This is a genomic window from Klebsiella sp. PK18 (genome assembly GCF_057784655.1).
In genome coordinates this window covers 3399989-3630674 of record NZ_CM173493.1, presented here as the reverse complement: position 1 = coordinate 3630674, position 230686 = coordinate 3399989, and the positions used below count along the sequence as shown (strand labels likewise).

Annotated in this window: 214 protein-coding genes, 3 tRNA genes and 3 pseudogenes (1 of these 220 only partly in view); 117 read left to right on the top strand and 103 right to left on the bottom strand. The window is 57.2% G+C overall.

The genetic code is table 11. The features are described from left to right. From mukF to AC3EMD_RS17770, 6 genes are all read left to right on the top strand, one after another. Positions 1–1063, top strand: partial view of a chromosome partition protein MukF gene (gene mukF / locus AC3EMD_RS17795; RefSeq protein ID WP_008805866.1) — the 3' portion only. The gene continues 260 nt to the left of window position 1, outside the view; the window shows 1063 of its 1323 coding nt (coding positions 261–1323); the start codon falls outside the window, past its left edge; it ends in the stop codon at positions 1061–1063. Then, a complete protein-coding gene (mukE, locus tag AC3EMD_RS17790) occupies positions 1044–1748 on the top strand; it encodes a chromosome partition protein MukE (RefSeq protein WP_004150840.1) in 705 nt (234 codons plus the stop codon). Before mukF ends, mukE begins: the two co-directional genes overlap by 20 nt. Then, complete coding sequence (gene mukB / locus AC3EMD_RS17785) at positions 1748–6196, top strand: chromosome partition protein MukB (RefSeq protein WP_023339852.1); 4449 nt, start codon at positions 1748–1750, stop codon at positions 6194–6196. Before mukE ends, mukB begins: the two co-directional genes overlap by 1 nt. Positions 6197–6396: 200 nt before the next feature. Continuing rightward, positions 6397–8187 (top strand): L,D-transpeptidase, encoded by a 1791-nt coding sequence (gene ldtD, locus AC3EMD_RS17780; protein WP_012542312.1) that lies wholly within the window; start codon positions 6397–6399, stop codon positions 8185–8187. Positions 8188–8490: 303 nt separating this feature from the next. Next, entirely contained in the window at positions 8491–9042 is a 552-nt protein-coding gene (gene mepK, locus AC3EMD_RS17775; RefSeq protein ID WP_032739959.1) for a peptidoglycan L,D-endopeptidase MepK, read from the top strand. 13 nt (positions 9043–9055) lie between these two features. Then, the gene (locus tag AC3EMD_RS17770) at positions 9056–9703 is read left to right on the top strand and encodes an MBL fold metallo-hydrolase (protein WP_008805870.1); all 648 of its coding nucleotides are present in this window, start codon (positions 9056–9058) and stop codon (positions 9701–9703) included. 76 nt (positions 9704–9779) lie between these two features. Here the strand turns inward: AC3EMD_RS17770 and AC3EMD_RS17765 are convergent, their stop codons facing one another. The 4 genes from AC3EMD_RS17765 to pncB form a co-directional block, all read right to left on the bottom strand. Continuing rightward, positions 9780–10970: an amino acid aminotransferase gene (locus AC3EMD_RS17765; protein WP_008805871.1), complete on the bottom strand. Its 1191-nt coding sequence runs from the start codon at positions 10968–10970 to the stop codon at positions 9780–9782. A gap of 187 nt (positions 10971–11157) precedes the next feature. Continuing rightward, positions 11158–12237, bottom strand: a complete 1080-nt coding sequence (gene ompK35, locus AC3EMD_RS17760) for a porin OmpK35 (protein WP_008805872.1) — start codon at positions 12235–12237, stop codon at positions 11158–11160. 591 nt (positions 12238–12828) lie between these two features. Then, positions 12829–14229 carry an asparagine--tRNA ligase gene (gene asnS / locus AC3EMD_RS17755; RefSeq protein ID WP_039103039.1) on the bottom strand — a complete coding sequence of 467 codons (1401 nt, stop codon included), beginning with the start codon at positions 14227–14229 and terminating at the stop codon, positions 12829–12831. Positions 14230–14394: 165 nt separating this feature from the next. Continuing rightward, on the bottom strand, positions 14395–15597 hold the full coding sequence (gene pncB / locus AC3EMD_RS17750; protein ID WP_039103042.1) for a nicotinate phosphoribosyltransferase: 1203 nt from the start codon (positions 15595–15597) through the stop codon (positions 14395–14397). A 325-nt stretch (positions 15598–15922) separates the two neighbouring features. On the opposite strand from pncB, the gene pepN reads away from it, so the two are divergent. Continuing rightward, a complete protein-coding gene (gene pepN, locus AC3EMD_RS17745; RefSeq protein WP_008805875.1) occupies positions 15923–18538 on the top strand; it encodes an aminopeptidase N in 2616 nt (871 codons plus the stop codon). Between the two features lie 97 nt (positions 18539–18635). Here pepN and ssuB read toward each other — a convergent pair whose 3' ends face one another. Genes ssuB through ssuE form a run of 5 tightly spaced genes read right to left on the bottom strand, consistent with a single transcriptional unit; the run spans position 18636 to position 22880 of the window. Then, complete coding sequence (gene ssuB / locus AC3EMD_RS17740) at positions 18636–19409, bottom strand: aliphatic sulfonates ABC transporter ATP-binding protein (RefSeq protein WP_016160579.1); 774 nt, start codon at positions 19407–19409, stop codon at positions 18636–18638. Next, positions 19406–20197, bottom strand: a complete 792-nt coding sequence (ssuC, locus tag AC3EMD_RS17735) for an aliphatic sulfonate ABC transporter permease SsuC (RefSeq protein WP_008805877.1) — start codon at positions 20195–20197, stop codon at positions 19406–19408. Before ssuC ends, ssuB begins: the two co-directional genes overlap by 4 nt. Before the next feature lie 10 nt (positions 20198–20207). Further along, positions 20208–21353: an FMNH2-dependent alkanesulfonate monooxygenase gene (gene ssuD, locus AC3EMD_RS17730; RefSeq protein ID WP_008805878.1), complete on the bottom strand. Its 1146-nt coding sequence runs from the start codon at positions 21351–21353 to the stop codon at positions 20208–20210. After that, positions 21350–22312 (bottom strand): sulfonate ABC transporter substrate-binding protein, encoded by a 963-nt coding sequence (locus AC3EMD_RS17725; RefSeq protein ID WP_012542306.1) that lies wholly within the window; start codon positions 22310–22312, stop codon positions 21350–21352. The genes ssuD and AC3EMD_RS17725 overlap by 4 nt, the downstream gene beginning before the upstream one ends. Further along, positions 22305–22880: an NADPH-dependent FMN reductase gene (gene ssuE / locus AC3EMD_RS17720; RefSeq protein WP_008805880.1), complete on the bottom strand. Its 576-nt coding sequence runs from the start codon at positions 22878–22880 to the stop codon at positions 22305–22307. Before ssuE ends, AC3EMD_RS17725 begins: the two co-directional genes overlap by 8 nt. A 248-nt stretch (positions 22881–23128) precedes the next feature. Here ssuE and pyrD point away from each other — a divergent pair, with 248 nt between their 5' ends. After that, complete coding sequence (gene pyrD / locus AC3EMD_RS17715) at positions 23129–24139, top strand: quinone-dependent dihydroorotate dehydrogenase (protein WP_002898303.1); 1011 nt, start codon at positions 23129–23131, stop codon at positions 24137–24139. Between the two features lie 169 nt (positions 24140–24308). After that, on the top strand, positions 24309–24851 hold the full coding sequence (gene zapC / locus AC3EMD_RS17710; RefSeq protein WP_012542305.1) for a cell division protein ZapC: 543 nt from the start codon (positions 24309–24311) through the stop codon (positions 24849–24851). Here the strand turns inward: zapC and AC3EMD_RS17705 are convergent. Continuing rightward, positions 24848–25957, bottom strand: coding sequence for a YcbX family protein (locus AC3EMD_RS17705; RefSeq protein WP_048964873.1), 1110 nt, complete (start codon positions 25955–25957; stop codon positions 24848–24850). The two genes, zapC and AC3EMD_RS17705, sit on opposite strands and share 4 nt — an antisense overlap. 99 nt (positions 25958–26056) lie before the next feature. Here AC3EMD_RS17705 and rlmKL point away from each other — a divergent pair, with 99 nt between their 5' ends. From rlmKL to rmf, 6 genes are all read left to right on the top strand, one after another. Next, positions 26057–28162, top strand: coding sequence for a bifunctional 23S rRNA (guanine(2069)-N(7))-methyltransferase RlmK/23S rRNA (guanine(2445)-N(2))-methyltransferase RlmL (gene rlmKL / locus AC3EMD_RS17700; RefSeq protein ID WP_032729884.1), 2106 nt, complete (start codon positions 26057–26059; stop codon positions 28160–28162). A gap of 12 nt (positions 28163–28174) precedes the next feature. Further along, a complete protein-coding gene (locus AC3EMD_RS17695; RefSeq protein ID WP_012542303.1) occupies positions 28175–30082 on the top strand; it encodes an ABC transporter ATP-binding protein in 1908 nt (635 codons plus the stop codon). 14 nt (positions 30083–30096) lie between these two features. Continuing rightward, positions 30097–31365, top strand: a complete 1269-nt coding sequence (gene pqiA / locus AC3EMD_RS17690) for a membrane integrity-associated transporter subunit PqiA (protein WP_012542302.1) — start codon at positions 30097–30099, stop codon at positions 31363–31365. After that, positions 31355–32992 (top strand): intermembrane transport protein PqiB, encoded by a 1638-nt coding sequence (pqiB, locus tag AC3EMD_RS17685; RefSeq protein ID WP_008805887.1) that lies wholly within the window; start codon positions 31355–31357, stop codon positions 32990–32992. Before pqiA ends, pqiB begins: the two co-directional genes overlap by 11 nt. Beyond that, positions 32992–33555, top strand: a complete 564-nt coding sequence (gene pqiC / locus AC3EMD_RS17680; RefSeq protein ID WP_008805888.1) for a membrane integrity-associated transporter subunit PqiC — start codon at positions 32992–32994, stop codon at positions 33553–33555. The genes pqiB and pqiC overlap by 1 nt, the downstream gene beginning before the upstream one ends. Positions 33556–33809: 254 nt before the next feature. Then, positions 33810–33977 (top strand): ribosome modulation factor, encoded by a 168-nt coding sequence (rmf, locus tag AC3EMD_RS17675; RefSeq protein ID WP_002898396.1) that lies wholly within the window; start codon positions 33810–33812, stop codon positions 33975–33977. A gap of 68 nt (positions 33978–34045) precedes the next feature. Here the strand turns inward: rmf and fabA are convergent, their stop codons facing one another. After that, positions 34046–34564, bottom strand: a complete 519-nt coding sequence (fabA, locus tag AC3EMD_RS17670) for a bifunctional 3-hydroxydecanoyl-ACP dehydratase/trans-2-decenoyl-ACP isomerase (RefSeq protein WP_012542300.1) — start codon at positions 34562–34564, stop codon at positions 34046–34048. A gap of 69 nt (positions 34565–34633) precedes the next feature. Then, the gene (locus AC3EMD_RS17665; protein ID WP_012968609.1) at positions 34634–36391 is read right to left on the bottom strand and encodes an AAA family ATPase; all 1758 of its coding nucleotides are present in this window, start codon (positions 36389–36391) and stop codon (positions 34634–34636) included. Between the two features lie 185 nt (positions 36392–36576). Between AC3EMD_RS17665 and matP the strand changes: the two genes are divergently transcribed. Further along, a complete protein-coding gene (matP, locus tag AC3EMD_RS17660; RefSeq protein ID WP_012542298.1) occupies positions 36577–37029 on the top strand; it encodes a macrodomain Ter protein MatP in 453 nt (150 codons plus the stop codon). Positions 37030–37139: 110 nt separating this feature from the next. On the opposite strand, the gene ompA is transcribed toward matP, so the two are convergent. Next, positions 37140–38192 carry a porin OmpA gene (ompA, locus tag AC3EMD_RS17655; protein ID WP_008805892.1) on the bottom strand — a complete coding sequence of 351 codons (1053 nt, stop codon included), beginning with the start codon at positions 38190–38192 and terminating at the stop codon, positions 37140–37142. Positions 38193–38544: 352 nt separating this feature from the next. Next, a complete protein-coding gene (sulA, locus tag AC3EMD_RS17650) occupies positions 38545–39054 on the bottom strand; it encodes an SOS-induced cell division inhibitor SulA (protein WP_008805893.1) in 510 nt (169 codons plus the stop codon). 350 nt (positions 39055–39404) lie between these two features. Here sulA and AC3EMD_RS17645 point away from each other — a divergent pair, with 350 nt between their 5' ends. Then, entirely contained in the window at positions 39405–40001 is a 597-nt protein-coding gene (locus tag AC3EMD_RS17645; protein WP_012542296.1) for a TfoX/Sxy family DNA transformation protein, read from the top strand. Positions 40002–40014: 13 nt separating this feature from the next. Here AC3EMD_RS17645 and yccS read toward each other — a convergent pair whose 3' ends face one another. Further along, a complete protein-coding gene (gene yccS, locus AC3EMD_RS17640; protein ID WP_008805895.1) occupies positions 40015–42150 on the bottom strand; it encodes a YccS family putative transporter in 2136 nt (711 codons plus the stop codon). Between the two features lie 17 nt (positions 42151–42167). Continuing rightward, complete coding sequence (locus AC3EMD_RS17635; protein WP_008805896.1) at positions 42168–42614, bottom strand: YccF domain-containing protein; 447 nt, start codon at positions 42612–42614, stop codon at positions 42168–42170. A gap of 124 nt (positions 42615–42738) precedes the next feature. Between AC3EMD_RS17635 and helD the strand changes: the two genes are divergently transcribed. Beyond that, positions 42739–44793, top strand: a complete 2055-nt coding sequence (gene helD / locus AC3EMD_RS17630) for a DNA helicase IV (RefSeq protein WP_110204078.1) — start codon at positions 42739–42741, stop codon at positions 44791–44793. Between the two features lie 11 nt (positions 44794–44804). Here helD and mgsA read toward each other — a convergent pair whose 3' ends face one another. Next, positions 44805–45263, bottom strand: coding sequence for a methylglyoxal synthase (gene mgsA / locus AC3EMD_RS17625; protein WP_008805898.1), 459 nt, complete (start codon positions 45261–45263; stop codon positions 44805–44807). Positions 45264–45416: 153 nt separating this feature from the next. Here mgsA and AC3EMD_RS17620 point away from each other — a divergent pair, with 153 nt between their 5' ends. Next, on the top strand, positions 45417–45830 hold the full coding sequence (locus tag AC3EMD_RS17620; protein WP_002898434.1) for a CoA-binding protein: 414 nt from the start codon (positions 45417–45419) through the stop codon (positions 45828–45830). A 29-nt stretch (positions 45831–45859) separates the two neighbouring features. Here the strand turns inward: AC3EMD_RS17620 and hspQ are convergent, their stop codons facing one another. Both hspQ and rlmI read right to left on the bottom strand, forming a co-directional pair. Then, a complete protein-coding gene (gene hspQ / locus AC3EMD_RS17615) occupies positions 45860–46177 on the bottom strand; it encodes a heat shock protein HspQ (RefSeq protein ID WP_002898441.1) in 318 nt (105 codons plus the stop codon). Positions 46178–46236: 59 nt separating this feature from the next. Beyond that, complete coding sequence (rlmI, locus tag AC3EMD_RS17610) at positions 46237–47439, bottom strand: 23S rRNA (cytosine(1962)-C(5))-methyltransferase RlmI (protein ID WP_022066076.1); 1203 nt, start codon at positions 47437–47439, stop codon at positions 46237–46239. Between the two features lie 190 nt (positions 47440–47629). On the opposite strand from rlmI, the gene AC3EMD_RS17605 reads away from it, so the two are divergent. Genes AC3EMD_RS17605 through yccX form a run of 3 tightly spaced genes read left to right on the top strand, consistent with a single transcriptional unit; the run spans position 47630 to position 49320 of the window. After that, positions 47630–48184 (top strand): YbhB/YbcL family Raf kinase inhibitor-like protein, encoded by a 555-nt coding sequence (locus AC3EMD_RS17605; protein WP_302073625.1) that lies wholly within the window; start codon positions 47630–47632, stop codon positions 48182–48184. A gap of 17 nt (positions 48185–48201) precedes the next feature. Further along, positions 48202–48990, top strand: a complete 789-nt coding sequence (locus AC3EMD_RS17600; protein ID WP_110192777.1) for a helix-turn-helix transcriptional regulator — start codon at positions 48202–48204, stop codon at positions 48988–48990. Between the two features lie 48 nt (positions 48991–49038). Then, positions 49039–49320, top strand: a complete 282-nt coding sequence (yccX, locus tag AC3EMD_RS17595) for an acylphosphatase (RefSeq protein WP_012542291.1) — start codon at positions 49039–49041, stop codon at positions 49318–49320. On the opposite strand, the gene tusE is transcribed toward yccX, so the two are convergent. Together tusE and yccA are read right to left on the bottom strand one after the other, a co-directional pair. Further along, positions 49317–49646, bottom strand: coding sequence for a sulfurtransferase TusE (gene tusE / locus AC3EMD_RS17590; RefSeq protein WP_008805904.1), 330 nt, complete (start codon positions 49644–49646; stop codon positions 49317–49319). The two genes, yccX and tusE, sit on opposite strands and share 4 nt — an antisense overlap. Before the next feature lie 88 nt (positions 49647–49734). Then, positions 49735–50394 (bottom strand): FtsH protease modulator YccA, encoded by a 660-nt coding sequence (gene yccA, locus AC3EMD_RS17585; RefSeq protein ID WP_002898458.1) that lies wholly within the window; start codon positions 50392–50394, stop codon positions 49735–49737. Between the two features lie 268 nt (positions 50395–50662). On the opposite strand from yccA, the gene AC3EMD_RS17580 reads away from it, so the two are divergent. Then, a complete protein-coding gene (locus AC3EMD_RS17580; RefSeq protein WP_016160587.1) occupies positions 50663–52288 on the top strand; it encodes an ABC transporter substrate-binding protein in 1626 nt (541 codons plus the stop codon). A gap of 147 nt (positions 52289–52435) precedes the next feature. Continuing rightward, a tRNA-Ser gene (locus tag AC3EMD_RS17575) sits at positions 52436–52523 on the top strand. Between the two features lie 41 nt (positions 52524–52564). On the opposite strand, the gene AC3EMD_RS17570 is transcribed toward AC3EMD_RS17575, so the two are convergent. Beyond that, a complete protein-coding gene (locus AC3EMD_RS17570) occupies positions 52565–52720 on the bottom strand; it encodes a hypothetical protein (protein ID WP_302073624.1) in 156 nt (51 codons plus the stop codon). 154 nt (positions 52721–52874) lie between these two features. Between AC3EMD_RS17570 and AC3EMD_RS17565 the strand changes: the two genes are divergently transcribed. Further along, complete coding sequence (locus AC3EMD_RS17565; protein WP_110242567.1) at positions 52875–55301, top strand: glycogen/starch/alpha-glucan phosphorylase; 2427 nt, start codon at positions 52875–52877, stop codon at positions 55299–55301. Between the two features lie 64 nt (positions 55302–55365). Continuing rightward, on the top strand, positions 55366–55704 hold the full coding sequence (locus tag AC3EMD_RS17560) for an STAS domain-containing protein (protein ID WP_110242568.1): 339 nt from the start codon (positions 55366–55368) through the stop codon (positions 55702–55704). 38 nt (positions 55705–55742) lie between these two features. On the opposite strand, the pseudogene AC3EMD_RS17555 reads toward AC3EMD_RS17560, so the two are convergent. After that, positions 55743–56504: pseudogene (locus tag AC3EMD_RS17555) on the bottom strand (EAL domain-containing protein); the annotation flags it as partial. Positions 56505–56663: 159 nt separating this feature from the next. Then, positions 56664–57278: pseudogene (locus AC3EMD_RS17550) on the bottom strand (CSS-motif domain-containing protein); the annotation flags it as partial. A 403-nt stretch (positions 57279–57681) separates the two neighbouring features. Between AC3EMD_RS17550 and AC3EMD_RS17545 the strand changes: the two are divergent. From AC3EMD_RS17545 to AC3EMD_RS17530, 4 genes are all read left to right on the top strand, one after another. Continuing rightward, positions 57682–58698 (top strand): iron ABC transporter substrate-binding protein, encoded by a 1017-nt coding sequence (locus tag AC3EMD_RS17545; RefSeq protein ID WP_004179245.1) that lies wholly within the window; start codon positions 57682–57684, stop codon positions 58696–58698. A gap of 21 nt (positions 58699–58719) precedes the next feature. After that, the gene (locus tag AC3EMD_RS17540) at positions 58720–60294 is read left to right on the top strand and encodes an ABC transporter permease (RefSeq protein ID WP_008805909.1); all 1575 of its coding nucleotides are present in this window, start codon (positions 58720–58722) and stop codon (positions 60292–60294) included. A 1-nt stretch (position 60295) separates the two neighbouring features. Then, entirely contained in the window at positions 60296–61324 is a 1029-nt protein-coding gene (locus AC3EMD_RS17535; protein WP_004179253.1) for an ABC transporter ATP-binding protein, read from the top strand. 243 nt (positions 61325–61567) lie between these two features. Further along, entirely contained in the window at positions 61568–62488 is a 921-nt protein-coding gene (locus AC3EMD_RS17530) for a GGDEF domain-containing protein (RefSeq protein WP_302073622.1), read from the top strand. On the opposite strand, the gene AC3EMD_RS17525 is transcribed toward AC3EMD_RS17530, so the two are convergent. Beyond that, positions 62485–63318 (bottom strand): helix-turn-helix transcriptional regulator, encoded by an 834-nt coding sequence (locus tag AC3EMD_RS17525; protein WP_008805911.1) that lies wholly within the window; start codon positions 63316–63318, stop codon positions 62485–62487. The two genes, AC3EMD_RS17530 and AC3EMD_RS17525, sit on opposite strands and share 4 nt — an antisense overlap. A gap of 261 nt (positions 63319–63579) precedes the next feature. On the opposite strand from AC3EMD_RS17525, the gene AC3EMD_RS17520 reads away from it, so the two are divergent. Continuing rightward, positions 63580–64347 (top strand): phytanoyl-CoA dioxygenase family protein, encoded by a 768-nt coding sequence (locus AC3EMD_RS17520; protein ID WP_094954891.1) that lies wholly within the window; start codon positions 63580–63582, stop codon positions 64345–64347. A gap of 13 nt (positions 64348–64360) precedes the next feature. Here the strand turns inward: AC3EMD_RS17520 and AC3EMD_RS17515 are convergent, their stop codons facing one another. Genes AC3EMD_RS17515 through AC3EMD_RS17495 form a run of 5 tightly spaced genes read right to left on the bottom strand, consistent with a single transcriptional unit; the run spans position 64361 to position 69323 of the window. Then, positions 64361–64702 carry a PTS fructose-like transporter subunit IIB gene (locus AC3EMD_RS17515; RefSeq protein WP_008805913.1) on the bottom strand — a complete coding sequence of 114 codons (342 nt, stop codon included), beginning with the start codon at positions 64700–64702 and terminating at the stop codon, positions 64361–64363. Between the two features lie 15 nt (positions 64703–64717). Then, positions 64718–65593, bottom strand: coding sequence for a [formate-C-acetyltransferase]-activating enzyme (locus AC3EMD_RS17510; protein WP_302073621.1), 876 nt, complete (start codon positions 65591–65593; stop codon positions 64718–64720). Next, the gene (locus AC3EMD_RS17505) at positions 65559–67856 is read right to left on the bottom strand and encodes a formate C-acetyltransferase (RefSeq protein ID WP_302073620.1); all 2298 of its coding nucleotides are present in this window, start codon (positions 67854–67856) and stop codon (positions 65559–65561) included. The genes AC3EMD_RS17510 and AC3EMD_RS17505 overlap by 35 nt, the downstream gene beginning before the upstream one ends. Before the next feature lie 49 nt (positions 67857–67905). Continuing rightward, on the bottom strand, positions 67906–68226 hold the full coding sequence (locus tag AC3EMD_RS17500; RefSeq protein WP_004179264.1) for a PTS fructose-like transporter subunit IIB: 321 nt from the start codon (positions 68224–68226) through the stop codon (positions 67906–67908). A 20-nt stretch (positions 68227–68246) separates the two neighbouring features. Further along, positions 68247–69323, bottom strand: a complete 1077-nt coding sequence (locus AC3EMD_RS17495) for a PTS fructose transporter subunit EIIC (protein WP_008805917.1) — start codon at positions 69321–69323, stop codon at positions 68247–68249. Positions 69324–69631: 308 nt separating this feature from the next. Here AC3EMD_RS17495 and ptsP point away from each other — a divergent pair, with 308 nt between their 5' ends. Then, positions 69632–72133: a phosphoenolpyruvate--protein phosphotransferase gene (gene ptsP / locus AC3EMD_RS17490; protein WP_032753970.1), complete on the top strand. Its 2502-nt coding sequence runs from the start codon at positions 69632–69634 to the stop codon at positions 72131–72133. Between the two features lie 37 nt (positions 72134–72170). Here the strand turns inward: ptsP and AC3EMD_RS17485 are convergent, their stop codons facing one another. The 5 genes from AC3EMD_RS17485 to AC3EMD_RS17465 all read right to left on the bottom strand — a co-directional run bounded on the left by AC3EMD_RS17485 (position 72171) and on the right by AC3EMD_RS17465 (position 79036). Beyond that, positions 72171–73136 carry a PDR/VanB family oxidoreductase gene (locus tag AC3EMD_RS17485; RefSeq protein ID WP_101139637.1) on the bottom strand — a complete coding sequence of 322 codons (966 nt, stop codon included), beginning with the start codon at positions 73134–73136 and terminating at the stop codon, positions 72171–72173. 56 nt (positions 73137–73192) lie between these two features. Then, a complete protein-coding gene (locus tag AC3EMD_RS17480; protein WP_302073619.1) occupies positions 73193–74641 on the bottom strand; it encodes an NAD-dependent succinate-semialdehyde dehydrogenase in 1449 nt (482 codons plus the stop codon). Between the two features lie 18 nt (positions 74642–74659). Beyond that, positions 74660–75784 carry a carnitine monooxygenase, oxygenase subunit YeaW gene (gene yeaW / locus AC3EMD_RS17475; RefSeq protein ID WP_008805921.1) on the bottom strand — a complete coding sequence of 375 codons (1125 nt, stop codon included), beginning with the start codon at positions 75782–75784 and terminating at the stop codon, positions 74660–74662. A gap of 36 nt (positions 75785–75820) precedes the next feature. Further along, complete coding sequence (locus tag AC3EMD_RS17470) at positions 75821–77428, bottom strand: BCCT family transporter (RefSeq protein WP_004201469.1); 1608 nt, start codon at positions 77426–77428, stop codon at positions 75821–75823. A 522-nt stretch (positions 77429–77950) separates the two neighbouring features. Further along, the gene (locus AC3EMD_RS17465) at positions 77951–79036 is read right to left on the bottom strand and encodes a tartrate dehydrogenase (RefSeq protein WP_038422320.1); all 1086 of its coding nucleotides are present in this window, start codon (positions 79034–79036) and stop codon (positions 77951–77953) included. 82 nt (positions 79037–79118) lie between these two features. Here AC3EMD_RS17465 and AC3EMD_RS17460 point away from each other — a divergent pair, with 82 nt between their 5' ends. Then, complete coding sequence (locus AC3EMD_RS17460; protein WP_008805923.1) at positions 79119–80081, top strand: LysR family transcriptional regulator; 963 nt, start codon at positions 79119–79121, stop codon at positions 80079–80081. On the opposite strand, the gene AC3EMD_RS17455 is transcribed toward AC3EMD_RS17460, so the two are convergent. The 4 genes from AC3EMD_RS17455 to puuD all read right to left on the bottom strand — a co-directional run bounded on the left by AC3EMD_RS17455 (position 80078) and on the right by puuD (position 84504). Then, positions 80078–81358, bottom strand: coding sequence for an NAD(P)/FAD-dependent oxidoreductase (locus AC3EMD_RS17455; protein WP_039103053.1), 1281 nt, complete (start codon positions 81356–81358; stop codon positions 80078–80080). The two genes, AC3EMD_RS17460 and AC3EMD_RS17455, sit on opposite strands and share 4 nt — an antisense overlap. A gap of 2 nt (positions 81359–81360) precedes the next feature. Further along, entirely contained in the window at positions 81361–82848 is a 1488-nt protein-coding gene (gene puuC, locus AC3EMD_RS17450; RefSeq protein ID WP_302074195.1) for an aldehyde dehydrogenase PuuC, read from the bottom strand. A 320-nt stretch (positions 82849–83168) separates the two neighbouring features. Then, the gene (puuR, locus tag AC3EMD_RS17445; RefSeq protein WP_002898590.1) at positions 83169–83726 is read right to left on the bottom strand and encodes an HTH-type transcriptional regulator PuuR; all 558 of its coding nucleotides are present in this window, start codon (positions 83724–83726) and stop codon (positions 83169–83171) included. A gap of 25 nt (positions 83727–83751) precedes the next feature. After that, the gene (gene puuD / locus AC3EMD_RS17440) at positions 83752–84504 is read right to left on the bottom strand and encodes a gamma-glutamyl-gamma-aminobutyrate hydrolase (protein WP_162494428.1); all 753 of its coding nucleotides are present in this window, start codon (positions 84502–84504) and stop codon (positions 83752–83754) included. A 225-nt stretch (positions 84505–84729) separates the two neighbouring features. Between puuD and AC3EMD_RS17435 the strand changes: the two genes are divergently transcribed. Together AC3EMD_RS17435 and AC3EMD_RS17430 are read left to right on the top strand one after the other, a co-directional pair. Continuing rightward, positions 84730–86151: a glutamine synthetase family protein gene (locus AC3EMD_RS17435; RefSeq protein ID WP_008805927.1), complete on the top strand. Its 1422-nt coding sequence runs from the start codon at positions 84730–84732 to the stop codon at positions 86149–86151. Between the two features lie 353 nt (positions 86152–86504). Further along, entirely contained in the window at positions 86505–87896 is a 1392-nt protein-coding gene (locus tag AC3EMD_RS17430) for an APC family permease (RefSeq protein ID WP_071582675.1), read from the top strand. Positions 87897–88015: 119 nt separating this feature from the next. On the opposite strand, the gene AC3EMD_RS17425 is transcribed toward AC3EMD_RS17430, so the two are convergent. After that, a complete protein-coding gene (locus AC3EMD_RS17425; RefSeq protein ID WP_002898600.1) occupies positions 88016–88138 on the bottom strand; it encodes a small membrane protein in 123 nt (40 codons plus the stop codon). A gap of 256 nt (positions 88139–88394) precedes the next feature. Here AC3EMD_RS17425 and AC3EMD_RS17420 point away from each other — a divergent pair, with 256 nt between their 5' ends. Continuing rightward, on the top strand, positions 88395–88616 hold the full coding sequence (locus AC3EMD_RS17420; RefSeq protein WP_008805930.1) for a hypothetical protein: 222 nt from the start codon (positions 88395–88397) through the stop codon (positions 88614–88616). A gap of 20 nt (positions 88617–88636) precedes the next feature. Here the strand turns inward: AC3EMD_RS17420 and AC3EMD_RS17415 are convergent, their stop codons facing one another. Next, positions 88637–89425 carry an SDR family NAD(P)-dependent oxidoreductase gene (locus AC3EMD_RS17415; protein WP_008805931.1) on the bottom strand — a complete coding sequence of 263 codons (789 nt, stop codon included), beginning with the start codon at positions 89423–89425 and terminating at the stop codon, positions 88637–88639. A 115-nt stretch (positions 89426–89540) separates the two neighbouring features. Further along, positions 89541–89990, bottom strand: coding sequence for a winged helix-turn-helix transcriptional regulator (locus tag AC3EMD_RS17410; RefSeq protein WP_012542276.1), 450 nt, complete (start codon positions 89988–89990; stop codon positions 89541–89543). A gap of 152 nt (positions 89991–90142) precedes the next feature. Here AC3EMD_RS17410 and agp point away from each other — a divergent pair, with 152 nt between their 5' ends. After that, positions 90143–91390 carry a bifunctional glucose-1-phosphatase/inositol phosphatase gene (agp, locus tag AC3EMD_RS17405; protein ID WP_302073618.1) on the top strand — a complete coding sequence of 416 codons (1248 nt, stop codon included), beginning with the start codon at positions 90143–90145 and terminating at the stop codon, positions 91388–91390. Positions 91391–91458: 68 nt separating this feature from the next. On the opposite strand, the gene AC3EMD_RS17400 is transcribed toward agp, so the two are convergent. From AC3EMD_RS17400 to AC3EMD_RS17390, 3 genes are all read right to left on the bottom strand, one after another. Next, positions 91459–91686: a YccJ family protein gene (locus tag AC3EMD_RS17400; RefSeq protein ID WP_002898701.1), complete on the bottom strand. Its 228-nt coding sequence runs from the start codon at positions 91684–91686 to the stop codon at positions 91459–91461. A 20-nt stretch (positions 91687–91706) separates the two neighbouring features. Then, the gene (gene wrbA, locus AC3EMD_RS17395) at positions 91707–92303 is read right to left on the bottom strand and encodes an NAD(P)H:quinone oxidoreductase (protein WP_002898704.1); all 597 of its coding nucleotides are present in this window, start codon (positions 92301–92303) and stop codon (positions 91707–91709) included. A 216-nt stretch (positions 92304–92519) separates the two neighbouring features. Beyond that, positions 92520–92651 carry a hypothetical protein gene (locus AC3EMD_RS17390; protein WP_032409988.1) on the bottom strand — a complete coding sequence of 44 codons (132 nt, stop codon included), beginning with the start codon at positions 92649–92651 and terminating at the stop codon, positions 92520–92522. An 87-nt stretch (positions 92652–92738) separates the two neighbouring features. Between AC3EMD_RS17390 and AC3EMD_RS17385 the strand changes: the two genes are divergently transcribed. Next, positions 92739–92912, top strand: a complete 174-nt coding sequence (locus tag AC3EMD_RS17385; protein ID WP_002898708.1) for a con-10 family general stress protein — start codon at positions 92739–92741, stop codon at positions 92910–92912. Positions 92913–93074: 162 nt separating this feature from the next. Continuing rightward, positions 93075–94013, top strand: coding sequence for a DMT family transporter (locus AC3EMD_RS17380; RefSeq protein ID WP_004183619.1), 939 nt, complete (start codon positions 93075–93077; stop codon positions 94011–94013). Positions 94014–94418: 405 nt separating this feature from the next. On the opposite strand, the gene rutG is transcribed toward AC3EMD_RS17380, so the two are convergent. From rutG to rutA, 7 genes are read right to left on the bottom strand one after another with little or no spacing between them, the layout of a single operon-like run. After that, positions 94419–95741, bottom strand: a complete 1323-nt coding sequence (gene rutG, locus AC3EMD_RS17375) for a pyrimidine utilization transport protein G (protein ID WP_004211313.1) — start codon at positions 95739–95741, stop codon at positions 94419–94421. 21 nt (positions 95742–95762) lie between these two features. After that, positions 95763–96257: an NADH-dependent FMN reductase RutF gene (gene rutF, locus AC3EMD_RS17370; protein WP_004176611.1), complete on the bottom strand. Its 495-nt coding sequence runs from the start codon at positions 96255–96257 to the stop codon at positions 95763–95765. A gap of 10 nt (positions 96258–96267) precedes the next feature. Continuing rightward, the gene (locus AC3EMD_RS17365) at positions 96268–96858 is read right to left on the bottom strand and encodes a malonic semialdehyde reductase (RefSeq protein WP_094641661.1); all 591 of its coding nucleotides are present in this window, start codon (positions 96856–96858) and stop codon (positions 96268–96270) included. Next, the gene (gene rutD, locus AC3EMD_RS17360) at positions 96855–97658 is read right to left on the bottom strand and encodes a pyrimidine utilization protein D (RefSeq protein WP_004179289.1); all 804 of its coding nucleotides are present in this window, start codon (positions 97656–97658) and stop codon (positions 96855–96857) included. Before rutD ends, AC3EMD_RS17365 begins: the two co-directional genes overlap by 4 nt. Beyond that, entirely contained in the window at positions 97655–98047 is a 393-nt protein-coding gene (gene rutC, locus AC3EMD_RS17355) for a pyrimidine utilization protein C (protein ID WP_002898877.1), read from the bottom strand. The genes rutD and rutC overlap by 4 nt, the downstream gene beginning before the upstream one ends. Then, complete coding sequence (gene rutB / locus AC3EMD_RS17350; protein WP_004176609.1) at positions 98040–98750, bottom strand: pyrimidine utilization protein B; 711 nt, start codon at positions 98748–98750, stop codon at positions 98040–98042. Before rutB ends, rutC begins: the two co-directional genes overlap by 8 nt. After that, positions 98750–99841: a pyrimidine utilization protein A gene (gene rutA, locus AC3EMD_RS17345; protein WP_004204507.1), complete on the bottom strand. Its 1092-nt coding sequence runs from the start codon at positions 99839–99841 to the stop codon at positions 98750–98752. The genes rutB and rutA overlap by 1 nt, the downstream gene beginning before the upstream one ends. 284 nt (positions 99842–100125) lie before the next feature. Here rutA and rutR point away from each other — a divergent pair, with 284 nt between their 5' ends. After that, positions 100126–100764 carry an HTH-type transcriptional regulator RutR gene (rutR, locus tag AC3EMD_RS17340; RefSeq protein WP_002898883.1) on the top strand — a complete coding sequence of 213 codons (639 nt, stop codon included), beginning with the start codon at positions 100126–100128 and terminating at the stop codon, positions 100762–100764. On the opposite strand, the gene AC3EMD_RS17335 is transcribed toward rutR, so the two are convergent. Together AC3EMD_RS17335 and putA are read right to left on the bottom strand one after the other, a co-directional pair. Next, positions 100761–101156 carry a lysozyme inhibitor LprI family protein gene (locus tag AC3EMD_RS17335; protein WP_002898886.1) on the bottom strand — a complete coding sequence of 132 codons (396 nt, stop codon included), beginning with the start codon at positions 101154–101156 and terminating at the stop codon, positions 100761–100763. The two genes, rutR and AC3EMD_RS17335, sit on opposite strands and share 4 nt — an antisense overlap. A 185-nt stretch (positions 101157–101341) precedes the next feature. Further along, positions 101342–105304 (bottom strand): trifunctional transcriptional regulator/proline dehydrogenase/L-glutamate gamma-semialdehyde dehydrogenase, encoded by a 3963-nt coding sequence (gene putA, locus AC3EMD_RS17330; RefSeq protein ID WP_302073616.1) that lies wholly within the window; start codon positions 105302–105304, stop codon positions 101342–101344. A gap of 421 nt (positions 105305–105725) precedes the next feature. Here putA and putP point away from each other — a divergent pair, with 421 nt between their 5' ends. Next, positions 105726–107234 (top strand): sodium/proline symporter PutP, encoded by a 1509-nt coding sequence (gene putP, locus AC3EMD_RS17325; RefSeq protein WP_008805945.1) that lies wholly within the window; start codon positions 105726–105728, stop codon positions 107232–107234. Positions 107235–107368: 134 nt separating this feature from the next. Continuing rightward, positions 107369–107803: a DUF3574 domain-containing protein gene (locus tag AC3EMD_RS17320; RefSeq protein ID WP_008805946.1), complete on the top strand. Its 435-nt coding sequence runs from the start codon at positions 107369–107371 to the stop codon at positions 107801–107803. Between the two features lie 31 nt (positions 107804–107834). Here AC3EMD_RS17320 and AC3EMD_RS17315 read toward each other — a convergent pair whose 3' ends face one another. After that, positions 107835–109019, bottom strand: coding sequence for a NupC/NupG family nucleoside CNT transporter (locus AC3EMD_RS17315; protein ID WP_032691350.1), 1185 nt, complete (start codon positions 109017–109019; stop codon positions 107835–107837). Positions 109020–109289: 270 nt separating this feature from the next. Here AC3EMD_RS17315 and efeU point away from each other — a divergent pair, with 270 nt between their 5' ends. The 4 genes from efeU (at position 109290) to phoH (ending at position 113880) form a co-directional block, all read left to right on the top strand. After that, entirely contained in the window at positions 109290–110120 is an 831-nt protein-coding gene (gene efeU / locus AC3EMD_RS17310; protein ID WP_008805948.1) for an iron uptake transporter permease EfeU, read from the top strand. Between the two features lie 51 nt (positions 110121–110171). Then, positions 110172–111299: an iron uptake system protein EfeO gene (gene efeO, locus AC3EMD_RS17305; protein WP_008805949.1), complete on the top strand. Its 1128-nt coding sequence runs from the start codon at positions 110172–110174 to the stop codon at positions 111297–111299. 4 nt (positions 111300–111303) lie between these two features. Beyond that, positions 111304–112587 carry an iron uptake transporter deferrochelatase/peroxidase subunit gene (efeB, locus tag AC3EMD_RS17300; RefSeq protein ID WP_032729933.1) on the top strand — a complete coding sequence of 428 codons (1284 nt, stop codon included), beginning with the start codon at positions 111304–111306 and terminating at the stop codon, positions 112585–112587. A 504-nt stretch (positions 112588–113091) separates the two neighbouring features. Further along, positions 113092–113880: a phosphate starvation-inducible protein PhoH gene (phoH, locus tag AC3EMD_RS17295; RefSeq protein WP_002898923.1), complete on the top strand. Its 789-nt coding sequence runs from the start codon at positions 113092–113094 to the stop codon at positions 113878–113880. Positions 113881–114335: 455 nt separating this feature from the next. Here the strand turns inward: phoH and AC3EMD_RS17290 are convergent. The 3 genes from AC3EMD_RS17290 to AC3EMD_RS17280 all read right to left on the bottom strand — a co-directional run bounded on the left by AC3EMD_RS17290 (position 114336) and on the right by AC3EMD_RS17280 (position 116124). After that, positions 114336–114423: transfer RNA gene (locus tag AC3EMD_RS17290), tRNA-Ser, on the bottom strand. A gap of 144 nt (positions 114424–114567) precedes the next feature. Beyond that, positions 114568–115245, bottom strand: a complete 678-nt coding sequence (locus AC3EMD_RS17285) for an isochorismatase family protein (RefSeq protein WP_302073615.1) — start codon at positions 115243–115245, stop codon at positions 114568–114570. An 18-nt stretch (positions 115246–115263) separates the two neighbouring features. Continuing rightward, complete coding sequence (locus AC3EMD_RS17280) at positions 115264–116124, bottom strand: pirin family protein (RefSeq protein WP_008805952.1); 861 nt, start codon at positions 116122–116124, stop codon at positions 115264–115266. A gap of 114 nt (positions 116125–116238) precedes the next feature. On the opposite strand from AC3EMD_RS17280, the gene AC3EMD_RS17275 reads away from it, so the two are divergent. Continuing rightward, a complete protein-coding gene (locus AC3EMD_RS17275) occupies positions 116239–117144 on the top strand; it encodes a LysR family transcriptional regulator (protein WP_049156933.1) in 906 nt (301 codons plus the stop codon). A gap of 189 nt (positions 117145–117333) precedes the next feature. On the opposite strand, the gene AC3EMD_RS17270 is transcribed toward AC3EMD_RS17275, so the two are convergent. The 3 genes from AC3EMD_RS17270 to AC3EMD_RS17260 all read right to left on the bottom strand — a co-directional run bounded on the left by AC3EMD_RS17270 (position 117334) and on the right by AC3EMD_RS17260 (position 119298). Further along, the gene (locus tag AC3EMD_RS17270; protein WP_032730979.1) at positions 117334–117906 is read right to left on the bottom strand and encodes a TetR/AcrR family transcriptional regulator; all 573 of its coding nucleotides are present in this window, start codon (positions 117904–117906) and stop codon (positions 117334–117336) included. A 94-nt stretch (positions 117907–118000) separates the two neighbouring features. Then, positions 118001–118864 (bottom strand): arginase family protein, encoded by an 864-nt coding sequence (locus AC3EMD_RS17265; protein ID WP_180264479.1) that lies wholly within the window; start codon positions 118862–118864, stop codon positions 118001–118003. A gap of 346 nt (positions 118865–119210) precedes the next feature. Continuing rightward, positions 119211–119298 (bottom strand) — tRNA-Ser (locus AC3EMD_RS17260). A gap of 268 nt (positions 119299–119566) precedes the next feature. Between AC3EMD_RS17260 and ghrA the strand changes: the two genes are divergently transcribed. From ghrA to AC3EMD_RS17230, 6 genes are all read left to right on the top strand, one after another. Further along, on the top strand, positions 119567–120505 hold the full coding sequence (ghrA, locus tag AC3EMD_RS17255) for a glyoxylate/hydroxypyruvate reductase GhrA (RefSeq protein WP_008805955.1): 939 nt from the start codon (positions 119567–119569) through the stop codon (positions 120503–120505). Positions 120506–120593: 88 nt separating this feature from the next. Beyond that, positions 120594–121331: a phosphatase gene (locus AC3EMD_RS17250; protein ID WP_302073614.1), complete on the top strand. Its 738-nt coding sequence runs from the start codon at positions 120594–120596 to the stop codon at positions 121329–121331. A gap of 22 nt (positions 121332–121353) precedes the next feature. Then, positions 121354–121908 carry a TorD/DmsD family molecular chaperone gene (locus AC3EMD_RS17245; RefSeq protein ID WP_008805957.1) on the top strand — a complete coding sequence of 185 codons (555 nt, stop codon included), beginning with the start codon at positions 121354–121356 and terminating at the stop codon, positions 121906–121908. 103 nt (positions 121909–122011) lie between these two features. After that, entirely contained in the window at positions 122012–122494 is a 483-nt protein-coding gene (locus tag AC3EMD_RS17240; RefSeq protein WP_008805958.1) for a DUF1097 domain-containing protein, read from the top strand. 152 nt (positions 122495–122646) lie between these two features. Continuing rightward, positions 122647–123174 carry an O-acetyl-ADP-ribose deacetylase gene (gene ymdB / locus AC3EMD_RS17235; protein ID WP_008805959.1) on the top strand — a complete coding sequence of 176 codons (528 nt, stop codon included), beginning with the start codon at positions 122647–122649 and terminating at the stop codon, positions 123172–123174. A 66-nt stretch (positions 123175–123240) separates the two neighbouring features. Next, complete coding sequence (locus AC3EMD_RS17230) at positions 123241–123834, top strand: TetR/AcrR family transcriptional regulator (protein WP_008805960.1); 594 nt, start codon at positions 123241–123243, stop codon at positions 123832–123834. Positions 123835–123868: 34 nt separating this feature from the next. Here AC3EMD_RS17230 and mdoC read toward each other — a convergent pair whose 3' ends face one another. Continuing rightward, positions 123869–125029, bottom strand: coding sequence for a glucans biosynthesis protein MdoC (gene mdoC / locus AC3EMD_RS17225; protein ID WP_012968581.1), 1161 nt, complete (start codon positions 125027–125029; stop codon positions 123869–123871). 251 nt (positions 125030–125280) lie between these two features. On the opposite strand from mdoC, the gene mdoG reads away from it, so the two are divergent. The 3 genes from mdoG (at position 125281) to AC3EMD_RS17210 (ending at position 129649) form a co-directional block, all read left to right on the top strand. Further along, complete coding sequence (mdoG, locus tag AC3EMD_RS17220; RefSeq protein WP_012968580.1) at positions 125281–126834, top strand: glucans biosynthesis protein MdoG; 1554 nt, start codon at positions 125281–125283, stop codon at positions 126832–126834. Next, entirely contained in the window at positions 126827–129355 is a 2529-nt protein-coding gene (mdoH, locus tag AC3EMD_RS17215; RefSeq protein WP_008805963.1) for a glucans biosynthesis glucosyltransferase MdoH, read from the top strand. The genes mdoG and mdoH overlap by 8 nt, the downstream gene beginning before the upstream one ends. Positions 129356–129421: 66 nt before the next feature. Beyond that, a complete protein-coding gene (locus AC3EMD_RS17210; RefSeq protein WP_008805964.1) occupies positions 129422–129649 on the top strand; it encodes a YceK/YidQ family lipoprotein in 228 nt (75 codons plus the stop codon). On the opposite strand, the gene AC3EMD_RS17205 is transcribed toward AC3EMD_RS17210, so the two are convergent. From AC3EMD_RS17205 to AC3EMD_RS17195, 3 genes are all read right to left on the bottom strand, one after another. Next, positions 129650–130036: a MysB family protein gene (locus tag AC3EMD_RS17205; RefSeq protein WP_012542251.1), complete on the bottom strand. Its 387-nt coding sequence runs from the start codon at positions 130034–130036 to the stop codon at positions 129650–129652. It abuts the gene before it with no gap. A 91-nt stretch (positions 130037–130127) separates the two neighbouring features. Further along, positions 130128–131366 carry a multidrug efflux MFS transporter MdtG gene (mdtG, locus tag AC3EMD_RS17200; protein ID WP_008805966.1) on the bottom strand — a complete coding sequence of 413 codons (1239 nt, stop codon included), beginning with the start codon at positions 131364–131366 and terminating at the stop codon, positions 130128–130130. A gap of 170 nt (positions 131367–131536) precedes the next feature. After that, the gene (locus AC3EMD_RS17195) at positions 131537–132457 is read right to left on the bottom strand and encodes a Kdo(2)-lipid IV(A) acyltransferase (protein WP_302073613.1); all 921 of its coding nucleotides are present in this window, start codon (positions 132455–132457) and stop codon (positions 131537–131539) included. Positions 132458–132662: 205 nt separating this feature from the next. Between AC3EMD_RS17195 and trhO the strand changes: the two genes are divergently transcribed. Further along, positions 132663–133727, top strand: a complete 1065-nt coding sequence (trhO, locus tag AC3EMD_RS17190; protein WP_302073612.1) for an oxygen-dependent tRNA uridine(34) hydroxylase TrhO — start codon at positions 132663–132665, stop codon at positions 133725–133727. On the opposite strand, the gene AC3EMD_RS17185 is transcribed toward trhO, so the two are convergent. The 7 genes from AC3EMD_RS17185 to mdtH all read right to left on the bottom strand — a co-directional run bounded on the left by AC3EMD_RS17185 (position 133713) and on the right by mdtH (position 139084). Continuing rightward, a complete protein-coding gene (locus AC3EMD_RS17185) occupies positions 133713–133826 on the bottom strand; it encodes a DUF2770 family protein (RefSeq protein ID WP_002898988.1) in 114 nt (37 codons plus the stop codon). The two genes, trhO and AC3EMD_RS17185, sit on opposite strands and share 15 nt — an antisense overlap. A gap of 72 nt (positions 133827–133898) precedes the next feature. Continuing rightward, the gene (gene solA / locus AC3EMD_RS17180) at positions 133899–135017 is read right to left on the bottom strand and encodes an N-methyl-L-tryptophan oxidase (RefSeq protein ID WP_008805968.1); all 1119 of its coding nucleotides are present in this window, start codon (positions 135015–135017) and stop codon (positions 133899–133901) included. Positions 135018–135143: 126 nt separating this feature from the next. After that, positions 135144–135398, bottom strand: a complete 255-nt coding sequence (gene bssS, locus AC3EMD_RS17175) for a biofilm formation regulator BssS (protein WP_008805969.1) — start codon at positions 135396–135398, stop codon at positions 135144–135146. A gap of 304 nt (positions 135399–135702) precedes the next feature. Further along, the gene (gene dinI / locus AC3EMD_RS17170) at positions 135703–135954 is read right to left on the bottom strand and encodes a DNA damage-inducible protein I (RefSeq protein ID WP_002898994.1); all 252 of its coding nucleotides are present in this window, start codon (positions 135952–135954) and stop codon (positions 135703–135705) included. Between the two features lie 73 nt (positions 135955–136027). Further along, entirely contained in the window at positions 136028–137074 is a 1047-nt protein-coding gene (gene pyrC / locus AC3EMD_RS17165; RefSeq protein WP_049162603.1) for a dihydroorotase, read from the bottom strand. Positions 137075–137199: 125 nt separating this feature from the next. Then, positions 137200–137760, bottom strand: a complete 561-nt coding sequence (locus AC3EMD_RS17160; protein WP_012542249.1) for a lipoprotein — start codon at positions 137758–137760, stop codon at positions 137200–137202. A gap of 115 nt (positions 137761–137875) precedes the next feature. Continuing rightward, positions 137876–139084 (bottom strand): multidrug efflux MFS transporter MdtH, encoded by a 1209-nt coding sequence (mdtH, locus tag AC3EMD_RS17155; RefSeq protein WP_302073611.1) that lies wholly within the window; start codon positions 139082–139084, stop codon positions 137876–137878. A gap of 228 nt (positions 139085–139312) precedes the next feature. Here mdtH and rimJ point away from each other — a divergent pair, with 228 nt between their 5' ends. From rimJ to murJ, 4 genes are all read left to right on the top strand, one after another. Further along, the gene (rimJ, locus tag AC3EMD_RS17150) at positions 139313–139897 is read left to right on the top strand and encodes a ribosomal protein S5-alanine N-acetyltransferase (RefSeq protein WP_008805973.1); all 585 of its coding nucleotides are present in this window, start codon (positions 139313–139315) and stop codon (positions 139895–139897) included. Positions 139898–139906: 9 nt separating this feature from the next. Next, on the top strand, positions 139907–140560 hold the full coding sequence (locus AC3EMD_RS17145; RefSeq protein WP_012542247.1) for a YceH family protein: 654 nt from the start codon (positions 139907–139909) through the stop codon (positions 140558–140560). Positions 140561–140574: 14 nt separating this feature from the next. After that, positions 140575–141486 (top strand): Gfo/Idh/MocA family protein, encoded by a 912-nt coding sequence (locus tag AC3EMD_RS17140; RefSeq protein ID WP_162493325.1) that lies wholly within the window; start codon positions 140575–140577, stop codon positions 141484–141486. A 111-nt stretch (positions 141487–141597) separates the two neighbouring features. After that, positions 141598–143133, top strand: coding sequence for a murein biosynthesis integral membrane protein MurJ (gene murJ, locus AC3EMD_RS17135; RefSeq protein WP_012968575.1), 1536 nt, complete (start codon positions 141598–141600; stop codon positions 143131–143133). A 53-nt stretch (positions 143134–143186) separates the two neighbouring features. Here the strand turns inward: murJ and AC3EMD_RS17130 are convergent, their stop codons facing one another. After that, complete coding sequence (locus tag AC3EMD_RS17130; RefSeq protein ID WP_048267734.1) at positions 143187–144401, bottom strand: MFS transporter; 1215 nt, start codon at positions 144399–144401, stop codon at positions 143187–143189. Between the two features lie 16 nt (positions 144402–144417). Between AC3EMD_RS17130 and AC3EMD_RS17125 the strand changes: the two genes are divergently transcribed. Continuing rightward, a complete protein-coding gene (locus AC3EMD_RS17125) occupies positions 144418–145446 on the top strand; it encodes a LysR family transcriptional regulator (protein ID WP_008805978.1) in 1029 nt (342 codons plus the stop codon). Positions 145447–145484: 38 nt separating this feature from the next. On the opposite strand, the gene rne is transcribed toward AC3EMD_RS17125, so the two are convergent. Then, entirely contained in the window at positions 145485–148733 is a 3249-nt protein-coding gene (gene rne / locus AC3EMD_RS17120) for a ribonuclease E (protein ID WP_110210890.1), read from the bottom strand. Positions 148734–149432: 699 nt separating this feature from the next. Here rne and rluC point away from each other — a divergent pair. After that, positions 149433–150386 carry a 23S rRNA pseudouridine(955/2504/2580) synthase RluC gene (gene rluC, locus AC3EMD_RS17115; protein ID WP_012542245.1) on the top strand — a complete coding sequence of 318 codons (954 nt, stop codon included), beginning with the start codon at positions 149433–149435 and terminating at the stop codon, positions 150384–150386. Between the two features lie 36 nt (positions 150387–150422). Here the strand turns inward: rluC and AC3EMD_RS17110 are convergent, their stop codons facing one another. Next, the gene (locus AC3EMD_RS17110) at positions 150423–151007 is read right to left on the bottom strand and encodes a Maf family protein (protein ID WP_008805982.1); all 585 of its coding nucleotides are present in this window, start codon (positions 151005–151007) and stop codon (positions 150423–150425) included. A 141-nt stretch (positions 151008–151148) separates the two neighbouring features. Here AC3EMD_RS17110 and yceD point away from each other — a divergent pair, with 141 nt between their 5' ends. The 22 genes from yceD (at position 151149) to AC3EMD_RS17000 (ending at position 170123) form a co-directional block, all read left to right on the top strand. Then, positions 151149–151670 (top strand): 23S rRNA accumulation protein YceD, encoded by a 522-nt coding sequence (gene yceD / locus AC3EMD_RS17105; protein WP_008805983.1) that lies wholly within the window; start codon positions 151149–151151, stop codon positions 151668–151670. 16 nt (positions 151671–151686) lie between these two features. Further along, entirely contained in the window at positions 151687–151860 is a 174-nt protein-coding gene (gene rpmF / locus AC3EMD_RS17100) for a 50S ribosomal protein L32 (RefSeq protein ID WP_000290724.1), read from the top strand. Positions 151861–152063: 203 nt separating this feature from the next. Further along, the gene (plsX, locus tag AC3EMD_RS17095) at positions 152064–153161 is read left to right on the top strand and encodes a phosphate acyltransferase PlsX (RefSeq protein ID WP_012542244.1); all 1098 of its coding nucleotides are present in this window, start codon (positions 152064–152066) and stop codon (positions 153159–153161) included. Positions 153162–153215: 54 nt separating this feature from the next. After that, positions 153216–154169 carry a beta-ketoacyl-ACP synthase III gene (locus AC3EMD_RS17090; RefSeq protein ID WP_008805985.1) on the top strand — a complete coding sequence of 318 codons (954 nt, stop codon included), beginning with the start codon at positions 153216–153218 and terminating at the stop codon, positions 154167–154169. Between the two features lie 15 nt (positions 154170–154184). Beyond that, complete coding sequence (fabD, locus tag AC3EMD_RS17085; RefSeq protein WP_012542242.1) at positions 154185–155114, top strand: ACP S-malonyltransferase; 930 nt, start codon at positions 154185–154187, stop codon at positions 155112–155114. A gap of 12 nt (positions 155115–155126) precedes the next feature. After that, the gene (gene fabG / locus AC3EMD_RS17080) at positions 155127–155861 is read left to right on the top strand and encodes a 3-oxoacyl-ACP reductase FabG (RefSeq protein ID WP_002899294.1); all 735 of its coding nucleotides are present in this window, start codon (positions 155127–155129) and stop codon (positions 155859–155861) included. 210 nt (positions 155862–156071) lie between these two features. Then, positions 156072–156308: an acyl carrier protein gene (gene acpP / locus AC3EMD_RS17075; protein WP_000103754.1), complete on the top strand. Its 237-nt coding sequence runs from the start codon at positions 156072–156074 to the stop codon at positions 156306–156308. Between the two features lie 89 nt (positions 156309–156397). Continuing rightward, positions 156398–157639: a beta-ketoacyl-ACP synthase II gene (gene fabF, locus AC3EMD_RS17070; RefSeq protein WP_012542241.1), complete on the top strand. Its 1242-nt coding sequence runs from the start codon at positions 156398–156400 to the stop codon at positions 157637–157639. Between the two features lie 125 nt (positions 157640–157764). After that, complete coding sequence (gene pabC / locus AC3EMD_RS17065) at positions 157765–158574, top strand: aminodeoxychorismate lyase (protein WP_012542240.1); 810 nt, start codon at positions 157765–157767, stop codon at positions 158572–158574. Position 158575: 1 nt separating this feature from the next. Further along, on the top strand, positions 158576–159598 hold the full coding sequence (gene yceG, locus AC3EMD_RS17060) for a cell division protein YceG (protein ID WP_302073610.1): 1023 nt from the start codon (positions 158576–158578) through the stop codon (positions 159596–159598). After that, the gene (tmk, locus tag AC3EMD_RS17055; protein ID WP_008805990.1) at positions 159588–160229 is read left to right on the top strand and encodes a dTMP kinase; all 642 of its coding nucleotides are present in this window, start codon (positions 159588–159590) and stop codon (positions 160227–160229) included. The genes yceG and tmk overlap by 11 nt, the downstream gene beginning before the upstream one ends. Continuing rightward, the gene (gene holB, locus AC3EMD_RS17050) at positions 160226–161230 is read left to right on the top strand and encodes a DNA polymerase III subunit delta' (protein WP_012968571.1); all 1005 of its coding nucleotides are present in this window, start codon (positions 160226–160228) and stop codon (positions 161228–161230) included. Before tmk ends, holB begins: the two co-directional genes overlap by 4 nt. Before the next feature lie 10 nt (positions 161231–161240). Next, entirely contained in the window at positions 161241–162035 is a 795-nt protein-coding gene (locus AC3EMD_RS17045) for a metal-dependent hydrolase (protein WP_008805992.1), read from the top strand. A 296-nt stretch (positions 162036–162331) separates the two neighbouring features. Then, the gene (gene ptsG, locus AC3EMD_RS17040) at positions 162332–163765 is read left to right on the top strand and encodes a PTS glucose transporter subunit IIBC (protein WP_008805993.1); all 1434 of its coding nucleotides are present in this window, start codon (positions 162332–162334) and stop codon (positions 163763–163765) included. Positions 163766–164026: 261 nt separating this feature from the next. Beyond that, positions 164027–164383, top strand: a complete 357-nt coding sequence (gene hinT, locus AC3EMD_RS17035) for a purine nucleoside phosphoramidase (protein WP_004204571.1) — start codon at positions 164027–164029, stop codon at positions 164381–164383. A 4-nt stretch (positions 164384–164387) separates the two neighbouring features. After that, entirely contained in the window at positions 164388–164762 is a 375-nt protein-coding gene (locus AC3EMD_RS17030) for a YcfL family putative periplasmic lipoprotein (protein WP_002900683.1), read from the top strand. Between the two features lie 21 nt (positions 164763–164783). Beyond that, a complete protein-coding gene (lpoB, locus tag AC3EMD_RS17025; protein WP_162493324.1) occupies positions 164784–165422 on the top strand; it encodes a penicillin-binding protein activator LpoB in 639 nt (212 codons plus the stop codon). Beyond that, a complete protein-coding gene (gene thiK, locus AC3EMD_RS17020; RefSeq protein WP_064180333.1) occupies positions 165403–166230 on the top strand; it encodes a thiamine kinase in 828 nt (275 codons plus the stop codon). The genes lpoB and thiK overlap by 20 nt, the downstream gene beginning before the upstream one ends. Positions 166231–166253: 23 nt before the next feature. Beyond that, a complete protein-coding gene (gene nagZ, locus AC3EMD_RS17015; RefSeq protein WP_162494430.1) occupies positions 166254–167264 on the top strand; it encodes a beta-N-acetylhexosaminidase in 1011 nt (336 codons plus the stop codon). Between the two features lie 35 nt (positions 167265–167299). Next, positions 167300–167842 (top strand): alpha/beta hydrolase YcfP, encoded by a 543-nt coding sequence (ycfP, locus tag AC3EMD_RS17010; RefSeq protein ID WP_002900775.1) that lies wholly within the window; start codon positions 167300–167302, stop codon positions 167840–167842. Positions 167843–168086: 244 nt separating this feature from the next. Then, positions 168087–169391, top strand: coding sequence for an NAD(P)/FAD-dependent oxidoreductase (locus AC3EMD_RS17005; RefSeq protein ID WP_008805997.1), 1305 nt, complete (start codon positions 168087–168089; stop codon positions 169389–169391). A 192-nt stretch (positions 169392–169583) separates the two neighbouring features. Continuing rightward, positions 169584–170123 carry a glycine zipper 2TM domain-containing protein gene (locus AC3EMD_RS17000; protein WP_008805999.1) on the top strand — a complete coding sequence of 180 codons (540 nt, stop codon included), beginning with the start codon at positions 169584–169586 and terminating at the stop codon, positions 170121–170123. Between the two features lie 57 nt (positions 170124–170180). On the opposite strand, the gene AC3EMD_RS16995 is transcribed toward AC3EMD_RS17000, so the two are convergent. Further along, positions 170181–172370, bottom strand: coding sequence for a TonB-dependent siderophore receptor (locus AC3EMD_RS16995; RefSeq protein ID WP_022065355.1), 2190 nt, complete (start codon positions 172368–172370; stop codon positions 170181–170183). 69 nt (positions 172371–172439) lie between these two features. On the opposite strand from AC3EMD_RS16995, the gene AC3EMD_RS16990 reads away from it, so the two are divergent. Beyond that, the gene (locus AC3EMD_RS16990; RefSeq protein WP_012542233.1) at positions 172440–172562 is read left to right on the top strand and encodes a hypothetical protein; all 123 of its coding nucleotides are present in this window, start codon (positions 172440–172442) and stop codon (positions 172560–172562) included. A 52-nt stretch (positions 172563–172614) separates the two neighbouring features. Here the strand turns inward: AC3EMD_RS16990 and AC3EMD_RS16985 are convergent, their stop codons facing one another. After that, positions 172615–173250, bottom strand: a complete 636-nt coding sequence (locus tag AC3EMD_RS16985; protein ID WP_008806001.1) for a TetR/AcrR family transcriptional regulator — start codon at positions 173248–173250, stop codon at positions 172615–172617. Further along, entirely contained in the window at positions 173247–173366 is a 120-nt protein-coding gene (locus AC3EMD_RS16980; protein WP_046622381.1) for a hypothetical protein, read from the bottom strand. Before AC3EMD_RS16980 ends, AC3EMD_RS16985 begins: the two co-directional genes overlap by 4 nt. Before the next feature lie 133 nt (positions 173367–173499). On the opposite strand from AC3EMD_RS16980, the gene bhsA reads away from it, so the two are divergent. Then, a complete protein-coding gene (gene bhsA, locus AC3EMD_RS16975) occupies positions 173500–173757 on the top strand; it encodes a multiple stress resistance protein BhsA (RefSeq protein ID WP_012542232.1) in 258 nt (85 codons plus the stop codon). Positions 173758–173885: 128 nt separating this feature from the next. Here bhsA and ldtC read toward each other — a convergent pair whose 3' ends face one another. Together ldtC and mfd are read right to left on the bottom strand one after the other, a co-directional pair. After that, positions 173886–174845 carry a L,D-transpeptidase LdtC gene (ldtC, locus tag AC3EMD_RS16970; RefSeq protein WP_012542231.1) on the bottom strand — a complete coding sequence of 320 codons (960 nt, stop codon included), beginning with the start codon at positions 174843–174845 and terminating at the stop codon, positions 173886–173888. 163 nt (positions 174846–175008) lie between these two features. Beyond that, a complete protein-coding gene (gene mfd / locus AC3EMD_RS16965; RefSeq protein ID WP_012542229.1) occupies positions 175009–178455 on the bottom strand; it encodes a transcription-repair coupling factor in 3447 nt (1148 codons plus the stop codon). Between the two features lie 39 nt (positions 178456–178494). Here mfd and AC3EMD_RS16960 point away from each other — a divergent pair. The 7 genes and pseudogenes from AC3EMD_RS16960 to AC3EMD_RS16930 all read left to right on the top strand — a co-directional run. After that, positions 178495–178617: pseudogene (locus AC3EMD_RS16960) on the top strand (hypothetical protein); the annotation flags it as partial. A 142-nt stretch (positions 178618–178759) separates the two neighbouring features. Then, positions 178760–179959 carry a lipoprotein-releasing ABC transporter permease subunit LolC gene (gene lolC / locus AC3EMD_RS16955; protein ID WP_046622379.1) on the top strand — a complete coding sequence of 400 codons (1200 nt, stop codon included), beginning with the start codon at positions 178760–178762 and terminating at the stop codon, positions 179957–179959. Continuing rightward, a complete protein-coding gene (lolD, locus tag AC3EMD_RS16950; protein ID WP_002900798.1) occupies positions 179952–180653 on the top strand; it encodes a lipoprotein-releasing ABC transporter ATP-binding protein LolD in 702 nt (233 codons plus the stop codon). The genes lolC and lolD overlap by 8 nt, the downstream gene beginning before the upstream one ends. Continuing rightward, positions 180653–181897, top strand: a complete 1245-nt coding sequence (gene lolE, locus AC3EMD_RS16945) for a lipoprotein-releasing ABC transporter permease subunit LolE (RefSeq protein ID WP_008806005.1) — start codon at positions 180653–180655, stop codon at positions 181895–181897. The genes lolD and lolE overlap by 1 nt, the downstream gene beginning before the upstream one ends. 48 nt (positions 181898–181945) lie before the next feature. After that, positions 181946–182857 carry an N-acetylglucosamine kinase gene (gene nagK / locus AC3EMD_RS16940; protein WP_008806006.1) on the top strand — a complete coding sequence of 304 codons (912 nt, stop codon included), beginning with the start codon at positions 181946–181948 and terminating at the stop codon, positions 182855–182857. A 14-nt stretch (positions 182858–182871) separates the two neighbouring features. Next, the gene (cobB, locus tag AC3EMD_RS16935; RefSeq protein ID WP_008806007.1) at positions 182872–183702 is read left to right on the top strand and encodes a Sir2 family NAD+-dependent deacetylase; all 831 of its coding nucleotides are present in this window, start codon (positions 182872–182874) and stop codon (positions 183700–183702) included. A gap of 90 nt (positions 183703–183792) precedes the next feature. After that, the gene (locus AC3EMD_RS16930) at positions 183793–184140 is read left to right on the top strand and encodes a hypothetical protein (protein WP_186503524.1); all 348 of its coding nucleotides are present in this window, start codon (positions 183793–183795) and stop codon (positions 184138–184140) included. Positions 184141–184164: 24 nt separating this feature from the next. On the opposite strand, the gene AC3EMD_RS16925 is transcribed toward AC3EMD_RS16930, so the two are convergent. Together AC3EMD_RS16925 and AC3EMD_RS16920 are read right to left on the bottom strand one after the other, a co-directional pair. Further along, entirely contained in the window at positions 184165–185127 is a 963-nt protein-coding gene (locus AC3EMD_RS16925) for a sugar-binding transcriptional regulator (RefSeq protein ID WP_004140612.1), read from the bottom strand. A 35-nt stretch (positions 185128–185162) separates the two neighbouring features. Beyond that, entirely contained in the window at positions 185163–185957 is a 795-nt protein-coding gene (locus AC3EMD_RS16920) for a triose-phosphate isomerase (RefSeq protein WP_008806009.1), read from the bottom strand. A gap of 242 nt (positions 185958–186199) precedes the next feature. On the opposite strand from AC3EMD_RS16920, the gene pdxA reads away from it, so the two are divergent. The 9 genes from pdxA (at position 186200) to AC3EMD_RS16875 (ending at position 197527) form a co-directional block, all read left to right on the top strand. Then, positions 186200–187207, top strand: a complete 1008-nt coding sequence (pdxA, locus tag AC3EMD_RS16915; RefSeq protein ID WP_302074194.1) for a 4-hydroxythreonine-4-phosphate dehydrogenase PdxA — start codon at positions 186200–186202, stop codon at positions 187205–187207. Positions 187208–187242: 35 nt separating this feature from the next. Further along, the gene (locus AC3EMD_RS16910; RefSeq protein WP_012968563.1) at positions 187243–188961 is read left to right on the top strand and encodes a four-carbon acid sugar kinase family protein; all 1719 of its coding nucleotides are present in this window, start codon (positions 187243–187245) and stop codon (positions 188959–188961) included. 92 nt (positions 188962–189053) lie between these two features. Next, complete coding sequence (locus AC3EMD_RS16905) at positions 189054–190073, top strand: 2-keto-3-deoxygluconate permease (RefSeq protein WP_302073609.1); 1020 nt, start codon at positions 189054–189056, stop codon at positions 190071–190073. A gap of 1 nt (position 190074) precedes the next feature. Continuing rightward, positions 190075–190449 (top strand): PTS glucitol/sorbitol transporter subunit IIA, encoded by a 375-nt coding sequence (locus AC3EMD_RS16900; protein ID WP_008806012.1) that lies wholly within the window; start codon positions 190075–190077, stop codon positions 190447–190449. A gap of 28 nt (positions 190450–190477) precedes the next feature. Continuing rightward, positions 190478–190936, top strand: a complete 459-nt coding sequence (rpiB, locus tag AC3EMD_RS16895) for a ribose 5-phosphate isomerase B (RefSeq protein ID WP_008806013.1) — start codon at positions 190478–190480, stop codon at positions 190934–190936. A 30-nt stretch (positions 190937–190966) separates the two neighbouring features. Further along, positions 190967–191917, top strand: coding sequence for a transaldolase (tal, locus tag AC3EMD_RS16890; protein WP_302074193.1), 951 nt, complete (start codon positions 190967–190969; stop codon positions 191915–191917). 19 nt (positions 191918–191936) lie between these two features. Then, entirely contained in the window at positions 191937–193940 is a 2004-nt protein-coding gene (gene tkt, locus AC3EMD_RS16885; protein WP_302073608.1) for a transketolase, read from the top strand. 237 nt (positions 193941–194177) lie between these two features. Beyond that, on the top strand, positions 194178–195806 hold the full coding sequence (locus AC3EMD_RS16880) for a long-chain fatty acid--CoA ligase (protein ID WP_302073607.1): 1629 nt from the start codon (positions 194178–194180) through the stop codon (positions 195804–195806). After that, entirely contained in the window at positions 195803–197527 is a 1725-nt protein-coding gene (locus AC3EMD_RS16875; protein WP_302073606.1) for an aldehyde dehydrogenase family protein, read from the top strand. The genes AC3EMD_RS16880 and AC3EMD_RS16875 overlap by 4 nt, the downstream gene beginning before the upstream one ends. A gap of 44 nt (positions 197528–197571) precedes the next feature. On the opposite strand, the gene potD is transcribed toward AC3EMD_RS16875, so the two are convergent. The 4 genes from potD to potA are packed head-to-tail and all read right to left on the bottom strand — an operon-like array spanning position 197572 to position 201374. Continuing rightward, positions 197572–198618: a spermidine/putrescine ABC transporter substrate-binding protein PotD gene (potD, locus tag AC3EMD_RS16870; RefSeq protein WP_302073605.1), complete on the bottom strand. Its 1047-nt coding sequence runs from the start codon at positions 198616–198618 to the stop codon at positions 197572–197574. Then, positions 198615–199400 carry a spermidine/putrescine ABC transporter permease PotC gene (potC, locus tag AC3EMD_RS16865; RefSeq protein ID WP_012542218.1) on the bottom strand — a complete coding sequence of 262 codons (786 nt, stop codon included), beginning with the start codon at positions 199398–199400 and terminating at the stop codon, positions 198615–198617. Before potC ends, potD begins: the two co-directional genes overlap by 4 nt. Further along, positions 199397–200254 carry a spermidine/putrescine ABC transporter permease PotB gene (gene potB / locus AC3EMD_RS16860; protein ID WP_008806020.1) on the bottom strand — a complete coding sequence of 286 codons (858 nt, stop codon included), beginning with the start codon at positions 200252–200254 and terminating at the stop codon, positions 199397–199399. The genes potC and potB overlap by 4 nt, the downstream gene beginning before the upstream one ends. Next, positions 200238–201374, bottom strand: a complete 1137-nt coding sequence (gene potA, locus AC3EMD_RS16855) for a spermidine/putrescine ABC transporter ATP-binding protein PotA (protein WP_008806021.1) — start codon at positions 201372–201374, stop codon at positions 200238–200240. Before potA ends, potB begins: the two co-directional genes overlap by 17 nt. Positions 201375–201631: 257 nt before the next feature. On the opposite strand from potA, the gene pepT reads away from it, so the two are divergent. Beyond that, a complete protein-coding gene (pepT, locus tag AC3EMD_RS16850) occupies positions 201632–202864 on the top strand; it encodes a peptidase T (protein WP_016160629.1) in 1233 nt (410 codons plus the stop codon). A 509-nt stretch (positions 202865–203373) separates the two neighbouring features. Here pepT and AC3EMD_RS16845 read toward each other — a convergent pair. From AC3EMD_RS16845 to phoP, 3 genes are all read right to left on the bottom strand, one after another. Then, entirely contained in the window at positions 203374–204495 is a 1122-nt protein-coding gene (locus AC3EMD_RS16845; protein ID WP_012542214.1) for a ribosomal protein uL16 3-hydroxylase, read from the bottom strand. Between the two features lie 85 nt (positions 204496–204580). Beyond that, the gene (gene phoQ / locus AC3EMD_RS16840) at positions 204581–206047 is read right to left on the bottom strand and encodes a two-component system sensor histidine kinase PhoQ (protein WP_022065903.1); all 1467 of its coding nucleotides are present in this window, start codon (positions 206045–206047) and stop codon (positions 204581–204583) included. Beyond that, positions 206047–206718 carry a two-component system response regulator PhoP gene (phoP, locus tag AC3EMD_RS16835; protein WP_004150807.1) on the bottom strand — a complete coding sequence of 224 codons (672 nt, stop codon included), beginning with the start codon at positions 206716–206718 and terminating at the stop codon, positions 206047–206049. The genes phoQ and phoP overlap by 1 nt, the downstream gene beginning before the upstream one ends. 283 nt (positions 206719–207001) lie before the next feature. On the opposite strand from phoP, the gene AC3EMD_RS16830 reads away from it, so the two are divergent. Together AC3EMD_RS16830 and AC3EMD_RS16825 are read left to right on the top strand one after the other, a co-directional pair. Beyond that, the gene (locus AC3EMD_RS16830; RefSeq protein WP_008806026.1) at positions 207002–207808 is read left to right on the top strand and encodes an AraC family transcriptional regulator; all 807 of its coding nucleotides are present in this window, start codon (positions 207002–207004) and stop codon (positions 207806–207808) included. Positions 207809–207891: 83 nt separating this feature from the next. After that, entirely contained in the window at positions 207892–208254 is a 363-nt protein-coding gene (locus AC3EMD_RS16825; RefSeq protein WP_012542212.1) for a cupin domain-containing protein, read from the top strand. A 54-nt stretch (positions 208255–208308) separates the two neighbouring features. On the opposite strand, the gene purB is transcribed toward AC3EMD_RS16825, so the two are convergent. Genes purB through rluE form a run of 5 tightly spaced genes read right to left on the bottom strand, consistent with a single transcriptional unit; the run spans position 208309 to position 212667 of the window. Next, complete coding sequence (purB, locus tag AC3EMD_RS16820; RefSeq protein ID WP_012968556.1) at positions 208309–209679, bottom strand: adenylosuccinate lyase; 1371 nt, start codon at positions 209677–209679, stop codon at positions 208309–208311. Positions 209680–209682: 3 nt separating this feature from the next. Then, positions 209683–210324 carry a high frequency lysogenization protein HflD gene (hflD, locus tag AC3EMD_RS16815; RefSeq protein WP_302073604.1) on the bottom strand — a complete coding sequence of 214 codons (642 nt, stop codon included), beginning with the start codon at positions 210322–210324 and terminating at the stop codon, positions 209683–209685. A gap of 54 nt (positions 210325–210378) precedes the next feature. Next, on the bottom strand, positions 210379–211485 hold the full coding sequence (gene mnmA / locus AC3EMD_RS16810; protein WP_302073603.1) for a tRNA 2-thiouridine(34) synthase MnmA: 1107 nt from the start codon (positions 211483–211485) through the stop codon (positions 210379–210381). A gap of 56 nt (positions 211486–211541) precedes the next feature. Next, positions 211542–212000: an NUDIX hydrolase gene (locus AC3EMD_RS16805; RefSeq protein ID WP_008806030.1), complete on the bottom strand. Its 459-nt coding sequence runs from the start codon at positions 211998–212000 to the stop codon at positions 211542–211544. Positions 212001–212016: 16 nt separating this feature from the next. Next, positions 212017–212667 carry a 23S rRNA pseudouridine(2457) synthase RluE gene (rluE, locus tag AC3EMD_RS16800; RefSeq protein ID WP_023339894.1) on the bottom strand — a complete coding sequence of 217 codons (651 nt, stop codon included), beginning with the start codon at positions 212665–212667 and terminating at the stop codon, positions 212017–212019. 240 nt (positions 212668–212907) lie between these two features. Between rluE and icd the strand changes: the two genes are divergently transcribed. Continuing rightward, complete coding sequence (gene icd / locus AC3EMD_RS16795; RefSeq protein WP_008806032.1) at positions 212908–214158, top strand: NADP-dependent isocitrate dehydrogenase; 1251 nt, start codon at positions 212908–212910, stop codon at positions 214156–214158. Positions 214159–214275: 117 nt separating this feature from the next. Here icd and AC3EMD_RS16790 read toward each other — a convergent pair whose 3' ends face one another. The 7 genes from AC3EMD_RS16790 to AC3EMD_RS16760 all read right to left on the bottom strand — a co-directional run bounded on the left by AC3EMD_RS16790 (position 214276) and on the right by AC3EMD_RS16760 (position 219775). After that, entirely contained in the window at positions 214276–215403 is a 1128-nt protein-coding gene (locus tag AC3EMD_RS16790) for a site-specific integrase (protein WP_014228877.1), read from the bottom strand. After that, entirely contained in the window at positions 215384–215629 is a 246-nt protein-coding gene (locus tag AC3EMD_RS16785) for an excisionase (protein WP_012542206.1), read from the bottom strand. Before AC3EMD_RS16785 ends, AC3EMD_RS16790 begins: the two co-directional genes overlap by 20 nt. A gap of 52 nt (positions 215630–215681) precedes the next feature. After that, the gene (locus tag AC3EMD_RS16780; RefSeq protein WP_070550329.1) at positions 215682–217820 is read right to left on the bottom strand and encodes a 3'-5' exonuclease; all 2139 of its coding nucleotides are present in this window, start codon (positions 217818–217820) and stop codon (positions 215682–215684) included. A gap of 141 nt (positions 217821–217961) precedes the next feature. After that, positions 217962–218306 carry an Rrf2 family transcriptional regulator gene (locus AC3EMD_RS16775; RefSeq protein ID WP_021462580.1) on the bottom strand — a complete coding sequence of 115 codons (345 nt, stop codon included), beginning with the start codon at positions 218304–218306 and terminating at the stop codon, positions 217962–217964. 42 nt (positions 218307–218348) lie between these two features. Then, complete coding sequence (locus AC3EMD_RS16770; protein ID WP_021462581.1) at positions 218349–218543, bottom strand: DUF1482 family protein; 195 nt, start codon at positions 218541–218543, stop codon at positions 218349–218351. A gap of 420 nt (positions 218544–218963) precedes the next feature. Continuing rightward, entirely contained in the window at positions 218964–219086 is a 123-nt protein-coding gene (locus AC3EMD_RS16765) for a hypothetical protein (protein ID WP_014228882.1), read from the bottom strand. Positions 219087–219385: 299 nt separating this feature from the next. Continuing rightward, positions 219386–219775 carry a helix-turn-helix domain-containing protein gene (locus AC3EMD_RS16760; RefSeq protein ID WP_012542200.1) on the bottom strand — a complete coding sequence of 130 codons (390 nt, stop codon included), beginning with the start codon at positions 219773–219775 and terminating at the stop codon, positions 219386–219388. 101 nt (positions 219776–219876) lie between these two features. Here AC3EMD_RS16760 and AC3EMD_RS16755 point away from each other — a divergent pair, with 101 nt between their 5' ends. The 6 genes from AC3EMD_RS16755 to AC3EMD_RS16730 all read left to right on the top strand — a co-directional run bounded on the left by AC3EMD_RS16755 (position 219877) and on the right by AC3EMD_RS16730 (position 224671). After that, the gene (locus tag AC3EMD_RS16755) at positions 219877–220092 is read left to right on the top strand and encodes a transcriptional regulator (RefSeq protein ID WP_012542199.1); all 216 of its coding nucleotides are present in this window, start codon (positions 219877–219879) and stop codon (positions 220090–220092) included. A 2-nt stretch (positions 220093–220094) separates the two neighbouring features. After that, entirely contained in the window at positions 220095–220649 is a 555-nt protein-coding gene (locus tag AC3EMD_RS16750) for a toxin YdaT family protein (protein ID WP_014907826.1), read from the top strand. Positions 220650–220700: 51 nt separating this feature from the next. Continuing rightward, positions 220701–221684 carry a DnaT-like ssDNA-binding domain-containing protein gene (locus AC3EMD_RS16745; protein ID WP_021462582.1) on the top strand — a complete coding sequence of 328 codons (984 nt, stop codon included), beginning with the start codon at positions 220701–220703 and terminating at the stop codon, positions 221682–221684. Beyond that, positions 221596–222141, top strand: a complete 546-nt coding sequence (locus AC3EMD_RS16740) for a replication protein P (protein ID WP_223168508.1) — start codon at positions 221596–221598, stop codon at positions 222139–222141. The genes AC3EMD_RS16745 and AC3EMD_RS16740 overlap by 89 nt, the downstream gene beginning before the upstream one ends. A gap of 13 nt (positions 222142–222154) precedes the next feature. Then, positions 222155–222595 carry a PerC family transcriptional regulator gene (locus AC3EMD_RS16735; protein WP_021462584.1) on the top strand — a complete coding sequence of 147 codons (441 nt, stop codon included), beginning with the start codon at positions 222155–222157 and terminating at the stop codon, positions 222593–222595. 312 nt (positions 222596–222907) lie between these two features. Beyond that, a complete protein-coding gene (locus AC3EMD_RS16730; RefSeq protein ID WP_064151304.1) occupies positions 222908–224671 on the top strand; it encodes a sensor domain-containing phosphodiesterase in 1764 nt (587 codons plus the stop codon). Positions 224672–225014: 343 nt separating this feature from the next. Here AC3EMD_RS16730 and AC3EMD_RS16725 read toward each other — a convergent pair whose 3' ends face one another. Continuing rightward, entirely contained in the window at positions 225015–226376 is a 1362-nt protein-coding gene (locus AC3EMD_RS16725) for a YncE family protein (protein ID WP_048333319.1), read from the bottom strand. Between the two features lie 654 nt (positions 226377–227030). On the opposite strand from AC3EMD_RS16725, the gene AC3EMD_RS16720 reads away from it, so the two are divergent. The 4 genes from AC3EMD_RS16720 (at position 227031) to AC3EMD_RS16705 (ending at position 229849) form a co-directional block, all read left to right on the top strand. After that, positions 227031–227264, top strand: coding sequence for a DinI family protein (locus AC3EMD_RS16720; RefSeq protein WP_082228295.1), 234 nt, complete (start codon positions 227031–227033; stop codon positions 227262–227264). Between the two features lie 342 nt (positions 227265–227606). Next, positions 227607–227999, top strand: a complete 393-nt coding sequence (locus AC3EMD_RS16715) for a LexA family protein (RefSeq protein ID WP_117112837.1) — start codon at positions 227607–227609, stop codon at positions 227997–227999. A 199-nt stretch (positions 228000–228198) separates the two neighbouring features. Next, positions 228199–229230 carry a DUF968 domain-containing protein gene (locus AC3EMD_RS16710; protein WP_064151303.1) on the top strand — a complete coding sequence of 344 codons (1032 nt, stop codon included), beginning with the start codon at positions 228199–228201 and terminating at the stop codon, positions 229228–229230. 16 nt (positions 229231–229246) lie between these two features. Beyond that, positions 229247–229849, top strand: a complete 603-nt coding sequence (locus tag AC3EMD_RS16705) for a hypothetical protein (RefSeq protein ID WP_023297381.1) — start codon at positions 229247–229249, stop codon at positions 229847–229849. 236 nt (positions 229850–230085) lie between these two features. Here the strand turns inward: AC3EMD_RS16705 and AC3EMD_RS16700 are convergent, their stop codons facing one another. After that, positions 230086–230295 carry a hypothetical protein gene (locus tag AC3EMD_RS16700; protein ID WP_131027455.1) on the bottom strand — a complete coding sequence of 70 codons (210 nt, stop codon included), beginning with the start codon at positions 230293–230295 and terminating at the stop codon, positions 230086–230088. Between the last annotated feature and the right edge of the window lie 391 nt (positions 230296–230686).

The following is a 230686-nucleotide window of genomic DNA, read 5'->3' as shown; positions in this document are numbered from 1 at the left end:
GAACCGCTTTACCAGCGAAATTACCGAAGGCAATGCGATCTATCGCCTGACGCCGTTGGGGATCGGGATCACCGATTACTATATCCGTCAGCGTGAATTCTCGACGCTGCGTCTCTCGATGCAGCTGTCGATCGTCGCTGGCGAGCTGAAGCGTGCGGCGGATGCGGCAGAAGAGGGCGGGGATGAGTTCCACTGGCATCGCAATGTTTTCGCTCCGCTGAAATATTCCGTGGCGGAAATTTTCGACAGCATCGACCTGACGCAGCGCATTATGGATGAGCAGCAGCAGCTGGTGAAAGACGATATCGCACAGTTGTTAAATAAAGACTGGCGCGCGGCGATTTCCAGCTGTGAACTGCTGCTGTCGGAAACCTCTGGCACCCTGCGCGAACTGCAGGATACGCTGGATGCGGCGGGGGATAAACTGCAGGCGAATCTGCTGCGCATTCAGGATTCGACCATGGCGCGCGACGATTTGCATTTTGTCGACCGGCTGGTATTCGACCTGCAAAGCAAACTCGACCGCATCGTCAGCTGGGGTCAGCAGGCGATTGACCTGTGGATCGGCTACGACCGCCATGTGCATAAGTTTATCCGTACCGCTATCGATATGGATAAGAACCGCGTCTTCGCCCAGCGTCTGCGCCAGTCGGTACAGACCTATTTTGATGAACCGTGGGCGCTGACTTACGCCAACGCCGACCGTCTGCTGGATATGCGCGATGAAGAGATGGCGTTGCGCGATGAAGAGGTCACCGGCGAACTGCCGGCGGATCTCGAATTTGAAGAGTTTAACGAAATTCGCGAGCAGCTGGCGGCGCTGATCGAAGCGCAGCTGGCGGTCTATAAAGAGAAGGGAATACCGCTGGACCTCGGCCTGGTGGCGCGGGAGTTCCTGGCGCAGTATCCGCGCGGACGTCACTTCGACGTGGCGCGGATCGTCGTGGATCAGGCGGTACAGCTGGGCGTCGCCCAGGCAGATTTCACCGGACTGCCGGCAAAATGGCAGCCGATTAATGATTACGGAGCCAAGGTACAGGCGCATGTCATTGACAAATATTGAACAAGTGATGCCGGTTAAGCTGGCGCAGGCGTTGGCCAATCCGTTATTTCCGGCGCTGGACAGCGCCCTGCGCGCGGGCCGTCATATCGGTCTCGACGAGCTGGATAATCACGCATTTTTGATGGATTTCCAGGATTACCTGGAAGAATTTTACGCTCGCTATAACGTCGAGTTGATCCGCGCACCGGAAGGGTTCTTCTATCTGCGCCCGCGCTCCACCACGCTGATTTCGCGCTCGGTGCTGTCGGAGCTGGATATGATGGTGGGCAAAATTCTTTGCTATCTCTATCTCAGCCCGGAGCGCCTGGCAAACGAAGGGATTTTCACCCAGCAGGAGCTCTATGACGAACTGCTGACCCTGGCGGATGAATCCAGGCTGCTGAAGCTGGTGAACAATCGTTCCACCGGTTCGGATCTGGACCGCCAGAAGCTGCAGGAAAAAATGCGCGCGTCGCTTAACCGCCTGCGCCGCCTGGGGATGGTGTGGTTTATGGGCCATGACAGTAGCAAGTTTCGCATTACCGAATCGGTATTCCGCTTTGGCGCCGATGTGCGCGCCGGCGACGACCCGCGCGAGGCGCAGCGCCGCCTGATCCGCGACGGGGAAGCGATGGCTCTGGAAAATCACCTGCAGCTCAATGATGAGAATGAAGAAAACCAGCCGGATAGCGGGGAGGAAGAGTAATGATTGAACGCGGTAAGTTTCGCTCGCTAACGCTGGTGAACTGGAACGGTTTCTTTGCCCGGACCTTTGATCTTGATGAACTGGTGACCACCCTCTCCGGGGGGAACGGCGCGGGTAAGTCCACGACCATGGCGGCTTTCGTCACGGCGCTGATCCCGGATTTAACCCTGCTGCACTTCCGTAACACCACTGAAGCGGGGGCCACCAGCGGCTCACGCGATAAAGGCCTGCATGGTAAGCTGCGCGCCGGGGTGTGTTACTCGGTGCTTGATGTGATCAACTCCCGCCACCAGCGCGTGGTGGTCGGCGTGCGCCTGCAGCAGGTCGCCGGACGCGATCGTAAAGTCGATATTAAGCCGTTCGCCATTCAGGGGCTGCCGACCTCTATCCTGCCGACCCAGCTGTTGACCGAAACGCTGAACGATCGTCAGGCGCGCGTGGTCAGTCTCAATGAGCTGAAAGACAAACTCGAGGCGATGGAAGGCGTCCAGTTTAAACAGTTCAACTCGATCACCGAATATCACTCGCTAATGTTCGATCTGGGCGTGGTGGCGCGTCGTCTGCGTTCCGCCTCCGATCGTAGCAAATACTACCGCCTGATTGAGGCCTCGCTGTACGGCGGGATCTCCAGCACCATTACCCGCTCGCTGCGCGACTACCTGCTGCCGGAAAACAGCGGCGTGCGTAAAGCGTTCCAGGATATGGAAGCGGCGCTGCGGGAAAACCGCATGACGCTGGAAGCCATTCGCGTAACCCAGTCTGACCGCGATCTGTTTAAACACCTGATCAGCGAAGCCACCAACTACGTGGCGGCGGACTATATGCGTCACGCCAACGAGCGGCGCATTCACCTGGATAAGGCGCTGGAGTATCGTCGCGATCTCTTTACCTCGCGTTCGCAGTTGGCGGCCGAGCAGTATAAGCACGTCGAGATGGCGCGCGAGCTGCAGGAGCACAACGGCGCGGAGGGCGATCTGGAAGCCGATTACCAGGCCGCCAGCGATCACCTGAACCTGGTGCAGACCGCCCTGCGTCAGCAGGAAAAAATTGAGCGCTACGAAGCGGATCTCGACGAGCTGCAGATCCGTCTGGAAGAGCAGAATGAAGTGGTGGCGGAAGCCGCCGACCAGCAGGAAGAGAACGAAGCCCGCGCCGAAGCCGCCGAACTGGAAGTGGATGAGCTGAAAAACCAGCTCGCCGACTATCAGCAGGCGCTCGACGTCCAGCAGACCCGCGCCATTCAGTATAACCAGGCGCTGCAGGCGCTGGAGCGCGCGAAGGCGCTGTGCCATCTGCCGGATCTGACGCCTGAGAGCGCCGACGAGTGGCTGGAAACCTTCCAGGCGAAAGAGCAGGAAGCGACGGAGAAAATGCTGTCGCTGGAACAGAAAATGAGCGTGGCGCAAACCGCGCACAGCCAGTTCGAACAGGCGTACCAGCTGGTGGCGGCGATTAACGGCCCGCTGGCGCGTAATGAAGCCTGGGACGTGGCGCGCGAATTGCTGCGCGACGGCGTTAACCAGCGCCATCAGGCCGAGCAGGCGCAGGGGCTGCGCAGCCGTCTCAACGAGCTGGAACAGCGTCTGCGCGAGCAGCAGGACGCCGAGCGTCAGCTGGCTGAGTTCTGCAAACGCCAGGGCAAACGCTACGATATCGACGATCTGGAAACGCTGCATCAGGAGCTGGAAGCGCGCATCGCGTCGCTGGCCGACAGCGTCTCTAACGCTCAGGAACAGCGCATGACCTTGCGTCAGGAGCTGGAGCAACTGCAGTCGCGCACCCAGACGCTGATGCGCCGGGCGCCGATCTGGCTGGCGGCGCAAAACAGCCTCAACCAGCTGTGCGAGCAGAGCGGCGAACAGTTTGAGTCCGGCCAGGAGGTCACCGAATACCTGCAGCAGCTGCTGGAGCGCGAGCGCGAGGCTATCGTTGAACGTGACGAGGTCGGCGCCCGCAAGCGTGCCATCGACGAAGAGATCGAGCGACTCAGTCAGCCGGGCGGCTCTGAAGACCCGCGTCTGAACGCGCTGGCGGAGCGCTTTGGCGGCGTCCTGTTGTCGGAAATTTATGACGACGTTAGCCTCGAAGATGCGCCGTACTTCTCCGCGCTGTATGGCCCATCGCGCCATGCGATCGTGGTGCCGGATCTGTCGCAGGTGGCGGAGCAGCTCGAAGGGCTGGAAGATTGTCCGGAAGACCTGTATCTGATCGAAGGCGATCCGCAGTCCTTCGACGACAGCGTGTTCAGCGTTGACGAGCTGGAAAAAGCGGTGGTGGTGAAGATTGCCGACCGCCAGTGGCGTTATTCACGTTTCCCAACGCTGCCGCTGTTTGGTCGCGCGGCGCGCGAAAATCGCATCGAAACACTGCATGCTGAGCGTGAGAGTCTCTCCGAGCGTTTCGCGACCCTGTCGTTCGACGTGCAGAAAACCCAGCGTCTTCACCAGGCTTTCAGCCGCTTCATTGGCAGCCATCTGGCGGTGGCTTTCGAGGACGATCCGGAAGAAGAGATCCGCAAGCTTAACAGCCGCCGCGGCGAGCTGGAGCGTGCGCTGAACGCCCATGAGAGCGATAACCAACAGAACCGCGTGCAGTATGAGCAGGCGAAAGAGGGCGTGTCGGCGCTCAACCGCCTGCTGCCGCGCCTGAACCTGCTGGCGGATGATACGCTGGCTGACCGCGTGGACGAGATCCAGGAACGTCTGGACGAAGCGCAGGAGGCAGTGCGCTTTATTCAGCAGCATGGCAATCAGCTGGCGAAGCTGGAGCCGATCGTCTCGGTATTGCAGAGCGATCCGGAGCAGTTTGAGCAGCTGAAAGAAGATTACGCCTATGCGCAGCAAACCCAGCGCGATGCGCGTCAGCAGGCCTTTGCGCTGGCGGAAGTCGTGCAGCGCCGGGCCCACTTCAGCTACTCCGATTCGGCGGAGATGCTCAGTGGCAACAGCGATCTCAACGAGAAGCTGCGCCAGCGTCTGCAACAAGCGGAATCTGAGCGTAGCCGCGCGCGCGAAGCGATGCGTAGCCACGTTGCGCAGTTGAACCAGTACAACCAGGTGCTGGCGTCGCTGAAGAGCTCGTATGACACCAAAAAAGAGCTGCTCAACGATCTGTATAAAGAGCTGCAGGATATCGGCGTGCGTGCCGATGCCGGGGCGGAAGAGCGCGCGCGTCAGCGTCGTGACGAGCTGCACACGCAGCTGAGCAACAACCGCTCCCGTCGCAATCAGCTGGAAAAAGCGTTGACCTTCTGCGAAGCGGAAATGGACAACCTGACCCGTAAACTGCGCAAGCTGGAACGCGATTACTGCGAAATGCGTGAGCAGGTTGTCAGCGCCAAGGCGGGCTGGTGCGCGGTGATGCGTCTGGTGAAAGACAATGGCGTCGAACGTCGTCTGCATCGCCGCGAACTGGCCTATCTCTCTGCCGACGAACTGCGTTCGATGTCGGATAAGGCGCTCGGTGCGCTGCGTCTGGCGGTCGCCGATAACGAACATCTGCGCGACGTGCTGCGTATTTCGGAAGATCCGAAACGTCCGGAGCGCAAAATCCAGTTCTTCGTCGCCGTCTATCAGCATCTGCGCGAGCGTATCCGTCAGGATATTATTCGTACCGATGACCCGGTGGAAGCGATCGAGCAGATGGAGATCGAGCTCAGTCGTCTGACCGAAGAGCTGACCAACCGCGAACAGAAGCTGGCGATCAGTTCCCGCAGCGTGGCGAACATTATTCGCAAAACCATTCAGCGTGAGCAGAACCGTATCCGGATGCTCAACCAGGGGCTGCAGAGCGTGTCGTTCGGCCAGGTCAACAGCGTGCGTCTGAACGTCAACGTGCGCGAGACCCACTCGACGCTGCTGGATGTCCTGTCTGAACAGCATGAGCAACATCAGGATCTGTTTAACAGCAATCGCCTGACCTTCTCGGAAGCGCTGGCCAAGCTGTATCAGCGCCTCAACCCGCAGATCGACATGGGGCAGCGCACGCCGCAAACCATCGGCGAAGAGCTACTCGACTACCGCAACTATCTGGAGATGGAAGTGGAAGTTAACCGCGGCTCCGACGGCTGGCTGCGCGCGGAGTCCGGCGCGCTGTCGACCGGGGAAGCGATCGGTACCGGGATGTCGATTCTGGTAATGGTGGTGCAGAGCTGGGAAGATGAGTCTCGTCGCCTGCGCGGCAAGGATATCTCGCCTTGCCGTCTGCTGTTCCTCGATGAAGCGGCGCGTCTCGACGCCCGCTCCATCGCCACGTTGTTCGAGCTGTGCGAACGTCTGGAGATGCAGCTGATTATCGCGGCGCCGGAAAATATCAGCCCGGAAAAAGGCACGACCTATAAACTGGTGCGTAAAGTGTTTAATAATCACGAACACGTACACGTTGTCGGCCTGCGCGGTTTTGCCGCACCGGTACCGGAAGCACTGCCGGGAACGGCCGACGCCTCCTGAGGCTGCGGCTAAATTCTGGCGGCTAAGCGCTGAAAAGGGCAACGTTAAGTTGCCCTTTTTGCTATCCAGCCTGGTATGTCTGGGTGGTATAATCTTTAAGCTTCTTTACATTAGGTAAGGCAAAAGCCTTTTCGTCTTTATATACTGTGATAAAGCCCACTAATTTGTGGGCGGCAATGTGTGACAACAGGGGGCAAGGGATGTTGCTAAAGAAACGGTATGGTCGTCCATTGTCAGCGCTCAGCCTGAGCCTGGCACTGGCATTTGCTCCGCTGTTCAATGTCCAGGCCGCAGAGCCTGAAGTCGTACCTGGTGATAGCTCCGCTACGCCTGGAGAGCTTTCCGTCGCGCTGACGCAAAGCGATGGGCAATCGCCGGCGGTCGCGAAGCTGGCCGGTGAGCAGCCGCTGTCGATGGAGGCGGCGGCAAACAGTCGCGCCCAGATCGAGGCGCTGTTGCCGGCAGGGTACAAACCTGTCTTTATCAATCCGCTGGTGTCGCTGTACGCCGCCAGGGATATGAAACCGATGTGGGAGAACCGCGAGGCGGTGCAGGCGTTCCAGCAGCAGCTGGCGGAGATCGCCATCGCCGGTTTTCAGCCGCAGTTTACCACCTGGGTCAGCCTGCTGACCGATCCCGCCGTCAGCGGCATGGCGCGCGATGTGGTGTTGTCGGATGCCATGATGGGCTATTTGCACTTTATCAGCGGCATCCCCACCCAGGGGACCCGCTGGCTATATAGCTCGACGCCGTACAAGATGGCGACCCCGCCGCTATCGGTGATTAACCAGTGGCAGCTGGCGCTGGACAATGGCTCCCTGCCAGCGTTTATCGCTGGCCTGGCGCCGCATCATCCGCAGTATGAGGCCATGCACCAGTCGTTGTTGGCGCTGGTGGCTGATTCTCGCCCGTGGCCGCAGATGACCGGTAGCGGCTCGCTGCGCCCCGGCGAATGGAGCAATGATATCGGTGCCCTGCGCGAGATCCTCCAGCGTACCGGGATGCTGGACAATACCGCCAATATCGTTCTGCCCGGCGATGTGGTGAGCCCGTCGGCGAAGAAAAAGAGCAAACCCGCGGCGCGCGGCGTGTACGATCGCCAGCTGGTGGAGGGGGTTAAGCGCTTTCAGGCCATGCAGGGGCTGGGTGCGGATGGCGTCATTGGCCAGTCCACCCGCGACTGGCTCAACGTCTCTTCCGCGCAGCGTGCGGGGGTGCTGGCCTTGAATATTCAGCGTTTACGCCTGCTACCGGGCAAACTGTCGACCGGCATTATGGTGAATATTCCCGCTTTCTCGCTGGTCTATTACCAGGATGGCAGCCAGGTGCTGGCCTCGCGGGTGATCGTCGGGCGTCCGGACCGCAAAACGCCAATGATGAGCAGCGCGCTGAACAACGTGGTGGTCAATCCACCGTGGAACGTGCCGCCGACGCTGGCGCGCAAAGATATCCTGCCGAAGGTGCGTAACAATCCAGGCTATCTGGAGCAGCATGGCTACACCGTGATGCGCGGCTGGAACAGTAAAGAGACCATCGATCCTTATCGGGTCGACTGGTCGACCATCACCGAGAATAATTTACCGTTCCGTTTTCAGCAGGCGCCTGGAGCGCGTAACTCACTGGGCCGCTACAAGTTTAATATGCCGAGTTCAGATGCTATTTATCTGCACGATACGCCGAACCATAATCTGTTCCAGAAAGATGTTCGCGCGCTCAGCTCCGGCTGCGTACGCGTCAATAAGGCCTCGGAGCTGGCCAATATGTTGCTGCAGGACGCGGGCTGGAACGACACGCGTATTTCCGATGCCCTGAAGCAAGGGGACACGCGCTATGTCAATATTCGGCAAAATATACCGGTGAATTTATATTACTTAACGGCTTTTGTGGACGCTGATGGACGTACACAATATCGAACAGATATTTACAATTACGATCTCACCGCGCGATCCAGTGCACAAATTCTGACGAAAGCTGAACAATTAATCAGGTAAATGAAGTAGTTCAATGAATTTTGTTGTCCTAGCACTGGGTAAAAAAGGGCGCTGCTCCTCTGCAGCGCCCGATTTTCCTGGGGTGAGGCTGCCTTGACGTTGGCAATAATGCCCGGTAAGGTGCCTTTCGTGCGCCAGAAGTGCATATACATATCATTCCGCTCAATGCGTAGCGCGGTCAGCGCGAACGCTCTCCTTTGCCGGACAGCATCACGGCTGTGGCGAGCGATGGCGAGCTGGCGGTTAGCCTCGCGCGATGCGGAAAAAGTATATAACGATTCATTGACTGTAGACCTGATTATCATGGACAAATTTGACGCTAATCGCCGCAGATTGCTGGCGTTGGGTGGTGTTGCGCTGGGTGCTGCCGCCATTCTCCCTGCGCCGGCATTTGCCACCCTCTCGACCCCCCGTCCGCGTATTTTGACGCTGAATAACCTGCATACCGGCGAATCGCTCAAGGCGGAGTTTTTCGATGGCAGAGGCTATATTCAGGATGAATTAGCAAGACTTAATCATTTTTTCCGTGATTACCGCGCGAATAAAATTAAGTCCATCGATCCAAATCTGTTCGATCATCTTTATCGGTTGCAGGGATTGCTTGGCACCAACAAACCTGTCCAGCTTATTTCTGGTTATCGTTCCCTCGATACCAATGATGAGCTTCGCGCACGAAGCCGTGGTGTGGCAAAACACAGCTATCACACCAAGGGGCAGGCAATGGATTTCCATATTGAAGGTATTTCGTTAAGCAATATTCGCAAAGCGGCGTTATCTATGCGCGCAGGTGGTGTAGGATATTACCCACGTAGTAACTTTGTGCATATTGATACCGGTCCCGTAAGGCACTGGTAACGAAAGGAGCGTCATGAACTATCGTATTATTCCGGTTACCGCGTTCGCGCAGAACTGTTCTCTCATCTGGTGCGAACAAACCCGCCTGGCGGCGCTGGTCGATCCTGGCGGCGATGCTGAACGTATCAAAGCGGTGGTGGCGGAGGCGGGCGTCACGCTGATGCAGATCCTGCTGACGCATGGCCACCTCGATCACGTCGGCGCCGCTGCGGAACTGGCGCAGCATTATGGCGTACCGGTTATTGGTCCGGAAAAAGAAGATGAGTTCTGGCTGGAAGGATTGCCGGCGCAAAGCCGGATGTTCGGCCTGGAGGATTGCCAGCCGCTGCGTCCGGATCGCTGGCTCAATGAAGGCGATGTGGTCAATGTAGGGAATGTGGCGCTGCAGGTACTGCACTGTCCGGGCCATACGCCGGGTCACGTGGTCTTCTTCGATGACGCTTCCCGATTGCTCATTTCCGGAGACGTGATTTTTAAAGGCGGGGTGGGGCGCAGCGATTTTCCACGCGGCGACCATGGACAGCTGATTGCGGCCATTAAGGATAAGCTGTTGCCGCTGGGCGATGACGTGACCTTTATTCCCGGCCATGGTCCGCTGTCGACGCTGGGTGAGGAACGCCGTAACAACCCGTTCCTGCAGGATGAGATGCCGGTCTGGTAACAGACATGACGCGAACACATAAAAAAGGCCGCATTTGCGGCCTTTTTCTTTTATCTCGCTTAGAGCACGCTGTCGCTTACAGTACTGCGACGATGGCTTCGCACAGCGGCGCCATATTGTCAGGCGTCATCCCGGCCACGTTGATACGTCCGGAAGCAACCGCATAGATGGCGAACTCTTCACGAAGGCGCAGCACCTGTTCTTTAGTCAGGCCGCTGAATGAGAACATGCCGTTCTGCTGGCTGATAAAGCTGAAGTCGCGGCTCGCGCCTTTCTCCTGCAGGGTGTTGACGAACAGCAGGCGCATACGCTGGATGCGCTGGCGCATATCGGTCAGCTCCTGCTCCCAGATCGCACGCAGCGCATCGTTGCTCAGAATGGTGGCGACCACGGAGGCGCCATGCGCAGGCGGGTTGGAGTAGTTGGCGCGGATCACCGATTTCATCTGGCTGAATGCGCGGTCAACGGTCTCCTGATCGGCGGCGACCAGCGTGCAGGCGCCGACGCGCTCATTGTACAGGCCAAAGTTTTTCGAGTAGGAGCTGGCGACCAGCAGCTCTTTGTGCAGCGCAGCAAAGGCGCGCAGACCTTCAGCATCTTCTTCCAGACCGCGGGCAAAGCCCTGGTAGGCGAAATCAAACAGCGGGAGCCAGCCTTTTTCCACTGACAGCTGAGCCAGCTGCTGCCACTGGTCGAGCGTCGGATCGATACCGGTCGGGTTGTGGCAGCAGCCGTGGAACAGCACCACGTCGCCGGCCTGGGCTTCGGTCAGGCTGGCCAGCAGACCCTCAAAGTCCAGCGCATGGTTAGCGGCGTCGTAGTAGGTATATTCGCGCACTTCCAGCCCGGCAGAGGTAAACACGCTCTTGTGGTTCGGCCAGCTTGGGTTGCTCACCCACACGCGTTTCACGTCGGTGTTTTTGGCGAGGAAGTCAGCCGCGACACGCAGAGCGCCAGTACCGCCAGGGGTCTGCGCAGTGCGGGCGCGTTTATCAGCGATAATCGCATTGCCTTTACCGAACAGCAGCTCCTGGGTGCAGCGACCAAATTCAGGAATACCATCGATGCCCAGATAGTTTTTAGTCGTTTCATTTTCCAGCAGGTACTGCTCTGCTTTCTTGACGCTGGTCAGAACGGGTGTTTTACCGGTTTCATCCTTGTAAACACCAATTCCGAGGTTAATTTTTTCAGGGCGGTCATCGGCACGAAACAGATCGGCCAGACCTAAAATCGGGTCGGCTGGGGCGGCGGTAATGTTCTCAAACATGACGAGGTTCCATTGTGATTACTGAAGGGAAATCCGCTATCAGGTTAACGGGAGAATAACGAATTGCCAACCGTTTGCGACAAAAAGCGAGAAGGTTTTCGAAAGATACGATCTTTGCCTCACGAATACAGAAAAGCAGGACCGAAGTCCTGCTTTGAAGGCATATCACGAAGGGGTGTACTGCAGATTAGAACTGGTAAACGATACCCACGGCCGCCTGGTCGTCGGTGGCTACGCCAGCCGCTTTGGTGTAATCGTTGTCGTCCAGCTGGTTGAATTTATACGCAGCGTAGACGTTCATGTTCTTGTTGAAGTAGTACCAGGTACCCACTTCGATGTATTTAACCAGATCCGCATCGCCGCCGGAGAAGCCAGCACGTGACTGCAGGTCTTTACCTTTGGTCTGCACGTAACCGATGGACGGACGCAGGCCGAAGTCGAACTGATACTGTACGACAGCTTCAAAGTTCTGGGTTTTGCCCGCGAAGTGGTTATCTTCTTCCGGAGTCATGTTGTAGGTCTGAGAGTACATGACCGCTGCATAGACGTTGTTGGCGTCATATTTTGCAGAGGTTGCCCAGGCTTCGGCTTTGTCGCCATTGCCGTCAGCTTTCTGATCGACGCTACGGTTGGAGCCGGAGTAGCCTGCAGACAGTGCGATACCGTTGTCGAACGCGTAGGTGGCTGCGGTGCTGAAGCCGTCGCCATTCTGCTTGCGAACCGCACGGTCGTGGTCGTTTTTACCCTGGTACTGCAGCGCGAAGCTCAGACCGTCAACCAGACCAAAGAAGTCAGAGTTACGGTAGGTTGCCACGCCGTTGGTACGGCCGGTCATGTAGTTGTCGGTGTAGTTCCAGCCGTCGCCGCCCCATTCAACCAGCATATCGGTTGCTGCTTCGACATCGTAGATCGCGCCGTAGTTACGGCCGTAGTCGAATGAACCGTATTCACCCGCTTTCAGACCCGCGAACGCCAGACGGGTTTTCGTCGGTTGGGAACCTTCAACGTTGGACGCATCCATGTTGTATTCCCACTGGCCGTAACCGGTCAGCTGATCGTTGATCTGAGTTTCGCCTTTCAGGCCGATACGGGCATAGGTGGTATCGTCGCTGCTGGTGTCGCCATTGGTGGTCCAGACGTGCTCGCCGACCATTTTCCCATAGAAGTCCAGTTTGTTGCCGTTTTTGTTATAGATTTCTGCAGCGTTGGCTGCACCGGCTACCAGCAGGGCAGGGATCACCACTGCCAGAATATTGCGCTTCATCATTATTTATTACCCTCATTAATATTTTTTATATGAACACGTGCCACTGCCGTCAATAAGTTCTGTCAATAAAAACTTACAGAACCATTGATGAGAGTTTGGTGTCTGAAGGCATCTTTCCATCCGCGACAACGTTTCGCTAGCCGGAAAATGCTACGAATATCTCATATGAGTAACAAAACGAAAAATCATGTAACTAAATGTGTATTTTTGGGAACTTTGTGAACTTAATCAAAATTCCGTTCCACCTGATGAGGTAAAACGTCATTGCTTATCTATCTATATGAATTATTTATGATTAATTTGGATAAGCGGCAATTCGTTCATTTTATGTGTTGAATTCGTCTTCTTTTTATTCAGCCTCTGTCTTGGCAAGACGTGCGGCGCATGGTTAAAAAATGAGCAAATTTATCAGGGGTTTTGCTCTGATATGAACATAAAGTGCGATCTGCATCACCGGTGTGCACCGAAACAGTGCGTAACATAAATGTGATTTCCAGGCCTTGATGTTTAAGTTTGTTGAATTTTGCTAACAGTAATTGACATAAAAAAAGGCCAGCTTGCGCTGGCCTTTCAGGTTTATGTCAGAAAAATTTAGAATGTCGCGTTGCGCGGGGTACGCGGGAACGGAATGACATCGCGGACGTTCTGCACGCCGGTGACGTAAGCGATCAGACGTTCGAAGCCCAGACCGAAGCCGGAGTGCGGTACGGTGCCGTAGCGGCGCAGGTCGCGATACCACCAGTAGTCTTCTTTGTTGAGCCCCATCTCTGCCATACGCGCGTCCAGCACGTCGAGACGCTCCTCACGCTGGGAACCACCGATGATCTCGCCGATGCCCGGCGCCAGCACGTCCATTGCCGCGACGGTTTTACCGTCTTCGTTAAGGCGCATGTAGAAGGCCTTAATGTCTTTCGGATAGTTTTTCACCACGACCGGCGCTTTGAAGTGTTCTTCAGCCAGATAACGCTCGTGCTCGGAGGAGAGATCCACGCCCCAGTAAACCGGGTTCTCAAACTGCTTGCCGCAGTTTTCCAGGATAGTGACGGCATCGGTGTAATCCACCTGAGCAAAATCAGCGGAGACGAAACGCTGCAGACGGTCGATAGCGTCTTTGTCTACGCGCTCGGCGAAGAACTGCATGTCATCCGCACGCTCTTCCAGTACCGCCTTGAAGACGTACTTGAGCATCGCTTCTGCCAGACCTGCAACATCATTCAGGTTGGCGAAGGCGACTTCCGGCTCCAGCATCCAGAACTCCGCCAGGTGACGGCTGGTGTTGGAGTTTTCGGCACGGAAGGTCGGGCCGAAGGTGTAAATTTTCGACAGCGCACAGGCATAGGTCTCGCCGTTCAGCTGGCCGGATACGGTCAGGAACGATTCCTTACCGAAGAAGTCTTTATCGAAGTCGACTTTGCCCTGATCGTTACGCGGCAGGTTTTCCAGATCCAGCGTCGACACGCGGAACATTTCGCCGGCGCCTTCGGTATCGGAAGCGGTGATCAGTGGGGTGGAAACCCAGAAGAAGCCCTGTTCGTCGAAGAAACGGTGCAGCGCCTGCGCCAGGGTATGACGCACGCGAGCTACCGCACCAATCAGGTTGGTGCGCGGACGCAGGTGCGCCACTTCACGCAGATACTCGATGCTGTGGCGCTTGGCCGCCATCGGGTAGGTGTCCGGGTCTTCCACCCAGCCAGTGACTTCCACGCTGGTCGCCTGGATCTCAAAGCTTTGACCCTGGCCCTGGGAAGCCACGACTTTACCGGTGACAATCACCGAGCAACCGGTGGTCAGACGCAGCACTTCCTGATTGTAATTGGGCAGAGAATTATTAATAACGGCCTGTACAGGATCAAAGCAGGAACCGTCATAGACGGCGAGGAATGAAAAGCCAGCTTTAGAATCTCGGCGGGTACGCACCCATCCGCGGACCGTGACTTCGCTGTCAACGGCAACGCGGCCCTGGAGTACGTCGGCTACAGGCACAACGCTCATAATAATCTCTCTATGTAGTCCAATAAAAAAGTCTCTTCCCCCTACAGCGGGGGGATATCTATGTTACCTGTCATCTTCCATCAGACAAGTAGATTTCGCATCATAAGCGGATAATTCGGCAATAAATAATAAAGAAAAAGGAGCCTGAAAGGCTCCTTAGGGGAATTAGCTCGCCTTTTTAATCGGCGGCAGGTCGAACGCCTCGCGCAGGGCGCGGACGAAGGCCTTATCGTGGCAGATGGTTTTCCCCGGGCTGTCGGAGAGTTTCGCCACCGGTTTGCCGTTACATTCCACCAGCTTAATCACGATATTGAGCGGTTTAACCTGCGGCAGATCGCAGGTTAAACGGGTGCCGATACCAAAGCTCAATTTCACCCGCGAGGCGAAGTGGCGATACAAATCGACCGCTTTGGCGAGATCGAGATTATCGGAGAAGACCAGCACTTTGCTCAGCGGATCGATGCCCAGCTTCTGATAATGGGCGATGGCTTTTTCACCCCATTCCACCGGGTCGCCGGAGTCATGGCGCAAACCCTGATAGCGGGTAGCGAATTCCGGACCAAAATCGCGCAGGAACGCATCCATGGTGATGCAGTCGGTCAGCGCGATGCCCAGCTGGTCGGGATACTCTTCCAGCCAGGCGGCAAGGGCCGCCCGCTGGCTGCTGGCGAGGTTCGGGCTGATCTGCTGGTGGGCCTGGAACCATTCGTGCGCCTGGGTGCCCATCGGGGTTAAATGTAAACGACGAGCCAGATCGTAATTGCTGGTGCCGACAAACCACGGCTCCTGCTGCAGACGTTGCACAATGGCCTCTTGCACTTCGCGTGAAAAACGACGGCGGGTGCCGAAGTCCATCAGGCGGAAGGCGCTCATGTCGAGGCCAGCGGTCATGCTGGCGAAGTCGCCTAGCTTATGTTCCAGCGTGTTCAGCGCCTGATCGACGCCCATCTCTGGTGAACGATAGCGATGGACCAGCTCGCTTATCACCGCCAGCAGCGGGACTTCCCACATGATGGCTTCACGCCACGGGCCGGTAAGGCGAATGTTCAGCTTGCCGTTGTCATTGCTGACCGTGACCTGGCGCGGGTCATAGCGAAAATCGCGCAGCCAGTCGAGATAATCCTGGCGGAAAAAGGGAAGGGTGGACAACCAGTGATATTCATCATCCCGCAGTCTCAGGTCGCGCATGGACTCCACCTGCTCGCGGATCGCGTCGGCATAAATGCCGAGAAGGTCGTCTCCGCGGCAGCGAAACTCCGCCGCCACATGCACATCGCCGTAGCGGTGGAAGACAGCCTGCTGCATGTGCAGCTTGTAGGCATCCGTATCAAGCAGCGAGTGCAGTACAGGAGAAGTGAATTGTGTCATGGTGCGCAGTAGCATCCTCTCACTGGAGCGTTCCATCCAAACCAACGCGAAAAAGGAGGCGGAGTATACCTTTATTACCCGGCTCTGTCCCGCGATGGCGAGCGATGGCGACGCTGACGGTCATTTGCGAGGCCTAGTTTAATATATTGAACATGGATCACACCACAAGCTTTGCGTCGGGTCGAGGGCATTTCGTGCCGCGCGTGTTAACAAAATGTAGCGGTTTTCGTGTTTCACATTGAAAAGATGAAGATTCTGCATAGCGCGATTGACACAACGGGAATAGACTGGGACGACACTTTACCCAAGATGCGAAAGGTTTTTTATGACACAACAGCCCCAAGCCAAATACCGCCACGACTATCGTGCGCCGGAGTATCTGATTAGCGATATCGATTTGACCTTTGACCTGGATGCCGCAAAAACCGTCGTTACGGCCGAGAGCAAGGTCTCCCGCCACGCGGCTGCGTCTGATGTGCCATTGCGCCTCGACGGCGAAGATCTGACCCTGATCGCGCTGCAAGTGAACGGCCAGCCGTGGAGTGACTATAAAGAAGAAAACAATCAGCTGGTGATCGGCGGTCTGCCGGAGCATTTCACCCTGACCATCGTCAATGAGATCAGCCCGGCGGCGAACACCGCGCTGGAAGGCTTGTATCAGTCAGGCGAAGCGCTGTGTACTCAGTGCGAAGCGGAAGGTTTCCGCCATATTACCTGGTACCTGGACCGCCCGGACGTGCTGGCGCGGTTTACCACCAAAATCATCGCCGACAAAGCGAAATACCCGTTCCTGCTCTCCAACGGCAACCGCATGGCGCAGGGAGAGCTGGAGAATGGCCGTCACTGGGTACAGTGGCAGGATCCGTTCCCGAAACCGTGCTACCTGTTTGCGCTGGTGGCCGGTGATTTTGACGTCCTGCGTGACACCTTTACCACTCGCTCCGGTCGTGAAGTGGCGCTGGAGCTGTACGTCGATCGCGGCAATCTCGACCGCGCGCCGTGGGCAATGACCTCGCTGAAAAATTCCATGAAATGGGATGAGGAGCGCTTTGGGCTCGAGTACGACCTCGACATCTATATGATTGTCGCCGTCGATTTCTTTAATATGGGCGCGATGGAGAACAAAGGACTCAACGTCTTTAACTCCAAATATGTCCTGGCCCGTACCGATACCGCCACCGATAAAGACTATCTTGATATCGAGCGGGTGATTGGTCATGAGTATTTCCATAACTGGACCGGCAACCGCGTCACCTGCCGCGACTGGTTCCAGCTCAGCCTGAAAGAAGGGCTGACCGTGTTCCGCGATCAGGAGTTCAGCTCCGACCTCGGCTCACGGGCGGTTAACCGCATCAACAATGTGCGCACCATGCGCGGGTTGCAGTTTGCCGAAGACGCCAGCCCGATGGCGCACCCGATCCGCCCGGATATGGTTATCGAAATGAACAACTTCTACACCCTGACGGTTTATGAAAAGGGTGCCGAAGTGATCCGCATGCTGCACACCCTGCTGGGTGAAGAAAACTTCCAGAAAGGGATGCAGCTGTACTTTGAACGCCATGACGGCAGCGCCGCCACCTGCGATGATTTCGTCCAGGCGATGGAGGATGCCTCTAACGTCGATCTGTCACACTTCCGCCGCTGGTACAGCCAGTCCGGTACGCCAATCGTCACCGTGCATGACGACTACAACCCGGAAACCGAGCAGTACACGCTGACCATCAGCCAGCGTACGCCGCCGACCGCTGAGCAGGCCGAGAAACAGCCGTTGCATATCCCGTTTGCCATTGAGCTGTACGATAACGAAGGCAAGGTGATCCCCCTGCAGAAGGGCGGCCATCCGCTGCACCCGGTGCTCAATGTAACTCAGGCCGAGCAGACTTTCGTCTTCGATAACGTCTATTTCCAGCCGGTGCCGGCGCTGCTGTGCGAATTTTCAGCACCAGTGAAACTGGAATATAAGTGGAGCGATCAGCAGCTCACCTTCCTGATGCGCCATGCGCGGAATGATTTCTCGCGCTGGGATGCGGCGCAGAGCCTGCTGGCGACCTACATCAAGCTGAACGTCAACCGTCATCAGCAGGGACAGCCGCTGTCGCTGCCGGTACACGTGGCGGACGCCTTCCGCGCCATCCTGCTGGACGAGAAGATTGACCCGGCGCTGGCCGCCGAGATCTTAACCCTGCCGTCGGCCAACGAAATCGCCGAGATGTTCGCCATTATCGATCCGATCGCCATCGCCACCGTGCGCGAAGCGCTCACCCGCACTCTGGCGAACGAACTGGCGGACGAATTCCTCGCGGTTTATCACGCCAATAAACTCGACAGCTACCGGGTGGAGCACGCCGATATTGGTAAGCGTGCTCTGCGCAATACCTGTCTGCGCTATCTGGCGTTTGCGGAGCCAACGCTGGGCGATAAGCTGGTGTCGGCGCAGTATCACCAGGCGGATAACATGACCGACGCGCTGGCCGCCCTGTCGGCAGCGGTTGCCGCCGAGCTGCCGAGCCGCGATGCGCTGATGCAGGAGTATGACGATAAATGGCATCAGGACGGTCTGGTGATGGATAAGTGGTTTATCCTGCAGTCCACCAGCCCGGCGGCCAATGTGGTGGAAACAGTGCGTGGTCTGCTGAATCACCGTTCATTCAGCATGAGCAACCCGAACCGTGTGCGTTCGTTAATCGGCGCTTTCGCCAGCAGCAACCCGGCGGCGTTCCATGCTGAAGACGGCAGCGGCTACCAGTTCCTGGTGGAGATGCTGACCGAACTTAACCAGCGCAACCCGCAGGTGGCGTCGCGTCTTATTGAGCCGTTGATTCGTCTGAAGCGTTATGATGAGAAGCGACAGGCGCTGATGCGCGCTGCGCTGGAGCAGTTGAAGGGGCTGGAGAATCTCTCCGGCGATCTGTTCGAGAAAATCAGTAAGGCGCTGGCGTAACGGTGGCAAAATCCCCGGTTGCGCTCTCGCTTACCGGGGCTACAGCGCTGTGCGATTTGGTAGCCCGGCCGAGCGAAGCGCGGGCCGGGGACGTTAGTTAGCCATGACTAAACAAACGCGGTGCGCTCTCGCTCTTGCCGCGTTTCATCACCCGATCCAGCACCTCTGCCTCCAGCTCGGCCAGCTTCGCCGACCCGGTGCGCCGCGGTCGCGGAATATCCACGTTCAAATCGAGGCCAATTTTCTTCTCTTCAATTAACAGCACCCGGTCGGCCATGGCCACCGCTTCACTGACGTCGTGCGTCACCAGCAGGACCGTAAAACCATGCTCCTGCCACAGGGAGACGATCAGCTCCTGCATCTCCAGACGGGTGAGGGCGTCCAGCGCTCCCAGCGGTTCGTCCAGCAGCAGCAGGCGCGGGCGATGGATCAGCGCGCGGGCCAGCGCAACGCGCTGCTTTTGCCCACCTGACAGCGCCGCCGGCCACTCCTGCGCACGGCTCTCGAGTCCGACGCTGGCCAATGCCTGTAGGGCGGCGTCGCGCCAGGCGCCTTTTAACCCCAGCCCGACGTTATCAATCACCGTTTTCCACGGCAGCAGGCGCGCATCCTGAAACATCATCCGGGTGTCGTCCTGGATCGCCGCCAGGGGTGTCGCGCCCGCCAGCAGCTCGCCAGCGTTCGGTTTTTCCAGACCCGCCAGCAGGCGCAGCAGGGTACTCTTGCCGCCGCCGCTGCGGCCCACCACCGCCACAAACTGGCCGCTGGGAATATGCAGATCCAGCTCGTTAAGAATAGTGTTATCGCCATAGCGTTTCGTCACCCCGTTCAGCAGCAGCGGGATACCTGGGGTCAGACGGGCAGTGTTCATGCGTTAGCCTCCTGAAGATGATACGCCGGGTTCCAGCGCAGCCAGAGCCGTTCCAGCAGCTGGGCGCAGACATCGGCCAGTTTGCCAAGGATGGCGTAAAGAATGATGGCGACCACCACCACGTCGGTTTGTAGAAATTCACGCGCATTCATCGCCAGATAACCGATACCGGCATTCGCCGAGATGGTTTCGGCGACAATAAGCGTCAGCCACATCAGGCCAAGAGCGAAACGCACGCCGACCATAATTGAGGGCAGGGCGCCGGGTAAAATCACGTGACGGAACAGCGCGAAGCCGGATAAACCATAGCTGCGCGCCATCTCTACCAGCCCACGGTCGATATTACGGATCCCATGCCAGGTGTTGATATAGATCGGGAACAGGGTGCCCAGCGACACAAGGAAGATCTTGGCGGTCTCGTCGATGCCGAACCACAGAATTACCAGCGGGATAAGCGCCAGATGCGGGACATTGCGCAGCATCTGGATCGAGGTGTCCAGCAGACGCTCGCCCCAGCGTGACAGGCCGCTGATCAGGCCGAGCACCAGCCCGATGGAGCCGCCGATGGCGAAGCCGACCAGCGCCCGCCACGAGCTGATGGCCAGATGCTGCCACAGCTCACCGCTGGCCGAGAGCGTCCAGAACGCTTTCAATACCCCCTCCGGCGAGGGAAGCACCCGCGTCGACAGCCAGCCGACGGACGAGGCCAGCTGCCAGACAATGACCGTCCCCACCGGCAGCAGCCAGGGGGCGAGGCGTAACAACAGGGGATGGGTTGATTTTGCCATCAGTGTCTCCTCAGCTTTGCGCCACTTTACGCGGGATAAACTCGTTGGCGACCGCTTCCCCCTGCAGGCGCAGGTTTTGCGGCTGCGGGATAGACGGCACGGCGACGTCGAGCAGGGGGAACAACAGCTCGCCGACCCGATACGCCTCTTCCAGATGCGGATAGCCGGAGAAGATAAAGCTATCAATACCCAGCGCAGCGTATTCATTGATTCGTTCGGCAACGGTGGCGGCATCGCCCACCAGCGCAGTACCGGCGCCGCCGCGCGCTAAGCCGACGCCGGCCCACAGGTTGGGGCTGATCTCGAGCTGATCGCGTCGACCGTTGTGCAGCGCAGCCATTCGCTTTTGACCGACGGAGTCGGTTCTGGCGAAGGCCGCCTGGGCGCGGGCGATCGTTTCATCATCAAGGTGGGAGATAAGGCTGTCCGCCGCCTGCCAGGCTTCCTCGTTGGTTTCCCGCACGATCACGTGCAGACGGATGCCAAAACGCACCCGGCGCCCATGCCGGGCCGCTTTCTCCCGGACCTGAGCAATCTTCTCTGCCACCTGCTTCGGCGGTTCACCCCAGGTGAGATAGAGATCGACCTGCTCGGCGGCCAGATCCTGCGCGACGTCAGACGATCCGCCGAAATAGAGCGGTGGACGGGGCTGCTGGAGCGGCGGGAACAGCAGCTTAGCGTCGCGAACGCGCTGATGCTTGCCGTTAAAGGTGACGGTTTCTCCCTCCATCAGCTTGCGCCAGATGTGGGTAAATTCAGCTGAGGCCTCATAGCGCTCGGTGTGGTCGAGGAAGACGCCGTCGCCGGCCAGCTCGGCGGGATCGCTGCCGGTGACCAGATTGAACAGCGCCCGGCCGTTTGACAGTCGGTCCAGGGTCGCCGCCTGGCGGGCGGCTACCGTCGGCGACACCACGCTAGGCCTGAGGGCGACAAGAAATTTCAGCCGCTGCGTCACCGGGATCATCGAGGCCGCAACCAGCCAGGCATCTTCACATGAGCGTCCGGTCGGGATCAGCACGCCGGTGAACCCCAGCCGATCCGCCGTCTGCGCGATTTGCTGCAGATAGCCGTAATCGACCGGACGGGCGCCCTCTTCGGTGCCCAGATAACGACCATCACCATGGGTCGGTAAAAACCAGAACATATTCAGACTCATGATTTCGCTCCTTGTGCGGCGGCGGGCTGCCAGATACGGGCCCGGATATCAACTTTTTTCGGCACCAGCTTGTTCTCATAGAACAGGTCGGCCGTCTGCTGCTGGCGAGCGGCGGTTTCGGCACTCACCGGGGTTACTGAGGTGGGGGGACGATGGTCCAGATAGCTGGCGATCACCGCTTCCGGTAATCCCATCGTTTTCGCCAGCAGCGTAATGCTTTGCGCGCGCTGGCTATGGGTCAGGGCATCGGCCTGAGTAAAGGTATCGAGTACGCCTTCAATGAAAGCGCCATTGCGTTCAGCGTAGGGGCGGGAAGCAAGATAGAACGATCCCGTCTGTTTCAGATCGGTTCCGTCAGTGAGTACCCGGGCGCCGCCCTGCAGCAGCGCGGCGGAGTAGTACGGATCCCAGATGGCCCAGGCGTCGACATTACCCTGCTGGAAGGCGGCGCGCGCATCGGCGGGGGCAAGGTAAACCGGCTGAATATCGCTAAATTTCAGGCCCGCCAGCTGCAGGGCGCGCAGCAGCAGATTGTGGGAGCTGGAACCTTTCTGGAAAGCGACCTTTTTCCCTTTTAATTCGGCAACGTTGTGAATAGGACTGCCTTGCGCCACCAGGATGACTTCCGCTTTCGGCTTGGGCGGCTCCGAACCGATATAGACCAGATCGGCGCCCGCCGCCTGAGCAAAGATAGGCGGAATGTCGCCAGTACTGCCGATGTCAATGCTGCCGACGTTCAGCGCCTCCAGCATCTGCGGACCGGCCGGGAATTCAATCCACGAGATATGGGTGCCCGGATAGCGCTGCTCCAGCAGCTGATGGCTCTTCGCCAGCACCATGCTGACGCTGCCTTTCTGATAACCAATGCGCAGGGCATCGGGCGCCGCCGGGGCGGCGTGGCCCAGCGCGGAGAACAACAGCAGTCCGCCGAGGGTCAGCGCGCGGAGAGGATTAAACATGTTCCACCCCACGCAGAGACGTTAACGACGGGGCGCGGCTGCTGGGACGATGCAGCGCCTGCCAGAAGGTCTCCAGGGACTCATCCAGGCGCCGCTGCAGGTTAGGGGTGAACTGCGGCTTATGCTGGTAATCCGTGACCTGGCTGTCATCGGCGAAGACGCCATGGAGGATCTCCTGGGCCTTCAGGGCATTCAGGACGGGTTTCAGAGCGTAGTCCACCGCCAGCATGTGGGCGATGGTGCCGCCAGTGGCCAGCGGTAGCACGATTTTGCCCTCCAGCGCGCGCTCAGGAAGCAGATCGAGCAGGGTTTTCAGGGCGCCGGAAAACGAGGCTTTATACACCGGCGTGGCGATAATCAGACCGTCGGCCCCGGCCAGTTGCTCATTGAGCGTTTGTAGCGCCGGGTTGTCAAAGCGAGCGTACAGGAGGTCTTCCGGGGCAAAGTTCTGCAGATGCCAGTGGCAGACTTCGATATCGGCGGCGGTGAGCGTCTCTCTGGCATATTCCAGCAGGGCGCTGGAACGGGAAGGGTAACGCGGGCTGCCCGCAAGCGTAATGACGCGCATCTCTCTCTCCTTATAACTAAATGTTTGCATTTATCTATAATTGATAACATTTGCAGTGAGTGTGACAGAGCACCATTATTTCCCTAAATGATTTATCCACCGTTAGATAGCCGAAAAGCGCATAACGGCGCGGGGAGAGGTAATCGTTTGCGCTGATGGGTGATTTTTTGTCGCAGGTCAATTCCCTTTCAGCTGCGGATCGCACATAATACGCCCCCGGTTTGCACACCGGGAATCCAGGAGAGTTCATGTACTACCCCTTCGTTCGTAAAGCCCTTTTTCAGCTCGATCCTGAGCGCGCTCATGAAGTTACCTTTCAACAATTACGCCGTGTCACCGGGACGCCGCTGGAAATGCTGGTTCGCCAGAAGGTACCGGCCAGGCCCGTTACCTGCATGGGGCTGACCTTTAAAAATCCGCTGGGTCTGGCGGCCGGGCTGGATAAAAATGGGGAATGCATTGACGCGCTGGGCGCGATGGGTTTTGGTTCGATTGAGATCGGCACCGTCACCCCGCGTCCGCAGCCGGGCAACGATAAACCGAGGATCTTCCGTCTGGTGGATGCCGAGGGGTTGATCAACCGCATGGGCTTTAATAACCATGGCGTTGATAACCTGGTTGAGAACGTGAAAAAGGCGCATTTTGACGGCGTGCTGGGCATCAATATCGGCAAAAATAAAGATACGCCGGTGGAGCACGGTAAAGATGATTACCTGATTTGTATGGAAAAAGTCTATCCTTACGCCGGGTATATCGCCATTAATATCTCCTCACCGAATACCCCGGGGCTGCGTACGCTGCAATACGGTGAAGCGCTCGATGATTTACTCTCCGGTATTAAAAATAAGCAGCTTGAGCTGCAGCAAAAGCATCAGAAATATGTTCCGGTCGCCGTGAAGATCGCGCCGGATCTTTTACCAGAGGAATTGATCCAGGTTGCCGATAGCCTCGTGCGTCATAATATTGATGGGGTAATTGCAACCAATACCACCCTCGATCGTTCTCTGGTTCAGGGAATGAAACATTGTGATGAGACCGGTGGGCTTAGCGGTCGTCCATTACAATTAAAGAGCACTGAAATTATCCGTATGCTCTCCGCTGAGCTGAATGGTCGTTTGCCTATCATCGGCGTGGGCGGTATTGATTCGGTGATTGCTGCGCGAGAAAAGATAGCCGCCGGAGCATCGTTGGTGCAGATCTATTCCGGATTTATTTTTAAAGGTCCGCCGCTGATTAAAGAAATTGTTACCCACATCTAATCTTTTCCTCCGCTGAAACCCACCCAGGGCTTTATTTCCGGCCCTGGTTGTTTTATATTCCCTCACTGTTGCTTATTTAAACATTTTAGACTTTTCTTAATTTTAGAAAATATTCTGCGGCAAGTCGCAACAACTTTGCAGAGGCGTATGAAAGGGGACAGGGGGAAAAATGCGCATTAAACCTGACGATAACTGGCGTTGGTATTACGATGAAGAGCATGACCGCATGATGCTCGATTTGGCCAATGGCATGTTATTTCGCTCGCGCTTCGCCCGGCGAATGCTGACCCCGGATGCCTTTGCGCCGTCGGGATTCTGCGTCGATGACGCCGCGCTCTATTTCTCCTTTGAAGAAAAATGTCGCGATCTCGAACTGTCGAAAGAACAGCGAGCGGAATTAGTCCTCAATGCGTTAACCGCGATCCGTTTTCTCAAACCGCAGATGCCGAAAAGCTGGCACTTTATCGCTCATCCCCACCAGTGGCAGCCGAGCGGCGGCGACGCCGCCTGCGTCTGGCTGAGCGATACCGGGGAGCAGGTGAATTTGCTGGTGGTGGAGCCGGGAGATAACGCCGCGCTTTGTCTGCTGGCCCAGCCGGGTCTCACCCTTGCCGGGCGCGTGATGCAGTTAGGCGACGTTATTAAAATCATGAACGACAGGCTGCAGCCGGCGCAGAGCGCGGTCAGCTACAGCCTGGGACAGGCGGTTTAAGGCGCCAGGCGCAGCGCCGTTTTCGGTACGCAGCTGCAGGCGAGAATGGTGCCGTCCCCGGCGACCGCATTTTTCTTTAACGCGCTGACTTCGCCCTCTTCCAGCCGAATGCGGCAGCTGCCGCAGATCCCTGCCCGACACGAATAGGGTACGCGAATGCCCTGTTGCTCCAGTTGCTCCAGCAGCACCTGCTGGTTATTCCCGCTAAACTGTTGACCCTGCCATTCGATGGCAACCGTAGCTTGCTGCTGCGCTTCCGGGGCCGGAGTATCGTCGCTCTCGCCGGCGCCGTAGGCTTTCGCCGGGCCGCGGGCGAGGATTTCGACTTCATCACCCACCCGGATCACCCCGCTGTTGCGGGCAATCAGGTTCTGGCCAAAATCGACATCGCTATTGTCCAGCGCAGTACGAAAACGCTTTAAGGTTTCCAGCGGCTCCCCGGTGGGATGCTTCTGCCCGCGCTCTGGACTGACGGTGGTAAAAATGCAGCGGCTGCATGGCTTAGCGACGTCAAACACCACTTCGCCGACGCGGATCACTTTCCAGCTATCTTCATCCCAGGCGGCCGCGCCGGTGACCACGAGGTTAGGACGAAACTGTTCTATGCTTACGCTGGCCGGGCAGCGTTGCTGCAGATCGCGCAGCGAGGCCTCGTTAGCCAGCAGGTACGGGTAGCCGTCGGCGAAGGAGAGCGGTACCGCATCGTGGCGCTTCACCCGGCGGGTTAACTGCGGCCCCAGCCAGCGCAGCTGGACATCGCGCTTGAAAAAGCCGCTGAGCCACTGGTTAACGGCGGCGGGTGCGATAAGGGCGGTGAAATGGTTGCCCCAGACTTCGGTGGGCTCGGCCTGCAGGGCGAAATCGCTAAAACGCACCACGGCGCTGCTGCCGTCCGGCGCGGTCAGGTGAAGGCCATCATGCAGCGGCGCCGGAATAAATTTTACCATTTGCGGAAACTGGCGGGCGGTAATAAAGGTCCCGTCGGTTTCGGTGACCATAAACAGGCGATCGAAGGCCAGGCCGCTGATATCAGCAAAGGCGTGGGTCAGGCCCATGCCGCGCATGGATTTAACGGGATGAATAAAAAGTCGCGAGAGCGTTACCATACGCTGCCTCCGGGTTCCAAAAATAAGCCTATAACTTTATGACATAGGGCACATATTGGCTATAATGCGCACCAATTTTCTTTAAGTAAAAGTGACGATATGAATTCTCTGTTTGCCAGTACGGCTCGTGGGCTGGAAGAGCTGTTAAAAACTGAACTGGAAGGACTTGGCGCGACGGACTGCCAGGTCGTCCAGGGCGGGGTCCATTTTCAGGGGGATACGCGCCTGCTGTATCAAAGCCTGATGTGGAGCCGGCTGGCTTCGCGCATCATGCTGCCGCTGGGCGAGTGTCGCGTATACAGCGATCTGGATCTGTACCTCGGCGTACAGGCCATTCCGTGGACGGAGATGTTTAACCCTGGCGCCACCTTCGCGGTACATTTTAGCGGCCTCAATGACGAGATCCGCAACAGCCAGTATGGCGCATTAAAAGTCAAAGACGCCATCGTCGACAGCTTCACGCGTAAAAACCTGCCGCGCCCGAATGTCGATCGTGAGTCGCCCGATCTGCGGATCAACGTCTGGCTGAACAAAGAGACGGCGCATATCTCCCTGGATCTGAGCGGGGAAGGGTTGCATCTGCGCGGCTACCGCGATGGTACCGGTATGGCGCCGATCAAAGAAAACCTCGCGGCGGCGATCGTCATGCGCTCTGGTTGGGTACCGGGTACGCCGCTGCTCGATCCGATGTGCGGCTCCGGTACCCTGCTGATTGAAGCGGCGATGCTGGCGACCGATCGTGCGCCGGGTCTGCACCGCGGCCACTGGGGCTTTGGCGGTTGGGCGCAGCACGATGACGCTATCTGGAAAGAGGTGAAGGCGGAAGCGCAAACCCGCGCCCGCCAGGGGCTGGCGGCCTATGGGTCGCGCTTCTATGGCTCTGACGTCGACGAGCGCGTCATTGAGCGCGCGCGCCGCAACGCCCGCCGGGCCGGCATCGGCGAGCTGATCGATTTTGCAGTCAAAGACGTCGCCCAACTGAATAATCCGCTACCGAAAGGCCCGTACGGCACCGTGATCAGCAACCCGCCGTACGGCGAGCGTCTGGAAAGCGAGCCGGCGCTGATCGCTCTGCACAGCCTGCTGGGCCGGATCATGAAAAACCAGTTCGGCGGCTGGAACCTGTCGGTGTTCAGCGCCTCGCCGGAACTGCTGAGCTGCCTGCAGCTGCGTGCCGATAAACAGTTCAAAGCGAAGAACGGCCCGCTGGACTGCGTACAGAAAAACTATCACCTGGCGGAAAGCGAAGGCGGCAAGCCGGCGATGCTGGCGGAAGATTTTGCCAACCGTCTGCGTAAGAATCTGAAGAAATTTGAAAAGTGGGCCCGTCAGGAAGGCATTGAATGCTATCGCCTGTACGATGCCGATCTGCCGGAATATAACGTGGCGATCGATCGCTACGGTGACTGGGTGGTGGTCCAGGAGTATGCGCCGCCGAAAACCGTTGATGCGCACAAAGCGCGCCAGCGTCTGTTTGATATTATCGCGGCGACCATCGCCGTGCTGGAAATCGCCCCCAACAAGCTGGTGCTGAAGACCCGCGAGCGGCAAAAGGGTAAAAACCAGTATCAGAAGATGGCGGAGAAGGGCGACTTTATCGAGGTGCAGGAGTACAACGCGCGCCTGTGGGTTAACCTCACCGACTACCTCGATACCGGTCTGTTCCTCGACCACCGTATCGCCCGTCGTATGCTCGGCCAGATGAGCAAGGGTAAGGATTTCCTTAACCTGTTCTCCTATACCGGCAGCGCCAGCGTCCACGCCGGTCTGGGCGGCGCGCGCTCTACGACCACGGTGGATATGTCGCGTACCTATCTGGAGTGGGCGGAGCGCAACCTGCGTCTCAATGGCCTGACCGGTCGTGCGCATCGCCTGATGCAGGCTGACGTGCTGGGCTGGCTGCGGGAAAGCACCGAGCAGTTCGATCTGATCTTTATCGATCCGCCGACTTTCTCTAACTCCAAACGAATGGAAGATGCCTTTGACGTGCAGCGCGATCATATTCGCCTGATGACCGATCTGAAACGTCTGCTGCGTAAAGGCGGCACCATTATGTTCTCGAACAACAAACGCGGTTTCCGTATGGATCATGACGGGCTGGCGGCGCTTGGCCTGAAGGCGCAAGAGATTTCGCAAAAAACGCTGTCGCAGGATTTTGCCCGCAACCGTCAGATCCACAACTGCTGGCTGATTACTGCAGCCTGAAAGGAATAAAGAATGTCACTGATTAGTATGCACGGCGCCTGGCTTTCATTCAGCGATGCGCCGCTGCTGGATAATGCTGAACTGCATATCGAAGATAACGAACGCGTCTGTCTGGTTGGGCGCAACGGCGCCGGTAAATCGACCCTGATGAAGATCCTTAACCGTGAACAGGGGCTGGATGACGGGCGTATTATTTATGAACAGGATCTGATCGTCGCGCGTCTGCAGCAGGATCCGCCGCGCAACGTTGCCGGTACGGTGTACGATTTCGTCGCCGAAGGGATCGCCGAACAGGCCGCTTACCTGAAGGCCTACCATGATGTTTCGCATCAGGTGATGACCGACCCGAGCGACAAAAATTTAAATGAACTGGCCCGTCTGCAGGAACAGTTGGATAACCTGGGCCTGTGGCAGCTGGATAGCCGCATCAATGAAGTGATCGAGCAGCTTGGTCTTAACGCCGACGCGCAGCTGGCTTCGCTTTCCGGCGGCTGGTTGCGTAAAGCGGCGCTGGGCCGTGCCCTGGTCAGCGGGCCGCGCGTGCTGTTGCTGGATGAACCGACGAACCACCTCGATATCGAAACTATCGACTGGCTGGAAGGGTTCCTGAAAAGCTTTAAAGGCACCATTATCTTTATTTCGCACGACCGCTCCTTCATCCGCAACATGGCGACGCGCATCGTCGATCTCGATCGCGGCAAGCTGGTGACCTATCCGGGCAATTACGATCAGTATCTGCTGGATAAAGAAGAAGCGCTGCGGGTTGAAGAGCTGCAGAATGCTGAATTCGACCGCAAGCTGGCCCAGGAAGAGGTGTGGATCCGCCAGGGGATTAAAGCGCGTCGTACCCGCAACGAAGGCCGCGTTCGCGCCCTGAAAGCGATGCGTCGCGAGCGCGGCGAGCGCCGGGAAGTGATGGGCAGTGCGAAGATGCAGGTGGAAGAGGCTTCGCGCTCCGGCAAAATCGTTTTCGAAATGGAGAACGTCAACTATCAGGTTGACGGCAAAGTGCTGGTGAAAGATTTCTCCGCGCAAATCCAGCGCGGCGATAAGATTGCCCTGATCGGCCCCAATGGCTGCGGGAAAACCACGCTGCTGAAGCTGATGCTTGGCCAGTTGCAGGCCGACAGCGGGCGGATCCACGTTGGCACCAAGCTGGAAGTCGCCTACTTCGACCAGCACCGTGCAGAGCTGGATCCGGACCGGACGGTGATGGATAACCTCGCCGAAGGTAAGCAAGAGGTGATGGTTAACGGTAAGCCGCGGCACGTGCTGGGCTATCTGCAGGACTTCCTGTTCCATCCGAAACGGGCGATGACGCCAGTCCGCGCGCTGTCCGGCGGGGAGCGTAACCGCCTGCTGCTGGCGCGACTGTTCCTGAAACCCAGTAACTTATTGATTCTCGATGAACCGACAAACGACCTTGATGTTGAAACGCTGGAGCTGCTGGAAGAGCTGATCGATGGCTATCAGGGCACCGTGATGCTGGTCAGCCACGATCGTCAGTTTGTCGACAATACCGTGACCGAGTGCTGGATCTTCGAAGGCGGCGGCCATATTGGTCAGTACGTCGGCGGTTATCACGACGCCCGTGGTCAGCAGGCCCAGTCTTTGGCGCAAAAGCAGACGATCGTTAAAAAAACGACGGAAGTCGCTCAGCCAAAAGCAGAAACTGTCAAACGCGGCGGGAACAAACTAAGCTATAACCTGCAGCGCGAGCTGGAGCAACTGCCGCAGAAGCTGGAAACGCTTGAGGCCGAACTGCAAACGCTGCAGGAGCAGGTAGCCGATCCTGACTTCTTTGGCCAATCGCACGATCGTACGCAGCAAGTGCTGGCGCAGCTGGCCGAAGCGGAGCAGGCGCTGGAAGCCGCCTTTGAACGCTGGGAATATCTCGAAGGATTAAAGAACGGCGCCTGAGCCGAGGAGTTGTCATGTGCGATCACCATCATGCTGCGCGACATATTTTATGTCCCCAATGTGATTTGCTGGTGGCTTTGCCGCAGCTTGAGCATCGCCAGAAAGCCGCCTGCCCGCGCTGCGGTACAACGTTAACCACCACGTGGGACGCGCCTCGCCAGCGTCCCACGGCTTACGCGCTGGTCGCGCTGTTTATGCTGCTGCTGGCCAACCTCTTTCCTTTTATCTATATGAAAGTGGGTGGCATCAGCAGCGAAATAGCGCTGCTGGAAATTCCCAACGTGCTGTTTACCGAGGATTACGCCAGCCTCGGCACCTTCTTTTTACTCTTTGTACAACTGGTACCGGCCTTTTGTCTGGTCACCATTTTGCTGCTGGTCAATCGGGTCAGGATGCCCGCTGGGCTGAAGGCGTTTCTGGCGCGCATTTTGTTTCACCTCAAGACCTGGGGCATGGCGGAGATCTTTCTTGCCGGCGTGCTGGTGAGCTTCGTCAAACTGATGGCCTACGGCGATATCGGCATCGGCCTGAGCTTTATTCCCTGGTGCATGTTTTGCCTGCTGCAGTTACGCACCTTCCAGTGCGTCGACCGCCGCTGGCTATGGGATGATATTGCCCCTATGCCGGCGATTACCCAGCCGCTGAAGGTCGGGGTAGCCGGGATCCGCCAGGGGCTGCGCTCCTGCGGCTGCTGCACGGCGGTGTTACCGGCCGACCAGACCGTCTGCCCGCGCTGTCACAGCAAAGGGACGGCGCGGCGTAAAAATAGCCTGCAGTGGACGCTGGCGCTGCTGGTGACCTCATTTATTCTCTATCTTCCCGCCAATATTATGCCGATCATGATCACCGATCTGCTGGGCGATAAAATGCCGTCGACCATTATGGCCGGGGTGGTGTTACTGTGGAGCGAGGGCTCCTATCCGGTGGCGCTGGTGATCTTTATCGCCAGTATTATGGTGCCGACGCTGAAGATGATCGCTATCGCCTGGCTGTGCTGGAATGCTAACGGCAACGGCGCGCGCGATTCGGAACGCATGCATCTGATTTATGAAGTGGTGGAATTTGTTGGCCGCTGGTCAATGATTGACGTTTTTGTCATCGCCGTGCTCTCTGCGCTGGTGCGCATGGGAGGGTTGATGAATATCTATCCCGCCATCGGCGCGGTCATGTTTGCGCTGGTGGTGGTGATGACCATGTTTTCAGCGATGACGTTTGATCCCCGTTTACTGTGGGATCGTGAGCCAGATTCAAGCCATGAGGAAATACAACAACATGGAAAATAAGAGCGGAGAAGCGAAAGTGCAGAAGGTGAAGAACTGGTCACCGGTGTGGATCTTCCCTATCGTCACTGCGCTGATCGGAGCGTGGATCCTGTTTTATCATTACAGCCATCAGGGACCAGAGGTCACGCTGATCACCACTAACGCGGAAGGCATTGAAGGGGGAAAAACCCGGATCAAGAGCCGCAGCGTGGATGTTGGGGTGGTAGAGAGCGCGACGCTGACCGACGATTTAACCCACGTGGAAATCAAAGCTCGCCTCAATTCCGGCATGCAGAAATTACTGCATAACGATTCCGTCTTCTGGGTGGTGAAACCGCAGGTAGGGCGCGAGGGGATCAGTGGTCTCGGGACATTATTGTCCGGGGCCTATATTGAACTGCAGCCGGGGTCGAAAGGTTCGGTGCCGGCGCAGTATCCGCTGCTGGATTCTCCGCCGCTGGCCTCGCCGGATGCCAAGGGGATCCGGATTTTGCTGGAAAGCAGCAAGGCAGGCCAGCTGTCGCCAGGCGACCCGGTGCTGTTCCGCGGCTATCGCGTGGGGTCGGTGGAAACCAGCACCTTTGATGCGCAGAAACGTCATATCACTTATCAGTTGTTCATCAATGCGCCTAATGACCGCCTGGTGACCACTAACGTTCGCTTCTGGAAGGACAGCGGGATCGCCGTTGATTTGACCGCGGCGGGGATGCGCGTCGAGATGGGCTCGTTGTCGACGCTGTTTGGCGGCGGGGTGAGCTTCGATATTCCGGAAGGACTGGACCTCGGCGAGCCGGTGGCGAACAAAACGGAATATCACCTGTTTGACGATCAGAAGAGCATCCAGGATTCGGTCTTTACCGAGCATATCGATTACGTGATGTTCTTCAAAGACTCGGTTCGTGGCCTGCAGCCCGGCGCGCCGGTGGAGTTCCGCGGCATCCGTCTGGGAACCGTCGGCAAAGTGCCGTTCTTTATTCCTGGGCTGAAGCAGCGTTTGAACGATGACTATCGCATTCCGGTGGAAGTGCGGGTTGAACCGCAGCGTCTGGTCAATCAGCTCGGCGGCGATCCGAATATTCGCGCTCACATTGACGATCTGATCAACCGCGGACTGCGCGGCTCGCTGAAAACCGGTAACCTGGTGACCGGCGCGCTGTATATCGATCTCGACTTCTATCCGAAAGCGCCGCCGCGTGGGAAAATTCAGGAGTTTAACGGCTATCCGATTATCCCGACCATTAGCGGTGGACTGGCGCAGATCCAGCAGCGTCTGATGGATGCGCTGGATAAAATCAATAACCTGCCGCTCAATCCGCTACTGGAACAGGCAACCAGTACGCTGGCGCAAAGCGAGAAGACCATGCAGCATGTACAGACCACGCTGGATAGTCTGAATAAGATCACCTCCAGTCAGTCGATGCAGCAGCTACCTGCCGATATGCAGACGACGCTGCGCGAGCTGAACCGCAGCATGCAGGGCTTCCAGCCGGGCTCCGCGGCCTACAATAAGATGGTGGCCGATATGCAGCGTCTGGATCAGGTGCTGCGTGAGCTGCAGCCGGTTCTGAAAACGCTCAATGATAAGAGCAATGCGCTGGTATTTGAGGCGAAGGATAAAAAAGACCCACAGCCGAAGGGAGCGAAATAATGAAAAAATGGTTACTGGTGGCAGCCGTTTGCGTGATGACGGCGTGCAGTAGCGGCGGTGAGAGCAAAACATATTACCAGTTGCCGGTGGTGCAAGGCGGCGCGCAGAGCGCCGCCAGCCAGGGGGCACGTCTGCTGTGGGTTGAGCAGGTCAGCATCCCGGATTATCTGGCGGGCAATGGAGTGGTCTATCAAACCACCGATGTGCAGTATGTAATCGCCAATAATAATCTGTGGGCCAGCCCGCTGGACCAGCAGCTGCGTACTACGCTGGTGGCAAACCTCAGCCAGCAGTTGCCGGGCTGGGTAGTGTCGTCCCAACCCTTGGGCAGCGAGCAGGATACGCTCAATGTGGCGGTAAATGGCTTTCACGGGCGCTACGACGGGCGGGTTATCGTCAGCGGCGAGTGGCTATTGAAGCATCAGGGACAGCTGATTAAGCGCCCGTTTAACATCGTGCTCAAGCAGCAGCAGGATGGCTATGACGCGATGGTGAAGACCCTGGCCCAGGCGTGGAGCCAGGAGGCGGTGGCCATTGCCGGCGAGCTTAACCGTCTGCCATAAGTAAATTTCATAAAAGTGATATGCCGCGTGGTTCATCTGAGCCGCGCGGCATTTTTTTTTGCCAGGTCAGTTTGTTACCGAGCGCTGCGCCGAATGAACAAAAAATGAACTCTTATATAGGTCACAAATATGACACTGGCGTGAATTTTGCGCATTGACGTTGTCTTCATTTCGCGGTATTCGTAACCCGTGGCTGCACAATTTGCGACCACTGTTTTCTTTTCCACCAGATCAAAGAATGAGGGAAACGAGGCATGAAGAGACAAAAACGAGATCGCCTGGAACGGGCACATCAACGTGGATATCAAGCGGGTATCGCGGGGAGATCGAAAGAAATGTGTCCATACCAGAGCTTGAATCAACGCTCATGGTGGCTGGGAGGCTGGCGAGAAGCCATGGAGGACAGGGTACTAACGGCCTGACACTGTCTCTTTAAAAAAGAAGCCTCCGCATAGCGGGGGCTTCGCCTTTTAATCACTGCCGATAATTATCAGAAAGCGGAAGTATCCTGGAACAGGCCGACTTTCAGATCGTTCGCGGTATAGATCAGACGATCGTCAACCAGCACTTCGCCATCCGCCAGGCCCATAATCAGACGACGGTTAACAATGCGCTTGAAGTGGATGCGGTAGGTGACTTTTTTCGCGGTCGGCAGAACCTGACCGGTGAATTTCACTTCGCCAACGCCCAGCGCACGGCCTTTGCCTTCGCCGCCGAGCCAGCCAAGATAGAACCCGACCAGCTGCCACATCGCATCCAGGCCCAGGCAGCCCGGCATCACCGGATCGCCGATGAAGTGGCAACCGAAGAACCACAGATCCGGGTTGATGTCGAGTTCCGCCTCAACATAACCTTTGTCATAGTTACCACCGGTTTCGCTCATTTTGATGACGCGGTCCATCATCAGCATGTTTGGTGCTGGCAACTGCGGGCCTTTCGCGCCGAACAGTTCACCACGACCAGAGGCAAGAAGATCTTCTTTTGTATAGGATTCGCGTTTATCTACCATGTTTTCAGTAAGCCTTATTTTAAGTTCGGGACGCAGGATAGCTAACACGTGTAAGCTGAACAAGTCCGATCAGTTAGAACTTGTCCCACCTAACCAGCGTAGCGGCCACGGAAAACGATGGCGAGTCTCTTGCTGGGTCGCCTGCGCTATCCGCTCCTGAATGGTTTGTCGCAGCGTCTGCCCTTCACCGTCCCACATCAGTTGGGTCAGCATCGGCAGCGCTTCGGTAATATCGTCAATGGCCCAGATGGCAAACTGGTTTTCGGCAACGGCCTGACGGAGCTCATGGCTAAGACTGAGATGACGAACGTTGGCCGCAGGGATAATGACGCCCTGTTTACCGGTTAGCCCGCGCTGTTGACAGATAGTGAAGAAACCTTCAATTTTTTCGTTCAGACCGCCGACCGGCTGCACGCGACCAAACTGGTCGACAGAACCGGTAATCGCAATGCTCTGATTAATCGGCACATTGGCCAGCGCGCTGATTAAGGCGCAGAGTTCAGCCATGGAGGCGCTGTCGCCGTCCACTTCACTGTAGGACTGTTCGAAGGTCAGCGAAGCGGAGAACGGAAGCTGCTGCTCCAGCTCCAGCTCGGACATCAGAAAAGCCTGCATGATCATCATGCCTTTCGCATGAATATTGCCGCCGAGCTCGGCTTTGCGTTCGACATCAATAAACTCGCCATCACCAATGTGCACGACGCAGCTGATGCGCGAAGGTTCACCGAATGCGCGCGGATGGCCGGGGAATTCAATCACCGACAGGGCGTTGATCTGCCCGACGCATTCGCCTTCGGTTTCAATCAGGATCTGTTCCTGCAGGATTTCATCCTGCATTCGTTCTGCGAGGTAGCCTTCACGCCACTCCCGGCGTGCCAGCATCGTCTGCATTTCTTCGCCAGTAATCTCCTCGCCTTCGCAGAACGCGGCGGCCTCTCGCAGCTGGCGGGCTATCCATAGCGGACTGAGTGGCAGGGTCTCCTGATCGCCGGTGTAGCGCGTCCCCTCATCGATCAGCAGTGGCCAGGCGTCGGCCGCCGGACCTGGCAGCGTCAGCTGCTGGGCATTTTGCCATACCCACTGGCACCAGGCTTTCAGCGTCTCGGCGTCAGCAAACTGCAAAGTGTCTTCATACTCACTGTAGATCGCCTGAGCGCAAAGCTCTGGTTCCATTTCCTGGAAATCCGCCAGCGATTCGCGTTCGCCGACCAGCATGACTTTCAGGCTCAGCGGCATGGAGGGAATGCTGACCGGCAGCGGGCGCGACTCATCGATGGAAAGCCAGTCAAACCGCTGACGGGTCACCATATTTTTCAGGCGCACCCACAGAAGCGGCTGCGCCAGCAGTGTGCGAAGCGAGATTACCAGCACGCCACCATTGGCCTGATGAACCAGGCCTGGCTGGAGGGTGATGTCGCCGTTAAACTGGCGTACGCAGCCAAACAGCTGTTCCGCCTCTACCCAATCGGCCGCGACGACCGGGGCGGTGCTGGCAAAATTATCCTCAGCCCGTTGCGCCGGGGAGAGCGTCACGCGAGCGCCGTCAACGTCATAGCGGACCCCGTAGAGCGGGGCGGTAGGTTCATGCAGCGTACGGGTTTCTGCCGTCAGCCATTGCAGATACTCCGGTTCTTCGGGGGCTTTCACCAGCATGAAGGAGGAGACTGCCGGCGTGCACAGCAATTGCTCAAGCGCGTAGAACAGACGCGGCTGCAGATCGCCCGAGAGAGAGGGGGCCGGTTGAGAGAGATCAGCTTGGGCAAACAGCGCCTGATAAGGTTCCATATCGGGCGCAAGGTCGGTTCGGGTCAGTTTCGTAATGGTCAAAGTCGCTGTTTTTTAGTTAGATGTAAAGCGCGCAATTATACCTGATGCCGCGACTGAGCACACGGAGGATTATGATTACCCCGATGATTCCCCGGCCATACACATCACGAATAATGATTTATATTCAGCACATCAGGAAAAAACTGATATCCTGAAATGAGTTACACGGTCACATTGAGATCGCAATGAAATATCAACAACTGGAAAATCTTGAAAGCGGCTGGAAATGGAAATATCTGGTAAAGAAGCACCGGGAAGGTGAGCTGATTACCCGCTACATTGAGGCCAGCGCTGCGCAAGCTGCGGTAGATGACTTGCTGACGATCGAGAATGAACCTGTGCTGGTGCATGCCTGGATTGAGCAGCATATGAATCCGGCGCTGATGAACCGCATGAAGCAGACCATCCGCGCGCGACGAAAACGGCATTTTAACGCGGAGCATCAGCACACGCGTAAGAAGTCTATCGATCTGGAGTTTGTCGTCTGGCAGCGTCTTGCCGGCCTGGCGCAGCGGCGGGGTAAAACCTTGTCCGAAACCATCGTGCAGCTGATTGAGGATGCTGAGCATAAAGAGAAGTACGCCAGCAAAATGTCGAGCCTGAAACACGATCTGCAGGAACTGTTAGGCAAAGAGTAGTCTTTACGGCGGCCTGTCAGAGGCTACTCTGATATGGGGCCCACCACCGCAAAAGCGGGAGAGAAGGCATAAAAAAACCCGCCGAGGCGGGTTTTTTCATCAGTTATAACTTAAGCCGCTGGCTGAGTTACAACTTCTTTGTAGCCTTTAACTTCGATCTCTACACGACGATCCGGGGCCAGGCAGTCGATCAGTGCAGCGCGAGCTTTCACGTTGTCACAGGTGTTGCCAGTAACCGGGTTGGATTTACCCATACCGCGTGCGGAGATTTTGCCAGCCGGGATGCCTTTAGCAACCAGGTAGTCAACAACGGACTGAGCACGTTTCTCAGACAGCTGCTGGTTGTAAGCTTCGGAACCGATACGGTCGGTGAAGCCCATAACAACTGCAGAACCGTCTTTCGGATCCATGTTGCTCAGCTGGGTGTACAGCTGATCCAGAGCCTGCTGACCTTCCGGTTTCAGGGTTGCTTTGTTGAAGTTGAACAGAACGTCAGACTTCAGGGTGAAGTGCTTGGTAGTCACTTCCGGAGCCGGAGCCGGAGCCGGAGCTACAACCGGTGCAGCATCTTCCTGACCGAAACGGTAGGAAACACCCACGCTCAGCATGCCGTTGTCCGGACGAACGCCAACGGTGCCCGCGTCGCCGATGTTGTTAACCCACTGGTATTCCAGACGGGTAGCGATGTCACGAGTCACAGCCCACTCTACGCCGCCAGCAAATACCGGAGATACGCCAGTGTCGTGGTTGTCGCCAGCGATGCTGTTGCTGGAGTCTGCGCGCCATACCATGCCGCCCAGACGGGTGTAGATGTCCAGATCGTCAGTGATCGGGTAACCCAGTTTAGCGGTCAGCTGAACGCCCTGAGCTTTGAATGCGCCATTAACCTGGTCGCCTTTGTACGGCATACGGCCCAGCCAGTCGTAACCCATTTCGAAACCGAGGTACGGGTTAACCTGGTAACCACCGAACGCACCAGCGCCCAGCTGGCTTTCGTGGGTTGGACCATTGTTGTTCAGAGAGCTGTTGTACCAGCCAGTGTCATGGAACTGGGACCAACCCAGTTTACCACCTGCATACCAGGTGTTATCTTTCGGAGCGGCCTGCGCTACGGTAGCGAAGCCAGCCAGTGCCACTGCAATCGCGATAGCTGTCTTTTTCATTTTTTGCGCCTCATTATCATCCAAAATTCGCCATGAAGTTACAAAAGACCTCACGGTTAAATCCTTCACCCGGGGCGTGACTTGTTGTTAACTATGCTGATACATGCAGCGTAAGCCGATCACCCCTGGCGATGTAAAGTCTACAACTTAGTTCGAAACTTACAAGTGTGAACTCTGTCAGGCATATGAAAAAAAAGGGTTGTGTACACAATATTTAACAAATATGGTTGATTTTCGTACGCAGAAAAAAGGCAGAAATCCCCGTGTGACAGGCATTGCGCGAAAAAGTCCCTGAAAAACGCTGTGTCTTTACCATCGGTAAAAAAAATTCCAGGAATAATCCTAATTTCACTCAATGATACAAATTTGAGTGAATTTTTAGCCCGCTGAGTTGTCTGCCGAGCGTGCCTTGATTTCTCACCGGGCGCATGATGAATCCCATCGCGCAACCTTCCTGGGCGGCATTGACCAGACGCTCATGCTCTTCCGCGGTTAGCTCCTCCGTTAGCCAGCAGATAACCACACTATAATTACCGGTGCGCAGCGCGCGGATCATTGAGTCTACGGTATGGCAGGGTGACAGCTGGCTAATTTGCATGACTTTAGACAGCGGTAGACCGGCAGACTGGACCCACTCGCGGCTAAGCTTTTGTTGCGGCGTGAGCCACAGTTGCCAGCGAGACTGTTGACCCAGCTGCTGTAATAAAGGTAGCAGCAGTAACTGTGTCATCATGGGTTGATCTTCACGATAGACAATTTCACTGATCAGCCCATTGGCGGTCTGTTCGCCAGAACGATGAGCGTAGTGGCCTGCAGAAGCAGAAGCCTGTGCTGAACGATTTGCGTGAGCTGAAGTAAACATAGTCTATCCCGCCTGTAGTTACTGTATGCATATACAGTATATCTACCTGGGGAAAAGATCAACCGCAATTTGCCATTTTGCTGGCTGAAATTTAATCATTTCCCGCCGCGTCTGATTTATAGCGATGCGCACCTCTCCTCAACGATATCCTTAATGCCGGCTAATGATTTCTTTCCACCCTGTTGATTGCAGCAACGTCAGTGATTTTCTGAAAGCGTCTCGCAAAACCGCATTCTGGTGGAAAAGTCGGCGAAAATCATCTTGCTGCTATTCGGGAAGTCCCTTATGTTTTCTCTTAGCGGATCCGTTAACAACTTAAGTTTAATTACATGATTAACAAAGGAATGATCATGAGAAAACTAGTATGTCCGCGGTTCCCGCAATTTCAGGCCTGCGTCTCGCCGCTGGGTCAGTTACATTCTCGTCCGCTTTTTGGCGGCTATAGCCTGGCCATTGATGATACGGTGTTTGCGATGGTGGCAGAGGGCGATATTTACCTGAGGGCCTGCGAGCAGAGCGCCGCGTATCGGGTTGAACATCGCAATCCTTTATTAACGCTGCGCCGACATGGGCGCATCGTGCCGATGAAGTATTATCAAATTGACGACGCATTGTGGCGCGATGAGACTCAGCTTTTTCGGCTGTCGCTGTTGTCGTGGCAGAGTGCGCAGCGTGAAAAGAACCACCGACGGGCGTCGGGCCGTCTGAAGGATTTACCCAATATCAGCTTTCATATGGAATTGCAGCTGATCCACGCGGGCATACCGGATGTCAGGACGCTTCGGGAGGTAGGCGCTCAGCAGGCCTGGCAACGGCTACGAGAAAACAACGCCTCTCTGTCGCTCAACGTCTTGCTGGCGCTGGAGGGGGCGATTGTCGGCGTTCACGCCGCCGCGCTCCCGACGCTGCGGCGTCAGGAGCTGCTCGAATGGGCTGGAGCCCGCTAGCGGACAGCCGCCGTTATTCTGTCTGAGCGTGAACGCGTTGTTGCAGGCGGCAAATTTCAGGCAGCAGCGCGAGCAACAAGCCAATCTGCTGTAATACCAGCGGCTCTTTACTGTCCGCGCGCGGTTCCAGATGCTGGATCCGGCTTTGCAGGCTGGTCAAAGACTTCTGCACCCGATGTTCATCGGCGGGGGTATGGTGCAGGGCGTCATCAACATAACAAACAGCATCATCCAGCAGGGCAAGAATATCGGGGGTGGACAGTTTTTCCCGATGCGCACCGAGAGCGGAGATGTAGCTGGTGAAGGTATGGTTGAGACACAGCAAGCGAAAAGCGGTCTCGCGCTGGGCGCCATCCGCGCGCGGTTCAGTCGACAAATTCGAGACCACGGAGGCCAGTTCGGCATCACGGTTGTAGGCATCACGGCGGGCGACACGATAGGCCAGACGGTTGTCGCGGCCCTGGTGATACTGCTCCAGAATGGCATCCAGATAACGGCAGTTTGCGTTCATCGCCCGGTCCAGGACGCGCGGCAGATTGCGAAATTTCCAGTCCGGCCAGATGAAGCTGACCGCCGCCCAGGCGATGGCGCAGCCGATCAGGGTATCAATAATGCGCGGTAGCGCGACCTCAAAACCTTCGCCAAGCAGGTTAAAGCACAGCAGCACCAGCAGCGTAATAAACATGGTGGCATGGGCGTACTGCACGTTACGAAAGGCAAAGAACAGCACGCCGGTGAGCACGATCAACACCAGTTGCCCTTCAATCGAAGGCACCAGCAGCAGGACGGGCAGGCCGATCGCCACCCCCACCAGCGTGCCGATGATCCTCAGCGCCAGTCGGTGGCGGGTGGCGTTATAGTTCGGCTGACAGACAAACAGGCTGGTCAGCAGGATCCAGTAGCCATGCTGGAGCCCGGTAAACTGGATAAAGGCATAGCCGGCGCAGAGCACCAGCGACATACGTACCGCGTGGCGAAAGAGAGCGGACTCCGGTGACATGTTGCGTCGCAGACGCAGCCAGATGTCGTTCAGCCCGCCGAGTCTGTCGTCGGCCAACAGCGTCTCGGTGTTGCTCCCGGCAGGCGCGGTCGTTTGCACCGATTCAATCGTGGCCAGCTGCGCATCGATAGCGCGCAGGTTATTGAGTAAAAACCCAAGGGCATTGATCTGCTCGTCGGACGCGCCGCTGGCGCGCACACGGTCAAGCGCCGCGTCGAGATGCATAAACGCGCGTTCAAAATGGGCGTCATGTTGGTAGGGTTCGCGCAGTAAAATCGCCCGCGAGAGCTTCTGGCAGGCCTGGGCCTGCATCGAGAGCATGCGCTGGAAACGGAACATCACGTCGCTGTAGCGGAATTGATCGCGCAGAGTCTGATACTGAATATGCGATGAGCTGGCGCGTTCATGAATATCCTGGGCCACAAAGTAGTACTGCAGGGTGCGGCGGGTGCCGCGCTGGCCCCGATCGCCTCGCAGTCGGGTTAGCAGCGAGACCTTGGTTTGGTTAAGCGTAGCAACCAGCTGGCCGTTGGCGAGGGCCAGATCGTACAGCGGCGCCTGGCTCTCATCCTCCAGGTCAGGATCAAACAGCCGGGATTTGAGCTCCAGATAGCGAGCCAGTTGCTCATAGCTACGCGCCAGGTTGTCCTGCAATGGACGAATCGGAAAAATCAGGTGCCCGGACAGCGTCAGCAGGTTGTACCACACGGCCCCCGCCAGCAGGAACAACGGCTGTAGATACCAGTGATCGTACAGTGTGACGCCGAGCATGGTGTAGATGGCGATGAGCAGGGCGCCGAAGGCGATGGTGGCATAGCGCTGGCCGAGGCCGCCGAGCAAAATAAAGCCGATGGTAGACACGGTCAGGCCGAGGGCAAACAGCGGCGGCCACGGAAACAGCAGCTCCACGGAGGCGGAGGCGATAAAAAAACAGACCAGGGTAATGGCGAGGTTGCGCAGACGACCGGTCAGCCGGTCGTCGAGGTCGGTCAGGGCCGCGGCAACAACGCCAAGGGTGAGAGGGATGGTCAGTTTGACTTCGCCGATCCACCAGGGAAACAGCGTTGTGCCGCAGAGCGCGATAAAGATCCGTACGTTATAAAGCCAGGCACTGTTCCAGGTATAGCGGCGTAGCAGGGGGCTAATCATGTCCGTGTTCCGTTCGGTTACTGAAAGCGACGACGCGCATTGGCTTCACGTGCGGCACGCGCGGTTTCCACAGAGACGACCCGACGCCCTACCGGCCAAAGGGCAATGGCAGCAATTTTAAAGTTCGCGATCCCCACCGGGATGCCAATAATGGTCAGACATTGAGCTATGCCGCTGAAAATATGCATCAGGCACAACCACCAGCCGAAAAAAATGAACCACAGAATATTCAGCACGGTGCCGCCGGCGTTGAGGAGGCCATTTTTACGGCCCGGCTCCAGCTCATCCACATGAATCGCCTCGTTACCGTATGGAAATAAGGAGAGTCGGGTGATTTCCCAGCAGGAGCGGGTCAGCGGCAGCGTGACGACCAGAACGATGCTAACCAGCGTGGCGAGCAGCCAGCCTAGAGTGGTGGCGAAACCGCCAAGGATAAAGTTCAAAATATTCAGAATGGTACGCATAAAGCCTCGGTTTTGCCCTGTGGATAATAAGACCTGACAATTGTAACGTTTTTTTGCGCTGGAGCACCTGGTCCCGGGCGGTTAAACTGAAAAACAATCCACCCTGATTGAAAATCGACATTATATGGAACTTAAAGCGACAACATTGGGCAAACGCATGGCTCAGCACCCTTATGATCGGGTGCAGTTACTGAACGCCGGCGTAAAGGTTTCCGGCGACCGTCACGAGTATCTTATCCCTTTCAATCAGTTATTGTCAGTGCATTGTAAGCGCGGTCTGGTCTGGGGCGAACTGGAGTTTGTGTTGCCTGACAGCAAAGTCGTGCGTTTGCACGGTACCGAGTGGAGCGAAACGCAGCGCTTCTATCACCATTTACAAACGCTCTGGGAGCAGTGGAGCGCGGAAATGAGCGACATCGCCGCTGGTGTACTGAAGCGGCAGCTGGCGACGATCGAGCGCACCCGTGCGGAAGGCAAATGGTTGACGCGTCAGCAGGTGGCGGATGTGCAGGATAACATTCGCCAGGCGTTGACTGGTTTGCCGATGCCCACCAGCCGGCTTGAGGCCTTTGACAACTGTCGGGAGCTGTGGCGGGAGTGTCAGCGCTGGTTAGGGGATATTGAAGCGACACGCCTGGCCCATAACCAGGCCTTCACCGAGGCGATGCTTGAGCAGTATCGCGGCTTTTTTGACGGCGTTGAGTCGTCCCCTCTTAATGCCTCACAGGCACGGGCGGTGGTGAACGGCGAACGTTCCCTGCTGGTGCTGGCGGGCGCGGGCAGCGGCAAAACCTCGGTGCTGGTGGCGCGGGCAGGCTGGCTGCTGGCGCGGGGAGAAGCGGCAGCAGAGCAAATTTTGTTACTGGCATTCGGCCGCCAGGCGGCTCAGGAGATGGATGCGCGGATCCGCGAGCGTCTTGCATCCGACGATATCACCGCGCGTACCTTCCACTCGCTGGCGCTACATATTATTCAGCAGGGCAGCAAAAAAGTCCCCACCATCAGCAAACTGGAAAGCGATAGCGCAGCTCGTCAGGCGCTGCTTGTGAAAAGCTGGCAGCAGCAGTGTCAGGAGAAAAAAGCGCAGGCGAAAGGCTGGCGCCTGTGGCTGGAAGAGGAGATGGGCTGGCAACTGCCGGAGGGCGATTTCTGGCAGGACAAGAAGGTGCAGCGGCGTATGGCCAGCCGGCTCGACCGCTGGGTCAGCCTGATGCGTATGCACGGCGGCTCCCAGGCAGAGATGATTGCCGGGGCGCCGGAGGCGGTACGCGATCAGTTCAGTAAACGGGTGAAACTGATGTCGCCTCTGATGAAAGACTGGAAGGCGGCGCTGAAGGCCGAGAATGCGGTCGATTTTTCCGGCCTGATCCATCAGGCGGTCAATATTCTCGATAAAGGCCGCTTCGTCAGCCCATGGAAACACATTCTGGTGGATGAATTTCAGGATATCTCGCCGCAGCGGGCCTCGCTGCTGGCCGCATTACGCCGGCAGAACAGCCAAACCACGCTCTTTGCCGTCGGAGATGACTGGCAGGCGATTTACCGGTTCAGCGGGGCCCAGCTTTCCCTGACCACCGCGTTTAATCATTACTTTGGCGAAGGGGATAGCTGTGCGTTGGATACCACCTATCGCTTTAACGGCCGTATCGGTGAAATCGCCAATGGCTTTATCCAGCAGAATCCGCATCAGTTAAGTAAGCCGCTGAACAGCCTGACGGCGGGCGATAAAAAGGCCGTCACGCTGTTAGCCGACGATAAGCTGGATGATTTACTGGATAAACTGAGCGGCTACGTTAAGCCCGAGCAGCGGATCCTGCTGCTTGCCCGTTACCATCATCTGAAGCCCGACGCGCTCAACAAGGCGGCGACGCGCTGGCCGCATCTGCAGCTTGATTTTATGACTATTCATGCCAGCAAGGGCCAGCAGGCGGACTATGTGATTGTGCTGGGACTGCAGGAGGGAGAGGATGCGTTTCCCGCGCCGGCGCGCGAGTCGATCATGGAGCAGGCGCTCCTGCCGCAGCCGGAAGATTTTCCTGATGCGGAGGAGCGTCGACTACTGTACGTGGCGATAACCCGCGCACGTCATCGGGTGTGGTTGTTGTTTAACAAAGCGCAACCTTCGCCGTTTGTCGACATCCTGCAGGCCTTGGATGTGCCGGTGGCCAGGAAACCCTAATCACGTGTGGGTTATTTCAGGCGCTCGGCAAGATAACGCGGATAATCCGGGATCAGAATATCGAGCGGCTGATTAAAGTGCGGTGACTGGATGATAAAGTCAGCGGTGGAGACGTTAGTGGCGACCGGAATGTTCCAGACGGTGGCCAGGCGCAGCAACGCTTTGACGTCCGGGTCGTGAGGCACGGCGTTCAGCGGATCCCAGAAGAAGATCAGCACGTCGATTTTGCCTTCTGAAATAAGCGCGCCAACCTGCTGGTCACCGCCCATCGGGCCGCTCAGCATGGCATTGACCTCCAGTCCGGTAGCCCGCGAGACCAGGTTACCGGTGGTGCCGGTGGCATACAAAACGTGTTGCGCCAGCAACGCCTGATGGCGAGCGACCCATTTCATCAGCATATCTTTACAGTGATCGTGAGCCACCAGCGCGATATGTTTTTGCGCGGACAGGGTACGAGTTGTCAGTTCCATATTTTCATTCCACATTTTGACCTGCAGACAGATTACTGAATGTGGCTGCCGCTGCAAGCATCGGGGTGAAAATTTTGTCGAATCTGTGGGTTAGCCTGGATGGCCGCCTGCTGCGGATTAGCATACACTTAGGTGAAATAGCAGGAGGAACCCATGAAAGAGAACGATATTGCCGGCATCCTGACGTCGACACGGACGATTGCGCTGGTTGGCGCCAGCGATAAACCTGACCGCCCGAGCTACCGGGTCATGAAGTATCTGTTGGATCAGGGGTATCACGTTATCCCGGTTTCGCCGAAGGTGGCGGGCAAGACGCTGCTGGGACAGCAAGGGTATGCGACGCTCGCCGACGTTCCGGAAAAGGTCGACATGGTTGATGTCTTCCGTAATTCAGAAGCGGCGTGGGGCGTGGCGCAGGAGGCGATAGCCATCGGCGCGAAAACGCTGTGGCTGCAGCTGGGGGTGATCAATGAGCAGGCCGCGGTGCTGGCCAGAGAAGCCGGATTGAACGTGGTGATGGATCGTTGCCCGGCCATTGAGCTACCGCGACTGGGATTAGCAAAATAACAAAAAACCCCGCCTGGCGGGGTTTTGTTTTAGTTGCGAAGGCGCGGAGCCTGCAGCTGCTGACGAATCGTTTTGGCCAGTTCGTCGAGGGACGGCTGTTCCGGGTGTTCGTCGCGGGTTTCGCTGCTCAGCTGCGCTTCTGCCAGATAGGTGTGGATCGGCTGACCATCATCATCTTCCATCACCACATGGTACCAGGGCGCCGCACGCAGTTCGTCATTGGCGGCAATCTCATCCTCTTCCGGTTCCGCGAGTGAATACTCGGGATCGACATCGACGATGACACCCAGGTAGCCCAAGAGCGTATGGCGGACCTGTTGGCCGATACCGAATTTGCTGGCTATCATAGGCACCTCCTGGGAAACATGAATACTCCCTATATGAGGCTCATGTTTCGTTTTTCAAGTTACATGACGCGACAGGCAAACCCCTTCAGATACAGCCCTTCCGGGTAGGTTGCGATCACCGGGTGGTCGGCAGCCTGACGGAACTGTTCTATAAATTGTACATCACGCCCGGCATCAATTGCGGCATCGGCGATGATTTTCTGAAATAAATCGGTGGTCATCAGGCCGGAGCAGGAGAAAGTCAGCAGCACGCCGCCGGGGTTCAGCAGCTGGATCGCCAGCATATTGATATCTTTATAACCGCGGCAGGCGCCCATCAGCTGGCTTTTGTTTTCCACGAATTTCGGCGGATCCATCACGATCACGTCGAATTTCTCTCCCTGATCGCGGTATTTACGCAGCAGTTTGAACACGTCGTCGCGCACAAATTCCGCTTTGGACAGATCCAGTCCGTTGAGCTCGACGTTCTGTCGGGCGACGTCCAGCGCTTCCTGAGAGGTATCCACGCTGGTGACCTGGCGGCAGCCGCCCATCAGCGCTGACACCGCAAAGCCGCCAGTATAAGAGAAGCAGTTCAGCACCCGCTTATCCGCGACATAGCGGCGAGTGGCCAGGCGACTGTCGCGCTGGTCGAGGTAGTAGCCGGTTTTGTGCCCGCCCTGGATATCAACCAATAGTTTCATGCCGTGCTCGGTGATCGGCAGCAGCGCCGGGGGCAGCTCGCCCACCACCGGCCCCTGGGCCAGCTCCAGTCCCTCTTTTTTACGCACGGCGACATCGCTGCGATCGTAAATGGCGCAGTCCGGGAACAGGTTCTGCAGGGCGCTGATGATGGCGGCCCGCTGGTATTCGGCGCCTGCGCTGAGCAACTGCAGCACGAAAAAGTTGCCAAAGCGGTCGATAGTGACGCCCGGCAGCCCATCGGACTCGCCGGCGATCAGACGGTAGCTGTCGAGACCATCGCGCTCGGCCAGCCATGCCCGCCAGGTTTGCGCTTGCTGCAGGCGGCGTTCAAAGAAGGCGCTATCGATGGCTTCATTGCGGTCGAAGGTCCACACGCGGGCGCGGATCTGCGACGACGGCGAGTAAGCGCCGCGGGCCAGCCATTTTCCCTGATGGTCAACAATATCGATGGTTTCACCGCTGCGGGCTTTACCCTCCATGCGGGCGACGCCGCCTGAGAAAATCCACGGATGGCGACGCAGCAGGGATTTCTCGCGTCCTTTGGCTAACACTAAGCGGGGGAATAGGGAATCTGTCATGGAGCTACCTTTAAGCAACGGGAATGTCGGCACCGAAAAATGGCGCGTAGAGTAGCACACCTGGCGCACGCAAGCATCTTTCGCCCGGCAGGCACAGGTGAGCGTTTCGGCACAAAATGCAGGCGCTTCGGCACATTCAGCTTGTGCGGACTCTCATACCCTGTTTTCTCACCCCAACGAGGAGCAGACGATGAAAACAGGTATCCGCATGGCCGTGGCGATGGTCGCGGCAGTGAGTAGTGGCGCGATGGCTGCGCCGTTTAGCGTGAGCAGCGATGATATGCATGACGGGCAGGCGCTGGCCCGGAAGCACTGGTTTGCCGGTTTCGGCTGTACCGGAGGCAATGTCTCTCCGCAGCTGGCATGGAAAAATGCCCCGGCGGGGACGCGAAGCTTCGCGGTCACTGTCAGAGATCCCGATGCGCCTACCGGCAGCGGCTGGTGGCACTGGACGGTGGTCAATATCGCCAGCAGCGTCTTTTCGCTGCCCGCTGGCGCGGGAGATAAAAACAGCGCTACACTGCCGGGCGGAGCGGTACAGGGCCGCAACGATTTTGGCTATGCCGGTTTCGGCGGCGCCTGTCCGCCGGCGGGAGATAAACCGCATCGCTACCGCTTTACGGTATGGGCGCTGGATGTCCCTACGCTGCCGATGGATGCCGGGGCCAGCGGGGCGCTGGTCGGCTATCTGTTACACAGCCATGCTCTCGCCAGCGTACAGTTGACGGCGATGGCCGGGCGCTAAAATAAAGGGTCGATCCGATGGAGAGTATCCACTTTCAGCATAACGCCTTAACCGCGGCAGAGGTCACCACCCGACGGCTGTGCAGACTGCATCGGGTGCGGCTGTTCTCCCCGGCGCTCTGTCGGGTGAAACGCGGCAGCAAAGTGATTGTGCAAGGGGAGAGCCGGGTGCTGGCGACGCCGCAACAGCTGATTGTGTTGCCGGCTGACGTTGAGCTGGAGGTGATTAACCAGCCGGAGAACGGCCTGTTTTGCTCCGATCTGCTGTCGCTGACCCCCGAGCTGCTGACGACGTTTAAGACCCGTTATCTCAGCGAACCATCCCCAGGGCGTCTGACCTCGCTCTGCGCCCCGGTGACGACAGAGCTGGCGTTTATGTGGCAAAGCGTTCTGCAGGCGGTGCGGGAGGGATTATCCACCTCTCTACAGCTCCACCAGACTATGGGCCTGCTGCTGGCCCTGCACGAGGCGGGCTATGCGGGCCCGCTGCTCGTCGAGCGGCAGCAGGATCTGTCGGCGCAGGTTCGACAACTGGTCATGCTGTCGCCGGCGCAGGCATGGAGCGTGTCGCGGGTGGCGAAAATGCTCTTTCTCGGCGAGTCCACGCTGCGCCGTCGGCTGCAGCAGGAATCGCAGAGTTTTCGCCAGATCGTCGAGGAGGTGCGGATGGCTCACGCCCTGGGGCAGCTGCAGACCACCTCGCGGCCAATAGGCGAAATCGCGCAGAACAGCGGATATCAGTCGGGATCGCGCTTTACCGCGCGCTTCCGTCAGCATTATGGTTTACTGCCGAAGCACGTACGCTGAGCGAATTTGCTATCCTCAGCGTAAAGTGTGAGCGAAAAGGAGATGATAATGGCCAGTATCTGCACGATGGCATGGGTTTACGGTTCGGTTCAGGGCGTGGGATTTCGCTATTCGACGCAGCGGGAAGCCCTGCAGCTGGGGTTGACCGGTTATGCCCGTAATCTGGATGACGGCGGGGTGGAAGTGCTTGCCTGCGGCGAGGCAGAGCAGGTGGAAAAACTCATCGCCTGGCTGAAAGCCGGGGGACCGCGCAGCGCGCGGGTTGACCGAGTGTTAACCGAACCCCATCAACCCACCCGCAGCTGGGAAAAATTCGCGATTCTCTATTAGATGCACTTCACCGGCTTCGGCAGCCCGGCGATTTTGGTCGCCTGTTTGGCGGGGCCTTTCGGGAACAGGCGATAGAGATAGCGGCTGTTGCCTTTCTCTTCGCCAAACTTGTTGGACATCGCCTTCACCAGCATGCGGATCGCCGGAGAGGTGTTGAACTCAAGGTAAAACTCGCGCACAAAGCGCACCACTTCCCAGTGTTCAACGGCGAGCGTTATCCCTTCCTGCGCGGCAATGACTTCCGCCATCGCCTCGCTCCACTGGGTGGTATCTTTCAGATAGCCTTCGCTATCCGTTTCAATTTCGTTGCCTTCAAAAATAAACATGATTTTTCACATACCGCCTGAAACTGGCCGCAGTGTAGCAAAAAAAAAGGCCCCGCATAAGCGAGGCCTCGGTTAAGCAGGGGAGCGGTTAGTCCCGGCTGGCGAAGCCCAGAATGCTCAGCAGGCTGACAAAGATGTTGTACAGCGAGACATACAGGCTGACCGTGGCGCGGATGTAGTTGGTTTCACCGCCGCGGATGATGTTGCTGGTCTCGAACAGGATGGCACCCGAAGAGATCAGGATGAACACTGCGCTAATCGCCAGATGAAGCGCCGGCAGCTGCAGGAACAGGTTAGCGACCATACCAATCAGGACGACCACCACGCCCGCCATCAGCATTCCGCCGAGGAATGACATATCTTTGCGCGTCGTCAGCACGTAGGCCGAGCAGCAGAAGAAGACCAGTGCGGTGCCGCCCAGCGCCAGGCCGATCAAATCGCCCATGCCGGCAGAAAGGTACGCGTTCAGCATCGGGCCAAGGATATAGCCGAGGAAGCCGGTGAAAGCGAAGGCGGAAATAATCCCGGTGGGTTTATTCGCCGTTTTGTAGGTCAGGAACATCAGACCGTACATCCCCACGAGGGTTAAAATCAGCCCCGGGGAAGGGAGCATCAGCACCGTGCTGGCGGTGGCGGTGATAGCGGAAAACGCCAGCGTCAGGCTGAGCAGGAAGTAGGTGTTACGCAGAACCTTGTGCGTGCTGAGCAGCGAGGAACGGTCACGCGATGATGTAATTATGCGATCCATGAGTCACTCTCTTATGACAGATGTAATTAGGGATAAAGAATAAGAAAAACAAGCGTGAAGCCCTAATGCTTTTACCCATCTTTACTTAGCTTTTGCCGCTTTTGTCCAGCATAAAATTCTACATGGATTGGGAAAAGCGATATGTTTTCGCGTTTCGCTTCGGTGAGCCGATCGAAATCTTATAGGTTGCTGAAATATATTGCTTTATTTAAATTCTGCGACTAAGTGTGGAAGGGGGAATAACTCCGTACGTTAAAGGCAAAGGGAAATGACATTACACAAAAACAATCACATCACGCGGACGCTCCTGGCAATGAGTCTGATGGTCATAACCGGCGGGGCGCTGGCGGCACAGGTGCCGCCTGGCACCCAGTTGGCGGAAAAGCAGGAGCTGGTCAGAAATAACGGCAGTGAACCTGCCTCACTCGATCCGCATAAAGTCGAGAGCGACATTGAATTCAACATCATTAGCGATCTCTTTGAAGGGCTGGTCAGCGTGACGCCTGCGGGGGCGATCCAGCCCCGGCTGGCGGAGCGCTGGGAAAACAAGGACAACCTGTTATGGACCTTCCATTTACGCCCCGGTCTGACCTGGTCCGACGGCACGGCCATCACGGCGCAGGATATCGTCTGGAGCTGGCAACGGCTGGTCTCGCCGGCCACCGCCTCGCCCTATGCGAGCTATCCCGGCAATATGCATATCGCCAACGCTCGCGAAATTGCCCTGGGGCAAAAGGGACCCGAGACGCTGGGGGTGAAAGCGCTGAATGACTCCACGCTGCAGGTCACTCTGAGCCAGCCGAATGCCGCTTTCCTGGCGATGCTGGCGCACCCTTCGCTGGTACCGATCGACAAAGTGCTGGTGGAGCGTTTTGCCGATAAATGGACCCGACCAGAGCATATCGTCACCAGCGGCCCGTATAAGCTGACCCAATGGGTGGTGAATGAGCGGCTGGTGGCTGAACGTAATGCGAAGTACTGGGATAATGCGCACACCGTTATTAATAAAGTGACTTACCTGCCCATCTCTTCGGAGGCTGCCGATGTCAACCGCTACAAAGCGGGGGAGATCGATATTGTTTATACGGTGCCGATCAATCAGTTTGCGCAGTTGCAGAAAACCATGGGCGATCAGCTGGACGTTTCGCCGCAGCTGGCGACCTATTACTACGAATTCAATACTACCCGCCCGCCGTTTAACGACGCCCGCGTGCGGCGCGCGCTGAATATGGCGCTTGATAAAGATATCATTGCCGGAAAAGTGCTTGGCCAGGGGCAGCGCCCGGCCTGGGTGATCAGCCAGCCGGATATCGGCGGCGTGACGCTGCGCAACCCAGACTACGCCAGCTGGCCGCGCGAGAAGCGGATTGCTGAGGCGAAAAAACTGCTGGCGCAGGCGGGGTATGATGACAGTCACCCATTGGTCTTTACCCTGCTGTATAACACCTATGAGTCGCACCAGCGTATCGCCATCGCCGCCAGCTCTATGTGGAAGAAAAACCTCGGCGTCGAGGTGAAGCTGCAGAACCAGGAATGGAAGACGATGCTGGATACCATGCATACGCATAACTTTGACGCCGTCCGCTATGCCTGGATCGCCGATTACGACGATGCCGCCACTTTCCTCAATACGTTCCGTACCGGTGATAGCGAGAACACCAGTCAGTACAGCAACCCGGCTTACGATGAAGCCCTGCGCAATGCGGCGAAAGCCTCCGACGTAGCGACCCGGGGCAAATACTATCAGCAGGCGGAAGATCTGCTGGCGCAGGATGTTCCCGCCATTCCGGTCTATCACTATGTGCGTACCCATTTAGTGAAACCCAGGGTGGGCGGTTTCACGCCGGATAAGCTGGGGTATTACTACACCAAAGACATGTACATTAAAAAATAGCCCTCTGGATAGCGGTCATGGGCGCTGATTTTCTGTGCGAACCGCCTGAAATTCAGACGAATAACACAAAATTGTTTGTTTTTAAGGCAGTTGAACAAAATGGTGCTTTACAGCATCCGCCGAGGTGTTTATAGTGCGCCTCACACCGGAAGTGTGGCCGAGCGGTTGAAGGCACCGGTCTTGAAAACCGGCGACCCGAAAGGGTTCCAGAGTTCGAATCTCTGCGCTTCCGCCATATAAAAGAAGGGGTTACCGAAAGGTAACCCCTTCTTGCTTTTACCTGTAGCCGTCCTGACTGCACTTCACCTTCACCTTCACCTTCACCTTCACCTTCACCTTCACCTTCACCTTCACCTTCACCTCCCGACTCCGCAAACCCGCCATGTCTGTAGCGTTATCGCTGGCGAAAAGGTGACGATCAATCCATTGCAAATGGTTGTTATTTTAATTATTCAGCCTCTCGTTATAAACGGCAATGGTGCTGAGGAATAAAAACCATTCGGCAAAATATCTTCGTCTATACTTGGAAAAATGATGATTTACCTGCCATGGTTTTTACGCAGATACAGAGACCAGAGAGGTCAGCATGCCTGACATTAACCCGCAAAATATCAAAGAATTACGGGCGTTGGTTGAACAGCAATTACAGTACACATTGTGTGTTAGCTTAAATAAAGCTACGCATGGCGATATTTTTAACGCGGTGGCGCTGGCCATTCGTCATTTTCAACAGGATCATTTTTTGTTGAGCCAGACGCGGCAACGTGAAGAGCATAAAAAGCGTATTTACTATCTGTCGATGGAATTTTTACTGGGACAGTCGCTGCGTAATAACCTTTTGAATATGAATTTACTGGCGGAGATGCACCAGGTGGTGAATGACCTGGGGTTTGATCTTGACCACCTTCTTGACGAAGAGCCCGACGCCGCGCTGGGTAACGGAGGGTTAGGGCGCTTAGCCGCCTGTTTTATCGATTCGATGGCCACCCTTGATATTGCCGCATCCGGGCATGGCATCAAATACGAATATGGTCTTTTTCGCCAATCCTTTCAAAATGACCAGCAGATCGAGCATCCGGATGACTGGCATTCCATGCACTCCCCGTGGTTGGTCGAACATCATGCTCAGCAAATCCTGATCCCGCTGGGGGGCTATATTGAACACAGCGAAGATGTTGATGGCAATTACAATCCAATGTGGCTGGGCTGGAAAACGATTATCGGTATACCCCATGACTATTTCGTTTCCGGTTACCGGGATACGACGACCAACAAGCTGCGGCTTTATAGCGCGGTGGCCTCTGACTCCTTTAATATCCATATTTTCAATCGCGGTGATTATATCAAGGCGGTGAGTGATAAAATCGCGTCGGAGAATATTTCAAAAATACTCTATCCATCCGATGAGGTGCTGACCGGAAAAGAGCTGCGGCTGACGCAAGAGTATTTTCTGGTGGCCTGTACGCTGCGGGATATATTTCGCGACTATGCCGAGGTTAATGACGATATTACTTTCCTGCCGCAGCATGTGGCGATTCAGCTGAATGACACCCATCCGGCATTAGCGGTGGTGGAGCTGATGCGTATCCTCGTCGATGAACACCGGCTGCCCTGGGAGCAGGCGTGGGAGATAACGCAAAACACCTGTGCCTACACGAATCATACGTTGATGCCGGAAGCGCTGGAGACCTGGCCGGTGACGCTGTTTGAAAAACTGCTGCCGCGTCATTTGCAAATTATATTTGAGATCAACCATCGTTTCCTTGAAGAGGTTGCCCGGCGCTGGCCGGATAAAAATCATCTGTTATCTTCGCTGTCTTTAATCGACGAACATCACGATAAGCAAATCCGTATGGCCAATCTGGCGATTGTCGGTAGCCATCGCGTGAACGGGGTAGCATGGCTGCATTCGGAACTGGTCAAGAAACAACTGGTGCCCGACTTCTATTTTATGACCCCGGAGAAATTCATTAATCAGACCAACGGCGTCACGCCGCGACGCTGGGTGCAGCAGGCTAACCCCGGCCTGGCCGCTTTTTTGCACCAACAGCTGGGGGAAGGGTGGCCAACCGATTTACCCTTGCTGTCCAGTCTGGAAAGCCTGGCCGATGATACTGCTGTTATTGATAATATCCGGGCCATTAAATTTGCCAACAAAACCGCGCTCAGCCAGCTGGTCGCTCAACGCTATGGCATCGTCCTCGATCCGCTGGCGATGTTTGATTGTCAGGTCAAACGTATTCATGAATATAAGCGTCAGTTGCTCAATATTCTTCATGTGATCGCGCTTTACCTGGATATCAAAGAGACAGGGAAAACTATCGCGCCTAAGGCGCATTTGTTTGCGGGTAAAGCGGCGCCGGGCTATCGGATGGCGAAGCTGATTATTCAGTTGATTAATACCGTCGCCCGGAAAATTAACCGCGACCCGCAGGTTGCCGGACAGCTTAAAGTGGTTTTTCTCGAAGATTACAAAGTCTCGCTGGCGGAAAAAATCATTCCGGCCACAGATCTCTCCGAGCAAATTTCCACCGCCGGGACCGAGGCGTCCGGCACCAGCAATATGAAGTTTGCCATGAACGGCGCGTTAACCATCGGCACCTATGATGGGGCGAATATCGAAATCCGCGAGGCCGTGGGGAGCGATAATTTTTATCTGTTTGGCGCCGTGGCGGAAGAGATTGAAGAGAGCCGGCGCCTTGGGCATCACCATAACTTCTATCATCAGAACCCGGCTATGGCGCGTGTTGTCGATACTCTCGTGTCTGGGTTGTTCACCAGCGATCGTGAGCTGTTTGCACCACTTCACCACATGTTGACTGAGGGCGATCATTACTGTCATTTACTGGATTTCGACAGTTATTGTCAGGCCCAGCGGCAGGCGATGGCCGATTTTGAACTGCCGGAACAATGGCACCGTCGGGCCTTACTCAATATTTGTCGGATGGGAGAATTTTCCAGCGACAGAACCATACGTGGCTACGCCCGGGATATTTGGGGTATCACCTGCTAAAGAGAGAACACGCCGGCCGAAAAAGGGACTCGTCGACGGATATCAGTCACTATTGAGGATGAGCATGAACGTTGAATTACATACCGAGCAGGGCGTAAAAATTATTATGCCACTGGTGCGCCGACTGGATGCTTCCGTCGTGCAGGCGTTTAAGCAGCAGGTTCTGGAGGCTATCGACCCGGATACCAAAAACGTGCTGCTGGATCTGAGCCACGTCGATTTCATCGACAGTAGCTGCCTTGGCGCGCTGGTTTCCATTCTGAAAAGCGTCAACGGTCAGGGCGAGTTGGCGCTGTGTTCACTCAATGACACGATTAAAAACCTGTTTAAGCTCACCCGCATGGATCGCATTTTTTCCATTAAGGAGACCCGACAGGATGCGCTGAATTCGTTGACTCAGTGATGAGATTGGTGCAGGCCCGCGGGTTATGGATCGCCCGCTTATTCTTCGACAATCCGCGCCTTCGGTTTGCTCAGCAGGAGCATCACCAGCGCGACGTAGGGCATCGGCTTCCAGAAATAGTAGCCCTGCAGCAGATGAATATTCTGGCGATTGAGATACTCCAGCTGGACCTGGGTTTCGACACCCTCGGCAATGATGCGCAGTGACAGCGTCCGGGCCATCTCTATCACGCAGTCCAGCAGCTTGCTTGACGGCGCCTCCCCGGTTACCCGGCCGACAAAACTCTGATCGATTTTGATATAGTCGAAAATCAGCTCGTGGAGACAGGAAAGCCCGGAATAGCCGGTGCCAAAGTCGTCCAGCGCGATGGAAAACCCGCGGGAGTGTAACGTATTGAGCTTGTCCACGACCGCGTCGTTGAGCAACAGCGGCTCCTGCTCCGTGATCTCCAGCATCAGCTTCACCGCTTTACCCTCAAAGCCGCGCTGATAGTGCAGGCAGTCATCGATAAACGACGGGGCGTTGATATGTGATGCGCTGATGTTGACGCCGATATGAAACCCGTCCGGCAGCTTACTGAAGATGGGTCTCATCTGGGCGGCGACCTGCGCCATCAGGCTGCGGGTCAGCGGGATAATTAAGCCGGTACGTTCGGCTAGTGGAATAAATTCAGCGGGCGAACGCCACTGCGCGGTGGTGTATTGCCAGCGGGCGAGAATTTCCACGCCGTAGATCTCCCCGGTTTTCCCGTTCACCAGCGGTTGATAGTAGGGAACGATATCGCCCTGGGCGATGGCGTAGCGCAGGTTCTCTTCTTCAGAGGTATAGACATTGAGGTATTTGCGCAGCAGGAAATAAAACAATAGCGAGACAGAGAAAATGAAAATCAGCAGACCGAAACCATTTTGAAATAAGCGGCCGGGGCTAAAAAAAGGCGACTCGGGATAGATAATGCGAAACGGGTAGTCCGGTGAGCTAAATATATCCTGGTGTGGGCTGGCTTTCAGCGGCTCCACATCGCCATATCTGGCGATCATCTGATGGTTGACCGAGAGCGCCAGCCCGGCGTTATCCTCATCGCTATACAAGGCATCGCGCAAATGGATGTCGCTGATACTGACAATGACTCTCACCTGCGCTGAACGCGTGTGATAGATCAGCACCGGCCGCTTGTTAACCATCATCCTGGCGGGCAGCAGTTGCAGCAGCTCATCAGGCAAGGATTCCGGATGGAGCGTCAGTACCCGATTGCCGGGTAGCGACGAGCACCACACCTGGCCATCTTTTACCAGCACGATCGTGCGCAGATGCGGCTGCAGGGCGGCCTCAGTCCCGAGCTGGAACTGACCCTGCACGGAGCAACCGCGGCGGCTAACGTTCATTGCCGTCACCGTGGCGGCTCGGGCTTCATCCAGAATAACGGCGATTTTCTTCGCCGCCTGACGGGCGGCGGCGGCATGGGTGGCCTGGTCTGAATGCCACAGTTGCCAGTTAATGACGAACACGCCAGCCAGAAATACCACCAGCGCCAGGGAAAAGGAAATCCATGCGTTTCGCACTTTTGTCTTTTTCATTTATTACGCGTGCTATGTGAGGCGAGCATAAAATGAACCATCCATCCCGCTGAAAAGGCGTTATCCAATGATCGTAGAAGGGGGATAATCTCCGCGACGACGGAGCATGTAAAAACATGATCAGTATCACAATACCCGCCGGCAAAGACCGCGGATAACGTGCAGAGGTGGCTGTTCTGTCACGAAGGTAATAAAAAAATCGCAGCTTAATGTTTTCTTAATCTAAATTTCGGGAGTGGATGGTTTTAAGCATTTTCTAATCCCTAATAACCGACCGGCGCTATTTTTTGCTTTTTTAAGTTTATGATAATTGTTTTCATTATCATTCTTTTTTTGCTGTGATTTAATCCTCTCCGCTCAGGCTATTTACCGTTTTTTGCCCTATTTCATTAAGGATGCGTTCATGAAATTTCGCTTATCGCCCCTCCGTACGGCAGCGCTGGTTGCCGCTTCTCTGTTTCTGGCGCCGCAGGGGATGGCGGCTGACGCTCAGAACGGGATTGTGGTCTACAACGCCCAGCACGAAAATCTGGTGAAGTCGTGGGTGGATGGATTTACCAAAGAGACCGGTATTAAGGTCACGCTGCGCAATGGCGATGACAGTGAGCTGGGTAATCAGCTGGTTCAGGAAGGCTCCGCGTCGCCGGCCGATGTGTTTCTGACCGAGAACTCGCCGTCGATGGTGCTGGTCGATAATGCCAAACTTTTCGCCCCGCTGGATGCCGCCACCCTGCAGCAGGTTCCGGCGCAGTACCGTCCGCAGCATGGGCGCTGGATCGGCATTGCCGCGCGCAGCACCGTTTTTGTCTACAACCCGGCGAAAATCAGCGAGGCGCAGCTGCCGCATTCCCTGATGGATCTGGCAAAACCGGAGTGGAAAGGGCGCTGGGCGGCTTCGCCATCGGGGGCTGATTTCCAGGCTATCGTCAGCGCGATGCTGGCGCTGAAGGGTGAGCAGGCGACTCTCGACTGGCTGAAGGCGATGAAAACCAACTTTGTCGCTTACAAAGGCAATAGCACGGTGATGAAAGCGGTCAACGCCGGGCAGATCGACGGCGGGGTGATCTACCACTACTACCGCTTCGTCGATCAGTCAAAAACCGGCGAAAACAGTAAAAACACCCAACTGTATTACTTCAAACACCAGGATCCGGGCGCCTTCGTCAGCATTTCCGGTGGCGGTGTGCTGGCTTCCAGCAAACATAAAGCGCAGGCGCAGGCCTTTATTAAATGGATCACCGGCAAGCAGGGGCAGGATGCACTGCGCACCAATAACGCCTTCGAATATGCCGTGGGGGTAGATGCGGCCTCTAACCCGAAACTGACCCCGCTGAAAGATCTGGATGCACCGAAGGTAGAACCTTCCTCGCTGAACAGTAAAAAGGTCATTGAGCTGATGACGCAGGCTGGCCTGCTCTGATCCTGAGGAAGTGATGTTGCTATGTCTGTTCTGAGTTTGTCGCTCGGAAAGAAAACAGGACGCCTGCCCGAGCGCAGGCGTCCTGCATTTCCGATGGTGGCGTTAGCGCTGCTGTTTTCATTGCTGGCGCTGTTGCCGTTAGGGTTTGTGGTGGCGGTTGGGTTCGACACCGGCTGGCCGACCATTAAAGCGCTGGTCTTTCGTCCGCGGGTAGGGGAGCTGCTCAGCAATACCCTGTGGCTGACGGTGCTGGCGGTCCCCATCAGTATTGTGCTCGGCGTGACGCTGGCCTGGCTGACGGAACGTACTGCCCTTGCCGGTCGGCAGCTGTGGTCGGCGCTGGCGGTAGCCCCGCTGGCGATCCCGGCCTTTGTCCAGAGCTACGCCTGGGTCAGCGCCGTGCCTTCGCTGCATGGCCTCTCCGCCGGGGTGTTTCTCTCGGTGCTCGCCTACTATCCGTTTATTTATATGCCGGTGGCTGCCGTGCTGCGCCGCCTCGATCCCACCCTTGAAGATGTCGCCGCGTCGCTGGGCACGCCGCCGTGGAAAGTGTTCTTCCGGGTGGTGCTCCCGCAGCTGCGTCTGGCAATCTGCGGCGGTGCGCTGCTGGTGGCCCTGCATCTGCTGGCGGAATATGGCCTGTATGTGATGATCCGCTTCGATACCTTCACGACCGCTATTTACGATCAGTTCCAGTCGACCTTCAGCGGTCCGGCCGCCAATATGCTGGCAGGCGTGCTGGCCTTGTGCTGCCTGGCGATCCTGCTGCTTGAGAGCGCCTCACGCGGTAAAGCGCGTTACGCGCGTATCGGCGCCGGGGCGGCCCGCGAGCAGAAGCGGCTTGTGCTGGGTAAAGGGGCCGCTTTTGGCGCGCAGCTACTGCTTCTGCTGCTGGTGATGCTGGCGATGGGGGTTCCCTTACTGGTCCTGTGCCGCTGGCTATGGCTGGGCGGCATCGACAACTGGCTGCATGCCGATCTCTGGCATTCTCTGCGCCAGACCCTGCTCCTGGGGGCGGGCGGGGCGCTGCTGACAACGGTTTGCGCGATCCCCATTGCGTGGCTCGGCGTGCGCTATCCGCGCCCGTTGTTCCGCCTGCTGGAGGGGTGTAATTACATCACCAGCTCGCTGCCCGGTATTGTCACCGCGCTGGCGCTGGTGACGGTCACCATCCACTACGCCCGTCCGGTGTACCAGACCGAAGTGACGCTGTTTCTGGCCTATCTGTTGATGTTTATGCCGCGTGCGCTGATTAACCTGCGCGCCGGTATCGCGCAGGCGCCGGTGGAGCTGGAAAACGTTGCCCGTAGTCTTGGACGCAGTCCGGCCCGCGCCCTGTGGAGTATCACTATGCGGCTTGCCGCGCCGGGCGCGGCTGCAGGTGCCGCGCTGGTGTTCCTTGGCGTCAGCAATGAGCTCACCGCCACACTACTGCTTTCGCCGTTAGGCACCCGCACCTTGTCGACCGGTTTCTGGGCGTTAACCAGTGAGATCGACTACGTAGCGGCGGCACCGTACGCGCTATTGATGATCGTCATTTCGCTGCCGCTGACCGCGGTTCTTTATATGCAGTCGAAAAAAATGGCAGGGTTGTAACATGCTGGAATTGTCTTCTATTTCGAAATCCTTCGCTGATGCGCTGGTCCTCGATAATCTCAATCTGACCGTAGCGCCGGGGAGCCGGACGGCCATTGTTGGTCCGTCCGGCTCGGGGAAGACCACGTTGCTGCGCATTCTCGCCGGTTTTGAAACGCCCGATCGCGGGCGGATCGTCATGCACGGTAAGTCTCTGTTTGCCGACGGTGTGTTTGTCCCCGCCCACCAGCGACGGATCGGCTATGTTCCGCAGGAAGGGGCGCTGTTTCCTCATCTTAATGTTGCGGACAATATCGCCTGGGGGCTCGACGCCAGCCGTGAGGAGAAGCGTCGCCGCGTGGGGGCGCTAATGGAGATGGTCGCCCTCGACGCTGGTCTGGCGAGTCACTGGCCACACGAAATTTCCGGTGGCCAGCAGCAGCGTGTTGCCCTGGCCCGCGCGCTGGCTCAGCAGCCGGCGCTGATGCTGCTGGATGAGCCGTTTTCTGCACTGGATACCGGGCTGCGCGCCAGCACACGCAAAGCGACGGCGGACCTGCTGGCCGAGACGGGGATCGCCTCGATTCTGGTGACTCATGACCAGAACGAGGCGCTGTCGTTCGCTACGCAGGTGGCGGTAATGCGTCAGGGGCGCTTCGCCCAGGTTGGAACCCCGCTGACGGTTTACTCGCAGCCGGTGGATGAAGAGACGGCGTTATTTCTTGGCGATGCCCTGATCCTCCCCGCACGCCTTAGCCCCGGCCGGGCAAGCTGCGCGCTGGGGGACCTGGCGACGGACGCACTGCATCCTGCTGGCGAAGGTAGGGTGATGCTGCGTCCGGAACAGCTGAGCGTCAGTGTGAGCGGGCCGCAGGAAAGTACCGCCATTATCCGCGATGTCGATTTCTCAGGCCAGCTTTCCACGTTGACGCTGTCGATGGCTGGGCACGAGCGGCCGATTGTCCTGCGAACCGTGAGCCAGCCGGCGTGGCAGCCCGGCGCGATGGTGAGACTGACGGTCAGCGGCAAGGCGCGAGTGTTTAGCGGCTAATCCCTGAGCAGGCGGCGTCGGCTATCGACGGCGCCGCACGGAAAGCTAATTAGATGGCGGATGAAGCCGCTAGTATCCGCGCCACTGACCTCGTCGCCATGGAGTGGTAGTACGTTGGAACAATTCCGCGGGGTCAGTCCAGTTCCCGCCATTTTACCGAACCGTCGCTTTTTCATTCGTCCCGCTACGCTTAACTGTTATCCTGTCTCGCGATCGGCCCTGTTGTTACCATGAGACACCGCTATGCCTGAACTCCATACTCCTGCTAATCGCCCCGGCCCGGCCGCTGTGGCCCGGGTGACGCTCCTGCCTGCGCTGCTGGTTATCGTCGCTGTTGCTGTCGGCTGCGCCCTGGTGTCGCCTCCGGTCGGTACACGACACGAGATCCTGACTAACCCCGGCCTCTATATCGATCTGCTGGCGTTGTTGTTTCTGGTGTTTATGCTGTGGAGCTCGGCGAAGGTGCGGATGAGCCACATTGCCGTCAACTGGGTACGCTATGGGCTGCTGTTGTGGATTGCCGGCGGCACCTTTGACGTGATGGATGAGATCGTGGTTCAGCCGCGCTGGATGGGCTATTACTGCGAAGATCTGCTGCGCCTCTCCGGGATGCTGCTGACCGTGGTGGGGGTCTACAAAATTATTGAGCGAATCAATTTGCTGTACGTCGATGCGCGCTCGCAATCCCTGAAGGATGAACTGACCCAGTTACCCAACCGGCGTTTTTTCATTGATACCATTCGCGAGAAGTCCGGGCATGCGCTGGGACTCATGATTCTGGATATCGATTTTTTTAAGAAAATCAATGATACCTGGGGTCACCTGGTCGGGGATGAAGTGTTATTTTCGCTGGGGAAACAGCTGGCGAAACTAACCAGCGAGCAGGTCCAGCCGGCGCGGATCGGTGGGGAAGAGTTCGCCATTATCGTCGATGGCCTGTCGGAGCCCGAGCTGCATGCTCTGGCGCAGTCGATCCTTGCTAACGCCCGCACCATCCTGATCAATCATCAGACGCCGCTGTCGATCAGCATTGGCGTCGGAACCTGGCGGCCAGGCGAAGCGCAGGAGACGTTTATCCGTAAAGTCGACGAGGCGCTGTACAAGGCCAAGCATAACGGCCGCGGCCGCGTGGAGTGGGCGCCATCTGCCGGTGCGGCAGGTTAGGCCTGCTGCGCGCTACGGCAGTGTCGCCGATACTCCGATGGCGAGCGTTCTGTGTAGCGTTTAAAAACCCGGCAAAAATAGTTGCTGTCGACAAAGCCGCAATTGTGCGCAATCTCTTTCACCTTCAGGTCATAGCCGCGCAATAGCTGCTTCGCCTTTTCCAGACGGACACGGGTCAGATATTCATTAAATCCCACCGAGCCTGATTTCTGAAAAATATGCGAAAGATAGTTGGGCGTGATGTGAAAACGTTTGGCTACCGATTCCCGCGTCAGCGGTAGACTGAGATTTTCCTCGAGGTAGTCCTGGACGGCGAGAAACAGATCCCGGCTGCGGCTGACGCGCATCTCCAGCCCGACCAGCTGTTCACGACAATGACTCAGCAGCGCGGCGATCACCAGTCGCGCGGTCAGCGGATCGGGCTGCAGGCTGACTTCATTCAGGCTCAGCAACAGGTAGGAACCCACGCGCGGCCCAAGCCGGGAAACGCTCTGTTTTTCCGTGTGCAGGCTTTTTCCGTCCCAGCGCTGAATACTGAATCCCAGTTTCTGCCGACCAAACAGAATGCTCAGGGTAGTGGCCGGACCGGTCCACTGCGGCAGCGTCCACTTCCCCGCCTGCACGTACAGTACCTGCAGCGTGGTTAACGTCGAGGCGGCCAGCGGCAGTCCCTGTTCATTCAGTTGGCCCTCCAGCACAATTTCCAGACGCGGAAACGGCACGTTGAAGGCGAGGGCAGGCACGGAGATATCCGGCTCAGGAAATCTCACCTGTAGGTGATCTTTTTGACCGATTAACCGATGCAGTATATCCGGCAGATCTTCAATCATTCTTTGCCCTCAGCATGCGCATTATCCTGTTGATGGTAATCTATTTTTTTCGGCTCGACAGCGTTTGTTTAGCGATTTTGCGCTGCGAATTCATGACCAACTGCAGCGCATCCATCGGCGGAAATGAGATTATTGATGCCCATCACACTTTGTGAGCTCGCATACGTATGTCCAGTTTTTCGTAGCGCTCGCCTCCTGTTATACCGCGGAGGGGCCAGTAGAGTTTGTTTGTGTTATCGGAACGTTAAAAAGGAACGCAAAATGAACTCATCATCGGCTAACTTTCTCGATGCGTTAGGCGCCAGCCAGGTGCTCAGCGCGCAAATGAAACACGAGCTCGACACCCTCGGCTACACCGTCGTGCATAACGTCGTTGACACCCAGTGGCTGAGCGAAATGCGCCTGCTCATTGACACCCTGGTTGAACGCGAAGGCGATAATCTGGCGATGGAGCACCATCAGGAGGCGACGGCGACGCGGATCGCTAACCTGATTAATAAGGGGGTTATCTGGGAGAAAGTCTGGTCACACCCGCTGATCCTCTCCGCTTGTCGCTATATCTTCAACGGGGATTTTAAAGTCTCCAGCCTGAACGCGCGCGAGGCGCTGTATAACGGCGGCCACCAGCCGCTGCACGCCGACTGGAAAAAGCCGCGCCCGGATTTTCCTAAAGTCCACCTGGTGAATACCATCTGGGCGATAGACGATTTGAGCGCCGCCAACGGCGCGCCGCGGATCATTCCTGGTACCCACCTCCGCCCCGAGTTACCGGAGGAGGTGCTGGCCGACCCGGAACAGGCCCATCCCGATGAGATTGTGTTTGCCGCGCCGGCTGGCAGCGTGATGATCTACAACGCCCACGCCTGGCACGGCGGCACCCGTAATCGTGAAGGCAGCAGACGACGCGTACTGCATGGGTTATATATCGATCGTGCGGATACGCCGCAGCAGGACCAGCGGCGCTGGCTGACGCCGGAGACGGCAAGCCGCCTGACGCCGGCGCAAAAATGGCTGCTGGATGTAGAATAAGGCCTGTCGCCGGTCAGGGAAGTTCTACATAGACGACCGGCTTTTTCATGATGCTTTTCACGGCCTCGACGATCTGCTGCGGCTGCAGCAGGAAGCTCTTGATGCTGGTTTTAATCGTCCGCAGGCCGCGAAAGCGCTGGGGGTCGTCGATTTCGATATCCGTCACCAGCAGCACCACTTCGGCGCGGGCGATATCTTCCGCGGTGATCCGATTTTCTACGCCGAGCGCCCCCTGGGTTTCCACCTTCAGGTGCCATTTTTCATGATGACCGACCTTTTCCAGTCGTTCGGCGGCCATGTAGGTATGCGCCACGCCGCTGACGCAGGCGGTGACGGCGACAATATTGAAGTCCATAACATCCTCCTGGCGTTAACCGCCGATAGTGACGTGGAAACCGGCCGCTTCGGCCATCACCCGATATGGTTGAATTTCCGCTTCGTCAGGCGCTTTCACGCTGGCCAACGTCCAGGGTTTGCCCAGCAGACGGTATTTGGGCTCGCCATATTGATGAAACGGCAACAGGTGCATTTCTTTTAGCGCGAAAGGGGCGAGGAACGCCAGAATCTGGCGAAAATTATCGGTATTCAGGGTGTAGCCCGGGATCAGCGGCACCCGCGGGATCAGGTTGATTTTTCTCGCCGCCAGCCGGCGAAAATTGTCCAGCACCCGCGGCTGATTCATTCGCAGCAGCGACCGCGCCCGCGCAGGTTCCATGATTTTAAAATCAAACAGCACTTCATTGCAGGCTTCGGCCACCGGCAGGAAGCGGTCAAAAGCGCCGTCGCCCGCGGTTTCGATGGCGGTGCGGATCCCCCACTGGCGCAGGCGCTGGAGAAAGCGGGCGGCAAACCCGGCCTGCATGAGCACTTCGCCCCCGGAGAGGGTGACGCCGCCGCCGGAAGCGCGAAAGAAGACCTCATCCTTCAGCACCTCCTGCAACAGGTTATCCAGCGTCACATCGCGGCCAATCTGTTCCCACGCTCCGGACGGACATTCGGCGACGTCCTGCTGGCAGCGGGTGCAGCGCAGGCATTTACTCTCCCGGCGCAGGGTCTGAATCCTGGGTGAAATTGATTCGGGATTGGCGCACCACGGGCAGGTATGAGGGCAGCCTTTAAAAAAGACCACCGTGCGGATCCCCTGGCCATCGTTGAGCGAGTAACGCTGGAGGTTAAAAATACGCGCCCGGTCGGCGCGCGTGTCGATGACCTCACAGCTGATGCGCGGTGCGGCGGATAATGTCATCCTGAATCTCCTTCGACAGCTCAACAAAGAAGGCGCTGTAGCCCGCGACCCGTACCACCAGACCGGCAAAGTCCTGCGGCCGCTGCTGCGCTTCACGCAGGGTGTCGGCATTGACCACGTTGAACTGAATATGCTGCAGCTTGAGCTTGCAGAAGGCCTGTAAAAAATCGGCCAGTTTGTTCAGGCCGCCGTCGCCGGCCAGCGTTGCCGGAGTGAATTTGACGTTCAGCAGCGTACCGTTCGACAGCAGATAGTTATCCAGTTTGCTGACCGATTTCAGCACTGCCGTCGGCCCCTGGGAATCCTGACCGACCATCGGCGACAGGCCGCCGTCCGCCAGCTGTTCACCGGCCAGCCGCCCGTCCGGGGTGGCGCCCACCACCGAACCCAGCGGCACGTGCGCGGAGACGGTGTAGGAGCCGGGGGTAAAATGACCGCCGCGCGGGTTCAGATACTGCTCAACTTCTTTACAGTAAAAACGCAGCAGATCGGCGCTAATATTGTCGACATCGTCGATATCGTTGCCGTACTTGTCAAAACGGTTAATCAGCCGGGCGCGGATCTTTTCCCCTTCCGGCGTCTGGAAATTGGCTTTCAGCACGGCCATCAGTTGGTCAAAGCTGAGACGCTGCTGGTCGAAGACCATACCCTTCAGGGCGTACAGCGAATCGCTCAGGTTAGCGATCCCGATACCCTGGACGCCGGAGAAGTTATAGCGCGCGCCGCCGGCGGTGATATCTTTGCCGTGCTGCACGCAATCTTCAATGAACGAGGAGAGCAGCGGGACCGGCGCCCAGTCGCGGTGGCCGATATCGCAAATGTTGCTACCCTCGACCATCAGCTTGATGTAATGGCGAATTTTGTCGCGGATCTGGCAGATAAGGCCGTCCCAGCTGACGTCAGGCTGATGTTCATTTTCCTGCAGCACAATTTCCATCACCTTCAGCAGATTAAACATGGCGATATCATGCAGGCCGTAGGTGCGCCCTGGAATAGAGAGCTCCACGCAGCCGACCACCGCGTAATCGCGGGCATCTTCCAGCGACACGCCGCGGTTAAGGAAGGCCGGGACCACCACCTCATCGTTGAAAATCTGCGGGATCCCGGTACCCAGGCGAATGGTCTCAGCGGTTTTACGCAGGAACGGGCGATCAATCAGCTCGTTGACCCGCACGCCCAGATTCGGCTGCGGCAGCTGAACGTTTTGATAGGCGTCGAGGCATAAAAATGACAGCACGTTGACCGCGCTGCGCCCGGTGTCCGTCAGCCCGCCGAGCAGGGCGGTATAGCCGGTGGGAAAACCCGCGAAATAGCGCGCGCTGCTGGAGGAGCGTAGCAGGACGATATCGTTGCATTTCAGCCACAGCGACTCCAGCAACTCCTTGAGATACGCGGGATCCTGACCCTGATTCAGCGATGCCTGATAAAACGGCAGCATATACTGGTCAAAACGCCCCAGCGAAATCGAGCTGGCATTGGATTCGTACTGCAGAATGATATTCATATACCAGAACAGCTGGCAGGCCTGGGGGAAATCCGTTGGCCGGTGCTGCGCGTTGTGGCGCGAAATAGCGGCGATGGTTAACAGCTCCTGCTGACGCTGCGGGTCCTGAAAGTGCCCAGCCATCTCCTCGGCCAGCGCGGCGTAGCGCAGAATATGGCGCTGGGAAGCTTCCAGCAGGATCAGTACCGCCTGATAAAAGGGGTTCTCCGGTTGCCGGGCGCAGTGCGTTTTGAGTTCGGCGACCAGGGCGCCAAGGCCATGATTCAGCAGCCGTGGATAGTCGATGATGATATGGCCCTGGCCTTTATCGGTCTGGTTCACGCTGAATATCTGGGTGTTGACGGCGGCCTTGACCTCTTCAGTCATCTGGCCGTTGATGAAATCTTTCATTGAACGCTTTTCCCAGTAGGGGTACAGCGTTTCGCGGTAGATTTGCTTATCTTCTTCGCTTATCGCGAAGCGGTCCTGTGGTCGGGTCGGAAAGGCGTCGAGCTCGTTGAGCAGCCAGTAGGGGTCCATCTCGGGCGACATAATCCCTGCCCGCGGTTTGACGGTGCGGTTGCCGGCGATCAGTTCATCCTCACGAATCGAAATCATCACCTTATCGAGGATCCACGCGGTGGCTTTCGCCCGGCGGATAATCACCGGCTCGCCCTCCGTCTGCCGATGGCTGGCAGTGTAGAGTAATGCGCGCTCAAGGGAGATTTCGCGCGGCTGGGCGAACAGGCTGGCTTTCAGGCGTTGGGTACGATTCGTCATGATAAACTCCATGTTGTGGCAAAGGGCGCGAAGGCGCCCTTTTAAGGCTTCAGGCGCTCTGGGAAAGGTGGCTGTCTATCTTGTTCATGATGGCGTCGGCGCGCTTGACCGCATCGCTGATATTGACGCGCACGATAGTTTTCCCGGCAAAACGCTCTTCGAATTTGATGCCGATATCTTTGGTCAGAATGACCATATCGGCGGCGGCAATCTCCTCCGCCGTCAGTTCGTTTTCAATGCCAATGGAACCCTGCGTTTCAACCTTGACCTGCCAGCCTTTGGCTTTGGCGGCGCTTTCCAGCGATTCAGCGGCCATGTAGGTGTGAGCCACGCCCGACGGGCAGGCGGTGACAGCGATAATGTGGGTCATAATCTGTTCCTTCCAGTCTGTTAGTTAATTTCGAAATCAAGGTCTAGTTCATCGTCAGCGGCGACGTCAGTGGGTTTCTTTTTGGCGAAGGCTTTCAGCAGGATGACGCAGGCAGCGCTGACGCAGGCGCCGACCAGCAGCGCGGCAACAAACCCGAGCTTGCCCTGGACCACCGGCAGCACGATGAGCCCGCCCCAGCCGGCGTAACACTGGGCGCCCATCAGCGCGGCGGTGACGCAGCCGCTGGCGGCGCCAATCATATTGGCCGGAATGACGCGCAGCGGATCCGCGGCGGCAAAGGGAATCGCCCCTTCGGTCACGCCGACACAGCCCATCACCAGCGCGGCTTTGCCGGTTTCCCGCTCTTCGGCGGTGAAATATTTGCGGCCAATCAGCGTCGCCAGCCCCATGCCCAGCGGCGGTACGGCGATACCGACGGCAGCGATAGCCACCACGCTGTAGACGCCCTGCGAAACGCAAATCAGCATGAAGGCGTAGGCTACTTTGTTCACCGGGCCGCCCATATCAAAGGCCAGCATCAGACCCATAATGATGGCCAGCACCACGATGCTGCCCTCGCGCATCCCCTGCAGCCAGCCGGTCAGGTTAGCGGTCAGCGCGCCAACCGGCTCGCCAAGCCCCCACATCATGATCCCGGCGGTGATGAAGGTGCCGACGATGGGAATGATGAAAATCGGCATCACCGAGCGCAGAACTTTATGTACGGGGATTTTTTTCAGGTAATAGACCACCAGGCCGCCAATCATGCCGGCGATCAGCGCGCCGAAGAAACCGGCGCCAAAGCTGTTGCCCACCCAGGCGCCGATGGCGCAGGGGGCCAGCGCGGCGCGGTCAGAAATGGAGTAGCCGATGTAGGCGGCGAGAAAGGGCACCATCAGCGTCAGCCCGGCGACGCCGATATCAAAAAGTTTCTTCAGATTAGGGTCGGTGGCGGCATCGGGTACCGCGCCTTTGCCATACAACATGACGGAGACCGCCAGCAGGATCCCGCCGGAGACCACGAAGGGGATCATATGTGACACGCCGGTCATCAGATGCTGGCGGGTATTTTTTAGTATTTGCACCAGTTCGTTCATTGCTTGCTCCTGAGCGCTGTAGGGCCCGTGACAGTATTGATGCCTCAACATTAGAAAAAGGGCGGGGTATTAAACAGTAGAGAAAAAGTGCATTTACTGGATATTTGTAAGGTGAGAAAAGAATTGCGATCCACCTCAAATCTTAGTAGTGACAGGAGAGATGAGCGCTAACAGGGTGGAATTGTGATGGCGGGCATAAAAAAATATTGTGTGTACAATAGTCCAGTAATTGCCAGTTTTATCACCTAGTCCCTGGGGCCGTCTTTTATTACTTTTGAGGAAATAATGGATTGCTCTGGAGGAAGGCGATGGCTCTGGTCATTGAATTTACATGTGATTTGCCCAACGGCGTGCATGCGCGTCCGGCCAGTCTGGTCGAAACGCTGTGTAACCGTTTTTCATCAGCGGTTGAGTGGCGGAACTTGCGCCGCGAGACCGGCGGAAATGCCAAGAGCGCGCTGGCGATTATCGGCAGCAATACCCTGAAGGGCGACGCCTGCCAGCTGCTTATCAGCGGCGAAGATGAAGCTGAGGCATTCGCCGCGTTAACGGCTTTTATGCGCGATGAATTTCCCCACTGTGACGCGCCGCTGCCCGCTGCGCCAACGCTGGATGTCCAGCCGGTGCCAGAGTCGCTTTCGCGGCTGAACCCGACGCTGTTTCATGCCCACCCGGTGTGCGCCGGCAGCGCGGGAGGGACGCTGGTTCATCTCAAATCACGCGATCTGCACGAGCTGGGCGAACTGCCCGTCGCCGCCAGTCCCGAACAGGAGCAGGCGGCGCTGGATAATGGCCTGCGCCTGCTGGTGAAAGATATCGAGCTGCGGCTGCTGGACAATGACGGCACCGCCAGCGCGATCCTGGAAGCTCACCGTTCGCTGGCGACGGATGCCTCGCTGCGCCAGCACCTGCTTGGCGGTATTCTCACCGGGTTGAGCTGCGCCCAGGCGATTGTCGCCACCGGCGACCACTTCTGCGCCCAGTTCCGCGACTCCGGCAACAGCTATCTGCAGGAGCGGGTACTGGATGTACGCGACGTTTGCTTCCAGCTGTTACAGCATATCTACGGCGAAGCCCGTTTCCCGGCGCCGGGCCAGCTGCGGGAAGCGGCCATTTGTCTTGCCGACGAGCTGACCCCCAGCCAGTTTCTGGAACTGGATAAAACGCATCTCAAAGGGCTGCTGCTGCGCAGCGGCGGCACCACCTCGCATACCGTGATTCTGGCACGCTCATTCAATATCCCTACTCTGGTAGGCGTGGATTTAGCCGCGCTGCTGCCGTGGGTGGATACGCAGGTGCAGATTGACGGCAACGCCGGGCTGCTGGTGGTGGATCCGAGTCCGGCGGTAGCGCGCTACTATCAGCAGGAGGCCTGGCTACAGGCGCAAATCCGGCAACAGCAGCAGGTATGGCTGGATAAAGCCGGGCAGACGCAAGACGGTATCCGCGTGGAGATCGCCGCCAATATCGCCCATTCGGTGGAAGCGGTGGCGGCATTCAACCAGGGCGCGCAGTCGGTAGGGTTGTTCCGCACTGAAATGCTGTATATGGATCGCCCGAGCGCGCCGTCGGAAGATGAGCTCTACAACATCTTCTGCCAGGCGCTGGAACCCGCTGCCGGGCGCAGCATTATCGTGCGGACTATGGATATCGGCGGTGATAAGCCGGTGGCCTATCTCAACATCCCTGCGGAAAACAATCCGTTCCTCGGCTACCGCGCGGTGCGCATCTATGAAGAGTATCAGGCGCTGTTTCACACTCAGCTACGGGCGATTTTACGCGCCTCGGCGCACGGCTCGCTGAAGATTATGATCCCGATGATTTCATCAATGGAAGAGATCCTGTGGGTGAAAGAGCGACTGGCGGAGGCCAAACAGTCGCTGCGCGCCGAGCAGATCCCGTTTGATGAAAAGATCCCGCTCGGCATCATGCTGGAAGTGCCGTCGGTGATGTTTATCATCGATCAGTGCTGTGAAGAGGTGGATTTCTTTAGCATCGGCAGCAACGACTTAACGCAGTATCTGCTGGCGGTGGATCGCGATAACGCGAAAGTGACGCGCCACTACAACAGCCTGAATCCGGCCTTCCTGCGCGCGCTGGACTATGCCGTGCAGGCGGTGCATCGGCAGGGGAAATGGATTGGTCTGTGCGGCGAACTGGGGGCCAAAGGATCGGTGCTACCGCTGCTGGTAGGCCTCGGTTTAGATGAATTGAGCATGAGCGCGCCGGCGATCCCGGCGACCAAATCGCGCCTGGCGCAACTGGACAGCCGCGCCTGCCGCCAGCTGCTGAATCAGGCCATGCAGTGCCGTACCTCACTGGAAGTGGAGCATCTGCTGGCCCAGTTCCGCATGCGTCAGCAGGATGTCCCGCTGGTGAGCGCCGAGTGCATTACGCTGAATAGCGACTGGCGCAGTAAGGAGGAGGTGCTGAAAGGGATGACGGATAATCTGCTTTTGGCCGGCCGCTGTCGATATCCGCGTAAGCTGGAGGCCGACCTGTGGGCCCGCGAGGCGGTGTTCTCCACCGGTCTGGGCTTTAGCTTCGCCATTCCGCACAGTAAATCCGAGCATATTGAGCAGTCGACTATCAGCGTCGCCCGTCTGGCGCAGCCGGTGATATGGGGCGATGAAGAGGCGCAGTTTGTGATTATGCTGACGCTGAATAAGCACTCGGCGGGCGATCAGCATATGCGTATCTTCTCGCGGCTGGCGCGGCGCATTATGCACGCGGAGTTCCGCCAATCTCTGGTCTCCGCGGAGAGCAGCGAGGATATTGCCGACCTGCTGCGCCGCGAGCTGGAACTGTGATCTGCACACCGGCCAGCGGTGCTGGCCGGTGTGCGCTTTACAAATCCAGCACTAACCGGCCGCCTTTGGCGCGCGAGCAGCAGATCAGCATACTCTGCTGGCTGGCTTTCTCTTCCTCGCTGTAATACTGATCGCGGTGGTCCGCTTCCCCTTCCAGAATCATCGTTTCGCAGGTGCCGCACACCCCTTCGCGGCACAGGCATTCCACCTTCGCCGCTTTGTTATTCTCAATAACCTGCAAAATGGTCATGTCCTGCGGTACGGTAAATTCGCGTCCGGAACGCGCCAGCACCAGGGTAAACGCCTCTCCGCCTTTATCCTCAACGATAAACTGCTCAAAGTGCAGCTGACTGGCGGGCACCTGATGGCGTTCGGCGGCGGCTTTCACCGCCTCGTTAAGCGCCGCCGGGCCGCAGGTATACACGTGGGTTCCGGGCTCGAGGTCGGCGAACAGGCGCGGCAGGTCGAGACGGCTGCCGAGCGCTGATACATGAACATTGACCCGATCTCGCCACGGCGCGGCGCTGAGCGCATCGACGAAAGCATTATTGTCGGCGTCGTGGAAACTGTAGTGCAGCTGCCAGTCGGCCTGCCGTTGTTCCAGTTCCGGAATATGGGACAAGAATGGCGTGATGCCGATACCGCCGGCGATCAGCAGATGTTTTCGCGCCTGTGGTTCGATGGCGAACAGGTTGTTGGGCGTGGACACCGTCAGGGTATCGCCCGGGCGCACCTGCTGGTGCATAAAGCGCGAGCCGCCTTTGGAAGGCGACTCAAGACGCACCGCAATCTGCCAGCTGGTGGTATCCAGCGGCGAGCTCATCAGCGAATAGGCGTTACTGTAGCGCTGCTCGCCATCCTGCATCTGGACGATAATATGGCTACCGCCGCTGAATCCCGGCAGCGGGGCGCCGGTCGGCGACACTAGCGTAAAACGCTTCACCTGGGCGGTGATCTGTTCAACATCGCGAACGATCGCCTCAAACATTTGATAATCAGACATCGCTGAACTCCATCAAAAATCCCGGCGTGGCCAGCGCCGCCGCCGGGAGAGGACATTTACAACCCCTGGCAGAGATACTTCATCTCCAGGTAATCTTCGATTCCGTGTTCCGACCCTTCGCGGCCAAGGCCGGACTGCTTCACTCCGCCAAATGGCGCGACTTCGTTGGAAATCAGCCCGGTATTGATGCCGACCATCCCGTATTCCAGCTGCTCGGAGACGCGCCAGATACGGGCGGCATCGTTGCTGTAAAAATAGGAGGCGAGACCGTAGATGGTGTTATTCGCCTGCTCGATGACCTGCTGCTCATCGTCAATTTTCACCAGCGCGGCCACCGGGCCGAAAATCTCTTCCTGCAGCAGCAGTGACCCCGGCTGTACGTCGCCGATAACCGTAGGGGTGAAGAAATTACCGCCCAGTGGGTGCGCTTTACCGCCGGTTAACAGCGTTGCGCCGCGGGTCAGGGCGTCGTCGAGCAGGGACTGGACTTTGCGCCCGGCGTCGGCGTTGATCAGCGGGCCAATCTGGACATCGGACTCGCTGCCATCGCCAACTTTCAGGGCGGCGACGCGGGCCACGAACTTATCGCAGAATTGGTCGTAGACGGCGCGATGAATATAGAAGCGGTTAACGCAGACGCAGGTTTGCCCGGCGTTGCGGAACTTGGCGATCAGCGCTCCCTCGACCGCTTTATCGATATCGGCATCGTCAAAGACGATAAACGGCGCGTTACCGCCGAGCTCTAAAGAGAGCTTTTTGATGGATTCCGCGCACTGGCGCATCAGCACGCGGCCAACTTCGGTCGAGCCGGTAAAGGAGAGTTTACGCACCCGCTCATCGCCGGTGAACACCGCGCCAATTTCGCGCGACTGGCCGGTAACGACGTTAATAACGCCCTGCGGGATCCCGGCCTGAATCGCCAGTTCCGCCATCGCCAGCGCGGTAAACGGCGTTTCGTTAGCCGGCTTAATCACCATCGTGCAGCCAGCGGCCAGCGCCGGGCCAGTCTTGCGGGTGATCATCGCCGCCGGGAAGTTCCACGGGGTGATCGCCGCGCAGACGCCCACGCCCTGGCGGATCACCATCAGGCGTTTATCCGCGCCGGGGGAGGGGATTATCTCGCCGTTGGCGCGTTTCCCTTGTTCGGCAAACCACTCGATAAACGAGGCGGCATAGGCGATTTCACCTTCCGCTTCCGCCAGCGGCTTGCCCTGCTCGGCGGTCATGATCTGCGCCAGCGCGGTTTTGTTTTCGAGGATCAGGCGGTGCCAGTTTTTCAATAGCGTGGCGCGCTGAGCGGCGGTTAATGCGCGCCAGGCCGGCAGCGCGGCCGCGGCGGCATCCACGGCCTGCTGCGCTTCCGCCCGACCCATATTAGGGATCTGGCCGAGCGCCGCGCCGGTGGAAGGATTGCTGACGGCAAGCGTCGTGCCGTCGGCGGCGTCGCGCCAGCTTCCGGCAATCAGCGCCTGCTGGCGAAACAGATCTGAGTGAAACACGGACATAGCAAACTCCTTCAACGATTACGGCTGGAACACCTGGGCCACCAGATTGTGGAAATGCGCGATACCGTGCTCGGAGATACCGCTGCCGCTGTTATCCGCCATAATGCGCCCCTGGCCGCGATAGCCGCGGGACTTCAGCCCCTTCTGCACGCTTTCCACCAGGCGTAAATCTTCCGGGCGGAACACGTCGCGATACCACTCAATCAGCGCTTTCTGATCGTCAGTCAGCTCTTCGTTGGTGAAATAGATGTCGTAATTCTGCAGAGTGGTCTCTTCATCCACCGGGAATTCATAGATCACGGTCATCATGCCCTTGATCGGCGTCACGTTGAACATGGTGCACGGCCACAGCCAGAAACCGTGGAACGCGGCGTCGGTACCTTCTTCGAATTTAAACGACTGCTCGGACGGCTTGGCGAAGCCATACTGCAGCGTCCATTTGCCGTGCATGGTGTGCCAGTAACGGTCAACCTGTACGGAATCCGAGAAGCCCGGGTGCGCCGGGCCGCAGTGGTAACATTCCAGATAGTTATCGACGATATTTTTCCAGTTCGCCGGGGTGAGAGTGGTAAAGCGCGCCGCCAGTTTCAGATCATGCACGTCCGGGCAGGCTTCCAGCACTTTGTCCTGCAGGCCCGGCAGCTGCGTTTCCACGCTCTCCGCTTGCGGATTCATATTGATAAACACAAAGCCGGCATACTCTTCCAGGCGAACCGGCACCAGCGTTGCCTTTTCGCTATCGAAATTCGCCACGTTTTCGCAGTTGCGGGCGTGGGCGAGATTGCCGTCAAGCTTGAAGGCCCAGGCGTGATAGGGGCAGGTAATCACGTTTTTGGCTTTACCTTCACCGCTCAGCAGCTGGTGGCCGCGGTGCGGGCAGACGTTATAGAAAGCGCGCAGAATGTTGTCGCGGCCGCGGACGATAACGATATTTTCGCCAATGATCTCCCGGGTGATGTAGTCGTTCGGCCGGGCGACCTCGCTGCCGTGGGCGACGCAAATCCAGCTATTGGCGAAGATGCGCTCTTTCTCGTGCTCAAACGCCTGGCTGTCGGTATAAAAACGGGCCGGAATGGTCCAGGCATCCTGCGGATTGGCGCAAAAGTTAATCGGCAGAGTAAAGTCAGGGCTCAAATTGCTCATGTAAGGTCACCTTGTGATTATTGTCAGTAAGAGGTTTTACAGCGACTGGCCGTCGCCTTTGAGTACCGTGCCAACCGGTAGCGTCTCGGCTTTAATCATTGGCTCGGGCGTATGGGTTTCTATCTGATTGACCGGCACGTGGGCGTAGTCCTGTTTTAGCCAGCGCACGAAGCCGCCGGTTTTAATCAGTAAAATGGCCAGGAACGGTAGGGCGGTCAGCACCACGGTGGTTTTCATGGTCTCAAGCGAAGCGCCGGTAAACAGAATCGATAGCGGGATGAGGGTGATCACCACGCACCAGAACAGGCGCATGCCGCGATCCGGATCGTCGCCTTCGCGCAGGTTGCGGGTGCTGGTCGCCGCCATGGTGTAGGCCACCGCATCCATGTGCGAGGCGAGGAAAACAATCATCACGAACAGATAGGCGGCGAGGAACAGCTTACCTGCCGGCAGCGACATCAGGACCTGCTGGACGGCGGTTTCGCCGCCAAGAGTCTGCATCACCTGCGGTACGTTAATCACGCCGTTAACGAACTGGTGCATGGCGTAGCTTTCCATCACCCCAAAGAAGAACCAGCAGCCGGCGGTGCTACCAAGGAGCAGTCCCCATATCACCTCTTTGATTTTGCGCCCGCGGGAGACGCGGGTGACGAACATCGCCACGCCCGGGGTATAGGAGATCCACCACAGCCAGTAGAAGACGGTCCAGTTGCGGGTAAAGGCGCCGTCGCCGAGGGGATCGGTAAACAGGCTCATCTGCAGGAAGTTCTGAGTCGTCAGGCCGACGGCGTTAATGATGTTATTGGTGATGAATTCGGTCGGACCAACCAGTAATACCACCAACGGCAGCAGAAACGCCCCCCAGCCGACCATTTTGCTCAGGCGCTGCAGGCCGTTGTTGATGCCAATCCACGAACTCATGCAGAAAATACCGCCGGAGAGCAGGATCACAAACGCCTGCACGGTGAAGTTATCCGGCAGTCCGGTCAGCGCTGACAGGCCGCGGGTGAAGGTGGCGGCAGTGACCACCAGCGAAATGGTTAACGCGCCGACGGTAGCGATCAGGAACATCAGATCGACCAGACGGCCCCAGAAGCCCTGCGGACTCACTCCGGTGATCGCTGAAATGATCCCGGAGAGGCTGAGGCCTTTATTTTTCCGCACGTGGAAGTGATAGGCCATGATCAGCGAAGCGAGAGTGTAGGTCGCCCAGGCGCTAACCCCCCAGTGGAAGAAAGAATAAGGGATGCTGTATTCCAGCGCTTTCGGCGATTGCGGCGCAATGTTCAGGCCCGGGGTCTGGTAGTAATAAGCCCATTCGGCAACGCCCCAGTACAGCGTGGAGGAGCCGAGCCCGGCGCAGATAAACATAAACAGCCATGAGAGGGTACTGTATTCGACTTTGCCTTCGCCGAGACGGATATTGCCGTATTTGCTGGTCGCCAGATAGAGCACCAGTCCCAGCGCCAGCAGCACCAGTACCTGTACCGTGGAACCCAGCAGGCGGGTCACGCCGTTAAAAATCGAATCAGCCGCCTGCGCGGTTTGCTGCGGGAAGAGACTTAATGTAGCGGCGATGAAAACAATGGCCGCCAGGCTGATGGCAATCAGCGGCACATCTTTTTTCTTTACGTTGCTCAACATGGGTGATCTCCTGGGCATGATTGCCCGTCGGTGGCTTTAGCCTGTCGTTGTTATCACGCTGTAGGGTCAAGGTTCGTAGCAAAAATCTATTAACAATTGGATTATTTCTTCGTTACATGAATTAAACAATTGGCCGATTCGTGAAGCAATAAAACACGGAACGGAAATAATAAAAGGTGAATTGGCGCAGGTTCTGTCCTTTCAGGAATTAATAAAGTTCACCGCTGTGATGCGGTCCACTTGTCAATCGTGGGGGATTCTGCATAGCGAAAAGAGAGGGGAGTTGGCGCAGGTCTTCCCGGGTAGCGGCTGCGCCTTACCCGGGCTACGGTCCGTGCGGCCTGCCTTTAATGTATTCAGCATTGTTGCTGAAACTGCCAGTGTTGGCGGCCTCAACATCGCTGAGACGTTCCCTGCAGGCCGGGGCAGCCCGCAGGGATGCGGGCTGAGGGCCGTGTTTTTACATTATCGTGCCTTTTGTAGCCCCGGTAAGCGCAGCGCCACCGGGGAGCGGCGGGGTAATTACGCCAAAATGGCTTTGCAGATAGCGTCGCTGACCTGTTGCGTTGACGCGCTGCCTTTCATATCCGGGGTTTTCGGCCCGCTGGCAATCACCTGCTCAATCGCCGCCAGGATGCCGTTGTGCGCGGCGTGATAGCGCGCATCGCCGTTGCCGAGGAAATCGAGCATCATCGCCCCGGCCCACACGGTGGCGATCGGGTTGGCGATATTTTTACCGTAGATATCCGGCGCGGAGCCGTGAACCGGCTCGAACAGCGACGGGAAGGTGCGCTCCGGATTGAGATTGGCCGACGGCGCAATACCGATTGTGCCGGTACAGGCCGGGCCGAGATCGGAGAGAATATCGCCGAACAGGTTGGAGCCGACCACCACATCAAAACGCTCCGGCTGCAGCACGAAGCGGGCGCACAGGATATCGATATGCTGCTTGTCCCAGCGAATATCCGGATAGTTTTTGGCCATCTCTTCCACCCGCTCATCCCAGTAGGGCATGCTGATCGCCAGACCGTTGGATTTGGTCGCCGAAGTCAGCGTTTTGCGTGGGCGGCTTTGCGCCAGTTCGAAGGCGTAGCGCAGGATCCGGTCCACGCCGCGGCGGGTAAAGACCGACTCCTGAATCACCACTTCATGCTCGGTGCCTTCATTGGCGCGCCCGCCGAGGGCGGAATATTCGCCTTCGGTATTTTCGCGCACCACGTAAAAATCGATATCGCCGGCCTTTTTACCCGCCAGCGGGCAGGGGACGCCGGGGAACAGACGCACCGGACGCAGGTTGACGTATTGGTCAAACTCACGGCGGAACTTCAGCAGCGACCCCCACAGCGAAATGTGGTCGGGAACGGTATCCGGCCAGCCGACGGCGCCGAAGTAGATGGCATCGAAGCCCTGCAGCTGCTCGCGCCAGTCGTCCGGCATCATCTTGCCGTGATGGGCATAATATTCGCAGCTTGCCCACTCCATCTGCTCGAAGCTCAATGACAGATCCCAACGCTGTGCGGCGGCTTGCAGCACGCGAATCCCTTCAGGCAGAACTTCTTTGCCAATTCCGTCACCCGGGATGGCGGCAATACGATAGGTTTTTTTCATTCCGGTTCTCACTTTTTAGCGATGATGTTTGACCACCTGCCTATCCTATAATTGACTGGTTCATAATTAATCACGCTAACTGGTGAAACATAAAACACAGATCATGAATAATCTGCCGCTGCTAAATGATTTACGCGTCTTTATGCTGGTCGCTCGCCGGGCCGGGTTCGCCGCCGCCGCCGAAGAGCTTGGCGTATCACCGGCGTTCGTCAGCAAGCGGGTTTCGCTGCTGGAGCAAACCCTGAATGTGGTGTTGCTGCACCGGACCACCCGCCGGGTCACCATTACCGAGGAGGGGGAGCGGATCTACGAATGGGCGCAGCGCATTTTGCAGGATGTCGATGAGATGATGGACGAGCTTTCCGACGTACGCCAGGTGCCGCAGGGAACGCTGCGTATTATCAGTAGCTTCGGCTTTGGTCGCCGGGTGGTGGCCCCGGCGCTGTCGGCGCTGGCCCTTCAGTACCCGCAGCTGGAACTGCGTTTCGATGTCCAGGACCGGCTGGTGGATTTAGTCAATGAAGGGGTGGATCTCGATATTCGCGTGGGCGATGATATCGCGCCGAATCTGATTGCCCGCCAGCTGGCGGCCAACCACCGCGTGCTCTGCGCCTCGCCGCAATTCCTTGCCCGCCATCCACCGCCGAAACAGCTGAGCGATCTGGCCGCCTTACCCTGCCTGGTGATTAAAGAACGCGATCATCCGTTTGGCATCTGGCAGTTGCACAGCAAAGAGGGGCAGCATGCGATCAAGGTGACCGGGCCGCTGTCGTCCAACCATGGTGAAATTGTGCATCAGTGGTGTCTGGACGGGCAGGGGATTGCGTTACGTTCATGGTGGGACGTCCGGGAGAATATCGCCAGCGGCCATCTGGTGCATGTGCTGCCGGAATTCTTTCAGCCTGCCAACGTCTGGGCAGTCTATGTCTCCCGGCTGGCGACGTCGGCTAAAATTCGCACCACCGTGGAGTTTCTGCGCCACTACTTTCAGCAGCACTATCCGCAGCATGAGCCGACGGCCAGCGCCGTCGGCAGAGGCGATTAAACCCCAAGGCGGTCGCGCAGGCTGTAGTAGGCCGCGCCCATGGCGGTAAAAGGAATGCGCAGGCTGCGGCCGCCCGGGAACGGGTAGTGCGGCAGTTTGGCGAAGGCGTCGAACCGCTCGGCGTCGCCGCGCAGCAGCTCTGAAATCAAGCGTCCGGCAAGGTGGGTACAGGTCACGCCGTGGCCGCTGTAGCCCTGCATGTAGTAAATATTGTTATCGAGACGGCCGAACTGCGGCATCCGCGACAGGGTCAGCAGGAAGTTGCCGGTCCAGCGGTAGTCAATTTTCACCCCCTGCAGCTGCGGGAAGGTTTTCAGCAGCTTCGGCATAATCAGCCGCTCCACGTCGTCCGGATCGCGCGCGCCGTAGACCACGCCGCCGCCGTACAGCAGACGGTTGTCGCCGGTCAGACGGTAGTAGTCCAGCAGGTAGTTACAATCTTCCACACAGTAGTTTTTCGGGATCAGCGAGCGGGCGATCTCTTCCGACAGCGGAGCGGTAGTGACCACCTGGGTGCCACACGGCATGCTGCGTTTCGCCAGCTCCGGCTCCAGTTTATCGCCAAGATAGGCGTTGCCGGCGACGATCACGTAGCGCGCGGTGACCTGGCCGCGCGCGGTGCTGACCACCGCCGGGCTGCTGTGCTGGATGCGGGTGACCGGCGACTGCTCATACACCCGGCCGCCGTTCAGGCGAATGGCGTCCGCTTCACCGATGGCGAGGTTCAGCGGGTGAATATGGCCGCCGCTGTGGTCAAGCAGGGCGCCGACGTAGCGGTCGCTGTCCACTTCACGACGAATGGCCTCTCTGTCCAGCAGCTCCAGTTGGGTGTTGCCGTAGCGCTCCCAGTTGGCTTTCTGCTCTTCAAGGGTTTCCAGCTGTTTATGGTTCATCGCCACGAACAGGCCGCCTGGGCGGTAATCGCACTGGATCTGGTAGCGCTGGATGCGCTCGCGAATAATATCGCCGCCTTCGAACATCATGCTGCCGAGCATTTTGGCCGCATCCGGGCCGTAGTTCTTCTCAATGACGTCGATATCGCGGCTATAGGAGTTGACCAGCTGACCGCCGTTGCGGCCGCTGGCGCCGAAGCCGATGCGCGCCCCTTCCAGCACCACCACGTCGTAGCCCATTTCGGCCAGATGCAGAGCTGAGGAGAGGCCGGTGTAGCCGCCGCCGACGACGCAGACGTCACAGTTGATGGATCCCTCCAGCGTCGGGAACGGTTCATACTTATTGGCGCTGGCGGCGTAGTAGCTAGTGGTATGTTCAGTCATGATCAAGACTCCAGGGCAATCCAGATGGTTTTCAGTTCGGTGAATTTTTCCAGCGCGTGCAGCGATTTATCGCGCCCGTTGCCGCTCTGCTTGTAGCCGCCGAACGGAACGGTCATATCACCATCGTTATAGTTGTTGACGAAGACCGAGCCAGCCTTCAGGCGACGGCTCATGCGGTGGGCGCGTGACAGATCGCGGGTCCACACGGCGGCGCCGAGACCGTAGTCACTGTCATTAGCAAGCTGCAGCGCCTGTTCTTCGCTTTTGAAGCGCGTGACCACCAGTACCGGGCCGAAGATCTCTTCCCGGCTGAGGGTCGATGCCGGGTCGACGTCAACGAAAATGGTCGGGCCGACGGCGGCAGGCCACGGATTTTTCCGTCCGTCGAGGAACAGCGTGCTTTTGGCTTCGCCACCGCGGATAAAACTGTGCACGTTGTCGGCATGGGCGTTATCAATCAACATGCCCATGGTGGTGTCCGGATCGAGCGGGTTACCCGGCTGCCAGTGTTGCGCCTGCGCTTTCAGCAATGTCAGAAATTCGTCGGCGATGCTCTCCTCCAGCAGCAGGCGGGTCCCGGCGATACACACCTGGCCCTGGTTATAGAAGATGCCGCCGGCGGTGGCGTTGACCGCTTTTTGCAGATCCGGGCAGTCGGCGAAGACGATGTTGGCGCTCTTGCCGCCCGCTTCCAGCCATACGCGCTTCATATTGCTGTCGCCGGCGTCTTTCAGCAGCTGCTTGCCGGTACGGGTGGAGCCGGTGAAGGTGATGACTTCGACGTCAGGATGCAGGGCCAGCGCCTGTCCGGCCTCGTGGCCAAAGCCGCTGACCACGTTCAACACGCCGTCCGGCAGGCCGGCCTCTTTCGCCAGCCCGGCCAGACGCAGGGCGGTGAGCGGCGATTTTTCTGAGGGTTTGAGGATCACGCTGTTGCCCGCCGCCAGCGCCGGACCGAGTTTCCAGCAGGCCAGCAGTAGCGGGAAGTTCCACGGCACCACCGCGGCAATCACGCCAATTGGTTCACGAACGATCATCGCCAGCTCGTTGCCGCCAGTGGGCGCGACTTCGCCATAGACTTTATCCAGCGCCTCGGCGTACCAGCGAATGGCGCGGGCGGCGCCGGGAATATCATCGCGCAGGCTGTGGCGGATCGGTTTGCCGGTATCCAGCGTTTCGAGCAGCGCCAGCTCTTCACAATGGGTTTCCATCAGGTCAGCAAAGCGAGTGAGAACCGCTTTACGCCGGGCCGGAGAGGCCTGCGACCAGTCGCCGTAATCAAAAGCCTGGCGCGCGGCCTTCACCGCCCGTTCGACGTCGGCTTTTTTACCGCGGGCGACCTGCGCTAATGTCTGCTGCGCGGCAGGGTCGATAGTTTCAAAGGTGGTATTATCGGCCGCGGCGCAATATTCGCCGTTAATAAATAAGCGCGTTTCAATGGCCAGGTTTTTCGCTTTTTCCTGCCAGTAAGCCAGGTGCTGAAAATTCATCATGACTCCTTAAAAACATTATCGGCACATTAATCAGTTCGGCGTTTTCAGGCTGCACGGGGGCACTGCGCCGGGCGCAGGGCATAATGTATCCCCGGAGTTGAATACCGTTTTATTCCCCTGAATGGCGACAGGTTGTTTACAACCCGAATTATTCAGGAGCGAGTCGCCATTTACTGGCGTTAATTATTTCGGGGCCAACAGGAAATAATATTCCGTACGGCGCAGGCGTAATTACTACGATTTCTTCGCCGCGACGAAAATAGATTTTCCGCCGCGACAGGCCTGAAGAAAGCCTGAACCTCGTTCAGGCTAAATAATCAGAATGTGGTGGGGGTGTGGGCACTGATGATGCGGCAGATGCCTGCCGAGGTGTTGCTGAAGCTGTGCGGGATGCCGGTATTAATGGCATAGCTCTGTCCAGCCACCAAGTGATACGACTGACCGTTAATGGTCAGCACGATCTCACCTTCCAGTATGGTGCCTATCTCCTCACCCTGATGCTTAATTCTCTCCCCGGTCGTGGTTCCAGGCTGGTAAGTTTCAAAAATCATCGCCAGCGTACGGTTCGGATTTCCGTTATGAACCAGCTTCATGGAAACGCCCTGACTTCCCATCTCAATCAGGTCATCCTGATTAATGACCACCTGGGGTTCGTCCGGCTTTTCGGGTTCAGAAAAGAATTCCGAGAGCGACAGCCCATAGACTTTCAGCAGCTTTTGCAGCGTACTGATGGCAGGACTGACTTTGTCCTGCTCTATGGTGCTGATGGCACTATGTGTCAACCCAGACAGTTCGGCGGCACGACGCTGTGAGAGACCCAGCTGTTGGCGGATCTCTGACAGACGTTTCCCTGGCGCCAGTCCGTCATCGCTCATATTTGCATTTCCTTAACGGTAGTGGTCAGCGCCGCCGCTTTTCAGCATGATGGCCCTGACAGGCGGTGATAAAACCATCAAACAACATACGCGACAGGGCGTATTCGCTACTGTTCCATTCAGGATGCCACTGTACGCCCAACGCGAAAGGATGATCGTTCACGCTGACCGCTTCCACCAGTCCATCCGGCGCTCGCGCCTCCACGCGCAGCTGCGGACTCAGGGTTTTTGCCCCTTGCCCATGTAGCGAGTTTACCCAAAACGTGTTGCAGCCCGGTATCAATTGCGACAGCAATCCTCCTTCCTGAACCTCAACCTGATGGGACGGCGCATACTGCTGCTCGACGGGCAGTTCAGGATCTTCACGATGTTCAAGGAGCTCAGGCTGCTCGAACAGACGACGATACAGAGTCCCGCCGGTGGCGACAACCAGTTCCTGCAGTCCACGACAGATGGCGAAAATGGGGATGCGCCTTTCGAGCGCGGCGTTAATCAGCGCCATGCTCAGAAGATCACGCCCGGGGTCGGCGTCAGGCTCATCGCCGTTTTCACCATAAAGGTGCGGCTGCACATTACTGGGGCTGCCTGGCAGGTAAATCCCGTCCAGTTTATCGACTAACGCGTTCAGCAGCTCCGGCTCCGCCAGCGCATGCGGCAGGGCGATCGGCAGTCCGCCGTGGTTAACAATGGCATTCAGGTACTTTTCTTGCAGAGTCTGGGTCTGGTGACCCTTAAGCCTGTTTCTACACATCACGACGCCAATAACTGGCTTGTACATTATATTTTCCATGATCGCCCTCACAAAGTGGACTAAATTATGACCGCTATAGCGGGTTTAACGGCCATATCGTTCAATATTTTCTCAATCTAGCAGTGGAAATAGCCCTTTGCAAACTTAATTTAACATTTGACAAACAATTTATTTGCATACACAGTCGATGGGGTGGACATTATATTTAACGGTCTGAGCACAGGACCGAAACCCAACCAACGGCGGTGAATCATGGAAACCAATATCGTAGAAGTTGAGAACTTTGTTCAGCAGACGGAAGAGAGACGGGTCAGCGCGTTCGCGAAAGAAGTGAAGCGCTACCTCGAAACCTACCCCGATACCCAGTATGTCGATGTCCTCCTTACCGACCTGAACGGCTGCTTCCGCGGCAAGCGCATTCCGGTTGCCGGCCTGAGCAAACTGGAGAAAGGCTGTTATTTCCCGGCCTCGGTGTTTGCAATGGATATTCTTGGCAATGTGGTGGAAGAGGCCGGCCTGGGTCAGGATATGGGCGAACCGGATCGCAGCTGCATTCCGGTACCCGGCACCTTAACGCCTTCGGCGGCTGACCCACAATCGATAGCCCAGGTACAGCTGACCATGGTTGATGAAGATGGCGCTCCCTTTGACGTTGAGCCGCGGAACGTACTCAACCGCCTCTGGCAGCAGTTGCGCCAGCGCGGGCTGTTCCCCGTGGTAGCGGTAGAGCTGGAGTTCTATTTACTGGACCGCAAACGCGACGCCGAAGGCTACCTCCAGCCGCCGTGCGCGCCGGGCACCGACGATCGCAACACCCAAAGCCAGGTCTACTCCGTCGATAACCTGAACCACTTTGCCGACGTGCTTTATGACATCGACGAGCTGGCCAAACTGCAGCTGATCCCCGCCGACGGCGCGGTGGCGGAAGCCTCGCCGGGCCAGTTTGAAATCAACCTTCACCATACCGATAACGTGCTGGATGCCTGCGATGATGCGCTGGCGTTAAAACGTCTCGTGCGTTTAATGGCGGAGAAGCATAAGATGCACGCCACTTTTATGGCGAAGCCTTATGAAGAGCATGCGGGCAGCGGGATGCACATCCACATCAGCATGCTGAACAATAAAGGGGAAAACGTGCTGGTGGACGGCGACGGGGAAGACTCTGTGCTGCTCAAACGCGCGCTGGCCGGGATGATCGATCTGATGCCGGCCTCGATGGCGCTGCTGGCGCCGAACGTGAACTCGTATCGCCGCTTCCAGCCGGGGATGTACGTCCCGACGCAGGCTTCGTGGGGGCATAACAACCGCACCGTGGCCTTGCGTATTCCGTGCGGCGAGCGGCAGAACCACCGCGTCGAGTATCGCGTGGCGGGTGCGGACGCCAACCCGTATCTGGTGATGGCGGCGATTTTTGCCGGCATTCTGCACGGGCTGGATAACCCCCAGCTGCCTTTGCAGGAAGAGGTGGAAGGTAACGGTCTGGAACAAGAGGGCCTGCCGTTCCCGATCCGCCAGAGCGATGCGCTGTGGGAGTTTATGCAGAACGATCATCTGCGCGAGCGCCTCGGTGAGCGTTTCTGCCACGTTTTCCATGCCTGTAAGCATGATGAATTACTGCAGTTTGAGCGTCTTATCACAGAAACCGAAATTGAGTGGATGTTGAAAAACGCCTGATGGTCGCCCCGCGAGGGGCCCATGAGTTTGGTAATCAGTAGCATCATACGGCCTGAGCGGAGCCTGGTCGTCCTTTTTGCTGGGAGCCCAGCCATTTCCCGGATGTCGCGTTAAGGAGCGCAGGCGGCAACGGGGCTTCAGTTAACGACACAGTGTGTGACGAGGAAATGAGATGATGCAGATGTTCAAATATCCGCAGGGAGAGGGAGGCCGCTCAGGCCGCATGGAATGCCAGCCAGCTACCGCTCACCGGTCCGTCTTACCCTTTTATCTATGCCTTACCCCTTTGCTAAGCAGGTTTGTCACGCGGACGTTGGGTCCGCAAACTGTTAACAGCAAGGGGGGAATGGGCGATGGCTATTAATCTTCCTGTGCATAACGCCGCTCAGGCGGGCAGACCACGCCTGCGTAAATCCCTCAAACTCTGGCAAGTGGTGATGATGGGGCTGGCCTATCTGACGCCGATGACGGTGTTTGATACCTTCGGCATCGTCTCCGGCATCAGCAATGGCCACGTACCGGCGTCTTATCTGTTGGCGCTGGCCGGGGTGCTGTTCACCGCCATCAGCTACGGCAAACTGGTGCGTCAGTTCCCGGAAGCCGGTTCCGCCTATACCTACGCGCAAAAATCCATCAGTCCGCACGTCGGTTTTATGGTCGGCTGGTCGTCGCTGCTCGATTATCTGTTTCTGCCGATGATCAACGTCCTGCTGGCGAAGATCTATCTCTCGGCGCTGTTCCCGGAGGTGCCGCCATGGGTGTGGGTGGTCACCTTTGTCGCCATTCTGACCGCCGCGAACCTGAAAAGCGTTAACCTGGTGGCCAACTTCAACACCCTGTTCGTGCTCGTGCAGATTTCGATCATGGTGGTGTTTGTCATTCTGGTGGTGCAGGGGCTGCACAAAGGCGAGGGGGTGGGGACCGTCTGGTCGCTGCAGCCGTTTATCAGCCAGAATGCGCATCTGATCCCGATTATTACCGGCGCGACGATTGTCTGCTTCTCGTTTCTCGGCTTCGACGCGGTGACCACGCTGTCGGAAGAGACCCCTGACGCCGCACGGGTGATCCCGAAAGCGATTTTTCTTACTGCGATGTACGGCGGCATTATTTTCATCGTCGCGTCGTTCTTTATGCAGCTGTTCTTCCCGGATATTCATCGCTTTAAAGACCCCGATGCCGCGCTGCCGGAGATTGCGCTGTACGTGGGCGGCAAGCTGTTCCAGTCGATTTTCCTCTGCACCACCTTTGTTAACACCCTGGCATCGGGCCTGGCCTCGCATGCCAGCGTCTCCCGTCTGCTGTACGTGATGGGCCGCGACAACGTCTTCCCGGAGCGCATTTTTGGCTATGTGCATCCGAAATGGCGTACCCCGGCGCTGAACGTGATTATGGTGGGTATTGTCGCGCTGTCGGCGCTGTTCTTCGACCTGGTGACCGCCACGGCGTTGATCAACTTCGGCGCGCTGGTGGCGTTCACCTTCGTAAATCTGTCGGTGTTCAACCACTTCTGGCGGCGCAAGGGGTATAACAAAACCTGGAAGGATCGGCTGCACTATCTGCTGTTGCCGATGGTCGGCGCGTTGACGGTGGGCGTGCTGTGGATCAACCTCGAGGCCACCTCGCTAACGCTCGGCCTGGTGTGGGCGGCGCTTGGCCTGCTGTACCTGGCTTACCTGACCCGACGCTTCCGTAAACCGCCGCCGCAGTTCGATGCCACCAAAGCGGAGCAGGCCTGGGAGTCATAAACGTTTGATGCTGCGCTTGAACCAAGGCAGGCCCACAGGCCTGCCTTGGTTTTTGGTTCGGTAAGGGACAGTACAGGACGGTAAAGAAATCAGCAGAAAACGGCGGGGAACGGAAGGTATTATTTCTTCTTTTTATGGACAGGTAACTGACTGGCGCGCCGCTCTTTGAGGTACGACACCAGGCTGTAGATGGCGACGCCCAGCAGCGCCACCGCGACGATAAAGAGAATAAGACCCGACATAGACCAACCTAATATTCTGTTTAGAAAGGGAAAAAGATACAGGGCTCTGTTTGAAGATAACATCGGGATATGTCTGAAAGATGACGCCTCATCGCGAGAATATCCGGCGGCGGGGTTGTGATAAAATATTTCCCGCAGGAATGTGACCGCCCGGGTTTCACCTGAAAGGATGTAACACTCCGTTAAGTGATTTTACAGAAGTGCGGCGTACAGCGGGTTACGCTGACCGCGAATAAGAACGATCTGAGAGTCAGTCATGTATAAGAAATCCCTCAGCCTGCTGGGCGTGGTGCTGGCGCTGTCTGCCTTTGCCAGCCAGGCTGAAAGTGAACGTCAGGCGAGCCGCGAGCAGATCGTGGAGCAGGTCCTCAAGCCGTGTGAAGGCAAAAAAGCGGGCGATAAGGTGGTGATCACCGATCGCCGCGGCGGCGAGCACGAGGCCATTTGTACCCTGACGGCGGTTCCGCTACCGGAGTAATGTCCGCCGCAAGGTGCCGCTTAGCGATACCGCGGCGCAGGCTGTCCGGTTCGTGCGCTGGTAAACAGCGCCAGTCTGGACTGCTCAAAAGCCTCCCACAGTCCCAGGTCATGAACCGGTGGTAAGGTGACCTGTTCCCCCATCTCCAGTCCCCTGAGAGCGGCGTCCACCAGATCCTCTGTGGTCATCACCGTGCCGGTGGGCAGGGCGTTCAACGCCACGCCGGAGGTCGGCCAGAGATCGGTGGCGGTCGCCGCCGGCAATACCGCCTGAATACGCACGCCGCTGTCGGCAAACTCATCCTGCAGACCGCGGGTGAAGCTCAACACCCAGGCTTTACTGGCGCTGTAGACCGCGCTACCTGGCAGCGTATGTAGCGCGAGGATGGAGGCAATATTAATGAGCGTTCCCCGGCGTCGTGGGATGAAAGCGGCCAGCGCGGCATAGCTCAGGCGCAGCAGCGCCGTGGTATTGAGCGTATGAATCGCCTGATGCTCGCGTGGCGTACTGGCGAGAAAACCCGCCATTTTCGCGGTGCCGGCGTTGTTAATGAACAGGTCGATGGCGGGATCCTGCTGCAGACGCTGCTCTACGGCGGCAATCCCGTGCTCTTCGCTAAGATCGGCTTTGAGGATGCTGGCCTGGATGGCGTAGCGCGCCTGCAGCTGGTCGGCGAGCGCCAGCAGCCGGTCTTCACGACGGGCGGCGAGGATCAGGTTGTAGCCGCGGGCGGCGAGTCGTTCGGCATAGATCGCGCCGATACCTGAGGACGCGCCAGTGATAAAAGCAGTGTGCGATGGTTGGGTCATGAGAATTGCCTCGTAAAAGGTTGCATTATTAAACCAAATTCAGCATGAGATATTAGGTTTAATAATGCAACCATTTTGTCCGGACTTTTTCATTTTTGCCTGCCGCGGGCAGCGTTTAGTCGTTCAGCGGAATAGCGATGGTGATGTCTGCCGGGGCCAGCTCACGGCCATCCGCCGCCTGCAGGACCAGCTTACGCAGGGGCTGGCGCTGCTGACGGTCAATGAGCCGGGTCGCCGGTTCGTCGGGCTCGAACAGATAGTCGTCTGCCCACTGGGAGAGGGCGACCAGCACCGTCTGCAGGGCACGGCCCTTGTCGGTCAGGACATACTCCTGCCAGGCGCTGCCATCGGAGGCCGGCTGCAGGCGCAGGATGCCTTCATCCACCAGCATTTTCAGCCGCCCGGCGAGCATGTTTTTGGCAATACCGAGGTTTTTCTGGAATTCGCTAAACCGGCGCACCCCGCGTAGAGCATCGCGGACGATCAGCAGCGACCACCAGTCGCCGATAACATCGAGGGAGCGGGCGATAGGGCAACAGCTGTTTTCCAGACGGGTACGTTTCACGAAAGCCTCCAGGTTAATTGTTTCATTATAAAACTCTTTGCCCGGCAGGGGAAATTTTCGGCTACGGTCTAAGTTTGCGAGCGATTACCAGGAAAAATGTCATAAATCCGTCACAATTAACGCGATGATAATAAACGACTAAGGATGAAGGGATGAAAAAACGTCTACTTGCCGCCGCCGTTGCCGGCGCGGTGATGTTATCCGCTGGCGCTCAGGCGCAGGACTCGGCCGCCCCGGAGGGGTATCAGCTGCAGCAGGTGCTGATCATGAGCCGTCACAACCTGCGTGCGCCGCTGGCCAATAACGGCAGCGTGCTCGAGCAGTCCACCGCCAAGGCCTGGCCGCAGTGGGATGTGCCGGGCGGCCAGCTGACCACCAAAGGCGGCGTGCTGGAGGTGTATATGGGCCACTATATGCGCGAATGGCTGGCGCAGCAGAAGCTGGTGACCAGCGGCGAGTGCCCACCGGAAAACGCGGTTTACGCCTATGCCAACAGCCTGCAGCGTACCGTCGCCACCGCGCAGTTCTTTATCACCGGCGCGTTCCCGGGCTGCGGCATCCCGGTGCATCACCAGCCTCAGATGGGCACCATGGACCCGACCTTCAACCCGGTTATTACCGACGACTCCCCGGCGTTTCGCGAGAAAGCGCTGCAGGCGATGGAAAAAGAGCGCCAGGGAATGCAGTTGACCGAGAGCTACAAGCTGCTGGAGACGATGATCGATTACCGCAACTCGCCCTCCTGCAAAGAGAAGAAGGTCTGTTCCCTGAGCGAGGGTAAAGATACCTTTAGCGCCGGTTATCAGCAGGAGCCGGGAGTGTCCGGACCGTTGAAGGTGGGCAACTCGCTGGTAGACGCCTTCACCCTGCAATATTATGAAGGCTTCCCGAAAGATCAGGTGGCGTGGGGGGAGATCGCCAGCGATAAGCAGTGGCAAGTGCTGTCGAAGCTGAAAAATGGCTATCAGGATAGTCTGTTTACCTCGGTGGCGGTGGCGCAAAACGTCGCCAAACCGCTGGTTAAATATATCGATAACGCGCTGGTGGGCGAGGGAGCCAGCAAGGCGAAAGTCACGCTGCTGGTGGGACACGACTCGAATATCGCTTCGCTGCTCACCGCCCTGGACTTTAAGCCCTATCAACTTCCCGGCCAGTATGAGCGCACTCCTATCGGCGGCAAACTGCTGTTTCAGCGCTGGCATGACAGCGCCGGCAATCTCGATCTGATGAAGATTGAGTATGTCTATCAAAGTACCGAGCAACTGCGTAACGCCGACGCGTTAACCCTGCAGGCCCCGCCGCAGCGGGTCACTCTGGCGCTTAACGGCTGTCCGGTTGATGACCAGGGATTCTGCCCGCTGGAGACCTTTAAAAAGGTGATCAACGAGGCGGCGAAATAACGAAAAAAACCCGGAGCACTCCGGGTTTTTTTAGCAGGTTAGGATGAGCCCAGGTGGGGATAAACCTCCTAGACGTTTTTACGCTCAATCGTCTGTTCGCCCCAGAACAGGCTGTCTTTATCGGTTTTGGCAAAGGCCAGCGCCAGCACTTCGTCGCTGCCTTCCTCCCAGATTTGCTCCGCCAGTTTCTCATCGTAGTGGGCGACTTCGAAAATCGCCTCGGCAATTTCCGGTGAGGTGTTACGTAAACTTGCCCATTCGCCGACGCGATGTGCTTTTGCTTCTTGAGTTGGCATAGTGCTCCTCCTGCAGAAGATTAGCCGTGCAGTTTAACGGCCAGTTTGGCGACATGTTCACCCTGATAGCGGGCGATGGCTAACTCTTCCTCGCTCGGCTGCCGCGAGCCGTCGCCGCCGGCGATGGTGGTTGCGCCATAAGGGGTACCGCCGCGTACCTGGGAGATATCGAATAGCTCCTGGGCGCCATAGCCGATCGGGACGATGATCATGCCGTGGTGGGCCAGCGTCGTCCAGGTCGAGGTAATGGTTTGTTCCTGGCCGCCGCCGGTACCGGTTGAGCTAAATACGCTGGCGATTTTGCCATACAGAGCGCCGGACGCCCACAGACCGCCGGTTTGATCGAGGAAAGTACGCATCTGACCGGACATGTTGCCGAAGCGCGTCGGGGTACCAAAGATGATGGCGTCATACTCTGCCAGCTCCTGCGGCGTGGCGACGGGCGCGTTTTGCGTTTTCCCGCCTGCTTTGGCGAATGCTTCAGCCTGCATGGTTTCCGGCACGCGCTTCACAACCACCTCAACGCCGTCCACCCGGTTCGCCCCATCGGCGACGGCGTGAGCCATGGTTTCAATGTGTCCATACATGGAATAATAAAGCACCAGAATTTTAGCCATTTCCATCACTCCTCGGTTGCATTATAAGCCAGCAAAATAGCTGGTACCTTTAAAGATAAAGCCTCCGCCGGAGAGTGCAAATCCAACGGGCATTTGTTTGATTTATAACAAAATGACAAAGCGTTATTTACTTTTCCTTGCACCGCGCGGCCTGAAAGGAAGTGAAGGAGGAAGCGTTGCGCCTGCTATTTTGGCCGCTGCGGCGAGGATGTAGCATCAGGATACATTTTTGCTGACTATTTTTTCTTCGCCAGCAGAGTCGGTTAGAAGCTGTTCGCGGCGCGAGGAAGCTTTTTTCGCCTGGCTTTGTTTCTGGATATTACATTCGCCGCCGTCAGCCGCAGTCATTCACTAACCTTATAGATACGCGGCAGGACAGCGGCGTCGCCGCTCCCGCGTAATGCACTATGATGTCTAACCTAATGGAGGTCAGTAATGGCAAACCATCGTGGCGGTTCGGGCAACTTTGCTGAAGACCGTGAAAGAGCATCAGAAGCAGGACGTAAAGGTGGCCAGCATAGCGGGGGGAATTTTAAAAATGACCCTCAGCGCGCCTCAGAGGCTGGCAAAAAAGGGGGTAAAAACAGTCATGGTAGTCGTGAAAGTTAACGCGCGACTCGCACTGTTCTCTTTGATGCGGCGTTAATCTCCCCGACCCAACCGCATCGCCCTCGCCGCCGGCATCTGCCGGCGGTTTTTTTATCTGTCGGTGGTTGCGCTCCCGCCGGGCGGATTGCACACTGGTCGCCCGTTAATCGTCATGGCTGTCTTATGTCTTCGTTAAAATTCTCCGTTAGCCGCCAGGAAGCGCTCCTTATCATGATCACCATGTTCTGGGGAGGGACGTTCCTTGCCGTACAGTACGCGGTGAGCCTCAGCGGGCCGCTGTTTTTTGTCGGTTTGCGTTTCGCGACCGCCGCGCTGGCGGTGGGCCTGCTTTCGCTGCGCACTCTGCGCGGTCTGACGTGGCTGGAGGTGAAGGCCGGGGTAGCGATTGGCGTGGCGATTGCGCTGGGGTATGGCCTGCAGACCTGGGGACTACAGACCATCTCCAGCAGTAAATCTGCCTTTATCACCGCGATGTATGTGCCGCTGGTGCCGCTGCTGCAGTGGCTGTGCCTGGGACGTATGCCGGGGGTGATGTCCTGCGTGGGGATTGTGCTGGCCTTTATTGGTTTAATTCTGCTGGCCGGGCCGGAAAATAATCTGCTGGCGCTTGGCGTGGGGGAGATGATCACTCTGGCAAGCGCGGTGGCGATCGCGGCGGAGATTATCCTTATCAGCGCCTGGGCCGGAAAAGTCGATGTCCGCCGGGTGACGGTGGTGCAGCTGGCGACCGCGTCGCTGGTGGCTTTCGCCGCCATGAAGCCGGCAGGTGAATCGGTGCCGTCGTTGACGCCGGCCCTGCTCGGCGTCGCGCTGGGGCTGGGGATTTTCAGCGCGATCATTCAGGTGACCATGAACTGGGCGCAGCGCAGCGTCTCGCCGACGCGGGCCACCCTTATTTATACCGGTGAACCGGTATGGGCCGGTATTTTTGGCCGGCTGGCCGGTGAGCGTCTGCCGCTGCTGGCCCTGCTCGGCTGCGTTTTGATCCTCGCGGGGGTGCTGGTGAGCGAGCTGAAGTGGAAGCGCAAGTCGCCGCCGCAGGTTTCCACAAACGACGATGCGCAGCCGCTCACGGACCTGGCCGATCGCCGCGAGCCATAATATTTTCCTTCTGACCCGACAGCGGCGCTTATCCTGGCTGGTACTCGTCCGGCTCTGATTGTCTCCAGGCCCGCGCAAGCGCAGCGCCGCCGGGCGATGGCTCTAGGCACGGCGTCGCTTTTATGCCGGGTGGCGGCTGCGCCTTACCCGGCCTACGTTCGTACGACCTGCCGTTAATTTATTCACCATTGTTGCTGAAACTGCCGGTGCTGACGGCCTCAAAATCGCTGAGACCTTCCCGGAAGGCCGTGGCAGTCTCCAGGCCCGGCAAGCGCAGCGCCGCCGGGCGGTCAGGTTCCGTGCCCGTGGTGGTGCCGGATGGCGGCATAAATGCCTTATCCGGCCTACAGGATCACACCACCCAGGCCCACACCGCTCCCTGCGCCAACGCCGCGCTAATGTGGCTTACACCGGCGTTACCCTGGCCTCCTTCGCCTCGCGCGTCCCGCGATGAAGCAGCGCGTGCAGCAGGATCGCCCCGAAGGTGGCCGTGCCAATCCCGCCCAGCGTAAAGCCGCCCAGCGACAGCGCGAAATCGCCGGCGCCCAGCACCAGGGTCACCGACACCATGATCAAATTGCTGTTTTGACTCAGATCCACCCGGTTTTGCACCCAGATCCGCGCCCCGGCGACGGCAATTAAGCCAAAGACCACGATCGAGGCGCCGCCGATCACCGGCCCGGGAATGGTGTGGATTAATGCGCCGAACTTCGGCGAGAAACCCAACAGCATGGCAATCAGCGCCGCGGCGACAAACACCAGCGTTGAGTAGACCTTGGTCACCGCCATGACGCCGATGTTCTCCGCATAGGTGGTGACCCCGCTGCCGCCCACCGAACCGGAGAGCATGGTCGCCAGCCCGTCGCCGACGAAGGCGCGCCCCATGTACGGGTCCATATTGCGCCCGGTCATCCCGGCGACGGCCTTCAGGTGCCCGAGGTTCTCGGCCACCAGGATCACCGCGACCGGCGCAATCAACATCATCGCCTGGCCGTTAAAGGATGGGGTGGTAAAGTGCGGCAGCCCGAACCACGCCGCCTGGGCGAGGGGGGAGAAGTCCAGCGGTTTGCCAAGGCCCAGGCCGTTAGCCAGCAGGGCGTACAGCGCGCAGGCGACGATCAGGCCGACCAGGATCAGCAGTCGCTGCAGCATCCCGCGGGTAAATACCGCCACTATGCCGATGCAGAGCACAGTTAACACCGCCATCCAGCTGTCGAAGGCGCTGGCGGAGACGCTGCGCACGGCAATCGGCGCCAGGTTCAGGCCGATAGCCATCACCACCGCGCCGGTCACCACCGGCGGCATCAGGCGCTCGATCCAGCGGGTGCCGATCTTCATCACCACCAGACCAATCAGGGTGTAGACCAGCCCGCAGGCGATGATCCCGCCAAGGGCGACGCTCAGATGAGGGTTCAGCCCCTGGCCGTTAAAGCCGGTAATGGCGATCACCACCCCGACAAAAGCGGCGCTGGAGCCGAGATAGCTCGGCACCCGTCCGCCGGTGACGACAAAGAACAGCAGGGTGCCGACGCCCGACATCAGAATAGACAGGTTCGGGTCGAGCCCCATCAACAACGGCATCAGCACCGTCGCGCCGAACATCGCAACGGCGTGCTGCACGCCCATCACCAGCGTTTGCCCGGCCGACAAGCGTTCATCGGGGGCGACAACGCCGGATTCGGCGGCAGGAGAGGTCAGCTTCCAGCGAGGAAAATCGAAGAGTGCCATGATGATATCCCGGGTTAAAGGTTAACAAGCGGGTCGCATAAGCGTGTGATAGCCGCGGTCAAACCACATCAGTCCCCGGGGCTCCGGGTGACGGGTAATGGCCACGACGTGACAAAACAGAATGTCGTGCGTCCCGACGCTGACGCGCTGGTCGATGCGGCAGTCAAAGCTGACCAGAGCCGCCTCCAGCCGCGGACAGCCGGTGGCGCCAGTCTGCCAGTCGGCGGCGGCAAAACGCTCGTCCATTGCCGTTTTACCGCCAAACAGTGTCGACAGGGCCTCCTGTCCGGCCGCCAGGGTATTGACGCACAGCGTGTGGTGTTCGCTGAACACCGGCCACACCGAAGCCGAGCGGTTCAGGCAGACCAGCAGGGTCGGCGGCGTGTCGGTAACGCTGCAGACCGCGCTGGCGGTGAACCCCGCCCGGCCCGCCGGGCCATCGGTGGTAATAATGTTAACCGCGGCGCCGACGTGGGCCATGGCGTCACGGAAACTCGCTTTGTCCGTTAACTCCATCGTAAACTCCTTATGCCAGCAGGCAGGCTTCATCAAAGGACAGGCGCGGCAGGCGGCCGTACAGCTTGCCGGGGTCGCCATAGCCGATGTTCACCAGCAGGTTGCTTTTCCAGCCGTTGTCGGCAAAAAATGCCGCGTCGACTTTTTCCCGGTCAAAACCGGACATTGGCCCGGTGTCGAGGCCCAGCGCCCGGCAGGCAAAAATCAGATACGCCGCCTGCAGGGAGCTGTTGCGAAACGCGGTCTCTTCCGCCAGCTGCGGGCTGGAGGTAAACCAGATGCGGGCGTCACCGTGGGGAAACAGGGTCGGCAGCCGGTCGTAGAAGGCGCTATCCCACGCCACGATGGCGGTCACCGGCGCCTGCATGGTTTTCTGCAGATTGCCGCTGGAGAGCGTCGGGCGAAGTTTCTCTTTGCCTTCCGCGCTGCGCACGAACACGATGCGCGCTGGAGAACAGTTGGCGGAAGTCGGCCCCATTTTCATCAGGTCCCAGACGGCCTGCAGCTGCGCATCGCTCACCGGCTTATCCAGCCAGCCGTTGTGGGTCCGGGCCTGGGTAAACAGCGTCTCGCAGGCCGTGTGGTTTATCGCGTCGTTCATCGGGTCTCCCTGGCGACCGGCAGCATAGCGGACAGCCCGTCGCGTAAAATGGTATTAAAGGTATCGGCGTCGGTGACGTTACAGGCATGTCCGCCCCACGGCATTTCCACGAGCTGGCTGCCGGGGATCGCCGTCTGCAGCACGCGGGAGCAGGAGGCGGGGACCAGCAGGTCGTCAGCGGCGCTGATAATCAGCGTCGGGCAGGCGATGGCCGACGCACGGCGTGAAAAATCAGCCTGCTTCAGGGCCTGTAGCCGCTTCAGCAGATTCTCTTTGCCCTGAAAATGGCTGATGGCAAGCGCATCTTCCGCTTCGAGGCGCGGCAGGCGCGCGGCCATCCATTCCGCCGGGTAGAGAAATAGCGGCTGCGCTTCGACCCACGCCTGTGCGCCGCCGGCATGCAGCAGACGCTCGCGCACCTGGAAGCAGCGGCGGGTATGCGGCGACAGCGACAGCCAGCCGTTGACCAGCGCCAGGGCGCTCACCGCCTCGGGGCGATCGAGCGCCAGCTGCAGGCCAATCAGCGCCCCCAGGGCGTGGCCCACCAGCGCGAAGCGGGCGATCCCCGCCGCTTGCAGAGCGCTGAACAGCTCCCCGGCCATCGTCGCCAGGCTGTAGTCGGCGGGCAGCGGACCGGCGTTCTCCCCGGTCCCGTTATGGTCATAACTCACCAGCTGATACTGTTCCTCCAGCGCCGCGCGCTGCGCCAGCCAGTAGCCGCCGCCCCCGCCCAGACCGGCGCTGAGGACCACCACCGGCGCGCCGGGCCACGGAGCCGGAGCAATATTGAGCCTCATCATGTCGGGGTACCGATATGGGCGACGCTGGCGATTTCCACCAGCGCATCGGGCTTCACCAGTCCGCACTGAATGCAGAAGCGCGCCGGTTTATCGCCGGGGAAGAACTCGGCGTAGACCTCGTTAATCGCGGCGTAATTTGTCCAGTCGGTGATAAAGATGCTGTTGAAAGTCACATCCGCCATACTCCCGCCCGCCGTTTCGATAACGCTCCTGATGGTCTCCAGCACGTGGCGGGTTTGCGCCTTTGGGTCGCCGATGTGCACCACATTGTTTTGCTTATCAAACGGCAGGGTGCCCGAGACGTAGACCACCCCGTCGGCGAGCGTCCCCGGAACAAAGGGGGCAATCGGCGCGGTGGTGCCTGGCGGAATAATCACCTGTTTAGGCATAACGTTTCTCCTTGGCTAAAGCCAGCGGGGCGGCGGGGGACAGCGCGTGGCAGAAGCTCTCGACGTCGCTGACCCAGCCGAAAAAGGTTTCAATATTGAACAGCGCCGCCTGCTGGGCGAAGGCCGGGCCGGCCTGATGGGTGGCATCCTCCAGCACGATGCCGAAGTATTCGAGAAAGAAGCCATCGCGCAGCGTCGATTCGACGCAGACGTTGGTGGCGATCCCGGTGAACACCAGGTGGCGTATGCCGCGGCTGCGCAAAATGCTGTCGAGCGGGGTGTTAAAGAAGCCGCTGTAGCGCGGTTTCGGCAACACGATATCGCCTTCCTGCGGCGTCAGCTCGTCCACCAGCTGATAATCCCAGCCGCCTTTCGCCAGCAGCTTGCCCTGCAGCTCCGGACGCTGACGCATCGTTTTCAGCGCGTTGGATTTGTGATAGTTCGGCGAGCCCGGGCCGCCGGCTTCAACATACTGGTCATCCCAGCCATTCTGGAACCAGATAATCAACATACCCGCGGCGCGAGCGGCGGCGACGGCGGTATTAATATTGTCGATAACCGGCCGGGTAGCGGAGACGTCAAAGCCGGCGAGATCCAGATAACCGCCCTGGCTGGCGTAGGCGTTCTGCATATCGACCACAATCAGCGCGCTCTGCTGCGGCGCGAAGGTCAGGGATTCCGGGCGAGCGGGAAGGGTAATCATCAGGCCACCTCACGGGTAACAGGAGCAATGTGGTCCCGGCAGCGCATCAGCGGCTGAATGCGTTCGCCAAAGGCGTCGATGCCGGCAAGAAAATCATCAAAGGTCAGCAGCACGCCGTCGGTGCCGGGCACGCTCGCCACTTCATCGAGCATCCGCGCGACGCTGGCATACGATCCGACCAGGGTGCCCATGTTAATGTTGACCGCCGAGGTGGGGTCGGCCATCTGGCGCACGTTGGTATCGCTGCCGGAGCGGGTATCTTTCTGACTCTGCTCGGTGAGCCACGCCAGCGCTTCTTCATCGGCGCCCGCTTTGTAATGTTCCCATTTGGCGCGCGCCGCCTCGTCGGTTTCGTCGGCGATCACCATGAACAGCACATAGGACCCCACGTCGCGGCCGGTTTTTTCCGCCGCCTGCATCATGCGTGCGGCGGTCGGGGCAAAGGCCGTTGGCGTGTTGACCCCTTTGCCAAAGCAAAAGTTGTAGTCCGCATGCTGGGCGGAGAAGGCCATCCCGGCATCGCTCTGCCCGGCGCAGATCACCTTCATCGGCTGCGACGGGCGCGGGCTGACACGGCAGTCGTTCATGGTGAAGTAGTCGCCTTTGAAATCGCTGCGCCCGGTGCCCCACAGGTCACGGAGCACCTGGACGTATTCGGTGAGATAGTCATAGCGGCTGGCGAAATAGTCATCTCCCGGCCACATGCCCATCTGGTCATATTCCGGTTTTTGCCAGCCGGTCACCAGATTGACGCCAAACCGGCCGCCGGAGATGGAGTCGATAGTGGAGGCCATCCGGGCGACAATCGCCGGCGGCAGCGTCAGGGTGGCGGCGGTGGCGTAGATCTGGATCTTCGAGGTCACCGCGGCCAGGCCGGCCATCAGGGTGAAGGACTCCAGGTTGTGATCCCAGAATTCAGTTTTCCCGCCGAAGCCGCGCAGTTTGATCATGGAGAGCGCGAAGTCGAAATGGTAGTGCTCGGCCTTCTGCACGATGGCCTTATTCAGTTCAAAGGTCGGCATATACTGCGGGGCATGGGTGGAGATCAGCCAGCCGTTGTTGCCAATGGGAACGAAAACACCAATTTTCATACCTACCTCTCTGCAGTCATGGAAGATGGGTTGCGATGGTGCGGCATCCTGCCTCTCCCTGGACCACCTCGCAGAAAAGGTAAAGCAAAGGCGATGCCAGTTTTATAAATGCTAATGTTATTAATGTGTTACTTTTGAGTTGCTAAAAAGGACGATAAAAAAGTGGACTGGATGGTCAAAATCAGTGCACGAAAAAACGGCAGTCATGCGCAATCAGGGTGCATGGGGTCGTGTCGGCGCAGGGCTTTTGCTATGCTGGTGGCGTCAACTGAAGGAGAGGATGTATGGCACAGGGCGCGGTGAAGAAAAGCGGCAAACGTTCACAAGCGGTCAGCGCCAAAAAGGAGGCCATCCTGGCCGCCGCGCTGGAGGCATTTTCGCAATTTGGTATTCACGGTACGCGGCTGGAGCAGGTGGCTGAGCGCGCCGGGGTATCGAAAACCAATCTGCTCTATTACTACCCTTCGAAAGAGGCGCTGTATGTGGCTGTCCTGCAGCAGATCCTCGCCATCTGGCTGGCGCCGCTGAAGGCCTTTCGTGAGGATATCAGCCCGCTGGTGGCGATCCGCGAATATATTCGCCTGAAGCTGGAAGTGTCCCGCGATCACCCCCAGGCCTCGAAGCTCTTCTGCCTCGAGATGCTGCAGGGGGCGCCGCTGCTGATGGGCGAACTGACCGGGGATCTGAAAGCGCTGGTCGACGAAAAATCGGCGATAGTCTCCGGCTGGATCGACCGCGGCAAGCTGGCGCCGGTCGATCCACAGCATTTAATCTTTATGATCTGGGCTACCACCCAGCATTACGCCGACTTCGCCACCCAGGTGGAGGCGGTCACCGGCGCCACGCTGCAGGATGCGGCCTTTTTTGAACAAACGGTCGATAATGTCCAGCGGATGATTATCGAAGGCATTCGCGTCCGTTAATTGGCGGGCGGCAGCGGGCAGCTTTGATCGCCATCCTCGCACTGTAGCAGCGAGGCGAGGAAAGACTCCCGCTCCACGCTCTTATCGGTCATGCACTGGCTGACCAGCATTGGCTGCATGCTGCCGCCTTCGGCGCCGGACGCGAGAAAGGCGCAGTCGGCGTCGCGTAAGGCGATCCATGCCTGCTGCGCCTGCTTCAGTAATGTTTGTTGTTTACCCACCGCCCGCTGCAGGGCCTGCTGCCATGTGTCGTTCAGTTTTTTATCGGCCGCCTGATACTGCGCGGCCGCGCACTGATTCATTTCGGTTTGGGTGTTGGCGCTGCTGCACTCGTCCGCCAGCGCCGCGCCGCTGGCCAGCAGGGCCATCACGGCAAATAACGTGCGTTTCATTGTTCTGCTCCCATAAAAAAGGCTCCCGTCCGGGAGCCTTAATTAAACACAGCTGACGTCGGCTGTCATTAGCTGATCGCAGCGCAGACTGATTGCCCGGATGGCGGCGCACCGCGCCTTATCCGGGCTACCCTTTGGCGGTGGTAGGTAGCCCCGGTAAGCGCAGCGCCACCGGGGAGCCCGTTTTAGCCGATGGTCATCAGGCTGGCGTTACCGCCTGCCGCCGCGGTGTTAACGCTCAGCGAACGCTCGATATACAGCCGCTCCAGCAGCAGATTGGTTTCGCCGCGGGCGAAGCCCTGCACGGAGACAATCGCCCCATCGCGCGCCGCCACCTGCTCGCACAGCTCGCGCAGCTGGTCGGAATCGCCGTGGTAGATAACCGCGTCGAAGGCCTGGGCAGGCAACTGCTCCGCTTTGGCAAAGCGAATGCGCTCGCTGACCTCCCGCGGCAGTTTCTTCGCCAGATCGCGCTGCAGGGCGCTGTCCGGCCACAGTACTTCACAACCCACCGCCAGCACAGCCGCCAGCTGGATCAGCGCATCCTGTTCGTTATCCGCTACGCACAGCACGCGCTCGCGCGGCATCAGCGTCAGGGTGTTGCGCTCGCCGGTTGGCCCCGGCAGCAGGCGTTGAGTGCCGCTTTGCGCCTGCTCGCTGTACTGCTGGCACAGCGCCTGCAGCTCAGGACGGCCCGCGGCCCACTGCTGCAGCGCCTGCAGCGGTTTTTCCAGCAGCGTTTTCAGCTGGGCGTCCAGCGGACGCTCTGCATCCTGGCGGGCGAAGGTCACGCCAACCGCGTCCTGCGGACGGCTGGAGAGCAGACGGTACAGATACAGCGGACCGCCGGCTTTCGGACCGGTACCGGACAGCCCTTCGCCGCCGAACGGCTGAACGCCGACCACCGCGCCAACCATATTGCGGTTGACGTACAGGTTGCCCACCTTGGCGCTGCCGGTGACCTGGGCGATGGTTTCGTCGATACGGGTATGCACGCCGAGGGTCAGGCCGTAGCCAGAGGCGTTAATCTGCTCGACCAGTTTGTCCAGCTCGTTACGGTTATAGCGCACCACGTGCAGTACCGGGCCGAAGACCTCTTTTTTCAGCTCGTCGAAGCTGTCGAGCTCGATAAGCGTCGGCGGCACGAAGGTCCCGTGACGCCATTCGCGGGCGTCTTCGCTATTCTCACGCACCGCCTGGTAGACGGTGCGGCCTTTGGCGCGCATCGCCTGAATATGGCGTTCGATATTCTCTTTCGCTTCCGCATCGATAACCGGACCGATATCGGTGGTCAGGCGCCCCGGATTGCCCATCCGGCACTCGCTCATGGCGCCGCGCAGCATGGTTAAGGTGTGATCGGCGACCTCTTCCTGCAGGCAAAGCACGCGCAGGGCGGAGCAGCGCTGGCCAGCGCTGTCGAACGCGGAAGCCAGCACGTCGATCACTACCTGCTCGGTGAGCGCCGACGAATCGACGATCATCGCGTTCATCCCGCCGGTTTCGGCGATCAGCGGCGTCGGGCGGCCCTGGGGATCGAGGCGGCTGGCGATATTGCGCTGCAGCAGGGTGGCCACTTCGGTGGAGCCGGTGAACATCACGCCGCGTACGCGCTCATCGGAGGTTAGCGCGGCGCCCACGGTCTCCCCGCGGCCCGGCAGCAGTTGAATAACGCCCGGCGGCACGCCGGCTTCCAGCAGAATCGCCACGCCCTGGGCGGCGATAAGCGGCGTCTGCTCGGCAGGTTTCGCCAGCACGCTGTTGCCGGCCGCCAGCGCGGCGGCAATCTGGCCGGTGAAGATCGCCAGCGGGAAGTTCCACGGGCTGATACAGACCACCGGACCCAGCGGGCGGTGAGTTTCATTATCGAAATCGTCGCGCACCTGGCCGGCGTAATAGTGCAGGAAGTCAACGGCTTCGCGCACTTCAGCGATGGCGTTGCTGAAGGTTTTACCCGCCTCGCGCACCAGGATCCCCATCAGGGTCGGCATCTGGCTTTCCATCAGCACCGCGGCGCGCTCAAGAATGGCGGCGCGCTCCTGCGGCGGAGTGGCGAACCAGATCGGCGCATTGTTGATAGCGCTGGTCAGCGCCTGCTGCACTTCAGCGCCGCTGGCTTCGCGGACGTAGCCGACGATATCTTTCGGCTCTGCCGGGTTAACCACCGGCTGCATCTCGCCTTCGGCCACCGGCTGCTCCAGCATCGGCAATGCCTGCCATTTATGCAGCGCGCTGTTGAGCAGGGAAGAGGAGAGGGAGGCCAGACGGTGCTCGTTCGCCAGATCGAGACCGGCGGAGTTGCTCCGGCCGCTGCCGTAGAGATCGCGCGGCAGCGGGATTTTCGGATGCGGCAGGCCGGCCTGGCCTTCCTGCTGCGCCAGTTTTTCTACCGCGCTGACCGGGTCGGCCACCAGCTCGTCCAGCGGCAGGGTATTGTCCGCGATACGGTTGACGAAAGAGGTATTGGCGCCGTTCTCCAGCAGACGACGCACCAGATACGCCAGCAGCGTCTCGTGGGTGCCCACCGGGGCGTAGATCCGGCACGGACGGTTCAGTTTGCCGTCGGCGACCTTGCCCACCACCTGCTCGTACAGCGGTTCGCCCATGCCGTGCAGGCACTGGAACTCATACTGGCCCGGGTAGTAGTTCTGGCCCGCCAGCTGGTAGATAGCCGCCAGAGTATGAGCGTTATGGGTGGCGAACTGCGGGTAAATCAGGTTCGGCACCGCCAGCAGCTTCTTAGCGCAGGCGAGGTAGGAGACGTCGGTGTAAACCTTGCGGGTGTATACCGGATAGCCTTCGAGACCTTCCATCTGCGCGCGTTTAATTTCGCTATCCCAGTAGGCGCCTTTCACCAGACGGATCATCAGGCGACGGCGGCTGCGGGTGGCGAGGTCAATCAGGTAATCAATGACAAACGGACAGCGCTTCTGGTAGGCCTGAATCACGAAGCCAATCCCGTTCCAGCCGGCCAGTTCCGGCTCGAAGCACAGTTTTTCCAGCAGGTCGAGGGAGATCTCCAGACGGTCTGCCTCTTCGGCGTCAATATTGATGCCGATGTCATACTGGCGCGCCAGCAGGGTCAGCGATTTCAGCCGCGGGTAAAGCTCTTCCATCACCCGGTCATACTGCGCGCGGCTGTAGCGCGGGTGCAGCGCGGAGAGCTTAATGGAGATACCCGGACCTTCATAAATGCCGCGGCCGTTGGAGGCTTTGCCGATGGCATGGATCGCCTGCTGATAAGAAACCATATAAGCCTGGGCGTCAGCGGCGGTCAGGGCGGCTTCGCCGAGCATATCGTAGGAGTAGCGGAACCCTTTTTCTTCCAGCTTGCGGGCGTTGGCCAGCGCTTCGGCGATGGTTTCCCCGGTGACGAACTGCTCGCCCATCAGGCGCATCGCCATATCCACGCCTTTGCGGATCAGCGGTTCGCCGCTCTTGCCGATGATGCGGTTCAGGGAGCGGGAGAGGCTGGTCTCGTTATGGGTCGACACCAGTTTTCCGGTGAACAGCAGCCCCCAGGTGGCGGCGTTGACGAACAGCGACGGGCTGCGGCCGATGTGCGACTGCCAGTTGCCGTTGCTGATTTTGTCGCGGATCAGCGCATCGCGGGTGGCTTTATCCGGAATACGCAGCAGGGCTTCCGCCAGGCACATCAGCGCCACCCCTTCCTGTGAAGAGAGGGAGAACTCCTGCAGCAGGCTCTGCACCATGCCGGCGCGGCCGCTGGCGGTTTTCTGGTTGCGCAGTTTTTCCGCCAGCTGATACGCCAGCTTGTGCGCCTGTTCGCCCAGCGGCTGCGGCAGACGGGCCTGCTCCAGCAGCATCGGTACCGCGTCGGTTTCCGGACGTCGCCAGGCGGCGGTGATCGCCGCGCGGCTCACCGACTGCGGCAGGATCTGCTCGGCGAATTCGAGGAACGGCTGATAGGGCTCTTCCGTTGGTTCGCTGGCGTCATCGCTTTCGTTGGCGGCCCCGGAGAGCAGGGCCGGCAGCTCAGGCAGCGTCTCGTCGTTCTCCAGTTTTTCCAGATAATTAAAGATGGCCTGCTTAATCAGCCAGTGCGGCGTGCGGTCAATACGGCTCGCGGCGGATTTAATGCGCTCGCGGGTTGCGTCGTCAAGCTTAACACCCATGGTGGTGGTGCCCATGCTCAAAACTCCTGTCATTTATCGTTAGGCTTATGCGGTTGCATGGAAATATCCACTATGTTGCAACTTTGTGCAACCTTGTTAATTGTGGCTTGTGACGGAAGCCGTGAAATGGCGGATTTGTTAAAAATAATGCCTAAAATAGCAGAATTTTAACCCCGTGCTCATAGGGTATTTGTATGCGTGAGTTAACACTTTTGTTTGGTGCAACCTTTAAAAACGTGAGAGAGTGCAACCTCTAAAAAAATGACGTTTTGCGCTGTCGGGTTTTCGTGTAAATGCTGTGTTAAATCATTTGTGAAAAACCGAAGCTTCCGTCAGGATACGGTCGCCCAATTAAACAACGCACCATTACCCCGTTCCGGTAGTGGAAAAAAACGACGAAGCGGGATGCTGTCGATAAAAATTCTGGAGACTTTGCATGGCTATTAGCACACCGATGCTGGTGACATTTATTGTTTATATTTTTGGTATGGTTTTAATAGGGTTTATAGCCTGGCGTTCGACCAAAAACTTTGATGATTATATTCTCGGGGGGCGGAGTCTGGGGCCATTTGTGACCGCGCTTTCCGCCGGCGCCTCGGATATGAGCGGCTGGCTGCTGATGGGCCTGCCGGGCGCCATTTTTCTCTCCGGGATTTCCGAAAGCTGGATTGCCATTGGCTTAACGCTGGGGGCGTGGATTAACTGGAAGCTGGTAGCCGGGCGCCTGCGCGTGCATACCGAGGTGAATAATAACGCCCTGACGCTGCCCGATTATTTTACCGGCCGTTTTGAAGATAAAAGCCGGGTGCTGAGAATTATTTCAGCGCTGGTTATTCTGCTGTTCTTTACCATCTATTGTGCATCGGGAATTGTGGCGGGGGCGCGTCTGTTTGAAAGCACCTTCGGCATGAGTTATGAAACCGCACTGTGGGCCGGGGCGGCGGCGACGATTATCTATACCTTCGTCGGCGGTTTCCTCGCCGTCAGCTGGACCGACACCGTGCAGGCCAGCCTGATGATTTTTGCCCTGATCCTCACCCCGGTGATCGTGATTATTTCCGTCGGCGGCTTTGGGGATTCGCTGGAAGTCATTAAGCAAAAGAGCATCGAAAATATCGACATGCTCAAGGGGCTGAACTTCGTGGCGATTATTTCGCTGATGGGCTGGGGGCTGGGCTATTTCGGTCAGCCGCATATTCTGGCGCGCTTTATGGCGGCGGATTCGCACCACAGCATCGTCCACGCGCGTCGCATCAGTATGACCTGGATGATCTTGTGCCTGGCGGGCGCGGTGGCGGTCGGCTTCTTTGGTATCGCCTACTTCAATAACAACCCGAGCCTGGCGGGCGCGGTTAATCAGAATGCCGAGCGCGTGTTTATCGAACTGGCGCAAATCCTGTTTAACCCGTGGATTGCCGGGATCCTGTTGTCGGCGATTCTGGCGGCGGTGATGTCCACCCTGAGCTGTCAGTTGCTGGTCTGCTCCAGCGCAATCACCGAAGATTTGTATAAAGCCTTCCTGCGTAAAAACGCCGGCCAGAAAGAGCTGGTGTGGGTGGGCCGTATGATGGTGCTGGTGGTTGCCCTGGTGGCGATTGCCCTGGCGGCCAATCCGGAAAACCGCGTGCTGGGACTGGTGAGCTACGCCTGGGCTGGCTTCGGCGCCGCCTTTGGTCCGGTGGTGCTGTTCTCGGTGATGTGGTCGCGCATGACCCGTAACGGCGCGCTGGCCGGGATGGTGATTGGCGCCCTGACCGTGATCGTCTGGAAGCAGTTTGGCTGGCTGGGCCTGTATGAAATTATTCCGGGCTTTATCTTCGGTAGCCTGGGGATTGTGGTCTTTAGCCTGCTGGATAAAGCGCCGTCGGCCAGCATGCAGCAGCGCTTCGCCGAAGCGGATGCCCATTATCATACGCCGCCGCCGGTACGCGCCACGGCTGAGTAAGGTCATCTGACGCTCACGAGCCCGCCGTTGGCGGGCTTTTTTTTGCCTGTTGCCGGGCCGGAATATTATAACCCTTGCTAATTATTTGAAAATCCGCTGATATTTCCTGACTAATAACAATGAGGATAGCAAAGATGACGTTCAGACAGGGTGCAATGGCGCTGGTGCTGGCAGGGTTACTCAGCGGCTGCGTGGCGGGTGGAAGTTCGTCGACCCGCGCGCCGAAGCCCGGCGCCTGCCCGGCGGATCGGTCCATGGTGCAAACCACGCTTTATTTCGGCCTGAGCCGCCCGGCGGGGAAAGACATCACTGCTGAAGAGTGGCAACAGTTTGTCGACCGCGACGTCACGCCGCGCTTTCGCGATGGGCTGACGGTGTTTGATGCCCGCGGCCAGTGGCTTGGCCAGAATGGTCAGGTGGTGCGGGAGCAGAGTAAGGCGCTGATGGTGATCCATGGCAACGATGCGCAGAGCGAGGCCGGTATTGAAGCCCTGCGCCAGGGCTATAAATCACGCTTCGCGCAGGAGTCGGTGATGCGTGTCGACCAGCCGGTCTGCGTGCAGTTCTGAGTAAACGGCGGGGGCAGCCCCGCCGTTTGTCTTACAGCACCAGCCCGGCGAAGCTGGCGGAAAGCAGGCTCACCAGCGTGGCGCTATACACCAGCCGCAGGCCGAAGCGGGAGACGATATTGCCCTGCGGTTCATTCAGGCCTTTGATCGCCCCGGCGATAATGCCGATCGAGGCAAAGTTGGCAAACGACACCAGGAAGACCGAGAGAATGCCGAGCCCGCGCGGCGTCATGCTGGCGGCAATCTTTTGCAGCTCAATCATCGCCACAAATTCGTTAGCGACCAGTTTGGTGGCCATGATGCTGCCGGCGTTCAGCGCATCGCTCAGCGGGATGCCGATAAGCCAGGCCAGCGGATAAAAGACGTAGCCGAGGATCTGCTGGAAGCTGAGACCAAACAGGGTAGCGAACAGCGCGTTAATGGCGCTGATCAGGGCGATAAAGCCGATCAGCATCGCCAGAATAATCATCGCCACTTTAAAGCCGGCCAGAATATATTCCCCGAGCATTTCAAAGAAACTCTGCGATTCATGCAGCTTCTCGAGTTTTATTTCCTGCTCGCTGTCCGGCCGCGTCGGGTTAATCACCGACAGCACGATAAAGGTACTGAACATATTCAGGATCAGCGCCGCGACGACATATTTGGCATCCAGCATGGTCATATAGGCGCCGACAATCGACAGCGATACGGTCGACATGGCCGTCGCCGCCATGGTGAACAGACGCCGTGAGGAGAGGTCGCCCAGTACGCCCTTGTAGGCGATGAAGTTCTCCGACTGGCCGAGGATCAGCGAGCTGACGGCGTTGAAAGATTCCAGCTTACCCATGCCGTTTACCTTCGACAGCAGGGTGCCGATGACACGAATGAAAATCGGCAGGATCCGCCAGTGCTGAAGAATACCAATCAGCGCGGAAATAAACACAATCGGACACAGGACGCCAAGAAAAATAAAGGCTAACCCTTTTTCGCTCATGCCGCCAAAGACGAAATTGGTCCCTTCGGCGGCAAAGCCTAACAGTGAAGCAAAAAAGCCGGAGATATTTTTCACCAGCCACAGGCCGCTTTCTGCGTGCAGGAAAAAGAAGGCGAGCGCTATTTCGATAATAATCAACTGGAGAATGTAACGAATACGAATTTTTTGTCTGTCGTAGCTGACAAGCCAGGCCAGGGCGAGGATCACCACCAGCGCCAGCAGGAAATGAAAAAATGCAGTCATGTTGTTCTTTTCGCAGGTCAATAAGGCCGCCATTTAGCCATAGCCGCCGCCACGGGTAAATATCTGGCGTAAAAAATCCTTTGCTTATTCTTTTCCCTCATAACAGGCGAATATTTTCGTAAGTCATTATTTGCCAGCGATTTATTTACAGATAGTCATCATTCTCTAAACATTTCGCTTGTGTTTCTGAGTATTGTAATGATAATCACTATCATAAATATTACCTGTTTTTGCATTCGTTGACGGTGCTTTACATTTAAGGGTATTGGCATGTTTGTCCCATTTCTCATTATGTTACGCGAAGGCCTTGAGGCGGCGCTGATTGTCAGCCTGATCGCCAGCTATCTGAAACGCACCCAGCGCGGCAACTGGATTGGCGTGATGTGGATTGGCGTGATCCTCGCGGCGGCGCTGTGTCTTGGCTTAGGCATTTTTATCAACGAAACCACCGGGGAATTTCCTCAGCGCGAACAGGAGTTGTTCGAGGGGATCGTCGCGGTCATCGCGGTGGTGATCCTGACCTGGATGGTCTTCTGGATGCGCAATGTCTCGCGCAACGTTAAACAGCAACTGGAGCAGGCCGTGGACAAGGCGCTGCAGCGCGGTAATCACCATGGCTGGGCGCTGGTGATGATGGTCTTTTTCGCCGTTGCCCGTGAGGGGCTGGAGTCGGTCTTCTTTCTGCTGGCGGCATTCCAGCAGGATGTCGGCATCTGGCCGCCGCTGGGGGCGCTGCTGGGCCTGGCCACGGCAATCGTGCTGGGCTTCCTGCTCTACTGGGGCGGTATCCGCCTTAACCTCGGCGTGTTCTTCAAATGGACCAGCCTGTTTATTCTGCTGGTGGCCGCTGGCCTGGCCGCGGGGGCGATCCGCGCCTTCCACGAGGCTGGCCTGTGGAACCTGTTCCAGGATACGGCCTTCGATCTGAGCAACGTGCTGTCGACGCATACGCTGTTCGGCACACTGCTTGAAGGGATCTTCGGCTACCAGGAGACCCCGAGCGTTAGCGAAGTGGCGGTCTATCTGCTTTATCTGATCCCGGCGCTGGTGCTGTTTGCCCTGCCGCCGCGGAATAATACCACTGCCTCGCGGGCTGCCTGACCGGGCGCTGCGAGCTTATAAGCGACACTCTACTTACCGAAAGGGATGATCATGATGATTCATTTTCGCCGTAATGCGCTGCGGGCGACCGTGGCCGCGCTGCTCAGCTCTGCATTGGGTGCTCAGGCTGCGGATATCCCGCAGGTCAAAGTCACCGTCAACGACAAGCAGTGCGAGCCGATGCAGGTGACCGTTAAAGCGGGTAAAACCCAGTTTATTATTCAGAACCATAGCCAGAAAGCGCTGGAGTGGGAAATTCTGAAAGGGGTCATGGTGGTAGAAGAGCGTGAGAACATCGCGCCGGGCTTTACCCAAAAGCTCACCGCTAACCTGCAGCCAGGCGAATATGATATGACCTGCGGCCTGCTCACCAACCCGAAAGGGAAACTGATTGTCACCGGCGAAGCAACCAAAGACGCGGCGAAAGCGGATGCGGTGTTGAGCCTCGGCGACGCGATCACCGCTTATAAGGCCTATGTGACGGCGGAAACCGCGCAGCTGGTCAGCGGCACCAAAGCCTTTACCGACGCGGTGAAAGCGGGCGATATCGAAAAAGCGAAAGCGCTGTACGCCCCGACGCGCCAGCATTACGAGCGCATTGAGCCGATTGCCGAGCTGTTCTCTGACCTTGACGGCAGCATCGACGCCCGCGAAGACGACTTCGAGAAAAAAGCGGAAGATCCGAAATTCACCGGTTTCCACCGTCTGGAAAAGGCGCTGTTTGGCGATAACAGCGTCAAGGGCATGGAAAAATATGCCGATCAGCTGAACAGCGATGTGCTGGAGCTGCAAAAACGCATCAGCGAGCTGGCGTTCCCGCCGTCAAAAGTGGTGGGCGGGGCGGCAGGATTAATTGAGGAAGTCGCAGCCAGCAAGATCAGCGGCGAAGAAGATCGTTACAGCCACACCGACCTGTGGGACTTCCAGGCCAACATTGACGGCGCACAGAAAATCGTCGACCTGCTGCGTCCGCAGCTGCAAAAAGAGAACAGCGCGCTGCTGGCGAAAGTGGACGCCAACTTTAAGAAAGTGGACAGCATCCTCAGCAAATATCGCACCAAAGACGGTTTCGAGACCTACGATAAGCTGACCACCGCTGACCGTAATGCGCTGAAAGGGCCGATCACCACCCTGGCGGAAGATCTGGCTCAGCTGCGCGGGATCCTGGGTCTGGACTAAGTCGATGGCACAACAGAAACCACACGACGTGAACGAGCCGTCACGTCGTCGCTTACTGAAAGGGATCGGCGCGCTTGGCGGCGCGCTGGCCATCACCGGCGGCTGCCCGGTGGCGCATGCGGCAAAAGCAGAAAGTTCCCCCGGGACGCTCACACCCGACGCCCGTCAGGAAAAACAGCCCTTCTACGGCCCGCATCAGGCGGGCATCCTGACGCCGCAGCAGGCTTCGATGATGCTGGTGGCGTTCGATGTGCTGGCGTCAGATAAAGCTGACCTCGAGCGTCTGTTTCGGCTGCTGACCCAGCGTATCGCCTTTTTAACCCAGGGCGGCCCGGCGCCGGATACGCCGAATCCCCGGCTGCCGCCGATGGATTCCGGCATCTTAGGGGCGTGGATTGCACCGGATAACCTGACCATGACCGTCTCGGTTGGCCATTCACTGTTTGATGAGCGTTTTGGCCTGGCGGATAAAGCGCCGAAAAAACTGCAGCCGATGACCCGCTTCCCCAACGATTCACTGGATGCCGCCCTGTGCCATGGCGACCTGCTGCTGCAGATCTGCGCCAATACTCAGGATACGGTGATCCACGCCCTGCGCGATGTCATCAAACATACGCCGGATCTGCTGAGTGTGCGCTGGAAGCGGGAAGGGTTTATCTCCGACAGCGCGGCGCGCAGTAAAGGCAAAGAGACCCCCATCAACCTGCTGGGATTCAAGGACGGCACCGCTAACCCGCCGAGCCACGACAGCGCGCTGATGGATAAAGTCGTGTGGGTGACAGCCGATCAGGACGAGCCGGCCTGGACCGTGGGCGGCAGCTATCAGGCGGCGCGCATCATCCAGTTTCACGTGGAGTTCTGGGATCGGACGCCGCTGAAAGAGCAGCAGACGATCTTTGGCCGCGACAAGCACAGCGGTGCGCCGCTGGGGATGAAAAACGAACACGATACCCCGGATTACAGCAAAGATCCTGGCGGCGAAACGATCGCGCTGGATAGCCATATTCGTCTGGCCAATCCTCGCACGCCGGAAACCCAGTCCAGCCTGATGATGCGCCGCGGCTACAGCTATTCGCTGGGCGTCACTAACGCCGGACAACTGGATATGGGCCTGTTATTCGTTTGCTATCAGCACGATCTGGAAAAGGGTTTTCTGACGGTGCAGAAACGGCTTAACGGCGAGGCGCTGGAGGAGTACGTCAAACCCATCGGCGGGGGCTACTTCTTTGTTTTACCCGGCGTAGTGGATGAAAAACACTATCTGGGAGAGTCGCTGCTGCAGGCCTGATACCGACCCTGTCCGTGAGGGCAGGGCGTTTTCTGCTGTTTTTCTCTTTTTTATTATATTTCCTGCCATGTGTTATATTTCTGTAATACAAATGACCGATAGTCTCCTACACTTGCTTAAGAACTATTTGTTGCGTCATTGTGAAAAATAAGTTGCATTAAGAATCTTTTTTGATGTACTTATTACATACGCGGTAGTTCCCGGCAGTGTGACGTTTCACTATGGAGATCGCGAATGGTAAGGTCCCGTACCGGACAACGTAAAACCACAGACCGTACTCTTCAGCACGGAAGCCCCGCTTCCGGCAGCGATTTTCTTACCCTTTCTCCTTCCGCTTCGAATTATTACCACCTTGGCAGGGTACGCGGTGCGCGTAGCCGCGACTCGTTGTCAGTTCTACCGGCAAGCAATGGCTTACAAGGAAGCCAAACCTCAATCGTTCGTGCGCATAGTCGCGTCGATGTTGACGCGTGTGATGTAAACCTACAACGCAAGGTGCTATCCATGGGAAGACAAAAAGCAGTGATCAAAGCTCGTCGTGAAGCAAAACGTGTGCTGAGACGGGATTCACGTAGCCATAAACAGCGTGAAGAAGAATCGGTCACATCGCTTGTGCAAATGAGTGGCGTAGAAGCAATTGGCATGGCGCGGGACAGCCGTGATACTTCCCCAATTGAGGCGCGCAATGAAGCTCAGGCGCATTATCTGAATGCCATCGACAATAAACAGCTGATTTTCGCCACCGGCGAAGCCGGATGCGGCAAGACCTGGATCAGTGCGGCGAAGGCAGCTGAAGCACTGATCCATAAGGATGTGGACAGAATTATTGTTACCCGTCCCGTTCTGCAGGCCGATGAAGATCTTGGCTTCTTACCGGGAGATATCGCCGAGAAGTTCGCGCCCTATTTCCGACCGGTTTACGACGTGCTGGTGAAAAGGTTGGGGGCTTCCTTTATGCAGTACTGCCTGCGTCCGGAAATCGGCAAGGTGGAAATCGCGCCGTTCGCCTATATGCGCGGACGTACCTTTGAAAATGCGGTGGTGATTCTGGACGAGGCCCAGAACGTGACCGCAGCGCAAATGAAGATGTTTTTAACCCGCCTCGGGGAGAACGTGACGGTCATCGTCAATGGCGATATCACCCAGTGCGATTTGCCCTCTGGTGTGAGATCTGGCCTGAGTGATGCGCTGGCGCGTTTTGAGGAAGACGAGATGATCGGCATCGTGCGTTTCACCACCGATGACTGCGTGCGCTCGGCTCTCTGCCAGCGGACGCTGAAAGCCTATTATTAATCGTCATACTGTGAGCAAGGCCCGGGCTAGCCCGGGCTTTGTTGTTTTTGGGCATCCTCCCGGCGGCGCTGCGCTTAGCCGGGCTACCTGGCGGGTACGGTCTGGTAGCCGGGGGAGGCATTGCTGCCGACCCCGGGGATGTCTGCGGTGCCACAAGCGAAAAAAAAGCCCGTACATGCGTACGAGCTCTTCTTAAAATATGGCGGTGAGGGGGGATTGACTCGCTTCGCTCGCCGTTACTCGGCCCATCCATGGGCCTCGCCCCTGCGGGGCCAACGCAGGCGTTGTTCAAAAACGCTCCCGGCGTTTTTGTCGGGGCAGCCCGCTCGCAGGCTCGCGGTCTGTCCAACTGGCGTTGCCAGTTGTCGAACCCCGGTCGGGGGTTCTCATCCCCCCCGGCAGGTGCTACATGCGAAAAAAAAGCCCGTACTTGCGTACGAGCTCTTCTTAAAATATGGCGGTGAGGGGGGGATTCGAACCCCCGATACGTTGCCGTATACACACTTTCCAGGCGTGCTCCTTCAGCCACTCGGACACCTCACCATATTGTCTTGCTGCTCACCTTGGGTGGGCAACGGGGCGCTACTATAGGGAGTTGCGTTAAAACGGTCAAGCATATTTTCTTCTTTCTCTACTGTTCGCTCACGCAATGAACAACACCCCGCTGCGGTACAGCGGGGCGGGGTTTTAGCGCTGAGAATCCAGCTGTTCGTTATTCTTCACCACGTCCTGCGCTTTGCTGTAGCTTTCGATCAGCAGTTGGTAGGCCGGGAAGACTTTGGTGTACACCTCCGCCCATTCTGCGGGGTCCGGGCGATTCCAGGTGCGCTGCAGCTCAGAGGCGACGGCGGCGGTATCCATCGGCACTACGCCAGCCTGTACCACGCGAGCCAGGGTGATTTCCTGCGCCATTTTGCTGTAGGTGCCGGAAGCGTCAATCACGGCAAACACTTTATACCCATCGGCGACAGCGGCAATCGCCGGGAAGGCCATGCAGACGCTGGTGATGGTCCCGGCGATAATCAGCGTCTTACGACCGGTCGCTTTCACCGCGGCGACGAATTCCGGGTTATCCCAGGCGTTAATCTCGCCTTTACGGGCGATGTATTTCGCATGTGGCGCGTTTTCATGAATCTCCGGGATCAGCGGACCGTTCGGCCCCTGCGGCACGGAGGCGGTGGTGATCACCGGGATCCCGGCAAGCGACGCCATCTTGGCCAGCGCGGCGGCGCGAGCGCGCAGCTCTGGCATCGGCATATCGCCGACGGTCTGGAACAGGCCGCTCTGGTGGTCAATCAACAGCATGGCGGTATCGTTAACATCAATCACCGGACGAGCACCGTTAAAGTTAGCGGGAGTAGACATAGTATTCACCTCAATCAGTTAGATTTGGCCAAAACGGCCGCTGTTAAAATCGCGAACGGCTTCTGCGATCTGCGTTTTGTTATTCATGACAAAGGGGCCATAGCCCACAATCGGCTCCTGCAGCGGTTCGCCGGCCATCAGCAGAACTTTTGCCTGGGCGGTCGCCTCCAGATGCAGGGCGTCTCCTGTCTGGCTCAGGACGGCGAGCTGACCTTCGCGGGCGGACTCGGAACCGTTGATGATCACTTCCCCTTCCAGCACCACCAGCGCGGTACTCCAGCCTTCCGGCTGGCGCAGCGTGAGGTCGCGCCCCTGATTCAGCTGCAGATCCCACACGTTAAGTGGTGAGAAGGTATGGGCCGGGCCGCTGACGTCGTCATACTGGCCGGCAATAACCCGAACCTGTCCGGCGCCATTCGCCAGCGCGACGGTGGGGATCGTCCCGGCGGTAATGCTCTGATAGCCGGGGGCCGTCATTTTGTCTTTGGCGGGCAGGTTGACCCACAGCTGGATCATCTTCAGCTCGCCGCCGCTGCGGGTGAAGGCCTCCGAGTGGAACTCTTCGTGCAGGATCCCGGCGCCCGCCGTCATCCACTGCACGTCGCCCGGGCCAATCACCCCGCCGCGTCCGGTGGAGTCACGATGCTCTACTTCACCGGCGTAGACGATGGTGACGGTTTCGAATCCGCGATGCGGATGCTCACCGACGCCGCGTTTATCGCTGCCCGCCGGGAAGGTGTACGGCCCGGCATAGTCGAGCAGTAGGAAGGGGCTCAGCTGCTGGCCGTGCGTCTGATAAGAAAACATCGAACGAACCGGGAAGCCGTCGCCTACCCAATGCTGCGCAGGCGCGGTGTAGACTCCTGTAATCTGTTTCATGGCTTTCTCCTGTGTATCGGTATCTGATGTAAATAAGCTTATATCCGGGACGACGTATGCGGTAGTGAACAAAAATGACCTATACTGTTCCAAAAATGGAACAATGGAGGAAGGATGCAGGATCTCAATGACTTCGCCTGGTTTGTTCAGGTGGTAGACCATGGCGGTTTCGCCGCGGCGGGGCGAGCGCTTGACCAGCCGAAATCCAAACTCAGCCGCCGCATTGCGCAACTCGAGGGGCGGTTGGGCGTGCGTTTGATTCAGCGAACCACCCGTCAGTTCGCGGTTACCGAGGTCGGGCAGACCTTTTATCAGCATTGCAAAGCGATGCTGATTGAGGCCGAGGCGGCGCAGCAGGCGGTCGAGACGCTGCGTGCCGAGCCGCGCGGTAGCGTCAGGATCACCTGTCCGGTCACCTTGCTGCATGTCCATATTGGACCGATGCTGGCGCGATTTATGGCGCGCTATCCCGGGGTAACGCTGCATCTTGAGGCGACCAACCGCCGGGTGGATGTGGTCGGGGAGGGGATTGATGTGGCGATCCGCGTCCGTCCCCGGCCCATCGAGGACAGCGACCTGGTGATGCGCGTGCTGGCGGACCGCGGGCACCGGCTGGTGGCCAGTCCGGAGCTGATTTCCCGGCTCGGACGTCCGCAGGCGCCGTCCGAGCTGAGCGCCTGGCCGGGGCTCAGCCTGGGGGCGAACAAGCATCAGCATAAATGGCAGCTTACCGGGCCCGGGGGGGCAAGGGCGGAGGTGTATTTCACGCCGCGAATGGTGACCACCGATATGCTGGCGCTGCGCGAGGCGGCGATGGCCGGCGTCGGCGTGGTGCAGCTTCCTTTATTAATGGTGCGCGATCAGCTGGCGTCAGGGGAATTAGAGGTGGTACTGGATGAGTGGCAGCCGCGGCGGGAAGTGATCCATGCGGTGTTTGCTTCACGGCGCGGGCTGCTGCCCTCCGTCAGGGCGCTGGTGGACTACCTCAGCGAAGAGTATCAGCGGATGGAGGAAGATTGATGGGTAGGCAGAGGTTTTTTGCCGGAACTCATATGTGAAAAGCGTCCGTACGTTTTCACGCACTCTTCGCAATCGCGTAGGGGCGTGAAAGATTGCTCACTGTGTGAGTCGTTTGCCGCTTGAGAGCGTTGGCTGTTATAAGCAACCTCTGGTTTTTTCGATACATCGTTTTACTATGACCGTCTGGTATTATTTAAGCAATTTTGCCATAACGTCAAAAAACATTGGCAGATCATCCCTGAATGAAAAGGTCGTGTTTATTGCCTGACGAGCGATTAAACCGTCAATAAGGGCAAAAATAATGATCGTGATTTCTTCAAGGTTAATATCACGGCGAAACTCTCCGGCAGCGATACCCTCCTGGATGAGCCGCGCGAAGCTTTTCCGCATGATGTCATCACTGGAGATATACGTTTTTCGCAGTTCTGGATTACGCGCAGACTCAGCCATGATTTCAACCCAAAGTTGATGCGTGATAGGGTAACCGATCTCGCTAATACAGGACGTGACTTGTGCACAAAGGCGATCAAAATAAGAGCCTGCATAGGTCGCATTATGGGCAGTCAGCGCGGAGTTCTGTTCTTCCAGTACAATAGCCTTAACAAGCTCATCCTTACTTTTGAAATACGTATACATTGCTCCTTGACTAATTCCTGCCCGGGTAGAGATTTCACGTACGCTTGTCGCACTAAAGCCTTTTTCCGCAAAGCAGGCAGCAGCAGCCGTAATCAACTTATGGTAGGTTTCGGTTTTTTTTAACATATCGGCATCTTGGTAAATTCGGTGTCCAGACTTTAACGCGCTTTTATGCAAGGAGCCAGAGCTAAACTCTGTCGTCTGGCTCCTGGATTTCGTCTTACTTTAGCAGGGGTAATTCACTGAGCATGTGCTTGAGATTCAGCATGTCCCAGGGCAAATGTTCAGCAATTGTCAGGCCAACGGGGACTGCTTTTGTCGTCGCTGCCGCAATCAGATTGAGTACATCCTCAATCGTCAGTTTGCCTTCAGCAACGTCGCCAAAATCGTGTTTTCTGCGCCCCGGTTTTGCAAAAAGAATGGAGCGGAACAGAGATGGGTCGAGTACGTCCAGATCGATATGGATCGCCAGATACGCAATCTTTTCTTTCGCTATCCACTCCAGGACTTCATCTGCACCGCTTTTAACCTGTTCAGGTGCTAGCGTCGTAATGTTATGGCGAGTGAGGTATTCAGCTTCATATGGATGTGGATCGTGGATACCGGCAATCATTATTTTTGACGGGTTAAGTTTGGTTCTTACATGGGCAACTAAATCGTTATCACCCGTACCCATTAGCGCACCAAGCACATGGGCATGCGCGTTTGGATATTGTTCAGCAGTCTGTACGTCAGGATGCGAGTCAATCCAGAGCACACCGAGTTTGTCTCCGTACTTATCGAGCAGGTGGGCGAAAGGCGCCAGCGAAACCAGGCAGTCTCCGCCTAAAATGACAATGCTATTGGGATCATGTTTTTCAATCAGTGCGGCAGCATTATTGAGTTGCCTGATGAGGGATGGCTTAGCCGTGATGCCATTAATCCCTGGCAATGGCTCTGTTGTTGGTAACTCAACAGGAACGATCTCAACGGGCCCTTTTGTTTCAGGAGAGAGAAACGAGAGGAGCTGCGAGCCAAGATAGTAGGGAGGATTGTTACCGCCTTGCCATTGAGGAAATATAAGTCGCAGTGTTTTGCTAGTCATTGGTACCTTCTGTGTTGTCATGCGCTAAAGTGAATGAACGTTCATTCACTTTTACATTGAATTACGGTCGATACGCAAGTAACAAAGCACTTTTCGTTAATGCATAACGTACACCATCCGGAGCGATATGATTTTCGTTATGCCGGGTGGCTCAAAGCGGAAGAGGGGATAGTGTTGGCGAACATCTTCGCTGCGCTGTTAATCGTGTGAAAAAGAGTCTGGCTTTGACAATACTGCGTAATGTCTGTTGCCAGTTGTCGAACCCTGGTCGGGGGTTCTCATTCCCCTGGTGAGTGCCACATGCGAAAAAAAAGCCCGTACTTGCGTACGAGCTCTTCTTAAAATATGGCGGTGAGGGGGGGATTCGAACCCCCGATACGTTGCCGTATACACACTTTCCAGGCGTGCTCCTTCAGCCACTCGGACACCTCACCATATTGTCTTTCCCGTTGTTGTCGGGAACGGGCGCTAATGTAGGGAAATACGTATCGCCCGTCAATCAACTTTTTGCAAAAAAAGCGCGTTTAGACAAACTTCGAGCAACTTGCTCCTTAAACGTGCGAAATCCGTTTTTTTTGTCGCCAGTGCCTTTTCCCTTTTCGCTCGGGGGAAATTTGTTATGCTGGCAAACCAATAGAAAACAATGAGTAAAATAAGACGCCAGCGTCAATCGGCCAAAGGCGTCTGCTATCAGGAGCCCCTATGGAGATTATTTTTTACCATCAGACCTTTGATACCCCATTCTGGATCCGTGAGCTGGAAAAACAGTTACCCGGGGCGCGGGTGCGCGAGTGGAAAGCGGGTGACAACCAGCCGGCGGACTATGCCCTGGTCTGGCATCCGCCGGTAGAGATGCTGCAGGGCCGGGCGCTGAAGGCCGTGTTTGCCCTCGGGGCGGGGGTAGATTCTATTCTCAGCAAGCTGCGTGACCATCCGGATATGCTGCCGCTGTCGATCCCGCTGTTTCGCCTCGAAGATACCGGTATGGGACGGCAGATGCAGGAGTATGCCGTGAGCCAGGTGCTGCACTGGTTCCGCCGCTTTGATGACTATCAGGCGCTGAAGCTGGCTTCCCGCTGGCAGCCGCTGCCCGAGTATCGCGCCGACGAATTCACTGTCGGGATTATGGGCGCCGGCGTGTTGGGGGCGAAGGTTGCGGAAAGTCTGCAACCCTGGGGGTTCCCGCTTCGCGTCTGGAGCCGTAGCCGCAAATCCTGGCCACAGGTACAGAGCTTCGCCGGTCAGGCCGAACTGGGCGAATTCCTGCAGGGCACTCGCGTGCTGATCAACCTGCTGCCGAATACCGCCGAAACTGCCGGTATTATTAACCAAACGCTGCTGGCGCAGTTGCCGGATGAGAGCTATGTCCTCAACCTTGCTCGCGGCGTGCATGTCGTTGAAGAGGATCTGCTGGCGGCGCTGAACAGCGGTAAGCTCAAAGGGGCGATGCTCGATGTCTTCAGTCGCGAACCGCTGCCGCAGGAGAGCCCGCTATGGGCCCATCCGCGGGTGGCCATGACCCCCCATGTGGCGGCAGTGACCCGTCCAATGGAAGCTATCACCTACATTGCGGAGACCATTAGCCGGCTTGAGCGAGGGGAACCGGTAAGCGGTCAGGTTGACCGCCAGCGCGGTTATTAAGACGAGAGAACCCCGCCACGGCGGGGTTTTTGCTAATCAATAGCCCGGTTTCCTGCTATTCTTGCGGCAAACAGAAGAGGAGAATGTGATGTATCCCGTTGACCTGCACATGCATACCGTCGCCAGCACCCACGCCTACAGCACCCTGCACGATTATATTGCGGAAGCAAAGCGTAAAGGGATCAAACTCTTCGCCATCACCGACCATGGCCCGGATATGGCGGATGCCCCGCACTACTGGCACTTCGTTAATATGCGCATCTGGCCTCGCCTGGTAGACGGGGTGGGGATCCTGCGCGGTATTGAGTCGAATATTAAAAATATCGAAGGTGAGATCGACTGCTCCGGGCCGATGTTAACCTCGCTTGATCTGATCATTGCCGGATTCCATGAGCCGGTGTTCCCGCCGCAGGATCGAGACACCCATACGCAGGCGATGATTGCCGCGATGGCCAGCGGTAAGGTGCATATGATTAGCCATCCGGGTAATCCGAAATTCCCGGTGGATATCCCGGCCATTGCCGAAGCGGCGGCCCGCTATCAGGTGGCGCTGGAGATTAATAACTCCTCTTTTATTTCATCGCGCGTGGGCAGTGAAGATAACTGTCGAGCTATCGCAGCGGCGGTGCGTGATGCCGGGGGATGGGTGGTGCTGGGCTCTGACTCTCACACTGCCTTTACCCTCGGGGAATTTACCGAATGCCGCAAGATCCTTGATGCGGTCGATTTCCCGGAGGAGAGGATCCTCAACGTTTCTCCGCGTCGCCTGCTCAACTTCCTCGAGTCGCGGGGCATGCCGGCGATCCCGGAATTTGCTGACCTTTAATTTGTATAACTGGAATAACTGAATGAACGAGTTTTCAATCCTCTGCCGCGTGCTGGGTTCGCTGTATTACCGTCAACCGCAGGACCCGCTGCTGGTGCCGCTGTTTACCCTGATCCGTGAGGGCAAACTGGCTGCCAGCTGGCCGCTTGAGCAGGATGAACTGCTGGCGCGTCTGCAGAAAAGCTGTGAGATGCAGTCCCTGGCGACGGACTATAATGCGCTGTTCGTCGGTGAAGCCTGCAGCGTGCCGCCGTACCGTAGCGCGTGGGTGGAGGGTTCCTCGGAAGCAGAAGTACGGGCTTTTATGAGCGAACACGGTATCCCGACAGGGGAAGGTCCGGCGGATCATCTCGGATCGCTGCTGTTGGCCGCCTCCTGGCTGGAGGATCATGCTACAGAAGACCAGAGCGAGACGCTGGAGCTCCTGTTTGCTGACTATATCCTGCCATGGTGCGGGACGATGCTGGGCAAAGTCGAAGCCCATGCGCACACGCCGTTCTGGCGCACCATGGCGCCATTGACCCGCGACGCCATCGCCGCGATGTGGGACGAGCTTCAGGAAGAAGATGAGCAATAATATGTGATTTTAATCACTATTTGAATGCAACTGAAATTAGGTTCATTCATATACTGTGCTTTAGATCTCATTCTTCCGGCGCGTATCTGCTAGGATACGCGCCATGAACATACTCTTCGCAATCGCATTAACGACGGGCATTCTCTCCGGAATTTGGGGATGGGTGGCGGTCGCTCTCGGCCTGCTGAGCTGGGCCGGTTTCCTCGGCTGTACGGCCTATTTCGCCTGCCCGCAGGGCGGTCTGAAAGGTCTGGCCATCTCCTCGTGCACGGTAATGAGCGGCGTGGTCTGGGCATTAGTGATTATCCACGGTAGCGCACTGGCCCCGCAGCTGCAGATCCTCAGCTATATGATGACCGGTATCGTCGCCTTCCTGATGTGCATTCAGGCGCGACAGACATTGCTGTCGTTTGTACCGGGCACCTTTATCGGCGCCTGCGCGACTTTTGCGGCAGACGGCGACTGGCGCCTGGTGGTGCCCTCCCTGGCGTTGGGTCTGGTTTTTGGCTATGCCATGAAGAATAGTGGCCTGTGGCTGGCGGCCCGCGCGGGCAAACATAAATCGTTCGCTAATGACAACGCCTGACTGGCGAAACAGCAGACTCAACAGGACCCTTAGGGTCCTGTTTTTTTTAGCTTCCCGTCGCCTGGGCTGAGGGATAATCTTGCTCCCGGGGGCGGGAATGCCCTAGTATCGGCAGAAAGCCGTATCCACGCGCTATGCCGACAGGAGGAGAAATGGCTGTTCAACCTGAGGTAATTCTCGGCGATATTACGACGCTTGAAGTCGATGTGATTGTTAATGCGGCAAACCCCTCGCTGCTGGGCGGCGGCGGGGTAGATGGCGCGATCCACCGGGCGGCCGGCCCGGCGCTGCTGGCGGCTTGCAAACAGGTATTGCAGCAGCAGGGCGAATGTCCTCCCGGTCACGCGGTGATCACTATTGCGGGCGATCTTCCCGCCAGCGCGGTGATCCACACCGTGGGCCCGGTCTGGCACGGCGGCGACCGCATGGAAGCGCAAACCCTGGCGGATGCTTACAAAAACAGTCTGCAGCTGGCCGCGGCAAACAACTATCGCTCCATTGCGTTTCCGGCGATCAGCACCGGCGTGTATGGCTATCCAAAAGAGGAAGCGGCGGAGATCGCCGTGCGCACCGTCACCGCGTTTCTCACTCGCTATAACCCCCTTGAGCGCGTCCTGTTCGTCTGTTTTGATGAGGAAACGGCGGCTATCTATCGCCGCCTGCTGGCGTCATACCCCTGATCCAGCAGAATAGGCTATGATAACCGCCGGTATTGACGGGAAAGATGGATAGCAGGAGGGAGCAGGGTGTCAGAAGGAAAAGTACAGCAGAAGCAGCAGGCGCGCCGCGCAGAGATCGTTGCCGCTGCGCAAAGGTGTTTTGCTGAAAAGGGGCTGCATGGCGCTTCCGTTGCCGATATTGCCCGCGAGGCGGGCCTGAGCGTTGGTCAGCTGTATCGTATTTTTGCCAGCAAAGAGGCGATCATCGAAGCGATTGTCAGCGAAATCGTCCACGCCAGGGTCGGGGAGATGATCGATGAGAACCACAATCTGGCGCGCAAAGCGGCGGTGCTGGCCGGCAGGATCCCGACGTCGGCAGCCACCAAAAGCGACAATTATCTGCTGATGGAGATCAACGCCGAAGCCTCGCGTAACCCACGCTTGCGCGAGATCCTGGTGCAGGCCGATCGGCGTTTGAAAGAGGAAGGAGGGCGTCTGTCGCAGCGCTACCATCCCGGGCTCAGCGATGCGCGACGCAATGCCGCATCAGAGCTCATCGCCGTTCTGACCGAGGGGGCCGCCTATCGCTGTGAGCTCTGCGCCTCGACCCCGGTCGATAAGGCAGATTTAGAAGCTCTGTATAATATGATTTTCGACCGGCTTTTTGACGAGCAGGCGTAATGCGACACGCCTGGCGTGCCGCACCCGCGGCAAATTAGCTGGCCGAAGCCGGGGTTTTGGCCGGTTTGTTCATCGGTTTACCGGAGAACAGGAAACGCAGCAGCGGAATGCGCAGATGAATTTCATACAGGATCAGCGCGATACCCACCACAAAAACCAGCCCGACAATAAAGCCTAAGGTATTGGACTTGATGGCCGGGGTGATCCACGCCCCGTACAGTAGCGTCAGCGGGTGGTGCACCAGGTAAATAAACAGCGAGGCATTGACGAAATAGGTCACGCGCGCTGACTGGAAGTTCAGCAGTCGATGGCCGAGCGAAAAGACCACATTGACCATCCACAGCCCCAACACCATAGTAATCACCGATTCGGTTTCATACATCCAGCCGTCGCCGGACCCATACTGCTGATTCAGTCGATAGGCGATAAACCCGAGCAGCGCTGCGGCGCAGCACCACGGCGATGGAGTGGTGAACATGGTCTTTAAGCGTGGGTTAATAAAGGTCTGCGCGCCCAGCACAAAGAAGGGCAGATAGAACAGCGTCTGCATCACCACAAAGTTAAACAGACCATTGCTCAGCAGGGGCGGATAGAGCAGGAACAAGGACCGGCGGATCAGCGCATAAAAGACCCCCAGCGCGAGGAAAATCATCGTCAGCTGGCCCATGGTGACAGTGTCACTGAAGGCGAGGCCGTGGCCAGCCGGACGGCGCGTCAGCCATTTAAACAGCACCACCCCCAGCGAGGTCAGCACCACCAGAACCAGTAAAAACCACAGGTGGGAAATGAGCTCCCAGGCCAGGGTATTAAATTTGTCGTACATCGAAAGGGTATGCCAGTTTTCCGCCTTGCCGTTGACGTATTGCAGCATAATAAATTGCGGCAGCGTCAGCAGTGGGATGGCGGTCAGCATCGGAATACCGACCCGTTCAACGCGCACTTTCCACCATTTTTTCAGCGGGTAGCGCAGGAACAGCATGTAGGAGAAATAGCCGGAGATGACGAAAAAGACCTGCATGCGAAAGGCATGGATGAAGTCATTAAACAGCGTCAACCACCACGAGGGTTCGGCGCTGTTGACATGCCAGCTGTGGCTGGAATAAATCAGCGAAATGTGGAAAGGGATCCCCAGCAGCATCAACCAGGCGCGGATGCTGTCGAAGAAATATTCACGCTGTACCGGAGTATTATTCATACGATTCACGACAATCTCAGATAATTCGTCTTATCACTCAAGGTGATAACGCTTACATTATCAGCAACCCTACATGAACTCGGGGTAACTGTCTCCAGGATAAGCACTCAAAGTGCAAACGGGACAGCGAACTGTTTATTCCCTGTGCCGCCAGGCTGAACAAAGCAGGGATTATGTTGTCGGATTGCCTGAGTTTCCATTAAAATAGATCGGATCGATTTAAGCACACAAAGGGGGAAGTGCTTACTTATATGAAACATAAACCACAGATGATGAAAATGCGTTGGTTAAGCGCAGCCGTAATGTTGTCCCTGTGTACTTCATCTGCATGGGCGTTTAGCATTGATGACGTTGCAAAAGAGGCCAAAACGTTAGCCGGGAAAGGCTATGAAGCGCCGAAGAGTAACCTGCCCTCCGCTTTCCGCGACATGAAATACGCGGACTACCAGCAAATTCAGTTTAATCACGATAAAGCTTACTGGAATAACCAGAAAACCCCATTCAAGCTTGAATTTTACCATCAGGGGATGTACTTCGACACGCCGGTCACCATCAATGAAGTGACGGCCACCAGCGTGCGCAAAATTAAATATAGCCCGGACTATTTTAACTTTGGTAACGTCCAGCACGATAAAGACACGGTGAAAGACCTCGGTTTCGCCGGCTTCAAAGTACTGTATCCGATCAACAGCAAAGATAAGAACGATGAAATCGTCAGCATGCTCGGTGCCAGCTACTTCCGCGTGCTGGGTCAGGGTCAGGTTTACGGTCTGTCCGCGCGTGGTCTGGCTATCGATACCGCGCTGCCGTCCGGCGAAGAGTTCCCGCGTTTTCGTGAGTTCTGGATCGAACGTCCAAAAGCCACTGACAAGCGTCTGACTATCTATGCGCTGCTGGATTCCCCACGGGCAACCGGCGCCTATCGCTTTGTCATCATGCCGGGACGCGACACCGTCGTGGACGTCCAGTCCAAAGTTTACCTGCGTGACAAAGTCGGCAAACTGGGTGTGGCGCCGCTGACCAGCATGTTCCTGTTCGGTTCCAACCAGCCTTCTCCGACGCTCAACTATCGTCCGGCGCTGCACGACTCCAATGGTCTGTCTATCCTGGCCGGTAACGGCGAGTGGATCTGGCGTCCGCTGAACAATCCGAAACACCTGGCTGTCAGCAGCTATGCGATGGAAAACCCGCAAGGGTTCGGCCTGCTGCAGCGCGGCCGTCAGTTCTCGCGCTTCGAGGATCTCGACGATCGTTATGACCTGCGTCCAAGCGCCTGGATCACCCCGAAAGGGGACTGGGGCAAAGGGAAAATCGAGCTGGTTGAAATTCCGACCAACGATGAAACGAACGATAACATCGTGACTTACTGGACGCCGGATCAGCTGCCGGAGCCGGGCAAGGAGATGAACTTCAAATACACCATCACCTTCAGCCGCGATGAAGACAAGCTGCATGCGCCAGATAACGCTTACGTTATGCAGACCCGCCGCTCTACCGGCGACGTGAAGCAGTCGAACCTGATCCGCCAGCCGGACGGTACGGTTGCCTTCATTGTCGACTTCACCGGCGCCGATATGAAGAAACTGCCAGCGGATACCCCGGTCGCTGCTCAGGCGAGCACCGGCGATAACGCGGAAATCGTTGAAAATACAGTGCGTTACAATCCAGTGACCAAAGGCTGGCGGATGATCCTGCGTTTGAAGGTCAAAGATCCGAAGAAAACGACGGAAATGCGTGCCGCACTGGTTAACGGTGATGACACGTTGAGCGAAACCTGGAGCTATCAGCTGCCTGCCAATGAATAAGATAACGAAGTACATTGACGCATTGCCGCTGTCGGACGCCGAAAAATCGGCGCTGCCGGACACCAGCCTGCAGGCCGTTCATCAGGCCCTGGATGACGAACATCAGACCTTCGCTCGCGAAGACGACTCTCCGCTGGGGTCGGTGAAGGCGCGTCTGGCGCACAGCTGGCCGGATTCGCTTTCTGGCGATCAACTGGTGAAGGATGACGAAGGTCGTACCCAGCTGCATGCTATGCCGAAAGCCAGGCGTTCCTCGATGATCCCGGACCCGTGGCGGACTAACCCGGTCGGCCGCTTCTGGGATCGTCTGCGCGGCCGCGATGTCACGCCGCGCTATCTCTCCCGCCTGACGCAAGAAGAGCGTGAGAGTGAGCAAAAATGGCGTACCGTCGGCACCATTCGTCGCTACATCCTGCTGCTGCTGACGCTGTCGCAGACCGTGGTGGCCACCTGGTATATGAAAACCATTCTGCCTTATCAGGGCTGGGCGCTGATCAACCCGGCCGACATGGTGGGGCAGAACCTGTGGATCTCGTTCATGCAGCTGCTGCCGTACGTGTTGCAGAGCGGCATTCTGATCCTCTTCGCGGTGCTGTTCTGCTGGGTTTCCGCCGGCTTCTGGACTGCGTTAATGGGCTTTCTGCAGCTGTTGATTGGCCGCGACAAGTACAGTATTTCCGCCTCGACGGTTGGTGACGAACCGTTGAACCCGGCGCACCGTACGGCGCTTATTATGCCGATCTGTAACGAAGACGTTGACCGCGTTTTCGCCGGGTTGCGGGCGACCTGGGAGTCGGTGAAAGCGACCGGTAACGCCGCTCATTTCGACGTCTATATTCTCAGCGACAGCTATAACCCCGATATCTGTGTGGCTGAGCAAAAGGCGTGGATGGAGCTGATTGCCGAAGTGCAGGGCGAAGGGCAGATTTTCTATCGTCGTCGCCGTCGTCGCGTGAAGCGTAAGAGCGGCAACATCGATGATTTCTGCCGCCGCTGGGGCAGCCAGTACAGCTATATGGTGGTGCTGGACGCAGACTCGGTGATGACCGGCGAGTGTCTGAGCAGCCTGGTGCGCCTGATGGAAGCGAACCCGAACGCCGGGATCATCCAGTCATCCCCGCGCGCTTCGGGCATGGACACGCTGTATGCGCGTTGCCAGCAGTTTGCCACCCGGGTGTACGGTCCGCTGTTTACGGCGGGTCTGCACTTCTGGCAGCTGGGGGAGTCCCACTACTGGGGACACAACGCCATTATCCGCGTGAAGCCGTTCATCGAGCACTGCGCGCTGGCGCCGCTGCCGGGCGAGGGTAACTTTGCCGGGTCGATTCTGTCGCACGACTTCGTCGAAGCCGCGCTAATGCGCCGTGCCGGCTGGGGGGTGTGGATTGCCTACGATCTGCCGGGCTCCTATGAGGAGCTGCCGCCGAACCTGCTGGACGAGCTGAAACGCGACCGTCGCTGGTGTCAGGGCAACCTGATGAACTTCCGCCTGTTCCTCGTCAGAGGGATGCACCCGGTTCACCGGGCGGTGTTCCTCACCGGCGTGATGTCGTACCTGTCGGCGCCGCTGTGGTTTATGTTCCTTGCCCTGTCGACGGCGCTACAGGTGGTGCATGCCCTGACCGAGCCGCAGTACTTCCTGCAGCCGCGTCAGCTGTTCCCGGTGTGGCCGCAGTGGCGTCCAGAGCTGGCCATCGCGCTGTTCGCTTCGACCATGGTGCTGCTGTTCCTGCCGAAGCTGCTGAGTATTATTCTGGTGTGGTGTAAAGGGCCGAAAGAGTATGGCGGATTTATCCGCGTCACGCTTTCTCTGCTGCTGGAGGTCCTGTTCTCGGTCCTGCTGGCGCCGGTTCGCATGCTGTTCCACACTGTCTTCGTGGTCAGCGCCTTCCTCGGCTGGGAAGTGGTGTGGAATTCGCCGCAGCGTGATGATGACTCCACGCCGTGGGGAGAAGCCTTTATGCGTCACGGCTCGCAGCTGCTGCTGGGGCTGGTATGGGCAGTCGGAATGGCATGGCTGGATCTGCGCTTCCTGTTCTGGCTGGCGCCGATCGTCGTCTCGCTGATCCTGTCGCCGTTCGTGTCGGCGATCTCCAGCCGGGCGACCGTGGGCCTGCGCACCAAGCGCTGGAAGCTGTTCCTGATCCCGGAAGAGTATTCGCCGCCGCAGGTGCTCAAGGATACCGACGCGTACCTGACGCTGAACCGTCAGCGTTCACTGGACGATGGCTTTATGCACGCGGTATTCAATCCGTCGTTTAACGCCCTCGCCACGGCGATGGCCACCGCGCGCCACCGTCATGGTCATATCCTTGAGATCGCTCGCGAGCGCCACGTTGAGCAGGCGCTGAACGAAACGCCGGATAAGCTGAACCGCGATCGTCGACTGGTGCTGTTGAGCGACCCGGTGACCATGTCGCGTCTGCACTATCGCGTCTGGGCCGCGCCGGAGAAATATTCATCGTGGGTCAACGCCTATCAGCAGTTAGCGCTTAACCCGCTGGCGCTGAAAACGAAATAAGCCGTACGTAAAGGAAAATACCGGCAGCGATGCCGGTATTTTTTTATCTGAAACACGAGGTTGTGAATGCGAATATTATCGATCATTGCCATGGCGCTGCTGCTGAGCGGCTGCGGCAGCATTATCAGCCGGACGGTGCCCGGGCAGGGGCATGGCAATCAATATTACCCGGGCGTGCAGTGGGACGTTCGCGACTCGGCATGGCGCTATCTCACCGTTCTGGACCTTCCGTTCTCGCTGGTGTTCGATACGCTGCTGCTGCCGCTGGATGCCAGCCACGGGCCCTATAACTGATTAGCGCTCGTCCCACTCGTCGGCCGCCGTCTGTCCCTCTTCGGTGTCCAGCGAGGGCTCGAGCTGGAATTCGCCTTCATCCCACTCATGGAGGGTATTTTCCTCCAGCCACTCCTGGCGCAGCTCTATCTCATCATAATCCCCGTCGAAAACGCTCTGCGCAGCTTCGCCGCTGAGCATCGGTAAACATTCGCCTTGTTCGTCTTCGTCAGCAAAAAATTCGGCCTGCCAGGCGATATCGCCATCCTGCAGCACATACTTTTGAATATTAAGCTGCTCAACGTTAGCGCTCTCTTCATCGCTGTCAGGATTATTGGCGAGAAATTCTTCGCGTGCTGCATCAATAGCTTCTTCGAGCGTGGCATAGAACATCGAATCCTTTGGCATAGCGAATCTCCTGAGAAGAATATGAATTGAACACGATTCAATCTATAGAAGGCGGTAGCCAAAGCGTCAAGGGGCTGGGCCCCTCTGGACATTAATTTACTGAATGGCGGTCAGGCTGCGAGGCTTCCGCGGCAGGTCGGCGCAGGCTGAGGGTAGAATAAATGGCGTTAAAGAGCACCACGCCCGCGGTGACCAGGAATACCGCGCGGAAACCGTAGTTGGCGGACACCGAGGCGCCTATCAGGGGGCCGGTGACGTTGCCAATATCGCGGAACGACTGGTTATAGCTAAAGATACGCCCGGAGATCTGGCTGGTGGAATTATACACCAGCAGGGTTTGCACTGCCGGCAGCAGTGCCCCGTCTGCCGCGCCGAGCAGGAAACGCAGGATACCCAGCTGCAGTGGGGTCTGAACGAACGACATCGGGATCAGCAATAGCACAGAGATAATTAGCGCGACGATGAGGATCTTTTCCGGCCCGATACGATCCCCGAGCCTGCCCAGCCGCGGGGCGCTCATCAGCGCGGCTATTCCCGGCACCGAGGCGATCATCCCGCTAATAAAGGCGATGTTACTGACGTTGCCCGCGAGATCGCGCACGTAAAGCGTCAGAATCGGCGCAATGGAGCCGGTGGCCACCTGGATGATCAGCGAGGTCACAAACAGGCTGAGCACCAGCTTGGGATTCTGTAGCGAGGAGAAAACCTCTCTGGCGCTGAGCATCTCTTTTTTGGCGATCGGCACAAAATTTTCACGGATTAAAAACAGGGTAAACAGGAAGCAGATAAACAGCACCGCCGCGGTCATAAAGAAGACGGTGCGCAGGCCCCAGTGGTCGGCCAGGAAGCCACCCGCCAGCGGGCCGAGCAGGGCGCCGCTCACCGCGCCGGTTGACAGCGTGCCCAGCGCCCAGCCGCTTTTGTGGCGCGGGATCTGGGTGGCAATCAGGGCGTTGGCGTTGGGAATAAAGCCGCCCAGCAGGCCGAGCAGTGCGCGTAGCAGCAGAAACTGCCAGATATTCTGTGCCATCCCCATCAGCATCATCACTACGGACATTCCGAGGGCGGAACGCAGCAGCATAATTTTTCGTCCTTTGCGGTCAGCAAGACCGCCCCAGAACGGTGAGGCAATGGCGGAGAAGAGGAAGGTGATACTAAAGACCAGCCCGGACCACATGTTCAGCGCGCTATGCCCGGTGACCCCGAGCTGTTCGACATAGAGTGGCAGAAAGGGCATAACCAGACTGAAGGCGGCGCCCGTTAAAAAGCAGCCGAGCCAGGTCACGGTCAGATTTTGTTTCCAGTTAATAGGGGTATCAGCAGAGGACATAGGGTTCCACTGGCCTGCGCGGCAGGTCAAATTAAGAGAAAATATGAGCCTGCTAATTATGCGCCTGGGAAATAAATGCCGCAATGGAGGAGAGCTTTTAAAGCTAAAGCAGAGCCTAAAGCATGAGCGAGAAGCGCATTCCCGGCCACATGCGCGGCCGGGAAAAGGGATCAGTAGCGGGAGGGCATGCCCTCGGGGCGGGTTTTGAAGCGGCGGTGGAGCCACATATATTGTTCCGGGGCCATCATGATGCACTGCTCAACAATCTTGTTCATCCAGGCGGCCGTGGTTTCCGCGTCGTCCAGCGGCGGGGAACACTCTGGCGGCAGGATAATCAGTTCATAACCTTTACCATCCGGTTTGCGACGCGGGACGAAGGGGACGATACAGGCTTTGGACATTTTCGCCAGCATCCAGGTGCCGGAGGTGGTCGCCGCCTGGTCGACAGCGAACAGTGGGACGAAGACGCTGGCGGTCGGACCGTAATCGTGATCCGGCGCATACCAGACCACTTCACCTTTTTTCAGCGCCCGGATCATCCCTTTCAGATCCTTACGGTCAATCATGTCCTTATTTGAGCGCAAGCGGCCCCATGTCTGCAGCCAGTCGATCACCGGGTTGTCGTTGGGACGGTAGACGCCAATCCCCGGCTCGTTCATGCCGAACATCCGCGCGCCCATCTCGAGAGTCAGGAAGTGAATACCGATTAGCAGAATGCCGCGCTGCTGCGCCTGCACATCGCGGATATGCTCAAAGCCGATGGTGTCGGTCCAGCGGGCGATACGACGAACCGGCCAGAACCAGGCCATCCCCGTCTCCATCAGTCCCATACCCACCGATTCAAAGTTCATCACCACCATTCGGTGACGTTCCTGCTCGCTTTTCTCGGGGAAGCAGAGCTCAAGGTTGCGATAGGCGATCTTCGCCCGACGCTTCATAAAGCGCATGGCCAGCCGGCCGATGGCATTTCCCAGGCGGTAAATCAGCGGATAGGGCAGTTGGACAACCAGCCACAGCAGGCCGATACCCAGCCACAGCAGCCAATAGCGCGGATGCAACAGCGCCGGAGAAAATTTAGGCAAATGAGTCATTTCATACCCGTATCAGTGAGCAACGTCTTATATTATCGCATTTTTTTACCGGCCAGCCAAAGGCGGCGACAGTCAGCTCGTTTTGTTAAGCGGGGCGCGACCGGGTGAGAGAAATGTAGCGTAAAATGTAGGGATGTAAATTAATTAGCTTTGCTATATCATGCCCGCCGTTTATTTCCTCATTTCTATGTCGAGCAGGTACACCATGCCAGTGTTACACAACCGCATTTCAAATGAGACGTTAAAGGCGCAAATGCTGGCTGAGACCGAGCCGCGCACGACGATCTCATTCTATAAATATTTCACCATTGTCGACCCACAAGCCACTCGCGATGCGTTATGGGTTGCCTTAACCCAGCTGAAGGTCTTTGGCCGTATTTATCTGGCCCGGGAAGGGATCAACGCGCAAATCAGCGTGCCGGAAAGCAACGTTGAAGCCCTGCGTGAGTTTCTCTATGGCTTCGATCCGGCGCTGGCGGGGCTGCGTTTCAATATCGCCCTTGAGGACGATGGGAAATCTTTCTGGGTGCTGCGCCTGAAAGTGCGTGACCGTATTGTCGCCGATGGCATCGACGATCCCTCTTTCGATGCCTCCAATGTTGGGGATTATCTCAAGGCGGCGGACGTCAATGCCATGCTTGACGATCCGGATGCGGTATTTATCGATATGCGTAACCACTATGAATATGAGGTGGGTCATTTCGAAAACGCGCTGGAGATCCCGGCGGATACCTTCCGCGACCAGCTGCCGAAAGCCGTGGAAATGATGCAGGACCACAAAGACAAGAAAATTGTTATGTATTGCACCGGCGGTATTCGCTGTGAAAAAGCCAGCGCCTGGATGAAGCATAACGGTTTCAATAAGGTCTGGCATATCGAGGGCGGGATTATTGAGTACGCCCGCCGCGCACGTGAGCAGGGGCTGCCGGTCCGTTTTATTGGCAAAAACTTTGTCTTTGATGAGCGGATGGGCGAGCGTATCTCCGATGACGTCATCGCGCACTGTCATCAGTGTGGCGCGCCGTGCGATACCCATACCAATTGCCTGAATGATGGCTGTCATCTGCTGTTTATACAGTGCCCGAGCTGCGCTGAGAAGTTTGCCGGTTGCTGTAGCGAAGCGTGCATGGAAGAGCATAAGCTGCCGGAAGAGGAGCAGCGCAAACTGCGCGCCGGACGCGAAAACGGCAATAAAATCTTTAACAAATCGCGTGGCCGACTGAACACCAAACTCGGGATCCCCGACCCGGAGTCGTCAGAAAAACCATAACCAGACGAGATCGATGATCGCCAGCAGCAACCACAGCGCAAGGTAGATCATAAAGTGCTCGCGCACGTTGTTAACCAGCATATTAAACAGGCGACGCATAACCGTTCTCAATGACTAACGGCCTCGACACAGAGGCCGTTTTTTTTCCGGCGGCAAGCGTGCCGCATTCCGTTATGAGCTAAAGCGCGCCAGCGAGAAAGGCGTCAGGTTAAAGGTCGACGTCTGTCCCTGGGCAAACTGACTGGCAATTTCTCCCAGCACCGGCGCAAACTTAAAGCCATGGCCGCTCAGACCGGTGATCAGCAGTGTGTCTGGTCTGCCAGGGAGCGTATCGATAATAAAATCTTCATCGACCGTGTTGTCATAGGTGCAGGAGGCGCCGTGCAGACAGCCGCCGATCCCGGGCAGGACGTTACGTAAAAACGGAAAGGATTCGGAACCATCGCTGGCGACAGCGCCAAACGCCGATCGCTCCTGCGGCGTGGAGACAGGCTGACCGCCGTTATGCTTGCCGATCTTTAGCTCGTTATCTTCCGCCGGGAAACCGTAGTATTGATCGCCGTTGGGTAGCTCGCCGGTGAATGCCGGGAAATGATTCTTGCTGCTGTAACGGCCATCGGCCTGGAACCAGGCAAAAACCTTACGTACCGGCTGGATGGGGAGGTCCGGAAGCAGGCGGGTGACCCAGGTACCGGCGCTAATCAGCAATTTCTTGCCGTGATATTCACCGTCAAGGGTATCAATGGTGACCCCGTCTGCATGGTGATGAATGGCTGAGACCGGGCAGTTGAATAGCTGCGCGCAGCCAGCTTCCCGTGCCAGACGTATCCAGGTCTCGACGGCCAGCTCACTGCGCAGTACGCCGGACGCCGGTTCGAAAATCGCCCGATAGTCGTCGGGAAGGCGTATCTCCGGCCAGCGCTGCATGACGGCCTGAGCATCTAACTCTTCAACCTCAAGATCGAACGCCCTGGCGCTGGCGGCGACGTTGGCCAGGAAAGGAGAGCTGGCGGGGCCGAGGTTAATGACGCCGGTGCGTTCAAAAACGGCTTCGCCGCTGATTTCAGCCAGTTCATCCCACAGCTGCTGGGCGCGCAGCACCAGCGGAACATACTTTTCACCTTCGCCATAAGCGTGACGGATAAGACGGCTACTGCCATGATGGCTGCCCTCCTGATGGGGAGGTTGGTGGGCATCGGTCATCAGAACATTGAGTCCGGCACGACGCGCATAATAGCCAGCGGCAGCGCCGACCGATCCGCTGCCGATAATGATAAGATCGTATTGCATGGTGAGTTCCGGGTAATTGCCTTATTAGCAGGGTAATTAACTCCCTGCGCTTATACAAGCCCGAAAATAATTCAGGCACCCGCAGGTGCCTGTTAAGACTATTGTTTAGTCATTCCCCGTATCGCGTTAATGTCGGCGGTACTCGTTTTCCTGGTATTCGCCAGATTCAATCTTCGCAATGCCTGCTTCCAGGATTGAAATAAATTGACGTGCGACGTCCGTCGTTAGCCATAGCGTCTGGCCAATTTCAGCATCATGACTGTTTTCTTGAGTGGGGTTCTGGTAGTGCAGGCGCAACATCAGCGCATCGTAGCTATCAACGGTGCTGATGTCCCATCCAACGAGGGGATGGGTCTGAATGACTTCATTATTTTTTTCCATCATAACCCCTTATTCATATGTTAAAAGACAACAATTCTCGAGGTTTAATGCATGTTTTTTGAAGCAAGTTAATTATATCAGGGATCAAGAATAAACTCGAGAAATTAAATGAAAGGCAGCATGATTTTCTTGTTTTCGCCGCTTTTTTACGCAAGATAAGCGCGGGAAATGGCCATTTTAGCCGATATTAAGCAGAATAATCAGGAATATTCTGAACAAGAGGCGGGGAGAAAAAAGCCGGGGCGACCCGGCAAAGAAAAGCACAATGAGGGAGCAAACCAGAGTAACTGGATCCCGCCATGCTTCAGGAGAGATCGTGGACAAACCAGTCGTCCGCGCTTTCCCAGGTTTCCTGCAGGATTTCGCTTATCCGGTCTTTGTCTTCTTTCAGGGCGCCGAACACCGAGAGCTGGTTGCCGGTGGCGTAGCGCACGCTCACCTGACTGTCGATGGCCGGGAATTGCTCGGCGATACGCCGGGAGAGTTCGTTATTCAGCGCTTCCAGCGCGCCGTTGGGTAAGGCGGTCGTTTTGGCGATAGACACTTCGATGCGCATAATTGCCCCCTGTGTTTGGTACTGGTTATTTATACAGTATCTGGTGGGCGTTGACAACAGGGGGCTACGTTTTTTATCGCTTCATCGTCCAGCGAACGGTTTCACCCGCCAGGAACGGGACCAGGCTATCATTGGGCAGCGCAATGCTGTCAACGACCGTGCTCTCTTCACGCACCAGCTCAACATAGCTTTCATTGACCGGCAGACCGTAGAAGCGCGGGCCGTTCAGCGAGCAGAAGGCTTCAAAGTGCTGCAGAGCGTTCATTTCTTCAAACACGGTGGCGTAGCTGCCGAGGGCGGTCGGGGCGTTGAAGCAGCCGGCGCAGCCGCAGCTGGCTTCCTTACGATGGCGGGCGTGTGGTGCGGAGTCGGTGCCAAGGAAGGCGCGGCTGAAGCCGCTGGCGACCAGTTCGCGCAGCGCCTGTTGATGAATATTGCGTTTGAGTACCGGCAGGCAGTACAGGTGAGGACGAATACCGCCGACCAGCATATGGTTGCGGTTGAACATCAGGTGCTGCGGGGTAATAGTGGCCGCCAGCAGTTCATTACCGTCACGCACATATTCGGCGGCATCTTTGGTAGTAATATGCTCAAAGACCACCTTCAGACCGGGCAGGCGCTGGAGCAGGGGCTCCATCACCGTGTCAATAAAGCGCGCTTCACGATCGAAAATATCAATCTCGGCGTGGGTGACTTCCCCATGTACCAGCAGCGGCATGCCCAGTTTTTCCATCCGCTCCAGCACCGGCATAATGGCGTCGGTGCTGGTGACACCGTGGCTGGAGTTGGTCGTGGCGTTGGCCGGGTAGAGCTTGGCGGCGGTGAACACACCTTCGTTAAAGCCGCGCTCCAGCTCCGCCGGGTCGAGGGAATCTGTCAGATAGCAGGTCATCAACGGGGTAAAATCGTGCCCGGCCGGGACGGCGTCCATAATGCGCTGGCGATAGGCGATAGCCGCCGCGACGGTGGTGACAGGCGGCACCAGATTCGGCATCACGATCGCCCGGCCATAAAACTCACTGGTGTAAGGCACGACGGTTTTCAGCATATCGTCATCACGCAGATGGATATGCCAGTCGTCTGGGCGGCGGATTTTCAATACCTGGGGTTGTGCTGTCATGGAAGGCTCCGGCTAATAGGTTCAGTCATCAGGGCTGTTTTTTGCCGGGCACTAAGGATAAGCGTAAACGTTTTCCTTTGCACTCATTTCCGTAAAAAATTCAGGGCGCCGTAGCGCCCTGGAGATTAATTGGTAAAGGGGATGACAATTTCGCCCGGTTTCACCTCTATGCCCTTGGCATATTTCTTCGCCAGCGCTTCGCCGGTGCTGGCGTCTTCACGCAGGACATAGGCCGGTTGCTGGCTGAAGTAGCTGCGCAGCGACTGATTCAGATAGGGGAGCAGGGCCTGAATCACCGACTGCAGCTTCTCGGGCGCCACTTTGGCATCGACCACCTCCATTTCCTGCAGGAAGATAGCGCCTTTCTCTCTGTCAAAGGTTGGCAGCGCTTTGAGCTTCAGATCGATCGTCGCTTTCTGGGTGCCGAACAGGGAGTTCAGATCGACGTTGGCGACCCCGGTCAGCGTGACTTTACCCGGCTCTTCACGGCCAATAGCGCTGGTCAGGTTCTGCAGCTCAATATGGGCATCGGCAACGCCTTTCAGACCGATATCTTTGGCGAAATGGTTACGCTTCTGCAGCGCCTGGTTTATCTCCTGCTCGCTTACCGTGTATTGGGTCAACTGGTTACAGCCGCTCAGCAGACCGCTGACAATCAGCGCCGCGGCGATCAATATTTTTTTCATGGGGTTCCTCAAGCTCGTACCATCATTCATCCTGACACAAAGCATCATGACCTGTCAGCATTCTTCATGCCAGCAGAATAGGCTGAAAGGCAGGAGAAACCGCGGACCTACGCGCTTAGGTGCGCGGCTCCAGCATACCGGAGGCGGAGCGTTTTGGACTGAATTGCCACCACAGGGCAAGGAAAGTGATAAACCCAATGGCGCCGAGCATCAGCCACGGCAGTTCGGGCTGGCCGACGGCTTTCCCGGCATCAAACAGCCAGCCGCCGCCCGCGTAACCCAGCGCGCCGCCGAAGGCGAGCCCCAGACGGCTGAAACCCATATAGCTGCCACGCGCCCGGGCGTCCGCCAGCAAAGCGCCCAGCGTCTCGCGGGCGGGTTCGGCAATGATAGAGCCGATGTAAAACAGGCAAATCAGGGTAAACAGCTGCTGTAAACTGCTGGTCATCCCGATGGGGAGCATGGCCAGGGTCATCACCAGCAGACCGGCCATCAGCCGGTGCTCAAGGCGGTAGCGTTTCTCGCTCCAGCGGGCAATGGGATAGAGCAGGGTCAGCGAAATGGTGGCTTCGATGGCGTACATCCACTTCACGGCGGCCGGCGAACCGGCAATGTCGTTCACCATGATCGGCAGCATCAGCATCACCTGCACCGCCAGCATGTAATAGCCTGTTAACGTCAGGACATAGGTGACGAAGCGCTTATCCCGCAGCACCCGTCCCAGCCCCTCGCGGACTGGCGTTTTCACCGTGGACAGTTTCCATGCTGGCAGATACCAGGCGTTAAACGCGGCGCAAGCGATAAACAGCGCGGCGCCGGCGCTGCACACCAGACGGAAGTCATACTGTAGCAGCCAACTGCCCAGCAGGGCGCCAATCACCGCGCCGGCGCTGTCCTGCATCATCAGGAGGGAGAAAAAGCGGCCGCGCTGATGCGGGCGCACCAGTTTGACCACCAGCGCGGCTCGTGGCGGATCGAACAACGTGCCGCCTAACCCGGACAAGATACAGGAGAGCCAGAGCACCCAGGGCTCATGGGCGACGGCCATCGCCGCGAAGCCGCCGGCGCGCATCAGCATGCCGGTGACAATCATGGGTTTCGCGCCGAAGCGGTCGGCAATGGCGCCGCCAAAAATGCCTAATCCTTGCTGCACCAGCTGGCGCAGGCCGAGCGCAATGCCGACCATCAGCGCTGCCCAACCCATCTGATCGACAAAGCGGATGGAAATCAGCGGAAAAACGACAAAAAAGCCCAGCACGACCAGCATGTTATCGACTAACAGGAAATATTTACCCAGGCTCCTTGCCTGCGAGACGCGGGACATTTCCCCTCCAGGGAAAAATAGAGATAAGCGAGGATATTCTGCGGGCAATCTGCTGCTTTTCCCAGCGCCCTTGCGACAATATTTTTTTATCAAAAAGCAAGTTCGATTGAGCCTATTCATCGAAAAGAGGAGATGGCGCAGAAAATGGTATGTTGCTGTTTTCACACTATCGTGCAGGACAGGTATAGTGATGAGAGCAAGATTGAAGTCAGGGGGACTGAAAAGGAAATGTTTGGCTATCGCAGTAACGTGCCGAAGGTGCGTTTGACGACGGACCGGCTGGTGGTGCGCCTGGTCCACGATCGTGACGCCTGGCGTCTGGCCGATTATTACGCCGAGAATAAAGTGTTCTTAAAACCCTGGGAGCCGGTACGTGACGACAGCCACTGCTATCCCTCCGGGTGGCAGGCGCGTCTGTCAATGATCGGCGAGTTTCATAAGCAGGGGTCTGCATTTTATTTCGCGCTGCTCGATGCGGAGGAAAAAGAGATCGTTGGCGTGGCGAATTTCTCCAACGTAGTTCGCGGATCATTCCATGCCTGTTATCTCGGCTACTCCATTGGCGAGAAGTGGCAAGGGCAGGGGCTGATGTTTGAAGCGTTGACCGCCGCGATTCGCTATATGCAGCGCACGCAGCATATCCATCGCATTATGGCCAACTATATGCCGCATAATCAGCGCAGCGGCGCGCTGCTGGCGCGGTTGGGGTTCGAAAAAGAGGGTTACGCCAAAGATTATCTGCTGATTGACGGGCAGTGGCGTGACCATGTACTGACGGCGCTAACGACGCCGGACTGGTCAGCAGGGCGCTAAGGAGAGAGGATGAAATATCAGTTAACCGCGCACGAAGCGCGCGTCATTGGCTGTCTGCTGGAAAAGCAGGTTACCACGCCCGAGCAGTACCCGCTGTCGGTGAACGCCGTGGTGACCGCCTGCAATCAGAAAACCAACCGCGAACCGGTGATGTCGCTGAGCGAAGGTGAGGTCCAGACGCTGCTGGATACCCTGGTGAAGCGCCACTATTTACGCACGGTCAGCGGATTCGGCAATCGAGTGACCAAGTATGAGCAGCGCTTTTGCAACTCTGAATTTGGCGATCTGAAACTCAGCGCCGGCGAAGTAGCGGTGGTGACGACGCTGCTGCTGCGCGGCGCCCAGACGCCGGGTGAACTCCGTAGCCGCGCGCAGCGGATGCATGAGTTCAGCGATATGGCGGAAGTGGAAAGCGTGCTGGAAGGGTTAGCGACGCGCGAGGATGGTCCTTTTGTTGCCCGCCTGCCACGGGAACCGGGGAAACGGGAAAGCCGCTATATGCATCTGTTTTGCGATGACATGGACACGCTGATCACCACGGTGGAAGCACTCTCGCCGCTGGAAGACGATGACGATCTGCGTGCCCGGGTTGAAGCACTGGAAGGCGAGGTGGCGGAATTGAAAGCGCGCCTTGACTCGCTGTTACACCATCTGGGGGACTAAACGTGGGGACAAGACTGCGCATTGGGGTGGTTGGCTTAGGGGGCATCGCGCAGAAAGCGTGGCTGCCGGTGTTAGGCGCTGCGGAAAGCTGGACGCTGCAGGCAGCCTGGTCGCCGGGAAAAGAGAAGGCGTTGCGCATCTGCGAAACCTGGCGGATCCCGTATGCTGATTCGCTGGATGCCCTGGCGGCGCAGTGCGATGCGGTCTTTGTCCATACGTCGACGGCTTCACATCATGAAGTCGTGAATCACTTGTTGAATGCCGGGGTTCATGTTTGTGTGGATAAACCGCTGGCGGACAAGCTGAGCGAGGCGGAAGCGCTGGTCGAGCTGGCTGCCCGGCGTCATCTGACGCTGATGGTCGGTTTCAATCGCCGCTTTGCGCCACTCTATCGTGAACTGAAGGGGCGGCTGGGCGAGGTGGCCTCGCTGCGGATGGATAAGCATCGTAGCGACAGCGTAGGCAACGATCTGCGCTTTACCCTTCTCGATGACTATCTGCACGTGGTGGATACTGCGTTGTGGCTGGCTGATGGTCAGGCGCGCCTGCGCGGCGGCACGTTGCAGATCACTCCTCAGGGTGAAATGCTCTATGCCGAACACCAGTTCAGTTCGCCCCGGCTGCAGGTTACCACCAGCATGCACCGCCGTGCCGGAAGCCAGCGTGAGTGGGTGCAGGCGGTCACCGATGGCGGGTTATATGCGGTGAGTGAGATGCGCGAATGGCAGGAGGAGTGTGGTCTTGGCGTGGTCCAGCGCCCGGTGGCGGGCTGGCAAACCACCCTCGAGCAGCGCGGTTTTGTCGGCTGCGCGCGACATTTCATCGAATGCGTGCAAAATCAGACGGTTCCGGAAACCGCTGGCGAACAGGCGCTGCTGGCTCAGCGGGTGGTTGACAAACTCTGGCGTGACGCCATCAGCGAATAATCCGTTGTAACAACTGACAGTAGTAATTCATATTGAACCCGGTAGACTATCGCCACTTTCCAGCGCCCGCATTTGCGGGCGTTTTACTCCAGGGTTTGGAATAACAGCGTAATGAATCTTTTAAAATCACTGGCGGCCGTCAGTTCGATGACCATGTTTTCGCGCGTGCTGGGCTTTGCCCGCGATGCGATTGTGGCGCGCATTTTTGGTGCCGGGATGGCGACCGATGCCTTTTTTGTCGCCTTCAAACTGCCTAATCTGCTGCGGCGTATTTTTGCCGAAGGCGCCTTCTCGCAGGCGTTTGTGCCGATCCTTGCCGAATATAAAAGCAAGCAGGGCGAAGATGCCACCCGGGTGTTTGTCTCGTATGTCTCCGGATTACTGACCCTGGCCCTGGCGATCGTCACCGTTATCGGGATGCTGGCGGCGCCGTGGGTGATCACCATCACCGCCCCCGGGTTTGCTGATACCGCCGATAAATTTGCGCTGACCACCCAATTGCTGCGCATTACCTTCCCCTATATTTTGCTGATCTCCCTGGCCTCGCTGGTGGGGGCGATCCTCAATACCTGGAACCGTTTCTCGGTGCCGGCCTTTGCCCCGACGTTCCTCAACGTCAGCATGATTAGCTTTGCGCTGTTTGCCGCGCCGTACTTCCATCCGCCGGTGCTGGCGCTGGCCTGGGCGGTGACGGTCGGCGGCGTGCTGCAGCTGGCCTACCAGTTGCCGCACCTGAAGAAGATTGGCATGCTGGTTCTGCCCAGAATTAATCTGAAAGATGCTGGCGCGATGCGGGTAGTGAAGCAGATGGGGCCGGCGATCCTTGGCGTGTCGGTAAGCCAGATCTCCCTCATCATCAATACCATCTTCGCCTCGTTTCTCGTGTCGGGATCGGTGTCATGGATGTACTATGCCGACCGTCTGATGGAGTTTCCGTCAGGTGTCCTGGGCGTGGCCCTTGGCACCATCCTGCTGCCGTCGTTGTCGAAAAGCTTCGCCAGTGGTAACCATGACGAGTATTGCCGCCTGATGGACTGGGGCCTGCGACTCTGCTTCCTGCTGGCGCTGCCGAGCGCGGTGGCGCTGGGGATCCTCGCTAAACCGCTGACCGTGGCCCTGTTCCAGTACGGTAAATTCAGCGCCTTTGACGCGGCGATGACCCAGCGCGCGCTGGTGGCCTATTCCGTGGGGCTGATGGGGCTTATCGTGGTGAAAGTGCTGGCGCCGGGCTTCTATTCCCGTCAGGACATCAAAACGCCGGTGAAGATTGCCATTGTCACCCTGATTATGACCCAGGTGATGAACCTGGCGTTTATCGGCCCGCTCAAGCACGCGGGCCTGTCACTGTCCATAGGGCTGGCGGCCTGCCTGAACGCCGCGCTGCTCTACTGGCAACTGCGTAAACAGAAAATTTTCACCCCACAGCCCGGCTGGCTGACTTTCCTGCTGCGTCTGGTCGCGGCGGTGGTGGTGATGGCCGCGGCGCTGCTGGGCGTCATGCATCTCATGCCGGAGTGGTCTCAGGGGACGATGCCGTTCCGCCTGATGCGCCTGCTGGTGGTGGTGGTCGCCGGAGTAGTGGCTTATTTCGCTACGCTGCTGGTGTTGGGCTTCCGCGTAAAAGAGTTTGCCCGTCGCACAGCGTAAGCCATTGCGACGGAAAGAGGAAACCCGCTTCGCTCAGGCGAAGCGGGTTTTTTTTATGATGTGCGGCGTTCGGCTGCGATGAGGCGCGCATTCTCCAGCAGGCGGATCGCCAGGGCAATTGCCCCGCTGACGACGGCGAGGGTGACCACTCCGTTCCAGCCCGCCAGCACGTACAACTTGCTGCCCAGCACCGACCCCAGCGACATCCCGATAAAGACCACGGTGAACAGCAGAGCGTTCAGGCGGCCACGGGCCTGCGGCTCCAGGCTGTAAACCAGGTTCTGATGTGCCACCAGGCTTGACTGCAGGCCGAGATCGAAGCCAATAGCCGAGAGAGCAATCAGCGCCAGCTGGCCATGCAGAGGGAGCAGCGGCAGCATAAACATCAGGGCGAAGGAGAGGGTGACCAGCGCCGCGCCCATCTGAGTCACTTTACCGGCGCCAAACTTATCGGCCAGTCCGCCGGCCAGCGGTGCCGCCAGCGCCCCGGCGGCACCGGCGATACCAAAGCCACCCGCTACTGCGCTCCCCATGTGATAGTGTTCTGAGAGCATCACCGCCAGCGTCGACCAGAAAGCGCTAAAGGCGACAGAGAGCGCCCCCTGAGCCAGCGCAGCGCGGCGTAACGCCGGATAACGCAGCCACAGATGCGCCATTGAGGCCATCAGCTGCGGATAGCTCAGCGTCGAGTGAATGGCGAAGCGCGGCAGGACCCGCCACATCACCACGCCAATCAGCGCCACGCTGACTGCAGCCGCCTGATACATCACCCGCCAGCCGAATACGGCGCCCACTACGCCGCTGACCGTCCTGGAAAGCAGGATCCCCAGCAGCAGCCCGGTCATCACCGTGCCCACCATTTTTCCCTGCTTGCCTGCCGGAGCGAGGATCGCCGCCGCCGGGACGATATCCTGCGCCATGGTGGCCGCCATACCGATCAGCAGACTGACCACCAGCAGTGAGGTGAGCTGGCCGGTAAGGCTGCACAGGAACAGCAGGATCGCCAGCATTGCGCTCTTCAGGAGGATCAGCCGGCGGCGATCGTGACGGTCGCCGAGCGGGAGCAGGAACAGAATGCCGAGCGCGTAGCCAGCCTGCGTCAGGGTAGGAACCAGCCCCATCCCTTCTACCGACAGATGGAGGTTGGCGCCCATCAGCGGCAGTAGCGGCTGCGCATAATAGATAGAGGCGACGCTAAAGCCGGCGCCGAGCGCGAGAATGAAGATAATCCAGCCTGCGTCGCGGGTGGAAAGGGAAGTCGGTGTCATGATCAGTACCTCATAGATGCGATGGCGCTATTTTTCCCTGAATGCAGCTGGCGCGGTAGCCGGGCTGGTGGTAAAACGGTTATACGTAGCACGCATAGGCAAAAGAAAAATGAAAAGACAGGAGCGTATAGACCGCATTGAGCTGATGCGCACCTATATTCGTATTATAGAGGCCGGCTCACTCTCCGCCGCCGCGGGGCAGATGGATACCACCCAGGCAACCGTCAGCCGCCGCCTGCAGTCCCTGGAAGGACTGCTGGGGGTGAAGTTGATCCTGCGCACCACTCATGCGATGAAGCTCACTGACGATGGCGAACGCTGTTATCGCCATGCCCGTCAGGTCGTGGACGCCTGGCTGGCGCTGGAGGATGATCTGCGTATTGCCGACGATCAGCCCGTGGGGGTGCTGCGGGTACGGGCGCCCCATGCTTTTGGCCAGCAACAGCTGCTGGCGCCGCTGGTCGCATTTCTGCAGCGTCATCCGCAACTGTCGGTCGAGTGGATGCTGAATGATAATACCGTCGACTTTCTCAGCGATAATATCGACTGCGCCATCCGCGTTGGCGCGGAGGTGGATCCGGCCACGGTATCCGTGCTGCTGGCGGAAGTGCCGCGCTGCGTGGTGGCTTCCCCTGAACTCCTGGCGAAGTACCCGCCGTTAACCTCGCTGGAGGCGCTATCCGGCCTGCCGTGGATCGCCATTAATACCTTTTATCAGCATGAGGTACGGCTCCGGCATCTGGAAAGTGGGCAAATCGTCTCGACGGCCATCACCCCCTGCCTGAGCACTGACAGCCTGTACGTCGCGCGAAATACCGCGCTGGCGGGGCTGGGAGTGGCGATGGTGTCCAGCTGGACGGTCGTGGAGGATATTGCCGCCGGACGACTGATTGAGCTGTTCCCGCAGTGGCGTCCCGCCTCGCTACCGGTTCATCTAGTTTATCCCTGGGCGCGCTATTATCCGACACGCCTGCGTAAGTTCCTTGACCTGATGCGGGAGATCATGCCGGATCTGGCCGGGATGCAGCGTCCGCAAAGCGCATAAAAAAACCGGCCAGAGGCCGGTTTTTTTATTAAGCACGCTTATTCGACGGGCTGTGGGCGGGTCGGTTCTGCGGTGGCTTTACGCGTCGCACTATGACCACCGGCGGCGCCTTTACCTTCAAAAGCGAACGGCGGGCGCACCCAGGTGCTGTGGCGCGGCGCTTCCGGGACATAGTCCGGAGCAGGCGCCCGGGTCATCGGCGCGGTAGCATGGCGATCGCCAGCCACAACCACGGGTTTGCTTACCGGCGTTTCAGCTTTGACCGGTTCGGCAGGGGCCGTAGGGGCGGCTTCGGTCACCGGTGCCTCCACCACGGTTTCCGTGGCCGGAACGATGGTTTCCACTGGCGCTTCAACGACAGGCGCCGTTTCCACCACTTCAGGTTCAACTGTGACCGGCTCGGCGTCGATCGTCACTGGCGCAATAGCCTGAGGCGCTTCGACAGCTGGCGCTTCGACCGGCGCTGGCTCGACAGCGGCTGGCTCGACAATTTCCGGAGTATCAACGACCACCGGCTCGGCGGCTACGACAGGTTCGACGACCACCGGCTCAGCGGTAACGGGCTCCATGGTCGCCGGCTCGACGGTAACTGGCGCGGCAGTGACGGTTTCAACCACGGCAACCGGTGTCGCAACAGCCTCGACGGCTTCAATGGCGCTGGTGTCCTGAACCGGAACCTCTTCCGGCTGCTGGTCCTGCGGACGAACGACCGGGTAGCGGATCCAGACTTTACCGGAAGCCATCTCCGGCGAGGCGCAGGCGACGGTCAGCGGCATAGGCGACTGGGTCGGATAGCGTTCGTCACGATAGCGACGACGACGCTGACCGCTCACGCGCAGATGACGCGGGGAACGACGAGAGCGGCGCGGCATACCGTTCGCTTCACGGGATTCGCCGTTTTCATCGTGTTCCACTACGTTTTCCACTACCGCCGGCAGTTCGGCTTTCACCGGCTCACTGCGCGGGGTGGCGACTTCAGCCACAACGGTCTCAGGCGCGATCTCGGCAGTCTGCTCGGCAACGGCTGACTCAATGCGTACTTTCTGGGAGAGCTGACGCGGTTTACGACGCGGCAGAGTCTGCACACGCTCTTCCTGCTCAGTCTCCTGTACTTCCGGCTCTTCACGCGTCTGCACCTTGGCTTCCTGCTGCGCCTGACGTTTATCGTCATTGCGGCGGCGGGAGCGTTCGCGGCGCGGCTGCTGCTCGTCGCGGGATTTGGCTTTGTCCGCGTCATCGCCGACGGTCTGGCGAGCGTCACGCGCTTCTACGTTTTGCGGCTGCTTTTCGCGACGATTGCGACGGTTTTCTTCACGCGATTCGCGCGGCTCACGACCCTCGGCATTGTCCGCGCGGGTGTCGCGATTGTCACGGTTATCGCGGTTGTCACGATTGTCACGATTGTCGCGGTTATCACGGCGATCGTTGCGGTCGTTGCGATCGCGGCGGTTGTTGCTCCGCGGTTTACGGCGCTCCTGCTGACGCTCCGGTTTTTCTTCCGCTTTCTTCTCGACCGGAACTTCAACCGGTTTGGCTTCTTCAGTGCCAGAGAAGATATTTTTCAGCGCGCTGAAGAAGCGTGAGAGCAGTCCCGGCTGGGCCGGCGCGGCGGCCGCGACCGGGGCAGCGGCGACCGCAGGGGCAGCCACAGGCTCTTCCAGCATCGGTGCCGGTGGGGCGTCAGGCATCACAAAGGCGGCCAGCGCAGGCTGCTCCGGACGTTTACGTTCTGCTGGCTCCTCGTCACCAGGCAGCGCCATCTCTTCTTCATGCAGCTTCGGCAGCAGATAGCTCAGCGTTGAGGTCTCTTCACCTTTGCGCACGCGCAGGACGGAGTAGTGCGGCGTCTGCATCTCGTCGTTTGGCACGATAATGACGCGGACATCGCCCTGACGGGATTCGATTGCGCTCACTGCGGCACGTTTTTCGTTCAGCAGATAAGAGGCGATCGGTACCGGAACGATGGCGTGGACTTCTTTGGTGTTCTCTTTCAGCGCCTCTTCTTCAATCAGACGCAGAATAGAGAGCGACAGCGATTCGTTATCACGCACGGTACCGGTGCCGGAGCAGCGCGGGCAGACGTGATGGCTGGATTCGCCCAGCGACGGGCTCAGGCGCTGGCGAGACATCTCCAGCAGGCCGAAGCGCGAAATATGACTAATCTGAATGCGCGCGCGGTCCTGACGAACGGCTTCACGCAGACGGTTTTCCACCGCACGCTGGTGGCGAACCGGGGTCATATCGATGAAGTCGATAACGATCAAGCCGCCGAGGTCGCGCAGACGCAGCTGGCGGGCAATCTCGTCAGCCGCTTCAAGGTTGGTATTGAAGGCTGTCTCTTCGATATCGCCGCCGCGGGTGGCGCGGGCGGAGTTGATATCGATCGCGGTCAGCGCTTCGGTGCTGTCGATAACGATAGACCCGCCGGAAGGCAGGCGCACTTCACGCTGGAAGGCGGACTCAATTTGCGATTCAATCTGATAATGGCTGAACAGCGGGATTTCACCGGTGTACAGTTTGATTTTGCTGCTGAAATCCGGACGACCCAGTGCGGCGATATGCTGGCGCGCCAGCTCGAGCACTTTCGGGTTATCGATCAGGATTTCGCCGATGTCCTGGCGCAGATAATCGCGGAATGCGCGGACAATCACGTTGCTTTCCTGGTGGATCAGGAACGGCGCCGGACGGCTTTCCGCGGCTTTCTGAATCGCTTCCCAGTGCTTCAGGCGGAAGCTCAGGTCCCACTGCAGGGCTTCGGCAGATTTGCCGACGCCAGCGGTGCGAACGATAAGACCCATGCCGTCCGGAAGCTCCAGGCTCGCCAGCGCTTCTTTCAGTTCAGTGCGGTCGTCGCCCTCGATACGGCGGGAAATTCCCCCCGCGCGCGGGTTGTTCGGCATCAGGACCAGATAGCTGCCTGCCAGGCTGATAAAGGTGGTGAGCGCAGCGCCTTTGTTGCCGCGTTCTTCTTTATCAATCTGCACGATAACTTCCTGACCTTCACGCAGCACGTCTTTGATATTAGGACGACCGTGCGCATTGTAGTTAGCGGGGAAGTATTCGCGGGCGATTTCTTTGAGGGGGAGGAAACCATGACGCTCGGCGCCGTAATCGACAAACGCGGCTTCAAGGCTAGGTTCAATGCGGGTGATTTTGCCTTTGTAGATGTTCGCTTTTTTCTGTTCGTGCCCGGGGCTTTCGATATCCAGGTCGTACAGGCGCTGCCCATCAACAAGGGCGACGCGCAACTCTTCCTGCTGAGTTGCGTTGATTAACATTCTTTTCATCGTAACTTACTCATTATTCTTACATTGACGACTAAGCTGCGGGCAGAGTAATGCCTTTCCGGGGGAAAACCGATGGCCTCGTGTCTGGTTCACGTCGCCAACCTCACGGTTGTCGCGCGCTTAAGAGGCGCAGAGTGTCGGTCGCCTGTGTTTCAAACGGAAACACAGCGCAATTATTCAGGGGAACAGCCTGGGATGTATCACCAGAGAATATTCCATTTATACTCGTCGTCTTTCGCGTTGCAGGCATGGTGGCTTAACCTGCTCACCTCGATCAAGGGATCCAGATGAGCTCCCGGGAGTCCCGGAGTTGACGCCTTCCTGCGACTTGAAATCCATAGAGCCTGTACCGGTAAGGACTGCAACCCGCAGCCCGCTAACTGTCTGAAAGATCGCAACGTCTTACGCCATTGCTGCGTGGGCGATCGGTCAGACAAAATTGGTCATTCCGCTAATGTCTTGTTCTAACAAGATGCAATACGGAAAACGGTCTCATTATTCCATTGCTAACCTTGTTATAGCAAGTTGACTTTCACCTTTTATCACCCGGTTACTCACAGTTTTATCACCTGCCCATACAGATTGTTCTAATAACAAACAAAATGGCGGTCAGGTAAACCGTGAAAACAGGATAATGATAAATATAAGCATATAAAAATGAGTGGCGCTAATGCGTCCGGCTATTTAGAATCGCGCACCATGAAAACTGAGACCCCAACCGTAAAAATGGTTGCCATTGCTGCTGATGAAGCGGGGCAACGTATCGACAACTTTTTGCGTACCCAATTGAAAGGTGTACCGAAGAGCATGATTTATCGCATCCTGCGTAAAGGCGAGGTGCGGGTAAACAAAAAGCGCGTGAAGCCGGAGTATAAGCTGGAAGCGGGTGATGAAGTTCGTATCCCGCCGGTGCGCGTGGCGGAGCGTGAAGAAGAGGCGGTATCGCCGCATCTGCAGAAAGTGGCCGCGCTCTCTGAGGTGATCCTCTATGAAGACGATCATATTCTGGTACTCAACAAACCTTCCGGTACTGCGGTACACGGCGGCAGCGGACTGAGCTTTGGCGTGATTGAAGGGCTGCGTGCCCTGCGCCCGGAGGCACGTTTCCTTGAGCTGGTGCATCGTCTCGACCGCGATACCTCCGGCGTGCTGCTGGTGGCGAAAAAGCGCTCGGCGCTGCGTTCGCTGCACGAGCAGCTGCGCGATAAAGGCATGCAGAAAGACTACCTGGCGCTGGTGCGCGGCCAGTGGCAGTCGCATACCAAAGTGGTCCAGGCCCCGCTGTTGAAGAATATTCTGCAGAGTGGGGAGCGTATCGTTCGCGTGAGTCAGGAAGGCAAGCCGTCGGAGACGCGCTTTAAAGTGGAAGAGCGTTACGAATTCGCCACGCTGGTGCGCTGCAGCCCGGTCACCGGCCGCACGCATCAGATCCGCGTTCATACCCAGTATGCCGGGCATCCTATCGCTTTTGACGATCGCTATGGCGACCGCGAGTTCGACAAGCAGCTGTCCGGTACCGGCTTAAACCGCCTGTTCCTGCACGCGGCGGCGCTGAAGTTTACCCACCCGGGGAGCGGGGAGGTGATGCGCGTTGAGGCGCCGCTGGATAACCAGCTGAAGCACTGTTTACAGGTGCTACGTAAGAGCAAATAAGCGCAACGGCGGAATCAGTTCCGCCGTTTTTTTGCTTTAACCTAACAGCGGATTGTTATTCTCGCGGCGCAGCATCTGACAGAGCGCGATTAAGGGTAAACCGACCAGAGTGTTCGGGTCGCGGCCTTCCAGTCGTTCAAATAGCGTAATCCCTAACCCCTCGCTCTTGAAACTCCCGGCGCATTGCAGCGGGTTCTCTTTGCGGACGTAGCCTTCAATCTCTTTATCGCTGAGATGGCGAAAGTGAACGTCAAAGGGCTCGCATTCGGTTTGCAGATGGCCGGTGGCGGAGTTGTATAGCGCCAGACCGGTATAAAAGGTGACGATGGTCCCGCTGGCCTTTCGCAACTGCCGGCGGGCATTTTCTTCGGTGTGCGGTTTGCCGGTGATTTCACCGTCTAATACGCAAACCTGATCGGAGCCTATAATAAGGTGGTGCGGATAGCGGGAGGCCAGGCTTTGCGCTTTGGCTTGCGCCAGTCGGGCGACAAGCTGACGCGCGGATTCTTCCGGCAGCGGCGTTTCGTCAACGTCAGGCGCGGCACATTCAAACGGTAACCCCAGTTTTTCCAGCAGCATGCGCCGCCAGGGAGAGGTTGACGCGAGGATAAGTTCAGACATATTTTTTCATCCACATATAGCGCTTCGCAGAGCATCATCTTAAACTATGCGCCGCAATGTGTGCGAATAAATGGCAAAAGGCAACCTGAGGCTGCCTTTTTCTTTGACTCTATGACATTACAAAGTTAATATGCGCGCCCTATGCAAAAGGTAAAATTACCCCTGACTCTTGATCCGGTCCGCACGGCTCAAAAACGCCTTGATTACGAAGGCATCTATGCCCGCGATCAGGTTGAACGTGTAGCCGATTCTGTAGTCAGCGTGGACAGCGATGTGGAATGCAGCATGTCGTTCGCTATCGATAACCAGCGTCTCGCCGTCATTACTGGCGATGCAAAGGTAACGGTAACCCTCGAATGCCAGCGTTGCGGGAAACCGTTCCCTCATCACGTCCACACCACGTATTGTTTTAGCCCCGTCAGAAATGACGAACAGGCCGAAGCACTACCGGAAGCGTATGAGCCGATTGAGGTTAACGAATTCGGTGAAATCGACCTGCAGGCAATGGTCGAGGATGAAATTATCCTCTCCCTGCCCGTAGTTCCGGTGCATGATTCTGAACACTGTGAAGTGTCCGACGCGGACATGGTCTTTGGCGAACTGCCTGAAGAGGCACAAAAACCAAACCCATTTGCCGTATTAGCCAGCTTAAAGCGTAAGTAATTGAGGAGTAAGGTCCATGGCCGTACAACAGAATAAACCAACCCGTTCCAAACGTGGCATGCGTCGTTCCCATGACGCGCTGACCGCAGTCACCAGCCTGTCTGTAGACAAAACTTCTGGTGAGAAACACCTGCGTCACCACATCACTGCCGACGGTTTCTACCGCGGTCGCAAGGTTATCGCTAAGTAATCACGCGATACTCGCAGGATTTCCCGTTGCAGGCCATGGCGGGCGTGTGCGTCCCTGGACATTCGGTTAACCCGATCACCAGGGGCATCAATGCCCAAATTGTTGCGTCTGCAGCGTGAACATTCGCGAGTGCGAGCGTGATGAAGCTTAGTGAGGACTCCCCGGGCAACTGGGGAATCACCGAACCGGGCAGCGACGATACCTTGACACGTCTAACCCTGGCGTTAGATGTCATGGGGGGCGATTTTGGCCCATCCGTGACGGTGCCTGCAGCACTGCAGGCACTGAACTCTAATTCGCAACTCACACTTCTTTTAGTCGGCGACCCCGACGCCATCACGCCATTACTTGCCAAAGCTGACTTCGAACAACGTTCGCGTCTGCAGATTATTCCTGCGCAGTCAGTTATTGCCAGTGATGCGCGACCCGCACAGGCTATCCGCAGCAGTCGCGGAAGCTCAATGCGCGTGGCGCTGGAGCTTGTGAAAGAAGGGCGGGCGGAAGCCTGCGTCAGCGCCGGCAACACCGGCGCGCTGATGGGACTGGCGAAACTGTTGCTCAAACCGATCGAAGGTATTGAGCGGCCGGCGCTGGTGACGGTTCTGCCGCACCAGCAGAAGGGCAAAACCGTGGTGCTGGATCTCGGCGCCAACGTCGATTGCGACAGCACGATGCTGGTGCAGTTCGCCGTCATGGGCGCGGTGCTGGCAGAGGAAGTGGTTGGCATGACCAACCCGCGCGTCGCCTTGCTGAATATCGGCGAAGAAGAGATGAAAGGCCTCAGCAGCATTCGCGATGCTGCCGCAGTGCTGAAAACGCTGCCTTCCCTCAACTACATCGGCTATCTTGAAGCCAATGAACTGTTGACCGGAAAAACCGATGTGCTGGTTTGTGATGGATTCACGGGCAACGTCACATTAAAAACCATGGAAGGTGTTGTCAGAATGTTCCTTTCGCTGCTGAAATCTCAGGGAGAGGGCAAAAAACGGTCGTGGTGGCTGCTGTTATTAAAACGTTGGTTACAAAAAAGCCTGGCGAGGCGATTCAGTCACCTCAACCCCGACCAGTATAATGGCGCCTGTCTGTTAGGATTGCGCGGTTCCGTGATCAAGAGTCATGGTGCTGCCAATCAACGCGCCTTTAGCGTCGCGATAGAGCAGGCAGTGCAGGCGGTGCAGCGGCAAATTCCTCAACGGATCGCCGCGCGCCTGGAATCTTTATACCCAGCTGGTTTCGCGCTGCCGGAAAGCGACAGTGACGTGAACTCCCGACAGCAAAGCGGGACGAATGGCCACGATTGACGCCGCGGCAGGTTGAAAGAGGCGGGTATATTACCCAAGAGTGACTGAGCGTACATGTATACGAAGATTATTGGTACCGGCAGCTATCTGCCCGAGCAAGTGCGTACAAACGCCGACCTGGAAAAAATGGTAGAGACCTCTGACGAGTGGATTGTCACCCGCACAGGTATCCGTGAGCGTCGTATTGCCGCAGCGCATGAAACAGTTGCTACGATGGGCTTTGAAGCCGCAAAGCAGGCGCTGGCGATGGCGGGCGTGTCCGCGGAGCAGATTGGTCTGATTATCGTTGCGACCACCTCCGGCACGCACGCGTTTCCGAGTTCGGCATGCCAGATCCAGTCTATGCTGGGCGTTAAGGGTTGCCCGGCGTTTGATGTCGCGGCCGCCTGCGCCGGTTTCACCTATGCGCTGAGCGTCGCCGATCAGTACGTGAAGAACGGCGCGGTGGATTATGCGCTGGTGATTGGCGCCGATGTGCTGGCGCGTACTTGCGATCCCACCGATCGCGGCACGATCATTATTTTCGGTGACGGCGCGGGCGCGGTAGTGCTTGGCGCGTCTGAAGAGCCAGGCATTATCTCGACGCATCTGCATGCTGACGGCAGCTATGGCGAACTGCTGACCCTGCCGAACGCCGATCGCGTCGATCCGGAAAACCCGATCTATCTGACGATGGCCGGCAATGAAGTCTTCAAAGTGGCGGTCACCGAGCTGGCGCACATCGTTGATGAGACGCTGGCAGCGAATAATCTTGAACGTTCAGCGCTGGACTGGCTGGTGCCGCACCAGGCAAACCTGCGTATTATCAGCGCGACGGCGAAGAAACTGGGCATGTCGATGGATAACGTCGTTGTGACCCTCGACCGCCATGGCAACACCTCCGCGGCGTCGGTCCCTTGCGCGCTGGATGAAGCCGTTCGCGATGGCCGTATCCAACGCGGTCAGTTGATTCTGCTGGAAGCCTTTGGTGGCGGTTTCACCTGGGGTTCCGCGCTGGTTCGTTTTTAGTATAAGGATTTAAACATGACGCAATTTGCTTTTGTGTTCCCGGGACAAGGTTCCCAGGCCGTAGGCATGCTGGCCGATATGGCTGCCACCTGGCCGGTGATTGAAGAGACCTTCGGTGAAGCGTCCGCAGCGTTGGGTTACGATCTGTGGGCGCTGGCTCAACAGGGCCCGGCAGAAGAACTGAATAAAACCTGGCAGACTCAGCCGGCGCTGCTGACCGCCTCCGTGGCGCTATACCGCGTCTGGCAGCAGCAGGGCGGCAAAGCGCCGACCCTGCTGGCGGGCCACAGCCTCGGCGAATACTCCGCGCTGGTTTGCGCAGGGGTTATCGGTTTCGCTGATGCCGTTCGTCTGGTTGAACTGCGCGGGAAATTCATGCAGGAAGCCGTACCGGAAGGTACCGGCGCCATGTCCGCGATTATCGGCCTGGATGACGCTTCTATCGCCAAAGCCTGTGAAGAATCGGCCGAAGGGCAGGTTGTCTCTCCGGTGAACTACAATTCCCCGGGCCAGGTGGTTATCGCCGGGCATAAAGAGGCCGTTGAACGCGCTGGCGCCGCTTGTAAAGCCGCTGGCGCCAAACGCGCGCTGCCGCTGCCGGTGAGCGTGCCGTCCCACTGCGCGCTGATGAAGCCAGCTGCAGAAAAACTGGCGCTGGAGTTGCAGAAAATCACCTTCAACGCGCCGACGATTCCGGTAGTGAATAACGTCGACGTGAAATGCGAAACCACGCCGGACGCCATTCGCGACGCGCTGGTACGCCAGCTGTACAGCCCGGTCCAGTGGACCAAAACCGTTGAGTTTATGGCGGCGCAGGGCGTAACGCATCTGTATGAAGTTGGCCCGGGTAAAGTCCTCACCGGCCTGACCAAACGTATTGTTGACACCCTGACCGCTTCCGCGCTTAACGAGCCGGCGGCGATGTCTGCGGCGCTTGAGCAATAAAAGAGGAAAACCATGAGTTTTGAAGGAAAAATCGCGCTGGTTACCGGTGCAAGCCGCGGTATTGGCCGTGCAATCGCTGAAACGCTCGTCGCTCGTGGCGCGAAAGTTATCGGTACTGCGACCAGCGAAAGCGGCGCGCAGGCCATCAGCGACTATTTAGGCGCCAACGGTAAAGGTCTGATGTTGAATGTGACCGACCCGGCATCTATTGAATCTGTTCTGGAAAATGTGCGCGCAGAGTTTGGCGAAGTGGATATCCTGGTGAATAATGCCGGGATCACTCGCGACAATCTGTTGATGCGCATGAAAGATGACGAGTGGAACGATATTATCGAAACCAACCTGTCATCGGTTTTCCGTCTGTCAAAAGCGGTAATGCGCGCTATGATGAAAAAGCGTCATGGACGTATTATCACTATCGGTTCTGTGGTTGGTACCATGGGAAATGCGGGTCAGGCCAACTACGCTGCGGCGAAAGCGGGTCTGATCGGCTTCAGTAAATCACTGGCGCGTGAAGTTGCGTCCCGCGGTATTACTGTAAACGTTGTTGCTCCGGGCTTTATTGAAACGGACATGACGCGTGCGCTGACCGATGAGCAGCGTGCGGGTACGCTGGCGGCAGTTCCTGCGGGGCGCCTTGGCACCCCAAATGAAATCGCCAGCGCGGTTGCATTTTTAGCCTCTGACGAAGCAAGTTACATCACTGGTGAAACGCTGCACGTCAACGGCGGAATGTACATGGTCTGACCGAGATTTGTGCAAAACGTTCAGGAACCGCGCACTTCGCACGGTTCCCTGTGCGGTTTTGTGCGAAAAGATTTGCGTTCTTAGGGCAAACGGCCTCAAAATAGCGCAAAATCGTGGTAAGACCTGCCGGGATTTAGTTGCAAATTTTTCAACATTTTATACACTACGAAAACCATCGCGAAAGCGAGTTTTGATAGGAAATTTAAGAGTATGAGCACTATCGAAGAACGCGTTAAGAAAATTATCGGCGAGCAGCTGGGCGTTAAGCAGGAAGAAGTTACCAACAATGCTTCCTTCGTTGAAGACCTGGGCGCTGATTCTCTTGACACCGTTGAGCTGGTAATGGCTCTGGAAGAAGAGTTTGATACTGAGATTCCGGACGAAGAAGCTGAGAAAATCACCACCGTTCAGGCTGCCATTGATTACATCAACGGCCACCAGGCGTAAGTGAACATCTCCAGGCGGTCATTCGACCGCCTGAGTTTTATCTTTTTATTGTCCCACAAGAATCTATTTTCCCTCCCTGGAGGACAAACGTGTCTAAGCGTCGTGTAGTTGTGACCGGACTGGGCATGTTGTCTCCTGTCGGCAATACCGTAGAGTCTACCTGGAAAGCTCTCCTTGCCGGTCAGAGTGGCATCAGCCTGATCGACCATTTCGATACTAGCGCCTATGCAACGAAATTTGCTGGCTTAGTAAAGGATTTTAACTGTGATGACATTATCTCGCGCAAAGAACAGCGCAAGATGGATGCCTTCATTCAATATGGAATTGTCGCTGGCGTTCAGGCCATGCAGGATTCTGGCCTTGAAGTGACGGAAGAGAATGCAACCCGTATTGGCGCCGCTATCGGCTCCGGTATTGGCGGTCTCGGCTTGATCGAAGAAAACCACAGTTCGCTGGTTAACGGCGGACCGCGTAAGATCAGCCCATTCTTCGTTCCTTCCACAATTGTTAACATGGTGGCCGGGCATCTGACCATCATGTTTGGTCTGCGTGGGCCAAGCATCTCTATCGCGACCGCATGTACTTCAGGCGTGCACAACATCGGCCAGGCCGCGCGCATCATCGCCTATGGCGATGCCGATGCGATGGTGGCAGGCGGTGCGGAAAAAGCCAGTACCCCGCTTGGCGTGGGCGGCTTCGGCGCGGCGCGTGCGCTCTCCACGCGCAATGACAACCCGCAGGCGGCGAGCCGTCCGTGGGATAAAGATCGCGACGGCTTCGTGCTGGGCGACGGCGCGGGTATGGTGGTGCTGGAAGAGTACGAGCATGCTAAAAAACGCGGTGCCAAAATCTACGCCGAGATCGTTGGCTTCGGCATGAGCAGCGATGCTTACCACATGACGTCACCGCCGGAAGATGGTGCGGGCGCCGCGCTGGCGATGGTGAATGCCATTCGCGATGCGGGCATCGAACCGGGCCAGATTGGCTACGTCAACGCCCACGGCACCTCGACGCCGGCTGGCGATAAAGCAGAAGCGCAGGCCGTTAAGTCAGTCTTCGGTGATGCGGCGAGCCGCGTCATGGTGAGCTCCACCAAATCCATGACCGGGCACCTGCTGGGCGCGGCAGGGGCCGTAGAGTCGATCTACTCTATCCTGGCGCTGCGCGACCAGGCGGTTCCGCCGACGATCAACCTCGATAACCCGGATGAGGGCTGCGACCTCGATTTCGTGCCACACGAAGCGCGTCAGGTTTCCGGTATGGAGTACACCCTGTGCAACTCCTTCGGTTTTGGCGGCACTAACGGTTCGCTGATCTTCAAAAAAGTGTGACAGGGCTTGCCCCGGTACTGCTTTAACAAAAGGCCCGTTCGTCGGGCCTTTTTTATTCGGCTTTCTCCGCTTGTCCTCTGCTCCGTGTCCTGAGACACTCACCGACCAGTGAAAAGGAGTCCTTTATGTTCTTGATAAATGGCGTTGAACAGGACACGCTGGCGGCGAACGATCGCGCCGCCCAGTTTGGCGACGGCTGTTTTACCACCGCCCGCATCCAGCAGGGGCAGGTTGCGCTACTGGACGCCCATCTGCAGCGTTTGCAGACAACCTGTGAAAAATTACAAATACCATTTCACGACTGGCTGACGCTGAGCGAAGAGATGCAGCGTCTGGCGCGGCCGCACGCGCAGGGCGTGTTGAAGGTGATCCTCACCCGCGGCGTTGGGGGAAGGGGATACAGTACGGCGGGCTGCGTGTCGCCCACCCGCATTCTCAGTGTCTCTCCATTCCCGGCGCATTATGCGCGCTGGCGGGAGGAGGGCATTACCCTGACCCAGAGCCCGGTGCCCCTGGGGCGCAACCCGTGGCTTGCCGGACTGAAGCATCTTAATCGCCTTGAGCAGGTACTGATCCGCTCTCATCTTGAGCAGACGGACGCCGATGAGGCGCTGGTCCTTGACAGTGACGGGTGGCTTACGGAATGCTGTGCCGCGAATTTATTCTGGCGTCAGGGACGGGATGTATTTACTCCGCGGCTCGATTACGCCGGGGTCAACGGCATTATGCGGCAGCGCTGTATCGCACAGCTGGCACCATCGGCGTTTCGCGTTGTCGAAGTGACAGCGCGTCCTGAGGTATTGCGTGAAGCCGATGAAGTGCTGATCTGCAATGCGCTGATGCCGCTGGTGCCGGTTCGTCGCTGGGAGGAGACCGTCTGGTCCTCGCGCGAGCTTTACCATTTTTTAGCCCCTTTGTGTGAGCTGTCTGGTTAGTATGAAGAAAATGTTACGTTTTATTCTGCTGTTAGTGGTGGTGCTGGGCATCGCCGCGGCGGCAGGCATGTGGAAAGTACGCCAGCTGGCGGACAGCAAGCTGCTGATTAAAGAAGAGACCATCTTCACCCTGGAGCCCGGTACCGGCCGTCTGGCGCTGGGCCAGGATCTTTATCGCGAGAAGGTGATCAACCGCCCGCGCGTTTTCCAGTGGCTGCTGCGGGTGGAACCTGAGCTGTCTCACTTCAAAGCCGGGACCTATCGCTTCACGCCGCAGATGACGGTGCGCGAGATGCTGCAGCTGCTGGCCAGCGGTAAAGAGGCGCAGTTTCCGCTGCGCTTTGTCGAAGGTATGCGCGTTAGCGACTACCTGCGCCAGCTGCGCGATGCCCCGTACGTGAAGCACACTCTCGATGATGATAGCTATGCGACGGTGGCTAAGGCGTTAGGTCTTGAGCATGCCGACTGGGTGGAGGGCTGGTTCTGGCCGGATACCTGGATGTACACCGCCAATACCAGCGATATCGCCATCCTCAAGCGCGCGCATCAGAAAATGGTCGCCGAAGTGGCGAAGATCTGGGAAGGACGGATGGACAATCTGCCCTATGCCGATCAGAACCAGCTGTTGACCATGGCCTCGATTATTGAGAAAGAGACCGCGGTGGCGGGAGAGCGCGACCGCGTCGCGTCGGTATTTATCAATCGCCTGCGCATCGGTATGCGCTTACAGACCGATCCGACCGTGATCTACGGGATGGGCGAGGGGTATACTGGTAAGTTAACGCGTAAGGATCTCGAGACGCCGACCGCATACAACACTTATACCATCAGCGGCCTGCCGCCTGGTCCTATCGCAGTGCCGGGCGAGGCGTCGCTGAAGGCGGCCGCCCATCCGGCGAAAACGTCATACCTCTATTTTGTCGCCGACGGGAAAGGGGGCCATACGTTTACCACAAACCTGGTCAGTCATAACCGTGCGGTGCAGGACTATCTGAAAGTACTTAAGGAAAAAAATGCGCAGTAACTATATCGTCATCGAGGGGCTGGAGGGCGCCGGGAAGACCACCGCACGTCAGCTGGTGGTGGAGACGCTGCAGTCGGCAGGTATTCACGATATGGTGTTTACCCGCGAGCCGGGGGGCACTGTCCTTGCCGAAAAACTGCGTAGCCTGGTGCTGGATATCCAGTCCACGGGTGATGAGGTCATTAATGATAAAGCGGAAGTGCTGATGTTTTACGCGGCGCGCGTCCAGCTGGTGGAGACCGTGATTAAGCCCGCGCTGGCCCGCGGCCAGTGGGTGATCGGCGATCGTCACGATCTGTCGACTCAGGCTTATCAGGGCGGCGGCCGGGGAATCGACCGTACGATGCTGGCGACGCTGCGCGACGCGGTACTCGGCGATTTCCGCCCCAATCTGACGCTGTACCTCGACGTCACGCCGGAAGTGGGGCTGCAGCGCGCCCGGGCCCGCGGCGAACTGGATCGCATTGAGCAGGAGTCCATGAACTTCTTCAATCGCACCCGCGCGCGCTACCTTGAGCTGGCCGCTGCAGACCCGTCGATCCGTACGGTTGACGCGACCCAGCCGCTCGACGCCGTCGCTCGCGACATACGCGCCACAATCGCCCAGTGGATGGCGGAGCAACCGGCATGAAATGGTATCCGTGGCTGCGCCCGTCGTTCGAGCAACTGGTCGGAAGCTATCAGGCCGGACGAGGCCACCACGCCTTGCTGTTACAGTCTCTGAGCGGGATGGGCGGTGAGGCGTTGATTTACGCGCTGTGCCGCTTCCTGATGTGCCGCCAGCCCGAAGGACATAAAAGCTGCGGCCGCTGCCATAGTTGCCAGCTGATGCAGGCCGGCACACATCCCGATTACTATCCGCTGATCCCCGAAAAGGGCAAGAGTGCGCTGGGCATTGATGCGGTGCGCGATGTCAATGAAAAGCTCTATGAGCGCGCGCGCCTCGGTGGGGCGAAAGTGGTGTGGATTAGCGATGCCGCTTTGCTGACCGATGCCGCCGCCAACGCGTTGCTGAAAACGCTGGAGGAGCCGCCGGAGAATACCTGGTTCTTCCTCGCCTGCCAGGAGCCGGCGCGTCTGCTGACGACTCTGCGCAGCCGTTGTCGCCTGCACCACCTGGCGCCGCCGTCGGAGTCTTATGCCCTGGCCTGGCTGGAGCGAGAGGTGAACCTGCCGCAGGAGTCACTGTTGACCGCGTTGCGTCTGTGCGCCAGCGCGCCGGCCGCGGCGCTCGAACTATTACAGGAACCGCAGTGGACGGCGCGGCAGCAGCTGTGTCAGGCCCTGGCGGCCACTCTGGCGAGCGGTGACTGGCTGGCGTTGCTGCCGATACTCAATCATGAACAGGCGGCGGTTCGCCTGCACTGGCTGGCATCGCTGCTGGTCGATGCGCAAAAACGACAGCAGGGGATTGCCCTGGTGAGTAACCCGGACGTCTGGCCGCTGCTGGAGCAGCTGGCGCACAGCCTGCCCGCCGCCCGGCTGCAGGCGATCGCCCATGACGTCTGTACCTGCCGTGAGCAATTGCTGAACGTCGTCGGCGTCAACCGCGAACTGCTGCTCACCGAGCGCCTGCTGCGCTGGGAACATTACCTGCAACCCGGGACGGTTTTACCCGTATCCCACCTCTGAGTGAGACATTATGTTTTTAGTCGACTCCCACTGCCATCTTGATGGTCTGGATTATCAAACTCTGCACAAAAACGTCGACGACGTGCTGGCAAAAGCGGCCGCGCGCGATGTGAAATTCTGCCTGGCGGTCGCCACGACCTTGCCCGGCTACCGCAGTATGCGTGAGCTGGTGGGGACGCGTGACAACGTCGTCTTCTCCTGCGGCGTGCATCCGTTAAACCAGGACGAAGCCTACGAGGTGGAGACCCTGCGCACGCTGGCGGCGGAAGAGGGCGTTGTGGCGATGGGGGAGACCGGTCTGGATTATTTTTATACCCCGGAAACCAAAGCCCAGCAGCAAACCTCGTTTCGCGACCACATACGCATTGGCCGCGAGCTGAATAAGCCGGTGATCGTCCACACCCGCGACGCGCGCGCCGATACCCTGGCCATTTTACGCGAAGAAAAGGTGACGGATTGCGGTGGCGTACTACACTGTTTCACTGAGGACAGGGAGACAGCGGGTAAATTGCTCGACATGGGGTTCTATATCTCGTTTTCCGGTATCGTCACTTTTCGTAACGCCGAGCAGCTGCGCGATGCGGCGCGCTATGTTCCGCTGGATCGCCTGCTGGTGGAGACCGATTCGCCGTACCTGGCGCCAGTCCCCCATCGCGGCAAAGAGAACCAGCCGGCGCTGGTCCGTGACGTTGCGGAATACATGGCGGTACTGAAAGGCGTGTCGCTGGAGCAACTGGCCCAGCAGACCACCGATAATTTTGCCACTCTGTTCCATATTGACCCCGCCCGCTTACAACCTGCTTGATCTGCTTATTATTTTAAGGCTCGTAATTAATAACCAAAGCGAGTAAAGTTCACCGCCACAAAAGTGGCGGTGAAGGTTTTTTGGCAACATCTGGATACAACTTATGTAAGCTGATGTAAATTTTTACCGTAAGGCTGATTGAAACGTGATAGCCGTCAAACAATCATCCCGTTAATTATTTTACTCTGTGTAATAAATAAAGGGCGCTTAGATGTCCTGTCCACGGCACGGTTCTCCCCCCGGGCCAATGCGTGAAAACGTAAAAAAGTACCAAATACTCAGGAGCACTCTCAATTATGTTTAAGAATGCATTTGCTAACCTGCAGAAGGTCGGTAAATCGCTGATGCTGCCGGTATCCGTACTGCCTATCGCAGGTATCCTGCTGGGCGTCGGTTCCGCAAACTTCAGCTGGCTGCCAGCCGTGGTCTCCCACGTTATGGCAGAAGCAGGCGGTTCAGTTTTCGCCAACATGCCGCTGATCTTCGCTATCGGTGTGGCCCTCGGCTTCACCAATAACGACGGTGTATCCGCACTGGCTGCAGTCGTGGCTTACGGCATCATGGTGAAAACCATGGCGGTGGTTGCGCCGCTGGTGCTGCATTTACCTGCTGAAGAGATTGCGGCAAAACACCTGGCTGATACCGGCGTGCTTGGCGGTATTATCTCCGGTGCTATCGCCGCGTACATGTTCAACCGCTTCTATCGTATCAAGCTGCCAGAATACCTGGGCTTCTTTGCGGGCAAGCGCTTTGTACCGATTATCTCTGGTCTGGCCGCTATCTTCACCGGCGTGATCCTCTCCTTCATTTGGCCGCCGATCGGTTCCGCGATCCAGACCTTCTCCCAGTGGGCTGCTTATCAGAACCCGGTGGTAGCGTTTGGTATCTACGGTTTCATCGAGCGTTGCCTGGTGCCGTTTGGTCTGCACCACATCTGGAACGTTCCTTTCCAGATGCAGATCGGCGAATACACCAACGCGGCTGGTCAGGTGTTCCACGGCGATATCCCGCGCTACATGGCAGGCGACCCGACCGCGGGCAAACTGTCTGGCGGCTTCCTGTTCAAAATGTACGGTCTGCCGGCAGCGGCAATCGCGATTTGGCACTCTGCTAAACCGGAAAACCGCGCCAAAGTGGGCGGTATCATGATCTCCGCCGCGCTGACCTCGTTCCTGACCGGTATCACCGAGCCGATCGAGTTCTCCTTCATGTTCGTGGCGCCGATCCTGTACGTTATCCATGCCATTCTGGCGGGTCTGGCGTTCCCGATCTGTATCCTGCTGGGTATGCGTGACGGTACCTCGTTCTCTCACGGCCTGATCGACTTTATCGTCCTGTCCGGTAACAGCAGCAAGCTGTGGCTGTTCCCGATTGTCGGTATCTGCTATGCGATCGTGTACTACGTCATTTTCCGCGTGCTGATTAAAGCCCTGGATCTGAAAACACCGGGTCGTGAAGATACCACCGAAGAGAGCAAAGCTGGCGCAACCAGCGAGATGGCTCCGGCTCTGATCGCCGCTTTCGGCGGTAAAGAGAACATCACCAACCTCGACGCATGTATTACTCGTCTGCGTGTTAGCGTGGCGGATGTAGCGAAAGTTGACCAGGCTGGCCTGAAAAAACTGGGCGCCGCTGGCGTGGTAGTGGCAGGTTCTGGCGTACAGGCCATCTTCGGTACCAAGTCCGATAACCTGAAAACTGAAATGGATGAGTACATCCGTAACAGTTAAGACGTAGTATCGGGGAGACTAAGGCAGCCTATTGGCTGCCTTTTTTACGTTACGAGGTGAGGTTTTCTGAGGCGATAACCCTGAAGAGTATCCGGCAAATGCTTAATCCCTCAGCAGCTAAGTCTATAGTTGAATAAGAAAAACTGCTTTCAGGTTGAAAGAGAGGGAGGATGTCGCTCATACTCTTATCTGAACCTGTGCGTCCGCGTTTATCTGCAGAAGCAGGCCAGCGTATGGGATAAAACTAATAAGGAATCAGTCATGGCAGAAGAAACGATTTTCAGCAAAATCATTCGCCGGGAGATCCCGTCGGATATTGTCTATCAGGATGAGCTTGTGACCGCTTTTCGCGACATCTCCCCGCAGGCACCCACCCACATTCTGATTGTCCCGAATGTTCTGATTCCTACCGTGAATGACGTCACCACCGAACATGAGCTGGCGCTGGGCCGGATGATGACCGTCGCGGCGAAGATCGCCCGCGATGAAGGTCTTGCCGACGATGGCTACCGTTTGATCGTTAATTGCAACCGCCACGGCGGCCAGGAAGTTTACCATATCCACATGCATCTGCTGGGCGGTCGTCCGCTGGGCCCGATGCTGGCGCATAAAGGCTAACGCCATGCTCAGGACCCTTTTGGGCGCTTGCCTGGCGGCGGGACTGCTGGCCGGGTGTAGTTCACATCCGGAGATCCCGGTTTCTGACCAGCAGGCGCTGGTGATGGAGTCGAGCGTGCTGGCGGCCGGGATCAGCGCCAGCGAGCCTGCCGTGGTGGCGACGGAGATTCAGGCTACCGCCTCCTCAACGCTGTATAACGAGCGCCAGCAGCCGGTCACCGTGCACTATCGTTTTTTCTGGTATGACGCCCGAGGGCTGGAGATGCATCCGCTGGACGCGCCGCGCACCATCGTGGTTCCGGCACGCTCTTCGGTGACATTGTATGGTAGCGCCAATATCCTGGGGGCGCATAAGGCCCGCCTTTATCTTTATCTGTAAGGGGTAATTATAATGATGAAAATGTGTCGCTATGCGTTAATCACAGCACTGGCGATATTCCTCGCAGGCTGTGCGGGGTTACGTGAGCAGCCTGCGCCGGTCGAAGAGGCCAAACCGCAGCCGCAGCAGCCTGCGCAGCCGCAGCCCACGGTGCCGACGGTACCGGCGGTTCCTGCCGTACCGTCGCAGCCGGGGCCCATTGAGCATCAGGATCAGCAGTCTGGTCAGCCGGCGCCGCGCGTGCGTCATTATGACTGGAACGGCGCGGTCCAGCCGCTGGTGGGGCAGATGCTGCAGGCCAGCGGCGTCAATGCGGGCAGTATTCTGCTGGTTGACAGCGTGAACAACCGCACCAATGGTACGCTGAATGCGGGAGAAGCCACTACCGCGCTGCGTAATGCACTGGCCGGCAACGGCAAGTTTACGCTGGTCTCGGCGCAGCAGCTGGGGGTCGCCAAACAGCAGCTGGGCCTGTCGCCGCAGGACAGCCTCGGCAGCCGCAGCAAAGCCATGGGTATCGCCCGCAACGTGGGCGCGCAGTATGTGCTTTACTCCAATGCCACCGGCAACGTCAACGCGCCTGAACTGAAGATGCAGTTGATGCTGGTGCAAACCGGCGAGATTATCTGGTCAGGTAAAGGTGCTGTTCAGCAACAATAAGCTGACGCGCGATGAGCTCTTGTCGCGCTTCTTCCCCCGCTATCATCCTGTCGCCTCGCTGAGCCAGAATGGCCTCAGCGGCGGCAGTGTGATTATCAGCGACGGCGACCAGCGGCACGTGCTACGTCAGCCGCACGACCCATCAGCCGCTTCCTGTTATTTCCGCCGTCAGTATCGCGCGCTCCGCCAACTGCCTGCCAGGCTGGCGCCAGCCCCGCTGTTTTACTCACCCTGCTTGATGGTGGTGGAATATTGCGCAGGGGAGGTGAAAAGCGAGTTACCGGCCTGCCCTATGCTGTCAGACTTATTGTATGACGTGCATCAGCAACCGCGATTCGGCTGGCGTGTTACCCTCGCACCGCTGCTGGCCCAGTACTGGCAGACGTGCGATCCGGCACGGCGCACGCCACGCTGGCTGCGCTGGCATCAGCGGCTGCGCCGCCGGGGCGAGCCCCGTCCTCTGCGGCTGGCGCCGCTGCATATGGACGTCCATGCCGGCAATATTATCCACAGCGAGTCCGGCCTGAGGCTGATCGACTGGGAATATGCCGGCGATGGCGATATCGCGCTGGAGCTGGCCGCGGTGTGGATTTCCCCTCACCAGCGCCGCCAGCTGGTGGCGGCGTATGCCCGGCGGGCGGCCATCGACGCGCAGCAGCTTTGGCGGCAGGTTGTACTTTGGCGCCCGTGGGTATTGCTGCTGATGGCGGGATGGTATGAAATGCGCTGGCAGCAGAGCGGCGATCGGCAATTTATCACGCTGGCAGATGAAATATGGTGTCAGTTAGACAACGAACGTAAAGGATAAGAGAGGTCAGTGTGGGCCCAGTCATGTTGGATGTCGAAGGGTATGAACTGGATGCGGAAGAGCGAGAGATTCTGGCGCATCCGCTGGTGGGAGGGTTGATCCTCTTTACCCGTAATTATCACGATCCGGCGCAGCTGCGGGAGCTGGTGCGCCAGATCCGCGATGCCTCCCGGAACCATCTGGTGGTGGCGGTCGATCAGGAAGGGGGACGCGTTCAGCGTTTCCGCGAAGGCTTTACCCGTTTACCGGCGGCCCAGTCTTTCGCCGCGCTGCTGGGGATGGAAGAGGGGGGCAAACTGGCCGCCGAGGCCGGCTGGCTGATGGCCAGCGAAATGATCGCCATGGATATCGATATCAGCTTTGCGCCTGTGCTGGACGTCGGCCATATCAGCGCCGCGATCGGCGAACGTTCTTATCATGAAGATCCGCAGAAAGCGCTGACGATGGCGCGTCACTTTATTGACGGGATGCACGCCGCGGGTATGAAAACCACCGGTAAACACTTCCCGGGGCACGGGGCGGTGACTGCCGATTCGCACAAAGAGACCCCGTTCGATCCGCGGCCGGCATCGGTGATTCGCGACCACGATATGGCGGTATTCAAAAGCCTCATCGCCGAACAGCGTCTGGATGCCATCATGCCCGCGCATGTGATTTACCCGGAGCTCGACCCGCGTCCGGCCAGCGGTTCAGCGTACTGGCTGAAAACGGTGCTGCGCGGCGAGCTGGGCTTCGACGGGGTGATTTTCTCCGACGATCTGTCGATGGAAGGGGCGGCGATCATGGGCAGCTATGCCGAACGCGGTCAGGCGTCGCTTGACGCCGGTTGCGATATGATACTGGTCTGCAATAATCGTAAAGGCGCGGTCAGTGTGCTGGATAACCTGTCGCCGATCAAAGCAGAGCGTGTTACGAAATTGTATCATAAAGGTTCCTTTTCCCGTCAGGAGTTAAGGGATTCAGCCCGTTGGAAAACGGTGAGTGCCCAGCTGGAGCAGCTTCATGCGCGCTGGCAAGAGGCGAAGTCCGCGTAACGCTCTGTGGGGCGTTGTTGTCTGGTGAGGATGCGATGATTATCTATTTACACGGTTTTGACTCGAACAGCCCCGGTAACCATGAGAAGGTGATGCAGCTGCAGTTTATCGACCCGGACGTGCGGTTGATTAGCTACAGCACGCGCCACCCCAAGCACGACATGCAGCATCTGCTGAAAGAGGTCGATAAAATGCTGCAGCTTACCGCTGATGACCGGCCGCTGATCTGTGGCGTCGGCCTTGGCGGCTACTGGGCGGAGCGGATTGGTTTTCTGTGCGATATCCGCCAGGCGGTGTTCAATCCAAACCTGTTTCCGCATGAAAACATGGAAGGCAAAATCGACCGCCCGGAAGAGTATGCTGACATCGCCACCAAGTGTGTGACCAACTTCCGTGAGAAGAATCGCGATCGCTGCCTGGTGGTGCTCTCCCGGCAGGACGAAGCGCTGGACAGCCAGCGTTCCGCCGATCTCCTGCACCACTATTATGAAATTATCTGGGATGAAGAGCAGACCCATAAATTTAAAAACATCTCGCCGCACCTGCAGCGACTGAAAGCGTTTAAAACCCTCGGTTAAGCCTTTTCCCCTGTCGCCAAACCCGCGCCGTGTTCACCGCGCGGGTTTTTTTATGCCTACACTTATTGGTTTCGCTGAAAAAATACGCGACAAAACTTGATGCATATCAATTTTGGTATGACCAATGCACCGTTCATGGTATTCTCGACGGTGCTGAATGGTTTCATTGACGTAACTTGTTGTTAAATAAAGGCTATTATCATAACTTTTATTTAACAATTGGTTAATAATTTTAGGGGTACACATGACTACGCCATTGAAAAAAATCGTAATTGTGGGTGGCGGCGCTGGCGGACTGGAACTGGCAACTCAGCTGGGGAAAAAGTTAGGGCGCCATAAAAAAGCGAAAATCACCCTGGTGGACCGTAACCACAGCCATCTGTGGAAGCCGCTGCTGCATGAAGTGGCCACCGGTTCTCTGGATGAAGGTGTCGATGCGCTGAGCTATCTGGCCCATGCCCGCAACCACGGTTTCCAGTTCCAGCTGGGTTCGGTGGTGGATATCAACCGCGAAGGGAAGACCATCACCCTCGGCGAGCTGCGTAATGAAAAAGGCGAGCTGCTGGTGGCTGAGCGTAAACTGCCGTACGACACGCTGGTGATGGCGTTGGGCAGTACCTCGAATGACTTCAACACCCCTGGCGTGAAAGAGAACTGCATTTTCCTCGACAACCCGCATCAGGCGCGTCGTTTCCATCAGGAAATGCTCAACCTGTTCCTCAAATACTCCGCCAACCTGGGTGCCAACGGTAAAGTGAACATCGCCATTGTCGGCGGCGGCGCCACCGGCGTGGAACTCTCCGCTGAACTGCATAATGCGGTGAAACAGCTGCACAGCTACGGCTACAAAGGGCTGACTAACGAAGCGCTGAACGTCACGCTGGTCGAGGCGGGCGAGCGTATTCTGCCCGCACTGCCGCCGCGCATTTCCGGGGCGGCGCATAATGAGCTGACCAAGCTGGGCGTACGGGTGCTGACGCAGACCATGGTCACCAGCGCGGATGCAGGCGGTCTGCACACCAAAGATGGCGAATATATTGAAGCGGATCTGATGGTCTGGGCGGCCGGGATCAAAGCGCCAGATTTCATGAAAGAGATCGGCGGCCTCGAAACCAACCGTATCAATCAGCTGGTGGTCGAGCCGACGCTGCAGACCACCCGGGATGCGGATATTTTCGCCATCGGCGACTGCGCCTCCTGTGCGCGTCCGGAAGGCGGCTTTGTCCCTCCGCGGGCCCAGGCGGCGCACCAGATGGCTACCTGCGCGCTGAACAACATCCTGGCGCAGATGAAAGGCAAACCGCTGAAGGCGTACACCTATAAAGACCATGGCTCGCTGGTGTCACTGTCCAATTACTCCACCGTCGGCAGCCTGATGGGTAACCTGATGCGCGGCTCGATGATGGTGGAAGGGCGTATTGCGCGCTTCGTGTACATCTCCCTGTACCGTATGCACCAGATCGCCCTGCACGGCTATTTCAAAACCGGCCTGATGATGCTGGTCGGGCGTATCAACCGCATCATTCGCCCGCGTCTTAAGCTGCACTAATACGCTGTCTTTACCCGGAGCCGCCCTGACGGCGCTCCGGGCTCTTCTGCTGAAACCGCGGCGATCCCGCTCGGAATCCTCTGAATCCCCTTGATTTGCTGCGAATTCTCGCACTTTTCATCCGCTATCTGATTTGCGCCCTCCCGGCTCCGGTTGCAAAATTGTATCAACAGCAACAAAGGAGGATCTCCCGTGAATAAATCTATGTTGGCGGGTATAGGGATAGGCGTGGCTGCCGCGCTGGGCGTTGCAGCTGTCGCTGGTCTCAACGTGTTAGATCGCGGCCCGCAGTATGCGCAAGTGGTCTCCAGTACACCGATTAAAGAAACCGTGAAAACGCCGCGTCAGGAATGCCGCAATGTCACGGTGACCCATCGTCGTCCGGTCCAGGATGAAAACCGTATCGCCGGTTCGGTACTCGGCGCGGTGGCCGGTGGGGTGATTGGCCACCAGTTTGGCGGCGGTCGCGGACGTAGTGTAGCGACGGTGGTGGGGGCGCTGGGTGGCGGCTATGCCGGCAACCAGCTGCAGGGGGCGATGCAGGACAACGATACCTACACTACCACCCAGCAGCGTTGTAAAACGGTGTATGACAAATCCGATAAAATGCTGGGCTACGATGTGACCTATAAAATAGGCGATCAGCAGGGGAAAATCCGTATGGATCACAATCCTGGCAGCCAGATCCCGCTGGACAACAACGGCCAGCTGGTCCTGAACAACAAAATCTAAAAACAGATTTATGTAGTGATTAGCCCCTCAATCGCTCAGGCTGAGGGGCTTTTTTTATCAGAAGGTTAACGCGTAATTCAGACCGAAGGTACGGCCACGGCCTTTGTATTCGTACAGCGATGAACTGCCGTAGGTCGGGCTGTAGAGCAGCGGCGCCCGCTGGCCCCAGATGGTGACATAGTCTTCGTTAAGCAGGTTTTCGATACTGAAGGTCAGTTTCCCCACCGGCAGCGCGTAACTGCCAATAAAATCAACGGTGTTATAGCCTTCCAGCTTGTTACCGGCGGCGTCGCTGAGGTCAAACACCTGCTGGCTCTGCACGCGCAGGCTCCACGGATCCGGCGCCCAACCCACCCAGGCGGTGGCTTTGGACGGTGAGGCGAGGGTGACATCCCATTTTTGCCAGCGGCCGTCGGTCTGCACCTGTGATTTCAGCACGTTGAAGTTACCGCCGACGCTCCAGTCGCTGTCCGGAATAAAGTAATCGACCGCTCCCTCAACGCCGTAAATACGCCGTTTGTCGGACTGAACGTCGATGGTCATGTCGGTGCGGTTGACGACGATGGTCTTATCCGAAGTCGAGTAATACGCCGCCAGCTGGGTGCGCAGGTTATCGCCGGTGTAGCGCCAGCCCAGCTCATACGAGTTAACTTTGATCCCCTGCAGCGGCGAGTCATCTACATTGACGCTGGAGATCAGCGGCAGATGGCCATTGACCGCCGCGCCGTATTTACCGATGCCGTAGTATTTACCGGGGTCCGGCAGCTCGACGCCCTGCGAGAAGTTAAACCAGGTCTGCTGACGCTCGGTCAGATGCGCCACGATCCCGGCGTTAAACAGGAAGTTGTCGTAATCGGTTTTGCCGCCTTTGATGGCGTCGGCGGAGCGCGCTTTGCCGTTGGCGATATCCTGTTGCTGGGCGTAGCCGACAAAGTCGTCAACCCGGTTTTCGGTCCACTGGTAGCGTACCCCACCGCTGACGGTAAAGATCTCGTTCAGATCGTAGCTGGACTGCAGGAACGGCGCGACGTTGGAGATGCTGTATCCCGGATAGCGGCCGGTGGTGTAGATCGATTCGTTATGCAGCCCGCCGGACGCCAGCGATTGCTGCAGATCGAAGAACATCTGGTTGGCATTGAAGGTCTCATGATCGGCGTCGAGACCCCAGGTGAGATCCCATCCCGCCAGCGGCTGGCTGTTAAGGGTCAGCTTTGCGCCATACTGATCGGTATCCTGCTGCGACGAGGAGAAGCTACTGACCTGGCCTTTCGTAAGCGTCGGGAACGGATAGAAGGTGAGGGACTCATCGCGATAGTACACCTGGCTCACCAGATTCTGGCCGAAGAAGTCGGCATCGGAGTACTGGAGGCTGATTAAGTGCCGCTCTGTACCGGGGATACGGTCGGAATTGAGCCCGTCGGTGGTGTACGCTTTGCCGCCGCTGGTGACCGCGGACATGTTCTTCCCGAGCCACAGGCCGTAGTCATCATCGCCCTGGCTTTTATAATACTGGGTGACAAGCTGCAACTGGCGATTGTCATCGATCTCAATCGTCCCCGTCCCCATCACGTCGAGGCGGTCAGAGTGCTGGAGCCCCGTTTGGGTGTTATCGAGGATCAGCGCATCGTTATTGCCATCGTACCAGCCGCCGAAACGCTGATAGGCTACCGATAAGCGCCCGGATGCATGGTCTGTCCCGCCGCTGACGGCCGCCGCGATGCGCTCATCGTGATCGTTACTGTTCGCAAACCCGCTCTTGCTGCCCACCTCGAGATCGACCTGGCGATCCTGCTGCCCTTTCTTGGTGACGATGTTGATAAGCCCGCCGGTACTGCCTCCGCCGTACAGCGAGGTCGCCCCGGAGATCACTTCGATATGTTCGATGTTAAAGGGGTCGATGGCGTCGAGCTGGCGACTGTCGGTGCGTGAGGAATTGAGCCGGACGCCGTCGATCAGCACGACGATGGCGCGCCCGCGCATGTTCATCCCGTAATTGGTGCGCCCCTGGCTGCTGACATCGATGCCCGGGATCAGCTGCGCCAGCACGTCTTTGAACTCTTTCCCGCCCTGGACCTGCTGCTCAATCTCCTGGCCCTCAATGACCCAGGTGGTTTGGGCCATTTCGGCCACGGTGCGATGGGTGCGGTTTGCACTAACGATGATGCTGTCTTCATCAGACTGAGCCGCCAGCGCAGGCAGCGAGCTGACCAGCAGCAGGGGGTGGAGCACCCAGAGGCGCTTTTTCATATCCATTCCTTTTATGAGCAAGTTGCTTTGTCGTTGTTATAGGCCGACGCCGGGTCGGCATTAGTTACAATGCGAAACATCTGGAAAAACTCAAAAAAGGATTTTGCACATAATGAATATCGCAATCAATATCATTTGCGTTTATCTTGCACGAGAAAAGGTAATAAAAATCAATCTATTTTGTGGGGATAAAGCCAACAGGAGAGTGGATCCGGCGGCAGAATACCGCCGGAGGCAGGGCACATCAGGACTCGAGGATCTGCGGCCAGAGACGGAGAGTGGTGTCGGTGATTTGCATCAGCTTGTCGAAATCCGCGCCTTCCCGCGCGCTAATCGACATCCCCTGCAGGACACAGTTGAGAAACTGCGCCAGCGGCGCGACGTCGCGGCCCGCGGGGAGTTCGCCCTGCGCTTGCCGCTGCTGCAGAAACTGAGTGAGCGCCTGCTCCTGCATCGCATGGCGGGATTTGATGGTATTGGCGATATCCGTCGAGGAGGCGGCCAGCGCGGCGGAGGTATTGATAATAAAGCAGCCGGCCGGCGTCTCTTTGCTGGTAAAGCAGGTGGCGACCGCCGTGAAGTAGTCGCGCAACGCCTGATCGACGGATTTCCCTTCGGCCAACAGCACGGCTTCGTGCTTCGCGGCAAAGCGCGAAATGTAACGATCCAACACTGCGCGGAATAGTCCTTCTTTATTCACAAATTCCGCATACAGGGTGGGGGCTTTTGCTCCTGTCGCCTCGACCAGATCGGCGAGCGAGGTCGCCTCATAGCCGTGCTGCCAGAAGAGTGTCATGGCTTTGTCCAGCGCCGCATCCCTGTCGAACACCTTCGGTCGGCCACGGCTTTTTTTGGCGCAACTTTGAACGTCAGTTGTCATGGTGCCGTTGTACCTATGTTGGTTTGGTGAAAAGCCATTATAAAAATAAACGATCGTCGGGGCCAGCGCTGTTGGTTTAAAAATAAATAAATCATATGCGTATGAAATTTAAGCATTTTATAAATAGTTAAACGATCGTTATAAAAATGCGTTGACGTGTGATGTAGATCACATTACTATTTACCTATCGATCGTTAAGTTAATACTTACGACCCTACTAAAAAATTCATCTGCACAGGTATAATAATCATGAAAACCGTTAATACTCTGGCTATTGCCGCCGTTCTTAGCTCACTCTCTTTCGCCAGCTTTGCCGCTGTTGAGGTGCAGTCCACCCCAGCGGGTCAGCATAAAGTAGGCACCATCTCTGCTTCTGCCGGGACTAACCTGGGCTCGCTGGAAGATCAGCTGGCGCAGAAAGCGGATGAGATGGGCGCCACCTCATTCCGTATTACTTCGGTAACCGGTCCGAATACCCTTCACGGTACCGCTGTTATCTACAAGTAAGCCCGATGCGTCGTTGCCCGGCCCCCTTCACCGGACAGCGATGAGTAAGACCCTGTTGTACCCCTGTTTGACCCTTGCCAACAAAAAACCCGCCATCAGGCGGGTTTTTTGTTTTGTGCAGCGTAAGACTACAACGACTGCGGTCCAGGGGCAGCATGACGCGTGACGTCAATGGGCATGCCCGAGCGGTAATTCATCGCGCGCTCCATCACCGTCCCGTCGGTTTGCGGCGCCTGTTTGAACTCCGTCATGGTCGCGTTAAGCGTAATGGGCAAGGTCTGCGGGTCGTCATCGATATGCTCAGACAGCGGCTGATGGACTTCAACCAGACGGCGGCCATCCGGCTCTACCGATACCTTGATCGGCGTGTTAATGATATTCACCTTAGTGCCTGGCGAAATGGCGTTGTACAGCGCCTTGATATCGTTGTCGCGCAGACGAATACAGCCGGAGCTGACGCGCATGCCGATGCCGAAATCGGCATTGGTGCCGTGCAGGAGATAGACTCCGCCATAGGCGGCGAGGCGGATGGCGTGATGGCCCATCGGGTTGTCAGGACCGGCTGGCACCACCGCCGGCAGCTCAATCCCCATTGCCTTATAGCGGGCGCGAATGTTAGCGGTGGGCGTCCAGGTCGGATTGGCCCGCTTGTCAGACACGGTCGTGACCATCGTCGGCGTGATGGTGGTTCCGCCCAGCTGGCCGATGCCGATCGGGTAGACGGTCACTTCATTCTTACCCGGCGGGTAATAGTAGAGGCGCAGTTCGGCAAGGTTAATCACCAGCCCTTCGCGCGGCGCATCGGGCAGCAGCGTCTGCAGGGGGATGGTCAGCACGCTGCCGGCGCGGGGAACATAGGGGTCAACCCCGGGATTGGCCTGCAGCAGGGCCAGAAAGCCGACATTGTACTTTTTGGCAATCGCCTCCAGCGAACCGCCGTTATCCTGCACCACGTGGAACGTATTCTGACCTACCAGCCGGCTGCCCGGCGGGGGAAGGGGCCAGGTGTTGGCGCGCGCGGGCAGAGCCAGCGCGGCGACCAGCGCGACCAGCGCCAGCCAGAGCGTAACGGGGAAACGGTTTCTCATTACCATAACTCCAAAATATATAAGTGGTTATTTTTATATGAAAAGCAGATGAGATTATGGCGTGAGTCTGTGTGGGGAAATCCAGGCGGATTGCAAAATGTTTGTAAAGATTGCCAGGTATGTAAGAAGGGAGATACGGCCAGGGGGCCGTATCTCCTGCCAGTCAGGCGACGGCGTTCTCTTCCAGCTGACGCATAAACTGGCGAACCCAGTCCATCCGCGTTTTACGCTCTTCCAGATCCTGCATGAATTTCAGGCGCGTCGGCCCGTCCAGCCGGAAGTGCTGGGGCTGCTTCTGCAGCAGGCCGATCAACCACACCGGATTGACGTTGTTTTTCTCGTTAAATTCAATCACGCCGCCTTTTTCGTTGCTTTCCAGTTTGCGGATCCCCAGTTTCTGCGCCTGCTGACGCAGACGGGCAATATCCAGCAGGTTGCGGGCGGCATCGGGCAGGCGGCCAAAACGATCGATCAGCTCGACTTTGATCTCCTCCAGATCGAGTTCGTTTTTGGCGCTGGCAATGCGCTTATAGAATGACAGCCGCGTATTGACGTCAGGGATGAAATCGTCAGGCAGCAGGGAAGGCATGCGCAGTTCGACCTCCGTCTGCTGGCTGGTGAGATCTTCCAGCGAGGGTTCGCGTCCGGCTTTCAGCGCATCGACTGCGTTCTCCAGCAGCTCCATATACAGAGAGAAACCGATGGTTTCCATCTGACCGCTCTGATCTTCGCCGAGCAGTTCCCCGGCCCCGCGAATCTCCAGATCGTGGGTCGCCAGCGCAAAGCCGGCGCCGAGATCTTCCAGCGACGCAATGGCTTCGAGGCGCTTTTGCGCATCGGTGGTCATCGCTTTCGGATGCGGCGTCAGCAGCCAGGCATAGGCCTGATGATGCGAACGGCCAACGCGGCCGCGCAGCTGGTGCAGCTGGGCGAGGCCAAAATGGTCGGCGCGTTCGATGATGATGGTGTTGGCGGTGGGAATGTCGATCCCGGTTTCGATGATGGTGGTGCACACCAGCACATTGAAGCGCTGGTGATGGAAGTCATTCATCACCCGCTCCAGTTCGCGCTCCCGCATCTGGCCGTGGCCGATGGCTATCCGCGCCTCCGGCACCAGCTCCGCCAGCTTGTCGGCGGCTTTCTGGATGTTTTCGACGTCATTAAACAGATAGTAGACCTGGCCTCCGCGCAGCGTTTCGCGCAGGATCGCCTCGCGCACCACCAGGGCGTCGTATTCGCGAACGAAGGTCTTCACCGCCAGACGGCGCGCCGGCGGCGTGGCGATGATCGACAGGTCCCGCATCCCGCTCATCGCCATGTTCAGCGTCCGCGGGATCGGCGTGGCGGTGAGGGTCAGGATATCGACATCGGCGCGCATTGCTTTGATGCGTTCTTTGTGACGAACGCCAAAGCGGTGCTCTTCGTCGACGATCAGCAGCCCCAGATCGCGCAGCTTCACCTCGCTCTGCAACAGCTTATGGGTGCCGATTAAGATATCGATTTTGCCTTCCGCGGCCTGCTCGAGGATCTGCGCCTGCTCTTTAGCGCTGCGGAAGCGGGAGAGCATTTCGATGCGTACCGGCCAGTTGGCGAAGCGATCGCGGAAGTTGTCATAGTGCTGCTGAGCCAGCAGGGTGGTCGGCACCAGCACCGCCACCTGCTTGTGGTTCTCCACGGCGAGGAAGGCGGCGCGCATAGCCACTTCGGTCTTACCGAAGCCCACATCGCCGCACACCAGGCGGTCCATGGCCAGCGGCTGGCACATATCGCTGAGGACGGCGTTAATCGCCTGCGCCTGATCCGGCGTGGTTTCAAACGGGAAGCCGTCGCAGAACAGCTGATACTGTTCGCGGTCGTGTTTAAAGGCAAAGCCCGCCTTCGCCGCGCGCTGGGCGTAGATATCCAGCAGCTCTGCCGCCACGTCGCGTACTTTCTCAGCCGCTTTTTGTCGCGCCCGGGTCCAGGCATCGCCGCCCAGCTTGTGCAGGGGCGCGTTCTCTTCCGCCCCGCCGGCGTAACGGCTGATAAGATGCAGGGAGGATACCGGAACGTATAGCTTGGCATCGTTGGCGTAAGTCAGCATCAGGTATTCGCCGGTGATGCCGCCGGCTTCCAGGGTGGTCATTCCCGCATAGCGGCCCACGCCGTGCTCCAGATGGACAACCGGCTGGCCGATATGCAGTTCGGCAAGGTTGCGAATGAGGATGTCAGGGTTGATGGTGCGGCGTGAATCCTGCCGGCGGCGCGCCACGCGCTCGCCGAGCAGGTCGCTTTCGCAAATCAGCGCCAGGCCGCGCTGACTGTCAATAAACCCGTGTTCAGCGGCGCCAATCATCAGATAGCGGCCATTGCCGGTGGCTTCTTCCAGACGCAGCACGTGTTTTGGCGCAATTTTAATCCGCGCCAGCATTTCGCTCAGCGCTTCACGGCGACCCTCGCTTTCCACGGAGAAGATCACCGGGCCGGTAAAGGACTCGAGGAAGCGGCGCAGATTATCCAGCGGCGCTTTGTTTTGCGCCTGCACCGCGAGGTCCGGCAGCGTCTGGTAGCCCAGATTGGTATTCGCCGCTTTGTCCGCCAGGCGCTCGGTTTTCAGCTGTACGCGCGGCCATTTTTTCAGTTCGCCGAACAGCTCATCGCTGCGCAGCCACAGCAGTTCCGGCGGCAGGAGCGGGCGCATCGGATCGACGCCGCGGTTTTCGAAGCGGGCGCGGGCTTCATTCTGAAAACGTTCCGCGCTGGCCTCGAGATCGCCGGTGTTGACGATCAGGGTGCTGGCCGGGAAATAGCTAAATAACGGCGGCAGCGGCTCGCTGAAGAACAGCGGCTGCCAGTATTCGATACCGGCAGGCAGTGTCCCTTTACTGACCTGCTGATAGATATGCTCGGCATCGCGCTTCACCTCAAAACGGTCGCGCCACTGACTGCGGAACAGCTCGATGGCGGTCTGGTCGGTGGGAAACTCGTGCGCCGGCAGCAGGTTAATGGCCGCCACTTCCTCCAGCGTGCGCTGGCTGTCGACGTCAAACAGACGCAGGCTGTCGATTTCATCGTCAAAGAAATCGAGGCGGTAGGGCTGGTCGCTGCCCATCGGGAACAGGTCGAGCAGCGCGCCGCGGGTGGCATATTCGCCGTGCTCCATCACCTGATCGACATGGCGGTAGCCGGCACCCTCAAGCTGATCGCGCAGCGCATCGCGCGACAGGCGCTGGCCCTTTTTCATCACCAGCGCGTGCCCGTGAAGGAAGCTGTGCGGGCAGACGCGCTGCATCAGGGTGCTGACCGGGACGATCAGTACGCCGCGCTGCATGGTGGGTAACTGGTAAAGGGTGGCAAGACGGGAGGAGATGATATCCTGGTGCGGCGAGAAGCTGTCGTAGGGGAGCGTTTCCCAGTCAGCCAGCCCCATCACCATGCTGTCGGTGAACTGCCTGATCTCGTCGTTCAGACGCAGCGCGTTTTGCATGTCAGGTGCCACCAGCACCACCGGGCCTTTGTGGCGTTCGGCCATCTCTGCCACCAGGGTAGCGCAGGCCGCGCCGGTCAACTCGCCAAGCTGGCGCAGATCACCGGCTTTGGCCGGCAATGAGTATCGATATTGTTCAGGCATAGACGGTTTCATGGTCTCTTGGGGATTCGCTCTGCCGATATGGAGGGCAACTCGCTGATATTCAATAGTGAGATTATCCGCGATTGGTCTGGATTCGCCAACCCGAATTGCCATCAGGTGTTGGTTCAACAAACATCCGGGTTGCGGATAAGCGTAAAGATATATCAGCAAGGTCTTATCTATCCGATTGTATTTGCTTGGTTTTTAGGATTATTGCTAATAAAGTCGTCAGGTATCAGTCATTTACGCTGCTCGTATTCGCTTATATACTCGGGCATCGGCTATCAGCAACCAGATGGATGACATGTACCAACCTGCCGCACTCTTTATCGGCCTGCGCTATATGCGCGGGCGCGCAGCCGACCGCTTCGGTCGATTCGTCTCCTGGCTCTCAACCATCGGCATTACGCTTGGCGTAATGGCGCTGGTGACGGTCCTGTCGGTGATGAACGGCTTTGAACGCGAGCTGCAAAACAATATCCTGGGGCTGATGCCGCAGGCCATTCTTAGCGCCAAACAGGGCTCGGTGAACCCTCAGCAACTGCCGGAGCGCGAGGCGAAACTCCAGGGGGTGACCCGCGTGGCGCCGATCACCACCGGTGACGTCGTCCTGCAGAGCGCGCGCAGCGTGGCGGTCGGGGTCATGCTGGGCATTGATCCTGCGCAAAACGATCCCCTGACTCCGTACCTGGTGAACGTCAAACAGAGCGATCTGCAGGCGGGCAAATATAACGTTATTCTCGGCGAACAGCTGGCGGGCCAGCTGGGGGTTAATCGTGGCGATCAAATTCGTGTGATGGTTCCTTCCGCCAGTCAGTTTACGCCAATGGGCCGCGTGCCGAGCCAGCGTCTGTTCACGGTCATCGGCACCTTCGCCGCCAACAGCGAAGTCGATGGTTATCAGATGCTGACCAACATCGACGACGCCTCTCGTTTAATGCGTTATCCGCTGGGGAATATCACCGGCTGGCGCCTGTGGCTGGATAAACCGCTGCAAGTGGATACCCTGAGCCAGCAGACGCTGCCGCCAGGTACCCAGTGGCAGGACTGGCGCGAGCGCAAGGGCGAACTGTTCCAGGCGGTGCGCATGGAGAAAAACATGATGGGCCTGCTGCTGAGCCTGATCGTCGCCGTCGCGGCCTTCAACATTATTACCTCGCTGGGGATGATGGTGATGGAGAAGCAGGGCGAAGTGGCTATCCTGCAAACTCAAGGGCTGACGCCGCGGCAGATCATGGCCGTCTTTATGGTGCAGGGCGCCAGCGCCGGGATCGTCGGCGCGCTGTTGGGAGCCGTGCTTGGCGCGCTGCTCGCCAGCCAGTTGAATAATTTAATGCCAGTCATCGGCGCCTTCCTTGACGGCGCGGCGCTGCCGGTGGCGATTGAGCCGTTGCAGGTTATTGTTATCGCCCTGGTGGCGATGGTGCTGGCCTTGTTGTCTACGTTGTACCCTTCCTGGCGCGCTGCCGCCACCCAACCCGCTGAGGCTTTACGTTATGAATAAGATCCTGCTGCAATGCGACAACCTGTGCAAACGCTATCAGGAAGGCAATGTGCAAACCGATGTCCTGCACAATGTCAGCTTCAGCATTGGTGAAGGCGAGATGATGGCCATTGTCGGCACCTCCGGCTCTGGCAAAAGTACGTTGCTGCATCTGCTCGGCGGCCTGGATACGCCCACCTCTGGCGACGTGATTTTCTCCGGCCAGCCGATGAGTAAACTCTCCACCGCCGCGCGCGCCGACCTGCGTAACCGCGAGCTGGGCTTTATCTATCAGTTCCACCATCTGCTGCCGGACTTTAGCGCGCTGGAAAACGTGGCGATGCCGCTGCTGATTGGCAAAAAGAAGCCGGCGGATATTGAACGCCAGGCGAAAGCGATGCTGCAGGCGGTCGGGCTTGAACACCGCAGCCATCACCGTCCGTCGGAGCTCTCCGGCGGTGAACGCCAGCGGGTGGCGATTGCCCGCGCGCTGGTGAATAAACCGCGGCTGGTGCTGGCGGATGAACCGACCGGTAACCTTGATGCTCGCAACGCCGACAGCATCTTCCAGTTGCTGGGCGAACTGAACGTCGCGCAGCGCACCGCGTTTCTGGTGGTGACCCACGACCTGCAGCTGGCGAAACGCATGAGCCGCCAGCTGGAGATGCGTGATGGCCGTCTGACCGCCGACCTGACCCTGATGGGGGCCGAGTAATGGCGTCTCCGTTATCGTTACTGATTGCATTACGTTTCAGCCGCGGACGGCGGCGCGGCGGCATGGTGTCGCTGATCTCGGTGATCTCCACCATCGGCATTGCGCTGGGGGTGGCGGTGCTGATCGTCGGCCTCAGCGCGATGAACGGTTTTGAACGCGAGCTGAACAACCGCGTGCTGGCGGTGGTGCCGCACGGCGAAATCGAACCCGTGAACCAGCCGTGGAATAACTGGCAGGAGGCGCTGGCGAAGGTGCAGAAGGTGAAGGGGATTGTCGCGGCAGCGCCCTATATTAACTTCACCGGCCTGGTGGAGAGCGGCAGCAATATGCGCGCCATCCAGGTGAAAGGGGTCGACCCGCAGCAGGAAACCCGGCTCAGCGCGCTGCCCACCTTTGTGCAGAATAACGCGTGGGCCGGATTCAAGGCCGGCGAACAGCAGGTGATTCTGGGGAAAGGGGTCGCCGATGCGCTGCACGTGAAGCAGGGGGACTGGGTGTCGATCATGATCCCTAACGCCGACGCCGACCATCAACTGCTGCAGCCAAAACGCGTCAGGCTGCATGTGACCGGAATTTTACAGCTGAGCGGCCAGCTCGATCATAGTTTTGCCATGATCCCGATGCAGGATGCGCAGCAGTACCTGGAGATGGGCGGCAGCGTGACCGGCATCGCAATCAAGGTCACCGACGTTTTCCACGCGAACAAACTGGTGCGCGACGCCGGCGAGGTGACCAACAGCTACGTCTACATCAAGAGCTGGATCGGCACCTATGGCTATATGTATCGCGATATCCAGATGATCCGCGCCATTATGTATCTGGCGATGGTGCTGGTGATCGGCGTGGCCTGCTTTAACATCGTCTCGACGCTGGTGATGGCGGTCAAAGACAAAAGCGGCGATATTGCGGTGCTGCGCACGCTTGGCGCAAAAGACGGCTTAATTCGCGCGATTTTCGTGTGGTATGGTTTATTAGCCGGATCGGTAGGCAGCCTGTTTGGGGTAGTGATCGGCGTGATCTGCGCGTTGAACCTGACGTCAATCATCAACGGCATCGAATACCTGATTGGGCATAAATTCCTCTCCGGCGACATCTATTTTATTGACTTCCTGCCGTCAGAACTGCACTGGCTGGACGTCTTTTATGTGCTGGTGACAGCACTGTTGCTGAGTTTGCTGGCCAGCTGGTATCCCGCCCGCCGCGCCAGCCGCATCGACCCGGCGAGGGTGCTGAGTGGCCAGTAATTTATCGTCATCGTCGGCTTTGCTGACGACACAAGAGGAATTGCTGAAATGTATTATGGATTTGACATTGGCGGCAGCAAGATAGCGCTGGGCGTATTTAATCAGGAGCGGCGACTGCAGTGGGAAAAACGCGTCGCCACGCCGAAAAGCAGTTATGAGGATTTTCTCCAGGCGGTGGAGGCGCTGGTCCGCGAGGCCGATGAGCGCTTCGACCAGCAGGGGTCGGTCGGGATCGGTATTCCGGGGATGCCGGAAACGGCAGACGGCACGCTGTATGCCGCTAACGTGCCAGCCGCCAGCGGCCGGCCGCTGCGCACCGACCTCAGCGCGCGGCTGGGGCGCGATGTGCGCCTCGATAATGACGCCAACTGTTTCGCGCTGTCTGAAGCGTGGGACGATGAGTTTACGCAATACCCGCTGGTGATGGGGCTGATCCTCGGCACCGGCGTGGGCGGCGGCCTGGTGTTGAACGGTAAATCGATTACCGGACATAGCTATATCACCGGCGAGTTCGGCCATATTCGCCTGCCGGTGGATGCCCTGGAGGTGGTCGGACGCGATTTTCCGCTGCTGCGCTGCGGCTGCGGCCAGCTGGGCTGCATTGAAAATTATCTCTCCGGCCGCGGTTTCGCCTGGCTGTACGAACATTTTTACCAGCAACCGCTCTCCTCGCCGGAGATAGTGGCGCAGTGGCAGCAGCACGATCCGCGCGCCCAGGCGCACGTTGAGCGCTATCTCGATCTGCTGGCGGTGTGTCTGGGGAATATACTGACCATTGTCGACCCGGATTTACTGGTGCTCGGCGGTGGATTATCTAACTTTACGGCCATTAGCGAAGGGCTGGCGCAACGATTGCCGCGCCATCTTCTGCCGGTCGCCAGGGTTCCGCGCATTGAGCGCGCACGCCACGGCGATGCCGGGGGAATGCGCGGTGCGGCCTTCCTTCACCTGACCCATTAATCACAGAGGTAGCTATGCAGTCGCGCCGTTTACATCGATTGAGCCGTTTTCGTCGCAATAAACGTCGGTTGCGTGACCGTCTGCGTCAGCGGATTTTCTTTAGGGAGGACAGGATGAAACCTGAAGCGATGGCAAAACCGAGAGTGGTGGTGTTAACCGGCGCGGGCATCTCGGCAGAGTCGGGGATCAAAACCTTCCGCGCGGCGGATGGCCTGTGGGAAGAGCATCGGGTGGAAGATGTGGCGACGCCGGAAGGCTTCGCCCGCGATCCGGCGCTGGTGCAGGCGTTCTACAACGCCCGTCGTCGCCAGCTGCAGAGCCCGGAGATCGCGCCGAACGCGGCGCATCTGGCGCTGGCGCGTCTGGAAGATCTACTGGGCGACCATTTCCTGCTGGTCACCCAGAATATTGATAATCTGCACGAGCGCGCCGGCAACCGCCGGGTGATCCATATGCACGGCGAGCTGCTAAAGGTGCGCTGTTCGTGGAGCGGCCAGGTGCTGGAGTGGACCGGCGACGTCACCGCTGAGGACAAATGCCACTGTTGCCAGTTCCCGGCGGCGCTGCGTCCGCACGTAGTCTGGTTTGGCGAGATGCCGCTGGGGATGGATGAGATCTACAGCGCGCTGGCCGACGCGGATATTTTTATCGCCATCGGTACCTCCGGCCATGTCTATCCGGCGGCTGGCTTTGTGCACGAGGCGAGGCTGCACGGCGCCCATACCGTTGAACTGAACCTGGAGCCCAGCCAGGTGGGCAGCGAGTTTGCCGAGAAGCACTACGGGCTGGCAAGCGAAGTGGTGCCTGCCTTTATCGATAAGCTGCTGCAGGAAAACCCGCTATAAACTGAAGCCGCCTGCCGGTAGCCAGGGCCCTGGCCACTGCTTCCGGCAGCGCTGCTGACAAGGATGAAACGTCATGACAGGAGTCAGACCATGCATAATCTGCTGGTTATCGAAGCGATCATGTTGATCGCGGCCATTATCGTTGGCGTCTGGAGCCAGCGCGCTTTACCGCTACACGCCGATAGCCGGCCGATCCTCTTCCTGCTGTGTCTGTTCGTCGGCACTGGCAGCGCATTGTGCCTGCTGCTGGATATCTTAGCCCTGCTGTGCATCGGTCAGATCGCGACAGGGGGTGTGCGGATATACGGCCCCATGCTGCTGCTGCTGCTGGTACTGTGGAAACCTCTCAACTGGGTTGTCGGCATCATTGATGATTTTTTGATACAGCGAGCCGAAAAAGGGAAGGGCAAAGGCCAGCGCGACGGTGGACGACGCTGATCCGCCGCCTGCGCCGTGGCTTATTTATAGCGCCTTTTGCATATTAATGACCGAACGGGCGTTCGAGGCGCTGGTAGCCAGCACATCGATAACCCCGGTGCGTAATGCCCCCAGGATCGCCGTCGCTTTCGTACTTTCGGAGGCGATAGCGATGACGCAGGGAATGGCCCGCAGCTGTTCGAGACTTAAGCCAATGACCCGGTCATTCATCACCGTATCGACGGGTTTGCCCTGAATATTGAAAAAGCTGTACCCCGCCAGATCGCCCACCACCCCCTGTTCCTGACGCGCGGTGGCAATTTCCTGCGGCGTAAACCAGCCGAGCTGGACCATAAAGCTGTTTTCATTCATATCGCCGAGGCCAATGATCGCCACGTCAGCTTTGCTGGCCTGTTCGAGCGTGGCCTTAATCAGGCGGTTTTGCATAAAGGCGGCGCGCAGCTCCGGGGTTTCCACATAGGCCGGGGCGTAAAGCGTTTCGCTGAAGCCGTTAAATTTGCGCGCCAGATTCCGGCTGATGTGGTCGGCGTCGATCAGCTGATTGTCGCGCTTGGTTCCGCCGATGCCGCAGATAAAGCGGCAGTGGCGCTCAGGAAACACACCGACGTGATTCGCCACCGCGGCCACATTGCGCCCCTGACCAACGGTGACGGTCATATCGTTTTTTAACACCCCAGCCAGGTAGTTACTGACCAGGGCCGCCACCTGCTGGCGCTGTTCATCTTCATCATGGTGATCCAGGGCAATCAGCGCGCGCTTAATGCCAAAGTGCGAAATAAACTGCTGCTCAATCTGGGAGCTGAAGACCGGATGGTATTTGACGCTGATCTCAACAATCCCTTCCTGGCGCGCTTTTTTCAGCAGGCGCCCGACTTTGATACGCGAAATGCCGAATCGTTTGGCGATCTCTTCCTGCGTTTGTTCCTGATCGTAATAAGCCACCGCAATTTCAGTGAGCAGGGCGTAATCTGAGTCTTGTTCAATCATGGCCTGGAATTTCCATCTCTGGTGTCCCTCTTATATTACTGCGCCTGCAAAATAAATTCCTGTGTAACGCGTTGAACAATGTCGCAATAGCCTTGTGCGTCCCAGGCCGCGCGGCCGATAAACAAGCCATTGATCTCCGGCTGGCGCAGCAGTTCCACCGCGTTTTGCAGTGTAACGCTGCCGCCATAGAGCAGTGGGATACGGATTCCCGTCTCATGACCAAACCGCTCGCAAAGCGCCTCACGCAACGCCTGATGAATGACGCCCGCCTCCTGCGGTGAGGCGGGCGTACCATGTTCGCCAATGGCCCACACCGGTTCATACGCAATCAGGATCTGCAGCGCTTGCTGGTGGCTCAGGCCATACAGGGCGATCTTCATCTGCCGCACCACGCTTTCACGCGACACCTGCCAGCGTTTCTCCTCGGCGCTATCGCCAATACAGATCAGTGGGCGCAGGCCATGACCTAAGGCGCTATGTACTTTTCGATTAATCGCGGCATCGCTTTCATTAAAGGCGGCGCGTCGTTCTGAATGTCCCAGCTCAACAAGCGTGGCGCCGGTTTCTGCCAACATGGCCGCCGAGATTTCCCCGGTCCAGGCGCCCTGATCCGCTTCATGCATATTCTGCGCGCCGGTCAAAAGTGGTAACTGATGCATTTGCAGAAAATGGCTGACGGGTTGGATCGCGGTGAAGGGGGGAATGACGAAGGGCTGAATAGCAGGGTGACAGCCCTCTGGCATCCGCGCTGCCAGCGTTTCGCACCAGGCCATGGCCTGCGACAGCGGCTTATTCATTTTCCAGCTGGTTCCTAACCATATCGGGGTCATCTTTGCTTCTCCTGTTAATAAAATCAAACGCTTGCAAAATGTGGGTGTCATACCCTGTATTGAGGTTGAACTTTTTATCAGTGCATGAACATATGTTAGATCACATTTTTCGATGAAAAAAATCTATGAATTTTTTTATGTGATCCTCATCACTAATGGCGGCTCATTCATCAGGTAATGTTTTGAGCATATGATTTGACTATGAACATATGAACAATCAACTGAGACAAGAGAGGCGCATGATGTCAGCAGAGAAAAAACCCGTTGTGGCGATTACCATCGGCGATCCGGCAGGGATCGGCCCAGAGATCACCGTGGCCACCATGATGGACAAAAGCGTGTATGACGAGTGCAAACCGTTCCTGATCGGCTCGGTACCGATTATCAGCCGGGCGATGAAAATCATGGGCTGCGATTTTGCTATCCATAAAATTGCTCATCCTCAGGAGGCCCGTTTCAGCTGGGGGACGCTGGATGTCCTGGAAATCGGCGACTACGACTGCGACAGCATCGAATGGGGCAAGGTGCATAAGCTGGCGGGGCAAATGTCGCTGGACTATGTGATGAAGTCGATCGAACTGGGCAAAGCGGGGCTGATCGACGTGGTCTCTACTGCACCTATTCATAAGGAAGCCATCAAGCTGGCGGGATGTAAGCTCCCGGGCCATACCGAAATCTATCAGGTGGAAACCCAATCTGATTATGGCTTGACTATGTTCCACGTCCACAACCTGCGCGTCTTCTTCGTGAGCCGCCATATGGCGCTAAAAGCTGCCTGTGACTATGCCAATAAAGCGCGGGTGCTGGCCTGCGTTCAGCAGATCCATCATGAATTTACTGCCCTGAACATCAACAATCCGCGTATTGCCGTGGCCGCCCTGAACCCGCATGGTTCCGACAACGGTCTTTTTGGTCACGAAGAGGCAGACAATCTGATCCCGGCGGTGAAAGCGGCCCAGGAGATGGGGATCAACGCTATCGGGCCGGTACCGGCCGATTCCGTGTTCCATCTCGGCAAACAGGGGCGCTACGACGCCATTCTCTCGCTGTATCACGATCAGGGGCATATCGCCTGTAAAACCCTCGACTTTGAACGTTCAATCACCATTACCTTCGGCCTGCCGTTTATGCGCAGCTCCGTTGACCATGGGACGGCGTTTGATATCGCCGGTACCGGTAAGGCGGGTACTGTCAGTATGCTGGAGTCGACGCTGGTGGCGGCCCGTTACTGGAAAATGAAGCATCAATAATCGCTGAGGTTCATGCGAATCACGAGGACAGAGAAATGGAAAAACATCTGTTGATTAGCAAGGGCTGTAAGGGCTGGGGTGGGCCTCTGACTATCACGCTGGGTCAGGGAAAAAAGATTGCGTACATTACCGGGGGGATCCGTCCCCCGGTCGTGGACCGCCTGAGCGAACTGACCGGCTGGCCCTCCATTGATGTATTCAAAAATGGCGAACCGCCGGCAGAAGAGATTGGTTTAATGGTCATCGACTGCGGCGGCACGCTGCGCTGCGGACTCTATCCGAAGCGGGGAATTCCCACCATTAACCTGCATCCCACCGGCAAAAGCGGCCCGCTGGCGGAATTTATACACGAAGGGATCTACGTCTCCGGGGTGACGCCTGCCTGCATTGAGATGGTCTGGCCACAAGGGGAAGGCGGAAAGCTTGGGATCGTGGCTGACGATTTGACCGGGGCGACCACCGTCGGGGTGCTGCTGGCACGTAGCGGTTTAAAAACCGCCGCGTTTTTCGATACCGAATCCTTCTCCCGCAATGAGGTCGAGTATCCGGCGATGGTCGTCAGCAGCGACAGCCGCCCATTGCCGAAAGCGGAGGCCCAGCACAAAGTGAGCGCTGCGGTGAAACAGCTGCAGGCTCGCGGCGCGCACTACTTCACCAAGCGGATTGATACCACGCTGCGCGGCGGCATCGGATTTGAAATCGATGCCATGCTGGAACAACTGCCGCAGGAGACGGTGGCGGTTGTGGTGCCGGCGATGCCGCAGTCACGGCGTATTCTCGTCGGCGGTTATTCGGTGATTGATTCGGTAGCCCTGTCGCGGACCGATGTGGCTCGCGATGTACGTACCCCGGTCACCGAGTCGTGGGTGCCGGGACTGTTGGCGGCGCAGACCCATCATCAGGTCGGGCATATCGCGCTGACGTCGGTGATGAAAGGCGAAGGGCAAATCCAGCAGGATTTGCAGGAGCAACAGCAACGCGGCGTGCGGGTGATAGTGGTCGATGCGATAACCGTCGACGATGTCGATGCCATCGCCGGGGCGGTAGTGGCCCTGAACTGGAACGTGCTGGCCGTCGATCCGGGGCCCTTTACCGAACGGCTGGCGGTTCGTCGCGGCCTGATGCGCGAAGCGCGGAGCAGCGCGCCCGCGAGCCTGACAGCGGACGGCCAGCGCGGCTCGATTTTGATCGTTGCCGGCAGCGCAACGCCAGTAACCAAAAAACAGCTCCAGTATTTGATCGCCAGGGATGACCGGGTCTGCCATATCCCGGTTGATGCCGAGCTGTTAGTTGACAGGAAAAACGCCGCTGAGATTGAAGTCAATCGCGTGGTACAGCATGCCCGACAGTGCGTTCCGGCGCAGCACAACGCGCTCTTTGTTTTTGAATCCGCCTTGACCGGGCGGTTGCTAAACCTTCAGGAAGAGGAGCAGAGATTTGGTCTGGCCCACGGTGAGGCTGCGCAAAATATTAACCACGGATTGGGCAGTATTGTACGCGAGGTGCTTAACTGTGCGTCGGGTGAAATTAAAGGATTGTATATGACCGGCGGTGACACCATGGTCAATGTCCTAAAAGAGCTGGGCGCGACCGGAATAGAAATGATTGACTATGTCATCCCGCAAACCGATATGGTGCGGATTATTGGTGGTGATTATGCCGGCTTAATTTGTGTCGGAAAAGGAGGGTTAACCGGACCGGAAGATATTATTGGCATCATTGTTGACCGAATTTATCAAGAAGCACAGCAATAACCCAGTCATCTAATAAAAAATAAACGACGTAATGGTCGTCAGGGTAGTATTGCGTCGTTATCTCTGTTAAATCTTAATTTAAGAGTCACCCTATGAATATTAATATACTTGAGAAAATGAATAAGGTGCCCGGTGGGCTAATCATTATTCCACTGCTGGTGGCAATATTGATTAATACCTTTGCTCCCCAGGTGCTCAGTATTGGCGGCCCGACCACCGCTTTATTTAAAGTCGGTTCCAGCACCATGATGGGCATATTTTTGCTCATTTGCGGAACCTCAATCAATATCCGTCAGGCCGGTTTGCCGCTCTATAAAGGCGCCGTGCTGCTGTTTCTCAAATGTCTGGCCGGGGCCCTGGCCGTATGGGCCGCGGGAACGTTGTTTGGCCCGAGCGGATTTCTCGGGATATCGACCCTGGCGCTGATTGCCTGCCTGACCAGCTCGAACAGCTCCCTCTATATCGCATTGTGCAGCAACTATGGCGATGCCAGTGATGCCGGGGCGATCTCCGTGTTCTGCATCAAGGATGGTCCGTTTGTCACCATGATGGTGCTGGGCGTCAGCGGCCTGGCCAATATTCCCTTCGCCGCGCTGCTGTCGATGCTTATCCCGCTGCTGATTGGCATGCTGTGGGGCAATCTGGACGAACGTTTTAAACAGTTATGCGCCGCGGCGCAGCCGCTGGTGATCATTATTATGTCGTTCGCCATCGGCGCCAACTCCAGCATCAATACGGTGTTTACCGCCGGCCTGTCCGGGATCCTGTTGGGGATTATCTCCGCGCTCACCGGGATTGTGTTCTACTTTATCTACAACCTGTTTTTGAAGAAGAAAAGCGCGCTGGGCGCCGCGCTGGGAACCACCGCCGCCAGCTCAGCGCTGACGCCGGCGATGGTTGCCCAGGCGGATCCTTCGCTGGCGATGTACGTGGATGCCGCCACCGCGCAGCTGGCGACGGCGAGCATTATCACCATGATCACCGCGCCGATACTGGTCGCCTGGTTTGATAAACGGCTGAAAAAGCGGGCGCCAGCCGCTGAACCTTTGAAAGACGCGAAAAGTGAAGAGAGCGTGACATTATCTTCCCCTGCCGCCAAAGGACACAAATAGTATGAGCGTGCCGTTGTATTCATTACGAATTACCGCCGTCGGGGAATATGTTGAGTGCTCTTTGCGGGAGCAGCGGCTTATTTTATTCTCCGATGCCGTTCCCGACGATATTGCGAGTTATTGCGCCGTACACCAGGCCAGCGAACTGACCGCCGAGTTATCGCCCGGTCAGCGAATGAAATTAAATGATAAAAATTATCGGGTGACCGCGGTAGGCCGTGTGGCAACGGCAAATTTACGACAGCTTGGCCATATCACGCTAAATTTTGATGGCGCAGATATCGCTGAATTACCCGGGACGGTACACCTTTACGGCGAACCACCACAAATTATTCAGCCCGGCGACCAAATTTCGTTTTACCCGAATTGTCATTAAGACGTACTGTTAAATTAAGGAAATAACCATGAAAACAATCGCTATTGGTGCGGATGATGCCGCCTATGCTTTTCGCGATACTATCGTCGCTTATTTGAATGGGCTGGGAATAAACGTCGCGGATTACAGCAGCGATAAGCGCCAGGGGAGTACCGTTTATCCGGATGTTGCCCATGCGGTGGCGATGTCGATTAAACAGGGCGAACACGAGCGCGGCATTCTGATCTGCGGTACCGGCATTGGGATGAGTATTGTGGCCAATAAAGTACCCGGGGTCCGTGCCGCCCAGTGTCACGATACCTTCTCCGCTGAGCGAGCGCGTAAAAGTAACAACGCGCAGATTATTACCCTCGGCGCGCGGGTGATTGGCACTGAGCTGGGCAAAAAAATTATTCAGGCGTGGCTTGAGTCCGAATATGAAGGCGGCGGCTCCGCGCCCAAAGTGGAACGTATTGATTATTACGAACACCAGCATGCCAGAGATTAATCTCCGCAGTCGTAAGATAAGGAACAGATGATGAGCCAGTTAGACGAACTGAAAAAATACACCACGGTTGTTGCTGATACCGGCGATATTGAATCGATTAAAAAGTTTGCACCCCAGGATGCGACCACCAACCCCTCGCTGGTGCTGAAGGCCGCGCAGCTGCCGCAGTATCAGCCGCTGATTGCCGATGCGATTGGCAAGGCACGCCGCCAGGGAGGCAGCGCAGAAACACAATTGATTAACGCCTGCGATCAGGTGGCAGTGGATATCGGCAGCGAGGTGCTGCGCCATGTGCCCGGGCGTATCTCCACCGAAGTGGATGCCCGCTTTGCCTGGGATCGCGGGATGTGCGTCGCGAAGGCGCGCAAGCTCATCCAGTTATATGAAAAAAATGGCATTGGTCCCGAGCGGATTCTAATTAAGCTCGCCGCCACCTGGGAGGGCATTCGCGCTGCCGAAGAGCTGGAGCAGAGCGGTATAAACTGCAACCTGACGCTGCTGTTCTCTTTCGCTCAGGCCCGGGCATGCGCCGAAGCGGGCGTCTTTCTCATCTCGCCCTTTGTGGGCCGCATCTACGACTGGTATCAGAAGCACCAGCCGCAGTCAGCCTATCAGGTGGACAGCGATCCGGGCGTGGTCTCTGTGCGCCAGATTTATCAGTATTACAAATCCCATGGCTATGACACGGTGGTAATGGGCGCCAGCTTCCGTCGTATTGAGCAGATCCAGGCGCTGGCGGGCTGCGATCGCCTGACTATCTCTCCGGCACTGCTGGACGAGCTGGCGGCCAGCGAAGGAGTGTTGACCCGCCAGTTGACCCCCGGCTGCGTGACGGAAACTCGTCCCAGCCCGATGACGCAGGCGGAGTTTCTCTGGCAGCATCATCAGGATCTCATGGCAGTGGAAAAACTAGCGGAAGGGATCCGACTGTTTGCTGTCGATCAGGTGAAACTGGAACAACAGATTCAGCAGATGCTGTAAGCCGCAGGGATAAAGACTGATGAAGACGACAAAAACCATTCGCTGCCAATGCGCCAACGCGCTGCGCGCCCTGAGCATGGACGCTGTACAGAAAGCCAAATCCGGCCACCCGGGGGCCCCGATGGGTATGGCTGACATTGCCGAAGTGCTGTGGCGTGATTTCCTGAACCATAACCCGAACAATCCGGCCTGGGCTGACCGTGACCGTTTTGTGTTGTCAAATGGCCATGGTTCGATGCTGATTTACAGCCTGCTGCACCTCACTGGCTACGATCTGCCGATTGAAGAGCTGAAAAACTTCCGCCAGCTGCACTCCAAAACCCCGGGTCACCCGGAAGTCGGCTACACCGTGGGCGTGGAAACCACCACCGGTCCGCTGGGCCAGGGTATCGCTAACGCGGTCGGGATGGCTATTGCCGAGAAAACTCTGGCGGCGCAGTTCAACCGTCCGGGCCACGATATCGTCGACCACTTCACCTACGCCTTCATGGGCGACGGCTGCATGATGGAAGGCATTTCTCATGAAGTGTGCTCCCTGGCCGGTACTCTGAAACTGGGCAAACTGGTGGCCTTCTATGATGACAACGGCATCTCCATCGACGGCCACGTTGAAGGCTGGTTCACCGACGATACCGCGAAACGCTTTGAAGCCTACGGCTGGCACGTGGTACGCGGCGTTGACGGTCACGACGCTGACGCCATCAAACGCGCAGTAGAAGAAGCGCGTGCAGTTACCGACAAACCGTCCCTGCTGATGTGCAAAACCATCATTGGTTTCGGTTCGCCGAACAAAGCCGGTACCCACGACTCCCACGGCGCACCGCTGGGCGACGCCGAAATCGCCCTGACCCGCGAAGCGCTGGGCTGGAAACACGCGCCGTTTGACATCCCGTCTGACATCTATGCGCAGTGGGATGCCAAAGAAGCCGGCCAGGCGAAAGAAGCGGCGTGGAATGAGAAGTTTGCTGCCTACGCGAAAGCCTTCCCGCAGGAAGCGGCCGAATTCACCCGTCGTATGAAAGGTGAAATGCCGTCTGACTTCGACGCCAAAGCTAACGAGTTCATCGCGAAGCTGCAGGCTAACCCGGCGAAAATCGCCAGCCGTAAAGCGTCGCAGAATGCTATCGAAGCCTTCGGCCCGCTGCTGCCGGAATTCCTCGGCGGCTCCGCTGACCTGGCGCCGTCCAACCTGACCCTGTGGTCTGGTTCTAAGCCGATCAACGAAGACACCGCGGGTAACTACATTCATTACGGCGTGCGTGAATTCGGTATGACCGCTATCGCCAACGGTATCGCGCTGCACGGCGGTTTCCTGCCGTACACCTCCACCTTCCTGATGTTCGTGGAATACGCGCGTAATGCGGTACGTATGGCCGCGCTGATGAAACAGCGTCAGGTGATGGTCTACACCCACGACTCCATCGGTCTGGGTGAAGATGGCCCGACTCACCAGCCGGTAGAGCAGGTGGCTTCCCTGCGCGTGACGCCGAACATGTCCACCTGGCGTCCGTGTGACCAGGTTGAATCCGCGATTGCGTGGAAATATGGCGTAGAGCGTCAGGACGGCCCGACCGCGCTGATCCTCTCCCGTCAGAACCTGGCGCAGCAGGAGCGTACCGCAGAGCAGCTGGCGAACGTCGCTCGCGGTGGTTACGTGCTGAAAGATTGTGCCGGCCAGCCGGAGCTGATCTTCATCGCCACCGGTTCCGAAGTGGAGCTGGCAGTGGCCGCGTGGGACAAACTGACCGCCGAAGGCGTGAAGGCGCGCGTGGTCTCCATGCCGTCCACCGACGCGTTCGACAAGCAAGATGCCGCTTATCGCGAATCCGTACTGCCGAAAGCCGTTTCTGCCCGCGTCGCGGTAGAAGCCGGTATCGCGGACTACTGGTTCAAATACGTTGGCCTGAACGGCGCTATCGTTGGCATGACCACCTTCGGTGAGTCTGCGCCGGCTGAGCAGCTGTTCGAAGAGTTCGGCTTCACCGTCGACAACGTGGTCGCTAAAGCGAAAGCGCTGCTGTAAATCCCCACTGCTATCGCCCGGCCCGCTGCCGGGCGATAGCAGCCCTAAGCAATGACCTGCCTGTTATGATTTCGTCTTTTTCCTCCTGAATCATTTCTTACTCTATTTTGTGCGTGACCGCTGATTTCTGTACGTTTATTTGTGCAGACCGGCAAATGTAGACCAGATTCAATAGGCGCCCGCACGATCGTGCCGCGACCCTGTTCCCTGCCGGAAGTCTGTAAAGGAGACCCCGTAATGCCGTCACCGATGATTTATCAGGATCTCACCACTGCCGCGCTGCTCGGCCATGCGGCGCAATATCACAGCGAGACCGAGATTGTCTCGGTGAGTACTGGCGGTGAGCAGGAGCGCAGCAGCTGGGGGGAGGTGGCCAGCCGCGCTCAGCGGCTGGCGTCGGCGCTGGCGTCGCTGGGGCTGCCGCCAGGCGCCCGCTGCGCTACCCTGGCATGGAACAATCGCCGCCATCTGGAGATCTATTTTGCCGTCGCCTCCGGCGGCTGGGTGACGCACACTGTCAACCCGCGGCTGTCGGTTGACCATCTGCGGTATATCCTCAACGACGCTGCCGACGAAGTGCTGTTTTTTGACCAGACCTTTCTGCCACTGGTGGCGCAGCTGCTGCCGCAGCTGCCGACGGTGAAACACATCGTGCTGATGGAACCCCGCAGCGAAGCGGCGCTCAGCCAGTTGCCCTCATTGCTGTTTTTTGACGATCTGTTGCAGCAGGGGACAGTAGACTATCGCTGGCCGCAGCTCAATGAACTGACCCCAGCTTCGCTCTGCTACACCTCGGGAACTACCGGCCGGCCGAAAGGGGTGTTGAATACCCATCGTTCGCTGGTCCTGCACGCCCTGAGCGGCAACCAGCCGGACGCCGCCGGCTTATCGGCGAAGGACAGCCTGTTGCCGGTGGTGCCGATGTTCCATGTCAACGCGTGGGGGACGCCGTTTATCGCCGCCATGGTCGGCGCGCGGCTGGTGCTGCCGGGGCCGCACCTCGATGGCGACAGCCTGCTGCAGCTGCTGGCCGCCGAGAAGGTAACGGTGGGGTTTGGCGTGCCGGTGATCTGGGCCGGCTTGCTGGCGGCGATGCGCCGGACAGAGGTCCGGCTGCCTGAATTTAAACGTGCACTGGTTGGCGGCTCCGCGCTGCCGCCGTCGATGGCCGAGGCCTTTCAGCGTGATTACGGCATTGAACTGACCCACGCCTGGGGAATGACCGAAACATCGCCTATCGGCACCATCAACACGTCGTTGAGCAAACATGACGCGCTCCCGGCACAGGAGCAGCAAAAGCAGCGCGCCGGTCAGGGGCGGCCCATATTCGGCATCGAACTGCAGGTAGTGGACGTGGATGGCGAACCGTTGCCCCGGGATGGTCAAAGTCAGGGGTATCTGCAGGTCAGAGGGCACTGGGTGGTGGAGCAGTACTATGGTCAGGACGCGAGCGCCCTGACCGCGGGAGGCTGGTTTGATACCGGCGATATCGGTACGCTCGACGCCAATGGTTATCTGGTGATCTGCGATCGGGCAAAGGATATTATCAAGTCCGGTGGCGAGTGGATCTCCACCGTTGAGCTGGAGAATATCGCCATCGCGCATCCGGCGGTGCGCAGCGCGGCGGCCATCGCCGCCCGTCATCCGCGCTGGGACGAGCGGCCGGTGCTGCTGTGCGTTCGCGCGGAAGGGGGCGAAGTGGAAGAGACCGATCTGCTGACCTGGTTTGAGACGCGGGTGCCAAAGTGGCAGATCCCGGACCGGGTGATATTTGTCGACGCGCTACCGGTCAGCGCCACGGGTAAGGTGCTCAAAAATCAACTGCGCCAGGCCTACGGAGAGATTTTAATGAGTGAGGGAAAATGAGCCATGCGCGACCCGGTCTGACGACCTGCTCTCAGTATGATGCTGCCCTGTACGCCTTGTCGGCGGCGCGCCAGCGTTGGGCGGAAACCTCAGTGAACCGTCGTCTGGCGCTGCTGCGCCAGATCAAGGATGCCCTGGCTGGTATTGCCCCGGCGTGGGTGGCCGCCGCGGCGGCGGCCAAAGGGCTGCGGGCGGGCGATCCGCTGGCGGGGGAGGAGTGGCTGGCGGGCCCCTGCGCGCTAATGGTCGGCTGCAACGGGCTTATCGCCACCCTGGAGCAACTGGAAGAGAAGACCTTTCTGCGGCGGATCCCGCTGCGGACGCTGGCGGACGGCCGCCTGGCGCTGCGGGTGGTGCCCGGCACGCTCTGGGATCGACTGTTGCTGTCTGGGGTTCGCGCTGAGATATGGATGCAGCCAGGCGTCACCCGGGCCCATCTTGACCGCTATGCGGCGCGGGCATACGACATCCCGCCGGCCGCGCGGCAGGGCAAGCTGGCGCTGGTGCTTGGCGCCGGCAATGTGGCCTCGATTGCGCCACTGGATGTGCTACACAAGCTGTTTATTGAAAATCAGGTCTGCCTGCTGAAGCTCAACCCGGTGAATGATTATCTGCACGATCTGCTGGCCCAGGCCCTGGCACCGCTGATTGCCATGGATGCGCTCCGCATCGTCACCGGCGACGCCCAGGCGGGAGCATGGCTGACCAGCCATCCCGCTGTCGATGAGATCCATATCACCGGCTCTCGCGAGACCCATGACGTCATCGTCTGGGGCGACGGTGAAGCGGCTCGCCAGCGTCGGGCCGCCGGGACGCCGCTGAACCCGCGTCGGGTGACTTCGGAGCTGGGCGGCGTCAGCCCTACCATTATCGTACCCGGGCCGTGGAGCGAGGCGGATATTGCGTTTCAGGCGCAGCAGCTGGCGACGCAGAAGATGAACAACGGCGGGTTTAACTGCGTGGCCAGCCAGGTGCTGATCCTGCAGCAGGGCTGGGAGCCAGCGACGGGCTTGCTGAATCAGCTGTACCGACTGATCGCCGCGAATACCCGCCCGGACTACTACCCCGGCGCTGAAAAACGGCTGACCGACTTTCGCCTGCGCGCCCGCCAGCCGCTGGAGATAGCGCGCGGCGACGCGCTGCCGTTGATTGTGGCGAACACCGACGATGACCCGGCGCTCTGTCAGCAGGAGGTCTTTGGCCCGGGGCTGTCGGTCACTCGTCTTGAGGCCGACAGTGCGGAAAGTTTTCTGCGCCAGGCGATCGGCTATGCGAATCAGCGGCTGCAGGGCACGCTGGGGGCCAATATTGTGATCCATCCGCGCACCCGCAAAGCGATTGGACGTAAGCGTTTTAACGCGTTAATCGCTGAGCTGCGCTACGGCACGGTGGCGATCAACTGCTGGAGCGGGGTGGCCTTCCTGTTGGTCCCTTGCCCGTGGGGCGCGTTTCCCGGCCACACGCTCGACGATATTCAGAGCGGGCGGGGCAAGGTGCATAACAGCTTTATGCTGGAGAAAACCGAGCGCACGGTGATTGAGGCGCCGTTTCGGCCGTTTCCGCGCAGTCTGTGGCATGGCGAACTGACGCTGATGCCCCTGCCGCCCTGGTTTATTACCCACCGGGGGCAGGAAGCGGTGGCGCAGAAGCTGGTGGATTTTTATCATCGGCCGCGCTGGCGCAAGCTGCCGGCGATCCTCTGGCGCGCGCTGAGGGGCTAAGGTGAGAGCAAAAAAAGGCGGAACCGCGGTTCCGCCCTGCGGGATTAGCGGCCCGCTTTCAGCTTCTGGTAATACTCTTCATAAATGGCGCTGGCGCTGCCGACGTCATTCTGCCATTCGCCTTTCTCAATGGTCGCAGCGTCCGGATAGAGCGATTTATCGTTGGCCACTGCCGGGCTGAGCATTTTGCGCGCCGCCAGGTTTGGCGTGGGGTAGCCGATGGTTTCCGCGACCTGTTTGGCGACATCCGGGCGCAGCAGGAAGTTAATCAGCTTCAGCGCGCCGTCGACGTTTTTGGCATTCGCCGGGATCGACAGGCTGTCCATCCAGAAGATGCCGCCTTCTTTCGGCCAGATCACCTCCAGCGGGGTACCGGCCTGGCGTGCGACGTAAGCCGAGCCGTTCCATACCATTCCGAGGTTCACTTCGCCTTCCATATACGGGTTCGCCGGGTTATCGGAGTTAAACGCCGCGACGTTAGGCATTAACTTTTTCAGCTCGTTATAGGCGGCTTCAATCTCTTTCGGGTCGGTGGTGTTGCCGGAATAGCCCAGCTTACCCAGCGCCATCTGGAACACTTCGCGCGCGTCGTCGGTCAGCAGCAGGCTGCTTTTGTATTCCGGCTTCCACAGGTCGGCCCAGCTGGTGATGGTTTTCGGATCAATCGCATCGCTGTTGACGCCGATAGCCGTCGCCCCCCAGATATAGGGAATGGAGTAGTCGTTATTCGGATCGAACGGTTTGTTCAGCATCTGCGGATCGAGGTTGCTGAAGTTAGTCAGCTTACTCTTATCGATCTTCTGCAGCATCCCTTCTTTGCGCATCTTGTCGACGAAGTAGGTCGACGGGACGACCAGATCGTACGCGCCGTCTTTATAGGTCTTGAGCTTGGCATACATGGTTTCGTTCGACTCGTAGGTCGAATAGATGACCTTGATGCCGGTCTCTTTGGTGAACTGCTCCAGCAGGCCCGGCGGTACGTATTCGGTCCAGTTATAAAAATAGAGCGTTTTGCTATCGTCCGCGTGCGCGGCGCTCATGCCGATTGCCAGAGCGCCGGCTGCGAGCAGGTGGCGTGACCATTTTTTCATTTTAACGTCCCCTGAGTTTTATCACGTGCAATTAACTGACTGGCGATGACCATCACCAGCGACAGAACCAACAGAATCGTGGCCAGGGCGTTCACCTCAGGCGAAACGCCAACCTTGACCATCGAATAGATCTTCAGCGGCAGAATTTCATATCCCGGACCGGTCACGAACGAAGAGACCACCACGTCATCCATCGACAACGTGAAGCTCAGCAACCACCCGGCGGCGACCGCCGGCAGGGCCAGCGGCAGGATGATTTTGCGCAGGATGGTCATCTCGCTGGCGCCCAGATCTTTCGCCGCCTCCAGCATCCGCACATCAAAGCCTTTCAGCCGGGAGTAAACGGTGACCACCACAAACGGCAGGCAGAAGGTGATATGCGAAAACAGCAGCGACCAGAAACCAAGCTGAATACCGATCAGCATAAACAGCACCAGCAGGGAGATGGCCATGACAATATCGGGCGACATCATCACCACAAACAGCATGCCGCTGACGAACGGCTTGCCGCGAAAGCGGTAGCGGTACAGCGCCACGGCGGTCAGCGAGCCGATAAGGGTGGCGAAGGTTGCCGACAGCACCGCCATGGTCAGGGAATGCTGGGCGGCCTGCAGCAGGCTATCGTTGTTCATCAGCAGGCTATACCAGTCGGTGGTGAACCCCTGCCAGTTGATACCAAAGCGCGACCGGTTAAACGAGTTAACGATCAGAATAATAATAGGGATGTAGAGATACGCGTAGATGGCGGTCATAAAGCCGCCGCGCAGCAGTCGACCGATCATTCCAGCTCCACCTTTTTATTCAGCAGGCGCGCCGCGCGCCAGTAAATCAACAGCATCAGGCCCATCACCAGGGTTAAGGTAATGCTGGTAGCCGCGCCGAACGGCCAGTCGCGAATATTCAGGAACTGACTCTTGATCACGTTGCCGATCAGCAGGTTCTTGGCGCCGCCCATCAGGTCGGAAACGTAGAACAGCCCCATCGCCGGCAGCATCACCAGCAGACAGCCGGCGATGATCCCCGGCATGGTCAGCGGGATGATAATGCGGATAAAGGTCTGCAGCTTGCTGGCGCCGAGATCTTTCGCCGCTTCCAGCAGCGGGCGATCCAGTTTCTCAATGCTGGAGTAGAGCGGCATCACCATAAACGGCAGCAGGATATACACCAGGCCGATAATCACCGCCGAGGGGGTGAACATAATGCGTATCGGCGTGTCGATCACCCCTAACCACAGCAGGAACTCGTTCAGATAGCCTTTGGTACTGAGGAAAATCTTCAGCCCGTAAATACGGATCAACGAGTTGGTCCAGAAGGGAACGATCAGCAGAAACAGCAGCAGGGGGCGCACCTTCTGCGGCAGTCGGGCGAGGAACCACGCAAACGGGTAGCCCAGCGCCAGGCAGGCGAGGGTCGCCAGCAGCGCCATGTTCAGCGAATGCAGCAGCACGTCGTAGTAGAGCGGATCCAGCAGCCGCGAGTAGTTGTCCAGCGTGAAGACCAGCTTGACGAAGTTGGCGTCGTCGCGGGTCAGAAAGCTGGTGGCGATGATCATCAGGTTGGGCAGGAAGACAAACAGCACCAGCCAACCGACGATGGTGGCGATCACCACATTCTGGAATTTACTGGAGTTCTTCATCGGCCAGCACCACCTCCCAGCTCTCCACCCAATTGATAGACATTTTCTGGTCAAGAGAGTGGTCGAAATCCGGGTCGTCTTCGTTAAAGAACTCGCTGACCATCACCATTTTGCCGTTTTCCAGCTCGACCACCGACTCAAGGGTCATCCCCTTATAGTTACGCTCTCGCACATAGCCGATCAGGCCGTCGGCGTCGCTGTTGTGGTGGATCTCATCGACGCGCAGATCTTCCGGGCGCAGCAGGACGTGCAGACGCTGGCCGGCCTCCACGGCAAAATTGACGGTGATGTTGCACTCCCGTCCTTCGACACTGGCACGCACGCGCTGCTCGTCGAGGCGCTCGATCACGGTGGCGTCGAAGATATTGATCTCGCCGATAAAGCTGGCGACGAACAGGTTTTTCGGCTCTTCGTAGATCTCTCGCGGGGTGCCGTCCTGTTCGATTTTGCCATCGCGCATGACCACGATGCGATCGGACATGGTCAGGGCCTCTTCCTGATCGTGGGTCACGAAGACGAAGGTGATCCCGAGCTTACGCTGCAGCGCTTTCAGTTCGTTCTGCATCTGCTTGCGCAACTTGTAATCCAGCGCCGAAAGGGATTCATCGAGCAGCAGCAGGCGCGGTTTGTTAACCACCGCGCGGGCGATGGCCACGCGCTGCTGCTGGCCGCCGGAGAGCTGGTGCGGTTTGCGCTGGGCAAAGTCTTCCAGCTGTACCATCTTTAAGGCATCCAGAACCCGCGGGGTGATTTCCGCCGCCGGGGTTTTCTGCATCCGCAGGCCAAAGGCGACGTTCTCGAATACCGTCATATGCGGAAACAGGGCGTAGCTTTGAAAGACGGTATTGACGTGGCGGTTTTCCGCCGGGACATGGGTGATATCGTGATCTTCGAGATGGATCCGTCCGCTGTCGACGTTTTCCAGGCCGGCGATAAGGCGCAGAACGGTGGTTTTACCGCAGCCAGAGGGGCCAAGCAGGGTGAGAAACTCACCATTGTTGATGGTCAGGTTAAGGTTATCGATGACCGTTTTACCATCAAAGCTCTTGCGAATTCCCGCCAGTTGCACCAGCGGCGAACGCGAACGCGGTTGTATATTCAATTTTTGACTCTGTCCCATGTAGACGCAACGGAAACTTCCGACCGCTGCGGGGTTTGTGATTAACCACCTTTGGGGTTGCACGTTTTTAATAAGGGCCAGCATTCTACGGCAAACGAGGGTAATCGCCAATCCTTGATACGCCTGCATAGTCTACCTTTACACCATAACGTCGGTTCCGTTATTAAATTTCGCTTTACGGGCTAAGAATGACCTGACGCAATATTTGTCTTTTCTGGCTTATGAATAATGTTGTCACAAAAGAAGAGGGTGGCTACATGGATAAATTGCTTGAGCGTTTTTTGCAGTACGTTTCTTTGGACACGCAGTCGAAGCCTGGCGTTCGTCAGGTCCCCAGCACGGAAGGGCAGTGGAAGCTGTTACGCCTGTTGCAGGCGCAGCTGGAAGAAATGGGACTGATCAAGGTAACGCTGAGTGAAAAAGGGACGGTAATGGGAACCCTGCCCGCCAACGTGGAGGGCGATATCCCGGCCATCGGCTTTATCTCTCACGTCGATACTTCCCCGGATTTCAGCGGTAAAAACGTTAATCCGCAGATTGTCGAAAACTATCGCGGCGGCGATATCGCGCTGGGTATCGGCGATGAGGTGCTCTCCCCGGTGATGTTCCCGGTTCTGCATCAGCTTTTGGGGCAGACGCTGATCACCACCGACGGGAAAACGCTGCTGGGGGCGGACGACAAGGCCGGCATCGCCGAGATCATGACCGCGCTGGCGACCCTGCAGGCGAAAAACATCCCTCATGGCGATATCCGCGTGGCCTTCACCCCCGATGAAGAGGTCGGAAAAGGGGCGAAGCATTTCGATGTCGAGGCCTTTGATGCCCGCTGGGCCTATACCGTCGACGGCGGTGGCGTGGGGGAACTGGAGTTTGAAAACTTCAACGCCGCCTCGGTGACCATTAAGATTGTCGGCAATAACGTGCATCCCGGCACCGCAAAAGGGGTGATGGTCAACGCGCTGTCGCTGGCTGCGCGCATTCATGCCGAAGTGCCGGCCGACGAGGCGCCGGAGACCACCGAAGGTTATGAAGGCTTTTATCACCTCACCAGCATCAAAGGCAGCGTGGATCGGGCCGAGATGCACTACATCATCCGCGATTTTGACCGCAAGCACTTTGAGGCGCGTAAACGCAAGATGATGGAGATCGCCAAAAAGGTCGGCAAGGGGCTGCACCCGGACTGCTATATCGAGCTGGTGATCGAGGATAGTTATTACAACATGCATGAGCAGGTGATCGCCCATCCGCACGTGGTCGATATTGCCCGCCAGGCGATGGTGGACTGCGATATTGAACCGCAGATGAAGCCGATCCGCGGCGGCACCGACGGCGCGCAGCTCTCGTTTATGGGACTGCCGTGCCCGAACCTGTTTACCGGCGGCTACAACTATCACGGCAAACATGAGTTTGTCACCCTGGAAGGGATGGAGAAGGCGGTGCAGGTGATCGTGCGTATCGCCGAGCTGACGGCAACACGAAAAGGGAAATAGCCTTCGCAACCAGGCCGCTCATTCTGCTTGTCGCACAAGATGCCGGATGGCGGCTAACGCCTTATCCGGCTTACGACTCGTGCGATCTGATGCTAATTTACCCACTTGCGCGACTGAAACTGCCGGTGTTGGCGGCCTCAAAATCGCTGAGACGTTCCCGGAAGGCAGGGGCAGCCCGCATGGATGCGGGCTGAGGGCCGTGTTTTGCACGGACGCTGCCTCGGCCCGACCCGAAGCCTGCAGGGATAAGTCGAAGGCACCACGAAGTGGCGATTTTGCTGGCCGGAGCCCGGGGGTACAGGGGGCGGCGGCGACTGGCCGCCCCCTGTGCGCTCCCTACTTCATGAGTAACATAACGCAGAATACATATTGGGAGCGCAATCTGCTCGGAAATAACACAGAACAAACGTTTTTCCCGGGTCGAAACCGTTGCAAACCGATACAGGAGCTACGGAAATCGTGCTGTTTGTAGGCCCGGCAAGCGCAGCGCCGCCGGGCAGGATGATGGCTCAGTCGCCAAAGAACCAGTAGCCGCTGTTGACCAGCGCTGCCAGCATGGCGAGGAATGACGGATCTTCCAGCGCATCGCCAAAATGGTCGGCGCGCAGCGTCAGATGGGTGGCTAAGGCGTCCAGCGCCGGGCGGTGCGGGGAGTTGATCTTCTCGCCATTGACGAACACCTCGCCGTCAATGCGCAGCACCCGCAGGCCACCCAGGCGTTCCAGGGTATCGCCCTGCTGCAGGGCATCGTAAATCTCATCTGGCTGATACGGCGGCTCCGGCGGTGCGACGTCGAGTTCATGACGTGACTGGGTGATAAACTCGCCAAACCACTGCTTAAAGTGCTCCGGTTGGTTAATCAGACCCAGCATCATCTCGCGCAGGCGGTCGAGTTCGACGGGTAAAATATCCGCCGGATGGTCGCGCGACGGCACGTCCGGATCGGCGTAGCGCTGGCTGCCCAGTTCGCGCTGGAGAACGTAGTCGGCAAAGCCGCTGAACAGCTCGCGGGCATTCGGCGCGCGATAGCCGACCGAATAGTTGAGCGAATTTTCCAGCGAGTACCCCTCATGCGGGAATCCTGGCGGAATATAGAGAATATCGCCCGGCTCCATCTCTTCATCGATGATCGCCTCGAAGGGGTCAACCTGCAGCAGGTCCGGATGCGGGCAGTGCTGTTTCATCGGCACCTTTTCCCCGACGCGCCAGCGCCGACGGCCGGTGCCCTGAATGATAAACACATCATACTGATCCAGATGCGGACCGACGCCGCCCCCGGGTACAGAGAAGGAGATCATCAGATCGTCGATACGCCAGTCCGGCAGAGCGCGGAACGGATGCATCAGCGCCGCTGAGGGTTCATGCCAGTGGTTAACCGCCTGCACCAGCAGGGACCAGTTGTTTTCACTCAGGTGATCGTAGCTTTCGAAGGGACCGTGACTGACCTGCCATTTTCCATCCTGATGGCTGACAAGGCGGCTATCGACCTCGCTCTCCATGGCCAGTCCAGCCAGTTCGTCCGGGCTTAGGGGGTCGATAAAATTGGCGAAGCCGCGCTTCAGTACCACCGGCCGTTTTTGCCAGTAGCGTTCGATAAAGTCGGGCCAGTTAAGTGTTAATTGATAATCCATATTGATATTCCACTGCAGGTGTCTGACAGGGATTATAACGGATGCGGCGCCCCGGCGATGCAGGCGCCGTTAAAAAACTCAATGATTAACCCTGTTTATCTTCCATCAGCTGGCGGCCAAACACCACCTCCATGCAGGCGCCGCCGAGCAGGCTTTCGCTGGCGATAATCTCCCCGTCATATTGTTCGACGATTTCGCGGGCGACGGAGAGCCCCACGCCCTGGCCGGGACGCAGCGTATCTGCCCGCTGGCCGCGGTCGAAGACGGCGCGGCGCTGGCTCTGCGGGATCCCCGGGCCATCGTCTTCCACCAGAATATGCAGATGGCTGTCGGTGGTCTGGCGCACGGAAACCTCCACGAACTCCAGACAGTACTTACAGGCGTTATCGAGAACGTTACCCATCACTTCCATAAAATCATTCTGCTCGCCGACAAAAGTGATCTCCGGCGAGATGTCGAGCGAGATATTGACCCCTTTACGCTGATAGACCTTGTTGAGGGCGGAGGTCAGGCTGTCGAGCAGGGGGGCGATCGGGTGCAGTTCCCGGCTCAGCAGGGTACCGCCGCTGCGCATGCTGGCGCGATGCAGATAGTAACCAATCTGCTGCGAGATGCGGCTTATCTGCTCCAGCATCACCGGCTCCGCCTCGTCGACGCTAATCTTCTCGCCGCGCAGCGAGCGCAGGGTGCTCTGCATCACCGCCAGCGGCGTTTTCAGGCTGTGGGTGAGATCGGTGAGGGTGGTGCGGTATTTGTCATAGCGTTCACGCTCGCTGCGAACCAGGCGGTTAAGGTTGCTGACCAGCCGGGTCAGCTCGCGGGTGGTGTTGGGATTGAGCTTTTCGCGGTGGTGCTCCTCCAGCTCACGTACCTCTTTCGCCAGCGACTCGATAGGCCGCAGGCTCCACCATGCGGCGACCCACAGCAGGGGGATCACCAGCAGCAGGTTGGCGGCCAGCACGTAGATAAACCAGCTCCACACCATATAGCTGCGCTTGAGCTCCACCGGAATGGTATCGACCACCACAATGCTGAGCTGGGGCATTTTGCTGGTGGCCGGATAGAGGTTGATCGCCACCGAGTGGGTCATCTCCGAATCGTCGCCCTGCTCGCGGATGGCGTCCAGCTGTTCCTGAATCTCGTGGTTGTTGCGCAGCAGCATGCTGCTGCTGTCGACATCGGCTTCGATCTCATGGAAACCATTGCGCTTCAGCCATTCCGGTTGAATGCGTTTCGCCAGCCAGGGGACATCGCGCTGTGCCCATAGCAGTTTACCCTTCTCATCGTAGATAAGGGTCACCGTCGGGCTTTCCATATTCAGGTTTTCCGGGATATCGACGTCAATAGCGCCGTTCTCCCATTTCGCCAGCATATAAAAGAGATTGCTCTCGCCGCGCAGCAGGCGGAAGGTGGTTTTATCAAAGCTGACGCTGTAGCCCACCAGCGCCACCATGCCATAGGCCAGGGAGAGCACCAGTACGACCCCGGCGGTCGCCAGCAGGAAGCGAACCCGTAATGACAGGGGGAAGATATGCCGCAACAGTCCCTTCATCAGCGCAGTTCGAACAGATACCCCTGGCCGCGCACCGTGGTGATGACGTCCTGCGGGTATTCAGCCTGAATTTTCTTGCGCAGCCGGCCCATCAGTACGTCGATGGTATGGCTCTCACGCAGTTCGGCATCCGGGTAAAGCTGGAGCATCAGGGAATCTTTGCTGACCACTTTGCCGCGGTTGCGGATCAGGGTTTCCATAATGGTGTACTCAAAGGCCGTCAGCTTGATCGGCTGATCGTTGACTGACAGCTCGCGCCGGGAGAGGTCGACCTGGAACGGCGGCAGGGAGATCACCTGCGAGGCCAGGCCGCTGTTGCGGCGCAGCAGCGCCTGCATGCGGGCGGCAACCTCTTCAATATGGAAAGGCTTGGTGACGTAATCATCCGCCCCGGCGCTCAGCACTTCCACTTTATCCTGCCATCCTTCGCGGGCGGTCAGCACCAGCACCGGCAGCGACACATCGTGGCTGCGCCAGCGGCGGATCAGCGATAGTCCGTCTTCATCCGGCAGGCCGAGGTCGACGATGGCGATATCCGGGAGATGTTCGCCCAGATAGTAGTCCGCTTCCCTGGCATCTTCCGCCGCATCGACCTGATGGCCCAGCTCCTGCAGCTGAACTTTGAGGTGGTGACGCAGCAGGGCGTTATCCTCAACCACGAGTACGCGCATGACTGTTCTCCCTTCCTGTGTTGATAGTAATCTGACGCTCATTATATACGCAAAATATAAACAGCTGTTAAATAAAGCTTTTTATACCAACGGCGCATAACACCGCCAGGCAGGCCAGCCTTCGGCGATGCCCTTTGCGCATAGTGCATGGAACTCCTTCATTCTATGCGTAATTTCAGCAAACGCCCAGCGGCAGAGCGCGGGCAGTGCGCGGGTTGGTGATGTTAATTTTTTGTGTAATAGTGCTGGGATCACCTCTCAATGACGCCGCAGGTTATCCATTATGTCTCAGCAGAAAAGTGCGGACTGGGTCAGGCTGGCGCAGTCGCCCAGTCAGACGGAACGCATCGAAGCCTTCTTCGGCGGCCACGGCTACGAGCCGCACCGGCATGATACCTATGCTATCGGCCAGACGATCGCCGGCGTGCAGAGCTTTCACTATCGCGGCGGACTCCAGCACAGCCTGCCCGGCGGGACGATGGTGCTTCACCCGGACGAAATACACGACGGCGAGGCGGGCACCGAGGCGGGGTTTCACTACCGCATGGTCTATATCGAACCGGCGCTGATCCAGAAGATACTCGGCGGCAGGCCATTGCCGTTTATCCCCGGCGGCCTGTCGGCGGATCCGCGCCTGCGTTGCGCCGCGCAGCCGTTGTTAAAAGCGGTCACGGACACCTTCGAGCCGCTGGAGGAAGAGGATGCTCTGTACGACCTGGCGCAGACCCTGGCTGTGGTCGGCGGCCAACGTTCCCGTCGACAGGCGTTTGATTATCAGGCGGCGGAGAGGGCCCGGGAGTATATCCATGCCTGTTTTATGCAGGATATGACCCTCGACACCTTATCGCAGGTCAGCGGCCGGGACCGCTGGAGCCTGAGCCGGGATTTCAGAACGCTGTACGGCACCAGCCCGTGGCGTTACGTCATGATGCGCCGGCTTGATTTTTGCCGCCAGCGGATGCGCGCCGGGGAACGTCTGGTGGATATTGCCGCCGACGCGGGGTTTGCCGATCAGAGCCACATGACGCGCCAGTTTATCAGCCGCTTTGGTCTCTCTCCGGGCCGCTGGCTGCGGGCGATCCGCGGCTAGCGCGGTGCAGGTTGCACAATCGTTCAAGCGTGACCGCGGCGAGGCGAACTATGCTGACTGCCTTTATCACAAGGAGACAGCCCATGTATCAACTCGTTAATCTTGCTCAGAAATTTTCCCTGTTCAGCGAACAATGGCAGCCCAAAGTGGTGGCTGAGATGAACGACTATCAGTTCAAGATCGTGCGCATCGCCGGCGATTTTATCTGGCACAGCCACCCGGAAACCGATGAGACACTGATGGTGGTGGAGGGGGTATTACGCGTGGACTTCCGCGACGGACATGTGCTGGTGAAGGCCGGGGAGATGATCGTCGTGCCGCGCGGGGTGGAACATAAGACCTCGGCGGAGACGGAAGCGAAGCTCATGCTGATTGAGCCGCGTGGCGTGCTGAATACCGGCCATGAGGGCGGCGAGCGGACGGCGGTGAACGACGTCTGGATCTGATGGCTTTCCGACGACAAAACGCCCCTCTTTCCGCCGGAAAGAGGGGCAGGGCGATTACTTCAGCTCGTCAACCATGGTGGTTGCCCGACCAATATAGTTGGCCGGGGTCATCGCTTTGAGGCGCACTTTTTCGTCTTCCGGCAGGGCGAGGCTGTCAATAAACTGCTTCATCCCTTCCGCGTCAACGCGTTTGCCGCGGGTCAGCTCTTTCAGCTTCTCGTACGGTTTTTCGATACCGTAACGGCGCATCACGGTCTGGATCGGCTCGGCCAGTACTTCCCAGTTGTGATCCAGTTCGTCCAGCAGGCGATCCTGGTTCAGCTCCAGCTTGCTGATCCCTTTGAGGGTGGACTGATAGGCGATCAGCGCATAGCCGATGCCCACGCCGAGGTTACGCAGGACGGTGGAGTCGGTCAGGTCGCGCTGCCAGCGGGAAACCGGCAGTTTGCTGGCCAGGTGCTGCATGACCGCATTGGCCAGGCCGAGGTTGCCTTCGGAGTTTTCGAAGTCGATCGGGTTCACCTTGTGCGGCATGGTGGAGGAGCCGATCTCTCCGGCGATGGTCTTCTGTTTGAAGTGGTTGAGCGCGATGTAGCCCCACACATCGCGATCGAAATCGATCAGAATGGTGTTGAAGCGCGCGATGCAGTCAAACAGCTCAGCGATATAGTCATGCGGCTCGATCTGGGTGGTGTACGGGTTCCACTGAATGCCCAGCGAGGTGACGAACTCTTCGCTGAACTGATGCCAGTCGACTTCCGGGTAGGCCGCGATGTGGGCGTTGTAGTTACCCACCGCGCCGTTGATTTTACCGAGGATTTCCACCTGGTTCAGCTGACGGTACTGGCGCTCCATACGGTAGGCGACGTTCGCCATCTCTTTACCCATGGTGGACGGCGTTGCCGGCTGACCGTGGGTACGGGAGAGCAGCGGCACATCGCGGTACTGGGTTGCCAGATCTTTTACCGCGTCAATCAGCTTGCGCCAGTAAGGCAGAACCACTTCGTCGCGGGCGGTTTTCAGCATCAGCGCGTGGGAGAGGTTATTGATGTCTTCAGACGTACAGGCGAAGTGAATAAACTCTGATACCGCGTGCAGCTCGGCGACGTCAGCGACTTTCTCTTTCAGAAAATACTCTACCGCTTTCACGTCGTGGTTAGTGGTGCGCTCGATGGTTTTGATGCGCTCCGCGTCTTCGACGCTGAAATCGGCGACGATTTTGTCAAGGAAACCGTTTGCGTCGGCAGCAAAAGCAGGAACTTCCTTGATCGCTGCGTGGGCGGCCAGTTTTTGCAGCCAACGTACTTCCACCTGAACGCGGAATTTCAGCAAACCGAATTCGCTGAAGATACCGCGCAGCGCGCTGACTTTATCGCCGTAGCGGCCGTCTACAGGGGAAACGGCGGTCAGTGAGGATAATTCCATAGATCACAACTCCGGGGTTAAATGAGCAAGAATTTGCTTTGCCTGGTTAACCAGACGATTACGGGAAAACATAAGCTGCAGACGTCCGCCGCCCATCTGATGCCAGAGCACCGCGGCGCGAATACCCGCCAGCAGCGCTGAACGAACTTTCGCCTGCACCTGCGGGCTTTGCAGCACGGCAGGCGAACCGGTCACCTGAATACGCGGCCCCAGCGGGCTTATCACGTCAACATAGATGCCTGCCATGGCGCTGAGCAGCGTTTCGGACTGCAGGTCAAAGTGTTCCAGTTGACGGTGCAGGCCGGCGATGCGGTTGCCGAGCGTATCCATCGCCCCTTTACTGGCAGCGAGCTTGCGCTCCAGCACCATCAGGCTCAGGGTATAGCGCGTCAGTTCAGCATTGAGGCCCTGACGGCTGCTGGTATTGAGCACCCCGAGCAGCGTTTCAAGGCCGAGGCGAAGATTGGCTTCACTGCCACCGAACACCGCCAGCGTCGACTCGGGATCGAGGTCGATGATGCTGTTCAGCGACACATGCAGGGCATCGCTGTCGCAATGTCCCTGATGCGCCAGTTGCTGAACCAGTCGTGCCGCCTGGCAAACGCCAGCCAGCGCCAGCGTGATGTCATAGTAATTCTTCGCCACACATACTCCTTGTCAGCCGTCGGGGAGGTTCGTCCCGACGGAAATAACGCGCGTTCAGGACTGCAGAGGCAGTCGTTGTTCAATAATTCCGCCGCCGAGGCACACTTCACCCAGATAGAACACCGCGGACTGGCCCGGGGTGACCGCCGCGACCGGCTCATCGAAGCGAACTTCGATACGGTCTTCATCCAGCGCGGTGACGGTGCAGGGGATATCGGTCTGGCGATAGCGGGTTTTCACCGTGCAGCGCAGGGTGCCCTGCAGCGGTTCACGGTCAACCCAGTGCAGCTGTTGGGCAATCAGGCCGACGGACATCAGGCGCGGGTGGTCATGGCCCTGGGCGACGATAAGAATATTATTCTCAACGTCTTTATCCACCACGTACCACGGATCTTCGCTACCCTCTTTGGTGCCGCCGATGCCCAGCCCTTTACGCTGGCCCAGCGTATGGTACATCAGCCCCTGATGGGTACCGATCTCCTCGTCGTCGACGGTGAGAATTTTGCCCGGCTGCGCCGGCAGATAGCGGCCAAGGAAATCGCGGAATTTACGTTCGCCGATAAAGCAGATGCCGGTGGAATCTTTTTTCTTCGCGGTGATCAGATCCAGCTCTTCGGCGATCTTACGCACCTGCGGTTTTTCCAGCTCACCCACCGGGAACAAGCTCTGGGCAATCTGCTCGTGGCTAAGGGTATAGAGGAAGTAGCTCTGATCTTTGTTACCGTCGAGGCCGCGCAGCAGCTGGCTTTTGCCGTCGACATCGGCGCGGCGCACATAGTGCCCGGTGGCGATGTAGTCGGCGCCGAGGTCTTCGGCGGCAAACTCGAGGAAGGCTTTAAACTTGATCTCTTTATTGCACAGAATATCCGGGTTCGGCGTGCGGCCAGCTTTGTACTCTTCCAGGAAGAGCTCAAAGACGTTATCCCAATATTCGGCGGCAAAGTTAACGGTGTGCAGTTCAATGCCCAGCTTATCGCAGACCGCTTGCGCATCGGCAAGATCGGCGGCGGCGGTGCAGTATTCCTCGCCGTCGTCTTCCTCCCAGTTCTTCATGAACAGGCCCTCCACCTTATACCCTTGCTGCAGCAACAGGTACGCGGAGACCGAGGAGTCGACGCCGCCGGACATGCCGACGATCACTTTTTTCTGGCTTTCTGACATGGAAATACTCGCTACATTGAACTTCGAGGCGGCGTATTCTAGCACGCGCTCACCGTTCATTCACCCCCTGTGAACGGCCAGTTAAATGCGCCAATCAGCGACAGCGGCTGGCGCGGGTCCTGCAGATAGCAGCGAATGCTTTCGGCAACCAGCGGCGAGCGCAGATTCGGCGCGTTAAGAATTTCCTCAGCACTGAGCCACAGGCAGCGATCGATATCGCTGTCATGCGGTTCGGTGGCGCACAGATCGCTAAGTTCGATGGCGAACAGGAAGCGCAGAAACGGGGTGTTATCGGGAGCGACCCACTGGTGCATGCGAATGAAGTGCTGCGGCGTGGCGCGAATGCCGGTCTCTTCCCACAGTTCGCGTTCGGCGGCCTGCAGCAGCGTCTCATTGGCCTCCAGGTGGCCCGCCGGTTGGTTCCACAGCGCTTTGCCGTTAATGGTCTCTTCGACGATGAGGAATTTATCCTCGGCGTGAACCACGCAGGCAACGGTGACATGAGGTTTAAACATCGCTTTTCCTTTCTAGTTATTCGGCTTTACGCCATTCGCCGTTGGCCAGCCCGTCAAGCGTATAGCCGCCCATGGCGTAGCGGATCAGACGCAGGGTGGGGAAGCCGACGTGGGCGGTCATCCGGCGCACCTGGCGGTTACGTCCCTCGTAAAGGGTGATTTTCAGCCAGCGGGTGGGGATCGATTTGCGCTCGCGAATAGGCGGGTTGCGCGGCCACAGCCACGCGGGCTCCTCCACCACTTCCACGCCTGCAGGCAGGGTGGGGCCATCGTTGAGCGTGACGCCGTCGCGTAGCGCGGCCAGCGCCTCGGCGGTGGGTTCGCCTTCCACCTGGACGTAGTAAATCTTGCCGGTGCGTTTACCCGGCTGGGTTAGCTTCGCCTGCAGCGCGCCATCGTTGGTCAGCACCAGCAGCCCTTCGCTGTCGCGGTCAAGACGACCGGCGGCGTAGACGCCCGCCACGGGGATAAAATCTTTCAGCGTGCTGCGCCCGGCTTCGTCGGTAAATTGCGGCAACACATCATAGGGTTTATTGAACAAGATCACAGTTTTTGGCTGGCGTTCTTTACGTTGTCTGGTGACTTGTTGTGTGCTGAATCGCTCAACGCGATGTTTTCTAAATGAAGTTTTCTGCATGGTATTTTCAGGCTCTATCAATTGCCGCATTATAGCCTAATTACGAATGCCTTTCATGGACGCAAACATTCAGGTAGTATTGACATGCTCATTACAAATTATTAACAAAAAATTGCTCAAACCGATTCGCACTACAGGCAGGAAGGCGACACGGACGCGATAGCTCCGCTTAGCGGGAAAACCCGGTACGCTGGAGCTGGCCGACTCAGCCAACACCAGGCTCGCGTGAAGAGGGAAGAGCAGAACCAGAAGCGCTCGAAGGAGAGGTTAATGGAAAGCAAAGTAGTAGTTCCGGCGGAAGGTCAAAAAATCACCCTGCAAAACGGCAAACTGAACGTCCCTCACAATCCGATTATCCCGTTCATTGAAGGCGACGGTATCGGCGTTGACGTTACCCCAGCGATGCTGAAAGTGGTTGATGCCGCCGTTGAGAAAGCCTATAAGGGCGAGCGTAAAATTTCCTGGATGGAAGTTTACACCGGTGAAAAATCGACCCAAGTCTATGGCCAGGATGTCTGGCTGCCAGCTGAAACCCTCGATCTGATTCGTGACTACCGCGTTGCTATCAAAGGTCCTCTGACCACCCCAGTCGGCGGCGGCATCCGTTCTCTGAACGTGGCGCTGCGCCAGGAGCTGGACCTCTACGTCTGCCTGCGTCCGGTACGTTACTACCAGGGCACCCCGAGCCCGGTTAAGCACCCTGAACTGACCGATATGGTTATCTTCCGTGAAAACTCAGAAGATATCTATGCCGGTATCGAGTGGAAAGCCGACTCTGCTGAAGCAGACAAAGTCATCAAATTCCTGCGCGATGAGATGGGCGTGAAGAAAATTCGCTTCCCGGAACATTGCGGCATCGGCATCAAGCCGTGCTCTGAAGAAGGCACCAAACGCCTGGTTCGCGCCGCGATTGAATACGCGATCACCAACGATCGTGATTCCCTCACCCTGGTGCACAAAGGCAACATCATGAAGTTCACCGAAGGCGCGTTCAAAGACTGGGGCTACCAGCTGGCTCGCGAAGAGTTCGGCGGCGAGCTGATCGACGGCGGCCCGTGGGTGAAAATCAAGAACCCGAACACCGGTAAAGAGATCGTGGTGAAAGACGTGATCGCCGATGCGTTCCTGCAGCAGATCCTGCTGCGTCCGGCGGAATACGACGTTATCGCCTGTATGAACCTGAACGGCGACTACATCTCTGACGCGCTGGCGGCACAGGTTGGCGGTATCGGTATCGCCCCGGGCGCCAACATCGGTGACGAGTGCGCGCTGTTCGAAGCGACTCACGGTACTGCGCCGAAGTATGCCGGCCAGGACAAAGTAAACCCGGGCTCCATCATCCTGTCCGCAGAGATGATGCTGCGCCACATGCAGTGGTTCGAAGCCGCAGACCTGATCGTCAAAGGCATGGAAGGTGCTATCGCCGCCAAGACCGTGACCTATGACTTTGAACGTCTGATGGAAGGCGCTAAACTGCTGAAATGTTCAGAGTTTGGCGACGCGATTATCGCGAACATGTAATCTGGCCCCCAGATTATGTCAGAACGGGAACCTGGTGGTTCCCGTTTTTATTATTAGTTTTCGAACGGTTATCAAAATTTTATCAAAACAAGTTATCAAAACCCCTCCCGAAAAACCTCATAAGGCCACCGTTGTCCACCCCTTCCCACGATCATCATGGTACCTATCCGTTTGTTGTTGAGTTTTATGTCCAAGTAAATCTTTCGTGTTTATACCTTGGGCTTTATATAACCGCTCGGAAAGCGATCTTTGTTCATGGAAAGTTGCCGGTGTACCTTGTCCCCAGTCAATATCTGCACTGTCTCTTGCCTTGCTGAAATTCATGGTCAGTGTTCTGGGTTTCACCTGTGCTCCTCGCTCAGCCTGTGAGGTGGTTCTAAAGAAATGAACCAAATAAGGGCTTACTGCATAATCCCGGCAACGACTGATTACATCTCGGAGGCTCCAGTTGATTGCGTTGCAACGCAGAGCTAATGGTATAGCGATTTTGCTTCCGGTTTTCTCTTGCTCAACGTGTAGATGATCGTCCCAGATGTCCGAGAATTTCATACGGGATATATCACCTAGTCGCTGTCCTGTTACTATGGCTAAAAGCATGGCGTTCCCCATGTATTTGTGATTTTCATCGGCTATATCAAAAATCTTTTGCCATTCCTCAAGAGTGAGGCGCTGGCGAGTGATCTTTCTACGAGGTTGTTTAGTTGCTAGTGCAGGGTTATAACCAGGAGGTACTTCTCCCGCATGCTGAGCTTCTTTAAAAACATCTATTAGGACAGAGCGAATGACCTGAGCCATTCTGGGTTGTCCCTCCGCTAAATATTCATCAAGAATTTGCGCAACATCTCGAACATTGACAGCGGATATTAATTTCATTCCTACCCGTTCCTTAAGCAGAGATACTGGTTTTGCTTTTTGTTTGATAGTGTTTTCTTTAATATCTCCGGACTTCAATCTTTCCTGCTGAATCTTCCAGTAACGTTCAAGCCAGGTGTTAGTTGATATTGATTTTCCTGAGCTGGTGGAAATTCTGTCAGTGATTGCCATTATCTGGCGGGTTTGTTGTTCCGCCAGTCTTTTATTTGCTTCAATAGCTATTGCCGTGGCCTCTGCTTCGTCTGTTCCTAGACTATGAAACTTACCAGTTATCGGGTGCTTATAACGCCAATATACTTTATTAACCTTTCTGCTGAAGAGCGGGTATAAATTTGGAATAGATATATTATTTTTACGTGGTCTGGCAGCCATCGTTCAAAATCCTCTGCAAAAGAACAGGGTCGCTTTTCTTTACTACAGGAGTGGTCAATGTACCGACCAACTCAGCATCCTCCCTGACGCGCCAGAATCGACCTTCTTTTTTGGCTGGGGGAGAAAACATATTCTGTTTAGCATAATTCCTGAGAGTGGAAACACTTGGAGGATTGCTTCTGTATTTCTCGTTTGCCCACTCTTCAAGGGTTAACATCTGGAGCATATGTTTTACCTCATCATGGCCCATTGCTGGGCCAGTATCTGAAAATACAAAATCAGTTTTGCATCAATTTTTGCAGCACCTGATTGCCGGCAATTATTCGCTGCCAGATCGCTGATACATAGCGGGCCTGATGAATAGCATCAGCGAGGGCATTGTGACGAGACCCTTCAAACGGGATCGTTGTTTTGGGGTCGAAGCTAATGGCCTGGCCGAGCTCTACCATTGTTCGTACGTCCCGATCGTTCCAGTATTCCCACGGATAATCTTCAGCAATGCAATCGTAAGAAGAACGCAGAATAGAGTTGTCGAATGACGCACCGTTACCCCATACCTGCGCCTTTTTGCTCCCACCAGCGACATTATCAGAAACAAATTCTCTGAACTGGAGTAATGCATCCTGCAACGGGATAGCATCATCATTTACGATCGCAGAGCGTGCTTCGGAGGACTGCTTAAGCCACCAGATAACAGTAGATGGATCGATTACGGCGCCCCAGTTCACGGAGGATTCAAGGCATACGACTTTATAGAAACTTTCTCCAATAGAGCCGGTTGCCGGGTCAAAAACAACCGCACCAATAGCGACGATAGGGGCGTTATGTTTTTTACCCATGGTTTCCAGATCAACCATAACGTGAACATAATCAATTGGCTGATCTTCCTCCTTATTATGATGACCGGATTCAATATCTACAGAATCCGTTTGATGAACAACTTCATCTGTTTTTTCTTTTTGGTTAACCTTGCCCGTAACGTCAACAAGACCTTCAATGGAAAATACTCCGTCCCCAATTTTTGAAACTTCAGGCTGCCTGGTCTTGGTAAGGTCTTCGGTTACCCACTTCGGATCCGTAGGGTCGCTAACCCCTTCAACATATTCGCCGCGCTCGGCGGCCAGAACCTGATTAGCGTCCGGACGTTGCTTTTGAGCCTCTTTTACCAGTTCGGCACCAACTGCTTTAATGTCGGAGGAGAGTGTTTCCAGTTTTGCGCTGCTATCCTCTCCGGCGATTACTTGGTTTGTTGCATCCAGTGTGACTGCAGCAGATGGAATATGTCCCGCCTTGGTAAGCGTCTCAGCGCTCGGGGTATCATGCTTATGTTCAGTCAGATTCGCGTTGATGTAGCCACGCAACCGATCTGGAAAAGGAGTTATTCCACTGGATGCTTCCCTGATCAGTGCAAAAATCGCTGCACGGGAATAATCAAGGATGCCTGGTGTGCTCCGTAATGCTGCAGACCATTCTTTAAATGGACTTTCTTTCTTCTGTACTATTTCCTTCGCGCGGCGGTGGACTGATGCCGGAAAATTATAGATGTCAAAATCCATAGGCATCGTTGCAAGAGCGATCTCTATATCCAGAGTATCCAGCGAATGCTGATAATCCGGATTGCGGTCAGTTTTGTTACCGCCGCCAGCATTGGCGCCGGCATCGGTTTTGTTTATTGAGGTGATATAGTTTCCAGCAGCCCATTCCTTTGTAAGGATCCCGCGGTCAATGTGCGACGTTTCAAGCCACAATTTGGCGAACTGAATTTGCTTGCCGAGCTCATGGCGTTTCCCCACAGGAAATACGCTCTTAAATGCACTGGTAAATTTCCACAGGCCAGGCATATCATATTTTTTAAGATCCGGAATATTTTCTGCCGTCAGCAGCAGATTCTGCACACCGTGATTATCCGTATCCATTTCCATCGCTGAAAGGCGGTTACGATGAGGAATGCTAATGTGATACACGTGACGCTCGTCGGCCATATACTGGGCAAGCAGCTGCGTGCGGAATGACATTTCCGCCAGGTTGAAGAGTGCTTCTTCATTGTTCGAATAGTCCTCTTCATCGCTATTTGCAGGAGAGATATCGTTTTCTGGTTTACTGGAGGGCTGTGGTTCAGCAGCCGCTGGCGCAACGATTTTTTGCCATGTCAGCCCGTCTTCACCACCAAGCTCGTAGCGATCGCACCAGGTGTCATCCAGTACACCTTCTTCCGGTAAGTCATCAACGATGAGCCAGTTGGTGCGGATCGGCAGCTGATGGCTGGCGCCGCGGCCAACGTTAATTTCAGCGTCTTCCAGGATGTCCAGGATTTTGCGCTCGGCGCGAGAATCGGATTTAGCAGAGAACCAGCAGAAGAGACTTTTCGCTTCGTTTGCTTTTGCCTTCGCTTTAATGAGATACGGGTAGTTGTTCATTGCGTTTGGGCTCCTTTGGATTGTAAGATACCCGGCAGCTGATGGCAGCCGCCTTGGTGGTGGTCATTGGTCAAAACTCGATTCCGGAAAGCTTTGGTCGGCTGACCGGGTACTTAACCCGCCTTGCGCGGGTTTTGTGCTTTATGGGGCTGGCGAATCGGCCCGCAGCAGCTGTGATACGCGAACGTCGTCAAGCGCTCGCAGGATAGGCTCAAAAGTTTTATGGGCTGGCAGTTTAGATACCGCAGTGATCACTTCTGTAACGGTGATGTCATCGCCGCGGGGGCTATAACCACCACCTGGGCCACGCTGTGAAATTACCAGGTTACCCGCCCGCAGCTTTTTGAAGATCTGCTCAAGGTATGAAGTAGACAGCTTTGACTCTTTACTGATGGCCGTCAGTGAAACGGGCGAGCCGTCATAGAGCTTATTCAAAGTGGCGGCGGCCTGGACAGATGCCAGAACGCGTTTCATTCCAAATTCCATAATCACTTCTCCGGCCGTAACGGCCATTGGTAAAAACTCGATTCAAAAACTCGCTGCAGGCTGTTGGTCGTCAGCCATGTTTTGTGCATTTCGGTAGGGGAGGCACTGGCCCTGTACTTTTTGTTCATCGGCGTTGCTGTTGCAACTGGCCTCTGATGGATAAACACCGATCAGAACATCAGAGCATTCACCAGTGAGAGCACAAACGCTGATGACAAGGGCAAACAGGGTATTCATGCCTCAGCCTCAGGGTTTCCTTTCTGCGCCAGCAAGTAACACAGCTGGCGTAGTCTCACCTCGAACCAGTTCAGGCGGGTCGCCTGGTTCCCGGTAGGTACTCGGGCAAAATCCTTCATAGTTATCTCCAGTTAACTCAGTATTAGGATGTGGTTTTGCAATGCGGCGCCGGGTGCCTCCCGGTGACGGCAGCCAGTTAACAACTACCGCCGACAACTTTTTCCCCACAACGTGTGAATAACCGCCATGTTTACTTTTTTAACTGTGTCGCGTGCGCATAGCCGCATTCACCGCATTGCAAACCCTGATTTTTTATTTTCACTACTTCGACGCGCTTCGTCGGTGGTGTCGTGACGCTGATCTTCACGATTGAGCTTTTTCACCCTGCAATTCACCACCACGAAGCGCGCAGGATTTCCATTACATTTCAGAAGAGGCGCAGTCTGCCGGCTTACCTGAAAGCGCCGCGGTAAACTCGCTGAAACTCAGCGCCTCCTCACCTTCAGAGAGGCTTTCAAAATAGTCTTCATATGCTTTATCCATACTCATTTCTTTCCCTTAAGGCCGGGCAGCCGAACGTTGAACCTGCTGCGATTGATATTGCTGTCATCTCATCCGGTGTTTCGTATGCCGCCGGCAGCTACTTCGTGGGCTTCCTGCCTCGATGACTTGCTGCGATGGAATGATTAAAGCATTGGTTTATGTTTGATGTCAACATTGGATTTATGCAGATGCAAACTTTTGCTTTAATCGAGACAGGGGAGCTGTTGGAGTGATTGAGGCTGCGCGGCAGGCAAAAAAAAACCGGCATTTGCCGGTTTCATGGGGTGAGATCAGAGATGTTAGTTAGTGTCGCTAGCCTTAAATCGACCACGGAGATATTTCTCAACATAATCATCGATTTCTTTTAGGCGGACTTCAAACGTATCAATCATTCTCTCTTGTTCAGCCTCAGGTAACTGCCTAAACAGACGTAACATTTTGCTCTCATTTGGCTTGAGGCCTGAATCTTCAGATACTTTCTCTCCAAGCAACCAAGTTACAGACACATTGGCAGCTTCCGCGAGGGCAATTGCGGACTTTTTACTGATTACTCCTTTCTTAAACCACCCATTCACCGCTTGAGGTGTAACTCCAGCAATGCGAGCCATATCCGCCTTGCTGATCCCTCTTTGAGTAATTTCTTCCAAACGAGCAATCAGTTGGTTGTTGAGTTCTTCAGTGTTTTTCATAAGCCCATTGTAAAGGTTTAGTTTATAGTCACAATAAATTAAAAATTTGCATTGAATATAAACCTATGCTTTATTATGCCTAACTTAACGAGGAGATAGATATGACAGCCCTTGATAACGCAATTCGAGTAGCTGGCTCAGCCAATAAATTAGCATCAACGCTTGGAGTAAGCGGCATGGCAGTAAGTCAGTGGAAAACAAAAGGTATTGTGCCTTCATCGCGAGTTTTACAGGTTTTTAATGCAACGGGCGTTACGCCTCATGAATTACGTCCTGATCTATATCCGAATCCGACGGATGGAATACCTAAGGAGTGACCATGCAAACCACCTCTTTTGAAAATCATACTCCGGTGATGAGTATGCAACTGAAAACGGAAAATCAGTATTTGCCCCGTCGGCGTGACGGCAAGAAATGCCGAGCCATTTTGGCCGCCGTTCAGGAATGGGAGTCCTCATTACCTGGGCGTGCGCAAGACCACGTCGCGCAGCTGGTGGCCGAACAGTGGGAGAAACAAAACGGGCGCGGTATCAGCGTCAATAAACAAAATCTGTATCGCTACCTGAAAAACGAGGGCGGTTCAGAGAAGTACACCAGTTATGTCATCCAGCTTTCGGCGGCGATCGCTGATGCAATGCCGATAGAGATCGCGCGCAAACATGGCCTAAAACATGGCTTAACTGAAACTGAGCTGGTGGCCAATGCAATCAAAGAATGCAGCGAAGCGCACCAGGCCAAGTTACTTGGCGCACCTCTGCAGAAACTAGAGCGTGAAATACGGGAAGCTGCAATTGCACTTTTTAACATGCTCCCTGCAGATGCGGCGGGACCACTACTGGCGAGCATCAGCGCCGTAGCGCCGCAATTTTTTTAATCGAGTTTTGACAATGACCACCAGCACCAGCTGGTTAATAAGAGGTTTCAGATGGCCCGCATCAGAACAGTTAAACCTGAATTCTGGACAGATGAGAAGGTGGTGGAATGTTCAATTCCAGCGCGTCTCCTGTTTATCGGGTTGTTCAACTTCGCCAACGATATGGGATGCCTTGAGCGTTCGCCAAAACGGTTGAAGATGCAAATCTTCCCTGCGGACGCGCTCGATTGCGAACCACTAATACAGGAACTGATTACTCATGGATTACTCACTGAGTATTCAGTGAATGATGTCTGCTATTTGCAGATTAAAGGTTTCCTTAAGCATCAAAAAATAAACAGGCCTTCGGCCTCAAAAATACCTCTTCCGCCAGAATTCACTGAGTCTAAGGCAGGAAAGGAAGAAAAGAGAGTCCCTAATCAAGGAGGGCTCAGTGAGGACTCAGTGAATCCTCATGGAGGACTCACTGACGGAAAAGGAAGGGAAGGGAAAGGAAAAGGATCAAACCCCACTCTCTATGCGCAGGAGAGAAATTTTCCCCAGCAACCTCAGTATCTGCCTGGAGTGGATATTCCGATCGGGAAATTCGCCATGCACGACCTTTGGCTGCCGTCACAGGACTGGCCGCGACTGGCTGCTACCTGGGGTATAGCGCTTCCCGAACCGGCATACCTGCCGACAGAGCTGGCAGAGTTCACCGCGTACTGGAAATCCGAGGGGAAAGTGTTCACTCAGATTCAGTGGGAGCAGAAATTTGCCCGCAGCGTGATAAGTGCCAGAGCCAAATCTAAACCACAACCAGCAACCGGAGGAAAAGACCATGCAGGAATTCAACCAGTTAACACCGCATCCCGGGCAGTTCAGGAAATTCAGGCAGCCAGAGAACGCTGGGAAAAGCAAAACGGACTTGCTGGCGGCGGATACGGCATGGCGGCTTTGGACAGTCATGGGGGAAATATTTTCGAACCGGTGGACCCAGAAGAACGGGGCGGCGCCCTCGGATATGTGGATTGCCCAGATTGGATCGATGAGTGAAGCCCAGATTACTCTGGTCTGCAGTCAGTGCATGGAGCGCTGCGCCGCGGGTAACACATGGCCACCGGATCTGGCTGAATTCGTTGCTCTGGTATCTGCCAGCGGTGCTAACCCGTTCAATCTGACATCCGAATCTGTAATGGCGGAATACAAGCGCTGGAGGAATGAGTCTTACCGATACTCGGGCAGCGACAAATACCCATGGAAACAGGATGTTCTCTATCACATTTGCATTGAGATGCGCAGAACCGGAGTTGAGAGGAACCTGACGGAGGGAGAGCTGAAAAAACTGGCAGAAAACTTACTTACGAAATGGACCAAACACCTGGCTAACGGGTTTTCGATTCCGCCAATTCGTCAGCAGTTGGCAGCACCGAGACATCCAGCGGGACCGACGCCAGCACAGATTCTGATGGAAGAGTACAAACGCCGCAAGGCGGCAGGTTTAACCAAGTAAACGAGTTTTGACCATGGCCAAACAATCAAAAACCAAAGTAACCAAAGCACAGATGGTGCTTGCCATCGTTAGCCGGACGCCAGAATGCGTCCTGCAGGATGTCTGCGATGCGCTCGACTTGCAAGCCAGTACAGCAGGTAACTTGCTGCGGCAACTCCATGCCGCGGGAAAACTCCATCGTACCCATAACGGTTGCCAGTATGTCTACCGGGTTGTTGCAGGCGTTGAGGTTCCCGATGTTGCCCTGCCGCAGACTGCAACACCATTATCTGAAGAGGATGTGAAAAAAGTCCAAAACGCACTGTCCCTGGCGAAGACGCTGGAAGACAAAAAGCTGTGGCGCCGGGCTGCGACTGTTTACACATCGATGCTTGGGATGACTACAACAGCAAACGAACTCTGGTTGCTTGCCAAAATGCGTAACCGCTGCCTGCGCAATGCGACGAGGTGCTGATTATGCCTAAAATGGAATCAACAGCATCTGGTACGGGATGTTAAAGCTAAGTTCAAATATTCCGGGATGAGGCAAAGCTGAGATGTCCGCTGAGTGCCAGGAGCGGACATTACTGACACAAACACAACCAGCAAATGGATTACTGGGCAGCCGGGGGCGACATTTCCGGGAGACAATCAACTGGAAACATTTTAATGTGAAAGTTTATGCAGGTCACAGCGTATGTATTACCATATGCCATTGGAAGAATGATGCATGCTACCTTTGAGTGTGGAATAACCAGAAGCCTATTGCGCCGGAGGATGTCTTGCCATGTTGACCGATCTCAGCAGAGATGAAAGTAAAAGACTTGCGGCAATCGACTTGTTGAAAAATCCTGACAAGGGCCGGGATGATGCGTTAAAAAAATATACTCATCTAATATGCCAATTGCTGAACATGCCGATGGGCTTTGTTTCTGTTCTCGATGAAGAAAAGCAATACATCAAATCAGCCCAAAATGTTGCCGTCACGGAAATCAGCCTGAGCGAGGCATTTTGCGTACAGACCCAGGAACAGAGTAAGACATTCATTTGTCATGACACTCATCAGCACCCTACCTTTCGTGACTATCACGCGGTGAAAGAGGCTCCATTCATTCGCTTTTATGCAGGCTGCCCACTTAAAACCCAGGATGGAGTACCCATAGGTACCTTGTGTATCCTCGATACTCAGCCCAGGGAACTTTCAGACGAGCAGCTCGATCTTTTTGAAAAGATTGCAGGACTTATATCGGATTTTCTGGCCTCGTGGCACTCCGTCGGCTACCTCGATATAGTCACGCTATTACCAAACCGGCAGCGACTGCTGAAGGATATAGAGGTTTCAACTGAAGGCGCATTCAGGCTCGTCATTATTGATTGTATTGATATGCCATTAGCCTACGAAATGGCTCGCTCCCTCGGTATGACAGCCGTAGAAAATCTACTTCGTAATATGGTCGCAGAGCTGCAGATCCGCCTGCCTTTAGAAGGGCCGCTCTACGCCGTGGCAGTTGGACGATTTGCCTTTTTTACCCATAAGGAAAAAACTCGGACATTAGAAGATATCTCTCAAAGCCTTCAGGGGATCCAGGCCAGGTTTACCCCTGAAGTTCCCCTTGATCTGGATATTCACATGGGTGACTCCGGGCTTTGCGATAAATCTCTGACATCGAATGAAATACTGCGCCGTGCAGTCAGCGCATTGCATGAAGGGATAAGTCAGGGGCGCCGGTTTACAGTTTATGATGACGCACTGGATAGCCGTAAGAAGACTGATTTCAGCCTTCTTACTGAAGTTAGACAAGCGCTACAAGAAAACCAGGGCTTATATCTGGTTTATCAGCCGAAAATCTCACTGGTGACAGGGCGTGTGACGGGAGCCGAAGCTTTGCTTAGATGGCAACATCCTAAAAACGGCGAAGTGTTGCCGGGTGTGTTTATTCCTCTGGTCGAAAAGACCAGCCTGATGCGTGAACTCACAGCATGGGTTATCGATCACACGATTGTGCAACTGAGTGCCTGGCAAAGCCGTGGAGTTTCTTTACCTGTGTCGATTAATCTGGCTGCCAGTGATTTTTCAAGACCAGATTTCTGCGATGAGCTGGAACAGAAAATGCTGGACGCGCGTCTGGATCCCGCCCTGCTGGGGGTGGAGTGTCTGGAAACCGAGAAGATGCTGGAAAGCCCCGCTGCACTTATCGGCCTGGACATGCTCAAACAACGCGGATTTAAAATATCTCTGGATGATTTTGGTTCCGGATACAGCAACATTAATTACCTGCGACAAATCCCGATGGACATCATCAAGCTTGACCGCTCTATTGTGAGTAAGGTTGCTGGCGACAATGCCAGCCGCATCATTGTTCGCAACGTTATCACACTCCTCAAGCAGCTCGACTATATCGTTCTGGCCGAAGGAGTCGAGGACGCCAGGACCGTTGATATTTTAAGAAGGCTGGGCTGCGATGAAGTTCAGGGCTATTTTTTTGCCAAACCGATGACCCCTGATGCTTTTGAAACCTGGTATCACGGCAGAGACGAAGCCTTAAAGTGAACGAGTATTAAGTAAATACGTATGCTCGCCTGCCCGTAATATACAAATAAGAAGGGAACTGGTCATCCTGACCTGCTCTCCATTGATTATCAGAGGCCGATGCTCGTCCTGCATCCGGGTAATCATGACAAATTCTCACTTCCGCTTCTCGCTCAAAGCAGCCTCTTAGAGACTTGCGTGCGGAAAGATTCGGGTTGCATTTGGGGATCGCAATGGACATCAATCAGCATCGAGGATGAATACGTGAATACTGGGCAGGTATGCCGGATACCCCCTCCCGCTCCACGGGCGGAAGGGGGTAAATAATAATGTCAGGCCGGTCTGCCCGCGAATAAAGAAGTCGCTATTTTTTTTGGGTGATTTTCGTCACTGAACCTGTTTGAGTTTTGTCCCCGACAGCGCCGTACATCGACACCACATAAACGGCGCCATCAGGCGCGGCAGTCAGGTGGTTTGGTGTTTCATCCATCGGAATATTAGCGACCAGTTTACCGTCCTTGTTCAGAACAGCAACGGTTCCACCTGCACGCGTGGCGGCGAAAACCTGAGACGTCACTGGATCCCAGACGACAGATACGCCTCCGGCACCAATATAAGTATCTGCGAGAACCTTACCGTCCGCATCAAGAACCACGACATTGTTCGTTTCCTGGGAAGCAACGTAAAGACGGCCAGTCGCCGGATCGCGAGTGATGTCTGTTGCCCCCTGCGCCTCAGGCACTTTCACCGTCGTGCTCTTACCCGTTTTGAGATCAATCCAACCTACCCATGGCGTATCACGGCTGACGCCGAAAAGTTTCCCTCCTGCACTGTCAAGGGCAAGATCGGTATTGTTAAACATGTTTTTGCCATGTTCCACTACGAACTCAAGTTGACCGATGTGTTCAAGTGATTTTGTGTCATATACCTCGATAAATCCGGTCAGCGCTGCACTGACATAGGCACGATTGTGGGCTTCATCAATAATAACATCGCGTGGATGTACAACAGACCCTTCGGGAAAGACTTTCACCACAGAAAGGGTCTTTGCGTCATAGACGGTCACCGTCTCGGCAAGCGTGTTCGTCGTCCATACATGGTTATGGGCATTATCAACACCGACTCCGAATACTCCAATCTGCTCTCCCTTTTTGTCTTTAGGCAGCGTCGCCTCCGCTTCGACAGCCAGCGTTCCTGCGTTCAGTCTCATCAGCCGGCTACCATCCTTCGGGCCGCGTGCAGAAGTCACGAAGAGCTTCCCATCGGCCGACACTGCCGACTGGTAAGCCCGCTCACCGACGGGAATTGTTTGCAGCCTGAAAGCCTCAGTGTTTTTCGGGGGAACAACCTTGGACAATTTCAACATAACCTGCGAAACGCTCGCGGGATTTTGCGTGATAACAGTGAGTGGATGAAGGCCTGTAGCAGCGTCGGCCGGAACGTTTAGTGGAATAGTGAGATTTCCCTTCTCATCGGCAGCCAATGGCTTCGGCGTAAGGACTTCAGCACCATTCAGCATGGTGACAGTCGCACCTGTTGGCAGGTTCTTAATCGTGATCACCGTGTGATCTCCGGGCTTAACAGGAACTTCCCGAGATCCGGCACGAATACTACCTGGAAAGGTCGTGGTGGCTGCTGCCCATTGACTATCGGCGTATGCCGTTACGACGGTTGATATTGTAATAGTGGAGGCCAACAGCACTGAACGGACTGAAATTGTTCTCATCTTATCTCCATAAACTGTATTGATGCTGCATCTCAATGCAGCCACAGATTATTCCTCACGTACTGAGTGTTACCTTCTGCTATGAGAAATATGTCTTGTTATGAGCATACTCAATATATCACGTTGATGTAAATGATTATCATTACTGTTTTAGTGGTATATGAATGCCAGGAGTTTGATGTTCAGCGAGCTGAGTTTAGGGGGATCGCATTGTGCCAAGTGCGGACGCTCAGGAATTTAGTTTCAGCCACTTTAAAAGCGAGGTAAGCGACTCGACAGGTCCAGCATGACTACCAAGTGAGCGGGTTTCATCCCAGGGCATTGCATCATCAGTGCAGAAGTCTCCTGCACATTCCATTTCAAGACGTTCGTCAATTAAACCAACATTACAGAAGCATGTGACCGGGTGTTGCCACTTGTGTACTGACCATCTTAATAAATTCGAGTGTACGCCAGAGGTAGCAACGTTTCTTATCAACGGTGTTGATCACCACAAAAATGACTGTATCCCTGTGATAGCGGATTTCGTCCTTTGTGGAGAAAAGATCAATCTAAACATGAGCATGGGTTAGCGAAAAGTGGCATTAAACGCTTGAACATTTCACCTAACAAGTATACTGTTTATTTATACAGTACTTGCATGAGGAGCTAGTTATGAAAGTGGAAATCACAATTGATCGCCAAAAAAAATTGCCGGATGGCGCTGTGCCTGCTCTGGAGAAGGAGCTACTGCGGCGATTGGAGCAAAACTTTAATAACTGCAGTCTTGTGATTCGTCGGGCCAGCTCTGATGGGTTGACCGTGCTTGGTGGAATGGACGGAGATAAAAAACGAGTAGAGGAAATCCTGCAGGACACCTGGGAAAGCGCTGATGACTGGTTTTGTTAAGCTGAGGTCCAGTGGCTTGCCTGGTTTATTTTGAGGATTTGGCTGTGAGTAAAAAACAAGAAATGCCGAACACCGGCTATGCAATTATCAGATGCGACGATGGGGTGATAGTTGCTCGTCTGACATCCTTTCCTGTGTGTGAGCGCGCTTTGATGTACCGGCGCGGCGACACTGTTTCGTTTATGCCTCTGCAGCCGGATGAGATCGTGGGGACTCTCTCTCTTTTTTCACAGATGATTGAAAAGGCTAGGTCTGGAGTTGGTTACCAGGTTCCCCCGGGTTCTGTTACACTCCCGTCATAGGCCTGAACAACCTATACCTGCTGCGTCACGGAGAGAAACCATGACGCAACCCCTCGAAGTATCAAAATCCCATCAGACTGGTGCTCCTTCATCGAGCGCCGGTTTGCTTTCGTCTTCAAAACTAACTTTTCGACAGCAGGAAGTTTTTGACCTGCTGGTGGCCTACATCAATCAGCATGGCTACCCACCTACGCTATCTGAACTGGCCGATATGCCCGGCGTTAGCTCGTCTAATGCTGTCCTGTTGCATCTGCGTGCGTTAGAGAGAAAAAATTTTATAAAACTCTCTCGCCGTGTCTCCAGAGGAATTTCCATCGTCGGGCGAAAGGAGCCTGTGCTCGCCGTGCAGCTGCTGCAGGAAATGATCGCTGAAGAACCCGGCGCGCGTGAAAGAGCGATTGAGTTTTTACGACTGTTCGGTGATCAGCCATGAAGAAAAGTTGGTTTTTACACGAGCAACTTTCAGAGGCTGAAGCTACAGAGCTGGTGGAGCGATACCGTAAAAATAACTTTGTGGTTGAGAAAAGCTTGTCCAGAGACTTTGCATCGTGGGAGATCCGCGTGCTGTTGCCGGAATCGAAGAAGCCGCCACGGATTGACAGGACCTACATACAGAAGATGTGGAGGGACTGATGCGAGCTTTGCTTAACGTGGATATTGCACGCCATCTTGGAATTGTGCTGCTTAAGCCGGGTAGTGAATTAATGCCGTTATTCGGTGCCGGCCGGGTTCTTGTGGAAATACCGCCGGCAAGCATGAAAAAGATACCCAGCGGGCGTCTTCCTGATGCCCGGCAGCCGTTGCGGGATGATATGGGGCTCAGACCATTTTTCATGAAGAAAGCTGTTATCACTGCGGCTGGTGGTGTTAGTGCTCTAGAGTCATGGTTGCGCCGGCAGGTTAAAAACTGTCAGTGGGCACATTCCGATTACCATCACCATGAGCTCGTCCCGTTTCGCCATTCGACGGGTGTAATAATCGCATGCTGGCACTGTGATAATGAGCTGAAAAACCAAACGGAACAAACCCTTGATCAACTGGTCGGTGTTAATAACGCTGACTGGGTAATCGACACTGCCCGCATCGCGCTTGGGCTGGACGCTCAGCGAGCATTGTCACTGGCGGAGCTATGCTGGTGGGCGGTAGGCGCCGGGATTGGCGATGAAATTACAGAAGAAATGGCGCGCCGATCCCTGCGTATTAAAGACGATGGCATTAAATCTGTTTACAGGGAGAGTGAGATCGTTCCGTCGGTACCGGCCACCAGCATTCTTTCTCCCCGTATCGAAAAAGCAATCAGGCCAACGGCAAAAACAACGCCGGGCAAACCTCTGGTTCCTGTGAACGTCGATCCTGTTGCACCGGCGACACTATTCGCGAGACCTAAGCGGAGCCGATGGTTATCAGCTGACTTTATCTCATGGGTTAAAAAACAGCCGTGTATGTGCTGTGGGCAGCCTGCAGATGATGCCCATCATCTTATTGGCTGGGGGCAGGGCGGCGTAGGCACCAAGGCCCACGATATTTTTACGATCCCATTATGCCGCAAGCACCACCGTGCTTTGCACCATGACCCTGCCGCTTTTGAGCGTGAATACGGCACCCAGCCGGTATTGATTATTAAATTGCTGGACCGGGCATACGCGCTCGGCGTTCTGGCGTAGTAAGGAGAAGAACAGAATGACACCACGTCAACGCCGTCTGCACCGTGCAGGATTAGAAACAGTGGCCGCCGCCCCGCGCAAAAGCTGGCTGGGCCGATTCACTCCCCTTAGTGGCATTCAGTCCGCCTGGATAAAATCTCTGCTTACTGTTTGGGGGGAAGGGATGAGAGGAGGTGCTGCCCCGCGTAAACCATCAGGACATTCATGCTGGCGAGGAATGAAGGGTGATCACTGGTCAGATAAAGCATTAGAACGCTTTACGGCAGCAATCGAGCAGGCAAGAAGTGAAGGGTATCGCGGGCGACAGGCATTAAGCAGGGCGCATGCCATTTTGTGGCCGAAGCCTGCAACGGTCGCCATTGACGCTGCGATCACTGAGGATGATGTTGAATTTGTTGAACGATGTGTACTGGCGATATTTGAAACGGGTGATCCGGTTTATCTCGTTGGCGTTAACTATTACACCACCCGCAAAAAAATCTCAGACATAACACGGGAAATACAGCTGGTGGCGCCATGGTTAACAGACAGTGAGGCCCGGAAAAGAGTGCGCTGGTGCCTTGAAATATTCAGAGCAAAAGCTTTCCTTTCCGTTCATAAGGCGATTCATGCGGATTAGCAAAAAGTGCTATGTTTCCTGTTTGGTATTGAAAACGGGCCAGAAAGTTAGATAATCCCTTTATGCTTGGCAGAGCTGCGCCACTCGGCAGCGACAAAAAGCGACAATCTGAATATAACGAAGACCCCGCCCGTGCGGGGTTTTTGCTTTCCGGCGATACGACAGGGGTATTCGCGAGATGCGCTGCATCAATACCCCTGTCATATCGTCGTGTTGCATACGTAATCTCACAGGCTTCAGCGTTCACCGGGGATTTTTAGTAATATTTTGAAGATCTTCAGGGCATCGGTTGTTAACTGATCATGTTCGCGAAAGTAACTGTCACACGCTGCCTGCTTTTGAGCAGGGGATAGATTGGGATTACTTGTTAATTCGGAAGTTTTAGCTGCTATTTCTGCCAAACGTTCAAAAATCTCTGAAATTCTTTGGTTATCAGTAGATAGCATTTTACTTACCTCGTATTTACCTGATATCAGTGGGTGCTGCATTGAGTCAGGGCTTTGCAATAGCTTCAAGTATTAGAATGCATACAATTTAAGTGGGCTGTTGCTGGCTTACATTATGGCAGAGGCGCTGGCGGTATGGTCAGATATTGACACTTTGAATGTTTGCATCCTAAATTATTGATGTGGTGAATCCCCCTATGCGGAGGGGCGACCAGTCAGTTACAGAAACCTGTAAATGCAGCGCGGGCCATGCCGACTGGGGCATGCTCACCGGGAGGCACCCGGCACCACACTGATGCCTTAACATAGTGACTGTAATGACAAAACCTTAGCTCTTTATGTCTGTCAGTCTATGATTAACGAACGTAACGGTAAAAACGAAGGCTTTCCT

Coding starts and splice junctions, on each gene's coding strand:
- mukE (WP_004150840.1), top strand. CDS start 1,044: ATGTCATTGACAAATATTGAACAAGTGATGCCGGTTAAGCTGGCGCAG.
- mukB (WP_023339852.1), top strand. CDS start 1,748: ATGATTGAACGCGGTAAGTTTCGCTCGCTAACGCTGGTGAACTGGAAC.
- ldtD (WP_012542312.1), top strand. CDS start 6,397: ATGTTGCTAAAGAAACGGTATGGTCGTCCATTGTCAGCGCTCAGCCTG.
- mepK (WP_032739959.1), top strand. CDS start 8,491: ATGGACAAATTTGACGCTAATCGCCGCAGATTGCTGGCGTTGGGTGGT.
- AC3EMD_RS17770 (WP_008805870.1), top strand. CDS start 9,056: ATGAACTATCGTATTATTCCGGTTACCGCGTTCGCGCAGAACTGTTCT.
- AC3EMD_RS17765 (WP_008805871.1), bottom strand. CDS start 10,970: ATGTTTGAGAACATTACCGCCGCCCCAGCCGACCCGATTTTAGGTCTG.
- ompK35 (WP_008805872.1), bottom strand. CDS start 12,237: ATGATGAAGCGCAATATTCTGGCAGTGGTGATCCCTGCCCTGCTGGTA.
- asnS (WP_039103039.1), bottom strand. CDS start 14,229: ATGAGCGTTGTGCCTGTAGCCGACGTACTCCAGGGCCGCGTTGCCGTT.
- pncB (WP_039103042.1), bottom strand. CDS start 15,597: ATGACACAATTCACTTCTCCTGTACTGCACTCGCTGCTTGATACGGAT.
- pepN (WP_008805875.1), top strand. CDS start 15,923: ATGACACAACAGCCCCAAGCCAAATACCGCCACGACTATCGTGCGCCG.
- ssuB (WP_016160579.1), bottom strand. CDS start 19,409: ATGAACACTGCCCGTCTGACCCCAGGTATCCCGCTGCTGCTGAACGGG.
- ssuC (WP_008805877.1), bottom strand. CDS start 20,197: ATGGCAAAATCAACCCATCCCCTGTTGTTACGCCTCGCCCCCTGGCTG.
- ssuD (WP_008805878.1), bottom strand. CDS start 21,353: ATGAGTCTGAATATGTTCTGGTTTTTACCGACCCATGGTGATGGTCGT.
- AC3EMD_RS17725 (WP_012542306.1), bottom strand. CDS start 22,312: ATGTTTAATCCTCTCCGCGCGCTGACCCTCGGCGGACTGCTGTTGTTC.
- ssuE (WP_008805880.1), bottom strand. CDS start 22,880: ATGCGCGTCATTACGCTTGCGGGCAGCCCGCGTTACCCTTCCCGTTCC.
- pyrD (WP_002898303.1), top strand. CDS start 23,129: ATGTACTACCCCTTCGTTCGTAAAGCCCTTTTTCAGCTCGATCCTGAG.
- zapC (WP_012542305.1), top strand. CDS start 24,309: ATGCGCATTAAACCTGACGATAACTGGCGTTGGTATTACGATGAAGAG.
- AC3EMD_RS17705 (WP_048964873.1), bottom strand. CDS start 25,957: ATGGTAACGCTCTCGCGACTTTTTATTCATCCCGTTAAATCCATGCGC.
- rlmKL (WP_032729884.1), top strand. CDS start 26,057: ATGAATTCTCTGTTTGCCAGTACGGCTCGTGGGCTGGAAGAGCTGTTA.
- AC3EMD_RS17695 (WP_012542303.1), top strand. CDS start 28,175: ATGTCACTGATTAGTATGCACGGCGCCTGGCTTTCATTCAGCGATGCG.
- pqiA (WP_012542302.1), top strand. CDS start 30,097: ATGTGCGATCACCATCATGCTGCGCGACATATTTTATGTCCCCAATGT.
- pqiB (WP_008805887.1), top strand. CDS start 31,355: ATGGAAAATAAGAGCGGAGAAGCGAAAGTGCAGAAGGTGAAGAACTGG.
- pqiC (WP_008805888.1), top strand. CDS start 32,992: ATGAAAAAATGGTTACTGGTGGCAGCCGTTTGCGTGATGACGGCGTGC.
- rmf (WP_002898396.1), top strand. CDS start 33,810: ATGAAGAGACAAAAACGAGATCGCCTGGAACGGGCACATCAACGTGGA.
- fabA (WP_012542300.1), bottom strand. CDS start 34,564: ATGGTAGATAAACGCGAATCCTATACAAAAGAAGATCTTCTTGCCTCT.
- matP (WP_012542298.1), top strand. CDS start 36,577: ATGAAATATCAACAACTGGAAAATCTTGAAAGCGGCTGGAAATGGAAA.
- ompA (WP_008805892.1), bottom strand. CDS start 38,192: ATGAAAAAGACAGCTATCGCGATTGCAGTGGCACTGGCTGGCTTCGCT.
- sulA (WP_008805893.1), bottom strand. CDS start 39,054: ATGTTTACTTCAGCTCACGCAAATCGTTCAGCACAGGCTTCTGCTTCT.
- AC3EMD_RS17645 (WP_012542296.1), top strand. CDS start 39,405: ATGAGAAAACTAGTATGTCCGCGGTTCCCGCAATTTCAGGCCTGCGTC.
- yccS (WP_008805895.1), bottom strand. CDS start 42,150: ATGATTAGCCCCCTGCTACGCCGCTATACCTGGAACAGTGCCTGGCTT.
- AC3EMD_RS17635 (WP_008805896.1), bottom strand. CDS start 42,614: ATGCGTACCATTCTGAATATTTTGAACTTTATCCTTGGCGGTTTCGCC.
- helD (WP_110204078.1), top strand. CDS start 42,739: ATGGAACTTAAAGCGACAACATTGGGCAAACGCATGGCTCAGCACCCT.
- mgsA (WP_008805898.1), bottom strand. CDS start 45,263: ATGGAACTGACAACTCGTACCCTGTCCGCGCAAAAACATATCGCGCTG.
- AC3EMD_RS17620 (WP_002898434.1), top strand. CDS start 45,417: ATGAAAGAGAACGATATTGCCGGCATCCTGACGTCGACACGGACGATT.
- hspQ (WP_002898441.1), bottom strand. CDS start 46,177: ATGATAGCCAGCAAATTCGGTATCGGCCAACAGGTCCGCCATACGCTC.
- rlmI (WP_022066076.1), bottom strand. CDS start 47,439: ATGACAGATTCCCTATTCCCCCGCTTAGTGTTAGCCAAAGGACGCGAG.
- AC3EMD_RS17605 (WP_302073625.1), top strand. CDS start 47,630: ATGAAAACAGGTATCCGCATGGCCGTGGCGATGGTCGCGGCAGTGAGT.
- AC3EMD_RS17600 (WP_110192777.1), top strand. CDS start 48,202: ATGGAGAGTATCCACTTTCAGCATAACGCCTTAACCGCGGCAGAGGTC.
- yccX (WP_012542291.1), top strand. CDS start 49,039: ATGGCCAGTATCTGCACGATGGCATGGGTTTACGGTTCGGTTCAGGGC.
- tusE (WP_008805904.1), bottom strand. CDS start 49,646: ATGTTTATTTTTGAAGGCAACGAAATTGAAACGGATAGCGAAGGCTAT.
- yccA (WP_002898458.1), bottom strand. CDS start 50,394: ATGGATCGCATAATTACATCATCGCGTGACCGTTCCTCGCTGCTCAGC.
- AC3EMD_RS17580 (WP_016160587.1), top strand. CDS start 50,663: ATGACATTACACAAAAACAATCACATCACGCGGACGCTCCTGGCAATG.
- AC3EMD_RS17565 (WP_110242567.1), top strand. CDS start 52,875: ATGCCTGACATTAACCCGCAAAATATCAAAGAATTACGGGCGTTGGTT.
- AC3EMD_RS17560 (WP_110242568.1), top strand. CDS start 55,366: ATGAACGTTGAATTACATACCGAGCAGGGCGTAAAAATTATTATGCCA.
- AC3EMD_RS17545 (WP_004179245.1), top strand. CDS start 57,682: ATGAAATTTCGCTTATCGCCCCTCCGTACGGCAGCGCTGGTTGCCGCT.
- AC3EMD_RS17540 (WP_008805909.1), top strand. CDS start 58,720: ATGTCTGTTCTGAGTTTGTCGCTCGGAAAGAAAACAGGACGCCTGCCC.
- AC3EMD_RS17535 (WP_004179253.1), top strand. CDS start 60,296: ATGCTGGAATTGTCTTCTATTTCGAAATCCTTCGCTGATGCGCTGGTC.
- AC3EMD_RS17530 (WP_302073622.1), top strand. CDS start 61,568: ATGCCTGAACTCCATACTCCTGCTAATCGCCCCGGCCCGGCCGCTGTG.
- AC3EMD_RS17525 (WP_008805911.1), bottom strand. CDS start 63,318: ATGATTGAAGATCTGCCGGATATACTGCATCGGTTAATCGGTCAAAAA.
- AC3EMD_RS17520 (WP_094954891.1), top strand. CDS start 63,580: ATGAACTCATCATCGGCTAACTTTCTCGATGCGTTAGGCGCCAGCCAG.
- AC3EMD_RS17515 (WP_008805913.1), bottom strand. CDS start 64,702: ATGGACTTCAATATTGTCGCCGTCACCGCCTGCGTCAGCGGCGTGGCG.
- AC3EMD_RS17510 (WP_302073621.1), bottom strand. CDS start 65,593: ATGACATTATCCGCCGCACCGCGCATCAGCTGTGAGGTCATCGACACG.
- AC3EMD_RS17505 (WP_302073620.1), bottom strand. CDS start 67,856: ATGACGAATCGTACCCAACGCCTGAAAGCCAGCCTGTTCGCCCAGCCG.
- AC3EMD_RS17500 (WP_004179264.1), bottom strand. CDS start 68,226: ATGACCCACATTATCGCTGTCACCGCCTGCCCGTCGGGCGTGGCTCAC.
- AC3EMD_RS17495 (WP_008805917.1), bottom strand. CDS start 69,323: ATGAACGAACTGGTGCAAATACTAAAAAATACCCGCCAGCATCTGATG.
- ptsP (WP_032753970.1), top strand. CDS start 69,632: ATGGCTCTGGTCATTGAATTTACATGTGATTTGCCCAACGGCGTGCAT.
- AC3EMD_RS17485 (WP_101139637.1), bottom strand. CDS start 73,136: ATGTCTGATTATCAAATGTTTGAGGCGATCGTTCGCGATGTTGAACAG.
- AC3EMD_RS17480 (WP_302073619.1), bottom strand. CDS start 74,641: ATGTCCGTGTTTCACTCAGATCTGTTTCGCCAGCAGGCGCTGATTGCC.
- yeaW (WP_008805921.1), bottom strand. CDS start 75,784: ATGAGCAATTTGAGCCCTGACTTTACTCTGCCGATTAACTTTTGCGCC.
- AC3EMD_RS17470 (WP_004201469.1), bottom strand. CDS start 77,428: ATGTTGAGCAACGTAAAGAAAAAAGATGTGCCGCTGATTGCCATCAGC.
- AC3EMD_RS17465 (WP_038422320.1), bottom strand. CDS start 79,036: ATGAAAAAAACCTATCGTATTGCCGCCATCCCGGGTGACGGAATTGGC.
- AC3EMD_RS17455 (WP_039103053.1), bottom strand. CDS start 81,358: ATGACTGAACATACCACTAGCTACTACGCCGCCAGCGCCAATAAGTAT.
- puuC (WP_302074195.1), bottom strand. CDS start 82,848: ATGAATTTTCAGCACCTGGCTTACTGGCAGGAAAAAGCGAAAAACCTG.
- puuR (WP_002898590.1), bottom strand. CDS start 83,726: ATGAGCGATGACGGACTGGCGCCAGGGAAACGTCTGTCAGAGATCCGC.
- puuD (WP_162494428.1), bottom strand. CDS start 84,504: ATGTACAAGCCAGTTATTGGCGTCGTGATGTGTAGAAACAGGCTTAAG.
- AC3EMD_RS17435 (WP_008805927.1), top strand. CDS start 84,730: ATGGAAACCAATATCGTAGAAGTTGAGAACTTTGTTCAGCAGACGGAA.
- AC3EMD_RS17430 (WP_071582675.1), top strand. CDS start 86,505: ATGGCTATTAATCTTCCTGTGCATAACGCCGCTCAGGCGGGCAGACCA.
- AC3EMD_RS17425 (WP_002898600.1), bottom strand. CDS start 88,138: ATGTCGGGTCTTATTCTCTTTATCGTCGCGGTGGCGCTGCTGGGCGTC.
- AC3EMD_RS17420 (WP_008805930.1), top strand. CDS start 88,395: ATGTATAAGAAATCCCTCAGCCTGCTGGGCGTGGTGCTGGCGCTGTCT.
- AC3EMD_RS17415 (WP_008805931.1), bottom strand. CDS start 89,425: ATGACCCAACCATCGCACACTGCTTTTATCACTGGCGCGTCCTCAGGT.
- agp (WP_302073618.1), top strand. CDS start 90,143: ATGAAAAAACGTCTACTTGCCGCCGCCGTTGCCGGCGCGGTGATGTTA.
- AC3EMD_RS17400 (WP_002898701.1), bottom strand. CDS start 91,686: ATGCCAACTCAAGAAGCAAAAGCACATCGCGTCGGCGAATGGGCAAGT.
- wrbA (WP_002898704.1), bottom strand. CDS start 92,303: ATGGCTAAAATTCTGGTGCTTTATTATTCCATGTATGGACACATTGAA.
- AC3EMD_RS17390 (WP_032409988.1), bottom strand. CDS start 92,651: ATGACTGCGGCTGACGGCGGCGAATGTAATATCCAGAAACAAAGCCAG.
- AC3EMD_RS17385 (WP_002898708.1), top strand. CDS start 92,739: ATGGCAAACCATCGTGGCGGTTCGGGCAACTTTGCTGAAGACCGTGAA.
- AC3EMD_RS17380 (WP_004183619.1), top strand. CDS start 93,075: ATGTCTTCGTTAAAATTCTCCGTTAGCCGCCAGGAAGCGCTCCTTATC.
- rutG (WP_004211313.1), bottom strand. CDS start 95,741: ATGGCACTCTTCGATTTTCCTCGCTGGAAGCTGACCTCTCCTGCCGCC.
- rutF (WP_004176611.1), bottom strand. CDS start 96,257: ATGGAGTTAACGGACAAAGCGAGTTTCCGTGACGCCATGGCCCACGTC.
- AC3EMD_RS17365 (WP_094641661.1), bottom strand. CDS start 96,858: ATGAACGACGCGATAAACCACACGGCCTGCGAGACGCTGTTTACCCAG.
- rutD (WP_004179289.1), bottom strand. CDS start 97,658: ATGATGAGGCTCAATATTGCTCCGGCTCCGTGGCCCGGCGCGCCGGTG.
- rutC (WP_002898877.1), bottom strand. CDS start 98,047: ATGCCTAAACAGGTGATTATTCCGCCAGGCACCACCGCGCCGATTGCC.
- rutB (WP_004176609.1), bottom strand. CDS start 98,750: ATGATTACCCTTCCCGCTCGCCCGGAATCCCTGACCTTCGCGCCGCAG.
- rutA (WP_004204507.1), bottom strand. CDS start 99,841: ATGAAAATTGGTGTTTTCGTTCCCATTGGCAACAACGGCTGGCTGATC.
- rutR (WP_002898883.1), top strand. CDS start 100,126: ATGGCACAGGGCGCGGTGAAGAAAAGCGGCAAACGTTCACAAGCGGTC.
- AC3EMD_RS17335 (WP_002898886.1), bottom strand. CDS start 101,156: ATGAAACGCACGTTATTTGCCGTGATGGCCCTGCTGGCCAGCGGCGCG.
- putA (WP_302073616.1), bottom strand. CDS start 105,304: ATGGGCACCACCACCATGGGTGTTAAGCTTGACGACGCAACCCGCGAG.
- putP (WP_008805945.1), top strand. CDS start 105,726: ATGGCTATTAGCACACCGATGCTGGTGACATTTATTGTTTATATTTTT.
- AC3EMD_RS17320 (WP_008805946.1), top strand. CDS start 107,369: ATGACGTTCAGACAGGGTGCAATGGCGCTGGTGCTGGCAGGGTTACTC.
- AC3EMD_RS17315 (WP_032691350.1), bottom strand. CDS start 109,019: ATGACTGCATTTTTTCATTTCCTGCTGGCGCTGGTGGTGATCCTCGCC.
- efeU (WP_008805948.1), top strand. CDS start 109,290: ATGTTTGTCCCATTTCTCATTATGTTACGCGAAGGCCTTGAGGCGGCG.
- efeO (WP_008805949.1), top strand. CDS start 110,172: ATGATGATTCATTTTCGCCGTAATGCGCTGCGGGCGACCGTGGCCGCG.
- efeB (WP_032729933.1), top strand. CDS start 111,304: ATGGCACAACAGAAACCACACGACGTGAACGAGCCGTCACGTCGTCGC.
- phoH (WP_002898923.1), top strand. CDS start 113,092: ATGGGAAGACAAAAAGCAGTGATCAAAGCTCGTCGTGAAGCAAAACGT.
- AC3EMD_RS17285 (WP_302073615.1), bottom strand. CDS start 115,245: ATGTCTACTCCCGCTAACTTTAACGGTGCTCGTCCGGTGATTGATGTT.
- AC3EMD_RS17280 (WP_008805952.1), bottom strand. CDS start 116,124: ATGAAACAGATTACAGGAGTCTACACCGCGCCTGCGCAGCATTGGGTA.
- AC3EMD_RS17275 (WP_049156933.1), top strand. CDS start 116,239: ATGCAGGATCTCAATGACTTCGCCTGGTTTGTTCAGGTGGTAGACCAT.
- AC3EMD_RS17270 (WP_032730979.1), bottom strand. CDS start 117,906: ATGTTAAAAAAAACCGAAACCTACCATAAGTTGATTACGGCTGCTGCT.
- AC3EMD_RS17265 (WP_180264479.1), bottom strand. CDS start 118,864: ATGACTAGCAAAACACTGCGACTTATATTTCCTCAATGGCAAGGCGGT.
- ghrA (WP_008805955.1), top strand. CDS start 119,567: ATGGAGATTATTTTTTACCATCAGACCTTTGATACCCCATTCTGGATC.
- AC3EMD_RS17250 (WP_302073614.1), top strand. CDS start 120,594: ATGTATCCCGTTGACCTGCACATGCATACCGTCGCCAGCACCCACGCC.
- AC3EMD_RS17245 (WP_008805957.1), top strand. CDS start 121,354: ATGAACGAGTTTTCAATCCTCTGCCGCGTGCTGGGTTCGCTGTATTAC.
- AC3EMD_RS17240 (WP_008805958.1), top strand. CDS start 122,012: ATGAACATACTCTTCGCAATCGCATTAACGACGGGCATTCTCTCCGGA.
- ymdB (WP_008805959.1), top strand. CDS start 122,647: ATGGCTGTTCAACCTGAGGTAATTCTCGGCGATATTACGACGCTTGAA.
- mdoC (WP_012968581.1), bottom strand. CDS start 125,029: ATGAATAATACTCCGGTACAGCGTGAATATTTCTTCGACAGCATCCGC.
- mdoG (WP_012968580.1), top strand. CDS start 125,281: ATGAAACATAAACCACAGATGATGAAAATGCGTTGGTTAAGCGCAGCC.
- mdoH (WP_008805963.1), top strand. CDS start 126,827: ATGAATAAGATAACGAAGTACATTGACGCATTGCCGCTGTCGGACGCC.
- AC3EMD_RS17210 (WP_008805964.1), top strand. CDS start 129,422: ATGCGAATATTATCGATCATTGCCATGGCGCTGCTGCTGAGCGGCTGC.
- AC3EMD_RS17205 (WP_012542251.1), bottom strand. CDS start 130,036: ATGCCAAAGGATTCGATGTTCTATGCCACGCTCGAAGAAGCTATTGAT.
- mdtG (WP_008805966.1), bottom strand. CDS start 131,366: ATGTCCTCTGCTGATACCCCTATTAACTGGAAACAAAATCTGACCGTG.
- AC3EMD_RS17195 (WP_302073613.1), bottom strand. CDS start 132,457: ATGACTCATTTGCCTAAATTTTCTCCGGCGCTGTTGCATCCGCGCTAT.
- trhO (WP_302073612.1), top strand. CDS start 132,663: ATGCCAGTGTTACACAACCGCATTTCAAATGAGACGTTAAAGGCGCAA.
- AC3EMD_RS17185 (WP_002898988.1), bottom strand. CDS start 133,826: ATGCGTCGCCTGTTTAATATGCTGGTTAACAACGTGCGCGAGCACTTT.
- solA (WP_008805968.1), bottom strand. CDS start 135,017: ATGCAATACGATCTTATCATTATCGGCAGCGGATCGGTCGGCGCTGCC.
- bssS (WP_008805969.1), bottom strand. CDS start 135,398: ATGGAAAAAAATAATGAAGTCATTCAGACCCATCCCCTCGTTGGATGG.
- dinI (WP_002898994.1), bottom strand. CDS start 135,954: ATGCGCATCGAAGTGTCTATCGCCAAAACGACCGCCTTACCCAACGGC.
- pyrC (WP_049162603.1), bottom strand. CDS start 137,074: ATGACAGCACAACCCCAGGTATTGAAAATCCGCCGCCCAGACGACTGG.
- AC3EMD_RS17160 (WP_012542249.1), bottom strand. CDS start 137,760: ATGAAAAAAATATTGATCGCCGCGGCGCTGATTGTCAGCGGTCTGCTG.
- mdtH (WP_302073611.1), bottom strand. CDS start 139,084: ATGTCCCGCGTCTCGCAGGCAAGGAGCCTGGGTAAATATTTCCTGTTA.
- rimJ (WP_008805973.1), top strand. CDS start 139,313: ATGTTTGGCTATCGCAGTAACGTGCCGAAGGTGCGTTTGACGACGGAC.
- AC3EMD_RS17145 (WP_012542247.1), top strand. CDS start 139,907: ATGAAATATCAGTTAACCGCGCACGAAGCGCGCGTCATTGGCTGTCTG.
- murJ (WP_012968575.1), top strand. CDS start 141,598: ATGAATCTTTTAAAATCACTGGCGGCCGTCAGTTCGATGACCATGTTT.
- AC3EMD_RS17130 (WP_048267734.1), bottom strand. CDS start 144,401: ATGACACCGACTTCCCTTTCCACCCGCGACGCAGGCTGGATTATCTTC.
- AC3EMD_RS17125 (WP_008805978.1), top strand. CDS start 144,418: ATGCGATGGCGCTATTTTTCCCTGAATGCAGCTGGCGCGGTAGCCGGG.
- rne (WP_110210890.1), bottom strand. CDS start 148,733: ATGAAAAGAATGTTAATCAACGCAACTCAGCAGGAAGAGTTGCGCGTC.
- rluC (WP_012542245.1), top strand. CDS start 149,433: ATGAAAACTGAGACCCCAACCGTAAAAATGGTTGCCATTGCTGCTGAT.
- AC3EMD_RS17110 (WP_008805982.1), bottom strand. CDS start 151,007: ATGTCTGAACTTATCCTCGCGTCAACCTCTCCCTGGCGGCGCATGCTG.
- yceD (WP_008805983.1), top strand. CDS start 151,149: ATGCAAAAGGTAAAATTACCCCTGACTCTTGATCCGGTCCGCACGGCT.
- rpmF (WP_000290724.1), top strand. CDS start 151,687: ATGGCCGTACAACAGAATAAACCAACCCGTTCCAAACGTGGCATGCGT.
- AC3EMD_RS17090 (WP_008805985.1), top strand. CDS start 153,216: ATGTATACGAAGATTATTGGTACCGGCAGCTATCTGCCCGAGCAAGTG.
- fabD (WP_012542242.1), top strand. CDS start 154,185: ATGACGCAATTTGCTTTTGTGTTCCCGGGACAAGGTTCCCAGGCCGTA.
- fabG (WP_002899294.1), top strand. CDS start 155,127: ATGAGTTTTGAAGGAAAAATCGCGCTGGTTACCGGTGCAAGCCGCGGT.
- acpP (WP_000103754.1), top strand. CDS start 156,072: ATGAGCACTATCGAAGAACGCGTTAAGAAAATTATCGGCGAGCAGCTG.
- pabC (WP_012542240.1), top strand. CDS start 157,765: ATGTTCTTGATAAATGGCGTTGAACAGGACACGCTGGCGGCGAACGAT.
- yceG (WP_302073610.1), top strand. CDS start 158,576: ATGAAGAAAATGTTACGTTTTATTCTGCTGTTAGTGGTGGTGCTGGGC.
- tmk (WP_008805990.1), top strand. CDS start 159,588: ATGCGCAGTAACTATATCGTCATCGAGGGGCTGGAGGGCGCCGGGAAG.
- holB (WP_012968571.1), top strand. CDS start 160,226: ATGAAATGGTATCCGTGGCTGCGCCCGTCGTTCGAGCAACTGGTCGGA.
- AC3EMD_RS17045 (WP_008805992.1), top strand. CDS start 161,241: ATGTTTTTAGTCGACTCCCACTGCCATCTTGATGGTCTGGATTATCAA.
- ptsG (WP_008805993.1), top strand. CDS start 162,332: ATGTTTAAGAATGCATTTGCTAACCTGCAGAAGGTCGGTAAATCGCTG.
- hinT (WP_004204571.1), top strand. CDS start 164,027: ATGGCAGAAGAAACGATTTTCAGCAAAATCATTCGCCGGGAGATCCCG.
- AC3EMD_RS17030 (WP_002900683.1), top strand. CDS start 164,388: ATGCTCAGGACCCTTTTGGGCGCTTGCCTGGCGGCGGGACTGCTGGCC.
- lpoB (WP_162493324.1), top strand. CDS start 164,784: ATGTGTCGCTATGCGTTAATCACAGCACTGGCGATATTCCTCGCAGGC.
- nagZ (WP_162494430.1), top strand. CDS start 166,254: ATGTTGGATGTCGAAGGGTATGAACTGGATGCGGAAGAGCGAGAGATT.
- ycfP (WP_002900775.1), top strand. CDS start 167,300: ATGATTATCTATTTACACGGTTTTGACTCGAACAGCCCCGGTAACCAT.
- AC3EMD_RS17005 (WP_008805997.1), top strand. CDS start 168,087: ATGACTACGCCATTGAAAAAAATCGTAATTGTGGGTGGCGGCGCTGGC.
- AC3EMD_RS16995 (WP_022065355.1), bottom strand. CDS start 172,370: ATGAAAAAGCGCCTCTGGGTGCTCCACCCCCTGCTGCTGGTCAGCTCG.
- AC3EMD_RS16990 (WP_012542233.1), top strand. CDS start 172,440: ATGCGAAACATCTGGAAAAACTCAAAAAAGGATTTTGCACATAATGAA.
- AC3EMD_RS16985 (WP_008806001.1), bottom strand. CDS start 173,250: ATGACAACTGACGTTCAAAGTTGCGCCAAAAAAAGCCGTGGCCGACCG.
- AC3EMD_RS16980 (WP_046622381.1), bottom strand. CDS start 173,366: ATGCTTAAATTTCATACGCATATGATTTATTTATTTTTAAACCAACAG.
- bhsA (WP_012542232.1), top strand. CDS start 173,500: ATGAAAACCGTTAATACTCTGGCTATTGCCGCCGTTCTTAGCTCACTC.
- ldtC (WP_012542231.1), bottom strand. CDS start 174,845: ATGAGAAACCGTTTCCCCGTTACGCTCTGGCTGGCGCTGGTCGCGCTG.
- mfd (WP_012542229.1), bottom strand. CDS start 178,455: ATGCCTGAACAATATCGATACTCATTGCCGGCCAAAGCCGGTGATCTG.
- lolC (WP_046622379.1), top strand. CDS start 178,760: ATGTACCAACCTGCCGCACTCTTTATCGGCCTGCGCTATATGCGCGGG.
- lolD (WP_002900798.1), top strand. CDS start 179,952: ATGAATAAGATCCTGCTGCAATGCGACAACCTGTGCAAACGCTATCAG.
- lolE (WP_008806005.1), top strand. CDS start 180,653: ATGGCGTCTCCGTTATCGTTACTGATTGCATTACGTTTCAGCCGCGGA.
- nagK (WP_008806006.1), top strand. CDS start 181,946: ATGTATTATGGATTTGACATTGGCGGCAGCAAGATAGCGCTGGGCGTA.
- cobB (WP_008806007.1), top strand. CDS start 182,872: ATGCAGTCGCGCCGTTTACATCGATTGAGCCGTTTTCGTCGCAATAAA.
- AC3EMD_RS16930 (WP_186503524.1), top strand. CDS start 183,793: ATGCATAATCTGCTGGTTATCGAAGCGATCATGTTGATCGCGGCCATT.
- AC3EMD_RS16925 (WP_004140612.1), bottom strand. CDS start 185,127: ATGATTGAACAAGACTCAGATTACGCCCTGCTCACTGAAATTGCGGTG.
- AC3EMD_RS16920 (WP_008806009.1), bottom strand. CDS start 185,957: ATGACCCCGATATGGTTAGGAACCAGCTGGAAAATGAATAAGCCGCTG.
- pdxA (WP_302074194.1), top strand. CDS start 186,200: ATGTCAGCAGAGAAAAAACCCGTTGTGGCGATTACCATCGGCGATCCG.
- AC3EMD_RS16910 (WP_012968563.1), top strand. CDS start 187,243: ATGGAAAAACATCTGTTGATTAGCAAGGGCTGTAAGGGCTGGGGTGGG.
- AC3EMD_RS16905 (WP_302073609.1), top strand. CDS start 189,054: ATGAATATTAATATACTTGAGAAAATGAATAAGGTGCCCGGTGGGCTA.
- AC3EMD_RS16900 (WP_008806012.1), top strand. CDS start 190,075: ATGAGCGTGCCGTTGTATTCATTACGAATTACCGCCGTCGGGGAATAT.
- rpiB (WP_008806013.1), top strand. CDS start 190,478: ATGAAAACAATCGCTATTGGTGCGGATGATGCCGCCTATGCTTTTCGC.
- tal (WP_302074193.1), top strand. CDS start 190,967: ATGAGCCAGTTAGACGAACTGAAAAAATACACCACGGTTGTTGCTGAT.
- tkt (WP_302073608.1), top strand. CDS start 191,937: ATGAAGACGACAAAAACCATTCGCTGCCAATGCGCCAACGCGCTGCGC.
- AC3EMD_RS16880 (WP_302073607.1), top strand. CDS start 194,178: ATGCCGTCACCGATGATTTATCAGGATCTCACCACTGCCGCGCTGCTC.
- AC3EMD_RS16875 (WP_302073606.1), top strand. CDS start 195,803: ATGAGCCATGCGCGACCCGGTCTGACGACCTGCTCTCAGTATGATGCT.
- potD (WP_302073605.1), bottom strand. CDS start 198,618: ATGAAAAAATGGTCACGCCACCTGCTCGCAGCCGGCGCTCTGGCAATC.
- potC (WP_012542218.1), bottom strand. CDS start 199,400: ATGATCGGTCGACTGCTGCGCGGCGGCTTTATGACCGCCATCTACGCG.
- potB (WP_008806020.1), bottom strand. CDS start 200,254: ATGAAGAACTCCAGTAAATTCCAGAATGTGGTGATCGCCACCATCGTC.
- potA (WP_008806021.1), bottom strand. CDS start 201,374: ATGGGACAGAGTCAAAAATTGAATATACAACCGCGTTCGCGTTCGCCG.
- pepT (WP_016160629.1), top strand. CDS start 201,632: ATGGATAAATTGCTTGAGCGTTTTTTGCAGTACGTTTCTTTGGACACG.
- AC3EMD_RS16845 (WP_012542214.1), bottom strand. CDS start 204,495: ATGGATTATCAATTAACACTTAACTGGCCCGACTTTATCGAACGCTAC.
- phoQ (WP_022065903.1), bottom strand. CDS start 206,047: ATGAAGGGACTGTTGCGGCATATCTTCCCCCTGTCATTACGGGTTCGC.
- phoP (WP_004150807.1), bottom strand. CDS start 206,718: ATGCGCGTACTCGTGGTTGAGGATAACGCCCTGCTGCGTCACCACCTC.
- AC3EMD_RS16830 (WP_008806026.1), top strand. CDS start 207,002: ATGTCTCAGCAGAAAAGTGCGGACTGGGTCAGGCTGGCGCAGTCGCCC.
- AC3EMD_RS16825 (WP_012542212.1), top strand. CDS start 207,892: ATGTATCAACTCGTTAATCTTGCTCAGAAATTTTCCCTGTTCAGCGAA.
- purB (WP_012968556.1), bottom strand. CDS start 209,679: ATGGAATTATCCTCACTGACCGCCGTTTCCCCTGTAGACGGCCGCTAC.
- mnmA (WP_302073603.1), bottom strand. CDS start 211,485: ATGTCAGAAAGCCAGAAAAAAGTGATCGTCGGCATGTCCGGCGGCGTC.
- AC3EMD_RS16805 (WP_008806030.1), bottom strand. CDS start 212,000: ATGTTTAAACCTCATGTCACCGTTGCCTGCGTGGTTCACGCCGAGGAT.
- rluE (WP_023339894.1), bottom strand. CDS start 212,667: ATGCGGCAATTGATAGAGCCTGAAAATACCATGCAGAAAACTTCATTT.
- icd (WP_008806032.1), top strand. CDS start 212,908: ATGGAAAGCAAAGTAGTAGTTCCGGCGGAAGGTCAAAAAATCACCCTG.
- AC3EMD_RS16790 (WP_014228877.1), bottom strand. CDS start 215,403: ATGGCTGCCAGACCACGTAAAAATAATATATCTATTCCAAATTTATAC.
- AC3EMD_RS16785 (WP_012542206.1), bottom strand. CDS start 215,629: ATGCTCCAGATGTTAACCCTTGAAGAGTGGGCAAACGAGAAATACAGA.
- AC3EMD_RS16780 (WP_070550329.1), bottom strand. CDS start 217,820: ATGAACAACTACCCGTATCTCATTAAAGCGAAGGCAAAAGCAAACGAA.
- AC3EMD_RS16775 (WP_021462580.1), bottom strand. CDS start 218,306: ATGGAATTTGGAATGAAACGCGTTCTGGCATCTGTCCAGGCCGCCGCC.
- AC3EMD_RS16770 (WP_021462581.1), bottom strand. CDS start 218,543: ATGAATACCCTGTTTGCCCTTGTCATCAGCGTTTGTGCTCTCACTGGT.
- AC3EMD_RS16765 (WP_014228882.1), bottom strand. CDS start 219,086: ATGGATAAAGCATATGAAGACTATTTTGAAAGCCTCTCTGAAGGTGAG.
- AC3EMD_RS16760 (WP_012542200.1), bottom strand. CDS start 219,775: ATGAAAAACACTGAAGAACTCAACAACCAACTGATTGCTCGTTTGGAA.
- AC3EMD_RS16755 (WP_012542199.1), top strand. CDS start 219,877: ATGACAGCCCTTGATAACGCAATTCGAGTAGCTGGCTCAGCCAATAAA.
- AC3EMD_RS16750 (WP_014907826.1), top strand. CDS start 220,095: ATGCAAACCACCTCTTTTGAAAATCATACTCCGGTGATGAGTATGCAA.
- AC3EMD_RS16745 (WP_021462582.1), top strand. CDS start 220,701: ATGGCCCGCATCAGAACAGTTAAACCTGAATTCTGGACAGATGAGAAG.
- AC3EMD_RS16740 (WP_223168508.1), top strand. CDS start 221,596: ATGGGGGAAATATTTTCGAACCGGTGGACCCAGAAGAACGGGGCGGCG.
- AC3EMD_RS16735 (WP_021462584.1), top strand. CDS start 222,155: ATGGCCAAACAATCAAAAACCAAAGTAACCAAAGCACAGATGGTGCTT.
- AC3EMD_RS16730 (WP_064151304.1), top strand. CDS start 222,908: ATGTTGACCGATCTCAGCAGAGATGAAAGTAAAAGACTTGCGGCAATC.
- AC3EMD_RS16725 (WP_048333319.1), bottom strand. CDS start 226,376: ATGAGAACAATTTCAGTCCGTTCAGTGCTGTTGGCCTCCACTATTACA.
- AC3EMD_RS16720 (WP_082228295.1), top strand. CDS start 227,031: ATGAAAGTGGAAATCACAATTGATCGCCAAAAAAAATTGCCGGATGGC.
- AC3EMD_RS16715 (WP_117112837.1), top strand. CDS start 227,607: ATGACGCAACCCCTCGAAGTATCAAAATCCCATCAGACTGGTGCTCCT.
- AC3EMD_RS16710 (WP_064151303.1), top strand. CDS start 228,199: ATGCGAGCTTTGCTTAACGTGGATATTGCACGCCATCTTGGAATTGTG.
- AC3EMD_RS16705 (WP_023297381.1), top strand. CDS start 229,247: ATGACACCACGTCAACGCCGTCTGCACCGTGCAGGATTAGAAACAGTG.
- AC3EMD_RS16700 (WP_131027455.1), bottom strand. CDS start 230,295: ATGCTATCTACTGATAACCAAAGAATTTCAGAGATTTTTGAACGTTTG.